The sequence below is a fragment of the Pseudoalteromonas sp. SG43-6 genome (assembly GCF_014164365.1).
In the GTDB taxonomy this organism is placed as follows: domain Bacteria; phylum Pseudomonadota; class Gammaproteobacteria; order Enterobacterales; family Alteromonadaceae; genus Pseudoalteromonas; species Pseudoalteromonas rhizosphaerae.
The window spans coordinates 1-168378 of the sequence record NZ_JACJEZ010000003.1 but is presented as its reverse complement, the minus strand read 5'-3'; the positions used below and the strand labels follow the sequence as shown (position 1 = coordinate 168378).

The following is a 168378-nucleotide window of genomic DNA, read 5'->3' as shown; positions in this document are numbered from 1 at the left end:
CATTGAGAATTATTTAAGCTGGTTTAGGTTTATGGAAGATAACACTGAGTATTCAGATCAAACATGGATAAAAGAGGCATTATGATATGAATTTTTTATACCCACACTCAACTACAACACAGCCACAAATAAACAGTATCTCTAAATACGCCATTTTTTGCTTATAAAACATTCAGCTCACTGGCTAGTAATTTAGCTAAGTGGTTTTAATTTTTGCTGCTGTTTATTATGATGAGCGTACTCCCTGCCTTTTTAAATCCATTAAGGTTTTTTCAGTCATTTTATTAAGGATTATCTCATGTCTAGCTATAACGAATCTCCAGAGCAAATTGCACAAGCCACTGAGGGCTATGTGATGCAACAAACTATGTTGCGTATTAAAGATCCAAAACCGTCGCTGGCATTTTATGAAAACGTATTGGGTATGAAGCTGTTAGGTAAGTACGACTTTCCTGGTATGGAATTTACCTTGTACTTTTTAGGCTATGAGCAAGATATGCCTATAGGCGATGATAAAGAAAAAACGCAGTGGGTGTTTCGCCGCCCTGCGCTGATTGAGCTTACCCATAACTGGGGCACTGAAAACGACGATAGCTTTACCGGTTATCACAGTGGTAATGAAGAACCAAAAGGCTTTGGCCATATTGGTATTAGCGTACCCGATGTATATGTAGCGTGCGAGCGCTTTGCTAAGTACGATGTGGAGTTTGTAAAACAGCCAGATGGTGGCTCAATGAAGGGCCTTGCCTTTATTAAAGACCCTGATGGTTACTGGATTGAAATACTCTCGCCAGAGGGCATTACAGACATTATTCAATCGCAATAAAAACCATTAAACATAAAAAAGCCTGCAAATGCAGGCTTTTTGTTTACAAGTACTGTGAAAAACTTGAATTTTTTAACGTCGTAGTGCGTCTATACGTGCATCAAGCGGTGGATGAGATGAAAACAACTCAGCCATACCTTTACCACTGGCAATACCAAAGGCCATCATTGAGCCTTCTAATTGCGATGGGTGGTTTTGCTTTAATCGCTCAAGGGCTGAACGCATTTTGTCTGCGCCAACCAACTGAGCTGCGCCGTTATCGGCTGCAAATTCACGTTTACGGCTGTAATGGGCAACCACTATGCTCGCCAATACACCAAATAATACTTGGAATAACATATCGAATAAGAAGTAAGTCCAGCTACTGCCGCCCTCTTCTTCATCGCTATTGATAAAATTGTCAACAATGCCAGCCAGCACTTTCGCGGCAAAAATAACAAAGGTATTAACCACACCTTGAATAAGCGTGAGCGTTACCATGTCGCCATTAGCCACATGCGATACTTCGTGCGCCAATACGGCTTCGGCTTGATCTTGGCTCATGTTATGTAATAAACCCGTACTTACCGCCACCAGCGAATTATTTTTACTCGGGCCCGTTGCAAACGCGTTCATTTCTGGGCTGTCGTAAATAGCCACTTCTGGCATGTTAATACCAGCTTTTTTAGCTTGAGCAGCCACAGTGTTTACCAGCCATTGTTCGGTTTCGGTACGAGGTTGGGTGATCACTTGCGCACCGGTTGATTTTTTGGCGATCCATTTCGACATAAATAACGAAATAAACGATCCACCAAAACCAAATACAGTCGCAATTAGTAAAATTCCGCCAAGGCTACGATGGCTTAAGCCCAGCGCACTCATTATTATTGAAAGCACCACACCTAATACCAACATAACCGCGAGGTTAGTTAATAAAAACAAAAATACACGTTTCATACGAGTTCTCCAAAAATAACATTTATTGCTGAGCGATTTACTATGTTTGATCGGCTTTGAGCAATCACTGCGTTATGACACACTATGTCATAACGTCAGCGCTATTCTGTGACAAACTATGTCACAACACAAGGGTTATTTATGGATTTATTGATAATTTTTCAAGCAGGGTTTTATAAATTTGTAATTTAGGGCTTTGCTCTGTGTATGGGCTAATGGCAAGCAGTGGAAATGGTAAACGTGTTTTCAGTGAATCTAGGTTTGCTTGGTATTCATCCATAGTGGCATCAACTTGGTTTGCAATCCACCCTACACAATTAATCCCTAAGCTTTGCATGTGTGCAGCAGTGAGTAATGCATGATTTATACAGCCTAGTTTCATCCCTACCACTAATATTACTGGCAGTTGCTCTGCTTTTACCCAGTCGTATAAATACTCGTTATTATTAATAGGTAAAGCCCAACCACCCGCGCCTTCTGTTAACAGGTAATCTGCGCCTTGTTGCTTAACATGTTGATAAGCCATGCTGAGCTTTTCTACTGTTATGTTTATACCCGCTTGCTCTGCAGCTATGTGGGGAGCTATTGGCGGCGCAAATGCAAATGGGTTAATTATGTCGTATTTAGCGCTGACTGTGGCACTTTCCATTAGCATTAGCGCATCGGCGTTTACGAGCTGCTCAAACGCCATTTCACACCCAGAGGCAATCGGCTTAAAACCTATTGCGCGCTTTTTATGTTGTGCGAGTAACTTTAGCAGCAAACTGGTTACATGAGTTTTACCGGCGTCGGTATCGGTACCGGTAATAAAAAACTGGTTCATGGCATGGCCTTATTATTTTTACTGGGCTTTTTCTAATGATAACAATACTACATGGTAAGATACATGGGCTTTATTGTTTACAAGCGGATAGGCATCACAGACTTTTTTTAGTGCTGATTTAGTTAATAAACCACGACGACTTGTTGCATGATTTTGTGTGGTGGCACCAATGGCTTTAATCGATTTTATAGCCGCTAATGCACTGCTGTGTTGATCGGTATAAATGACTTTTTTTGAGGTATTGATCTTAAACCCTGCCTTTTCGACCGATTGGTTTATATTATTATGGCTTGCAAACTGATTAATATGATTATGTGAATCAAGCGCTGCAAAGGCGGTTTTTATCTCGTTTAATGACCCTGCAACAACCGTACTAATGTAAGCTTGCCCGCCTGGTTTTAATGCTTGGTAAAGCGAGTGCATTAAGGTTTCAAAATTAGCAGACCACTGCAGCGCAAAATTACTAAATAGCACATCAATACTATTAGCTTGCAGCGGTAAGTTATCCATATCGGCGCACAGTTTAGGGGTGTTTAAGGCACTGCTTTTTAGCATGTTAAAACTTAAATCTATGGCAACAACTTGGCCAAATAATGCCCTTAAAGTCTGAGTATTAACAAGCGGCCCTGCGCCTAGGTCAACACAGAGCTTTTTAGGGTTTGCACTAATGAGTTTAAATAAATCATTCGCCGCTTGTTTTTGCACATTAGCATGCAGGCTGTAACTGTTTGCTGCTTTTGAAAAGTTATGTGCTGTGGTTTTTTTTAAAGCCTGAGTAGCTAAATACACTGTAGTGGGGCTAAGTGGCTTAGTTTTAATTGCCTGCGGGCTTATCATGAAATGACCTTTTGTAAACTACCAACGAGTTGTTTTATATCCTCATGGGTGTGGGCTGCACTTAAGGTAATACGCAAACGCGAGGTATTGTGTAAAACAGTTGGCGGGCGAATAGCCGTTAGCCAAATGCCCTGCTGCTTTAGTTGCTCACTGGCTTTTAACGTTTGCTCAGCGCAGCCTAAAACAATCGGTTGAATCGCGGTGTTTGATTCCATTAACGCAATGTGCTGCTCTTTAGCTAGGCGTTTAAACAGCGCAATATTAGCATTTAATTTGGCTCGCCTGTCGTTGGCGTCTCTTATGCTTTTAATACGTGCCAAAGTATGAGCGGCAATAAACGGTGACATAGCGGTTGAGTAGGTATAATCACGGTTAAACTGAAGCATGTAATCTATAAAATGCTGCGAACCTAATACGCACGCCCCACTACTCGCAACCGCTTTACCAAAGGTGATCACTAAAATATCGGGCATGGTGTCGGCTGCAATTAAGGCTTCACAACTGCCAAGCCCCGATTTTCCTAAAACACCAAAACCATGGGCGTCGTCTATCATTAACCAGGCGTTATGCTGCTTTGCTAAGGTAAATAGCGCTTTAATTGGCGCGGTATCACCATCCATTGAGAACACACCTTCAGACACGATGAGCTTATTGCGCGCTTTTGATTTTTCTAGCCGTGAGCGTAAATGGTTTATATCGTTATGGTTAAAGCGTACTAACGCGGCGTTAGCGTGTAATGCGCCATCAATTAAACTGGCATGATTGAGTTTATCTTGAAAAATCGCACTGTGTTGCGCTGTCGCTTTATCTTGAAACAAGGCTTTAATAACACTGCTATTTGCGCTAAAGCCCGAATTAAACAACATGCCAGCCTCATAACCCAAAGCACTACATAAAGCTTGCTCAAGCGCTTGCTGTGGTTGTTGATAACCCGTTACTAATGCTGAGCTGTGGCTACCTAGTAATGGCGCGCTGGTTAACTCCACCGGCGAATCGCCAAACCCTAAATAATCGTTACTCGCAAAGTTAAGGTAGGTTTTATCATTAACCGTAATAGTACGCGCCGTTGCGCTTTGTACTACATAGCGTTTACGCAAGAGCTGCTGCGCTTTGCGTTCATCTAAATGGGTGTTTATAAATTCAAATGACATAAATGCTTTAACCTTCAACGCGATACTTTAAACCATTACCATAGTACTGAGCACTTTACGCTTCGTAAAACAATTCTGCGGTTGCTTTATCGGCCACTTGCGATGACAAAGACGCAGCAACGGCTTCATCTGAATAATCGTGGCGTGTTTCTGGGTTCATCCCAAGCTTTTTAATTAATTGCATGTCGGCATCGGCTTCTGGATTTTCTGTTGTTAATAGTTTATCGCCATAAAATATAGAGTTTGCGCCTGCAAAAAAGCACATTGATTGCATTTGCTCATTCATCGCATTACGTCCTGCTGATAAACGTACATAACTGTGTGGCATCATAATACGTGCTGTGGCAATGGTACGAATAAACTCAAACTGATCTAAGTCATCAACATTTTCAAGCGGTGTCCCTTTTACCTTTACTAGCATATTAATTGGCACGCTTTCGGGCTGCTGGGGTAAATTAGCTAACTGCATTAATAACCCATAACGATCGCTTGCTTGCTCCCCCATACCCACAATACCGCCCGAGCAGACTTTCATACCAGCGTCTCGTACATTACCTATAGTATCAAGACGGTCTTGAAAGGTGCGAGTTGATATAATTTGCTCATAGTACTCAGGTGAGGTGTCGAGGTTGTGGTTATAGTAATCAAGCCCTGCACTGCGCAGTTCATGGGCTTTTTCGTTATTTAACATGCCTAAAGTCATACAGGTTTCAAGGCCAAGGGCTTTTACTTCTTTTACCATTTGCGAAATGTATGGCATGTCTCTGTCTTTTGGATCTGACCATGCGGCCCCCATACAAAAACGAGTGGCGCCTTTTTGTTTTGCTAACCGCGCTTGCTCTACCACTTTTTCTACTTCTAGCAGGCGTTCGCGCTCTAAATCAGTTTTATAATGCCCCGATTGCGGGCAATATTTACAGTCTTCTGGGCAAGCACCGGTTTTAATAGATAACAACGTAGAAATTTGTACTTCGTTTGGATTAAAATTAGCGCGATGAACAGAGGCGGCTTTAAACAATAAATCGTTAAATGGCATTTCAAATAAGGCTTTCACCTCACTGTGGGTCCAATCGTGTCGAACTGTTGCAAGCTCCATAATACTCTCTTTTATTTTTTGATCTTGGTGTTATTGGCTTAGAATACGTATTGCCGTACCATTGTCAACGAAGCTCACTTAGTTAAAGTTTACATATGAACATAAAACAAACAATAGACCTTGATTTTGATCGTCAGCACATTTGGCACCCCTACACATCAATGACTCAACCTATTCCGGTTTACCCCGTTACGCATGCAAATCACAATATTATTCACTTAGAAACGGGGGAGCAACTTATTGACGGTATGGCCTCATGGTGGAGTGCTATTCACGGCTATAATCATCCGGTTTTAAATGAAGCGATGCACGCCCAAATAAATAAAATGAGCCATGTAATGTTTGGTGGCATAACCCACCAGCCAGCAGTAGAGCTCTGTAAAAAGCTGGTTGCAATAACCCCGAGTAAGTTGCAAAAAGTATTTTTAGCCGACAGCGGCTCGGTAAGTGTTGAAGTGGCGATAAAAATGGCTTTGCAATATTGGCTTAGTCAAGGAGTAACCAGCAAACAAAAACTGATGACGCCTTATAAAGGCTATCATGGCGATACCTTCGCTGCGATGAGCGTATGTGATCCTATTAATTCTATGCACTCTTTATATCAAGGCTTTTTACCTGAGCATGTATTTGTGCCTGCACCAAAGACTCAGTTTGGACAACAGTTCGATAAACAAGAAGCACACCACCTTGCACAGTATTTCGAAGAACATCATCAGCATGTTGCAGCTTTTATCATCGAGCCAATTGTACAAAATGCAGGGGGAATGAACTTCTATCATCCTGAGTATTTAAGAACCGTGCGTGAACTATGCGATCGTTACGGTGTATTATTAATTTGTGATGAAATAGCCACAGGGTTTGGCCGCACAGGTAAGCTATTTGCCGTAGAACATGCTGATATTGAGCCAGATATTTTATGCATAGGTAAAGCACTCACAGGTGGCATGATGACGTTATCTGCAACATTAACCACAGATAAAATTGCCATTGGTATCAGCGAAGGTGAAGCTGGGGTATTAATGCATGGCCCAACATTTATGGGCAATCCATTGGCCTGCGCAGTGGCTTGTGCGAGTATTGATTTATTACTTGAGCAAGACTGGCAAGCACAAATAGCCCACCTAAACGATGCGCTGCAAGCATTACACCGTTGTAATGATCTTGAGCATGTTGTTGATGTAAGAACGTTAGGAGCAATTGGTGTGGTTGAACTCGATACTGTTATCGATGTAGCAAAGATACAAGCTTTCTTTGTTAGTAAAAATGTATGGATCCGCCCTTTTGGTAAGCTTATCTATTTAATGCCACCGTATATTAGTTGTTCAGGCGATATCACCACATTAGCTAACGCCATTTACGCCGCAATTGCCGGAAAACATTATTAGCATATCATCAAGACCCCAAATAATTACCCAACCTAATCGTAATTTGGGTAATTATTACCACTCAAACATATAAGCCATTTTGCTGATCATTTTCAGTGGAATGTTATGGCTATTACGTTTGGCGTACAGGTGTTGCATTGATTTGTCTTTTACTTCACCCACAATCACTTCTTTAACTTGGTAGCCTAGTGCAACAGCGGCTTGGCTATAAGCAATAAATTCCCATTTCTTGATGTTAGTATTATCAACAATAATAAGTGGGATTTCTTGCGCTAACGCATTTATAAAACGAGCTAAATTTAAATTGTGGTATTGCGACAGTTTGAACTTATCAAACTGATACTCCCCTTGCTCATTATAAAAATAATCATCGGTCGAACAAATTAAGTATTGGCTTTGATCGCCCGCTACCATTTCATCGGCTAGGTTTTGCGCATAATAAGACTTACCACACCCTGGTAAACCACGTAAAATAAAGACTTGTTTCATAATACCTATATGTTTAGCAAGTTAGTTTAAATATCGTAATTGCATATAATGCCACAAAACCCGTTTTTATCGCAGTGAAAATCGCCTTTAAATTTTGATCTAAGTTGTTTCTTATCACAAAAAATTAAAGTTCTAGGTTTTAAACGACAAAAAACCACAAAAATGCAAAAGAATAAGCAAAGAGTTACTTTTGAATGTTTTTTTATTTTACATTCAAAGGTAAGATACACCGTTCAAGTGCAATAGCGCACATATTAATGTAGGCAACTTATATCATTGGAGTGAAGATGAGCCACTTAGCGATTTCAGAGCTATTAAAAGGCAAGGTTGCGGTAGACAGCCAAGTAACAATTAAAGGCTGGATCCGTACACGCCGCGATTCAAAAGCAGGAATTTCATTTTTAGCCGTTCATGACGGTTCGTGTTTTGATCCTATTCAAGCGGTAGTACCTAATTCACTAAATAATTATGATGAAGTTACTAGCCTAACAGCCGGTTGCTCTGTGTCAGTTACTGGTGTTTTAGTACAATCAGCAGGCCAAGGTCAATCTTTCGAAATTCAAGCAAATAGCGTACAGGTACTTGGTTGGGTAGAAAACCCAGACTCATACCCAATGTCGGCAAAACGCCACAGCATTGAGTATTTACGTGAGCACGCTCACCTTCGCCCACGTACCAATATGATTGGTGCGGTAACACGTGTACGTAACTGTTTAGCGCAAGCTATTCACCGTTTCTACCATGAGCAAGGTTATTACTGGATCAGCACCCCTATCATCACCGCAAGTGACTGTGAAGGTGCAGGCGAAATGTTCCGCGTATCAACGCTTGATATGCAAAACTTGCCACGTACAGATAAAGGCGATGTTGATTACAGCGAAGACTTCTTCGGTAAAGAAGCATTCCTTACTGTATCAGGTCAGTTAAATGGTGAGACTTACGCCTCAGCGATGTCAAAAATTTATACTTTTGGCCCGACTTTCCGTGCAGAGAATTCAAATACTTCTCGCCACTTGGCAGAGTTTTGGATGGTCGAGCCAGAAGTTGCGTTTGCTGATTTAGAAGATATCGCCAAACTTGCTGAAAACATGCTTAAGTATGTGTTCAAAGCGGTGCTTGAAGAACGTCGTGATGATATGGAGTTTTTTGCTCAACGTGTTGAGAAAACAGCTATCACGCGCCTAGAAGAATTTGTTGAGAAAGATTTTGCACAAGTTGATTACACTGATGCAGTAGAAATTCTTAAAAGCTGTGGTAAGAAATTTGAATACGCCGTTGAATGGGGTGTTGACTTACAATCTGAGCACGAGCGTTACTTAGCAGAAGAGCACTTTAAAGCACCAGTGGTTATTAAAAACTACCCACGTGATATTAAAGCATTCTACATGCGCCAAAATGAAGACGGCAAAACCGTTGCTGCAATGGACGTTGTAGCACCAGGTATTGGCGAGATCATTGGTGGTTCACAGCGTGAAGAACGTCTTGATGTACTTGATGCACGTTTAGAAGAAATGGGCTTAAACAAAGAAGACTACAGCTGGTATCGCGACCTACGTAAATACGGTTCAGTACCACACTCTGGTTTTGGCTTAGGTTTCGAACGTTTAGTTGCCTATGTAACTGGTATGGGCAACGTACGTGACGTTATTGCCTTCCCACGTACCAAAGGCAGTGCAACTTACTAAAATGAGTTGATGCTCATTACTGCAATAGATTACTGCAAAAGCCAACCTTAGGGTTGGCTTTTTTGTTTGCTAAGTCAATCAGTCGACTTCCCTATTAGACCTTTTATTAATTGATTTTCTGTGCTTTATATTTAAGACTGAAAATTACAACTCAACAAAGGTCAATGGAATGAATTTAAAATCGCTATGCTATACACTCTTCGCTGTCAGTATTGGTTTTCTATATTACTTCGAGCAACTATCGATAGTCGCGGCGCTAATCATTGCAATTTTTACTGCTCTATTCGCTTTTACAGCCAAGTTAACTGACAAAAAACCAAACCCTGCGTCAGACATTAATAAACAGCCCCAACTCAGCAATGTTGCTCAAAACATCACAGTGGCAACCTCTCAAAATGCAATTGGTGCAGCAGAAGTCGGATTCTATGTAGATAGCCTAACTAAAGAGATTGATGGTTGTTACAGTGAAAGCGAATCGGTTAGCGCTGCAACACAGGCGTTATCCCATAACAGTAGTGAACTCACTAATAGTATCACCATCGTAAATGCAGCAATGTTGCAAACATCTCAGGCATCAACATCAGCAGAGCAACGCTTGCAAATAGCCACACAACAAATTGATTCGTTGTCTAACTCAATTACTAACGTCGCAAGTAAGTTAGATTTATTGTTAAAAAGTGCAACTGATATTCAAAGCATTACCCAAGTTATTCAAACCATTGCTGAGCAAACTAATTTACTGGCATTAAATGCCGCCATAGAAGCAGCACGAGCGGGTGAACAAGGCAGAGGCTTTGCTGTAGTTGCCGATGAAGTACGTAATCTTGCCAATAAAACCAATCAAGCCACTAAACAAATTGCACAGATGCTAACTGAGATCAATACTAATAGCGTGCAAACAAATGATGATATGAAACAGGTTTCTTTACAAAGTGATGAAGTGAAAACCGAACTCGAAAATGTTACCCAAGCATTTTTAACAATAAATCATGATATTACAGACTCATCATCAACCTTAGAAAACATGCAGCAAGCAGTATCTGCTTTTCAACAAGCAACCACACAAATAAATACCTCTGTATCAAGTATCAGCCACTTGCTAGCTGAAATAGCAACCAAAGGTAACTCAATTTCATCACAAGCAGCTATGTTATCGATAGGATCTGAAACCATCTTTAGAGAGCTCAGTAAAGTTGAACACAATGCCTTTTTTAAGCCTATACTCAATGCCGCAACAACGGCAAGCAATGCAATCGCGGTAAAATTTAATGAGTTGCTAGAAACGAAGCAATTAACTGAAAAGCAGTTGTTCTCACAAGAATATCAAGCAATTAAAAATACTAACCCCACAAAATATACAACACCATACGATACTTTAACCGATAAAATTTTACCGCCAATTCAAGAGCCTACCCTTGAAAATGACAAAATTCTTTTTGCTGGTGCCGTAGACAAAAAAGGTTACTTCCCTACCCACAATAAGCGCTACAGCCAGCCACTAACCGGCAACTACCAACAAGACTTAGTGAATAATCGCACTAAACGTATTTTCAACGATGCCACCGGCAGCCGCTGTGGCAGCCACACCGAGAGCTTTTTATTACAAACCTATAAACGTGATACCGGCGAGATTTTACATGATCTATCAGTACCCATTTATGTAAATGGCAAACACTGGGGCGGCTTTAGAATTGGTTTTAAAAGTAGCTAAAAAGAAGCTGTAAGCCGTCAGCTGTAAGCGATAAGTATTAAAAACAGCGTTAAACGTATCATCGTAGGTTGTGGTTGAGAGCAACGAAACCCAACCTTAAAAATATTAAAGCTGAATAACAGCTTTGAGCAATTACCGGTCATTGAGATTGGCTAAATATAATAGTTAATTGATTGGTCAAACTGCTCTTTGTGTATATATTCATGATAATGAGCGACGCGCGCATATTGCTCTATTAAACTTCAGTTTAAAGCTTTAAAAAACTTAGTGGTAGTAATGCTTTAGGTTATTTGTTAAAACTATATTAAGTAGATAAATGAGCGTTCAGTCGGCAAAAGGCAAGGATTCGGGATTTGATGAATGAGAGAAAATTGAGCTACATATACAGTTTCAAGTGTAAAGACGATCTTGAACACTTCGAAAAGTTGCCAGAAACGATGCAGGCTGATATAGAAAAATACATTGTTAAAGTCATCACCGATTCTTTCGTTAAACCCGCCGATGAGGACTACGTAACTGCTCGATTTTTAGCGCAAAAAGGTATGTATCGTGCGTTCTTCTGGGCTGCGTCTCAAGCGCTCGAAAAATACTTAAAGGCTTTTCTCCTTATGAGGGGAATCGCTGTTAATGAAAAGCGGTTCCGTGGCCATCCCATTGTTGCCCTGCACCAAGAAGCCTGCTCAGTAGATAAGCAACTCTCAAGCGTTAAAACGAAACCTAATGAAGCAGTCAAGATTCATTCAGCTGTTTCTGAGTCAGTTGATATTTTCTCAGTATCAGATTTCATCAGTAATATTGAAGCTTATGGACATCCTGATAATCGTTATAACTCTTTCGGCGTCAATTTTAATTCTGGCTACTTGTTTGCGCTAGACAGCTATGTTTTCGGATTAAGGCAGTTGATTGGTGTGCCTTCGATACAAGAAAGCCTCAGAAAGATGGATCAAAGCCTTATTGAGGCATTTTACGAATACAACCCATGGTTTGAATCGACGAACATAGATTTCGTAGAAATCCCCAATGAAAATTTCATTATAAGTACCTCTATGGCAGTTACGACCTTGGATTTCCTCATTGGGACACATGCTCCACATGGGTCAAGATTCGTGCTTCAATGGCTTGGGAAAAAAATGAAATTACCTACGAAGGTGAGTCAGCATTTGAAGAAAGCTTAATAGGCTAGATGCGAGAAACGCCTAATCGGATAGCCGGAGGCCTCCAGCCCCTACACCACCCACCATGCGCTTTTCAATGGGCGGTTCATCTCCCGTAATGAATATTGATCCAAATATCTCTCAATGACACTAAACCTTGTAAAGTTAAGTAGTTATTGCCTAGCGCAATGTTAATTCCTTTTTTTGAGCTTCGACAAGGGCTTTCGCTTCCAAGCGCCTACTTTTGGTACTGGTGATACCACATGCTATGGCGAGTCGCTCACTAACACCCAATTTCATTAAACTGCGTACTTTGGGGCTATTCCTTTGGAAAGAGCGCCATTGCCGCCAGTAGCACATTATTACCCTACAGCGGCCGTTAGATCACATGACTTCGCTATTTTGTATTAGCTCGTCTTCCGCCTATGCCTCATATGATGTTTTTGTTCATCAGCTCGCACTTACTTTTATAAAGAATGCTAGCGGCTTCCTTCAGACTATCTCTCGCGATTTAGCCCTTGCCATTCGCGAGTGTCTATCGTTTAATAACAGTGTGCTATTTAAACGGTGATCTTCCTACAGAGGACTTTCACCTCATAAGTCAATGCCCATGCCGGGCGTACTGGAACTTAAACAGTTGGTTAGGTTCCGCTTGATGCGGCGATACGTAAATATGGAGTACGTGTGAAACATCTACTATTTTTATCTTTATCACTAATCTTAGCTGGTTGCGGAGTTACAGGTACAGCAAGTAAAACTGAGTTTCCATTGTTAACAAACGCTCCAGTATTTAGTGCTAACGTCAATTCAGTTTCAATCATAACAGATGAAAATACAGCTGATAACGAATCATATGGGGCTTTTAATTGGGGAAGTTTTGATACAGCTGACAAAAATACAATTCAGCAATCAATCTTAAATACTCTAAACCAAAATACTTCAAACGTATTAACAAAAGCTAAAGTGCACGCCAAAATTCACCGTTATTCGCAAGTTATTACAAATGCCAGTTATGCAAGCTTTGTTATTGTTGATTGGTGTTTAGAAGTAAACGGTGAAATTATTCGCGACGAAGTATTTTATGCTGGCCACAGCGATGAACTTAATATATTTACTGGAAAAACGTTAGGCTGGGCAAAAGGTCAAACCCACAAAGCAATTTCAAGCCGTATCATCAACCAGTCTATACAATCTTTATCTGATCCGTCTCTTAAAAGCGCTTACCCCGAAAATAATGTATTTTTAAATGCTAAAGATGCAGTGGCTGCTTTACCCACACAGCTTACTTCGGTTGTTGGTGCAGGTTTCTCAGGTGGTATGTATTATTATGTTGGTCCGACTACTGGTAATACTAACTTCAATCAAAAATCAGTTTACCAAAAGGTTAATTGGCAGCAAGAAATTCAGTAAGCGCAGCTTGCGTATAATCGGGTAGCCGGAGGTATATAACCTCCAGACCCCACACCACCCATCATGAGTTTTTCATTAGCAGGAAGTGCAATGGGCGGTTCATCTCCCGTAATGAATATTGATCCAAATACCTCTCAATGACACTAAACCTTGTGAATCTAAGTCATTGCCTAGCGCAATGTTAATTCCTTTTGTTTTTGGGCTTCTACAAGGTCCTTCGCTTCCAAGCGCCTACTTTTGGTTCTGGTGATACCACAGGCTATGGCGAGCCGTTCGCTGACACCCAGTTTCATTAAACTGCGTACTTTAGTGCGTGCTATTTTTTATAAAGAGCGCCACTGCCGCCAGTAGCACATTCTTATCCTACGGCGGATCCAGTGATCTAAATCCACCGTTAGCTAAAATTAAAATAAAGGTCAAAATAGACAGTCCAATGGCGCGACGACAGGTTTTTCTTGAAGGAATGGCAAACAACGTGGTTTTATAGAGTCGCTTTACTGAGGTAAAAAGCGAAATTTTACGGTCAACAAAGGCATGAAAAAACTGATCTTACGGGTTCAAACGAAAGTAAACTCCCAATACAACTGTATTGCTTAGTTCATAATATAGAAAAGCTGCAAACAGGCTGCATTAAAACCACTTAAGCCGTAATATAGCCAGTAAACCAACTGTAATACCTTGCAAAATGCCAATTAAAGCAACAGCAAATCCTTTTTTATATTTTATGTGAAAGTCAGTTGTCGATTGAATCAAAATAGGAACTCGGCTATGGTTAATGCATCAATAAAAATAAATTAAAAACGAGTTATTCTACAAGCTCGTTAGGTGAAAAAGGAAGTTCAGTGTCTGCCAAAAAAGTAATGTTCGCTTTAGATATCGAAAACGGTTGGCCACCAGTAAGTGCTGAAGGTGCTTGGTGCGAGCGAGTTAATGGTAACTATAAGTTAGTTAATGCCCCTTTCTTTGTTCCTGATTTGGCTTATGGCGATATTTTTTCTGCTACTCCTGATGAAGTAAATGAGCATATATTTGAATTTAAAGTTGTAAAAAAGTCAGGTCATTCTGTTATCTGGGTTATGAATAATGATGGTATAGATACCACTTTTTTCATAGATATGCTTAAACGACTAGGTTGTAAAGTTGAGACTCTCAACCAGTTTTCTTTAATGTCAGTCGATGTACCGCCAGGACTAGATCTTGATGCACTAGATCCACTATTAGATTTACATGAAGAACAAGGCTTAGAATATGCTTTTCCAGTCTGGAGGCACGGTGATTAATTTAACCTAATCGGGTAGACGTAGGTCTATAACCTCCAGCCCCCACACCACCCATCATGCACTTTTTATTAAAATGAAGTGCAATGGGCGGGTCATCTCCCGTAATGAATATTGATCCAAATATCTCTCAGTGACACTAAACCTTGTGAATCTAAGTCATTGCCTAGCGCAATGTTAATTCCTTTTGTTTTCGAGCTTCAACGGTAAGCATATGGCTAACAACACCTAGTTTACTCAATGTTCCAGGGGAACAGCGGCTCAAGGTTATTAGGCTGCTCAGTAAGGTGCCCAAGCAAGTAGAAATATAGTGCTAAAAACTGGACTAACATTGGCACTAAACAATGACTGAGGCGAAAGCAAAAAACCTTAATTAACCATAAATAATGCTTAATGTAGTTATGATAAATTGTTTAAAAAATCAATAACGTCCTCTTGTAAGTCACAATACTCATCATCATTCAAATGCAGTACATCTAAGACTTTTGATTCTATAATACCCCATTGTGGTATAGGCAAGCCTCGTCTGACCATAGTCACTAAGTTTTCAGACATTTTCAAAATAGCAAAGCAGATTTGCTCATCTGTATCTGTCACCTCAGCAAGAATAGCTGCATTGTGGTGGTTGAGGATTAACTGACATATCTCTTTTGGTAAATGCCAACTATTAGCAAAATAATAGCCAACAACTGCATGGTTTGTTTTATATAAACGCTCTTCAATCTCAATAATAGTTTCTTTGTCTGTTTGATTAGCGCAGTGCAAAGCGGTTAAATAATTATCATATTTTATTGCCATAGGAGGCACACCACAATCATGAAAAAGCCCAAGCGTATACAAGGGCTCTATGGCTATCTGTTTTTTAAGACGCTGACCTATCATCATGTTTACATTAGCAATCTCTGTTGAAGTATCCCAAAATCTTTCTAAGCTAATACAGCTGTTATCGGTTGCAAACATTTCTTTTAATTTCAAGCCTTGTGCAAGCACATTGACTCCGTCCCAACCAAGAAACATCACGGCTTGTTTTATATCAGACACAGTACGAGATAAGCCATAAGCAGGAGAATTTATTATTTTTAGTATTGCTGATGAAATTGCTAAATCTTTTACCACTACCTTAGCGGCATCAGCAATAGGCGCATCGCCAGTTGCTATTAAATTTTGTAACTCAGTTAATATTTCAGGTTTAGGAGGAATAATAAAATTTCTATTTATATCTTTCAGTATCTGTTCGTTTATCTCAATCATGTATGTTTGATCCCTGAAGGTGCTTATCATTATAAGAACAAATAGATAATTAATAGTAGAAGTTCATCGCAACTATGACAACTAAAATAGGAAGCGCTAAATGAATTACAGCCCAAATAGTTAAGCTATTACTGACAAACAAAAAAGTACTGTACATACATACAGCACCACTTAAAGTGCTACTTTATTAATCAATTAAGCTATAAAACAAAAACGGCAAGCCGAGGCTTGCCGTTTTATTACACTTAAAAAAGGTTTACTTACAAACGAATACCGCCGTCAATCTCAACCACGCGACCGGTGAAGAAGTCGTTTTCGATAATATACTGCGCTGTGTGCGCAATTTCATCCGCTTCACCAAAGCGCCCTACGGGTGTTACTGCTAGCATACGCTGCTTGGCTTCTGGTTTCATAGCATCAGTCATATTAGTACGAATAACGCCTGGTGCAATGGCACCTACACGAATACCAAAACGGCCAAGTTCTTTTGCCCAACCAGTGGTCATTGCTACCACACCCGCTTTCGACGCAGCGTAGTTAGTTTGACCAATGTTACCTGCACGAGCAACACTCGACATATTAACTATCACGCCACCTTTACCCGATTCAATCATATGGCACGCAGCTTCACGCCCCGCTAAAAACACGCCGGTTAAGTTTACATCAATCACTGACTTAAATTGATCAAGGGCCATTTTAGCAACCACTTTGCCTTCTTTGGCTTTGATAAACATACCATCGCGTAAAATACCGGCATTATTTATCAATACACCAATATGACCAAAATCTGTATTGATGGAATTAAATGTATTTACCACCGCATCTTCATCAGTCACATTGGCAACATAGGCTTTTACAGTTACACCATGTTGGCTAAGCTCAGCAACTGCATCATCTAACAACGCTTGTTGCATATCAATTAACGCAATATTAGCACCAAGCGACGCAAGTTTATGCGCCATTGCAAATCCTAAGCCTTGCGCGCCACCGGTGATCACCACGGTATTATTTTTAATTTCCACCTGTTACTCCTTCGAGAATAATTTAAATATGGCGCTAAAGTCTTCGCTGCCCGCACCTTGGTGTTGCAACATGGTATAAAGGTTTTTAGCCATTGACCCCATCGGGGTTACTGAATTACTTTGCTGCGCGGCTTCCATCGCAAGACCTAGGTCTTTAGCCATTAAATCAACCATAAAGCCTGGTTTATAATCATTACTAGCCGGGGCTGTGGCCATCACACCTGGGCAAGGATTGTAAAGCTCAAGGGTCCAGTTACGACCAGAGCTGGCGGTCATAATGTCGCTCAGCACTTTTGCGTCAAGGCCATTATTTATACCCATTTGAATTGCTTCACTGGTTCCCGCCATTAAAATACTCAATAGCATGTTATTACAAATTTTTGCGACTTGTCCTGCGCCAATATCACCTGCATGAAAGATATTTTTACCCATATCAGCAAGCACCGGTTGGGCCTTAGCAAATTGCTCATCGCCACCACCGACGATAAAGGTCAGTGTACCTGCCGTTGCACCGGCAACACCACCGGATACCGGCGCGTCAACAAAGTCGATACCATGCTCACTAAGCTCAGCGCCTACGTCGCGTGCTGATGCTGCATCAATCGTTGAACAATCAATTACTAACGTTGACTTTGCTAAAATATGTACAAGTCCGGTATCACCTAAATAAAGTGACTTAACGTGCTTACTGGCCGGTAGCATGCTGATCAATACATCAACATCCGTTGCACAATGTTTAGCATCATCCGCGGCGATCGCGCCATTTTCAGCAAGTAGATTTACGACCGATCGGTTTAAATCAAACACCTTAACCTGATGACCCGCTTTAACTAAGTTGGCAGCCATTGGGCCACCCATGTTACCTAAACCAATAAAACCAATAGAAAGTGACATAACATTATCCTTGTGTAAGTTGTTTTAGTGGATGTGAGTCGTGATCCCAACGTTGAACAAAAAAACTCTCGACTAATTCATCAGGGATCTGTTCAAGCGTTTTAAACTGCCAATTAGGCGCGCCGTCTTTATCAATCAGTAACGCACGAATACCTTCTTGAAACTCACCGACTTCACCACAGCGAACCGACATACCCAGTTCCATTTGAAAACATTCGCCTAAACTTTTACCTTTTGAACTGGCAAGTTGACGCTCAACTAAGGCGCAACTGAGCGGGCAACCATGCTTTAATGCTTTTTGTGCTCGGGTAAGCCACGTATCGTCAGTTTCTAGATTTAAGATATAATTTACTTTATCGCGTAGATCAGTAAATTCACTCAATTTTTGAATGGTGGCTAAATGCGCCTTTACATTGCCTTTTGGCATTCGCCCAGAAACATTATCAAGTTCGGTAAGTAAACTGGTCAGCTTCTCGTGATTCAATGAAGCCGTTTTACCCCACTTAATACTGCACAATTGCTCAATCAGAGTGTCGTATTTATCCGCCTTGAGGTAGTGATCAGCCAATGCCACATACATTGCATCGTCACAATTAATAGACGCTGCAGTTAACCCCAAAAATAAGCCGACATGTTCAGGCATTTTATGTAGAAAATAACTGCCGCCTACATCTGGGTATAAACCAATTGTTAGCTCAGGCATAGCAATACGTGAGTTCTCAGTTACCACACGATGACTTGCTCCGGCCATTAAGCCTAAACCGCCGCCCATCACAATACCATTACCCCAAACAAGGATCGGTTTATCATAACAATGAATGAGGTGGTCAAGGCGATATTCGTGAGCAAAGTAATCTTCTATTAGATTTGCCGGTTCACCACTGTTCATAGCATTATGCAGGCTGACTACATCACCACCGGCACAAAATGCTTTATCCCCTGCCCCTTTAAGTATCACCATCGCAACATTACTGTCAGCCGCCCATGCGTTAAGTTGTGGCGCTAATAATTTGATCATCTCAAAATTAAGTGCATTTAACGATTTAGGGGAGTTGAGCGTGGCAAAACCAATGAGTGAGCCGTTTGCAGCGCTCGCAGTTTCAAACACCACGGGCGCATCTGGTGAATTTAATTGCGTTAACTCAGTCATTAGCCATTCACCCAATTTGCTTTGCGTTTTTCTAGGAAGGCATTCACCCCTTCTTGTTGATCTTGTGTATCAAACAAACCAACAAATAACTCACGTTCAAGGGGTAATATATGCGCCATTGGCTGAGTGCGGCCCTTTTGGATCAGGGTTTTACAAGCACTAACAGCAACAGGACTTTGATCTGCCACTTGATTAGCTAATTTAAGTGCCACCGCAAGACTTTCGCCTTGTGGTACCACTTCTTCAACTAAGCCGATTTGTAGGGCTTTATCTGCTTTTAGGCGCTCACCACATAAAATCATACGTTTAGCCCAGCCTTCACCAACTAACCATGCTAGGTTTTGCGTGCCACCCGCACACGGTAGTAAACCTACTTTGGCTTCTGGTAGTGCCATTTGTGCTTGCTCTTCTGCAATGCGAATGTCACATGCTAACGCCACTTCTAGACCACCACCCATGGCATAGCCATTGATCGCGGCAATGGATACACCTCTAAATGCAGTTAATGCTTCAAATGCGTCACCAAATACTTGCGACATAGTCGCTGCTACGCCTTTATCGCCACCAGCAAATACATTTAAATCAGCACCAGCACTGAAGAATTTTTCACCTTCACCGGTGATCACTAAGGAGTAAACATTTTTATTGTCATTGAGCTCATTTACCATATTTTTTAAGGCAATTAACGTGTCTTTAGTCCAGGTATTCGCTGGCGGATTAGACATGGTTAAAATCGCTACGTGACCTTCAATGGTTAATTCAATACTTGGGTTTGACATTTCGCGCTCCTTATAGAATATCGGCTGCTGATTCAGCTAAAATACGGCGTGCAATAATCACCCGCATGATCTCGTTAGTACCTTCAAGAATTTGATGAACGCGCACATCACGAACGTGGCGCTCCAGTGGGTATTCTTTGATATAACCATAACCACCATGAATTTGTAGTGCGTCATTACACACAGTAAAACCTACATCAGTGGCAAAACGCTTTGCCATGGCGCAATAAGTGGTTTTTTCGCTGTCATTATTATCAAGTTTAAAAGCCGCTAAACGCACCATTTGACGCGCCGCAACAAGCTCGGTATTCATATCGGCAATTTTAAATTGCAGCGCTTGAAAAGCAGCCAACGGTTTACCAAATTGTGTGCGTTCTTTTAAGTATTCACGGGCTGTTTCAAGTGCCGCTTGGGCAGTGCCAATTGAACAAGTTGCAATATTAATACGCCCGCCATCAAGGCCTTGCATTGCAAACTTAAAGCCTTCACCTTCTTGACCTAATAAATTATGAGCAGGTATGCGTACATCTTCAAAACTAATTAGTCGTGTTGGCTGCGCATTCCAGCCCATTTTTTCTTCTGCTTTACCGTATTCAACGCCTTTGGCATCAGCCGGTACTACAAACGCAGAAATACCCGCCGCACCTTCACCGCCAGTACGCGCCATAACTACTAACACTTCGGTCTCGCCTGCGCCTGAGATAAACATTTTTGAGCCATTGATCACGTAATCATCGCCATCACGAACCGCTTTTGTTTTCAATGAGGCTGCATCGGAGCCTGAACCAGGCTCTGTTAAACAATAAGAAGCTAGTAGTTCACCCATAACAAGTTGGTCACAATATTTAGCTTTTGTTTGCTCAGTACCAAAACTTGCAATCATCCAGGTCGCCATATTGTGAATGGTCAACATTGCGGTTGTAGCTGTACAACCCATCGCCAACTGTTCAAAAATAATACTTGAATCTAAGCGCGACAGGCCTAAACCGCCTGCTTCCTCTGGCGTATACAAACCACAGAAACCCAGTTCACCTGCAGCTTTAATGGTATCTTTTGGAAAAATATGTTCGCGGTCCCATTTTGCTGCATAAGGAGCCAGTGCTGATTCTGCGAATTGACGAGCTGTTTGAGCAAATGCTTGCTGATCTTCAGTTAAATTAAAGTCCATTGGAGACCTCTTGTTTATAATTGCGTTGTCAAATTAGATATTCGTGAAGAGCAACGAAGGCAATATTGTGTGTGAAATCGCCTTCGTGCCCCTCTTTTTTATTATGTGGAGTAAGTTAAATTAGTTATTTAAGATTAATGCTCATGTTTGGACCAGAGGCAATCTCGTCTTCAAACCAACGTGAAGTAATTGTTTTGGTCTCAGTATAAAAACGAATACCTTGCTTACCGTACGTATGCGTATCGCCATAGAATGAACCTTTCCAACCGGTGAACGAAAAGAATGGCAGTGGCACAGGAATTGGTACGTTAATACCCACTTGACCAACTTCAATCTCATGTTGGAACTTACGCGCAACCGCACCACTTGAAGTGAATAACGACGTGCCATTACCAAATGGAGAATCATTTATAAGCGCGATTGCTTCATCAAGCGAATCAACAAACATACACGCCAGTACTGGGCCAAAAATTTCTTCTTTGTATAAATCCATCTCAGTGGTGACGTCAGTAAATAAGGTAGGTCCTACCCAGTTACCTTTTTCATAGCCTGCAACAGTAAAATCAGAGCCATCAATTAAACACGTTGCACCTTGCTCTTTACCTTGTGCAATCAGTGACAAAATACGCGCTTTGGCTGCGGTCGATGTTTGCGGACCATAGGCTGCATCTTTGTCATCCCACACACCCGGGCGCACATTGGCAAAACCGGCTTTGATGTCTTCAACCCAGTCTTTCGCTTGGCCAACAAACACCGCCACTGAAATACCCATACAACGCTGACCCGCAGCACCAACAGAGGCACCAACAAGGTTATTAACTACATGTGAGCGACTTGCATCAGGCATGATCACCATGTGGTTTTTAGCACCGACACAGGCTTGTACACGTTTTAAATTAGCCGTGCCTTTAGAGTAAATGTATTCACCTACGCCGCACGAGCCAACAAACGAAATTGCGCGTACTGCGGGATCTTCTAATAAGCGGTCAACTTGTACTTTAGTGCCATGAACAACTTGTAGTACACCTGCAGGTGCGCCGGCTTCAATGAACAGTTCAGCGAGTCGCATTGGCGTCAGCGGATCTTGCTCAGAGGGTTTTAAAATAAAGGTGTTACCACAGACAATCGCCAGTGGGAACATCCATAGTGGGATCATCGCTGGAAAGTTAAACGGCGTAATACCCGCGCACACACCCAGTGGTTGCATGTATGAGTAAGTATCGATTTTACGGGCCACGTTTTCCATGGTTTCGCCCATCATTAAAGATGGCGCATTAGCTGCTTGCTCAACCACTTCAATACCACGCCAAACATCGCCTTTGGCATCTTCAAAGGTTTTGCCTAATTCATGGCAAATAATGGTGGCTAGTTCATCGTGGTGCTCTTTTAAAAGTGCTGCATACTTCATCATAATGCGCGCACGTTCAGTAATTGGCACGTCTTTCCAGCTTTTAAAGGTGTCTTTGGCAGATGCGATAGCCGCATCCATTTCAGCGTCGGTAGCACACGGTACTTGTGCTAACACTTCTTGGTTTGCTGGATTAATAACGTCAATCAGTTGATCTGATGTTGATTGAACAAATTCGCCGTTGATCAGTAATGGTACTTGGTGCATAACGCACTCCTCCCCAGAGGGTAATAAATTAAGCCGCAGTAGTTATTGTTAAAAGAGCCTACGGCTGTAAGAGTTTAAATTTAACTAATTTATAGTGCTTCAACCGCCAGTGCGACCGCCTCGCCACCGCCAATACATAAAGACGCTACGCCTTTTTTCAGGCCACGATTTTTAAGAGCATGGATAAGTGTCACTAAAATACGTGCGCCGCTAGCACCAATTGGGTGGCCAAGTGCACAAGCACCACCATTAACATTCACTTTGCTGGCATCAAGTTTTAATTCATTAATCGCCAACATTGTTACCATGGCGAATGCTTCGTTAATTTCCCATAAGTCAACGTCGTCAGTTGTCCAGCCTGCTTTTGCAAGCAAACTATTCATTGCGCCAACAGGAGCAAGAGTAAACTCACTTGGTTTTTGAGAATGGGTACTGTGCGCAACAATACGACACAGTGGCGTAAGCCCTTGTGCTTTGGCGTGCGATTCACTCATTAAAATAAGGGCTGCGCCACCGTCTGAAATTGACGATGAATTAGCCGCAGTGATGGTGCCGTCTTTTTTAAACGCAGCACGCAAACCGGGAATTTTTTCTGGGCGTGCATTACCTGGTTGCTCGTCAATGCTGATGGTTACATCGCCCTTGCGAGAGCTAATAGTGTGCGGCGCAATTTCATTTACAAAATCGCCATTTGCAATCGCTGCATTGGCTTTGGTCAGTGAATTAAGTGCAAATTCATCCATTTGCTTGCGGCCAATACCGTATTCATCAGCCGTATCTTGAGCAAAACAGCCCATCGCTTTATTATCGTATGCGTCTTCTAGGCCATCACTCATCATGTGATCTTTAATTTCGCCATGGCCCATACGCATACCGCCACGCGCTTTAGGAATAAAATATGGCGAGTTAGTCATGCTTTCCATGCCACCTGCAACCGCGCTGTTAATTGAACCGGCTTTAATTAAATCATGTGCAAGCATGGCGGCCTTTAAACCTGAACCACATACTTTGTTGATGGTCGTAGCGCCAGTACTGCGCGCAAGACCTGCTTTTAACATTGCTTGACGTGCTGGCGCTTGACCTAAACCTGCCGGTAATACACAGCCCATGATCACTTCATCAATAGCTGTATCGCTTAATCCGGTGTCAGCAAGCGCACTGGCAATGGCTGTTGCACCTAACTCAGTGGCGGCTGCATCACTAAGGGCTCCCATAAAACCACCCATTGGGGTGCGTTTTGCTGCTACAATAACAACGGCTTCGGTAGTCATAAAAAAGGCTCCATTTTATAATTGGCTATATTCATATGCAGAGATTAGCCAAACACTGTAATTTATAATCTGCTTATGAGCATACATAATATTTACGTTTACGCCAACGTAAATCTAAAATCAAGATTTTTGCGCCCAACGAAAGTGTAAACATATCTTTATTTTGCTGTAGCCTAATACAAACAGCGCCCCTGCAAGCTGCATTAATACAGGTTACACCTGCTATTTATGGCTTTAGGTTATTAGTCTAAAGTATAAGTTCTACAATCCACTTTACCTTTACGTAAACTTCACTTATATTGGAGTTATTCGAATGAGGTAAAAACACTATGAATCAAGATAATCAAACAAACTTTGCAAGTTCAGCCGCCGAACCGGCAAGCAATGAACAAACCTTTAGTATCAGTGAACTGGCTAAAGAGTTTGATATAACCACCCGCTCAATTCGCTTTTACGAAGATCAGGGCTTAATTTCACCTGAGCGTAATGGCCAAACCCGTATTTATTCAAAACGCGATAAAGTGCGTTTAAAACTTATTTTACGTGGCAAGCGGTTAGGTTTTACCTTAGCTGAAACAGGCCGTTTGTTTGAACTTTATGATGCCGATAAATCCAGCGCTAAACAGTTAGTGACTATGCTTGACTTAATTTCAGATAAAAAAGCTGATCTAAGCCAACAAATGGATGACATTAAAGTTGTCTTGATGGAATTAGTAACCGCAGAGCGTCGTTGTCGCGACACCTTAAATCAATTAGATGAATAACTAGTTTTAAACAATAACGATTAAATGACTATTCATTAACAGTCTCTCACACAGGAATGAATCATGAGCACTATTTCACTATATAAAGAAATGAACTTTGGCCTTGGCGAAACCGCAGATATGATCCGCGATCATGTAAACAGTTTTGCTAGCCAAGAAATTGCCCCTTTAGCTGAAAAAACCGATCTTGATAATGCGTTTCCTAATCAGCTTTGGCCACAACTTGGCGAAATGGGCTTACTAGGTATGACCGTACCCGAAGAGCTCGGTGGTGCCGGTCTTGGTTACCTTGAACACGTAATCGCAATGGAAGAAATTAGCCGAGCGAGTGCCTCTATCGGCCTAAGTTACGGTGCTCATTCTAACCTGTGTGTTAATCAAATTAATCGCAATGGCACGCAAGCACAAAAAGAAAAATACTTACCTAAATTAATTAGTGGTGAGCACATTGGTGCCCTTGCCATGAGTGAGCCAAACGCAGGCTCTGACGTAGTATCAATGAAACTTAAAGCCGAGAAAAAAGGCGATAAGTACATTTTAAACGGTAATAAAATGTGGATCACCAATGGTCCAGATGCGCATACTTTAGTGATCTATGCTAAAACTGATTTAACCGCTGGCGCTAAAGGCATCACCGCATTTATTGTTGAGAGTAATTTCCCTGGTTTTTCTACCGCCCAAAAACTCGACAAACTCGGGATGCGCGGCTCAAATACCTGTGAATTAGTGTTCGAAAACTGTGAAGTACCAGAAGAGAATATTCTTGGCAATTTAAACGAAGGCGTTAAGGTACTAATGAGTGGCCTTGATTATGAACGTGTTGTGCTAGCGGCAGGCCCGCTGGGGATCATGCAAGCCTGTATGGATATTGTAGTACCGTATATTCATGAACGTAAGCAGTTTGATACACCGATTGGTCAATTTCAGCTGATACAAGGCAAAGTAGCCGACATGTATACACAAATGAATGCAGCTCGCTCTTATGTATACACTGTTGCGCGTTCATGTGATCGCGGTGAAACGACCCGTAAAGATGCCGCAGGCGCAATTTTATATGCGGCAGAGCTGGCAACTAAAATGGCACTTGATGCTATTCAAATTCTCGGTGGTAACGGTTATATCAACGAATACGCCACTGGCCGCCTATTGCGTGACGCTAAGCTTTATGAAATTGGTGCCGGTACCTCGGAAATTCGTCGCATGCTAATTGGTCGCGAATTATTTACTGAAAGCCGTTAAGGATAAGCGCTATGACTATTTTAAAATCAAGCGTCAACCCTCACGACCCGCAGTTTTTGCAAAATCATAAAAATATGGCGGCACTGGTTGATGATTTACGCGATAAAGTAAGCGAGATCAGCCAAGGTGGTGGCGTAGCGTTAATAGAACGCCATGAAAGCCGTGGTAAAATGTTCGTGCGTGAACGCATTAGTACCTTACTTGACGAAGGTTCACCATTTTTAGAGATTTCACAATTTGCAGCCTTTGGTGTTTATGAGCAAGCGATTCCTTGTGCCGGTGTAGTTGCTGGTATTGGCCGTGTTAAAGGCGTTGAATGTATGATCATCGCCAATGATGCGACAGTTAAGGGCGGCACCTATTTTCCACTAACCGTTAAAAAACATTTACGCGCACAAGATATTGCCGAGCGGTGTCACCTACCGTGTATATATTTGGTTGATTCAGGTGGTGCCAACCTACCTGAGCAAGATGATGTATTTCCTGACAAACTGCACTTTGGTCGTATTTTTTATAATCAAGCGCGTATGTCGGGCAAAGGCATTCCACAAATTGCAGTCGTTATGGGTTTATGTACCGCAGGTGGCGCGTACGTGCCTGCAATGGCCGACGAAAGCATCATTGTAAAAGAGCAAGGCACAATATTTTTAGCCGGCCCACCGCTGGTAAAAGCGGCTACAGGTGAAGAGGTAACCGCAGAAGAACTTGGCGGCGCTGATGTCCACTGTAAAACATCAGGGGTTGCCGATCATTACGCTGAAAATGACGCTCATGCGTTATCAATTGCTCGCCAATGTATTGAACGAATTAATTATCAACGCCCTACTTCGCCAATATTAGAGCAAGTAAAAGCACCGCGTTATGATATTAACGAATTATACGGCATTGTTGGCACCGATCTTAAAAAGCCATTTGATGTTCGCGAAGTGATTGCACGTACCGTGGATGACTCTTCGTTTGATGAGTTTAAACGTTACTTTGGCGATACTTTAGTGACTGGGTTTGCGAAAATCTATGGTCATCCGGTTGGGATTGTTGCTAACAATGGCATTTTGTTTAGTGAGTCAGCTCAAAAAGGCGCGCACTTTATACAGCTGTGCGCACAACGAAATATTCCACTGGTGTTTTTACAAAATATTACCGGCTTTATGGTAGGTAAAAAATACGAAGCCGAAGGCATTGCTAAACACGGCGCTAAAATGGTGATGGCTGTTTCGTGTGCTGATGTTCCAAAATTTACCGTATTAATTGGCGGCTCTTATGGCGCAGGTAACTATGGCATGTGTGGTCGTGCGTTTGAACCGACTATGATGTGGATGTGGCCTAATGCGCGTATTTCTGTGATGGGCGGCGAACAAGCAGCAGGCGTTATGGCGCAAGTTAAACAAGATGGTTTAGCCCGTAAAGGCCAAAGCATGACTGATGAGCAAATCAGCGAGTTTAAACAGCCGATTATCGAGCAATACGAGCAACAAGGTCATCCATACTATGCCAGCGCCCGTTTGTGGGATGACGGTATCATCGATCCAGCAGATACCCGAAGTGTGCTAGGTTTAGCTCTCAGTGCTGCAGCCAATGCACCAAAACGTGATTCGCAATTCGGCGTATTTAGAATGTAAGGACGTGAGTATGTCAGTAACACTACAAATAACTAAATCAAATGTGGCTGTACTCGTTTTAAGTCGCCCTGAAAAGCGCAATGCCTTTAACGAGCAAGTGATCCAAGAACTTATTCAATGTATAGAGCATGCTAATAGCTTAAATGTACGCGCCCTTGTTTTAAAAACTGAGGGAGAGCATTTCTCTGCAGGGGCTGATCTTAATTGGATGAAGTCCATGGCAAACAATGACTTCAGTGAGAATCTTGCGGATTCAAAACAACTTGCCAAATTAATGCATGTATTAGCCAGCAGCCCACTGCCAACGGTATGTGCTGTGCAAGGCGCGGCATTTGGCGGCGCACTGGGCTTAATTGCCTGTTGTGACATAGCCATATGCCAAGACAATGCACAGTTTTGTTTAAGCGAAGTAAAACTTGGCCTCATTCCAGCTGTAATCAGCCCGTATGTGATCAGAGCCATTGGCGAGCGCGCTGCACGTCGTTATTTTTTAACCGCTGAGATTTTTGATGCCCACACAGCCAAGCAATTAGGCTTAATTCATCAAGTAACCGGTAAACTTGAATGCGCGCTTGATCAACTACTCGAAACACTGATCAACAACGGCCCTGTCGCGGTTCGCGCAGCAAAACAATTGATCAACGATGTAGCTGGCCATGATATTAATGAACAAATCATAAATTTAACCGCAGAGCGTATCGCCAAAATTCGCGTATCTGAAGAAGGTCAAGAAGGGTTATCTGCCTTTTTTGAAAAACGCCCACCAAATTGGCAAAAATAGGGATCACCATGAGCACACAATCATTACAAAAAATTCTTATTGCTAATCGCGGCGAAATTGCCTGTCGGGTTATGCGTACCGCAAAGCAAATGGGCTTAACCACTGTGGCGGTTTACTCTGATGCAGATAAAAATTCACAACATGTAAAACTCGCCGATGAAGCCTACCATATTGGCGCAGCGCCGAGTAAAGACTCCTATTTGGTAGCTGATAAAATTATCCAAGTAGCACTGGATGCAGGTGCTGATTGCATTCACCCAGGTTACGGCTTTTTATCTGAGAACAGTGAATTTGCAAAGGCGTGTGAAGCCAATAATATTGCGTTTATAGGCCCACCAGCGAGCAGTATCGAAGCAATGGGCTCAAAAACCCGCGCCAAAGAAATAATGGCAGCCGCGAATGTACCATTAGTACCTGGTTATTATGGTGACAAACAAGATCCTGCGTTTTTACAAGCTGAAGCTGAAAAAATTGGTTACCCAGTGCTTATCAAAGCAGCCTTTGGTGGCGGTGGTAAAGGCATGCGCGTGGTTGAACATGCAAAAGACTTTATCAGTGCTCTACAAGGTGCACAGCGTGAGGCAATCGCCGGTTTTGGTAACGACTTAGTACTACTTGAGCGCTATGTTAATAAACCACGCCATGTTGAAGTGCAAGTGTTTGCTGATAATCACGGTAACTGTGTGTACTTAGGTGATCGTGATTGTTCATTACAACGCCGCCATCAAAAGGTGATTGAAGAAGCCCCCGCGCCTGGTTTATCTGACGAACTACGCAAAGAAATGGGCGAAGCCGCAGTACGCTGTGCACTTGCGATCAATTACCGAGGTGCAGGCACGGTGGAGTTTTTACTGTGTGGCGATGAATTCTTCTTTATGGAAATGAACACCCGGCTGCAAGTTGAGCACCCTGTTACTGAAATGGTGACTGGTGTCGATTTAGTTAATTGGCAAATTAACGTCGCCGCAGGTAACCCATTACCCATGCAACAAAGTGATATCCAATTACAGGGCCACAGCTTTGAAGCGCGTATTTACGCCGAAGATCCAAGCAATGACTTTATTCCTTGCTCTGGTACCATCAATGGCTTGTATATACCAGTTCAATCTGAGTATGTACGCATTGATACTGGGATCATGCAAGGGGATGAGATCAGTCCATTTTACGATCCTATGATCGCTAAATTGATCGTTCATGATGACTCGCGCGAGCAAGCTTTAGCACGATTAAGCACAGCCCTTGAACAATTTCATTTAGCGGGCTTTAGTTGTAATGTGAGCTTCTTACACACCCTTGCTAACCATGCAACCTTTAAGCAAGGCGCTCCTGATACTCACTTTATTGAAGAGCAAGGCGATGCGTTGCTTAAAGTTAATCAACAACACGCTGTTAGCAGCCGCATTATAGCTGCATTTAGCTATTTAACTGGGCTTAATCGTCAAGGAACTCAGAACGCATGGGACAGTCTAGCTGGTTTTAAACTCAATGCAGAAGCAACAATCAAGGTGCCATTCGTTGATAATGCGATCACTGCAACAGCTCATCAAGCGGGGTACACAGTCCGCATCGATGAGGTTGACTATACAACCTCTGGCAGTATCGACAATAACCTGTGTAGTGTATTTATCAATGGCAATAAACATATCGCCCATGTGGTTACTGCAGACAATAGCATCACAGTAATGTACAAGGCATTGCAAACTACCTTTGATATTTTTGATAAACACTATATCAGTGATCACGAAAGCGATGCCCTACCGCTTGCAGCACCACTTAATGGTACCGTTGTAAAACACCTTATTGACGTTGGCAGCACCATCACAAAAGGTGATGCTGTGGTGATCATAGAAGCAATGAAAATGGAATATACGCTTACCGCCCCCCATGATGGTGTATTGCAAAGCTATTGTTTTGCAGAAGGTGCTCTGGTGAGTCATGGTGCCCTATTAGCAATTGTCAGCGATGAGAGCGCAGCAGATGAATAGTACACTACCAAGTCATGTTCGCATTGTTGAAGTGGGTGCCCGTGATGGCTTACAAAACGAGCGTGCAGTAACTACTCAAGATAAGGTAACCTTAATTAACGCTCTTGCTGATGCAGGTATTAAAGACATTGAAGCAGGCGCATTTGTATCACCGAAATGGGTGCCACAAATGGCCGATTCCAGCAATGTGATCAGTGCGCTTGATTTACCTACGACTAATTTAACGGCACTTACGCCTAACTTAAAAGGTGCAGAAGCAGCCCAGGCTGTAGGTATTAAAGAATTTGCTATTTTTACTGCTGCCAGTGAAGCCTTTTGTCAGAAAAATATTAACTGCTCAATTGACCAAAGCATAGCCCGCTTTACTGATGTAATGGCCTTTGCTAAATCACATAATATTCGTGTTCGTGGTTATGTTAGTTGTGTGCTTGGCTGCCCATACGAAGGCGATATCGATCCGCAGCGCGTACTACAAGTATGTCAAAAGTTATTAGACCTTGGTTGTTACGAAGTAAGCCTAGGTGACACTATTGGCGTAGGTACCGCAAAAAAGGTCGATGAGCTGTTGGACGTGCTACTAGCTGAAATTGATAAGTCATTGTTAGCTGTTCATTTTCACGACACTTATGGTCAAGCGCTCACAAATATTTACACTGCCTTAAAGCGAGGTATAGCAACGGTTGACAGTGCGGTTGCAGGCCTTGGTGGCTGCCCTTATGCAAAGGGTGCGTCAGGAAATGTTGCCACTGAAGATGTAGTTTACTTACTACAAGGACTTGGCATAGAGCATGGAATTGATTTAGAAAGACTGGCTAAAGCTGGTTGGGCAATTTGCACGGCATTAAATAAACAACCTGTGAGCAAGGTATCCTTGGCACTTAAAAATCAAACTACTGATCAATAGTCTATATTTAGCCTTAAATTAGTAGTCATATAATTACAAATAAGGAGTGGGCCCATGGCCGGTTTCGATAAAGTGGTTTCAAGTTATGAAGCTGCAATGGAAGGCTTAAAAGATGGCGATACCATTATCGCTGGTGGTTTTGGTTTATGCGGTATCCCTGAGGGGTTGATCAGCGAAATCAAACGTAAACAAACCAAAGAACTTACTGTGGTATCGAATAACTGCGGTGTAGATGATTTTGGTTTAGGTATTTTATTGCACGACAAGCAAATTAAAAAAATTATTGCCTCCTACGTGGGTGAAAATGCCCTATTCGAACAGCAATTGTTGAGCGGCGAAATTGATGTAGAGCTTACTCCGCAAGGTACGCTGGCTGAAAAAATGCGTGCCGGTGGTGCTGGAATTCCTGCTTTTTATACAGCAACAGGTTACGGTACGCCTGTGGCAGAAGGTAAAGATGTAAAAGAATTTAACGGACGCCCTTATATCTTAGAAGAATCAATCACTGGTGAGTTTGCCATTGTAAAAGCATGGAAAGCGGACCGTTATGGTAATTTAGTGTTTCGACACACGGCGATGAACTTCAACCCAATGGCCGCAACAGCAGGTAAAATTACCGTTGCTGAAGTTGAAGAAATTGTTGAACCAGGCGAACTTGAGCCAAGCCAAATTCACACCCCTGGTATTTTTGTTAATCGCGTGATCAAAGGTAACTTTGAAAAACGCATTGAACGTGTAACCACTCGCGATTAAGGAGCAATAATTATGGCATTATCACGTGAACAAGTCGCAATGTGCGTTGCACAAGAACTACAAGACGGTTATTACGTTAACCTCGGTATCGGTATTCCTACGTTAGTGGCAAACTACGTACCTGATAACATTGAGGTGATGTTACAGTCTGAAAATGGCTTACTAGGCATGGGGCAATACCCTACTAAAGCAGAGCTTGATGCAGATATGATCAACGCAGGTAAAGAAACCGTGACAGCAGCTAAAGGCGCAGCCATATTTAATAGTGCAGATAGTTTTGCAATGATCCGTGGAGGTCATGTAGACTTAACTGTTCTAGGTGCATTTGAAGTTGACCAAAACGGTAGTATCGCATCGTGGATGATCCCTAAAAAGTTGATCAAAGGCATGGGCGGCGCGATGGACCTTGTCGCTGGTGCAAAAAATATTATCGTTACTATGACCCATGCAAGTAAACATGGTGACTCGAAACTGCTAGAAAGTTGCTCTTTACCTTTAACTGGTGTTAACTGTGTGAAGAAAATAGTAACAGATTTAGCCGTGTTAGAAGTCAAAGACGGCGCATTTCATCTTTTAGAACGCGCACCGGGCGTGTCAGTTGATGAAATTATTAGTAAAACAGCAGGTAAATTACTTGTTGATGGTGAAATCCCTGAGATGGTTTTTTAATTTAACGCTCAGGTCCACCTTGTACCGACCTCATTCCCAGTGCCAATGGCGCTGAGTTACCCAAAATCCCTCGCAAGAGGGATTTTTTTTGGCTGCACCAATTTGTCACACAAATAGCGTATAATGCCCCATGATTGTGAAAATCACTGAAATTGCTTAAACATATAATTTAATAAGCAACGGAAATAACTTAATATATTAGCTATTTAAATACTTATAGCAGATTAAACAATCCAATAAAGTCTATTTATTAGGCATTCTGGCAAATATTACCTATTCCCATACTTTAAGCAGAGGTTTTTTGCAAATTGGGATAATAATTGCTTAACTAACGTTATTGAGAATTACTAGCAACGACTATGCAAACACCTATCAGAGGATTGCGTTCATTTTGTTTTGCGGCAAGAACGCTAAGCTTTAAAGAAGCCGCCAATCAGCTTTATTTGACTCCATCTGCTGTTAGTCATCAAATAAAGCAACTAGAAGAACAGTTAGGGATTGAGTTGTTTGAGCGCCAAACACGCTCGATCAGACTTACAGCTGCGGGGAAAAACTTTTATGACTCGGTATCACCACTTATAAAAGCACTCGAAAAAACCATTAACGAATTTAGTCAGCTGCAAGAAAATATAACCATCAGCATTACTTTGCCAGAGTTTTTTGCCAGTGAGTTATTAATGCCGAAACTGAGCGAGTGGACTGTTGAGCACCCTAAAACCAATTTACAACTAAACACCATGAAAACGCGTAAAGAGTTAACTAAACAAAGTGATTTATCTATTGTGCTGTCGTCTTCGAAGCCAATTGAAGGCGTTGTCCACGAGCTGTTTTCATTACAATACACACCGGCTTGTAATAAAGAAAATTGGCAACAGTGGCACAAAAAGCCACTTGAAGCATTACAACAAGTGCCGTTAATTTTGCACAAAGCGCGTCCTTGGGCTTGGCATCAATGGGCTGAACATGCAGGCCTTGATGACTTTTCACCCAAGCAAATTATACAAGTAGATAGTATGTTTGGTGTTGCCCGTGCAGCGCAACAAGGTATGGGTATAGCGCTAATTCCTTTGCCTATTAGTCAAACATGGTTTGACGAAGGCTGGTTGTGCAACTTTACTGATGAACCATTAGTAACCAAGGATAAATACTATTTAGTACAGCACTACCCTGGCGAGGCAAATGCACAGCTTGAGCTATTTATAAAATGGCTGCTAGACACATTTAAACACTTAAAATAAAGCGAATAACAGTGATGATCCGACATTAATTGTACTCTTATAATTTGATATACAACTCATTAAATACGATAAACCCAGCTCAATGGGTTTATCGTAAAAATAGTTTATTTTGAAGCCTTACTCTGCAATTTCCTCAGCCATTATTCTAAACTGTTAGGTGTCTTTGCGAGCGACAAAATCTAACACAGTTGCATTGATACAATAACGATCTTCACCTTTTGGGCCTTCACCTGGGAACAAATGCCCTAAATGAATACCCGTAGATTTAGATTTAATTTCAATACGTTGCATACCGTAACTATTGTCTTCATGCATGGTCACACTGTCTTTGATAGGGTGAGTAAATGACAGCCACCCGGTGCCCGATTTGAACCGATCCCGAGTATCAAACAGTGGTACACCACTGAGTTTGTCTATAAAAATACCATCCGGGGTATTTTTAAAAATATCGTACTGTTTACAAAACGGACTATCTGTACGGGCCTTAAATGCCACTGTATATGCTTCACTATCCCCTAATTTAAATGCGCCAAGTGCTTTATAAAACTCTTCGCTAGACACATAACCTTGGCGACCATAAACCTCTTTACCATCTTCTAAAAATAAGATTGTTGGGGTGGCCCAGGTCGCTGATTTAATCGTTAAACCATCAAGTTGATCGGCTTTACGATAAGTGACGGCAATGGTTCCTTGATAATCATTTAACACATCTTTTTTGAGTTTTTCACAATAAGGGCAGTAATCTCGTGAATCAATGATCACTATCTGCTTTCCTGCGAGTAAAGCCGTATTATCAACTTTATCATCACTGCGTTTTTCAAAAACAACGCCTGTTGAATGATCAGGGCAATAGCCATTAGGATTTTTAACTAAGTAGTCTTGGTGATATTCCTCAGCCGGAAAAAATACCGTTAATGGTTTTATAATGGTTTTTATAGAGCCATAACCAGCTTGGGTTAGTTTATCTTGATACTGCTGTTTTAATTCTTCAGCCAGTGCAGCTTGTTGCTCAGTAGTAGTTAAAATAATTGAACGGTACTGCGTGCCAATATCATTTCCTTGGCGATTTTTTTGCGTTGGATCATGACTTTCAAAGTAACTTTTTAATAACGTTGCAGCACTGATTATATTGCTATTGTAAGTAACCTGAACAACTTCAGCGTAATTATTTTCATCGAACTTGCGCGATGATTGGGTAATATTACGATAAGTTGCTTTAAAACCCTTACCATCTGCATAGCCTGACTTTGCATCAATTACACCAGGAAGCGCTTCATAACGTTTTTCTGCCCCCCAAAAGCAACCAGAACCAAGTACCATGGTTTCTAAATGCATTGTTGCTTGAATATCATTATCTTTTTCATTGTTAAGGGAAACACCATAACTTGCCGCACTGAACAAAATTGTTAAAGTGGTTAATTTAAGCCAATTCTTTGCTGCCAACATACTCTACCTCTTTCTATTTGTTGCTTCATTTTAGTAGACCTTGAAGCAGAACATATTATTTCAGGAATGTGGGTTATTTTATCGCTCATTATTGCGGCTTTACCGAATCCGACTTAACCTATGCGAATAAATGAGGTAAAACGTGTTTATTTAATAAAGGTACAAACATGAAAAACCTTATTGCTTTTTCTGCATTATCAATTGCCCTTGCACTTAGTACGCAAAGCCATGCTGCAGAGTTTAATTTTTCTTCCAAGCTTGATAGTAATGCACAAGCATTAGTGTTGTTTTACAGTGAGGATGGGAGCAATACCGCATTTAACTCAATCAATAAAAAGTTCAATGCTCAATTACAGCACGCTATTGAAAATGAAAGTTTTAGTGGCAAATACGCCAGTACTGTTGAATTAATTGCACCTTATAATAGTGACTATAAACGCGTGCTAATTGTTGGTACCGGTAAGCAAGATAAGCTTGATAGAGCGTTAATGACCAAACTAGGTGGTAATATTCATGCGCGATTAATGAGCAGTAAAACAACAACTGCTGCGGTTGCATTCGATGACGTTGAAGGCGTAAACAATAACAGTGTACTTAGTGCTCACTTTGCACACGGTGCAAATTTACGCGACCATCGTTTTGAAAAATATAAACAAACTCCGAACACTCACACTGTCAGTTATCATTTTGACGTTAGTAATTCCAAGCAAACAAAACGTAACTATTCTGAACTTGAAAGCATTCAAGCAGGAGTGTTTTTAGCACGTGATTTAACCTCAGAAGTGGCCAGCGAAATGACTCCTGTTGACTTTGCTAGTGCGGCAAAAGAGCTTGAGTCTCTAGGTGTAGAAATCACTATTTTAGAGCCTAAGCAATTAATAGAACTAGGTATGGGGGCACTTGAAGCTGTCGGGCGTGGCAGCGAACAAGGCGCTCGCTTAGTCGTTGCACATTACAAAGGCTCAAACGCGACCCCTATTGCTCTGGTTGGTAAAGGGATCACCTTTGACTCTGGTGGTTATAGTATCAAAACAGGCGCATCAATTGCGCGTATGAAATCTGATATGGCTGGCGCCGCCGCTGTACTTGGGACTATCAAAGCAATGGCGCTTGCAAAAGCTGACAAAAACATTGTTGCCGTTATGGGTATGGCTGCCAATATGGTGTCGCAATACGCTGTTGCCCCTGGTGATGTGGTTCGCACCGCAGAAGGTTTAAGCGTTGAGATTGTTAATACTGATGCAGAAGGACGCTTAGTATTAAGTGATGCAATGTGGTATGCACGTGAATATTTCAAGCCGGAGATCATGATAGACGTTGCCACCCTTACCGGCTCTAAAATCAAAGCCGTAGGTAACGATTATGCGGCGGTGTTTTCTGATGACGATACGCTTGTTACGCAACTCACTTTAGCTGGAATGCAAGTAAACGAAAACCTATGGCGCTTACCGCTGGGATATAAAGAAACCTTAAGTTCAGACATTGCCGATCTTAAAAACCTAGGCTCAAGTGGCCCCGGAGCAACAACGGCCGCCAGCTTTTTGCAACATTTTGCTGGTGAAACTCGTTGGGTACACATAGATATTGCAGGTAATGCACTAGCAACTAAAGGAAAAGATGAAATTTCACCAGGCGGCACAGGTTATGGTGTGCGCTTGCTCAGTGAGTGGCTGTTAAGTAATTAGCAGTAAGCTATTATAACTTAATGCATTCTACTAACATCATTAGTTGTTATAACAACTGTGGCATTATCAAACACCTACTCTAAGCAATAGTGAGTGATATGCCACAGTTTTTTATAGTCTGACTCACATATCTAGTTTACGTGTATTAGTCCAGAACATTCCATAACCAAACTAATGTGTTTGCGCTACACTGGGTAATGTTAATATTGCAAGGTTGTTAACTAGTCGCATCGCTATAAACATTTCATACGTTATATGCTAGTTTGAGGTATTCAAGAATAATAAATACATTTGGCTATGGATCAACAAACTATCTCTCCAACTATTAGTGTCCTCAGTAATAACAGCATATTGCTTGATGCCACTGCCCTAAACGATGACAGTCTGAGCATTCAAAAAAAAATCTGGGCACTAGTGCAACAATGCAACACCAGCGACGCCTTTATAGATGTAGTACCCGCAATGAACTCGCTGACAGTTTATTTAATAGACCCTACTTCGCTTGCTCACTGGCAAGCTCAGTTAGCACTTTGGTGGGCAAATATAAATCCGCACTACTATCAGGGTAAGCATCATAAAATTATTACCCAATACGGTGGTGACTATGGCCCAGATCTAGACTATGTAGCTGAGTATCACAATTTATCGCCACAACAAGTAATTGATATACATAGCCAAGGGCATTATCAAGTATTGTTTTTAGGCTTTCAGCCAGGCTTTGCATATTTGCACGGTCTGAATAGTCAATTACATACTCCGCGCAGAGCACAGCCGCGAACTCGAGTGCCCAAAGGTTCGGTTGCCATTGGCGCTAATCAAACCGCGATTTACCCAGCTGATTCGCCCGGTGGTTGGCATATTATCGGCCACAGTGATTTTGCATTATTTGACAGTGAAAATACTCCACCATGCGCAATACAACCAGGCGATACGCTGCAATTTATTACTAAGGAGTCGGTATTATGATCACCGTAATAAAGCCCGGAATGCAAATGACGATTCAAGATCTCGGCCGTCATGGCTATCGTCATTTAGGAATTGCCCAATCTGGTGCGCTTGACCCTTATGCAATGATCATTGCCAATCGTTTAGTGGGCAATGATGATAATCAAAGTGTTATTGAGATCACTTTAGGCTTAGCGCAATTACAGTTTCAATGTGCCACTGTTATTGCGCTGCATGGCGCTGATATGCAAGCAAAGCTTGATGGAGTAAGTATTTATCCCGGCTGGAGTTATCCAGTAGAGCAAGGACAAACACTGACATTTGCCACAGCTCGGCAAGGTTTTCGCAGCTACCTCGCAATTAAAGGCGGCATTGATTGTCATGCAGTGATGAATTCAACAGCCACCGATATTGCAGCAGGTTTTGGTGGCCTAACGGGCGCGCCTTTACAAGCCAATGATCAAGTCCCAATCACGCCATTTGATGGCAATTGGCCGCAACGTGGTGCGATTGCCCCCGCTAAGCGCAGTGTGATCCGCGTCCATTCAGGCCCACATCAACAATTACTATCACAACAATTTAGTGATTTTTTTGCCCAGACGAAATGGCAAGTCAGTCCGCAAAGTAATCGTATGGGAGTAAGGCTCAGTACTGAGCATAATCAATTAATGCATACACATTCATTGCCTTCTTTAGCTGTTAGCCCGGGCTCTATCCAACTAACACCCAGTGGTGAGCCTATCGTATTGCTAAATGATGGCCAAACAACCGGAGGATACCCGCTACTTGGTACTATAATAAGTGCGGATCAACACCAATTTGCACAACTTAAACCTGGTGACTTTGTAATATTTGAATTCGTCAACCTAGCAGCTGCAAATACTGCGCAGCGAAAACTTGACGCTCACCTACAACAATTGACTATTGCACTAAAAAACTTGAGCATCAGATAACCAATCACTAAATAAAAGCTCAGCTTAATAAATAATAATAAACACAGCACAGTGTAGGAACTATGATGTTTGATCTTAATTATTGGCCATTAATTGGCATTCCAGTGGTTGTGCTAGGATTTGCCTTGCGCTTTAACCCACTGATTGTAGTAACCGTTGCTGGCCTTGCAACTGGTTGGGCGGTAAATTTAGATATCCTCACCCTTTTGCAAACCTTTGGCGAGAAGTTTATGAACTCTCGTCAACTGGCCAGCTTTATTCTTATTTTACCCGTTATCGCACTGCTAGAGCGCTATGGTTTACAACAGCATGCGAAAAACTGGATTGCACAAATTCAAAGTGCCACCAGCGCACGTATATTAGCCCTGTATTTTATCGTTCGAGAATGCTCAGCAGCCCTTGGGTTATTAAGCCTTGGCGGTCAAGCACAAACTGTTCGTCCATTATTAGCCCCCATGGCATTAGGTGCCGCGACCAATAAACACGGTGAGCTGCCAAAACCCATAAAAGACATGATCAGCGCCCATGCAGCTGCCGTTGATAATATTGCGATGTTCTTTGGAGAAGACATTTTCATTGCTTTTGGTGCTGTACTATTGATGGATGCCTTCTTAAAGGAAAACGGCATTGCCGGTATTGAACCGCTGCATATTGGTTTATGGGCTATTCCGACCGCCATTGCCGCACTCATTATTCATTTATTTAGATTATCTCGTTTAGAAGCAAAAATAGCTCTGGCTGTTGCTCACTACAAACAGCAGGAAGTGTGATGAGTAAAGTACTAACAACCGATGTAACTAACTCAAACGCTACAATTATCACCATTGAGAACATTTATTTATTAATTGGTCTCGTTGTGATGTTTTTAGTTGTTCGAACGCTGCAAGACAAAAACCATCCAAAAAGGCTCACTACAGCATTATTTTGGTTGTTATTTGGTAGCAGTTTTTTATTTGGTGATGTATCGATTGCCTTGTTCGGCAAAGCCAACACTTATTTATGGGTTGGTGTGAGCGTAGTATTAATTGCCCTGTTAGCGGGCTTAAACCTAGTAAGCATGGGCAGTTATCAACCACTCACTGAACAGCAACAAACACAATCGGCCTCTCGCCTGGGCAATAAATTATTTGTTCCCGCATTAATGATACCCGTGATCACGGTATTACTGACTGTTTCTTTTGATGGTATCGCAATTGGTGATTATTACTTACTTGATCAACGTCATTTAACTCTCGCATCGCTCACTATAGCGTGTGTGTCTGCGCTACTTATTGGCTGGAAAATTACTGGGGGAAATCCGATTGAAGCTGTCACTGAATCCCGTCGGCTGCTAGATTCTATCGGTTGGGCAGCAATACTGCCACAAATGCTAGCAATGCTTGGTGGCGTGTTTATTGTGGCGCAAACAGGAGACTCAATTAAAGAGTTGGTTACTTTATTTATAGCGCCAGAGAATCGTTTTATGCTGGTGGTGCTGTATTGTGTTGGCATGGCGTTATTTACCATGGTGATGGGAAATGCGTTTGCTGCATTTCCGGTAATGACTGCGGGTATTGCTATGCCTTTTTTAATCGAAGGTCATGGCGCCAGCGCCGCACCACTGGTAGCAATTGGGATGTACAGTGGTTACTGTGGAACGTTAATGACGCCAATGGCAGCAAACTTTAATATCATTCCAGCGGCATTACTCGACCTAAAAGACAAATACCATGTTATAAAGGTGCAAATACCTACTGCGCTGGCCTTATTAACGGTCAATATTATTTTAATGTATATGGTGGTTTTTAATGACTAAACTGACATCAAGCATGCCCTGCGTATTGATAACTGGGTTTGCACCATTTGGCGGCGAATCGCTCAATCCGTCGTGGCAAGCGGTAAGCAAACTCGACGAACATTTAATCGCTAAGCACCGAGTAATAGCCCTTGAGCTACCGTGTGAGTTTAATACCTCATTAGAGGTGCTTTATAAAGCCATAGAGCAGCATCATCCGGTTCTAGTATTATGTATCGGCCAAGCCGGTGGCCGCAGTGAAATAAGCATAGAGCGTATCGCGATTAATATTGATGATGCCCGAATTAAAGACAACGCAGGAAAGCAACCCATTGATCACCCCGTCGTCAATAATGCCCCTGCTGCTTATTTTGCACAATTACCTATCAAACGCATGTTATTAGCACTGCAACAAAGTGAGATCCCAGCCGCCATTTCTAATACAGCGGGTACATATGTGTGTAATCACGTTATGTATGGTCTATTACATCATATCAATGAGCATGAACCACACATCAAAGGGGGCTTTGTACATATCCCTTATTTACCAAGCCAAGCTGTGCACCATAATGGCGCACCGAGTATGAGCGAAGAAACCGTGCTAAGCGCGTTAAAAGTAATGATCAACGAAGCTATTGTTGCAAAACAAGATGTAAAAGTCGCGGCTGGCACCACCCACTGACCAATTTGGTGCATCAGCGGCCATGCTGGTGCATAAATTATTCTGAAAATATTGTAAAAGCTATGTGACTTAGTTAATTATTTCTGTTAAAACAAACGTGAATGGTTAGGTATTATGACCTAACTAACACACATGATAGGAATGAGGAGTTACTATGTGTTCAATTTTTGGTGTATTAGATATAAAGTCTGATCCCGCTCCATTGCGTACGCAAGCAATTGAAATGTCAAAATTATTACGTCACCGCGGACCTGATTGGTCTGGTGTATATTCATCAGATAAAGCGATTTTAGTGCATGAACGTTTAGCCATTGTTGGTGTCTCAAGCGGTGCACAGCCTTTATACAACCCTGAAAAAACTCATATTCTAGCGGTTAATGGCGAAATTTATAATCACAAAGAACTTGCCGCTAACCTTGAAACCGATTTCACTTTTCAAACTCAATCAGATTGTGAAGTTATCTTAGCGTTATACAAACAGAAAGGGCCTGAATTTTTAGATGATCTGAACGGTATTTTTGCTTTTTGTTTATATGACGAAGAACAAGACGCTTATTTAATTGGCCGTGATCATATTGGTATTATTCCACTTTATACAGGCCACGATGAGCACGGTAACTTTTATGTTGCCTCAGAGCTAAAAGCACTTTCACCAATCTGTAAGCATATTGAAGAATTTCCTCCTGGACATTTTTTATGGAGTAAAGATGGTCAATTGCGCCCATATTATGCCCGTGATTGGCAAAGCTTCGATGCAGTTAAAGATAACAGCGCAAAAGCCGAAGACGTCAAAGATGCACTTGAAGCCGCCGTTAAACGTCAATTAATGTGTGACGTACCTTATGGCGTGTTGTTGTCAGGTGGTTTAGATTCATCCGTTATTTCAGCTATTACCCAACGTTTTGCAGCAAAACGTATTGAAGATAATGATGAAAGCGATGCATGGTGGCCTAAGCTGCACTCTTTCTCGGTTGGCCTTGAGGGCTCCCCAGATCTAGCGGCTGCACAAAAAGTAGCTGATATGATAGGAACTGTTCATCACCCGATTATATTTACGATTCAAGAAGGGATTGATGCCCTACGTGAAGTTATTTATCACATTGAAACCTACGATGTAACTACGATCCGTGCTTCTACTCCGATGTACTTAATGGCTCGCCAAATCAAAGCGATGGGTATTAAAATGGTGCTCTCTGGTGAAGGCGCTGATGAGCTATTTGGTGGTTACTTGTACTTTCATAAAGCACCAAATGCACAAGAGTTTCATGAAGAATTAAACCGTAAAGTATCTAAACTGCACATGTTTGATTGCTTACGCGCAAATAAATCAATGGCGGCATGGGGTGTAGAAGCCCGCGTTCCCTTCCTTGATAAAGAGTTTGTTGATGTTGCTATGCGTATCAACCCTGAAGCTAAAATGTGTAAAGATGGCAAAATTGAAAAGCATATTTTACGTGAAGGCTTTGACGGCTACTTACCTGATGAAGTGTTATGGCGTCAAAAAGAGCAGTTTTCGGATGGTGTAGGCTACAGCTGGATTGATACATTAAAAGAGTTTGTAAACGAGCAAGTAACCGATCAAGAGCTTGAAAACGCAAAATTTAAATACCCTATTAACACACCTGATTCAAAAGAAGCGTATTACTACCGTACTATTTTTGAATCTCACTTCCCAGGTGATGCAGCCGCTAAATGTGTACCACACGGTAAGTCAGTCGCCTGTTCAACGCCTGAAGCGTTATTATGGGATGCATCATTTCAAAATAATGCCGATCCATCAGGTCGTGCCGCAGGTATTCATAACGACGCCTATGCACAAAAGAAATAATAAGCCTAGTCGCTTATTAAATCTGGCAATAACTCACAGACTGCACAAAGCCCCGCGCTTTGTGCAGTCTTTTGCTATTGAGCAAGTTTTTAACGATACAGCGAGACGCTGTAAAGGTTCGTCTGCGTTAATTGTTATTTATAAAACAGGGTTAACAACTCGACTAATGCAGCGCATTGCAAAAAACACCGCTCAGCCCGCCACCGTATTTTTAAATCAAGCCAATATCAAAAAAAATCGATGCCCTATTCGTTGGTTTAATCACAGCCATGAGATCAGCCGCTGTGGTCATGGGACACTCGCCGCTGCACTGTTTTTAAAAAAATGGCAAGGGTTTAGCCCAAACACTTTTTATACAAATACAGGGGAAGTATTTAAAATCAGAATACATCAACGCGCACTGCAACTACAATTAGCCACCATTGATAGCACCGAGGTACAAACAGAGGTTCTGCTGCAACAAGCCATTCCTACCTCAATAGTGCAAAGCTATAAAACAGCAAAAATTAACGGCTACAGTACTGTGATGATTAACAGTGATCAGCCTTTAAAAACACTCGCGATAAATACAGCACAATTACAATACTACCCAAATGCAGTGATTGTATTGCAACAACGCCAAACAGCTAATCAAACCACACAGTGGCATTTTCGATATTTTGCTCCTTATTATGGCGTTGATGAAGATAGCGCTACAGGTTCAGCCATCAGCATTATTGCCCCCATAATCAAACAATACACTGAACAAACACATGGCCAGCTTTTCCAAGATTCTGTTTTCGGAGCAACCATTAATTACCGTTTAAAAGATAACAGCGTCATTATCAGTTAAGCCACTAAATTTGACGGTGTATTTTCCAAGCCCTGCATAGTCAATTTCAGTATCAACATCAGTGTCTAACTCAATAACACCACAATATGAGCCTGTTATGAGAATTTGGCCAGCAGCGAGCGTGATCCCACACTTAGCCAGATAATTTACTGCCCAATAGATTGGTGTTTGTGCCAGACCACATGGATGCTTGCCAAGATAGCTATGACACTGATTATTTTGTGTTATCGCGATAGTAATATGTGCCGCATCATAAGCTGCTTGCTTATTAATTTTAGGACCAAGTAACACCCCTTGGTTACTTAAACCATCCGCTAACTTTGCAAAGTGATTTGCTTGATACGCTGAAGAGAAACGGTTTTGGATCAGCTCAAGTGCCATATGCGTGTCACTCACCGCGTGGTCAATTTCAGCTTCGCTATAGCTGGCCTGCTTTGGCATATTTTGCGCAAACACAAAAGCAATTTCAGGCTCTATCCGTGCCTTGTTTTGTTCAGTATATAATCTGCAGATTTGTGCAAATGATTGCGGCGGCTTTAATATTGGAGCCAAAATAATCGCACCGTTATCAAGTGGTAATAGGCATTTCCAACCAAATACTTGGCCCTTGTTTAATGCAATCATCAATTGTTGAACAGCTAAACTATCTTCAGTGCTTGTTAATGCTAATTGTGGCGGTAAATCTGATTGTGGCGCTGCACTTGTGCGTTGTGCAAATAAATGTGCTGCAATCGTTTTTAATTTTGTAGAACGGTCCACACTAACCTCTTCGTAATAAGGTTTTATAATGGCTACACCAGCAGCCGTAGGTTTAATGCAGTATTTATACTATTAAAAAATCAATTTGCGCAGCATTTTTAGCTAAGTACAGTTAAATAATAAATGATGGACTGTGCATTATTTAAATTGGCCTCAATAAACACAATGCAAAATAACCCTGCTCGTCTTGCCACGTTTGCTCTAAACGTAATCCAGCTTGGGCGCTAAGTTGAGTAAATGCCTTTAGTGCGTATTTATGGGAGTTTTCTGTATGGATGCTCTCACCTTGAGAAAAGCTAAATGATTCGCCATTGACGGTGACTGTTTGAGCACAGTTACTGATCAAATGCATTTCAATACGGCTTAGTTTTTCATTAAACCGTGATTGGTGATTAAACTGGCTAAGATCAAAATCAGCATTTAACTCAGCATTAATACGCTGGAGTAAGTTTTTATTAAATGCCGCGGTGACGCCTTGTTTATCGTCATAAGCATCAAGTAATACTTGACGGTCTTTGAGCAAATCAATGCCAATCAATACATAACCGTTAATACCACATAACCGATGGAAATTTTTCATGATCTCAATGGCTTTTAGCGGTGAAAAATTGCCTATTGTTGAGCCTGGAAAATACACGAGATTCGTTTGGCTATCCAATTGTGTTTCACGGCTTAACTGCTTTACCATTTGGCTATGAGTAAAATCCCCCAACAACGGCGAAATAGCTAACTCAGGAAATAATGGAGATAAATGAGCCAATGAGTAATTAAGCATTTCATTAGAGATCTCAAATGGCACAAAACTTTTCACATTCACTAAGTGTGCTAACAAATAAGCAATTTTTTTACCTGAGCCACAGCCCGGCTCTATGATTGATAAGTTATCAGGAAGCAACTTGGCAATTGCTTGACTGTGCTTGGTTAAAATGCTCAGCTCTGTGCGTGTCACGTAGTACTCATCAAGCTCAGTGATCTGCTCAAACAAAGCGGCCCCGTTATCATCATAAAAATATTTACAGGGTAGATTCTTTTGTTGCTGTGACAGTCCCGCAATAACATCGTTTAAAAAGCGGTTATCAATGTCGGTTGTCATTAATGTTGTTACTTGGCTCATGCTCAATCCTTAGCGAGTCTAATACCACTGCGCATCCACGCTTGGTGTGGGTAATAGAAATTGCGATAAGTTAGTCTTAAATGATTTTGCGGGGTAAGTTTACAGCCACCGCGCAGTACCATTTGATTCGCCATAAATTTACCATTGTATTCCCCTGCCACGCCTGCTATTGGCTTAAAGCCTGGATACGGTAAATAGGCACTGTTTGTCCACTGCCAACAGTTGTCGGTCAGCTGGATGATAGTTTGCGCCGCATTACTGTTAGCAACGCTTTCCCATTCAAATTCGGTTGGGAGGCGTGCTTGTGAGTAATGTGCAAAAGCGTTTGCTTCGTAAAAGGTAACATGGCTTAGCGGCTCATTTAGCGCCAAAGGCTGTAAGCCAGCTAATGTAAATTCAAACCACTCATTATTTACTTTATGCCAATAGAGTGGCGCAGTTTGCCGAGCATTATTTATCTGCGCCCAACCATCACTGAGCCAATGCTCTGGGTTTTGGTAACCACCATCTTGTATAAACGCTAAATACTCAGCATTAGTAGTTAGCCGGTTAGCAAATTTAAATGGCTGAATAAGCACTTGATGAGTTGGGCGTTCATTGTCGTAGCTAAACGTTTGCTCAGTTGCACCAATATTTGCAGTATGCTTTGAAAATGCCACAAAGCTAAGAGGACTGGCTTGCGTAACAGGATTTTCTATACGGTTGTTGTTAGTGTCACAATAAGCAGGAAACAACGGATTAACTGAAAAGTTATATTGAATGTCCATCAGCATTAGTTCTTGGTGCTGTTGTTCATGGTTAAGTCCTAATTCTATAACTTGCTTTATTGACTCGCTACACGGTGCACTCAGTAATTCAATCACCGCCCGGTCAACATATTCTCTATAGGTAATCACGTCATCTAAACTAGGCCGCGATAAACTCCCTCTGCAGGCACGCTTAAATTGTTCACCTATACCGTTATAATATGAGTTAAATAAAGTTTTAAAGTTAGGATTAAATACTGTGTAGTGAGAGCTATGTGCAATTAGTAAAAAAGTTTCAAAGAACCACGTTGTGTGCGCAAGGTGCCATTTACTAGGGCTTACATCGGCCATAGCTTGTAATTGGCAATCTTCTGCTGATAACGAGTTTATTAACGTCACGCTTTGGTGTCGAACACGCTGGTAATGATGGACTAATTGATGCTCATCAGCTGTGTTTTTAGTGTTCTCTTTGCCATGGTTACTCATAGTAATGACTAAATTCCTTATCACAACTTAACAATGATATAGCTCACCTAATGTTAAATCATATTCATATTACGCTTTCATTACTGCGACTATAAAACGTCAATCTCGTGCAGCTGCCTTTTACAACTACAAAAAATAATAGTTCAATTAACCACAAAAAACAGCCGCGATTACTTTAACAATCAAACTAATTTTTGACCTTTTGCGAATTATGTACTTTTATATAAAAACATAAAAATGGTTACAATGGCCATATAAGCCGCTATTTAACAACAAAATCATTTACATTTGGTATTTAACTCATACACTAGTAGCTGTATGATCATCTTTTAAATTAGTTAGTCTTCAAATAAATTAAAGTATCAATTATTACCTAACCTGAACTTTGCTTTAAAAATTTACTAACATAGTGATTTATTATCCGAAGCTTCAAGTTACTTAGACTAATTAAATTAGGTATGTTGCTGGTAACAAGCAGCTTGTTAGGACAACAAAAGAGGTATTGCATGAGCGAAAATCATGACAAATATAGTATCGACAATACGGATTACACCGTAGGTCAGGATAACGTGCAAAAATGGGGATTTGATATACACAACCCCGTTTTTGGCATCAGCGCGGGCCTGATTGTCATCTTTTTAATCGCCATTCTCGCTACCGATCCACAAACTGCAAAAGCAGCACTTGATGGTGTGAAACTCGATATAATTAATAATTTTGATGCCTTGTTTATGTGGGCTGCAAACTTCTTCGTTATTTTTTGTTTAGCACTGATTGTTTCTCCTTACGGAAAGATCCGTTTAGGAGGCAGTGATGCTAAGCCTTCATATACTCGTGTTTCATGGCTCGCTATGTTATTCGCCGCAGGCATGGGTATTGGCTTAATGTTTTGGGGGGTAGCTGAACCGGTTGCATATTTTACTGGTTGGTATGAAACACCACTGAATGTAACAGCCAACACCCCAGAAGCTGCAAAACTGGCAATGGGGGCAACTATGTTCCATTGGGGCCTGCACCCTTGGGCTATTTATGCTGTAGTTGGCTTATCACTATCATTCTTTACATATAACAAAGGTTTACCACTGTCTATCCGGTCAATTTTTTACCCTATATTGGGCGATAAAGCATGGGGCTGGCCTGGTCATATCATTGATATTTTAGCAGTACTGGCAACTTTATTTGGCTTGGCAACATCATTGGGGTTAGGCGCTCAGCAAGCGTCTGCGGGGATAAACCACGTGTTTGGTCTCGAAGGTGGCATTGGCTCACAAATACTCGTTATTGTTGGCGTTACCCTACTGGCTATTATTTCTGTTGTGCGTGGTATCGATGGCGGTGTAAAACTCCTTAGTAATATCAACATGCTAATTGCTTTTGCCCTTTTGGTATTTGTTTGCTTAGTTGGCTTTGCTGTTGCGATGGGTAATATTCCTACCACCTTTATGGGTTATGTAGAAAATATCATTCCATTAAGTAATCCACATGGCCGTGAAGACGAAACATGGATGCATGGCTGGACTGTATTTTACTGGGCTTGGTGGATTTCGTGGTCACCGTTTGTAGGCATGTTTATCGCTCGCGTATCACGCGGTCGTACTATCCGTGAATTTTTGATTGCGGTATTACTTATTCCAACATTGGTTACAGTATTATGGATGTCAATTTACGGCGGTATCGCAATTGATCAAGTAGTCAATGGTGTTGGCGCACTTGGCCTAAATGGTTTAACCGATGTCCCTATGGCTATGTTTCAAATGCTAGATGAATTACCTATGTCTAATATTTTGTCTGTAATTGCTGTGCTATTAGTTTTAGTGTTTTTTATCACTTCATCTGATTCAGGGTCATTAGTAATAGACTCTATCACTGCTGGCGGGAAAATTGATGCGCCAGTACCACAACGCATATTTTGGGCATCTATTGAAGGTGCTATCGCAGCCGCGCTACTGTGGATTGGTGGTACACAAGCAATCGAAGCACTGCAAGCAGGTGCGGTCTCTACCGGCTTACCATTTACAATCGTCTTGCTGTTTATGTGTTTAAGCCTTATTTTAGGTCTTAGAACTGAGCCGTTACCGGCTAAATAAACGCTATTTAAAACCACAAACGCCGCAAATTTGCGGCGTTTTTTATTTAAGCTTGTTAGCCAAAGTTCAGGTTAAGAAATTTTTAACTCCATAATTGCGAGATCGGTGTATCTTCTCGGTAATGGTGACTCAATTGTGCTTGTAACAGTTCAGCCGTTGCTAAAGCGTCAGTTAAAGCGTTATGGTTTTTATACACAGGTAATGAATAGCGCTGGCGACAATCACCTAATCTAAGCGATCCTAACTTAGAATTAAATAACCAACCTAGCAAACCCTGCCTGGCTTTTAAGGCTTTTCGTTCAATTTCCATGGTATCAACCAAAGCAAAGTTGATCCCCTCGTTAAGCCTAAGTAACAGTGCAGTATTTAAGAAGTGCCGCTCAATCGCGCCATAGTGTACAACAACCACTTTACCACTGAGTGCTTGCAATAATGGCTCAATAATATGATTAAAATCCGGTGCATCGTCAATTTCTGAATGCGTTATGCCATGTATTACAATGGATCCCTCGTTGAAATTACGCCTAGGGCGCACCACCCAATGGCGACTATCTTTGCAATATATACGCTGTAAATTAAAAGGAATTAAACCAACGCTGACAATATCATCACTGGTGCTATCTAAACCGGTTGTTTCAAAGTCCATTGCAACAAATGGCACATCTTTAATTGCTGCGAATTTATCGCTAAAAGCAGCTCCATAAAAACGTTTGATAGTGTCATTTTGAGCGCCGCTTAATAAATTTTTATAGCGTGTTGCCCAGTCAATCATTGCTTGCTTTTTGAAAGCCATAAATTACTTTACCCCAGAGTTTGCTGAGTAACTAAATTTCAAATAGCTTTGTGCTTTTTCTAAAATTGCAAAAGCTTCTTTTAAGTTACGCTGCTCAAAAGGCGATAATAAATGAGGGTCTAAATCGTTGTCGGGTTCTTCCCCTTGTTCAATTTGCCATGCTTGGTGACGGATCCGCATCATGGCAATATATTCCAGCGCATCTCGCAAATCTTGTGCTTTGCCTTGCGGTAGGAGCTTGGCTTCAATAATATCTTCTAAGCGTTCGAACGAGTTTTGCTTACGTGATCCAACCGCCAATGCGTGAACCCGAATAACATCTGAAAGCGGCGCTGTGCCTCTGCGCTTTAAATTCATAGAACGTTTATGCTGACCGTTGTGCTCCATAACAAAGCCTTTAAAAAACCCCAATGGTGGGGTTCTGTTGCGAGCATTTGCAGCCATATTAGCTAAAAATACGCGATTAACTTTGCTTTGTTTGGCAATAAATATTTTAAGCTCATCGGCCCATTTGGTTTTACCCCACACCCCGTCTAAATCAAAAAATATGGAGCTATTTAGTAAGGCTTGCGGTTTAGGCAGCTCTATCCACTGAGCAAATTGCTCAAACCATTGTGCACGTGTTTTTCGCCATTTTTTAAATGACGCCATTATTTCGCCATCACAATAGGTATAACCGCATTGAGCTAAACCATCACAAACAAAATCGGCAATATTTTGAAAATACGTATCATGAAGTTCATCATCATAATCATCATCTAGAATGAGCGCGTTATCTTGATCAGTAACAATGAGTTGCTCATCCCGCGCCATTGAACCTAATGCGATAAAACAGTATGCAACCGGCGGCGGCCCATACTTTTCTTCGGCTAATACCAGTAACCTTTGTTTAAAAGTGCGGCCAATCACAGCCATTGCCGTGCCAATCATATGCGAGTTTGCATCTTCATTTACCATGCGTACAAACACATTCGGCAGCTGGCGTGCATAGTGTGTTAAATCTTCAATTGATTGCTGCGCAAGTATTCCACGTACCAATAGCAAGCTGCTTTGTGATTCATAGCGTAAAATATCAGAAAGGGAAATAACCCCAATTGGACGGCGTTTTTGGACCACCGGTAAGTGATGTAAGTTATCACGTAGCATCGCAAGTACAGCTTCGAAAACATAGGCATTGGCATCTAATAAAACCAAGTTTGTTGACATTATTGTATGCGCGGGTGTGTCAAATGCCAGCCCATGAGCAATGACTTTGGTACGTAAATCTTTGTCTGTGATAATACCAACAACTTGACCATCATCTTCCTCTGGGTCGTCGTTAATAGGTTTGGTACTATCAGTAACTAAAACCGATGACACCGATTCATCAGTCATAAGCTGGGCAACTTGTTGCACCGTTGAATCAGTATTAACTGTTACCACATCACGGTGGATCAGCGATTTTACTTTTGCCGTGGTTAAATCATTACCATCGGCTTGTTCAACAATTGCCTGATGTAAACGAACATTACCATCCGTTTCAAAATAGTCAGCAAATGAATCAAATTCGTCGCAATAGCGGTTAAATAGTTCAACATTAATGCAATACACTAGCGTATCTTCAAGTGCTTTAGCTGGAAAGCGAACCTTGCGATTCATCAGTAAACCCATCTGCCCAAATATACCGGCAGTGGTTAAACGATTATCCAGTTCCCCATTACGTCGATACATTTCAACAGAGCCGCTTCTGATCACATAAAGATCGGCTATATCTTGACCAAATAATAAAATATCGGTGTGCGCTCTAAAGTAGGCGACTTCAACCTGTTGCGCGAGCTCATTGATTGCTTTACTCGGTAGGCTGTCAAAAGGCGGGTGTTGTGCTAAAAACTGCGCGATTTCTACTTGTTCGGCTTGCATAAAAAAAACCTGTTGGGGATAGCTTTCCCAAGTGTGAGCCTAATTAACTTATTTTTCAAAGATAAATAGTTAATTAGGCTATTTTAATTGTGATTTACTCTACCTTATCAAGCTCCTGCGCAAGTTGCTTACTTTCATCACCACGAGGGGTAGTAAAGCGTGCTAAGCCCAAGTAAATTACCGGTGTTAAGTACAACGTAAATAGCACCGCTAAAGACAAGCCACCAAACACGACCCAGCCAATCGCATTACGTGCCTCAGCCCCCGCCCCGGTTGATAATATCAGCGGCAGTGCACCTAATAAGGTTGATATCAAGGTCATAGTAATTGGTCTTAAACGTACCAGTGCTGCTTGCTCTACAGCTTTACGAACAGTTAAACCTTGGTCGCGCAATTGGTCAGCAAATTCAACTAACAAAATCGCGTTTTTCGCGATTAAACCAATTAACATCACCAAACCTATTTGCGAGTAAATATTTAACGAAGTACCAGTTAAGTACAGTGCTAAAATTGCTGATGTAATACCAAACGGTACCGTTACCATCACCACCACGGCACTATTAACATTTTCAAACTGTGCGGCTAATACTAAAAATACGATTAAAAATGCCAGTATGTAAGTGATAAATACTTCATTAGAAGTTTCTTCAAAGGTTAATGCTTCACCTTTAAATGCCAAGCTAATGCCACTTGGTAGCGTTTGCTCTGAAATATCACGTAATTGCGATACCAGCTGTGCAATACTCATGTCCGCCGGCAGTTCCATATCAAGCTCGATAGCACGACGCTGTGCGTGGCGTTCAAGCTCGGCGGCAACACCTTCTTCTGTTATGGTTGCAACGCTACTCAGTGGTACTAACTGACCGTTATTTGCACTGATATATAAATTAGCGAGATCACTGGGATCTTTAATGGTTTGATTTTGTGCTTGCAGAATAATCGGTACCGATTGGTCACCAATATTTAAATCTGCAATATCATCGCCATTTATCGCAGCACGTAAGGTGATTGATATATCACTCAGTGACACCCCTAATTCCTCTGCACGGCGTCTATCAATATTAACGCGCAATTGCGGCTGTGATGGCTGATATGAAATACGCACGTTGTCAATCGACGGGATAGTCTGCTCAACCTGTGCAGCAAAATCTTGTGCGGCCTTATAAATCTGCAGGTAATCTTGCCCTAATAGTGCCAGCTCAATACCGCCACCTTGACCGCGTAAATTTAAACTATTTGACCCAGACGGATAACCTGCCGCCCCAGGAATATTACCCAGCGGACCTCGAATTTTATTAATGATCTCTTGCTGTGAAAAATGACGCTCATCCCAGTGTTTTAAAGGCACGGTAATAAACACAATATTTGGATCCCACTGCCCTACAACAGTATAAATAGATTCAATTTCGCCGCTTTGCACATACGGCAGCAAAATATCTTCCATTTGCATTGCTTGACGGTCCATAAAATTCAAACCAACACCGTCAGGGCCCCGAGCAAAGATACGTATTTTTCCGCGATCTTCTGAAGGCAGTAATTCATTATCTAAATTGAGATACAAAGCACCCGAACCCGCAGCGACTAATATACTAGCTATAAACGTAAGCCACGCATGATCAAGCACCCAATGAATGGTTTTAGTATAAATATTAGCAAGCCAATGACCTATTTTAGCAAATGGGTGTTTACCACCTTGTTTGAGTTTTAGCTTTGAGGTGAGCGCTGGCACTAATGAAAGCGCAACAAAGCTTGAAATGATCACCGCTCCCGCAAGTACCCCACCAAACTCCCTAAATAATCGCCCTGCGGTTGAGGGTAAAAAAGCGATAGGAACAAATACCGCCGCCAACACCGCAGTCGTTGCGACAACAGCAAAAAACACTTCTCGCGTGCCAATTACCGCAGCAGCACGGCGGCCAAGGCCTAAACCGCGTTGACGTTGAATGTTTTCGCTGACCACAATCGCATCATCAACAATCAACCCCGTTGCTAACACTAATGCCAGCAAAGTAAGTATATTGATTGAAAAACCCAGTGCCCATATCAACGCTAATGAACCAACCAAGGCAACAGGAATTGCAAATGCAGGCACTAAAGTCGCGCGCCAAGAGCCGATAAATACCCATAATGTAATGATCACCAGCAGCACAGTTAACACCAGTGAGTAAATCACCTCATCAACTGAGCTCCTGATAAATTGTGCATCATCGGAAGTTAAAGTAAATTTCAGCTCCGGAAAACGCGTTTGCATTTTTGCTAATAAACTTAATACTTCGTCAGATATTTCAATGGTATTTGACTGTGCTTGACGTATAACTTCCATGCCAATCACTGGCTGGCCGTTTAAGCGCACCATAGAGCGAGGATCCGCAGGACCAAAATACACCGCCGCAATATCACCAATACGCGTACCATCACGAATAATAATATCGGCCACTTGCTCAGCGGTAACTGAGGTTGCATCTGCGCGCACTATAATTTGTTGATCCGTCGATTTCAAACTACCTGCCGGTACATCAAATGGCGCTTGGCGCAGTACTTGGGCTACATCAGGAACGGTTAAATTAAAACTGGTTAATTTGAGTGGATCAAGACGCACCCGTAAAACACGTTTTCGGTCACCATTTAAACGTACATCGGCCACACCTGGAATGGTTAAAAACTGCGGTGCTAAATCAACCTCAACCAGTTCAGTCAACGCTTCAAGGGCTATGGTATCGCTTGATACGGTTAGCGATACCACCGCCTCAGCATCATTATCAGCCTTGATAATAGAAACGCGCTCAACTTCTTCTGGCAACTCCCGTTGTACACGTGCTACCGACTCACGGGTTTCATTCGCAGCATCATCAAGGTCAACACCAGCACGAAACTCAACAACAATCCGTGCATTGCCTTCTTCACTTTGTGCGCGAATAGTTTTTACACCACTTACGCGGGCTACCGCCCCTTCAAGTTTACTGGTTACTTCGGTATCAACAGTCTCTGGAGAGCCCCCAGGAAATGAAGCCGACACCGTGATCCTTGGCGTATCAACATCAGGCAGTTCACGAACTTCAACCCCAGCAATGGCTGCAATACCCGCAATAATGATCAGTAAATTAAGTACTACAATAAGCACTGGGCGGCGAATGGCCATTGAAGGGAGATCTTGCATCATAGGTTGTTGTTTCATACCTACTCCTGCGCTGCTGCAAGCGGCTTGATATAATTAAGCTCTTGCGCTGGGCGTAAACGTTGTACGCCTTCAACTACCAAAATATCGCCTTCGTTTAAAGGCCCAGATACGAGCAAACGACCCGCTAAACGTTGCTGGATTTTAACATCAACTCGAGTTGCCTTTTGCTCAACACTTTTCCATACATAGGGGCCGGTTGCCCCCCATAAAAGCGCAGCTTCAGGCACTGCAGCTAAACTCTGCCCTAATACCTCAATATGTACTCTAAAACTCATACCCGGTAAAAATTGTGCTTGTGCATTATCCAGTTTTGCTTTGACACGCAGCGTACGTGTTTGTGGATCAATGCGTGAGTCAAGATAAGCGACTTGCGCATTTATCGCATCGCTTCCTTGCCACGGCATCACAGTCACGTTACCGCTAGTTCTGAGCATTGAAATAGCTGACTCTGGTGCATTAAAATTAATGTATAACGAACGAGTATCATCAATACTGGCGATGGCTGTTTGAGTGGTAATTCGATCGCCAACTTCGACATCCGTTAACCCCATGGTGCCACTAAAAGGCGCTCGTACTTGGCGATCTTCTAATTCGGTTTCGGCTTTAGTCACCGCAACCTTAGCTAACTCATACACAGTTTTTGCATCATCTAGATCGCTTTTTGGCACCGCGCCTTTAGCATGACTTTGCTGTAAACGTGTTTGTATTCGTTCACTATCTGCAAGCTTTATTTTCGCTTCATTAAGCGCCGCTTTTTGTCTGCGCGAATCGAGCTCTAACAAAATAGTACCTGCGGTTACCTGATCACCGGGTTTAAAATGCACAGCCGTCACTTTATCCCCCACTGCAGGATAGAGGATAACAGAGCGAATCGCTTCAGCATTACCAACCGCTTGAACTTGCTCTTTTGCACGTTCCATCGCAACAGGTTCAACAATTACGTTAGCAGCAAATGCCGATGGCATTACCGCTGAACAAGTAATAAAAACACTGACTAAAAGAACTCGTAATTTCAAAAAGATCACCTAATTAATTATTATTTCCATTATGGTACGCAGTGTAACAGTGTTTTGATCAATAAAAAGTCTAGTTCGATTAACTGTCAAAACAATACGTTGAAATACCTTTATAGGGGAAAGTAACTATAGCCGTGTATTTAATACTAAGAGGCTAACTAGCTATAAAGACCCTATACATAAACAGCCTAATTGGTCAGAATAAGGTATTGTCTTAAATTTACTCATAATGATAGTTTGAGCTTTTAGAACTAAAAATTGTTGAATTTACGGATTAATAAACCCTGAAAGTGGTCCAAAATATCTAATTTATTGCTAAGTACTTTTGAGTAAGTGGGCAAACAGGTATAGTATGCAACAATAGTTTTTATTAGGGTCGCCCCTGCTAGTTTATATTTAAAAGGACAATTATGTTTAAGCAAAAATTTACCGATATACATGGTATTACACACCAAGAAGCCGTATTTTTGGTCAACCTGATCAACATTAGTGAACAGCTTTCTAAACAACTACAATTCGATCACAGCGGAGAAGTTAGCGTTGAGTCTTACGAACATGGCAATGTTGAATTTTCAGCCGTTTATTGGACATCAGCAAAAGCTAAAGAGGACGGTTGTGAGCCGCTGATTTTTATGTATAAAAAAGATGTGTACACACTAGAGCAATGCACTATTGCTGTAGATAACGCCAAAGATATGACACCAGAACAGCTCACCAATGCCGCCGAAGCGCATTTAAAAACATTAATCTAAAGTTGGCATGTATACATGGTGATTTAATAAAAACATCACCGTGTTAACACGCTTATTTAGAACTTAAGATGACACCTATCACAATTATTTACCTAAAACAGGTTTTCACCACATAAAAATGCACTATACACGCAGCGAAAAACGCAATGCTAATAACCGGATCTGAATACTAAATCAATAAAGTTGCTGTTGCTCGAATCATAAAATACTAATAGCTTAATCACTGATGTAATAACTGTGCTTAAAGCTATGATTTTTAAAGAATTTGTGCCTGTCCCATTGTTATAGATTAACACTTACCTGCTAGTATAAAAATTTATATTATTGAAGCCTGATTTCAATCAAGGCGTTAAATAACATCTCTTTGTCTGCTCTTGTTAAATATCGAGAATTTAGTGTGCGTTCAAAAACTTTAAATTCTTGCTGTGAAAAAACGCCTCCATGACGTAAATACTGTGTAAGTTCAATATTGATGTCTTTCCCTAGCTTTATCAGTGCAGGACGGATAACAGTATCTAAATTTCTAGGCTCTTTATCTGTTGGCTTACTAAGCAAGTCAGCGCGGTATCTGTATTGTATAGCCTTAGCCGCAGATATTTGGGCACGAAAAAACGCGAGAACACTTTCTTTGTTTAAGCCTTGTTTTTCTGCTGACAAACTTGCATTGTTAATAACAATTAGCTCACGCTCTTTATCTTCAATGGCTTGGTTATTATTACTCTTATAAAGCGCAACATCTTCCATGTAACTCAAGCGCAAGTTTATTGTTGAAAAAAGCTCTTGTGCTGTACTTGCAGCAAAAAAAACTAGATGAGAGCAGCAAAGGTCAAGATGATTCGAAACATAATATCTTACCTTGTGAATTAGGGGACTGTTATTGTGCAATAAAACCCAAAAGATTAAATTTATTCAATCTTGATTACCATCAAAAAAGCCCCAGACAACGCTGAGGCTTTATAAAACGATAGTAATAGCTCTACTAAATTACTTTTTACGCTGTGCGTCTTTTTGCGCTTTTTTAGCCTCTTTACGCTTTTGTAAAACGGCTTGTGCTTCGTTGCCAATATGGCCTTCGCCACGAGCTTGCGCTAATTCAATTTGCTTTTGACGCTCAGCAAATCGTTCACGTTGTTCGTCGGTAACATCATCAATACAATGATGACACGAGACACCTTCCATGTACTCTGGTTTGAGTTTTTCGTCTTCAGTGATTGGCATACGACACGCATGACATTGATCGTATGAGCCTTTTTGCAAGTCGTGATCGACTGCTACGCGATTATCAAATACAAAGCACTCACCTTCCCACATGGTTTCTTCTTTTGGTACTTCTTCTAGGTATTTTAAAATACCGCCTTCAAGATGGTACACATCTTCAAAACCTTGCTCTTTCATGTAAGCAGTTGATTTTTCACAGCGAATACCACCAGTACAAAACATAGCTACTTTTTTATGTTTGCTCGGATCGAGGTTTTCTTTCGCCCACTGCGGAAACTCGCGGAATGTTTTAGTATTTGGGTCTACTGCGTTTTGAAAAGTACCAATTTCGATTTCATAATCGTTACGGGTATCAACTAAAATAACCTCAGGATCTGAGATCAATGCATTCCAATCTTGTGGTTTTACATAACTGCCAACCACTTTCAGCGGATCAATCCCTTCAACACCCATTGTGACGATTTCTTTTTTTAGTTTTACCTTAGTACGGTAAAACGGGCATTCATCATCAAATGATTCTTTGCTAACAATGTTATCAAGGTTTGGTTGGCTGTCTAACCAGCTTAAAAGGTTGTCAATGCCTTCACGCTTGGCAGAAACTGTGCCGTTGATACCTTCTGCGGCAATTAATAAAGTACCACGTACTTCATTGGCTTCCATCACATCTAACAATGGTTGGCGTAGGGCTTCGTATTCAGGTAAAGAAACAAACTTATAAAGTGCACATACAACAAAGTGCTCGCTGGTTACATTGTCTTTATGGACAGCAGTCATGGTGATTCCTATTTTGCTTTAGCCGTTATTGGCGGTAACCGAATCGTAAATCCGGCGCATAATACATATTGAGGGCGCGTATTTTACGCTTTTTCTAATTAAATGCAAAAAAAGCAGTGATAATTGGCTTTTTGCTGTTAGCCGCACTCGGGACTGCGCTATAATAGCGAAATTATTTATACCCAAACAAATTGCTCATTTTGGAGAAACACACTTTGCATTTTACTGATCTTGGGATTGATACTCGCCTTGAAACACAATTAGCGCATCAAGGGATCACCCAGCCCACTGATATTCAGGCCCATGCAGTGCCCACCGCACTGGCAGGCCATGACATTTTCGCCCAGTCTAAAACTGGGTCGGGCAAAACCTTGGCATTTTTATTACCTGCTGTTCAACGGGTTATGAAACAAAAGGCGCTCAGTAAACGTGATCCTCGTGTGCTTATTGTGGCGCCTACTCGTGAACTGGCGACCCAAGTATTTACCCAACTTCGCCTGCTAATTGCAGGTACTAATATTAAAGCGGTGAAAATATTAGGCGGTGAGAACTTTAATGATCAAATTAAAGCACTGCGTAACGACCCGCAATTTGTTATTGCTACACCGGGTCGTTTAGCCGATCACTTAACTCAGCGTTCATTACAGCTAAGTGGCCTTGAGTTACTTATTTTTGATGAAGCTGACCGTATTTTAGATTTAGGTTTTACTGCACAGTTAAAGATGATCAACGAGCAAGCAGATCATCGCCTGCGCCAAACATTATTGTTTTCAGCGACACTGGATCATGCACAAGTCGATGCGTTATCACGTAATTTACTGAAAAAGCCAAAACAAATTACCCTTAGTGCGGCTAACGAACAACATTCAGATATTAAACAAAGCTTATATTTAGCTGATCATCTTGATCATAAAGAAGCGCTGCTTGAGCATTTTTTAAAGCAAGACGAGGTCGGGCAATGCATTATATTTACAGCGACTCGTACAGATACCAGCCGTTTAAGCGAATCACTTAATGCTAAAGGTTTTAAAGCCCAAGCATTAGCAGGTGATTTAGCCCAAAATAAACGTTTAGATATCATGGACGGCTTTAGCCGTGAAAACTTTAAAATTTTAATAACCACCGATGTTGCATCTCGTGGTCTTGATTTACTGAGCGTAACTCATGTAATCAATTTTGATTTACCTAAACACGCTGAAGAGTATGTGCATCGTATTGGTAGAACTGGTCGAGCTGGCTTTAAAGGTACCGCTATTTCACTGGTCGGTCCTAAAGATTGGTTAAGCTATAAAGCAATTAAATCATTCTTAAATGATGAACTTGAGTTTCATACCGTTGCAGGGTTAAAAGGTAAGTTTAAAGGTTTACGCGAACCAAAACCTGATGCAACATGGGCTAAAGCACAAGAAAATGTAAAGCCTAAAGTAAAAGCTGTGACTAAACGCAAAGCAAAACCTAAAAAGCCACAAGCGCCAATCAAAGCCCCTCTTAATATTGATGGTGATGCACCAATGCGCCGTCGTAAAAAGCCAGAACAGGAATAATTATGAGTTACCTTGGAACCACCCAAACCCTATTCGTTAACGAAGTAAGTAACGAAGGCGCGTACCTTGATGGTCATGATCTGGGTGAAGTTTTTTTACCAAGCAGTGAAATTAAACATGAGCTAGAAGCTGGCGACAGTGTCAGCGTATTTATCTTTTTAGATAACGCTAATCTCGCCACTGCAACAACTAAAAAGCCGTTAGCTCAAGTAGGTGAATACGCCCTACTTCGTGTTAAAGAAATCAACAGCATTGGCGCTTTTTTAGATTGGGGGCTTGATAAAGATGTACTAGCACCGTTCAACGAACAAAAGCCAAGAATGCAAGAAGGCTATTCTTATTTAGTACGTTTGTATTTAGATAACGCCAGTGGCCGTATTTGTGCATCAAATAACTTTAATCGTTTTATCAATAAAACGGAGCCTGAGTACGCCCCGCTGCAAGAAGTACAGTTAATTGTCGCTGGCAAAACCGATATTGGCTATAAAGTATTAATAGAAGAAGCACATTACGGCGTTATATTTTACAACATGGTGTTTAAAAACATGTTTGTTGGCCAACGCTTAACTGGATTTATTCAAAAAGTACGTGAAGACGGAAAAATTGACGTTATTCTTGAAAAACCAGGTATGGCTAAAGTAAGTGACTTGGGTGAGAAAATAATGGATAGATTAAAATCCGAAGGCGGTGTTATTGCTTTAGGTGATAAATCGGATCCTGAGACAATTAAAAAAGTTTTCTCAACCAGTAAAGCAAATTATAAAAAAGCCATTGGCGGTTTGTTTAAGCAAGGCCTAATTGATATTGAAGCTAAGGCTATTAGGCTTAAGTAAGCGGTCAGCGGTCAGCGGTCAGCGGTCAATTCAAAATGATATAGAAAAGAGTAAAGTGAAAGCTTTACTCTTTTTGTTTATATAAGCTTCAATGACAAGTGTGAGCGTGAAGCGGACGCCGATAAAAGTTAAACTTAAACATGTGTTGATGTGTAGGATGTAATTTTTGTCAGGTAAGATTATTAACAGCAGTTTTGGTGTGTTATAAACCACCAAAATGGTGTTCAATAAGATGTCATAAAAATTATTTAGGCTCGGTAATATGAATACACAAGTAGAAAGATTGGGCGTCGCACGCTTAGATATTTATTTCTCACAAAATGGATGGCTTTTTCGAGAACAATCCATACATGATTATGGTATAGATGCTCAGGTTGAAATAACTGATGCTAACTATCCTACAGGTGATTTAATTGCAATACAGATTAAATCAGGTTTAAGTTTCTTTAAAGAAGAGAAACTAAATAGTTATGTATTTAGAACAACAAGTAAGCACATTGAATATTGGGCAAATCATACACTTCCTGTCATTTTAGTTCTTTACCACCCAAAGCAAGATAAACTTTATTGGCAGGTGATCAATGATCAAACTGTAACTAGTACAGGTAAAGATTGGAAAGTTCATATACCAAAAACAAATGAACTCAATGATCAAAGTTTTTTTCAACTTAGTAAGTTAATCCAACCAGAGCCTTACATAAAAAGAATTAATAAACTTAAGCTAGATTCTAAATGGATTAAAAAACTTCACGAAGGTGAAGAAGTATTCGTTAGTTTTACTGATTGGGTTAATAAATCATTACCACGCTATAAAATAAAAATTTCATGTTCTGATAGTTCACAAATTTGGCCGATGACTTATGCTCCAAATATGTCTATTGAAGAAGCTTTAGAGCACTTCATTCCTTGGGCAGATTTTTCAATGGATATTGAGCATCATAGAATGCAAAGCGAATCACAATGGTCTGCTGAATGTTATGTTGGCAAAGATCCTGAAACTGGAGATGTTTATTTTGGTGAAGACTTTGATGACTGGTATGTTGAACCTGATGAAAGTGAAATTTTGCCAACACATGAAGATGGTGAATGTGCATATTATTCCTTAAAACTTAACCTGAACGAATTAGGTGACTCATTTTTAATTCTTGATGATTATTTATCTGAAGTTTCCCCATTCGATAGTAGAACATTCACAGAAGAAGATTTGAACTGGTAATTTTTATAATCGGGTAGCCGGAGGTCTCCTCCAGCTCCCACACCAGCCATCATCAACTTTTTTATTAACAGGAAGTGCAATGGGCGGTTCATCTCCCGTGATGAATATTGATCCAAATATCCCTCAATGACACTAAACCTTGTGAAGCCAATTAGTCATTGCCTAGCGCGAGGTTTACGCCACTACTGTCAGTAGCACATTCTTATCCTTCAGCGTATCCAGTGTTCTAAATCCACCGTTAGCTGATAAGCGTTGGCTATTAGGTAGTAGTGTCCCCAGACGCGCAAATACTTTTGGGCCTAGAACCTGTATTACTCTTAAGCGCAGCGCCTCTTAACCTCTTTGTGAATAATTTACTAAGTTTTTTGCACAAAGAGAAGGGAATGAGAAATAAATGAGGGGAAACTTAGCGCTTAGTATTTGCATGCTTAATAATTTAACACGAATATTACTAAGCGATTGAATCAAAATAGCAACTCGGCTATGGTTATTGCATCAATAAAAATAAATTAAAGACGAGTAATTCTACAGGCTCGTTAAGCCTCATCTATTCCAGCGTAGGTGCACAAGGATAATTAAGTGGAAGAATTAAAGCACCAAATAAAAATGCAAGCTACCGCCAACATTTTTCAAACTATGGGAAGAGAAGTCGCAGGACATAAAGTTATTGAGCAATTTAAAAGCATGCCTGATGCTAAGTTAAATATGCTCGGATTTTATGCTGGTATTAAAAGTGAACACTTACCGATATATAGAAAGTTAACTCGCGGTGAAAAAAACGAGTTTACTGAAAAACTAAATACCTTTAAAGATGAGCTGAAAACAGGGGATGTCGTTCTTGTTACAGGTACTTCAAACTCATCAAAGATACTAGCAAGCTTACAAAAAACGGTTTACTCAAACGCCCGTTCGAGTCATGTTGTGATTGTTCAAGCTGATTTTATATGTATAGATGCAGTGCCTAAAATAGGTGTTTCGCTTAAACTAATCTCTGAAGTTTTAAAAGACGTTAAAGATGATTGGCGTATTATTAGATTTAAAGGGTTAAAAGAAAAGGACAATGAGCTACTTAGTAAGACGTGCGCTTATTATATTAAGCAACCGTATGTGATTTTACCAAAAAGAAAACCAGCCAAAAAATTCTCATATTGCTCTGAATTAGCACGTAAAGTCTATGTTGATAGTAAAATTAAAAATACTGGAATTCCGAATAGTACAATTATAAAATCATGTGATTTCGATAAAATCGCTGACCAGAATAGTCAGTGGCTAGACATAACAGACTCTGTTAAACCATACATAGAGTTCTGTATAAAGTATGAAGACATTTTAAAGTTTATATCTAAGAGCTTTACACAAGGTATAGACCTAAATCGACAACGATTTAGTGAGCGCAGAAAAACAAAAGAAAGCATATCAAAAATGCATAAAAAAGGTGAAATCTCATCTTCAGGTGCAGCCCAGATTAAAAATAAAATAGAATCCCTAGAGAAATCATTAAACTATAAGTTTTGGGATCACCAATAAAGCCTAATCGGGTAGCCGAAGCGGAAAATGGGGTCGCGGAAAATGGGGTCGCGTCTTGCCTTTTGCCACATTGTGTTTTGAATAACCGCAACTGACATATTCCAGCCTATTCATCGCCAAGTTATTAAGTTTGTATACCGAGAAACAAAAAGAGCAAAGTAAATACTTTGCTCTTTGTACTTAGTAATAGTAGTAATAGTACCAATTAAAAGACCGCTGTTTATTTTATCGAGTCATTAATTTCTTTTAATGTTGCAACAGGGTCTGCGGCTTGTGTGATTGGACGGCCAACAACTAGGTAATCACTGCCATCTTCAATCGCTTGCTTTGGTGTCATAATACGCTTTTGATCGCCTGCATCACTGCCCGCTGGGCGAATACCTGGCGTAACTAATTTAAACTCTTTCCCTAAAGCAGCCTTTAAACTTTGCGCTTCTTGTGCTGAGCACACTACCCCGTCAAGGCCTGACTCTTTTGCAAGTTTTGCTAAATAGATAACTTGCTCAGCAGGCGTTTTTTCAACACCTAAACGCTTTAGTTCGTTTTCATCCATACTGGTTAAAACGGTAACGGCAATTAATAATGGCGCTTTATCACCAAATTGCTCAAGCGCTTGTTTGGCTTTAGTCATCATTTCAACACCGCCACTGGCGTGAACATTAACCATCCAAACACCCATTTTGGCAGCTGCGGTAACCGCTTTGGCAACCGTATTTGGAATATCATGAAACTTTAAATCTAAGAATACGTCAAAGCCAAGGTCAATTAATTCTTTTACAAAAGCAGGTCCAAAATAGGTAAACATTTCTTTGCCTACTTTTAAACGACATGTATCAGGCGATAATTGCTTTACAAAGTTTAAAGCGGTTTGCTGATCATCGTAATCGAGGGCGATAAGAACTTTTTTTGAATGTTCGAGAGACATAACTTTCCTAAAACTGATTGTAGAAGTAAGTGAATATTTTTATAGAAAACTAAAAACCGTCTAAACCACGGCTCGGTACTATGGTTTCCCAATGTTTGCACGAAGGACAAACCCAATAAATTGTATGACTGGTAAAGCCACAGTGTTGGCACTGAAAATCTGGCTTGGTCGCAATATAAGATGTGACCAGTTTATCTATTTGGTCTAGTACATCTTTAATATCATTATTTTGTTTTGCTAATAGCTGTAATAAAAAACTAAAGCCACGAATTGTCGGCTGACGTTTTAAACTATCAGTTAAAAATTTAATTGCTTGTTCGGTATGCCCTTGCTCAAGTAATGCTTGGCAATGTTTTATTTTTATTAGCACCCCACCCTTATCAAGTAGCTGCTGTAATAATTCATGAAATTGGTGGGTTAGGTTTAATTGCTCATAACTGTGAGCTAAATCATCTATAAACAAGGGAGCAAAAAAAGTGAAACTACAGATCAGCTCACGCCAATAATAAATTGCTTTTACGTAATCTTCTTTTGCAAATGCTGATTTACCTAATTCATATAATGGACGGATCGCTTTATGATTTAGGCTAATGGCTTTGCGCATAATTTGCGGATCATTGCTAAGCAACGCAGCTTCACAATAAAAGTTAGCGATGGCTTTGAAATGTTGCGGCTTTGAAAATAAATCACTGTGTGCTTCGAACATATTGATACCCTTTTCCCATTCGCGTGTTTGCGAATATAAATTAAGTATCGGCTCTAATGCATCACTGTGGTTGGCTTTTACTAACCACACTAAATGTTCTTCGGCGCCATCAAGCAAACCCGCCATAATATAATCTTCAGCAAGTTCAAGGCGACTAGCAGCAGCTTGTTGTTCATTAAGGCTTGGGTGTTTGAGCAGTAATTCGTGGATTTTTATTGCACGATCTAATTCACCTCGGCGGCGAAACATCGTTGCTAATGTAGAATAATGTTCAACAGAGTCAGCGGCGACTTCAAGCAAGTTGATGAGGTGCTCAAGGCCTTGATCTTCCTCTCTGTCGAGTAAAAACTTTAAGCCTTTACTGTATTCAGATGTGATCTGACGATTAAGTTGATGAGCTTGGTTTTTAGCGCTATTTTTACCCATGATCCAGCCATAACCAGCCGCAACAGGTAAAAGTAAAAACAAAAGCTCAATCATAGTTAGGTGTCTTTATTAGCAACAAGCTTATTATTATCTTTTTCAGGCGCTAATTTTTTTTTCAAACGATAGTTTTGCCACTTTAATTGCGAAAACAATTTAAAGCTAATAAAACAACCAATTGCGACACCTAAAGCAAAGCAGATACTTATTATCATTGCGAGGGGTAAAGTATTGCTGGCAATAATATAATTTATTTGCACTAACTGTGGATTTTGCGAACCAAGTACAAATGCAAAAATTAAGCATATTGCTACCAGGATAATTTTTAATACCCTAAACAAGTAACTACTCCAACTAAATAACTAGGCAATGCTCGCGTTTACGCGATCTCGTAACTCTTTGCCTGGTTTAAAATGTGGTACGTGCTTACCTTCTAACTCAACCGTGTCGCCAGTCTTTGGATTACGACCTGTGCGAGGTGAACGAAAGTGTAATGAGAAACTACCAAAGCCACGGATTTCAATACGATCTGAGCTTGATAATGAGCCGGCCATTTGTTCAAGAATTTCTTTAACAGCATTCTCAACATCTTTCACAGGTACATGCGCGTGTTGCTCGGCTAATTGTTCTATCAATTCTGACTTAGTCATAACGTTTCCTTAAAAAGAGATAAAGGAAGGGCAACACTGCCCTTCCAATTAAGACTGATTAATTAGTCTTTTTGTGCATTTGCGAATGCAGCTGCCATTGCGTTTTCGAACACTGGCTCTTCTTTCTTAAGCTTTTCTAGTACTTCTTTCTCTTCTGCTTCGAAAAGAGCTTTAACTGAAAGGCTTAAAGTGCGGTTCTTACGATCAACACCAACATATTTCACTTCAATTTCGTCGCCTACAGAAACAACAGTAGTTGCATCTTCAACGCGCTCTTGAGCGATATCAGCTACACGGATGTAACCTTCAACGCCTTCGATAAGTTCAACAGTTGCGCCTTTCGCATCAACTTCTGTCACTTTACCTTTAACAATAGCACCTTTTTTGTTTGCATCAAGGTAGTTATTGAATGGGTCAGCTTCGATTTGCTTAACACCTAGAGAGATACGTTCACGCTCTGGGTCAACTTGCAATACGATAGCAGTGATTTCGTCGCCTTTCTTGAATTCACGTACAGCGTCTTCGCCAGGTGTATTCCAAGAAATGTCTGAAAGGTGTACAAGACCGTCAATACCACCGTCAAGACCGATAAAGATACCGAAGTCAGTGATTGATTTGATCTTACCAGTAACTTGATCGCCTTTGTTTTGAAGACGAGCAAATTCTTGCCAAGGATTAGCAATACATTGCTTAAGACCAAGTGAAATACGACGACGTTCTTCGTCGATTTCAAGAACCATAACTTCAACAGTGTCGCCTAAGCTAACAACTTTAGAAGGATGGATGTTCTTGTTAGTCCAATCCATTTCAGAAACGTGTACTAGACCTTCAACGCCTTCTTCGATTTCTACGAAGCAACCGTAATCTGTAAGGTTAGTTACACGACCAGAAAGTTTAGAACCTTCTGGGTAACGACCAGCGATAGCTGCCCATGGATCTTCACCAAGCTGTTTAAGGCCTAGAGATACACGAGTTTTATCTTTGTCGAATTTAAGAACTTTAACTGCGATTTCGTCGCCAACATTAACGATTTCTGAAGGGTGCTTAACACGCTTCCACGCCATATCAGTAATGTGTAGTAGACCATCAACACCACCAAGGTCAACGAATGCACCGTAGTCAGTAAGGTTCTTAACGATACCTTTAACTTCTTGACCTTCAACAAGGTTAGCAAGAAGCTCTTCACGTTCTTGTGAGTTTTCAGATTCGATAACTGCACGACGTGAAACTACAACGTTGTTACGTTTTTGATCAAGCTTGATTACTTTAAATTCAAGCTCTTTGCCTTCAAGGTGAGTTGTGTCACGTACTGGACGAACATCAACAAGTGAACCAGGTAGGAAAGCACGGATTGAATCAACTTCAACAGTGAAACCGCCTTTAACTTTACCGTTGATAACACCAGTAACAGTCTCTTGCTCTTCACATGCTTTCTCAAGACGGATCCACGCTTCGTGACGCTTCGCTTTCTCACGAGAAAGGATAGTTTCACCGAAACCGTCTTCAATTGCATCTAGTGCAACATCTACTTCGTCGCCAACAGCAACTTCTAGTTCACCAGCAGCATTTTTGAACTGCTCTGCAGGGATAGCACTTTCTGATTTAAGACCAGCATCTACAAGTACAATGTTGTTCTCGATAGAGATAACTGTACCTTTAACGATAGAGCCTTGCTCTGCTTCAAAACCCTTTAAGCTTTCTTCAAATAACTGCGCAAAATTTTCTGACATACGAATATACGTCTCATATATTATTACCAATAAGCAACCATGCTGCATGGGGTTGTTAAAATAGCACTGGCATCCTGCTGGCGCATAAATAGTTTATCGTCGTTTTGGAAGTTTACCTTCGACGATCGCTGCATCTAATAAAGTCATAACCTTATCAAACACTTGCTGTGCATTAAGCTCGCTAGTATCGAGTTCAATAGCATCGTCAGCTGGTACAAGCGGCGCAACGGCACGATTCATATCGCGGTCATCACGTGCTTGAATATCTTCTAATAGACCACTTAGTGTAACATCAAGACCGCGTTCATTCAACTCAACAAAACGTCGGCGCGCGCGTTCTTCTGCACTAGCGGTTAAATAAATTTTTAATGGAGCATCTTGGAACACCACAGTGCCCATATCGCGGCCATCGGCTATTAGCCCATTTTCAGTTCGAAATGCACGTTGGCGCCGTAATAATGCTTCTCTAACGCGCGGTAAGGCTGCTACTTTTGAAGCGGCAGCTCCTACTTCTTCATTTCGAATTGTTGTTGATACATCTTCACCTTCCAGAATAACCTTTCCAGCGTTAGTTTGACTATCAACTAAAAACTGCACATCTAAGTTAGCAGCTAAAGGCACCAATGCCTCTTCGTTGTCTAGTGCAATTTGGTGATGAAGTGCTGCTAGTGCTAATACGCGATAAATCGCGCCACTATCCAGTACATCCCACCCTAATTTATCGGCTAACAAGCGACAAACAGTTCCTTTACCTGAACCACTTGGGCCATCAACGGTGATCACGGGCATTAATAACGCCTGCATTTAAACCTCCTGCAATGCACACCAAAATAAAACTGCGACATTATACGTTACTTAATTAAATATATCCGCTTTTTGTATGTAACTTTTTATATTTCAACTTTAGTCATTTATTGACTAACTGATGCTAGTACATTGAAAAATGTTGGAAATGTCTTGTATGTACACTTAGGATCATTGATAGTTATTGGCTTGCCGCCTACAGCTACCATGGCAAAACACATCGCAATACGGTGGTCGTCATAGGTATCAATCGCCACATCGTTAAAGTGTTTTGGCGGTGTTATTTCGATGAAATCTTCACCTTCAACTACCTCAGCGCCCACTTTACGCAGCTCCGTCGCCATTGCATGTAAGCGATCAGTTTCTTTTACGCGCCAGTTATAGATATTACGAATAGCGGTTGGACCATCTGCAAATAACGCCACTGTCGCAAGGGTCATCGCCGCATCAGGAATAGCATTGGCATCGATATCCACACCTTTTAATTCGCCTTTACGTACCACTAAGCGCTCGTCATACCAATCTATTTTAGCACCGACCTGCTCCATCACTTTTGCAAAGCCAATATCGCCTTGCACAGATTTTGCGCCTACGCCTTTGATCTCTATTTCACCACCGGCAATTGCCGCCGCAGCGACAAAGTAAGATGCACTTGATGCATCCCCTTCAACCATAATACGCTCAACAGCTTGGTATTGCTGCGCACCTTTTACAGTAAAGGTTTTATAGTTATCGTGAGTTACCGATATGCCAAAGCGAGCCATTACATCTAAGGTAATATCAATATACGGTTTAGATACCAGCGTACCCTTAATTGTAATGCACGTATCGCCATTAAATAACGGCGCAGCCATTAATAATGCGGTAAGAAATTGGCTCGAAATACTGCCATCAATTGCAACGTTGCCGCCATTAATTTGCCCACCAACAATTTTAAGTGGCGGATAGTCTTTATTTTTTAAATAACTAACATCCCCACCGAGCGCTTGTAATGCATCAACTAGGTGACCAATTGGACGTTCCTCCATACGTGGCTCGCCAATTAGTTCATAGTTTCCCTTCACAGCGGCTAAAACCGCAGTCAGTGGGCGATACGCAGTGCCTGCATTACCTAAAAACAATGGCTCAGCTGGAGTCAAAAACTGCCCGCCAACACCTTTTACAGTGGCTACAGTTTTATCATCATTAAGACTGACATCAACGCCCAATAATTTTAATGCACCAAGCATATGACGAATATCATCACTGTCTAATAAGTTTTCTACAACCGTTGTGCCTTGCGCAAGTGCCGCTAACAATAAAATACGATTTGATAAACTTTTTGAGCCAGGTAAGGTAACACTGCCATTTACTAGATTAATTGGCTCTAAGCGTAACTGCTCCATTAACTGTGCTCCTTGGCAAATTTCGCCATAAAGTCAACTAACGCTTGTACACCGGCAAGTGGCATGGCGTTGTAAATACTCGCACGCATACCGCCAACAATACGGTGACCTTCAAGTGCAAGTAAGCCAGCTTCTTTTGCTTGGGCTAAAAACTGTGCATTTAAGCTTTCATCATTGAGCCAAAAAGGCACATTCATACGTGAACGACAATGCTTAGCAACCTTATTGCTATAAAACGGTGATTCATCAATAAAGCCGTACAGCAGTTCGGCTTTTGCTATATTTTGCTGTTCCATGGCTTTAACACCACCATTTTTCTCAAGCCAGTCAAATACTTCTGCCGCTAAATACCAAGCAAACGTAGGTGGCGTGTTATACATGCTGCCTTGTTTTACTTCGAGTGCGTAATCAAATATACCTGGCTTTGCAACCCCTTCACGCTCAAGCAACGTTTTACGAATAATCACAATGGCAAGGCCTGATGGACCAATATTCTTTTGTGCACCAGCGTAAATTAAATCAAACTGATCAACATCAAACTCACGCGATAAAATAGTTGATGACATGTCTGCAACGATCGGCGCTGTTGGGTGACTTGGTACATCAAACACTTCAATGCCATCAATGGTTTCATTTGGACAATAGTGGATGTATGAAGGATCGGCTGGAAATTGCCACTCACTAACTGGTTTGATAGAAAATTGCTCATTTGTGTCATTACGGACATCAAGCTCAGTGACGGTAGTAAATTTAACCGCTTCGTCAACCGCACCTTTAGACCACACACCATTTTCACAATATACGGCGTCTTTACCTGCTTGGTGCAGGTTCAGTGGCACTGCAGCAAATTGGCCTCGACCACCGCCATGCATAAACAGCACTTCAAATTCATCGCTGATATTCATTAACCGGCGTAAGCTTGCTTCACATTGTGCCGTTAATGCTAAAAATTCTTTACTACGGTGACTGATCTCCATCACCGATACACCTAAATCTTGCCAATCAAGAAATTCTTTTTGTGCTTTTTCCATCACAGCTGGCGGTAACATTGCAGGCCCAGCACAAAAATTATATATACTCATTACCTTTCCTCATTCCAGTAATTTAACAATTGTTTTTAATTGCTAATTTTAACAATTAATTTTTTTGATTTTTATAGTAAAAAAAAGCGGCCGAAGCCGCTTTAATGATTAATGTTATGCCTCTGGAGGATTATCCCCAGCGTCATCATTAACAGTGTCGACTAGTTCAACGCTTTCACCTTCGATAATAGCGTTAAGCTCATCGATTTCGATCTCTTCGATACGTTGTAAACCAACTACTTGCTCTTCGTCAATAGTTCTTATCAAAATAACACCTTGGGTATTTCGCCCAACGGTAGAAACTTCATTAACGCGAGTTCGCACCAGAGTACCTCGATTAGAGATAATCATGATTTCATCGTTATCGTCAACTTGTACAGCACCAACTACAGCACCGTTACGCTCACTTACTTTGATTGATACCACACCTTGAGTCGCACGACTCTTAGCAGGGTAGTCACTGAGCAATGTACGCTTACCGTAGCCGTTTTCTGTCACGGTTAAGATAGCACCATTCGTCTTAGGTACAATTAATGATACAACACGTTGGCCTTCAGCCATCTTAATACCACGAACACCTGTTGCAGTTCGGCCCATCTGACGAACACCCTTGAACTTGATTTCCGGGTTACCGTTTTCATCAAGTACTGGGTTGCCGTTTTCATCTAAAACAGGTGATTCTTCGGCTTCTTTAAAGCGAACAACTTTACCAGCATCAGTAAACAACATGATTTCGTTGCTACCATCAGTGATATCGACACCAATCAAGCTATCACCGTCGTTTAAGTTAACGGCAATAATACCGCTAGCACGTTGACGGCTATACGCAGTCAATGGTGTTTTCTTCACGGTACCAAATGCAGTTGCCATAAAGATGTATTTATTTTCTTCATACTCACGTACTGGCAAGATAGCCGTAATACGTTCGTCTGCTTCAAGCGGCAATAAGTTTACAATTGGCTTACCACGGGCTGCACGACTGGCAAGTGGTAATTGATACACTTTAAGCCAATATAAGCGACCTGCCGTTGAGAAACATAAAATAGTATCGTGAGTATTAGCAACTAGTAGACGTTCAATGAAATCTTCATCTTTCATCTTGGTTGCTGATTTACCTTTACCACCACGGCGCTGTGCTTCGTAATCAGACAATGGCTGATACTTCACATACCCTTCGTGAGATAGGGTTACTACTACGTCTTCTTCTGTGATCAAGTCTTCAAGACTAATATCATGAGCCGCTGCATTAATTTCAGTACGACGTTCGTCGCCGTATTGCTCTTTAATTTCAACTAACTCATCGCGGATAACTTCCATTAAACGCTCAGGATTAGCAAGAATATATAAAAGCTCGGCAATTAAATCTAATAACGTTTGGTATTCGCTTAGAATCTTTTCATGTTCAAGACCAGTAAGCTTGTGTAAGCGTAAATCTAGAATTGCTTGGGCTTGTTGCTCAGAAATATAATACTGACCATCACGAATGCCTAAGTCATCCGCTAACCAATCTGGACGGGCAACATTTGCTTCACCGGCTTTTTCAAGCATGGCTTTTACATTACCTAATTCCCACGGGCGGCTAGCAAGTGCTACTTTAGCTTCAGCTGGCGTTGGTGAGTTACGAATAAGCTCGATAATTGGGTCAATGTTAGCAAGTGCAATTGCTAAGCCTTCAAGCATGTGTGCACGATCGCGGGCTTTACGTAGGTCAAATACCGTACGACGAGTCACTACTTCACGGCGGTGAATGATGAATTCTTCAAGCATTTCTTTTAAGTTGAAACACTTAGGCTGGTTATTGATCAACGCAACCATGTTCATACCAAACACAGTTTGTAACTGAGTTTGTGCATACAGGTTGTTTAAGATCACTTCGCCTACGTCACCACGTTTGATCTCGATAACGATACGCATACCGTCTTTATCTGATTCATCACGTAATGCACTAATGCCTTCAATCTTCTTATCTTTAACAAGCTCAGCAATCTTTTCAATTAAGCGGGCTTTATTTACTTGATAAGGGATCTCGTGAACGATGATCGTTTCACGATGGGTTTTTTCGTCAACTTCAATTTCCGCACGTGCACGCATGTACACTTTGCCACGGCCAGTTAAATAGGCTTGTTCAATGCCTTTTTTACCGTTGATAATTGCCGCAGTTGGAAAATCTGGGCCCGGAATATAATCCATTAGTTCATGAATGGTTAATTCAGGGTTTTGAATAAGTGCTAAACAGCCATTCACAACTTCAGTTAAGTTATGAGGAGGAATGTTCGTCGCCATACCTACCGCAATACCCGATGAACCGTTCACTAATAAGTTAGGAACTTTGGTCGGTAATACGTCAGGAATTTGCTCTGTACCATCATAGTTAGGTACAAAATCAACAGTCTCTTTTTCAAGATCAGCCAAAAGCTCATGAGACATTTTCGCCATACGGACTTCGGTATAACGCATTGCTGCTGCTGAGTCACCATCAACTGAACCAAAGTTACCTTGGCCGTCAACTAACATATAACGTAAAGAGAATGGCTGGGCCATACGTACGATTGTGTCATACACCGCACTGTCGCCATGGGGATGGTATTTACCAATTACATCACCAACCACACGGGCTGATTTTTTGTAAGGCTTATTCCAATCATTATTAAGCTCGTTCATAGCAAACAAAACGCGGCGGTGAACAGGTTTTAAACCATCACGTACGTCTGGTAGTGCTCGTCCTACTATTACGCTCATTGCGTAATCTAAATAGGAGTTTTTTAACTCGTCTTCAATATTGACTGGCAGAATTTCATTGGCGAAATCAGTCATTTGATATCACATTCCTTCAGTATTGACCCACGAAAGTGCCACATATGGGCGCTTGCGGGGATTTAGTTATTATTACCAAGTCATGCTACCACAATTTATTTAGATTTACAGGCGCTAAATCTTTGCGATTTATTAATTTACCCCTATATAATGGCCTGAGATTGACGAGGAAGTTTTTTATGACCGAACATCAGAATGTAGATAGTGCAGAAATTGCAAAGTTTGAAGCCATCGCTGAGCGTTGGTGGGATCGTGAAGGCGAATTTAAACCCCTTCATGAAATTAATCCATTAAGATTAGATTTTATTGCCGACAAGGCCAAAGGCTTATTCGACAAAGAAACACTCGATGTCGGCTGTGGTGGCGGTATATTGAGTGAAAGTATGGCGCGAATGGGCGCACATGTGACTGGTATTGATATGGGTCAAGAGCCGTTAACCGTTGCGAAACTGCACAGTTTAGAAACCGGTGTAAACGTTGACTATATAAAAATACCTGCCGAACAGTATGCCAGCGAACACCCTGCCCGCTTTGATACAATTACTTGTATGGAAATGTTAGAGCATGTGCCAGACCCTGCATCTATCATTCATGCAGTAGCAGAATTAGCGAAACCTGGTGCTGATGTATTTTTCTCTACATTAAACAAAACCCCAAAAGCATATTTGTACGCAATTATCGGGGCGGAAAAATTATTGAAGATGGTGCCTGATGGAACCCATGATCACAAAAAGTTTATCAAACCAGCACAACTCATTGCATGGGCAGAACAAGTAGGCCTCAAAGTACGTGCTAGTGCGGGATTGAGTTATAACCCTTTATCAAAGCAGTACAGCTTAAATACCGATGTAAGCGTTAATTATATTCTGCATTTTGAGAAACTAGCGTAATGGCTGGTTTTAACACAGCAACCCCCGCAATTGATTACGACGCCTTTATTTTTGATTTAGACGGTACATTACTCGATACCGCAGATGATTTAGGGGCTGCGCTAAATTACGTACTCGCTGATCATAACCAACCATTAGTAACCGCTGATATATATCGTCCTGCAGCTTCTAACGGTGCAATGGCGCTGCTTGCAGCTGGATTTGGTCAGCAATGGCACGATCACCCAAATCAAGCTGACTTACGCCAGCAGCTATTAACGGCCTACGCAGATAATATTGCCACCCATAGTCAATGCTTTACTGGAATTGCACAATTATTGATCGCGCTTGATCAACAACAGATCAAATGGGGGATCATGACTAATAAACCTGAGTTTTTGACTATTCCATTAGTTGCTGCAATTGCTGAACTCAAAGATGCACAGGCAATTGTCAGTGGTGACACCCTCGATATCGCTAAACCATCACCTTTACCTTTACTGCATACAGCCCAACTGTTAGATGTTGATCCGAATCGTTGTTTGTATATCGGTGATGCGCAGCGTGACATAATTGCAGCCAAGGCTGCAAACATGCACAGCGCTGCTGCGTTGTGGGGCTACATCCCTAGTGAAGCTGAAGCATTGAGTTGGCAAGCCGATTTTAATTGGCAATCACCTATTGATGCATTTAACCATATATAGTGCCATGTCAAATTTTAACCACTACATATTGTGATCGTGTTACTTTTTGCACATTGTTTGTTGATAAAAAAAGCAGCCAAAATTTATTTTTAAAATGCGTAAATTTAATCGATCATCAGTTGATTTTTATAAATTTCATTTTAATCAGATGGTCAAAGGTTAATGGCTACTAACACAAGCGTGTTATCCCAACGTTATCCACAATTAGGGGCGTTTATGCCCCTTGCAAATGATCGCATACCACACTATCTTGTGATCTAGAATTTGATGAACACCAGATGTTGTGGCTAAATGTTATTCAATTAAATTCGCGCTAATACAGTTTTATTGCAATAAAAAATTTATTTTAAGAAAAATGTGTCACTAAAAAATATTATATCCCAAGGAATACAGGCAAAACTATGAACCAACAGCTATCTGTAAGCAAACGTGACGGCCGTAAAGAGTCACTTGATTTAGATAAGATCCATCGCGTTATTGCTTGGGCCGCCGAAGGTCTAAATAATGTGTCTGTCTCACAAGTTGAGCTGAAATCGCACATCCAGTTTTATGATGGTATTCGTACTGAAGACATCCATGAAACCATCATCAAAGCGGCCGCTGATCAGATCTCTAAAGAGTCGCCTGATTATCAATATTTATCAGCCCGCTTAGCTGTATTCCATTTGCGTAAAAAAGCCTATGGTCAATTTGAGCCACCGCGCTTGTATGATCATATCGTTAAGTTAGTTGAAGATAAGCGTTACGATGCACACTTACTAGCTGACTACACAGAGCAAGAAATTGATCAACTGGATGAATACCTTGATCATGGACGTGATTTAAACTTCAGCTATGCTGCTGTTAAACAGCTTGAAGGTAAATATTTAGTACAAAACCGTGTTACGGGTGAAATTTATGAAAGCGCACAGTTTTTATATATTTTAGTTGCGGCAAGCTTGTTCTCTGATTACCCAAAAGAAACGCGTTTAGACTACATAAAGCGTTTTTACGATGCAGTGTCATTGTTCAAAATTTCATTACCTACGCCTATTATGGCGGGAGTTCGTACCCCTACGCGTCAATTCAGTTCATGTGTACTGATTGAATGCGGTGACAGCCTAGATTCAATTAATGCAACCTCATCAGCGATTGTAAAATACGTATCGCAACGTGCAGGTATTGGTATTAATGCTGGTCGTATTCGCGCACTAGGTAGCCCTATTCGCAATGGTGAAGCATACCACACCGGTTGTATCCCGTTTTATAAGCACTTTCAAACGGCTGTTAAAAGTTGTTCGCAAGGTGGTGTCCGTGGTGGCGCAGCAACCCTGTTCTATCCACTTTGGCATCTAGAAGTTGAAAACTTATTAGTGCTTAAAAACAACCGTGGTGTTGATGATAACCGCGTTCGTCATTTAGATTACGGTGTACAGTTTAATAAACTAATGTACTCACGTTTGATCAAAGATGATTACATCACATTATTCAGCCCGTCTGATGTGCCTGGTTTATATGATGCATTTTTTGAAGATCAAGATGAATTTGATCGTCTTTACGTACAATATGAACAAGACGAGTCAATTCGTAAAAAACGTATTAAAGCTATTGAGCTGTTTTCAATGTTTGCACAAGAGCGTGCTAGCACTGGCCGCATCTATTTACAAAATGTTGACCACTGTAATACACACAGCCCATTCATTGCTAAAGTGGCACCAATTCGCCAATCTAACTTATGTTTAGAAATTGCATTGCCAACTAAACCACTTAACAATGTTAATGATGAAGAAGGTGAAATTGCACTGTGTACGCTGTCGGCCTTTAACTTAGGTGCGATTGAGTCACTGGATGAACTTGAAGAGCTTGCAGAACTTGCGGTACGTGCACTTGATAACTTACTGGATTTCCAAGACTACCCGGTGCCAGCAGCACATAATGCAACGATGGGCCGTCGTACACTCGGAATAGGCGTAATCAACTACGCATATTACCTTGCTAAAAATGGCAAACGTTATTCTGATGGCAGTGCCAATGCATTGACTCACAAAACATTTGAAGCAATTCAGTATTACCTAATGAAAGCCTCAAATGAACTGGCTAAAGAACGTGGTGCATGTCCTAAATTTAACGAAACAACGTATTCGCAAGGTATTATGCCAACCGATACGTACAAACGTGATTTGGATAAAATTTGTGATGAACCATTGCATTTAGATTGGGATACATTACGTGCCAATATCAAAGAGCATGGTATGCGTAACTCAACGTTATCTGCGTTGATGCCATCTGAGACATCGTCGCAAATTTCAAATGCAACTAATGGTATTGAACCACCACGTGGTCATATCAGTGTTAAAGCCAGTAAAGATGGTATTTTAAAACAAGTTGTACCTGAGTATGAACGCCTTAAAAATAATTATGAATTATTGTGGGATATCCCATCAAATAAAGGTTATTTAGAATTAGTGGGTATTATGCAAAAGTTTGTTGACCAAACAATTTCTGCCAATACTAACTACGATCCAAATAAGTTTGAAGGTGGTAAAGTACCAATGAAGGTCTTATTACAAGATTTACTGGGTGCTTACAAACTTGGCGTTAAAACCCTTTACTACCATAACACCCGTGATGGTGCATCTGATATGCAAGAAGATACACCAGAAGTGGAAGATGATGATTGTGCAGGCGGTGCGTGTAAAATCTAATCGGTAATAAATATAAATTGGAAGCGGGCTATACGCCCGCTTTGCCCTGTTCGTTTTTTGAGTGATCTTATGTCTTATACTACTTTTAGCCGAAACCATAATAACCAACTACAAGAACCGATGTTTTTCGGCCAAACCGTTAACGTATCGCGTTATGATCAACAGAAGTACCCTATTTTCGAAAAGCTAATTGAAAAACAACTATCGTTTTTTTGGCGTCCTGAAGAAGTCGATGTAAGTAAAGATCGGTTAGATTTTCAGGCTTTACCTGATCACGAAAAACATATCTTTTTAAGTAACTTAAAATATCAAACATTGCTTGATAGTGTGCAAGGTCGCTCGCCTAATGTTGCGTTACTGCCAATTGTGTCGATCCCAGAACTTGAGACCTGGATTGAAACATGGGCATTTAGTGAAACAATCCATAGCCGTTCATATACACATATTATTCGTAACGTTACCCAAGCCCCTGAGCTTATTTTTGATGATATTGTTAGTAACGAAAAGATCAGTGAACGTGCTGATGCCGTAACTAAATATTACGATGAATTAATTAATAAAGTGGCTGTGTATAACTTATACGGTGAAGGTAAACATGAACTTAATGGCGAAACAGTTCATATCAGTTTATTTGAACTTAAAAAGCTTTTATACCTTGCAATGATGTCAGTGAATATCTTAGAAGCGATCCGTTTTTATGTCAGCTTTGCCTGTTCATTTGCGTTTGCAGAGCGAGAATTAATGGAAGGTAACGCTAAAATTATTAAGCTGATCGCCCGTGATGAAGCGCTTCATCTTTCTGGTACTCAGCATATTTTGAATATTATGCAAGATGGTAAAGACGATCCTGAAATGGCTATCGTAGCAGCCCAGTGTCGTGATGAAGCGATCAAGATGTTTGTTGATGCTGCTGAACAAGAAAAAGAATGGGCTGAATACCTGTTTAAAGATGGTTCAATGATTGGCTTAAACAAAGATATTTTATGCCAATACGTTGAGTACATTACTAATGCTCGTATGACTGCAGTTGGTTTACCAACACAGTTTAAAACCAGCAGTAACCCTATCCCATGGATCAATTCATGGTTAGTGTCAGACAATGTACAAGTTGCTCCACAAGAAGCGGAGATCAGCTCATACCTTGTAGGCCAAATTGACTCTCAAGTTAATGCCTCTGATTTCGGTGACTTCGATCTCTAATGACCAGCAACAAAACTGCAAAGATCCACTTTGCAGATAATAGCCAGTGTGTAGATTTTGACACTGGCTGTCATTCCCTTTTAGACTGCCTAGAACAACAGCAATATGAAATTCCTTTTCAGTGTAGAGAAGGATATTGTGGTGCCTGTAGAGCAACCCTAGTAGCAGGGCAAGTCACCTATAACGAAGAACCACTCGCCTTTGTACGTGATGGAGAAGTACTGCTGTGCTGCTGTAAACCCGATGGCAATATCACTCTCAATTTGAAGTAATTTGTTAATGCCAGTCAAACTGCTTTGTTTCATAGCAATGTATTTTATCACTGATCATTAAACTACTTTCATCTATGGTTACATCCCAATTTAAACTGCGGGTTAAATCCACCTGAATATCATCAATAAACTGCTGGTCAATCTCAATAATATGGCTATTATCAAATAACTTTAACCGTGACTGAGATTGCGTTAACCATTCACTATTGCCCGTTGTTAAAATTAATAATTCATCCACTTGCTTAGCGATCTTAACTAATTCATCAAGGTCAGGTTTATCAACACTTAACCAGGTTTTATAATGTTCATCCAACGCTTGAATTCCTACATCTGGCTGTAGTTTATCAGCAAGTTTATTAAGCACTGCATGGCTGTCATAAGATAAAATACAATAGCCTAACAGCTTTAAAACAAAATGCTCCAGTGTTTCATTTTTAGTCAACGCTGTGGTAAAAATTTCTTTGTGATTACGCTGATGACGCAGATCAGCTATGCTAAATCGTGCTTTAAAAATACGTGTTTTATCAGACATAATATTCACCAGTCTCGCCGTTACTCCTATTGAGTATAGCCCAATCTGATATAAGCACGTTTATTTTAAAAGTTATGGTATAACATTATTGATCAGCACAAATGATGGTGTTATATTATATCACAACATAATAGCAACAACGTAGTAACCATGATCCGACATTCATTAATATCAACTGCAATTATCACTGCTTTAAGCTCTTTTTCTGCTCATGCTGCGCTGGTAACTGGGCAAGTTTTTGACAATAACAAGCAACCACTCAGCTATGCCGATGTGCACGTACACGGTAAAGCACAGTCAATTAAAACTGACGAGAATGGCCGATTTAGTATTAATATTGATGCTAATAGCCAATTACATATTAGTAAAAATAATTTTGTTGATGCTAGAGTTCAAGTAACTGAAACCAGTTCTGCTCTAAATATCACGCTTGTACCTACGTCAGTTGAATCTGTCGTTGTGTATGCCTCTGCCCTGCATAAAAATAGCTTAGAGATGATTTCACCAGTGAGTGTACTCAGTGGTGATGAACTGCGCAATAAAGCAAAACCCACGTTAGGCGAAACGCTCAAAGGCCTTCCAGGTGTTAATGCCAGCTATTTTGGCCCTGTTTCATCTAGCCCTATAATCCGTGGCCTAGATGGCCCTCGCGTTAAAATCACCCAAAATGGCTTAGACAGCAGCGATGCGTCACGTATTGGCCCAGATCACGCAACATCGAATGACAGCCTAGCTGCAGAACAGATTGAAGTTTTGCGTGGCCCAGCTACGCTACTTTATGGCTCAGGCGCGATTGGTGGCGTAGTTAACGTAGTAGATAACCGCATTCCAACTGATAATATCGAGCAGTTAACTGGGGCTGTTGAATACAGCCATGACACGGTTTCAAATGCCAACACCTATGCTGCCAAGCTTGAGACGGGCCATAACAACTTTAACTTCCATTTTGACGGTACCAAACGCACTGGTGATGACTACCAAACTCCGCGTTTTAACTTACCTGAAGAAGAGCACGAAGATCATGAGGGTCATGACGAAGAAGAGCATGAAACAGCCACCTCGGTAAAAAATACCTTTATTGATAGCCAAACCGTTAACTTTGGTACCAGCTATGTAGGTGAGCATTTAACGCTAGGTGTTTCTTATGGCCGTATTGAAACCGACTACGGTATTCCAGCACATAGCCATGAACATGAACATGGCCATGATCACGAACACGAGCATGATGAAGGCGAAGAAGAAGCCGTTTATGCGCGTGTAGAACAAGATCGCTGGCAAGGTTTGATGAGCTATGCATTACACAACAACTGGATTGAAACTATTAATTTACGTCTAGGTTATACTGATTATCGCCATGCTGAAATTGAAGATGGCGCGATCGGTACTATCTTTAGTAATGAAACCACTGAAGCACGTTTAAATATTGAGCATAAGTTAGGTAATTGGCATGGTATGGCTGGTTATCATTTTAGTGACTCTGATTATGATGCCGATGGTGAAGAAGCCTTCACACCCGCTAGCAAAACGACTACTCATGCATTATTTATCCTCGAAGAAAAACAGTTTGGCGACGTGACATTAGAATTAGGTGCGCGTATTGAAGATTATAATATTGATAGTAATGTCGGTGCTGCTGCGCATGACCATGACCATGACCATGACCATGACCATGAAGATGATCATACTGATGAACATGCCAATGAAATAACGCCTTACAGTAAAAGCTTTACTAATCTGAGCGCTTCAGCAGGCGCTATTTGGCAATATACACCCGGACAAAGTATTGCGCTGAGCGTGTCACACTCTGAACGCGCACCGTTATCAGCCGAGCTATTATCAAATGGTGTCCATATTGCAACTGGCACCTATGAGCTTGGTTTAGGCTACGCGATAGAAGACGGTGAAATTCACTTCGAACCTGAAAATATCAAACAAGAAACATCAACCAATATTGATTTTGGCTTTAGACGCTTTAGTGGCGATTTTGGTTATACGGTTAACTTTTTCTATAACGACATTGCCAATTTTTACTATCAGCAGAACACGGGGTTAGTGTTTGATGAAGAGCACGGCCTTGAAGCTGCAGAGCCTGGCCACGATGATGGTATGGCTGTTTATCAATTTGTCAGTAAAGATGCGAAATTATACGGCATTGAATTTGACGCACATTATCAATTAAATTCAAATGCGATGGTAAAAGTATTTGGTGACTCAACCACTGCAAAACTTGCTGATGATGAAGGGTATTTACCGCGTATTCCGGCAAATAAGTTAGGTTCAGAATTACAGTATAATATCAGTGATTGGCAGTTCAGCTTAACTGGCACACACTACTTTGAACAACGTGATATTACGGCTTATGAAACCGCAACTGATAGCTATACACTGTTTGATGCGCAAGCAAATTACCAATTAAGTGTCGGTCCGGTAGATACACAGTTTTATATCAACGTTGATAATATTACGGATGAACTGGGTTTTGTACATAGTTCATTTATTAAAGATGAAGCGCCACTACCCGGGCGTAACTTTAGAATTGGTCTACGTGGTTATTTCTGAACTCAGTAAATAACCATAAAAAAGCCGCGCTAATAGTTATTAGCGCGGCTTTTTATTACTCAATTTCTAATTAAAGAATTTCGTGTAGCTCAACGTCAAATACCAGTGTTGAGAATGGTGCAATTGCAGCACCGGCACCACGTTCTCCATAAGCAAGCTCATGAGGAACATAGATACGCCATTTGGTGCCTTCAGGCATCATTTGTAATGCTTCAGTCCAGCCTTTGATCACGCCACCAACTGGAAACTCAGCAGGTTGACCACGCTCATAAGAGCTGTCAAATACAGTACCGTTGATAAGTGTACCGTGATAATCAACACGCACTGTTGACTCAGCAGTTGGCTTGTTGCCTTCACCTGTTGCTAGTACTTCATATTGAAGACCAGACTCAGTCACTGTGATTTCAGCACGTTTTGCATTTTCTTCTAAGAATGCAATGCCTTCAGCTGCAAGTACTTTCGCCTCTTCTTCACGACGTGCTTGGATTTCAGTGTTGATTTTTTCGAATGCAGCTTGGATCTCAGGGATCTCAACTTGGAAATCGCCGCCCACATACGCATCTTTCATGCCTGCAAATACTGAATTTAAGTTTAAACCTTCGAAAGGGTTAGCTTTAAGTTGCTCACCCATCTGTAGGCCAATACCGTAACTTGCTTTTTCAGCATCTGTAGTAAAATTATCTGACATAATATGTTTCACGTTTTGTTTATACCAAGCTTAATAACGCTGGTATCAGTTAAAAGACGCGCCTATGCTATCATAAAAAAAAGCCCTTTTGGGCTTCTTTAGAGCTAGTTTTTAGTGAGTTTTCGCTTTATTAATCGCACAGCAAAAGTCAAGATTGGCAAGCTGATTAAAATACCAGCAAGTAATGGACGACTCAGTAATGCCTGCGTACCAACTAATAACACCGGCACGACTAATAAACCGATACAACCAATAAATATTGCCGCAATTTCTGGCCAGTATTTATCATATTTAGTAATTAAATGCCCAGCTAATAGATTAAAGCCTAGGCAGTAAAGCATAGCTGTGAGCAATACATGCTCTGGTTGTGCATCCATCGCCATTTTAACGAGTAAGTTAATAGCACTGTGATAACAGTAGCCAAACACCGACCATAACAGTATGTGTTTTAGCACCCGTTGTGTGGTGTTTAATTGATTTTGCTGTGACATCTTAAACTCCAGATAGCAAAAAGCCGCCCATAAGGCGGCTTTTTAAATATGGTGGAGAGATAGGGATTTGAACCCTAGAGGGGCTATAAACCCCTGCCGGTTTTCAAGACCGGTGCATTCGACCACTCTGCCATCTCTCCGTACGGCGCGGATAATAGGGGTTAGCCGCCTTGTTGTAAAGCCCTAAAAGTAAAAAAGTTCAAATTAATCGTTACAATTACTCGAAGCGCTTAAAAATACATCAATAATACTGTTTTGGACGTTTCGCGACCCACGAACACAGTAAGCAGACTAATAAGCTAAAAGTTACAAAACTTAAGCTCTGAAAGATTAAATCAAAGCGGTTTAGATCATCACTTGGTACAAGCACCAATACAAAAGCGGGTAAAATACTCACAAACAACACGTAACAACACACTTTAAACGCTCTACCAAAATCAAATCGTCTTGTGTGTTGCATCCACCACGCTAAGATAACCACAATAGCAGTTGATGAGATCGCGATTAAATGAGGAGTCTGTGTACTAAATGCTGTGTAAAGAGTGATAGCCGCACCAACAAAGCCCCATAAGGACCACGTTAACCATTTTTCTTTTTCACGTAAAAATAAATTTCCCATTATCCTCGTCTTCTTGTTGTTATTCTAATTAAGACACTCCATACATTAACAAACTGCAGAAAAATAACAAACCATTGTATTGAGGGTTATTGCATCCAAGCGCTTCAGACAGCCAAGCTACCTAAAGATAATAACAAAGGTAGCCTTAATGCACTCTGACTGAAATAACACGACAAAGTTCCAATTAATTACGTTTTGGCAACTATAAGTTTGTGAAAAAGTGTTCTGGGCTATGACGAACAGTCTTTTTACAGTCCACTTCTGGAGTGCCTAAATACAGGTAACCGACAATCTCATCTTCATTATCAAGCTTTAACGCCGCTTTTACCGCCTCACTTTGCGCAAAGTAACCAGTACGCCAGACACCACCAAGTCCCTGCGCAAAAGCTGCTTGTTGCATAGCTAACACAGCACAACCAGCACTTTGTACTTGTTCGATACGCGGTACTTTTGGGTGCGCTTGATATTTGGCAATGGCAATGATTATCATCGGTGCACGCAGCGGTAACTCTTTGGCACGATTAATTACTTTTTCATCTTGTTGTTCTGCAACTGCACTTTGATAATAAATTTCGCCGAGTCGTTCTCGCGCATCTTCTGCAACAACAATAAATTGCCAAGGCGCAAGGCAACCATGATCAGGCACACGAAGCGCTGCTTGTTTAATAATATCAAGTTGACTGTTGTTTGGGGCAGGTGCAATCAGTCGAGGATCTGACTGACGAGTCAATAAAAGCTCAATAGCGTCCATAGCGATTCTCTAATTAAAAAAGAAACTAGCATAGCATTGATAGGGATTGCTGAGAAAGTTTGAAAGTTAGAAAGTTTGCGACGGGCGTCGCAAACTGACAGGTAGAGATTTAGATTATTCGAATCTTTTCCGTAACCAGTGATCAAGGCTAACAAAACGCCCACCGCCGGTAAAAAATAAACTCAATAACATCGCAAAATAAATTGCTGAAAACTCAATGCCATTATTCAAAATCGACGGTTTACCCTTTTCATAAAGGTAATCTGGGAAACCATGTTCTTGTACAAGTCCTCGAATTTTCTCAATACGTTCTTTTACTTCACGAGAATTATCTAAACTTTCTTTTGCACCGGGGATCGCCAACCAATCAAGTACTTGTGCAGCACTGGTATCTGGATCTGTCGGCGCAATCGCAAACCAGCCATTGTGCCAATGTACAGAGGTTGCGGCAACGACCATAGTAAACATCAGCGGTATGCTAACCAGACGGGTTAATAAACCAACTAAGAGCAGCCAGCCACCGAGAAATTCACTCCAGCCAGCTAAAAAAGCCAGTAAATCAGGAAAAGGTAAGCCTAAGCCCCAGTCTGGGTTACCAAACCAAGCAACAACATCTGGAGAAGCTAAAAAGAATTCAAAAAACCCATTACCATTACCACTGATATTTAGCTTGTTATAACCTGCGATGATCATAACTGGCGCCAGTATCAGTCTAAATAGTAAAGCAGGGATACCATCAAAAATGGCTATTTTTTGGAGGGAAGTTTTATATAGTGTGATCAATGTATTCATCGTAGCAGTCTAGTCTTTTGTAATGTATTAAACAAAGACCGCTACGATTAAAAGTTTATTTCAGTTAAATTTTACGCGCGACCTGAAGCGCTTCATAAATAGCTCGTTTTGCATCAATTGCTGATGCTAATTTGGCCCCGCCAATTACATGTACTTTAGGATTATCGATTAACCCCGACATTAATTCGTTATTAGAGACTTGCCCGATACAAGCGATCACTGTATCAACAGGTAGCACCTGCTCCTCTCCTGCCACAGTAATTTTTAGACCTTGCTTATCAAAATGATGATACTGACAATCAGCGATCTGTTTTACACCATGTTGCTTTGCAACTTGACGATGTATCCAGCCCGTTGTTTTACCAAGCTCACTGCCAAAACGCCCGGCGCTGCGTTTTAGCATAAACAATTGACGATTATCTTTATCTGGACTTGGCTGACATTCAATTCCCCACTGCGATTTAAAATCAGCAATACTTTGATCTTTATGTTCACTTAAAAAAGCAACCATATCAAAGCCAATGCCGCCGGCACCTAAAATTGCAATAGATTGCCCTAATTCAACTTCGCCTCGAATAACTTCATCGTATGAAAAAACACGTTTATTATCCGCGCAGGTAAAGTTTGCCTCACGCGGGCGCACACCCGTTGCAAACACCACGTCATCGTATTGCTCAAGCATTTTATCGGTAAAAGGAGTATTGAGTGTTACCGTGACCTTCAGACGTTCAAGTTCATTAATAAAATAACGCAAGGTATGATTGAAATCTTCTTTACCAGGAATTCGCATCGCTAAATTAAATTGGCCGCCCATATCTGTATTTTTATCAATCAGCGTTACCGTATGGCCTTTTTGCGCTAAGTAACAACTGGCAGATAAGCCCGCAGGCCCAGCACCTACAACCAACACATTTTTAGCCTTGTTGGTCAGCTCAAGAGGATAATCTAGCTCAAACCCCGCTTGAGGATTCACTAAGCATGTTGCTCGTTTACCTTTAAATACATGATCTAAACAGCCCTGATTACAGCCGATACAAATATTAATGTGTTTACTTTGTTGTGCTTGGTATTTATTAAAAAATTCTGGATCGGCTAATAGTGGTCGTGCCATCGAAATCAGATCGGCATCCCCTGCAGTTAAAATTTCATTGGCAATCTCGGGGGTATTAATACGATTTACAGCAATGACAGGAACCGATACCACTTCTTTTAAACGTTTTGAAGCTTCTTTAAATGCACCTGCTGGCACCATACTCGCAATAGTAGGTACTCGTGCTTCATGCCAGCCTATGCCAGTATTTAAAATATCAACTCCAGCCTGCTCTAATGCTTTGGCCTGGATCGTAACCTCTTCAGGTGTTGACCCATTCGGAATTAAATCCATCACCGATAATCGAAAGATAATTAAAAATTCTTTATTTACTTTGGCACGTACAGCTTTGACTATCTCTAACGCTAAACGCATACGGTTTTCTAAACTTCCACCGTATTCATCTGAGCGTTTATTGGTATGCGGTGCCATAAACTCATTAATCAAATAACCTTCTGAGCCCATCACTTCAACGCCATCGTAGCCTGCCTTTTGTGCTAAATAGGCGGAATGAGCAAAGTCTTTGATGGTTTTTTTTATTGCACTGAGCGACATTGCTTTGGGTTGATATGGGTTAATAGGTGCTTTAATTGCACTTGGTGCTTGATTAAATGGATGATACGCATAACGTCCAGCATGTAATAATTGTAAGCAAATCTTACCGCCGTGTTGATGGACAACATCAGTGTATGCACGGTGCTTAAACACATCATAATAGCTATTAAAAGACGATGAGATTGGGGTTAATTTGCCACGCAAATTAGGACTGTAGCCCCCCGTAATGAGCATCGCAGTACCACCTTTAGCGCGCGCTTCATAAAAAGCACGCAGTCGTTTTCGGTTATGCCATCCCTCTTCAAGCCCCGTGTGCATTGAGCCCATTACCAAACGGTTACGTAGCTGTGTGTGTTTCAATTGTAATTGTTGTTCTAACATCCTCTGCCCCAATGAACTGGTCTAACCTCTATACATTAGCCAATTTTGCTCGATTGGCAAGCAATAAGCAACAAAAGCGATAAATTAGTTAATATGTTCACATTCTCACGGTTAAAACCTCGCTCATAAATACTTAGTTACGATTTAACAGTTAAATTAATTTTTATTCTGGGCTAAGATGGTGACAGATATAAGTTGTACCAGACTAAGGATTTATTTTGATTGCAAAGCTATTTAAAGGACTGTGGGCAGGAATTAACTTTTCTCGTCGTTTAGTCCTCAATTTTTTATTTGTGTTACTCGTTATTCTTTTCATTGTTTCAATCGCAAGCGATGACAATGAAATCAATGTTGCTAACACATCGGTGCTCAGGCTAAACCTCAATGGTCCAATCGTAGAAGAAAAAGTTTACGTTGATCCAATTGAAGCTGCCATCAATGATGCAACACAGGGCAACGACGAGCCGGCTGAAATTTTACTTGATGATATTATCGAAGTAATTGATCAAGCCACTGAAGATAAACGCATTAGTGTGATTTTGCTGGATTTACAAAAAATGCCTAACGCGCATTTAAATAAATTAAAACAAATCACTCAAGCGTTAGAGCGGTTTAAAGCGAGCGGCAAAAAAGTAATTGCCTCTGGTTATTATTACTCACAAGCACAATATTACATTGCTGCGCACGCTGATGAAATATCGATGCACCCTTATGGCGGTGTAGAGATCCAAGGCTTTGGCATGTACCCATTGTATTTTAAAGATGCGCTTGAAAAACTCGGTATCACTCAGCATATTTTCCGTGTTGGTACATTTAAATCGGCTGTTGAACCGTTTATTCGTAACGATATGTCAGATGCAGCAAAAGAAGCTAATAATGTATGGCTAGGTGCATTGTGGAAAGAATACAAACAAGACGTTGCCGCTGTGCGCCCATTTGATGAAGCAAACTTTGATGAAACAATGGACGTTTTTCTGGCTAAAATGCAAGCAGTTAATGGCGATTCAGGTAAATATGCCCTTGAACATCAATGGGTTGATTCTTTAAAAACCAATCAACAAATGCGTCAACAATTAATTGCCTTAGTAGGCACTGAAGAAACGGGCAAAACCTTCAACCAAGTATCATTTAAAGAATATCTCTCATTGGTTAAACCGCCGATTGAGTTTGATAACCCAATGACAGAAAAAGTCGCCGTTGTGGTTGCACGCGGTACTATCTCTGACGGCGAACGTAAAGCCGGTGAAATTGGTGGTGACTCTACAGCGGCTTTACTACGTAAAGCACGCTTAGATGATAAAGTAAAAGCGGTTGTACTGCGTATTGATTCTGGCGGTGGCAGTATGTTTGCCTCTGAAGTTATTCGTGCTGAAGTGCTTGCTCTTAAAGCAGCTGGTAAACCAGTGGTTGCTTCAATGAGCTCAGTAGCAGCTTCTGGCGGCTACTGGATTGCCTCTGCTGCCAACGAAATTTGGGCAGCGCCGAGCACAATTACCGGCTCAATTGGTGTATTTGGTAACTTTATGACCTTTGAAAACACCATGGCTAAATTAGGTGTTTATTCAGATGGCGTTGCCACAACTGAAATGGCTGGTCTATCAATCGCTCGCCCGCTTAATGAAAAAATGGCACAGGTTATTCAACTAAGTGTAGAAGATGCTTATCAACGCTTCTTAGAGGTTGTTGGTGAAGCACGAAATATGACCCCTGAGCAAGTTGACTCTATTGCACAAGGCCGTGTTTGGATTGCAAGTCAAGCGCAAGAGCTTGGCTTAGTTGACAAATTAGGCAATAAGCAAGACGCTATCAAAGCGGCAGCTGAACTGGCTAAGCTTGATTTTTATGAAGTTAAAACCATTAAGCAGAGTCTATCGGCGGAAGAGAAATTAATGCAGGATATTTTTGGAAATGCATCGATTAGATCGCTAATTGGCTCACAAAGTACGCTACAAAACGCACTCTCAAACCAAGCATCTATCAATGGTTTAGTTAAGCAATTAACAACTGAGGTTGAAGGTCTAAAAGATTACAACGATCCGCAAGGCATTTATGCCCGCTGCTTAGTGTGTAATATTTCGCAATAAATAGTGTATAGGCTGTAATCGCAGCAACTAACCGTTATACTAAGCCCAGTTTTTTTACTGGGCTTTTTTTATGAAACGTAAACGTATTTATATCGCATATACTGGCGGTACAATTGGGATGAAAAAATCGAGTCGAGGCTATATTCCCGCTGAAGGTTTTTTAACACAAACCGTAGAAAACAATGCCGAATTTAATCGTGATGAAATGCCCTTATTCGATATTCACGAGTATTGCCCGCTGATTGACTCATCAGACATGTCCCCTGCTCATTGGCAACTAATCGCAGATGATATTAAAAGTAAATACCAAGATTATGATGGCTTTGTCGTGCTTCATGGCACAGATACCATGGCGTATACCGCATCTGCTTTGTCCTTTATGTTTGAAAACTTAACAAAGCCAGTGATAGTGACAGGCTCGCAAATTCCACTGTCGCAATTGCGCTCTGATGGCCAAGTAAATTTACTTAATGCGATGTATTTAGCGGCTAATTATCCGATTGCTGAGGTTAGTTTATTTTTTAATAATCAATTATTTCGCGGTAATCGTGCGACTAAAGCGCATGCCGATGGCTTTGATGCCTTTGCATCCCCTAACCTAGATCCATTAGCACTATCAGGTATTAATATTCAATTATTAAAAGGCCAGTTAAGCCCGTATGTTGAAAATGAGCTACAAGTCACCAACATCACGCCGCAACCTATTGGTGTTTTATACTTGTATCCAGGGATCAGTCATGCTGTAGTTAAAAGTCTGGTAAACGACAATATCAAAGCCCTCGTATTATTGAGCTTTGGTGTGGGCAATGCGCCACAAGATCCAGACTTTTTAGAGATCCTCTCCAGCGCAAGTAAGCGCGGAATGGTTATCGTCAATTTAACCCAGTGCTTAAAAGGGCATGTAAATATGGGCGGCTATGCAACTGGTAACGCATTACTTAACATTGGTGTGATCAGCGGTTACGATATGACCTTAGAGGCATGCTTAACTAAATTACATTACTTATTTAGCCAAAAGCTTGAAATTGAAACTATTCGCCATTTAATGCAAGACAACTTACGTGGTGAGTTAAGTAGATAAGCTGAGCGCTTTATAATAAAAACTATTTTTTAAATTAAAAAGGCACGCTAATTAGCGTGCCTTTCATTTAAACCTATTGGTCTAATTAACGTACTTTCGCGTCAATCTCTACTAAATCAGTTAAATGACATACCTCACCACTATGAGTTTTAATGCCATGCTCACCAAAATAATCTCGCTGTGCTTGTACGAGATGACCATTGCTTGGTGTCGTCAACGTCGCAAAATACGTTTGCGTTGAGCTAAGTACCGGAAATGCTAATCCAGTCATCATTGCTTGACCTGCTATCTTACGCAGCGCTAATGACTCTTTTTCTAAAGTGTCGATAAACTCAACACCTTCAGCGATGTTATCTAAGTAATCAGCACGGATAATACAACCAGCACGCCACGTTTGCAGTGTTTTAGATAAATCGACTTTCCATTGATGTGCACGTGATGCACCTTTGATCAGCGCAAGGCCTTGACGATAAGCCAGTAAACTTGCAAACAAGAAGGCATCTTTAAGTTCATCTAAATCTAATTCAACCTGTGAAGTTGATTTAGCTGCATACGTCATTTCTTTCGCTGCATGTGTGTCACCAGTATTGGTTAAGTGACGCGCTTGCACAGCTGCAACCAATGAAGGAACGGCGATACCCAGTTCTAATGCATTTTGTGCCGTCCACAAACCAGTGCCTTTCGCGCCAACTTTATTATCAATCAAATCAACTAACGCTTCACCCGCATCGGTTTCTAACGATAAAATATGACTTGAGATAGATAATAAATAGCTATTGAGTGTGCCTTCAGACCATTGATTAAAAATCTCTGCAACTTCATGTGGAGTGCGGTTAGTGCCTAAGCGTAATAATTGATACATTTCTGCGATTAGTTGCATTAATGCATATTCAATTCCGTTGTGCACCATTTTTACAAAGTGACCACTGGCTGATTGACCAACACGGGCAAAACACGATTCACCTTTGTAGCTTGCTGCTACTTTTTCAAACCATGGCTCAACGCGTTCCCAGCCGCCTTCTGAACCACTTGCCATCATCGCAGGACCATGACGCGCGCCTTCGGCACCGCCAGAAATACCCATCGTGGCAAATTCAAATTTATTTTGATATTTAAGTTTACGAGTAATACCGTCTTTATAATTACTATTGCCACAATCGACGATAATATCGTCACAATCAACGCCTGCATCAACTAAATCGCTGCAAACTTTATCGACTAACTCACCCGCTGGCACTAATAACAAAATTGAGCGAGGCGGCGTTAACCGTTTTACCATATCACCTAAATCAGACACAATGTGCAGACGATCTGCCATGCCTTGTAATTTAGCACAGCTTAATAGCTCTTCGCCCGCGTCTGGGTTTTTATCATAAGCTACTAGCGTCATCCCTTGTTCAATCAAGTTGAGAGCAAGATTTTTACCCATAACGCCTAACCCTACTAATGCAACTTGCATTTAGTGTCCTCCTCGGTAACAACTATTGGTTAGTAAATGAAATAATACCGCGCGCATTATATACCCAAGCCACTTAAAATTGCGAGCCTAGACAACAGATACAACGCTTTGCGCAAGACAAACACGCAAGATACAGTGATTATATCAAACAACCGTTGCCTCGGGGCGATAAATTTTCCTGATATGGATTTCTGAGTCGAGCATTGACGAGACCTGACACCGGTGTCATAATGTGGTCATAATTTTTTTGTATAAAATAATGACAGCTTTACACGTTACCTTGATGTCAACGCGCTATTTGCTGTCAGTAAAAACTGTATTATGCGTGTCAGTTAAACTAACACCTATAAATAACGAAAAACCGTCAACCTGCTTACAACATCGTAAGCCTACAGGAGAATTTGATGCTTAGACGCACAAAAATAGTCGCGACCCTTGGACCTGCAACCGATCGAGATAACAACTTAGAAAAAATAATCCGTGCTGGTGCAAACGTAGTGCGTTTGAATTTCTCACACGGCATTGCACAAGATCACAAAGACCGAGCCCAAGCTGTGCGTGACATTGCCAAAAAACTAGGCAAGCACATTGCTATTTTAGCCGATCTACAAGGCCCAAAAATTCGTGTATCGACATTTAAAGATGGCAAAGTAACGCTATCTGTTGGTGCAAAATTTATTCTTGATGCAAAAATGGAAAAAGGCCTAGGCGATATCAACGCCGTTGGTATTGATTATAAAGAATTACCACAAGATGTTGCCCCTGGTGACTTACTACTTTTAAACGATGGTTTAATTCAATTAACAGTAGTAAATGTTGAAGGTCATTTAGTGCATACCACAGTAACTGTTGGTGGTGTGTTATCTAACAATAAAGGCATCAACCGCTTAGGTGGTGGTTTAACTGCTCCAGCCTTCACTGATAAAGATAAAGAAGATTTATTAACTGCAGCAGAAATTGATGTTGATTATATCGCAGTATCGTTCCCACGCAGTGGCGATGATATGCGTTATGTGCGTTCACTAGCTGAAGCTGCAGGCTCTAAAGCACAGCTTTTAGCTAAAATTGAGCGTGCTGAAGCCGTTGAAACGGTAGAAGCAGTTGATGATATTATCCTTGCTTCAGATGCAGTGATGGTTGCTCGTGGTGACTTAGGTGTTGAAATTGGTGATGCTGCCTTAATGGGTAAACAAAAACTCATTATCCGTCGTGCTCGCTCACTTAACCGTACCGTGATCACAGCAACACAAATGATGGAATCAATGATCGATAACCCAATGCCAACCCGTGCAGAAGTTATGGATGTTGCCAACGCAGTCCTTGATGGCACTGATGCGGTAATGCTTTCAGCTGAAACAGCGGCAGGCGATTACCCAGAAGAAACCGTGGCAACCATGGCGCGCGTTTGTTTAGGGGCAGAATCACAAAAAGAAACTCACGTTTCTAAGCATCGCTTAGATAGTCGTTTCTCTTCTAATGCAGAATCAATTGCATTGTCAGCTATGTATGCGGCAAACCATTTAGATTCAGTAAAAGCGATTATTACTTTAACTGAATCAGGTAGCACAGCAAAATTGATGTCACGTATCAGCTCTGGCTTACCTATTTATTCATTGTCTCGTCATGCCAGTACGCTTGGTCAAACAGCATTATATCGTGGTGTTTACCCGGTATTCTTTGACTCAACACAATGTGAAAAAGATAACATGGTAAAAGATGCCCTTAACACACTTGTGAATGCGGGCTCATTACAATCTGGCGATACTGTGATCATTACTCATGGTGATGCTATGGAAACGATTGGTGCAACCAACACTATGAAAATTGTTACTGTTGCTTAATTAACGCAGTTATAAAAAAACGCGAGCCAAGGCTCGCGTTTTTTATTTAAAACACATGGTTTAATTTACTTCGTTATATAACAGCTATTGAGCTCGTTTCTAAGTTAACTTGCTAACGCAGCTTTTACTTTATCGCGATAACTACGACTTACTTTTAATTCTTGGCCGTTATCAAGCACTAATAAATACTCACCACTTACCTGAGTTACAAGCTTGCTAATTTGTTTAGTATTTACTATCGCACTGCGGTGTACACGTACAAATAGCTGAGGATCAAGTTCCTGTTCTAGTTCTTTCATAGTTTTTCGTAAAATATGCGTTTGACCATCTTGGCAATGTAAACACATATAGTCACCAGCGGCATCAACCCATTGAATTGTCGCTACAGGTACACGGATTATTTCACCCTGCTCTTTCACCGCTAAAGATTCTGGGTAACGGCGATCTGTTAATGTATCGCCAGTTGCCAGTTTTTTCAAAATCTCTTCACAATTATTACCAGTAATTCCAGCTACAAAACTCGCCAATTTCTTTTTATGGGCGTTGTCTTGTTGCGTCTTCAAGTAGGTATGCACTTTTTCTACCGCCTGTTTTAGTCTGTTGTCGTCGACTGGTTTAAGGATATAATCTAAAGCATGGATCTCAAATGCTTTGACTGCGAACTGATCAAATGCGGTTACGAATACAATAGCTGGTAACGCTCTGACACTTTCACTGAGTGCTCTGGCAACCTCAAATCCATTCATTCCAGGCATTTGAATATCTAAAAAAACTAAATCTATTTTCCCTGCTTGGCATGCATCGATTGCCTCTTGGCCAGAGCTACATAATTTAATGACTTCGATATCATCAAACTCCTCTAGCCTTACAGCTAAGCCTCTACGGGCTAATGGTTCATCATCGACAATCAGGGTCTTAATCTTGCTCATTTCTTCACAGCCTTCTCAAACGGAACGCGCAGATTCACTTTCAATCCACTTGGCGTATTATGTGATAACACAAACGAATAGTTATTTTCATACAAAGTTTTCAGGCGGTCTTTCGTATTTGCCACCCCTACCCCTTGTGAATTAACTAATTGGCCATTAAGTAATTCAGTACCAGGGCCATTATCGCCTACTTCCAGTAATAGTTCATTAGCAAAAACTTGTGCTTTAATATCAATCACCCCACCTTCGATCAGATGAGCTATCGCATATTTAATCGCATTTTCGATGATCGGTTGCAATATTAAACTCGGCACTAATGCATTTTTTGCTTCATCACTGATTTGCACATTCACTTGCAACCGTTCATCAAAGCGTACTCGCTCTATTTCAAGATAAAGCATCAGTGCATGCAACTCTTGTTCAAGTGGGACTTTCTTTATCGGATCGGTATTGAGTGTATAACGTAAAAAGTCGCTCAATTTCGACACCATTAAATTAGCATCTTTATTCTCTTTTACCAAAATCAATGTAGATATAGCATTAAGAGTATTAAACAAAAAATGAGGATTTAATTGATAACGTAGCATCTTCAGTTGTGCTTCATGCGCCATCGTAGTAGCTTTTAGAGCTTTTTGGCGCTCACTTTGCAGTAGTTGATAATATTTAATGCCAAAGTACAAACCACTCCAACAAAGAATAATATAAACCGAATCTAAGCCTTGTTGTAGATAGTAAAACCACTCTGTAGGACGATAGCCATGGCGATAAATTTCCCATAAATTGAACTTTTGTATTACCGCCCATAAAGTCCCTGTAATGTACGAAGCGCCAAACACTACTAACATTAAAACCCAAGGAGATGCATTCCAGGCTTTGCGATACATATAACGCAATGGCACAGTCATTAAACAGCCGGCGTAAGCATTGAGTACGATCACAAATACATAAATATCGCGCATCTCAAAGACTTTAGAGCCAATGTAGTTAACAAGTGCATAACCGACCCAACCCGCAATCTGTAATACCCAGAAAAAGCGTTGACGGTTATCAACTAAGGATTGCCAATTCAAAATAGTTAATTACCTCATTTATTTGTAATTATTATATAGCGTTAGCGCGGTTGGGATCACTACCGACTATCTCGCTTTTCACGAGCCTTACCGCAAATAACTGTTGGTGAAAACTTTATTTTAGCCACAAAAAAAGGAGCCATAGGCTCCTTTTTAATACTTATTTTAAAAGCTTAAGCTGCCGCTAGGCCTTCTTTAGCTTTTGCAACAAGCGCTGCGAATGCAACTTGGTCATAAACAGCGATATCTGCAAGGATCTTACGATCGATTTCTACAGATGTCTTTTTAAGACCATTGATAAAACGGCTGTAAGACAGACCATTTTGACGTGAAGCAGCATTGATACGTGCAATCCATAATTGACGGAAAGTACGTTTCTTCGCACGACGGTCACGGTAAGCGTATTGACCCGCTTTAGTAACAGCCTGGAAAGCTACGCGGTAAACACGTGAACGTGCTCCGTAGTAACCTTTTGCTTGTTTTAAAACTTTTTTGTGACGTGCACGTGCGACAACGCCGCGTTTAACTCTTGCCATTTCTAAAAACCCCTATTAAGCGAATGGTAACATACGTGAAACTAGACCATGGTCGTTCTTATGAACCATCATCTTAGGACGTAGGTGTAACTTACGCTTAGAAGTTTTCTTAGTCAGAATGTGACGAAGATGCGCTTGTTTACGCTTGAAACCGCCAGAAGCAGTCTTTTTGAAACGCTTAGCCGCGCCTCTGTGACTTTTTAGCTTATAAGCCATTGCAATAACTCCAAATGTATTGCTTTAAAATTAGTAAGCAGGCGTGAGATATATTGCTATAGCTCCACTTTTAGGCCTAACTTACTGCCATATTCCGGTGAAAACCCAACATAAATGCTGCAGTTTTACTTTATTACCGGTTAGCACAGGTGAATATTTGCATATTACTTGGTGACCTGAGCTAAATTCGCTGCGTATCTTAGCTTGTTTATTGCTTTTTAGCAACAGGCGCCATCATCATAACCATTTGGCGACCTTCAACACGATTAGGGAAAGACTCAACAACTGCAAGCTCTTCCAAATCGCCTTTGATACGGTTTAATAATTCTATACCAATTTCTTGGTGGGCCATTTCACGACCACGGAAGCGGATGGTAATCTTAGCTTTATCGCCACCTTCTAAGAACTTACGTAAGTTGCGAAGCTTAACCTGATAATCACCTTCATCCGTGCCAGGACGGAATTTGATTTCTTTTATCTGGATTTGCTTTTGCTTCTTCTTCTGCTCTTTTAGTTCTTTGCTTTTTTCAAAGATGAACTTACCGTAGTCCATGATTCTACAAACAGGCGGCTCAGCATTTGGGCTAATCTCTACTAGATCAACACCAGCGGCATCAGCCATAGTTTGCGCGTCTTTTAATGACTGAATTCCAGCTTGCTCGCCTTCAATGTCAATTAAGCGAACTTCTTGAGCTGTAATTTCTTCGTTAATACGATTTTTTTGGGCTGTTTGTTGCCCTTTCTTGCCGCCTCTAATAGTACGTTCCTCCAAGAATATCAAATAATAAGCGTGTAGTTAGCAATTAAATGTATGCCCTACACGCAGAGTTTTTATAGTCGATTTTTAATTTCTTCGCTAATTTTAGCGACAAATTCATCAACATTAAATTTGCCCAAGTCTTCACCTGTGCGGGTACGTACTGCTACTTCTTGTTGTTCAACTTCTTTATCACCAACAACAAGTAAATAGGGGATACGTTTTAATGTATGTTCACGGATTTTAAAGCCAATCTTCTCATTTCTCAAGTCAGCAGCGGCTCTAATTCCAAGTTTATTTAATTTTTGTACAATTTCCTGCACATAAGCAGCTTGTTTATCAGTGATATTCATAATCACTACTTGCTTTGGTGCAAGCCAAGTCGGGAATAAACCCGCGTACTCTTCTGTAAGAATACCGATAAAGCGCTCGATAGAGCCCAATATTGCACGGTGGATCATAACAGGTGTACGACGTTCGTTGTTTTCAGCAACATAAGTTGCCCCTAAACGCCCTGGTAATGCAAAATCTAGTTGCACTGTACCACACTGCCACGCTCTGTCTAAGCAATCGTACAAAGTAAATTCAATTTTTGGACCGTAGAAAGCACCTTCACCCGGTAAATAATCAAATTCGATGTTATTTGCTTTCAGTGCATCAGCTAATGCAAGCTCTGCTTTGTCCCACATATGATCTTCGCCAATACGCTGTTCAGGGCGTGTTGACAGCTTCACCACAATTTTTTCAAAGCCGAATGTTTCGTACGTATCGTAAACCATTTGGATACACGCTGATACTTCGTCCATGATTTGCTCTTCAGTACAGAAGATATGGGCATCATCCTGAGTAAAGCCACGTACGCGCATTAGACCATGAAGTGCGCCTGACGGCTCGTTACGATGACAACAACCAAATTCAGCCATACGCAGTGGAAGATCACGGTACGATTTTAAACCTTGATTAAAGATCTGTACGTGACCTGGGCAGTTCATTGGTTTGATTGCGTATTCACGCTTTTCAGATTCAGTGGTAAACATTGCTTCTGAATACTTTTCCCAGTGACCTGATTTTTCCCACAAAGAACGATCCATCATCATTGGACCTTTTACTTCTTCGTACTGGTACTCGCGTAACTTTTCACGCACAAACTCTTCAAGTTCACGGTAAATGCTCCACCCATCGTTGTGCCAAAACACCATGCCTGGCGCTTCTTCTTGCCAATGCCATAAATCAAGTGCTTTACCAATACGACGGTGATCACGTTTTTCGGCTTCTTCTAAACGTTGTAAGTAGGCTTTAAGTTGCTTTTTATCGCCCCATGCAGTGCCATAAATACGCTGCAACATTTTATTATCTGAATCGCCACGCCAGTAAGCACCGGCTACTTTCATTATTTTGAAATGTTGGCAAAAACGCATGTTCGGTACATGTGGACCACGACACATATCGATGTATTCTTCGTGGTGATATAATCCTGGACGGTCATCTTTAGCAATGTTTTCGTCAAGGATTTGAATTTTGTACATTTCGCCGCGCGCTGCAAATGCATCACGGGCTTCTTGCCAGCTTACGGTTTTCTTAACCACGTCGTAGTTTGTTTTAGCAAGTTGCAACATGCGCTTTTCAATAGCTTCTAAGTCATCTTGACTTAATGAATGTTCCATATCGATATCATAGTAAAAACCATTATCAATCGTTGGACCAATTGCCATTTTTGCATCAGGAAACAGTTGCTTAACTGCATGACCAATCAAGTGAGCACATGAGTGACGAATTATTTCTAAGCCGTCATCATCTTTTGCGGTGATGATTTCAAGGCGAGAATCGTCAGAAATTAAATCACAGGCATCAACACGAGTGCCATTAACACGACCAGCGATAGTGGCTTTTGCTAAGCCTGGGCCGATATCATTGGCTACATCAAGTGTACTTACAGGGTTTTCAAAACTACGCTGACTGCCGTCAGGAAGAGTAATAACTGGCATTATAAGTCCTTACTACAGTGGTGACGCCTACAATGCATCACATGTATTTATTAAATTAAAATGAATAACTCGACAACGCTTTTACGAATAAGCATTGTTAATTTTAACCGTATTTGGTTAATGTATTTGTTGAGTCTTAGCAAACACAAGCAGTTATTGTCGCGTTTGGAGCCACTAAATACAAGTATTTAGCCAGACAAATTGACAAATAACCCTCGCATTTCATACTTAATTTAATTTCAGCTGTTGGATAACCTAATGACGACGTCTAATCGTATCCGTTTTGCCACTTTAAATTTACTTAATTTTACGGCGCCACCTTATTCTTTTTATCAATTACATGAACGTTACAACGCAACGCAATGGCGGCAAAAACAGCAATTTATCACTGACTTTCTACAGCAAAGTCAAGCAACGGTTGTTGCTTTCCAAGAGGTGTTTAGCCCCAAAGAATTGGCTATTTTGTGTAAAGAGCAAGGCTATGACTATTTTGCTACTGTTGCCAGTCCACGCAGTGATCATCTCTATCCACAGGTGTTATTTAACCCTGTGGTGGCGATTGCCGCGAAAATCCCTTTTCAAGCGTGTCACGAACTCACCCCTTGCCCAGAACTACTTGAGTACTTAAATAATCAAAATGAATTTAAATTTAATCGCACACCTATTAAATGCAGTTTTGATGTACCTGAATTTGGTGATTTAACCTGCTATGTGGTGCACTTTAAATCACAACGGGTGCATTCAATGGCGCATATTTTAAACATTCATAATCAAGACGATCCCTTATTAAATCTATTACAACAAACCGTTGGCATGATGCAATCGCAAATATCACGCTCACTGGAAGCTTCGATTGTTTATTATGATGCGCTAAAAACCCAGCGTGAAAAAAACTGTGCAACATTAGTAATGGGGGATTTTAACGACAATATTGACAGCCCTGCGCTGTCATTCATGACCCAAGGATTTCACCCTACTCGTTGCGAGCCCTGTTTAGAGCTTGAACAACCCATTGTAGGATTAACTGATTCGTTTGCATTAAGCAGTGAATCAGCAAATGGTAAAGTAAAACCAGCAACACATTACTATCAAGGTCGTGGCAATGTGCTTGATTATATTTTGACCTCAGGACACTTTAATACTGATTGTGCATTATCGCGGATAAAATCGTTGCACTATCTAAGCTTTGATAAACACTTAAATCCAAACCAAATTGATGAAGATATCTGCGTAAGCGACCACAGCGGCATTGGGATTGAAATCGGTTTTTAAAATGCACTGTTTTTAAGGCGTTTAATTGATATAATGCTGCCCAAATTAGTTATTTAGAGAATGACAATGAGAACATGCGGTGTAGAAATTACCGGTAGTGACGTACTACTGTGTATTTTAACAAAAGATAACGATGTATTTGATATACGAGATATTCGCCAAACTCGCTTTACCTTAGGTAATGGTAATGACACTGAAGTAATGCGTAAATTCCAATTTGATTTTGCGAAACTTATGCAGGACTATCAAATTGACTCAGTTGCTATTCGTCAACGTGCGCCTAAAGGTAAATTTGCCGGTAGTGCGAACGGTTTCAAAATGGAAACTGCAATTCAATTGATCCCTGAGCTGAGTGTTTATTTATTCAGCACAACCGAGATCAAAGAGCAATTAAAACGTAATCCTATTCCTATTGATTTCGCTGAAACGGGGCTTAAAAAGTACCAAGAAAATGCGTTTGTAAATGCATATGTACATTTAATGAAAAAAACCTACCGCAGCGAAGAACTTTAATTTTCAATTAAAGTTCAATTTATAATCAGATACTACGCTAGTGTGTACTGCAATGTTTTTGTTGTAGCTACAGCTAGCGTTTTTTATTGCCTAATATTTATCATTTTTATTACTACATTGGTCGTATAGCGCTTTCATTTGTCGACAATCTGTGTTTTTCTAACTAAGTAGACTCTCACAACATTGACACGGAGACCGTACATGCAAATAAGTAACAATAATACAACTGCAACCGATGCGAATAAAACAGTCAAAGATGCAGCAGGCTTAGAGCATAGCTACTATAAAGGAGCACAAAGCCCAGCATTGATCAATAAAACCATAGGTGATTACTTCGACTCCATTGTCGACAATAACCCAGACCACCCTGCAATAGTACTGCATCATCAAAACATTCGTTTAAGCTATAAAGAATATCAGCAGCAGATCAACCAGCTGGCAATGGGGTTACTGGCTTTAGGTGTAAAACCAGGTGATCGTGTTGGTATCTGGTCACCAAACAACCTTGAGTGGTGCTTAACCCAATTTGCGACCGCCAAAATTGGCGCAATCATGGTCTGTATTAACCCAGCGTATCGTCCAAACGAACTACAATTTGCACTAAATTCAGTCGAGTGTTCAACTCTTATAACCGCTTCAAGTTTCAAAGCCAGTAATTACCTAGGCATGCTTAATGAATTACTGCCCGAACTTGCCGCTGCAAAAGCTGGGCAACTGCAGGCAAAAAACCTCCCCTATTTAAAAAATATTATTCGCATTGGTGATGAGCCTGCCGCAGGCATGTTTAGTTTTAGTCAAGTTATGACAATGCCAACGGCCGCCCACCGCGTTGAGCTCAACGCCATTGGTGCAACTTTGCAACCAGATCAAGATATCAACATTCAGTTTACCTCCGGCACAACAGGCAATCCTAAAGGCGCTACGCTCTCCCATAAAAACATTTTAAATAATGGTTTTCTTATGGCTAATGCAATGCGCTTAACTGCAGATGATAAGCTGTGTATTCCAGTGCCGTTATATCACTGTTTTGGAATGGTATTAGGTAATTTAGTATGTATAAGTAAAGGAGCTACGGCAGTATTTCCGGGAGATTCTTTTGATCCAACAATCACGCTTGAGGTGGTTGAAAAAGAACGCTGTACTGCACTGCATGGCGTACCGACTATGTTTATTGCTGAACTGGAACTAAAAGATTTTGCTCGTTTTGACTTATCCAGTTTACGTACGGGTATCATGGCAGGCTCGACGTGTCCTGAGCAAGTAATGCGTAAAGTACAATCGCTGATGCATATGAATGAAGTTGTTATCGGTTACGGTCAAACGGAATGTAGTCCCATTAATAATGCCACGGAGATTGACTCATCCATTGAAAAACAAGTTACTACCGTCGGCCGCGCGCTGGCGCATACAGAAGTAAAAATTATTGACGAAGTGGGTAATATACAAAAAATAGGGCTTGCTGGCGAAGTATGCAGCCGTGGTGCGGGTATTATGCGTTGCTATTGGAATGATGAAGAAAAAACCGCCGCAACTATCGATAAAGAAGGCTGGCTACACTCTGGTGATTTAGGTGTAATGGATGCGGAAGGTTTTGTTGCAATAGTGGGCAGAATTAAAGATATGATCATTCGTGGTGGCGAAAATATCTACCCGCGCGAAATTGAAGAAGTACTTTACACTTACCCTGGCGTGCAAGATGCTGCTATTTTTGGCATCAGTGACGACAAGTACGGCGAAGAAGTATGTGCTTGGGTGCAGCCTAAAGATGATGCCGTGTTAACAGAGCAAGAAATTCGCAGCTTCTTAAAAGATAAATTAGCTTATTTTAAAATACCAAAACACATTCAATTTGTTGAAAGTTACCCTATGACGGTTACCGGAAAACTGCAAAAATTTAAAATGCGCGAACAAATGCAAGCACAATTAAAAGACAACGCGTTTTCATAATTAGCCAAAGCTCACGTTAGTTAATAACGCCCAATGTAATTTAAAACCTTGGGCGTATTATAAGATTAATAGCTTAACAGACCTATTCTGGCGGTTTTAAAAAATACGTTTGCGCTAATGCATTATGAATGCCCGCTAATTCAATTTGAATTTGATCCATATAATTGTGTAAGTGGCCATTTTTAAGCGCTCTTACATCTTTAGCTTTCAATTGTTTTACCACTGCATCTATTAAATTTATAATCTCTGTAGAATTTGGCAAAGGTGAAATCAGCGTTTTCAGCTCTATTAAGCAAAACAAAATTGACCGTGGAAATACTTCACTGTGCATCACGAATTCTAATACATCAGCACGTTGCACCCGTACGCTCATCTCTTGTCGATACATTTGATAAGCACTAAGCGAGCGCAATAAGCTGATCCACTGAATATTTTCATAAGGTTTTGCTTCATCGCTGGTGATCAACGTCTCTGAACGAATGTCTAATATTCGTGACGTCATATCAGCACGTTCTATTAACGACCCAAAGCGGATAAACGTAAAACCATGGTCATGGTTAATAGTCGCATCTAAAGCACCAAAGATTTGATGGGCTGATTCGATGATTTTCTTTAGATAAGCAAATCGGCCACGCTTAGCAAGCCCTTCTTTTTGATTATCTTTTACATAGTAATAAAGGGAGTTAATTTCTTCCCATACATCGCGAGGCATTACGTCTCGGATCGTCCGAGCGCTCTCTCTTGCATAGATAATAGAATTTAAAATAGACGAGCCATTATCACTACCTACAAGTAAATAACGCAGCGCTTTTTGCTCTGTGTAATCAGCGTGTTTATCTTCATACGCCTGACGCGCGCCAATAATATCTATTAATGGCTCCCAGCCTGTACATACGCCTTTAGGTAAATCCAACATCAGCATGTTGTTGACATTAATTAACCGTGCAACATTTTCTGCACGTTCAACGTAACGAGCTACCCAATATAAAGTTTCACCTACTCTTGATAACATATTATTTAGCCTCTTCGTCAACAATCCAGGTATCTTTACTACCACCGCCTTGAGATGAATTTACCACTAATGAACCTTTCACCATCGCAACACGAGTAAGGCCACCAGTAGTGATCTGTGTGTCTTTACCTGACGATAATATAAACGGTCTCAAGTCAACGTGACGTCCATCAGGCTCTGTGCCGTCAAGGGTCGGAACCGTAGACAAATCAAGAGTTGGTTGCGCTACCCAATTCCGTGGATCGGCTTTTATTTGTGCAATGGTTGCTTGTTGCTCTTTTTTAGTCGATTTAGGACCAATCAATAAACCATAGCCACCCGACTCGTTTGCAGGTTTGACAACTAGTTTATCGATATTTTTAATAACATAATCACATTCTTTAGGATCTAAACACTTATAGGTTGGCACATTTTCGATCTTGGGTTCTTCATCCAAGTAATATTTTATGATGTCAGGTACATAGGCATAAACCACCTTATCATCCGCAACCCCTGCACCGGGTGCATTGACTAACGCCACATTACCTTTCGACCATGCTCGCATTAAACCGGGTACACCTAATTGTGATTCAGGTAAAAAAGCGTCGGGATCTAAGAATAAATCGTCGATGCGTCGATAAATTACATCAACGCGTTGCAAGCCTGTAATTGTGCGCATATAGACACAGTCGTCTTTTTCGACTACTAAATCACGCCCCTCTACTAATTCACAGCCCATCTCTTGAGCAAGGTAACAATGTTCAAAATAGGCGGAGTTAAATACACCGGGTGTTAATACCACTACTTCAGGCTTATCGTCTGGACGAGGTGACATTGCTGCCAACATATCAAACAGTTGTGAAGGATAATCATCAACTGGTAAAATCGACACTTGTTCGAATAACTCAGGGAAAACACGTTTCATCACTGAGCGGTTCTCAAGCATATAAGACACCCCAGACGGCACCCGTAAGTTATCTTCGAGTACAAACATAGTGCCATTTCCATCGCGCACTAAATCGGAGCCGCAGATATGCGCCCATATATTATTTGGCGGAGTAATTCCAACACATTGAGAGCGAAAGTTAACTGATTTTTCGAGTAAGCCTTTTGGAAAAATACCGTCTTTTATTATTTTTTGATCATGGTATAAATCATTTATAAACAGATTCAACGCTTCAACACGCTGTTTTAAACCTACCTCAACAGTTTGCCATTCTTTTTTACCAATAGTGCGCGGAATAATGTCAAACGGCCACGCTCTATCGATCATATTGCCTTCATTATAAACTGTAAAAGTAATGCCCATTTCTTTTATGGCTAGATCGGCAACAGCTCTGGCTTTAACTAATTCTTCTTTTGATAAGCTAGAAAAAAACTGTGCTAACTGTTTACCATGCGTTCGAATATTTCCTTGTGCGTCTATTAATTCATCAAAAAAGCCATTTGTTTGATATGCTTTCCAGTCAATTTTCATACATCCTTCCGCCTTATCCATTATTAATATTGAGTTGTTTTAATCACTCCAATCGAATCATATCAACCGCTACATCAAGCAATTGTGTACCGCCACCAAAAACAACGCCTTTCAAAGGAGTGACATCAGAAAAATCACGGCCAACAGCAAGTGTTATATGCTGCTCATTAGGCATAACATTGTTTGTTGGATCAAAGTCTACCCAACCAAACCTTGGCACAAACACAGAAAACCATGCATGGGTCGCATCTGCACCAGCTAACTTTTCTTCCCCCTCGGGAGGCATTGTTTCTATATACCCGCTAACATAACGTGCTGCTAAACCAATACTGCGTAAGCACGCTATCGCAAAATGTGCAAAATCTTGGCAAACGCCCCTTTTTTGTGCAAAAACAACACTCAAAGGCGTACTAATCGTAGTAAAACCGGGATCATACTGAAACTCATGAAAAATCCGTGCCATGAGATCTTTACAGCCGCAAATCAAGCTAATATCAGCTAAAAACGACGTTAAAGCGTATTCCTTTATACCCTGTACAAAAGGAGTATATTGAGATGGCAAAATAAACTCCGATGTTTTTAACAGCTGATATGTATTTGGCTTTGCGACGATATCGCGAGCCTCTTGCCAAGGCATATCAGTGTCGACGAGGTTAATATTTGCACTTAATAAAAGTTCCACTTCACTGGTCATAGTCACTTTCAGTTTTTTATGCTGAGTGGCTATTTCAAACGCGGTCACTTTATTATCAAAATAATCCGTAAATTCTTGTAGATAATTTGCCGGCGGCTCAATATCTATGCGACTACTGTGGCATATCTGGGCACGATTTGTTTTTGGTGTTAAACGTGCTTGGTTTTGACACAAGCTAACAAAATCGGCATAACTGTAAGTTGTGGAATGCTTTATTTTATATTTCACGATTGAGCTTGCTCAATATTAGTCCAATTCAATTTATTCGCCGTTTGTGTATGAGAAAAATACTGCAATAATAATACATCACAAAAGGTATTTAAGTTCAGGCGAATATTATGGTTAAACTCGATTAACTGTTTACGAACTCCAGCGTCCGTCCTTTGCAGGTAGTCTTTTTCTGTGACATAGCAACTAGTTTTAGAAAGTAAAATTGCTTTTTCATGTGCTGCTATCACTCCCTGTCTGCGTTTAGTCGGTAAATGCTTGCATAACTGGTTTATTTGCTCTAACTGAAAAAGTAATGAGCGAGGGTATTCTGCATCAAGTAATAACAGCTCAAGCCCAGTACCTATACTTTGATACATTCTATAGCGACGTTTATGGGTCACTAAGCTAACTTGACTACTCAAAACCGCTTCGAGTAAACCAAGCTCTTCAGCTTGCTCGAGTTCTTGCGTTAATAAAGCCCCTGTTAATGAGGTGATTTGTAAGCTGCGCTCAATCCTGCGACCCATCTCAAGTAAAAACCAGCCATTGCTGTTTGGCATACAATCCACTAACGAGCCATTAAAGGCCATGATCAAACCAATCACTTTATCTAAAATACTTTGCATCGCACGTGATGAAATGTTGATATTGATATGCTTTAGCACTTTAACTTGTTCATTGATTTCATCAATAATACGACGACTATCATGGGACAATAATTCTTGGACCTGTACTGATGCATTCGCTAAATAATTTAACGTATTTATTATACTACCCGCGCGTAGCTCATCAGCGAGTAAAGCAAACGCTGTTTGCTTAGACACTGCGCTATCAAATTCTTCAAGCTTGATTGCTTGCTCTACATAAGGGTAGACAATATGCTGAGCGCTGATAGCAGCCAACAAACGAGCAACAGTACTGCGGCGTATTAAATCTGGATAAATAGCCAACTCAGTGTAACGATCAATAAAGATACGTAATATTCTTATGGTATTTTCACAGCGCTCTAAATAACGACCGAGCCAAAATAAATGTTCTGCAGTACGACTTGATATAACCCCTTCAAGTAAGCTTACATCCATTCTTTTTTTAATTGGTGTTGGTACACTTTGCTCAGTTAAATCAATATCTTTACTGGTATTTATCCAAGTATCTTTGAGCCAACCAGCGCCCTTAGCGTTAGCACTATTTTGATAAGAGAAACACAGTGCCGATGGCAGCACTTCGATGCCATTTTCTGTGGTTAATACATAACACCTAAATACCACAGGTTTTGCAATTAACTTACCGTCATCCCAAAATGGTGCGCTACTAAATGCGGGTTTATCTTGAAAATAATAATCGCTAGGTTGCTTAGTTATAAGTTGTTTAATTTTATCCGCGTCTAAATGGCCATCAAGTGTTAGTTTAGGATCTTTATAACTACCAAACACTAACTGTGACCAATCCGATGATTTAACATCTTCAATGCTGTGGTACTTAGGGCAATCTAGTAATAATGGTTGTTGTAAAAGTTGCTCTGATAGCTGGGCTAAATTACATTGTATTGCTGGTGATGAGAGTACCCCGCTACCAAAAGGATTTAATACTTTTACTGAGCCCTCACGTACAGCTTGTAATAAGCCTGGAATACCATGTAACGAGTATTGTGTTTGTTCAAGTGAATCGATACTTTGATCTGGGATCCAACGTAAAATCACATTGATTTTCCCCAACCCTTGTAATGACTTTAAACACACTTCGCCATTACGCACTGTTAAATCAGCGCTTTGCACTAAAGTATAGCCAAAGTAAGTAGATAGAAACGCATGCTCGTTATAATTTGGATCATCGATCCCTTGAGTTAAAATAACAATACGAGGATCATCCATATAATGAATAAACTCGTTAATGCCTTCTTGAAACAAATTTAAAAACTCTTTAATTTGTTGCACGTTGCATTCAGCAAACTCTTCAGCCATAACGCGCCTAGCTATAATGCGGTTTTTAAGCAATAGCCCTAGACCTAACGGACATTGGCAATGATCAGCTAAGACTTTAAATTCACCCGATGGTGCGCGATACACATCAACCGCTGTAAAAAACAGTTTTAGCTCATCACTTGGTAAGCTAAATCCTTCACGTAAGTAATGACTATCTTGGTACAGCTGCTGCGGTGATATTTGCCCACTCAAAAGTAGCTTTTGCTCAGAATAAACATCTTGTTGGATCTTATTAAGTAATAAAGTTCGCTGTTTTATGCCTTGCTCTAACGTATTCCAATCTGCTCGAGAAAACATAAAAGGCAGTGGATCGAAGTGCCACTGTTGATTACTCTCACTTTTAATATTGCCATTTTGCAAAAGTTGCGTAATTTCAATGGCACGACTACTTACATCTTCAGCGGTTAAACTTGCTAAACGATTAAATAAAGTATCCCAATGCTCAGGGTTTAAGCCACTGTGATCCGCCAATTCATCATGACCGTGGCGTTTATCAAGGTATAAAGACAACCAATTAGGAAGCTCTGGCATCGTATTATTATTAATGTACAAGCTAAAAGCGCTCCGCTATAAAAAGTAAACTATCATTCTAGTTCAATTTGTTGGTAATTGTATTAACAAAAGCGTCTGTTAAATAATGACTCTACTTTGCGTAATGTCAAAGTGGAGTCATACAATTAACAACCCAAAAATATGATTTATTTGAACTTAGGTTGTCTCCTTAAATCGAGCGTATTAGGGTAATCTGAATTAGTATTTTCTTCATCGGGAACAACAAATTCACTCACCGATTGTGCTGATTCAAAGCTTCGTGTCGCAGCCGATGGGCTCCAACTAGGCTGATCAGATGCTAATAATGATGGTGTGTGACCATGCTCCCAAAATCGTGCAACCCTTCGCCCTTCAGCTTCAAATGCATTAACGGGTAATGTTTCTGGATTTCGCCCACCAGCATGACTAACATGGTAGACAAAACCACCCATTGAGCGGCCTTCCCAGGTATCGATCAGATCAAATACTAACGGTGCATGTACACCAATTGTAGGATGCAGCGCTGTTGGTGGCTGCCATGCACGGTAACGGATCCCAGCAACCATTTCATCTTTCGCTTTGCCTTTAACAATTTTAAGCGGCACGCGTCGGCCATTACACGTAACGATATAGCGGTCACTCATTGTGCCAATTACTTTGATTTGCACGCGCTCTAATGACGAATCAACATACCGAGCAGTACCAGATGCACTGGCTTCTTCACCCAGTACATGCCAAGGTTCAATCGCGGTTCTAAGCTCTAACGTCACATCATCGAGTTCTCGGGTGCCGCAAACAGGGAACCTAAACTCAAAAAATGGGTTTAGCCAACTTACTTGGAATGCAAAACCAGCTTGCTGCAGATCTCTAACAACCTCAGCTAAATCATTTTCAACATACTGAGGTAATAAAAATTTATCATGTAATTCGGTGCCCCAACGGATCAACGGTTTGTGATAAGGCTTTTTCCAAAACCAAGCTAATAAAGTCCGTAATAACAACATTTGCACTAAGCTCATTTGTGAGTGAGGTGGCATTTCAAACCCCCTAAACTCGACAATACCTAGTCGTCCTGTTGCTGAATCGGGTGAATATAGCTTATCAATACAAAACTCCGCCCTGTGTGTATTACCTGTTAAATCAACAAGTAAGTTGCGTAACAAACGATCAACGAGCCATGGCTCAGGCACTTCCCCTTCAGGCATGTGTGAAAATGCGATTTCAAGCTCATAGAGCAACTCATCACGTGCTTCATCCACACGAGGTGCTTGGCTTGTAGGGCCGATAAATAAACCTGAAAATAAATAAGATAATCCAGGATGGTGCTGCCAATAAGTAATAAAACTTCTTAAAATATCTGGGCGTCGTAAGAACGGGCTTTGCTGCGGCGTTTCACCACCTAAAGTGACATGATTACCACCCCCGGTGCCGGTATGACGACCGTCCGCCATAAACTTATCTGTTCCTAAGCGTGCTTGTTTGGCTAGATCGTAAAGTGTCGTTGTTCTATCAACTAATTGCTGCCATGACGAAGATGGGTGGATGTTCACTTCAATGACACCTGGATCAGGTGTCACGGCGTATTTTTCTACACGACTATCTTTAGGCGGGCTATAGCCTTCAATAACAACCGGGATTTGCAGGGCTTCTGCGGTGCTTTCAATCGCATTTAACAGCGACATATAATGTTCAAAATGGCTCGTTGGCGGCATAAAGATGTACAACCGCCCTTCTCTTACTTCCAACGCCATTGCGGTTTTGATCATCTGTTGACCAATAAAGCCTTTTTGCAGTTTTTTAGCTTTTGTAAAGTTATCTGGAATATCAAACGGATCTCGCTCAATAATGTTGCTTGTCCACTCAAGGCTATCAAGCGGTAATCTATAACCAAGGGGTGATTCACCTGGTAATAAAAAACAGTACTCGCGTTTAAATTCCCATTTGCATGACTGCCAGCAATGTTTCGCTTGATTAAACTGCAGCGGCAATGCATAACCAACAGGCTTTTCAATACCTTGTTCCATTTTAGCTAAAAAGCCTTTACGGCTCATTGCACTAAGAAGTTCAGGCTGTTTAGGCCCCACCTCTTTGGGTAACGATGCCTCTTGCCATAAATGATATAAAATATCTTCATAGGCTGTAGTGATAGCCTTGGTTTCAAGGCCTATTTCTGCACATAGCTGTTCTGTAAAACGCTTGGTATCTGTGTGGTCTAATTTATAATCTTTATTCGGATCAGCTAATAAACTGGCATCTTGCCACAAAGCTTCACCGTCTTTTCGCCAATAACATGCATATTGCCAGCGAGGCAGTGGCTCTCCCGGATACCATTTACCTTGCCCATAATGTGTAAAGCCACCTTTGGTATATGCTTTGTTCATCGCAATAAATAAGCTTTGTGCTAGCACTCGTTTTTCTTTACCGTCGGCTTCTGTGTTCCATTGGGGATGTTCCATATCATCAATAGAAATAAACGTCGGCTCACCGCCCATTGTTAAATGAACCCCTTCCTTAACATATACATCATCAACTTGCTGACCCAAGCGGTTTATTGCAGCCCATTGTGTTTCTGAATACGGCTTTGTAACGCGAGGGTCTTCATGTACGCGCGTTACTTTGTTATAAAAACTAAATTCTGATTCGCACTTATCTATGCCACCAGAGACAGGTGCTGCTGAGCTAGGTTCAGGAGTGCACGCAAGCGGAATATGGCCTTCCCCAGCAAATAAGCCGGAGGTAGGATCAAGCCCGATCCAACCTGCGCCTGGAATATATACTTCCGTCCATGCGTGTAAATCAGTAAAATCTTCATCAGGACCACTTGGGCCATCAAGTGATTTTTGATCTGATGTAAGTTGGATTAAATAACCAGATACAAAACGAGCAGCCAAACCTAAATGACGAAACAGTTGTACTAACAACCACGCAGAATCTCGACATGAACCGGTTTTTTTTGTGATGGTTTCGTTCGCCGTTTGAACTCCAGGCTCTAAACGAATGCCGTAGCCAACAAGATTATAAATTGACTGATTGACCGCAACTAAAAAATCAACACTTCTGATTGGTTTTTCCGGACGTAACGAATCAATCAATTCTAAAAACTTAGGACTCGCCTTACGTTTTTTTAAATAGGGATTAAGCTCAGCCTTTGCGACTTTATCGTATTCAAATGGAAACTCTTCAGCATATTCTTCTAAAAAGAAATCAAACGGATTAATTACCGTCATTTCAGCCACTAAATCAACAGTAAAACTAAACTCAGTTGTGGGGCTATTAAATACCACTCTTGCCTGATAATTACCAAAAGGGTCTTGCTGCCAATTGATGTAATGATCTTCCGGCACTATTTTTAATGAATAGCTTTTAATTTTAGTTCGGCTATGCGGTGCTGGACGTAAGCGGAAAATATGCGGCCCCATATTTACTGGGCGGTCGTACTTGTATTGAGTATGGTGCGCTATACCAACAGTAATTGTCATCGATTAATCCCTCTTTAATTTTTTGTATAGCCATTTAAGTATAACTTACTACTACCTGCCTGCTATTTAAGCAATATACATTCCATATAGATTACATAATAAAATTAGGCTGTTAGCCTATATATTGGTCACTATTGACTGTTTAGAATCAAAGAGCGAGCGCTGTGAAGAATTATTTGGTGCGACATCCGCACCAAATTAGCACAAAGCTAGGTATTAAAAATCACACAGCGCTTATTATTTTATGTAATTCACCAATAAAGCATGCCTGTTTTTTCTAGCGATTAAATAGAAAAAAGTCCCAATTAATCACAACACCAGTTAAATGCTTCGCTAAAACGAACTTAAAAAATAGTTCACAATAAAACCACGATTAAGCTTCTTAACAGTGTTATAGTAGTTTGATTTTTAATCGCCCTGAAAGCCAAACTAGCAAGCTTAGTGTCTTTAAACAAGCAATGTTGGCATTTTATTTTGCTAATTTATGATTAGCATCAATGCTTAAGGTAGATTGTTCACAGTTAGATCATGACGTAATACACATCCCGCCTATCTCCATATTAAGGACGCTATTTATGCAAACATTAACAAACATTGGTGACAACTTGGTTAAAGGGATATCTGCCCGCTATGGTTTAAGTTATGGGGCAGTAGTACATATGTTAGTTGCAGTAAATAATGGCGGCGGTTCAATGGCGCAGTTTAATTGCCCAGAACTTGGCGGCTCAGGTCAATGGATGCGCGGTGGAATGACAATGGTAGGAGACATGTTCAATAATGGCTTGAAAAACACCGTTGATAACTTATGTAACGAACTTGCCACTATTTTAGCAAACAACCAAGTTTTCCCCGTCATTCCTGCAGGTACTTTAGGAAGCAACCAGTGGTGGCCAGTTAATTTAGGTAATCCATCGAGTACCGGTTCACAAAACAACACCCGATATGCTGTCTTCCCTAATCGCTTAGCCATTGAAAAAAATGGTCAGGTCACAGTCTATGATACACTCGATCACCAGATCGGAGGGGTAAGCCAGCAACAAGGCAACGATATATCGCTTACCTTTAGTAGCCAGTGGGGAAACATTAGCGTAAATAGTTTGCCAGTGATTGCTGATGATAGCTTCACTCAGACACATTCAAGTCACAATACCAACTTTGCCCAATCAACAGACTTTGCAAAACAACAGCAATCTCCCCCTGAGACAGGCTTAAATGATAAAATGATGAGTAGCGAGTCGACAGCTATTAATGCTTCGCAATACTCAGTGAATGAAACCCTCGACATTATTGAAAAATTAGCACAATTACGTGATTTAGGCGCACTCACTGATGCTGAGTTTAATGAAAAAAAATCAGATTTATTGCAACGAATTTAACGGCAAGTAATCTCAGGCTTATTAATTTTATAATTTGCTAACTATATAATTTGTTAGCAATATAGCTAATGTAAGTCTGTTCACTGAATAATTTGTCATTGTATTTATCAACGGATACGGTAAGAAAATATGAAAACGTTTAAATGTAACTGCAAAGATAATCAAATATTGTTTTTTGAAAGTAGTCACTGCCTTGCCTGTGGCAAAACTGTTGGTATTGATGATAATTTTAACCTTGTAGAACCCTACGAATTTAATGACACAACGGGCTTATATTACAAAACGTCAGCCCCTGACGTGCCTTATCAGAAATGTGATAACAATGCACACTATAAGGCATGCAATGGCATGGTTGATATCAACAGTTTTGTACCAGCCCCAGACACAGAAGAAGTGCTGTGTTTCGCATGTCGGTTTAATGAAACAATCCCAGATCTAAGTATTAATCAACACATTCCACTTTGGACCAAAATGGAAACAGCAAAACGCCGAGCATTGTATACGCTTAAAGCGCTTTCTTTACCATTAAATAACCTCAGCCAAGATGCCGAAGGTGGCCTTAGTTTTGATTTTATAACCGACCGCAGTGTTAATGACCATTTCGTGACTAAATTAGCAGGTCAAGAAAATGTTTTTACTGGCCATAACTGCGGCCATATTACAATTAATTTGGCTGAAGCTGATGATGTCGCTCGATCACAAACAAAGCATGCTATGGGTGAGCGCTATCGCACTTTGCTTGGTCATTTTCGTCATGAGTTAGGACATTATTATTTTGACCAGTTAATTGCAAATTCACCGCATAAACATGCTCTATGTAAACAATATTTTGGCGATGATTCTTTAGATTACCAACAAGCGATTGATGCCCATTATAAAAATGGCGCTCCTGCTAATTGGCATGAAAACTATATTAGTGAATACGCCACCATGCACCCTTTTGAAGACTGGGCAGAAACTTGGGCGCACTACATGCATATTATTGATACTTTAGAGACAGCAAAAAATTTCTCTATTACCGGTTCTACACTCGGTAATGAATTTGAAGTTGAGGACACTGATGAGTTAAGGCTACCGCAAAACTCGTATTACTTTAATAGCCAAACATCAATCTCAGTAATGTTGGATAGCTGGATGGAATTTTCGATTATTTTAAATTCGTTAAATCGCAGCATGGGCTTAGCTGATGCTTATCCATTTGTTTTAACGCAGGCGGTACGCACTAAGCTTTCGTTCGTTCATCACGCGATCCATAACAGACTTAATCTTATGCCTGATTTAAATACAACAGCTGAGGACACATAACAACAGCCTTGATAATGTAATTTCCAAATGCGCTACCCGGATTAACAGCACTGACACAGATAACAAACCGCAGTACGTTATCAGCCAGCTAACACAACACATCCGCTAATGAGTATGACCTGTATTGCGTTATAAACTTTTGGTATTACAAACTAAAGCTTGCCTGATACTTAGTTGAAATTAATCGTACTCGATCAAATGGCCAATGCTCAGCGAGCCAATGTAAGATACATAACCGTAAGGTATTATTTAATTCCTGACTATCATTACGTAGCCAAAAAGTAATCTCACTATCGAATTCATTGTTTACCCCAGGATCGATATACACTGAGCCTAGGCAGCGTGTTTTTTTCGGGTTTAATATCGCATAAGCAAATGCTTTTTTTTCGTTAAACTCTGCGGCATGTTGAGCTAAGCTTTGACGATTCTCTTCAAGGGTCATATCGGCTTTTGGCCAATCAGGCTTGGTGGCGAATATACCTTTTAGCTGCGGCACACTTAACATTACAGCAGTAAAATCAAGCTCGACTACCTGCTCATTTAATGGGGTAAAATAAAACGCAGTTGTTTGCAGCGCTTCTGGGGGGTTAAAATCCGTCGATACAAATAAAGACATTGCTTCCTTCCTTGCTAATATTTAACTGATAAAACCAGCCATTGTTGTTTTAATCCTATAAAATGAAAGCCGCCAATCAGTAAACAAATGATCGAGCTGCAAAGCCAAAACATCTCACTGCGTCCTAGCGGATTAGTCATTAAATATAATCCTGCAATACCGCGAAACAAATAAATCGCAGTTACCACAACTAACACAAAGCGTATGAAAGGTAGCTGTTTGAACAAACCCGCGGCAGAAAAAGCATATAACGACCAAACGCTTAATACAAAAGCGATGAAGAAAGTGATCAGCGAAGGCGTCAACTTGCCCTGCTCTGCGAGCATTGCCATGTGCTCACCAGCACCGAAAAAGCGATACCACGGCGCACCAAAAACAATACAACCAAGGTGAGCGAGTGCGGCTAAAGCACTCAAGCTGCCTGCAATCAGCAAAAATAGGTTCATACACTGTCAACTAATTCACATTTAACTCCACCATAATACGAAAAAGCCATTAACTTCAAGTATTCACTGAAATTATTGTATGAAAAGTGTACTTTCATAAACTAAGGTCAACATAAAATACAACTATTGCTGTTCAATTGCGAAGTCCGCTACTAAATTGTCTTGCCTGATATTCAAGCGCAACTATATTACGCTTGAATATCAGACGCTACACATTACTTTAGTGTTTGCTCAAACGCACCTACATCGCCAGGGAAAACCACCGGTGATTCAATACCGTCTTTATTAACCGCAGCAACCCCAAAATAATAATTATCAATGACTACATTTTTAAGAGTCGCTTCACTTACATCACCCACATAGCGGCTAAATTGCCATTGTGGTTCACTGGTATAACGCCAATAGAGTCTGTACCCCGTGGTCGTTTTATCATTATTTTTTTGCCATTTTAAGGTCGTACTAGGTTGCACAGCACCTGATATTTCAACGTTATTAGGTGGTGCAGGTGCCCATGCCATTGACGCTAAACTTACCGCATTAAGCGCTGTTAATTTTGCGGTATAATCAAAATCAACGCCATCAATGGTATCACCATAAACAATACCATCCTCAGTGCGTAAGTCTTGATGTTGATGGTTATAATTTTCGTTCGTTTCCATTACTCTTACAGCAGCATAACCCATGTCGTTAAACGGGCGATGATGCCCTCCTCGACCAAAGCGATCGAGTCGATAAACTAGCAATGTGTCAAGATTGGGAATATAGCGATCGGCAATGGTATCGATATAACGGGCTAAATTACGACTAGCTGAATCGACCTCGCCACCGGTAAAACGGCGTTTATGCGCTTGCTCTTTGGTTTCGATAACCCGCGTACCTTCAGAGAAAATACGTGCAGTCGTGTTATCAGTAACGCCATTAATACCAGTAATATTACCAATCATGTCATTATTGAGTACACCGTGTACTTGCCAGCCTTGCTTTTGTGCATAGTCGGCTAAAATTTTACCACCAAAAAGTCCTTGCTCTTCGCCTGAAAGCGCGGCATAAACAATTGAGCCATTAAATTTATATTTAGATAACACGCGAGCTGATTCAATCACCCCAGCAACACCCGATGCATTATCATTCGCCCCTGGTGCGTCGCTGGTAAAATCCATTACATCGCTGACCCGTGAATCAATATCGCCCGACATCATCACCATCCGGTTTGGCTGATCAGTACCGCGTTGAATAGCAATAATATTCACCACTTCAACAGGATTTGGAATACGCTTTTCGCCAGAAATGGTATCTTTAACTTCTATTACTTCTAAACAGCCACCGCATTGCTGAGAAATTTTCTCAAACTCAGCCTTGATCCAACGCCGAGCTGCACCAATTCCTCGGGTGTTTGATTTCGTTTCTGATAACGTATGACGAGTGCCAAAATCAACAAGTGTTTGAATATCACTGCCAATACGTGTTGCTGAAACATCAGCGGCAATATCATGAAGCTTGGTTTGATCTTGATAATTTAGCTCAGCGGCCAAGGTGCTTGTTGAAATAAACAATGTAGTTATTAAAATTGCGGGCTTGAGGGTCGATAGCTGATAGGTTTTATGATCAGACATAGTGTTGATGCTCTTTATTATTTGATAAATATACAATACGTGAGCAGTTACCTGCTGCAAATAATTTTGAGACCAACACCTGTTTAACTCGTTCAATCACTGATTGGTTAGATAAACGGGATAATAATCGCGGTATGAACAAATATACGTCAATAAAAAACCCACCAATATAGTGGGCTTATGCATAGTAAAACTATCGTATGTTAAACAACACCTTGCTCAATCATAGCATCTGCTACACGACGAAAAGCAGCAATATTAGCACCTAACACTAAATTACCAGGTTGATCAAATTCAGCGGCTGTATTACTTGCAGTATCAAAGATATTTTTCATTATTTGTTGCAGCTTAGTATCGACCTCTTCGAACGTCCACATTTGCATACTGGCATTTTGCGCCATTTCTAATTGACTCGTCGCAACACCACCCGCATTAGCTGCTTTGCCAGGGCCATAGGCTATTTTAGCAGCAAGCAACACATCGACCGCTTCTTTAGTACTTGGCATATTTGCGCCTTCACAAACTAATATACAACCATTGTTTATTAACGTTCGCGCATCAGCTTCAGTTAACTCATTTTGCGTCGCACAGGGAAAAGCGGCATCAGCAACAAAACGCCATACCGCATGTCCATCACTTGGGTAATCTGCACAAGCAATATACTTCGCATCGCTGTGGGTTTCTAAATAGACAGCTAAACTTTCACGCGCACCTTCTTTAAGCTTTTTAACAAGTGCAACATCAATACCTGATTCATGATACAGCGTACCGCTTGAATCACTGCAAGTGATAGGTGTTGCCTCTAATTGATAAAGTTTTTCCATCGCGTAAATTGCCACGTTCCCGGCACCAGAAACTAAACAGCGCTTACCTTTAAGTGAGTCATCATTGTCTTGCAACATGTAATTGGCAAAATAAACAGCGCCATATCCTGTCGCTTCTTTTCGAGCCAATGATCCACCCCACAATAAACTTTTGCCGGTAAACGCACCGTCGTAACGTCCGGTCAACCGTTTATATTGACCAAACATATAGCCTATTTCGCGTGCCCCAACGCCAATATCACCCGCAGGCACATCGGTGGTTGGGCCGATATGACGATACAACTCATTGATAAATGATTGGCAAAAACGCATTATTTCGCTGTCAGAGCGGCCCTTAGGATCAAAGTTTGCGCCGCCTTTACCACCACCAATCGGTAAGCCAGTTAACGCATTTTTAAAAATTTGCTCAAACCCTAAAAATTTTATGATGCTGGCATTTACACTTGGATGGAAACGTAAACCACCTTTGTATGGACCTAAGCTTGAGTTAAATTCAATTCGATAGCCTTTATTGACATGAATGTTACCGTCATCATCAACCCAAGGGACTCTAAACATAATTTGACGTTCAGGTTCGACTAGACGTTGAATAATCGCATTTTTTTGATAGTCGGCTGAGTTTTCAAGAATAGGTTCAAGTGATTCAAGCACTTCTTCAACGGCTTGATAAAATTCGCATTGTGCTGGGCTAGTTTGTTTTAAATGTGCAATGGTATCATGGATATAATTCATAATTATTCTTCCGTGTTAAAAGTTATGCTTGTCTCAGATGTTAAAATAGACGTGATCAAGTTTATGGGTCATCTAGTTAAGAGCCTTAAAAATTGTAATATTTTTAACACTGTAACATGATAAACCTATATATTTAACGTTCGATAACGTGAATTATTTTTGAGTTCATACGCAAGAGCAACAATTAACGCTCATTAAAAAAGAATATAAATTTATGAAATGTGAATAAATAAAGATTTAAATACTAACGCAGAGGGCTGCTTAAAACACCGATGCTTAAAGTGGGGTTAAAAATCATACCCGTACGATATAAATACGGATATGAACACGTAAATTATTCGCCGCTTGCCTCTGGACGAAGTTGTAGCTGTAAACCAGTTAAAAAGTTACGTAATATTTGGTCATTACATACACGATAATGCTTGTTATCGGCTTTACGAGAAAATGCACTTAACTCATGCTTACTCAAACTAAAATCAGTTAAGGCAAAGACATCGATCACGTCTTCCGTTTTCATATTTAATGCGATACGTAATTTCATTAAAATAATATTATTATTTAATTTACTTTCTGGCGCTGGTTGCTCACCGTCGCGCTTACCGCGCTTTGTATTAATAAAACCATTTAGAAAAATGGCAAACTCAGTATCACTTGGATCTACGTAACCCTCTTCCCCTTCTCTGGTTAGCCAACCAATCACTTGTTGTTGAGTCACGTCATGATCTGCTGCAGCAAAAATTTCAATCATGGTAGTATCAGCTAAATTAAAGGTATAGCGAAGGCGGCGTAAAATATCATTATTAGTCAAAGTAAATTCCAGAGTAAGATAAGACAACCAAGCAGGTATTGCAGGCTTATGAGTAGCCATACAGTTTAGCAGAGTTAACAAGGCCACCCTATTGATTTTTTGTTTTGCTCAACATCCCCATTATGAAGGAACGGCATGATTGATTTAACGCCATTTACTACCGATGCATACCTAGTAGCAACAATCCAAAGTAAGCAAGACACGCTAAAGATTTTTGAAAATGCTGATTATCGTTGGCTTACACTCGGGGATAAGCTAACTTTACAAGGTGTAATGGAAAAATCACAACCGCAGCAAGTATGTAATCCGGTAAATCAAGCTATGCTGCTATTTTTGCTTTGTAGCGAACCCTCCTCACAGATATTAAATTTAGGTTTAGGCAGCGGTTGTTTTGAACGAGCAGTGACTAATAAAGCCGGATTTGAATTAACGACTGTCGAAATTAATCCGAATGTAATTAAAGCAGCTAAGCAGTATTTTTTCCTCAATGACAACAATCATATTGTAGCGCAATGCGCTGAACAATTTGTTGCTCAAAGTAGCCGCAAATTTGATGTGATTATAATTGATGTTTTTAGTGGTAAATCGCAGCCAGCATTTTTACAAAAACAGGCATTTTTGTGCGACTGTCATGCTCGACTTAGCACATACGGTAAGATCTGCATCAACTTTACTGCAGAAAATAAACAACAATTAATCGCTCTACTAACGACACTTCGAAGTCTATTCAGTCATATTGTGGTGATTGAATTTAACCAATATAAAAATATTGTGCTGATCGCCAGTGAGCAACGCCTTGATGCTATTAATATTGAACAGATAAAACAGCACAACAATTTTAGCTCGCCTGATTTAGCTGCTGAAATTAAACAATTATTTCATATACCTAAGCTTGATTAAAAATGCGAGCCTGGTTGAGCTAAAAACGCAACTTCCTCGGCGCTGGACTGACGCCCTAAAATAGCATTTCGGTGTGGGTAGCGACCAAACTGATCGATAATATTTTTATGGGCAAGTTCATAATCTTCATTACTCAAACCTTTAAATAATACCATCGCCTGTTGGTGTATAAAGCTCGATTCGCTGTGCATAAACGGCATATAAAAAAACACCCGCTGCTCAACAGGTAATAATTGATCAAAGCCTTTTTCGATTGCCAACTGTGCCAATGTTAACGCTTGCGGATCTTGACTAAACGCGTGAGGGGTATCCCGGTAAATATTACGAGAAAACTGATCAAGCACAATCACTTCAGCTAATGCACCTAAGGCAGTCACTCGCCAAGACGCATACTCGCCTTTTGTAATAGCTATCAACAGATCACTAAATGTATCTCGTATCTTAATATCTGTAGCATCAGATTTTTTATACCAACCAGATGGACCGAGTTCATCAAACCAATAATCTATTACTACTTGATAACTAAACATAAATTCCCCTTAGTTGCCTAATACCTTGGCTGGATCCACTCTTGTTGCCTGCCATGCAGGGTAAATAGTGGCTAATACTGCCAACACAAAAGTTACAATAACAGTGATCACAATATCTTGCCATACCAGCTTACTGGGTAAAAACTCAATAAAATACACCCCTTCCAGCGGGTTTGAGCCTAACAACTGACTCAGTAGGGTAAAAAGCTCACTGATGTTCAGCGCCAGTATCACACCTATAAATGAGCCCAGTACCACGCCAATAAATGCTTGGCTAAGTCCTTGTAAAATAAAGGTCGCTAATATCGTACTGTCTTTAGCGCCCATGGTTTTTAATATCGCTATGTTGGCCTGTTTTTCACGTACTTCCATCACTAATGACGAAACAATATTAAAACTTGCCACCGCAATGATTAAAAACACCACAATATAAACAATGGTTCTGACCATTTGTATATCTTGGTATAAGCTACCTTGGGTTCTAAACCAGCTAGAGATATAAACATAATCATCAATTGTTTGGCCAACCCGTAGCGCAATTTGGTGTGCTTGAAAAACATCGGTTACTGCTAAGCGAAGCCCTGTTACTTGCAGTGGCTCATAACCAAGTACTGATTGCGCCTTACTGAGATGGATGAAGGCAGCAGAACTATCAATAGGGCCACCCATTTCAATAATACCCGCAAGGGTTAAAGTGACCCTTTTGGGTGCTAAAATCTCAGTACTTATCTCGTTAACTTGCGGGATCAATAAGGTAATTAACTCCCCTTGCTTAACACCTAATTGTTTAACAATTTGTTGGCCTAAAATAATTTCGTCTTCGCTTATTTGGCTGACCAACTTGCCATGGGTAAACTGATTAACCGCCGATACGTCACTTTCTAGAGCAGGATCAACCCCTCGCACTTCAACCGCTTTTAGTTCACTTTTGTATTGCGCCATACCATTGACACTAATAAAAGGTGCTGCACCGGTTACGCCACGTTGCTCTGAGAGCTTTTGAACTTTATCCGGCCAGTTATCAATTGGACGATTAGGCGCAACATATTCAACTTGTGGCACAACGCTTAATAAGCGATGTACTAGTTGTTGTTCAAAGCCATTGATCACCGACAAAGCAACAATTAACACTGCAACGCCGAGTAAAATACCAATGGTTGACGCTTTGGCAATAAAACTAACAAAGCCATTTTTTTCATCGCTGCTGCCGGAGCTTGCTCTAAAACGTTTACTTAAATAGGCACTAAGCAACATGGCTGGCCTCTTTAATTGCCAATTTCCCATCATCAAGGTAAGCAATTTTACCCAGCTTATCGGCTAATTCTAGGTCGTGCGTCACCACCACAAAACTGGTATTCAAACTGCTATTAAGCTCTTTGATCAAATCGTAAATTTTAATCGCATTTTGTTTGTCTAAGTTACCTGTTGGCTCATCGGCCAATACTAAATCAGGTTCGCTCACCAATGCCCGCGCAATTGCCACCCGTTGACGCTCGCCACCAGAGAGCATTGATGGTTTATGGCTACTACGGTGCGATAGCCCTACTTTATCGAGCATTACGAGGGCTTTAGCATTGGCTTTTTTAGCGCTGAGACCTTTGATCAACAGCGGCATCGCAACATTTTCTAACGCGTTAAACTCCATTAATAAATGATGGAACTGATAAATAAACCCTAAATGCTCATTACGAAATTTCGCTTGCTCAGCACGTGATAGTTTAGCAACTTGTTGACCTTTAATTTTTGCCACACCGGCACTTTGTGAATCCAAAGTCCCCAAAATGTGCAGTAAAGTACTTTTACCAGAACCAGAGCTGCCAACAATAGCCAGCATCTCACCTTGTTGTAAGGTTAAATCAACCCCTTTTAAAACCTCAACGTGATTTTCACCATCTTGATACACTTTACTTAACTGTTCACATTGGATAACTAAATCATTCATAGCGCAATACCTCTGCTGGGCTAACATTGGCAGCTTTACGCGCCGGATATAAAGTGGCTAAAAAGCTCATGGTAATACTGCCTACGGCAATCAGCGATAAGCTCATTACGTCAAATTTTACTGGTAAGGCAATCCCTGTTAACAAGTTTAAACCTATGCCTGCCAGCACTTCGTTGATATAAGCACTGAGTAATAAGCCAAGGGCTGCACCGATACTGGTACCAATCAAACCATTGTACAAACCTTGGATCATAAAGACTTGCTGCACTTGAGCCGGCGTTAAGCCAAGCGTTTGTAAAATAGCCACTTCACTTTGTTTTTCGCTCACCATCATGGTCAACGCAGAGACAATATTAAATACCGCAACTAATACAATCAGCGCCAGCAGCATCGACATAATGCGTTTTTCCATTGCGACTGCTGCAAACAAAGTACCTTGTGACTGGCGCCAATCGGTGACTGTATGTTGACTTAAAATTGCACTAGCTGAAGCGCTAAAGGCATGTAGTTGAAAAGGATCGTTCAGTGAAATACTCAAATTAGGAGCACTAGTTTGTGGCAACTTTAATACCCGTTGTAGCGATTCGCCGCTAGTAAAAGCAAGTCCCATATCAATTTCAGAACCTGTTTCATAAATGGCAGCAACGGTGAACAAACGTTGGCTTGGTACGCGACCTAAAGGTGTATAGGTTGACGCATTAGGCATGATCACGCGCACTTTATCACCTAAACCAATTCCCAGTTTACGTGTTAAATAACGACTAACCGCAATGTGATAGCGCGATGTCATGACTGTTTGCCAATTACCTTGAATAACTTTATCGCTGATTTTATAAAGCGATGCGTTATCGTCGTACAAACCTTGCAATAGCACGCCATGTAAATCGCGATTGGTTTGTAAAATGGCTTCACCATGGCGATACAAACTCGCTCTTTTCACAAATTTGGACGCAACAATGGTATCTTGCAGCTGGATCATTTGTGCTTGAGTTTGTCCATCAGACGCAATTTCAACATGAGGAATGAGGCCCAACATATTGGTTTTAAGGTTATTTTCAAAACCATTCATCACTGAGCTGACAGTAAATAATGCCATTAAACCAATGGCGATACCGGCAATGGAGAAAAACGAAATAAAAGAGATAAATGCGTTCCCTTTCGAGGAGCGACTGTATCTCAGCCCGATAAACAGGCTAACAGGTTGAAACATAATTATTTATGGTCACATTTAATGCCAATTCAGCGCTCATACTAGCATAAATAAAGTGCCATTGGGTATGCGCAAAAGTGTAAAAATTCATGACAAATCAACTGCTGTATCAAAATTAAGCCGCTTTATTTAAACTTTTAGTTTAGAGATTTAATAAGGTGATCGAGTAATGCTCTGACATTGGTCGCAACAAATTGTCGCGGAGGATACACTCCCCATACACCTTCTGGTTTTGGCTGATTATTGGTTAAAATAGGCACTAAATCACCCGTGGCTAAATCACTCTCAATGTAGTAGTTTGGCACTTGTATGATGCCAAGACCCTTTTTAGCTGCATCAGCTAACGCCCAGCCACTATTACACTGTAACCGCCCCGCAATTTTGATATGTTTATCACGCCCTTGCTCGCACACCCGCCAATAACTGCTGTTGCCGACTAAGCATTGATGGTGCTGTAATTCAGCTAATGTGTGAGGTTCGCCAAAACGGGCTAAATAGGCTTTTGAGCAGCAAATTACAAAATGACGTGCACTTAAACGTCGTGCTTTTAAGCTAGAGTCTTTTAAATGACCAAGGCGAATAGCTAAGTCAAAGCCGCCCTCAAGTAAATTTTCTTGTTCATTGCTCAGCGCCATCACCACTTCTACATCAGGGTGCAGTTGCATAAAAGTATGCACTGCTGGCATCACGAAGCTTTCGCCATACATAACCGGAGCTGTGAGTTTAATTTTACCTTTAGGAGCATTTTGCTGTTGTGCTAATAACGCGGTGGCGTCGTCCATTGCATGCTGTAAATGTTTTGTTTGATGTAAAAAGACTTCGCCTTCTTTAGTCAGTACAACTTTACGGGTAGTACGCGTTAATAATTGGGTATTTAAGCGCTGCTCTAATTGCGTTACATGGCGGCTTATGTGTGCAACGGATACCCCTAATGCGGTTGCAGCGCGGGTAAAGCTGCCTTCTTCACCGACTGCGATAAATTCGTCTATGCCTAACCAACGACTCATTATTACCATACTGTAAAAGTGTTTTATTAAAATGAAGATTAACATTGTTTGAGAAACAAATAAAATAGCGTTATTGTTTTCAAGTCATCTTCGTATTTAACCAGCAAGAGAGTTACTATGTCTGAATTTATAAAATCAAAAGCCGCAATTGCTTGGGGTCCAAATCAACCACTATCTGTAGAAGAAGTGGATGTAATGATGCCTAAAAAAGGCGAAGTAATGGTAAAAATTACTGCTACGGGCGTATGTCACACCGATGCATTTACATTATCAGGTGCCGATCCTGAAGGGATTTTCCCAGCCATTTTAGGGCATGAAGGCGCCGGTGTTGTTTATGCTATCGGCGAAGACGTAACCAGTGTTGCTGTAGGCGATCATGTTATTCCTTTATATACTGCAGAATGCGGTGTATGTAAAATGTGTACTTCAGGCAAAACAAACTTGTGTTCCGCTGTACGTGAAACGCAAGGTAAAGGCTTAATGCCAGACGGCACGACTCGCTTTTTCAAAGATGGCCAACCAATTTATCACTACATGGGCACATCAACCTTTTCTGAATATACGGTACTGCCAGAGATCTCACTGGCTAAAGTAAACAAAGCAGCATCACTTGAAGAAATTTGCTTACTAGGCTGTGGTGTTACAACTGGTATGGGCGCGGTCACAAACACTGCAAAAGTTCAAGCAGGCGATACCGTTGCTATCTTTGGTTTAGGTGGTATAGGTTTGTCAGCAATTATCGGCGCGAAAATGGCTGGTGCCTCGCGTATTATCGGTATTGATATCAACACGTCTAAGTTTGATCTAGCCACTAAATTAGGTGCCACAGACTTGATCAATCCAAAAGATTTCGACAAGCCTATTCAAGAAGTTATTGTCGAGATGACCGATGGTGGCGTTGATTTCTCATTTGAGTGTATAGGTAATGTTGATGTCATGCGCTCAGCCCTTGAATGTTGTCATAAAGGTTGGGGGGAATCGGTGATCATTGGTGTTGCTGGTGCAGGACAAGAAATTTCAACTCGCCCATTCCAGCTAGTCACTGGCCGTGTCTGGCGTGGTAGCGCATTTGGTGGGGTTAAAGGTCGTTCACAACTACCTGAGATTGTTGAACGTTACATGGCTGGCGAATTTGCATTAAATGACTTTATCACTCATACCATGGGTCTTGAAGACATAAACGACGCGTTTGATTTAATGCATGAAGGCAAAAGTATTCGTACTGTGATCCACTACTAATTTTAAAAATACAGATACCGCATAGCGTGTAAGCTATGTGGTATTTTAGCGAGGAATTCATGTTAGACAATTTAAGCGCCACAAAAGTTAGCGGTGGCTGGCACAAGCAATACAGCCATACATCTTCAAGCACCCATTGCCCAATGCGGTTTGCTATTTTCTTGCCACCCGGTGCCAGCCAAACTAATAAAGTACCGGTGCTGTATTGGTTATCAGGCTTAACCTGTACGGATGAAAATTTTATGCAAAAAGCAGGTGCATTTAAAAAAGCGGCAGCGCTTGGTATTGCTATCGTTGCACCTGATACCAGTCCTCGTGGCGACACTGTGCCAGACCAAGACAGTTATGATTTTGGCCAAGGCGCAGGGTTTTATTTAAACGCCACCCAAGCCCCCTATAACACGCACTATAATATGTATGATTATGTGGTAAATGAATTGCCTTCGCTAATTGAACAGCACTTTCCCGTGACTGATAAAAAAGCGATTAGCGGGCATTCTATGGGGGGGCACGGTGCGTTGATGATTGCATTGCGCAATCCAAAAAGTTACACCAGTGTTTCTGCTTTTAGCCCAATCACTAACCCTATTGACTGTCCTTGGGGGCAAAAAGCGTTTAGTCAGTACTTAGGAGATGATCAATCACAATGGGCCAATTACGATAGCTGTGAACTAATGAAAAAGGCACACAGTAACGAATTTTTACCAATGCGTATTGACCAAGGTGATGCCGATAATTTTTTAGTCGAGCAACTAAAACCAGACAACCTAACTGCAGTAGCAAAGCAAGTTAATTACCCGCTAACGTTGAATATGCACGCAGGCTACGATCATAGTTACTTTTTTATCAGCAGCTTTATCGACGAACACTTATCATTTCATCAAGTGTATCTTCAGCGTTAATTGTATCCTCTACTGTGAGGTTGTCAGTCGTTACTTCCTCACATTGTTGTATTGATTTAGTTATTCTTTTGCAGACCAGAGTAGGCTCTGAGCTTTCTTGCACTAACCCCACTAAAAAACGATCTACTTCGATGCCTAAGTCCGCAAATGACAAAGTCTGTTCATGACTAAAGTAAGTATTATCTTGAGGCGATACATGTGCGGGGGCCTGCGCTAAATCAGCATCATAATTTGTATCCGCTTTTGAATAAATAACTCCATCAACTAATACACCCGCTACAGTGCATGCGCTTAGTAATTGGCTGACAAGTAAAACAGTAATAAAGTGCTTGAACATAAATTTAATCCTTTATATCCCATTGCTTAAATGCGTAAGTTATTATTTAACTACCTCGAATGAGCCAGTTTTTAATAGCATTAGTATTGCTTAGTGGTTGTATCTGTAATACTCACTATAAACGAACGAGTATAAAACACTGTAAAAAACTGTAAGTGAATGACAATAAAGTAATTAAACTATAAACTAGCTCGAGCATAGCAACAGTAATAGGTTTAACTACACTTGTAACTCCTTCATAAACTCTTTTACAAATCCTATCAGCTGCAAAATAAAAATAAACAAAAATGGCACTGCACCAATAATTGCAATACTTCGGTTAAGTAATTCATTATTTTGTAATAACAATACCCAGCTACTTAGAGCTAAAGTAAAAGACCACACATACAAACTAAATCGATGACTGCTTTTTGTCCCCGCTAAATTACGGATCACTAAAATTGCAGAATCTGCCGAAGTAGCAACAAAGATCAGTAATAATAATAAGCTCGACCAAATAAGCACACCTCCTTGCCAACCTAACTGCTTAAAAAATACAAATAAGCCTTGTGTATAATCAGTTTTAATAGCGGCCATAATGCCACTACTATGGCCGCTATCCCAAGCAATAGCAGATCCCGAAAAAACACTAAACCAAATTAAAGTGACGAAAGTTGGCACAATTACTACGCCGACAATGTATTGCCAAACTGGCCGACCTTGACTTATTTTAGCTAAAAAAACCCCAACAAAAGGTCCCCACGCTAGCCACCAAAAATAATAATTATACGTCCAACTATTAGCCCAAGCAGGATCATTTAGTTGACTTGATAATTGCCATGTCCCTGTCACTAATAAGTGGCTATAAAATTTAACGCCACTGATCGCCACATCTATAATCGGTTGTAGTGGTACCATCATGATGAGCCAAATAAGTACTCCAAATGCTAAAAAAACATTAAATTGACTGAGTGTTTGAATACCCTTTTTTAATCCTAAGCGCGCAGATAAGCTAAACAACAGCGCTAATAACATAATAATAATCAAACCAACTAACCAAGGCGAGTTAATGCCAAGCTCAAGCTCAATCCCTTTTCGTAGTAATAATGTTGAATTTGCAATCGTGCCAACTACACCAAAAAAAATAGCTAAAATGGCCACTAACTGGATCACGTATTTACACTTTAGCTGCCCTGCGCGACTTAAAAATGAAGTTGTTACACTCAACACCGGAGCACTTATATCTCCCGCTTTGCCACTGTTATGGCTCAAACCACCTAAGACTAAGCCAAATACTGCGTAGAGTGCCCATGCATGGGCGCCCCAGTTTACTAACGTAATAGCCAATGCAGCACCTTGTCTATCAGGGTAAAGACTTTGCTTTAATGGCGGTTGCAATACGTGCATGGCAGGCTCTGCTACGCCCCAAAAAATTAAACCCGATCCCATTCCTGCAGCAAATAACATTGACAACCAACCAAAAGTTGAAAACTCGACAGATGTATGCTCTCCACCTATTTTACGTTGTCCGAGTGGGCTAATAGCCAGCACAATAACGCTTATCAATAAAAAATTAACTAACAGAAAAAATGGTCCACCCAACACTGATAATGCATTAATGATCAGTGGTTGAATATGCGCGGTGAGCATATCAGGAAATAATAGAGCCCCGCTAACAAATAGCACACACAAGGTGAGCGCTAGTTTTTCAAGATTCGACACTAATTTAGTAATACGAGCTTTAATTACCACATAGATACCTTAAAAATTATACTAATTAAATCGGTTTTATCAGCGCTAACGTTACGACGCTTTAAAGCTACACCAAAGCAACTTTTTAATTTTACATAATTTAGACATAAAAAAACCGGCCGCAGCCGGTTTTCTGATACTTAATACCAATTATATTGATTTACAGAGCTCTTGAACTCGCTTGCATGATCATGCATTTAATAAAACTGAGATCAATAAACTTTACTTTGCAGCCAAAAGCTTCGCTTGCTCTTGTTGGCTTGCCATAAATTCGTTAAAGGTGCCGTGGAAATTAACCACTTCTTTGTCACGAATATCAATAATACGAGTTGCCAATGATGAAACAAACTCACGGTCATGGCTGACAAAAATCAGCGTACCTTCAAAGCCTTTTAATGCATTATTAAGCGCTTCAATGGCTTCCATATCCATGTGGTTTGTCGGTTCGTCCATCACCAAAACATTTACGTCTTGCATCATTAATTTGCCAAACAATAGGCGATTTTTCTCACCACCTGAGCAGTTTTTAGCTTTTTTATTCGCATCATCCGCAGTAAACAATAACCGACCTAACATGCCACGCACCATTAAATCGTTATGCTTGGCTGTACGCCACTGTGACATCCAATCAAACAAGGTTAAATCGTTATCAAAGTCTTTACTACTATCTTGCGGACAATAGCCAATCGATGCATTTTCTGACCATTTTACAACACCGTGATTAGCTTCAAGTTCACCCACTAAACAGCGAATAAAGGTTGATTTACCAACACCGTTTTCACCAATAATCGCAAGTTTTGAACCTGCTTCTAAAATCAGCTCGCCGCCTTCAAACAATACTTCACCGTCAAAACCATGGCCAAAGTCTTCTAAGATCAATGCTTGGCGGTGCATCTTTTTACCTTCATCAAAATACAATGACGGCGCCATTCGGCTTGACGACTTCACTTCATCTAAGCTGATTTTATCCATGCGTTTAGCACGTGAACTCGCTTGTTTTGCTTTTGACGCATTAGCACCAAAGCGGTTAACGAAATCTTGTAACTCTTCAATTTCAGATTGCTTTTTAGCATTACCAGCAAGTAATTGATCACGAATAAGTGTTGATGCTTCAATGTATTTTTCGTAGTTACCTGGGTAAATACGCAGCTCACCGTAGTCAATATCAGCCATATGAGTACATACCGCATTAAGAAAATAGCGGTCATGAGAAATAATGATCATGGTACATTTACGCTGGTTAAGTTCGTGCTCTAACCAGCTAATGGTATGAATATCCAAGTTATTGGTTGGCTCATCCAGTAATAAAATATCAGGGTTAGCAAACAAGGCTTGCGCAAGTAAGACGCGCAGCTTCCAGCCAGGGGCTACTTGTGACATTAGACCAAAATGAAATTCTTCTTCAATACCCGCTTTTAATAAAATATCACCCGCGCGGCTTTCTGCACTGTAACCATCCATTTCAGCAAAAACGCTTTCAAGCTCAGCGACTTTCATACCATCTTCTTCACTCATTTCTGGCAGTGAATAAATACGTTCACGTTCTTGCTTTATTTTCCATAATGCAACGTCACCCATGATCACAGTATCAACCACTGAGTATTGCTCAAATGCAAACTGATCTTGGCTTAAGTTACCGACTTTCAGTCCTGGGCCAATTGATACGTTACCTGATGTTGGCACTAATGAGCCATTGAGGATTTTCATGAAGGTTGACTTACCGCATCCATTGGCGCCAATTAAGCCATAACGATTACCGTTACTAAATTTAGCGGAGATATTTTCGAACAAGGGTTCGGCACCAAACTGCATGGTGATATTAGCGGTAGAGATCAAAATGAATTTCCTAAGCAAATACTGACAAGTACACTGTTCGCTGAATAAGGAAAAGTTAATACAGGCAATAAGACGGTATAAAGAGGCCGCGAATTATACAGGCACTAGCTGCACTAGTCGAGCTTAGTCTCAATAATTGACTCACCGAGCACTGGTTTTTATGTGACTTAAATAAATTTTAATGTCATCTACGGTTTCAGCCAATGATTTGTTCGATAGCAATAAAAAAGCGAAGGCAGTGCCTTCGCTTTTTTATCAAACGTCTCGTTTAAGCAAGCTTGTCTGAAGCAACTTTATAAGTTGGATCTTCTATTACATTAACTTCTACTAAGTCGCGCGCTTTATGTAATAACTGTATACAGTCTGGGCTCAAGTGGCGTAAATGCAACTGCTTACCTGCCTTGGTGTATTTATCAGCTAAAGTATCAATTGCTTCAATGGCACTGTGATCTGCCACTCGGCTGTATTTAAATTCGATGATAACGTCTTTAGGGTCATTTTTAACATCAAACAACTCCGCGAACTTTTTCACTGAGCCAAAAAATAATGGGCCGTGTAGTTCGTAGACTTTAGAACCTTCTTCATCAATGTAGTTTGTAGTAAAAATATGTTTAGCATGTTGCCATGCAAATACTAAGGCTGACACAATCACACCCACACATACTGCAATTGCTAAGTCAGTTATCACCGTTACACCCGATACTAATACAATGACAAAAGCATCTGATTTTGGGACGCGTTTCATCATTTTGAAACTCGCCCATTCAAAGGTGCCTAATACCACCATAAACATCACGCCAACCAATGCTGCCAGCGGCACCATTTCAATCAAACTGGCGGCAAAAATAATGAATGCTAGGAGCATTAATGCTGCTGTGATACCAGATAGACGCGAACGACCACCTGAGTTAATGTTGATCATTGATTGACCAATCATCGCGCAGCCTCCCATCGCACCAAAGAAACCACAGGTAACGTTTGCAGCGCCTTGACCAATGCATTCTTTATTGCTGTGACCACGGGTTTCTGTGATTTCATCAATCAGGCTAAGGGTTAATAATGATTCAATCAAACCAATTGCCGCTAAAATAAGCGCATAAGGTAAAATAATTTTCAGTGTTTCAAAGGTAAATGGCACCATTGGAATGTGAAATTGTGGTAAACCACCAGCAATAGTTGCCGCACTGTCACCGGTCATATCTTTTAAGAAATCAAGTACTGTACGCGCTTCTAAATCAAATCCGATAACAATGGCGGTTACAGTAACAATAGCGACTAATGTTGATGGCACAGCTGTAGTCAACTTTGGCAAAAAGTGAATAATAGCCATCGTTAAGGCGACTAATCCTAGCATGATCATCATCGGCGTGCCGGTCATCCACTGCATGCCACCTTGACCATCGGACACCTTAAATTGCCCTAGTTGCGCTAAGAAGATGACAATCGCTAAACCATTTACAAACCCGAGCATCACCGGATGCGGAACCATACGAATAAACTTACCGAGCTTAAACACCCCTGCTAGTATTTGCAGTATCCCCATCAGTAATACAGTCGCGAAGAGATACTCAACCCCATGATCTAGCACTAAACTTACCATAACAACGGCAAGTGCACCGGTTGCACCGGAGATCATACCTGGGCGGCCGCCAAAAATAGCGGTGATCAAGCCAACAATAAATGCTGCATATAAACCAACTAAAGGCTCTACATTTGCAACAAACGCAAATGCAACAGCTTCAGGAACGAGCGCTAGGGCAACCGTTATACCTGATAAGATATCGTTTTTAGCAGAGCTCGGCGCCTTGCTTAATAAGTTAAACATTGAATTCCTCTTCGGGGTGTGGGATCAAAAAAGCGCTGAATTCTAACAAATTAAGCTAAGGTTAACAATTGCAGTAAGAGGAACAAGCTAACGCCTTTATAGCGCTAGCATGATTAGATACGATTAAAGTGGCAGCGATGTACTGCGTTTGACACAAGTCATAGTGACGTTTGAGTGAACTTCTTGAACAAATTCAAGATTCAATAAATTATCACGAACAAACTGTTCATAGCCTTCAATGCCTTTAGAAATGATCCGCAACATAAAGTCCATAGTGCCAGCCATACTGTAACATTCTGTTACTTCATCATAACTTAGGATAAGTCGTTCAAACTCAGCTAAATTTGTACGGCCATGATTTGATAAACGAACATGAGCGTACACTAGCATATCAAAGCCGAGCTTTTTCTCATCCAATAAGGCAACTTTGCCTTTGATGTAACCATCTTGCTCAAGCTTAGCAATACGACGCCAACAAGGTGATTGAGATAAACCGACTTTATCAGCAATATCAGCGGTCGAAAGACTTGCATCTTGCTGTAACAGTGCCAAAATTTGGCGGTCAACATGATTTAGAGACATTTTATTTCTTATTTATTTTACTAAATTGGTTAAATTATACATTGGTTTATAGGTTGAGTCTTGTACTTTTATGCATTTATTATGCGCAACTAACCAAATTTACCACTTATAAATGGATTCGATATGCGCTCAGTCAGCACTTTAGTGTCAGGTCCATGCCCAGATAGAATTCGCGTTTCATCAGGCAGTGTCAAAATTTGATTTTTAATCGAGTCAAGTAACTGCTGGGCATCCCCTTTAGGGAAGTCTGTACGCCCTACTGAGCCTTTAAAAATAACATCACCCACTATCACTAACTGATGTGTTGCTTCATAAAATACAATATGCCCAGGCGTGTGGCCCGGACAATGACGAATGTCAAATCGCAATTGACCCAATGTAAACGTATCACCATGACTTAACCAATGCTGAGGATGAAAAGGCGCAATTGGTGCAAAGCCAAACATTTGCGCTTGCATAGGTAATGCATCAAACCAAAACAATTCGTCTTTTTGTGGCCCGACAATATCAACAGAAAAATGCTCAGCAAGTACTTTTGCCGCACCGACATGATCAAGATGACCATGGGTGAGTAAAATACACTGCAAGCTTAACTGATGCTTGGCAAGCTCAGTAATGATTTTATCAGCGTCGCCACCTGGGTCGATAACCGCTGCGTGGCGTGTTTGTTTACAAATAACCACTCGGCAATTTTGTGCAAAAGCGGTCACCGGTACGGTAATTATTTCCATATGTTAATTCTTTATTTGCGGTTTAGTGTCAAATGTCATCAGCACAGGATACTTTAAATAAGCTTGATCATAAAATGGCGTATGCTCATAGAGCCAGTTTAATCGGGCTTGTGCATCTTTAGCAAAAGCGGCATCCTCACGAATTTTTTTATCAAACTCAAGTGCAAGTGCCGGTTTATCTTTGAGCATATGGCGAGCATATGGCGCTAATGCATAGTTTTCCATGTACTCAGTACGTTGAAAAATCGTATTAAACTCACCCCACGCAAAAAATGAATCCGGTGCTTTGGGGTGTAAAAGATGGGCAACTAACTCACCGAAAGGTTGAGCAGTTTCAACTTTAGACCAACCGGTCAAAGACTTTTCTGGTACATCGACAAAATCAAAATCTGCGTTTACTCGAAAGCGTCCTTCAAACGGCGCTTTATCAAATTCATGCTTTGTTACTACCGCGACTTTTAAATTAGTTACCAGCTCATCACTGCTCACGTTTTCTACTGTAATACCATGTAATTTGAGTTTTTCGACAATGTCTGGATACGCAGGTGGAATATAAAATGTACTTGGTACGGTGATCACGGTTTTTGCGTCCTTCTGCCAGTAAATAGGCAACGCATCATAGTGCTGTTTTTCGCCTAAATACTTTACTTCCATCTGGCCACTCAAGGCGCTTTTACTGCGCGAATATTTGATCCCTGCAAATGCGATAGTGTTTGGCTCTTTTGCATAACTGCGTTCAACAATAAGCTGGCTTGGCACAAAAGCTCGTTCTTTTTCAACCGCTTCGGTTAATTGATGATGATGTTGCGCCAATGCTGAAATAGCCCCATCTAAAAATACATAGGTGCCAAGTACACGTTGTTTATACGGTTTTAATGAATGATTTTCGACAAGAATTGTGGGTAACGATCTTAAATCCCCCCAACCATTCGAATAACGAGGCGTGGCAACCCAGCCCGCTAAGCCTTTTTTAAACTCGCGCTTATCCATTACAAATACCAGCGGCCCAGGTATATGGCCTTGCTCTTGTAATTTTGTGTCGATGATAGGTTTAAAATAATTATTGAGCGCATCTGACACACTTGGCGATTCACTGGCAAATACGGGGTTGTACCCGTAAGTTACATCGTATTGATAATCTGCACCGTCAGTCACATGCACATCGATAAATAAATCTGGGTTAAACTGCTTGATCACCTTTAATACACCACGTACTTCCGGCGTATCTAGTTTGGTGAAATCACGATTTAAATTTAAATTATTAGCATTGGTTCTAAAGCCCATTTCAACTGGCCCACGCTGGTTTATGCGATTAAACTGACTACTACGCTCATGGCCATCAACATTTAAAATAGGAATAAATAAGATGTTCACTTGGCTTAAAATATCTCGACGTTTACCGGTTGCAATATCGCGTAGCAACATAAACATCGCATCTTTACCGTCAATTTCGCCGGCATGAATTCCCGCTTGAATAAAAATAGTCGGCTTGGCGTTTTGCATTAACTGCGAAGGTGTAAATGCACCATCTTCGCTTGCTACCATCATGTTGATCGCACGGCCACTGGCACTATGTGCAATAGTTTGCACTTGGAATTGGGTAGGGTTTGCTGCAACAAGACGATCTACAAAGGCCATAGTTTGCTGATAATTTGGTGACTTTAGCCCTTCGCTTAGTTCGAAATCAGTGGTTAATGGGCCTTTTTGTTGTATCAGTGCCAAACTTTGACCTTGCCATGGCAACAATGGCGGTAAATGGCTATCTAATGTAACACTGGCACTTAACAATAATAAACTGGCGATCATAGGACTCTCAAACGTTGGCCTCTTTAATAGCTTGAAATTATAACAAGGATAAATGACAGATCGCGTAAACTGCGGTGATTCAACAAAAAAATGCAGCCAATGACAATTTAAAAATTTTATAGGGCTAATTTTCACGCATTAAAAAAGGCGCTATAAAAGCGCCTTGCCACTCAAGAATAATGTGCTTAAAACATATCTTGATAAGGATTCGTTTTACTAAATGCAATGGCTTTATCAAAACCGGGAATATGCATGTCGGTATCAGAAATGACAATTTCATCTTCATCAATCATGCCATCACCAAAGCGATAGATTAGCTCATATTGTCCTAAGTCAGCTTGTTGCTGATAATTAGTCTGAGCAGCTGTAACGGTTTGATTGCTCAATGCATATGCATCCATCACCGCACTACCATGGCGTTTTGCTAACATTTTCATGGTCACCATGGGTGACAAAACAGTGGCGGTGGCATTATTTCCGCCAAAGCCTTTTGAATTAATAAAAGCAATATCCATGTCTTCGCATTGATAATGCTCAGTACGAATATCTAAATACTGGTTATGCACATCCTTGGCCACTTTATCTATGGTGGTAATACCCGGCATAATATTATGTGCAAATACACCCAGCGCCATCGCTAATTGGTCGCCACTAGCTGGCGCAATTGTGTGCCCTACATACGCTTTTGGTGCTGCTACTTTCCAATTATCAATGGCAAACGTTTGTGCCACCTTATGATAAATTAATGACTCTGTTACGCGGTTTTGCGGTGTGCTTGAACCATGCGCTAAAATAAAGCTACGTTGTTGTAATGCTTCTTTACCTAATAAGCTCGTGGCTAATGCCGCCGACTTCGCCATGGTTATATAATTACCCGGTCCCGGTGATGTAATTGATTTTTTAACGCCATCAGCATTTACAAATACATCAGGCACGCAGCCTAGAATGTCTGCCCCCAACTCCAGTGCTAACGCATCATCCATTAGAATCGCTACTTGTGCGCCTTCACCTAAAGTAAAGCCACAATTTTCGCCAAATGGGCGGCTACTTTTACGATAATCAGGCTCATCATCATTGCTTAAGTTATCCAAGCGTCGTAAACCTTCAATATTCGCCAGCGCACTCATATTACCAAAGCCTTCAACAACTTCAGGGGTAATTGCGCATTCAACACTTGCCACAATAGCAACACGTGTACGCCCTGCTTGTATATCGTTTACTGCAGCGCGCAAGTTATATAAAAATGTTGCACACGCGCCTGAAGTTGAAAACGTAGTGCCTACATTGCCCGTCACATAGGCATTAATAAAATCGGTCGACATTGTATTTAAGCCAAGCGCTAACTGCTTGGTGCTGACGCGATCACCTTGCTGGCGCGCTTTTACTAAACCACCTAAGCCCTTGTCATCCATTTGACCAATAACCGACGCTGAATAAGTGCCAATTTTATCAGGCTCAACACTATTCATAATGTGTTGCCAATCAAGTCCGGTTGATTTAATCGCGTCAGTAGCAGCAAAAATAGTGGCTTGTAAACCACGTGGCTGGTAGCGACTGTTGTACATAATAGATGGATCAAACCCTGTTGGTAGTTGCCCAGCCGATTTAATCGGATTATCGCGAGTAGAATCATGTTTAATATCAAACTGAGCCGCAATGGTTACTTTTACTTTTTTATTTTCAAGCTCTTCTACTTGCCAACTTGTAGGGACCGGCGAAGGTAAATCTCGACGACGTGTTTCAAACACAATGGCGCTTTCATCTGACGCGGTTAACGTCATTTTTTGCTGCCATGGTGTTGCATCGACATCAAAATGCTCTTTTTCAATTTTGCGAATTAACGTACCGGCAATAATTTGCTCACCAAAGCGTGCTTCTATGTCGCTTTGCTCAACAGTATTGCCTTTTAAATCTTGCAGTTGCCCATTCACAAGACTCACTAAATTCATTAACGTGGCGAGGCCTAAAAATGTTTCTTGCCGGGCTTGAGTATCTAAGTTATTTAACACGATACGACGATAACCTTGATGAAAAGAAGTACGGCCTGCGGCGTTAATTCCACCCATGCCGATAATAACGGGTAATGCTGTCATAATTTACCTTGAGAAAACGTGTTATAGGAGAAGCTTGCAGTTTAGATGGATTTAATTATCAACATTGTGCTTAAATAGCCAAATAATGAGCCTATGAGGCCAAATCAAACTGGTCGGAGCAATTAAATGGACAACAACTTGGTACTTAGCCCTTTGCAAATAAGTATTTTGGTATACCAGCACTTATTGATCACCAGTGTCACCTTGCCAATTGAAATGCTCAGAGCCGGTGAGGCGTACGCCAAGGGGCATCTAAACAGCAAAATTTTTCGGCCATTAACGATTAATTTAATCGCTGAGGACAGCGAACCTATCAAAAATCGCAGCGGCTTAGCAATATTACCGGATCACACTTACGGCACAGCACCTTACAGTGACTTGATTATTGTGCCCGGTATTTGGCGCAATCCTCGCCCTGTTGTCAGAGCAAACTCTGGGTTAGTTCAGTGGCTTGCCAGCAGCTGGCAAACGGGTAGCTCAATCATTGGCGTGGGTACTGGCAATTGCTTAGTCGCTGAAGCTAAGTTATTAAATGGTCACCCCGCTACCACTCATTGGCATTATGCAGAACAATTTAAACGCGACTACCCACAAGTGCTGCTCAAGCCTGATTTTTTTATCACTCAATCTGAGCGCTTATACAGTGTGGCAAGTCTAAATGCCTTAGCAGATGTGATCGTGCATATTATTAGCCAATACTACGGACAGGCCGCCGCTCAGCATGTTGAGCGCAACTTTTCTCACGAAATTAGGAAACCTTACGAAGATCAGCGCTACCTTGAAGGCGCCGTTGATCGGCATCCAGATGAACTCATCGCTCAAATTCAATTTTGGTTAAAAAACAACTTAACCACAGAACAAAGTTTAACAGAGGTAGCTCAACTATTTAGTTTGAGTTACCGCTCTTTTACCCGCCGTTTTCGCATTGCGACCAACCAAAGCCCCATTGAATATTGGCAGCAATTACGCGTACAAACAGCCAAAGAGCTACTTGCATCATCTAACTTATCAATTCAGGAGGTTGCTTTAGAGGTGGGTTACAATGATCAAGGTCATTTAACCCGCGTGTTTAAGAAAGTGCTCTCGCAAACGCCTAGCGAGTATCGAAAAGTGGTTAGAAGAAAGTTATTTGGTTAATAAGTTGCGGGGTGTTATTTTTAAACAGTTAAACCTTTTAGATAGCAAAATATACAGTACGGGTTAAACATCAGTATCGACGTTTAACGCGCATCATTTATCATCGCTGTCGATTTGAGTACGCCTTTCAAATACTAACTTTAATGCTGCGTCCATTTCTTTAATAAAGTCATCCTTAAATGGAAATTTTTCTGATGGTGCTTTCAAATAACCAATGTGAGCAGTTCGCTTGAAAATAATTCTGTCTTGCTGAAGTTGACTCAAATCAACAAATGGATGGCTTTGCTTAAGTGCTTTAATACCTGATAAGATGGCCCACTTGTCATTGATATAACAGTCGATTCTATTTTTAGCCAGCTTCAAAATATTTGATAATGTATCTTTGTTTTCCCATATTTTTATTTTGTTTTGCTCCAGGGCAGTGTTCAATGCTTGATCGAATAAAAGATACCCTGCATTGATACCAACATTAATCGGCTTTAATGGATATTCTGTGTTTTCAATCTTGAGTAAGCTTGAGTTTGGATTACAAAAAGCTTGTATTACTTCTTCATGTAGCGGCTCTGAGTAAGGCCAAATAAAACTGCGTCCTTGCACATTTTTATAAGGAGGTAGTAAGGCAAAGTCCTCTCCTCGTCTAAGTGCGTCAACACCGCGCTTCCACGGTACTGGTTGCAACTCTATAATATATTTTTCACTGATCAAATCGGCAGCTTGACGAACTACATCAACATATAAGCCCACTAACTCACCGTCTTTAAGGTAAGAATATGGGGGATAACTATCATCGACTAATATCACAACACGATAGCTTGGTTTGGCCACTACCGGTATTGTAAAAAAGAAAGCAAACAGCAGTAATGCAACTCTTTTCGGCCCATTCCACTGTATTATTTGCCAACTCGATTCCATTAAACAACACCTAAATAAATAATCACTGGTTATTAGCGTAGTCAGATTAATATTTTTTACAAATCTTAACTTCCCCAATTAGTATACCTACTCAAACGCTAAAATAACAAAAGCATAGGCTTACTCTTATTATTACGATAAGCGTACGACAAGGACCATCTAGATGTCGGACTTGCTAGGCAACTAACGACCGATTTAATCGCGCTGGACTGTAAATCTTTAAACGAGCTAGTCCCTCGATCATAGATAGAGAAAACCGAACTAAGCAGCAAATAAAATCAAACGCTAATTAGACGTTTATATCTATATAAATTATAGTAATAGCATTAAAAGTGCTAAAAATTACATGGAGGCGCCATGACGGCAAATTTTAGCGATGTGCTTTTGGATCAAAAAGATAATTCAACAATCGATGCTAAATTGACAAATTTGCTGGGATTGGTGCGCAAACATTTAAATATGGATGTTGCTTTTATTTCAGAGTTTATTAACGATGAGCGCGTTTTCAAAGTTGTCGATAATCCATCAGCGAATAAAACGGTTAAAGTGGGCAATTCCGATCCTATTAATGAAACATATTGCCATAAAATCAGTGAGAAACAGCTTAGCCCTATTATTACCAATTCAAAAACAAATCCAATTACTCAAATAATGCCAGTAACCGACAAGTTAAACATAGGCGCTTATATTGGTGTGCCTATCAATCTTTCAAATGGTAAATTATATGGTACATTTTGTTGTTACAAATCGCATCATGATGAAAGCTTAAACGAGCGGGACTTGTCTTTTTTAAACATGATCTCTGAAATTGCAACTGGATTAATTGAAAAAAACCTGCATAACACTGCATTGCATGGCCAAACCAAATTAGCAATTGAAGAGGTTATTGCAAGCAACAATATAAGTATTTATTTTCAGCCTATTTTTAATCTATTTAGTAATAAAATTGCGGGCTTTGAATCACTGTCACGCTTTTTTACCAAACCTTATAAAACACCTGATCTCTGGTTTAAAGAGGCAACAGATGTGGGCCTAGATGAATCTCTGGAAATGCTGGCAATAAAAAACAGCCTCGCCTATATTGCGCAATTTAATGATACCACTTATATCGCCATTAATTGTTCACCATCCCATATACTCTCGGGTGCACTTGAATATACTCTGCAAGGAGCCGATTGTTCAAGGTTGGTATTAGAAATAACTGAACATTCACCAATATCAGACTATACAGTAATGCGAGCTGCATTAGCGCCACTGCGAAAAAAAGGGCTACGTTTGGCTATTGATGATGTAGGTGCTGGCTTTTCGTCGTTTCAACATATTTTAGAACTAGAAGCCGACATTATTAAATTAGATATCAGCCTTACGCAAAATATAAATAAAGACAATCGGAAGTTTTTACTGGCCAAGGCACTGTGTGGCTTTGCTAAAGCAATAGACTGTACGATTGTTGCCGAAGGCATTGAAACGCAAGCAGAGCTTAACGCATTAAGAAAATTAAATGTTGATAATGTGCAAGGTTACTTTATTGGCCGCCCTGCTCCTATTGAAGATGCATTGAGCTATCAAAGCATGACTTTATCAACATAAAAACGCCACTCTTAGTGGCGTTCTGACTCGTTAATTTCTTTTCGATAGTATCGTTTGTGATAACTTTTAACTTTAGCGTGTACACCTTTACTTAAGCTTTTAAACTTAGCTTCAAGGACATCTACACCATATAAAATACCCACCACTAAAATGGATAGTTTAATAGCTGCCAATAAATTATCGGTTGCAATCACTACACCAATAGATGCCAAAACCCAGATAGTTGCCGCCGATGTTACCCCAACCACAGCACCATCTTTAGCGAGCATAACTCCAGCACCTAAAAAGCCGATGCCAGTAATAATTTGACCAACCACGCGCGAGTGGTCAATCACATCACCATGGAGCATAAACGCCGTGGCTAAAAACAAATAAGTACCTAATATAATCAGTACTGAGGTTCTTATTCCTACTGGTTTGCCTCGTAACTGGCGTTCCATACCAATCAAAGCGCCACAAAATGCAGCACTGCCTATTGCCGACCACGAATAGGGGGCGATATCTACTAATTCAAAAAAAGTCACTCAAAATCCTAAAATTACTGCATGTGTATAGCCAGTGCCGTACTCAAACGAGAACTACCGAAACTGGCCATTTTTAAAAAGTCACTCTTAGCGATTGGTACGTGTTGACAATCAATCGCCAGCTGTTTATCGCTTTCACAAAAAGGGTCATGAACATATAGACAATGCTCATCTAAATGCGTTACACACACCCAATGCGGTGACTTTTTACCATCAAAGCGATACGTACTGATCAATAGCACCACGGCCATTTTGGCTGCTAACCAGCGCTCTATGTGCTCAAGGGTTAAGTCTTGATACTTCACATCTAGTTTGTGATTAATTGCCTCAACCACAAATTGATTATGAACCGTGTGTAAAATTGCTTTCTTCTTATCACTTCTTACGCCATCAACAAACAATGTATCACGTGTATTAATAATCACATCGGCTGTAAAACCGCGTTTATTGGCAGCTAAAGCAAGTCCTAATGGATGACAACCACCATGACCAGAGGTCATAAAAATAGTGGTTGCTTCACGCCAAATATCAAGCTCATTCACTTGTGAAATAATCGCTTTTTTTATTGATGACATTGCCATTAATAATGCCGCTGGCCCGCAAGTAAATTCGGTTGTTTGTTGATACCAAGGCGTTACACGCGAAAACTCAAGCTCATTAGTTTTACGAATGTTTTTTTGCATCCGCAAGGCATCGCTATGATCATCATAATAGTCACTGTATTGCCCAAATACCCGATAGCCAAGCTTTTCATAAAGTGCGATTGCAGCTTTATTATTTACCGCCACTTCAAGACGCATAAATAACCGCCCGCGTTCAGCCGTTGCTCTTTCTAGTGCTTTCAAAAGCTGCTGAGCAATGCCTTTGCCTTGTGCATTAGGTGCAACTGCTAGCGAATATAAACGTGCTAAACGAGTGCCTTTATGACACCACACTAAGCCATAGCCGAGTATCTGTTGATCTAACTCTGCAACCATTAAAATACCATGTTTGGCTGCAATCCAGCGCTTCAAGCTACGCGCACTCAATCTATCTTGATTAAAACTTTGCTGCTCTATCTCAAGTAACGCTTTTAAATCGCTGTCTGTGGCAGCGCGAACTGCCACACTATGCTCGGTCATTAACTCCGGCCTCGTGCTTCGAGGCGTTGTTTAAATTCTTCCATAATGATCATATAAAGTTCATCACCTAAGTAACCATCTTCTACTTTATGGTCAATACTTGGGTTATCGTTTACTTCAAGCACATATGCACGGCCTTGGTGTTCTTTAACATCCACACCATAGAGTCCTTTACCGACAGTTTTACATGCTTTTAATGCCGCATCTAAAACTGCTTTTGGCAACTCAAAAGTAGGCAGTGTTTCAAAACCACCAGAGAAAAACCGTTTTGCATCATGATTATAAATTTGCCAATGATTGCGAGCCATTAAATAACGACATGCATAGATAGCACGACCATTTAGTACCCCTACTCGCCAATCGTATTCTGTGTACATATATTCTTGGGCTAGAACTAAAGCGCTAAATTCAAATAGCTCAGCCAATTTTGCTGCCAGCTCATTGCGATCAGTTACTTTGTAGACACCTTTTGAAAACGACCCTTCCGGCATTTTAAGCACTAGTGGATAAGTAAATGCCTCTTCAAGCTGACTGATGGTTTCATCACTTTGATCAGCTACTACTACGGTTTTTAAGCTCGGTACTTTTTGATAATTAAACGCATCATGCAAATACACTTTATTACAACAGCGTAAAATAGACTCAGCATCATCAATCACCACTAATCCTAGGCTCTGCGCCTTACTTGCCAGACGATAAGTTGGGTGGTCAATTGCAGTTGTTTGACGAATAAATAGCGCATCAAACTGAGCGATATTATCTATTTCGTCAAAGCTTAGCGCTTGAGCATAGATACCATGTTTAGCTGCCGCTTTGATAAAACGGGCTATTGCATCTTTATCGCTTGGTGGTACTTTTTCATTGTGATCAACTAAAATAGCCATATCCCAGCGGTAACGTTTTTGCGTACTGCTTATACGCCACTGTGTTTGCGTAAACTCAGTTAATTTAGCAACAAAGTCTTGATGCTGCTGAGCATTAAGCGACGCCAATGAACCTTGCTGTAACAGCCCAGCTTCATCTACAAATAAAATAGGCGCTGGGTATTGTTTAAATACCATTTTTGCCGCTTTGTTTTGTAATTCATTTACTGCGTGCCCAAAATATAAGGCATCATCAAGATGACCAACATTAAGCATTAAAGTTTGGCCACTACGTAGCGCATTAATCGTTTTTACACTTGGTAATACCTGATGTTTACGTGCCTCAGCAAGTAATGAGCAATAATAGCCTTTACTCAAGTATTGGCTTGAGTCGCATAGATTAATAATGCGCGTTTTTGGCTCATTATGCTTTGGGTAATCTCGTAAGTAAGTGTTGAAGGTAATTACGTTTTCGAATGAATGAGCAAGTGCCTGCTCGTTGTTATCAACCACAATCAAGGTTTTAAACACGACTTTTCCTAAAATAAGTCAAAATACAAATATAAGAGTGAATGTAAATAGAAACACCCATACTGCTAAGTCATTGTTGTGCTACTGGTGTACTTAACAGGATGGGTGCTTTAGATTCAGCTACTGCTTAACCTACAGGTGATTTATAAAGGGTTTTTCGCTACCTTACCAACGAGTAATTTTTAGCGTTAAGATAAGTAAATTTAATCAACCACAGTAAGGTCTATTAAAGCTGGTTAAAGCGCCTTTCAGCACCACTAACTTATTGAAACAATTTCTAATAACGTGGATTTATTTGCTATTGTAAAACTAAACTCATCACCTTGTTGCTTATCCATCAGTAATTGACCTAATGGTGACAGTGGTGTGAGAACATACACTGTGGTGTCTTTTATTTTAATGCTTAAACCACCAGAAAGTGGTCCTAAAAAATACCATTTTAGATTTTCGTCTTCATCGCAGATACAGACCAGCGAACCAATGGTAACTTTACTTGATACAGCGATTTTAAATGCCTTTTCAAACTCGATAATACTCAAATGGCAGTCATTCACACGCTGTGCTTGCCCTTGTGCCAAATAGGCAGCTTCTAGGCCTAATGTATCGTATTTATTTTCAGCAATATTTTCTTCATGAGTGGCGGTGTCATGGGCTGTCTTTGCAGCAGCCTGCGCGGTAGTAAGTTGCGCTTCTAAAGCAAAACGCAGGCATTCAATCACATGGGTTTTATTCATATCTAAGGAATTATTTTAAATCTATAATGACTGTATTTTAACGTGCTTTGGGCTGCGTGTAACTTAATTGCCTAAAAACAAGGTTATTCATAGGCATTGATTAGTAATAACATAAATCAAGCGCTGCTGTTAACAACGCTTGCTGAACTGTTTTTTACTACTTAGCTATCCATGGCGTTACTTTTAGTAATGGCACCGACACAGCAAATGCTGTTTTATCGTCTTCCCACTGCTCAGTAACTCTGACATGACAAATTGCCCCTTGGCAATCAAAAGCAGGATCGGCAATAGTGACTGGCTCTGCAAAAGTCAGCACTACACCTTGTTGTTCAGGCAATAAAAAGCTCATCAGTTTGCTAACAAAAAAACCCGACAGATCCGATAATAATTCATCAAACTCATTATTAAGCTGATACAACTGGTGTTTATTCAAATTACTATTATTAAACTCACGCGCTTCAATTTGCAGTTTTAACTGGCAATCGTGATTTTCGTTCTGAGGCTCGATAACCACCACAGCTTTATTTGTATCAAGTTGTTTATCAAAAGGAAGTAAAAGCTGAGCATGCTCAGTATAATTAAGTGGAAACTCCTCTCGCTCAGTAATAATGCGCCCGGTTTTAATTAAACATTCATCATTACTAGCAATGTCGGTGATGTAAAAATTGACCTGAGCAAATTGAAAATCACCTTTATTGACGACTTTTAAACGATCATAAAAGCCATCATAGGAGACCACAAACTCTTTTGCTTGCACAGTAAACGTTGCTATTAGTACAACGGCAGCTGCCATAATATGACTGATACTACGTACTGGGTTATTCATCAAAGTAGGCTCTATTTTGGTTGATCATTTGATTTAATTCTTCGATATACGCCTCACCACGCTCAGAGTATGAGGTTAATCCGTAGCTTAGTTTAGTCGCTGAAATTGGCTTTTCTTGTAAACGTAAATCGGCGCGGATACTACGTAAATGTTTATAGGCAGCATGAGTATTAATATTCTTAAAATAAGAAGTCACGGCTGCGCGCACAGATTTAAATGCCGCCACCTCATGATCTGCACCGGTATTACGACGATTAGGCACCATACCGCAGCCCTTGCTATAACACCACTGACCAAAAAAGTTTAAACCTATTCGAGCAAACCGAGACGTCCCCCATGCTGATTCGTTGGCCGCTTGCATCAGCGCTAACTCTTTAGGAATAATATCAACTCGGCTTAATGCCTTACGCAAAGACAAACTATCAATCGTTTCTGGTAATTTATAGCTATTTAAAATCGTTTTAACTTGCTTGGTTTGCGTGCGACTTAATGGCTCATCGTATTGCATCATCATCAATGCAATCTCCAACGTTGCCCGCTGCTGCAGAATTTTTTTATTTTCAGCCTCAACATGCGGCCGAATAAAGTTAAAAAAAGCATGTTTTTTTTCTTTTACATCACTAAAACCATCAAAGTCAGGAAGTTTAACATTATGTAATGGCTTTTCTTTCTTTTTGACTTGTGGCTTGATTGAGGTTGTTTCGTCCTCAATAACTGGATCCGATTTTTCTATAAATGGGTAACTCAATGCCCAAATAAAAAATAGGCTAACGATTAAACGAAAAAGATACTTAAGCATGTATTCTCTCAAAGAAACTAACATTTATGCATGGTATATCCACACGCATCTGACCATTCATTATACCTAAGCCCTTCAATAAAGGCGAATATACCCATTTGAAGGATTTATAATCTAAAAAAATCAGCTACAATTATGCGCATAGAAACGCTAAAAAAGTTACCGGATACTCATTAATGGAATTAGACTGGCAAAGCCGCATAATAAATCAAAACAAGTTTCGCCCTAATGACAATCGCTCAGCGTGGCAAGTAGACCGCTCCCGGATAATCCATGCAGCTGCATTTAGACGTTTGCAAGCTAAAACTCAGATAATGGGAATTGGCCTAAATGATTTTCATCGTACACGATTAACTCATTCTTTAGAGGTATCGCAAATTGGCAGTGGTTTACTTCGTCATTTAGAGAAACAACACCCTGACTTCACACATTTTCCCGACCCTAGTTTGCTTGAGACGCTTTGTTTGGCGCATGATATAGGCCATCCTCCTTATGGCCATGGCGGTGAAATTGCCCTTAACTACATGATGCGTGAACATGGTGGTTTTGAAGGCAATGCACAAACACTGCGCATTGTTTCAAGACTCGAACCATACAGTGATGGTCATGGTATGAACTTAACGCGCCGTACTTTGCTTGGCTTTATAAAATACCCGGCTTTTATTGATGACTTATGGCACACCATCCCACATCATGATCCGCAACGTGCATTTATAAAAGCTGACGACTGGCGTCCAGCAAAAGGTTTATACAAGGATGATAAAGCGACCTTTGACTGGATTGTAGCGCCTTTATCTGACGCTGATAAACAACGCTTAGGCGATTTTAAGGCCGTCGATGAGTTTAGATCTAAAACCAGTTTTAAATCCCTTGATGCAGCAATTATGGAACTTGCCGACGATATTGCTTATGCCGTACATGACCTTGAAGACGCAATTGCAACAGAGCAAATCACCCTAAAAGAGTGGCAAAATCATGCCTTACCCGCACTTGAGCTTGTGCAATGTGAGTGGCTTGGCGACAGTAACTTAACCGAGCGGCTATTTTTAGGTAGCGAAGCACAACGTAAAGATGTGATTGGGGAATTAGTAAACTTATTTATTACTCAATCATCCATTGTGCACACAGAACTTGAGTTTGAAAATCCAATTTTAAATTACACCGTTGAACTACCCCACTGTTATCAGCATTTACTTGAGACTTTAAAGTCATTTATTTATCAACGACTCATTCGTGCTTCGCATATGCAGCAAATTGAGTTTAAAGGACAAAAGTTAATTATTGAATTATTTGAAGCATTTGCCTGCGAACCATTACGACTTTTACCTGAAACCACAGCAAATGTGTTTCGCCTAGCACAACAACAAAATGGTAATACACACAGAGTAATTTGTGATTATTTAAGTGGCATGACTGACGAGTATGCGTTTAAAACACACCAACGCCTTTTTTCAAGTAATAGCTAGCATTAACAAGATATGTGATATGAAAAGTACACCAGAATTTACTAGCTTTAAAAAGTTTTACCCATACTACTTACAAGAACATAAAAATATTACCTGCAAACGGTTACATTTTTTTGGTAGCTCTTTGGTGCTTATTATCGTTTTGTATGTGCTGTATAGCCAACAATTTATGCTGTTGTGGTTGCTACCCATTATTGGTTATGGTTTTGCCTGGGTTGGTCATTTCTTCTTTGAGAAAAACCGCCCTGCTACGTTCAAATACCCGTTTTATAGCTTATGGGCAGACTGGGTGATGTTTAAAGATATGCTGATTGGCAAAATAAAATGGTAGTCACTGTTGTTTTGTAATAACCGACAAACAAGCAAAAAGATCATTATGCAAACCTGTTTTTGTCGCTTTTCAGTGATATAGTTAACGCCATTTTTGCTATTCAAGATATTAAAATGTATCGATTATTTGAGCGGATGATCAAGCCGTTTCCCGAACAAAAGCCTACCCAGCCTCCTGCGACGCTATTTGCATTTTGTCGTCACTACACTAAAGGTATGGAAGTCTCGCTATTTTTTATGTCGCTAAGCGCAGCATTGCTCGCGATTTTAGAAGTATCACTGTTTAGCTATATGGGCCAGCTTGTTGATTGGCTAAGTATCTACACCCCTGAAACATTATTTGTTGAGCAAAAATCTGAACTCATAAAAATGGCGATAGTGCTACTTGTTGTCCTACCTATCGTGGTGTTTTTTCATTCTGCGATATTGCACCAAGCCTTGTTAGGTAATTACCCGATGTCAATTCGTTGGTTAGCACATCGCTACTTGCTTCGCCAAAGTATGAGCTTTTACCAAAATGAATTTGCAGGGCGCATCGCCACCAAAGTAATGCAAACATCCCTCGCGGTGCGTGAAACCGTGATGAAACTACTTGATGTATTAATGTACATAGTGGTTTATTTTGGCGCTATGGTGTTTTTAGTAGCCGAAGCCGATTGGCGCTTAATGCTTCCTTTGCTTGTATGGTTAGCTCTGTATATTTTGATCCAAATGTACTATGTACCTAAGCTCAAAAAAGTGGCTAGCTCGCAAGCAGACGCTCGCTCTGAGATGACCGGCCGAATAGTTGACAGTTATACGAATATTTCGACTATTAAATTGTTCTCATATACCCAACGTGAAGAGCAGTACGCAAAAGACAGCATGGATGTATTTTTACAACCTGTGTATAAGCAAATGCGCTTAGTTACCAGTTTAAATTTTGCCATTCAAACGCTTAACTACTTCTTAGTATTTAGTGTTGCGGCATTATCTTTGTATTTATGGACTCTGAGTGCCATTAGTGCCGGCGCAATTGCAATTGCGGTAAGCTTAGCACTGCGTTTAAATGGCATGGCGCAGTGGATCATGTGGGAAATTAGTGGCTTGTTTGAAAACATCGGCACTGTCGCTGATGGTATGAAAACGTTATCAAACCCAATTGAAGTCGATGATCTGCCTGATGCCAGCACATTAAGTGTAACCACAGGTGCAATTGACTTTAATAATGTGCATTTTAACTATGGTAAGGCCGCAAACGAAACGAATCGCGGCGCTGTTATCAATGGCTTAAATCTCAACATCAAAGCCGGAGAGAAAATAGGTCTTGTTGGTCGCTCTGGCGCTGGTAAGTCAACACTCGTTAATTTGTTGCTACGTTTTTACGATATTGATAGCGGTAGTATCAACATCGACGGCCAAGATATCTCAAAAGTGAGTCAAGAAAGCCTGCGTAAGTACATTGCGATGGTTACCCAAGATACTTCTTTACTGCATCGGACAGTCAAAGAAAATATCCTTTATGGCCGCCCAGATGCCAGCGATGAAGAAATGATGAAAGCGGCTAAACAAGCCAAAGCGCTAGAGTTTATTGATGACCTTGAAGATAGCAAAGGCAACAAAGGTTTTGCAGCCCAAGTGGGTGAGCGCGGCGTAAAACTCTCTGGAGGTCAACGCCAACGTATCGCCATTGCTCGGGTGCTGCTGAAAAACGCCCCGATATTAATTTTAGATGAAGCCACCAGCGCGCTCGATTCTGAAGTTGAAGCGGCTATTCAAGCTAGTCTTGATGATTTAATGACCGGTAAAACCGTCATTGCCATCGCGCATCGACTATCCACTATTGCACAAATGGATCGGCTCATCGTACTTGATGAGGGCGGCATTGTAGAGCTAGGTAGCCATGAAGAACTGCTGGCACAAAATGGTATTTATGCCGCGTTGTGGACACACCAAACCGGCGGGTTTATTGGTGTAGAATAACAACTTACATATACATGAGTTTAAGTTTCACTATCGCTGAAAGAGCCTTTGCAACTTAAACTCAGCCATATCAAGCTTAGAAGCTAAACTTATAGCCTTAACCCCCCGTATATCCTTAATGCTCAATTACGCAAAGATTTTTATACACACTTAACCCCACGACAAAACTCATATTTTGGGTGGCTTGGCCGTCGATTTACATGCTATAATCGCGGCCTTTCATGGCCTATGTAGTCAATCAAGGTTGCTTTTATCACCCTGTTTTGTTCGCATAAGCTCTAGTAGTGTAAATGACAGCAACCTGTATAAGCGAAATTATCCATGAGCGAAAATAGTCACATTAAAGTCATCGTTGGCATGTCCGGCGGTGTTGATTCTTCTGTATCAGCTTATTTATTAAAACAACAAGGCTATCAAGTTGAAGGCCTGTTTATGAAAAACTGGGAAGAAGATGATAATGATGAATATTGCGCTGCTGCCGACGATTTAAAAGACGCGCAAGCAGTCTGTGACAAGCTGGGGATTGAACTACACACAGTTAATTTTGCCGCAGAATATTGGGATAACGTATTTGAGTACTTTCTTGCTGAATATAAAGCAGGCCGTACGCCAAATCCTGACATCATGTGTAATAAAGAAATCAAATTCAAAGCTTTTTTAGAATTTGCAGCAACGGCGCTTGGCGCTGATTTTATAGCCACGGGCCATTATGTACGCCGTGAATTACGCGATGATAAATACGTTATGTGTCGTGGTCTTGATGATAACAAAGACCAAAGCTACTTTTTATACACATTAAGTCATGAACATATTGCACAAACGCTGTTCCCAGTTGGTGATATTGCCAAACCTGAAGTGCGTCGCATTGCTGAAGAGCAAGACTTAATTACCCACGATAAAAAAGACAGTACCGGTATTTGCTTTATCGGTGAGCGTAAGTTTAAAGACTTCCTACAAAAATTCTTACCTGCACAACCGGGTGTTATTGAAGACACAGACGGTAACAACGTTGGTGAGCACGAAGGCTTAATGTATCACACTCTCGGTCAACGCAAAGGTTTGCTAATTGGTGGCATGAAAGAAGGCTCAGGCGAACCTTGGTATGTAGTCGATAAAGACTTAGAGCGTAATGTACTAGTTGTAGGCCAAGGTAAAGATCACGCTCGCCTTTACAGCAATGGTTTAAATGCTAACCAATTACATTGGGTTGATCGTGTTGGGCCAAAAGGCACTACGCGCTGTACAGTAAAAACGCGTTATCGCCAAGAAGACATCAACTGTACTCTACTGGTTGGTGATGATGGTTTAGCAAGAGTGTTATTCGATGAACCGCAAAAAGCTGTCACGCCAGGTCAATCAGCAGTATTTTATGCCAATGAAGTGTGTTTAGGCGGTGGTATCATTGATTCGGTGATCAAATAATGAATGAAAACCAAGTCATGGCACTGGCTGCCATGTGCCAAGTTGCAAAACAAGTACAAAAAATTGCACAGTACGGCAGTAGTAACGATTACGAGTTAGAAAAACTATTAAACAGCATTGTAGAAACATCGCCAAATTCCCCCAGCGATGTTTACCAAGGCACTGAAAATTTAAGAGATGGCTATAAAAGCTTACTTAATCAACTCAGTGCTGGTGAAAAGAAAGATGTAGAAATCGTCAAATATGTTGGCGGTTTAATGCAGCTTGAACGCGCATTAAGCGCCAAAGCAAGTAGCTTAGCAGAGCTTGGTAAAGGCATTGAAGATGTTAAACGACGCCTTGACCACTTTGCCATTACCGATGACACGGTGATAGCTGCTCTTGCCGATATTTATTCAAAGGTGCTTAGCCCCCTAGGGCACCGAATTCAGGTTTATGGCAAGCCTGACTTACTAAAACAGCAATTAGTACAACACAAAATACGTGCATTATTATTAGCAGGTATTCGCAGTGCAGTATTATGGCGACAAATGGGCGGTAAACGCCGTCACTTTTTCTTTGCGAAAAGAAGAATTATCGCCATTGCTAAAAACCATATTTAATTATCGTTCAAAACTAAAATTTAGGAGTTATTATGGAGCTTTCAGCGTTAACAGCTATCTCTCCGGTGGATGGTCGCTACGGCAGCAAAACCACTGAACTACGCAGTATTTTCAGCGAATTTGGCTTGATAAAATACCGTGTAACAGTCGAAGTTCGTTGGTTACAAGCCCTTGCAGCAGCTGATGCGATCAAAGAAGTACCGGCATTTAGCGACGAAGCCAATGCTTTACTTAACGCGATTGTTGATAACTTCAGCGAAGCCGATGCGCAACGTGTAAAAGATATCGAGCGTACTACAAACCACGATGTTAAAGCCGTTGAATACTTATTAAAAGAAAAAGTAGCTGACAACGCCGAGTTACATGCAATTAATGAATTTATTCACTTTGCATGTACGTCAGAAGACATCAATAACCTGTCTCACGGTTTAATGCTCACTGAAGCACGTAACGAAGTATTACTTCCTTACTGTGATCAACTACTTAATGCAATTAAAGAAAAAGCCATTGAGTACAAAGCAGTACCAATGATGACACGTACACACGGTCAACCTGCAACACCTTCCACTATGGGCAAAGAATTTGCCAACGTATATATGCGTTTAAAGCGTCAACGTGACCAAATTGCACAAGTTGAAATGCTAGGTAAAATCAACGGTGCAGTAGGTAACTACAATGCTCACCTCAGTGCCTACCCTGATTACGATTGGCACAATCATGCTGAGCAATTTGTAACTAGCCTAGGGTTAACATTCAACCCATTTACAACGCAAATTGAACCGCACGACTACATTGCCGAGTTATTTGATGCGATTGCTCGCTTTAACACTATCTTATTAGATTTTGACCGTGATGCATGGGGCTATATAGCGCTAAATCACTTTAAACAAAAAACCATTGCGGGTGAAATTGGTTCATCAACTATGCCGCATAAAGTTAACCCGATTGATTTTGAAAACTCAGAAGGTAACTTAGGCCTAGCAAATGCTATTTTCGCTCATCTAGCGCAAAAGCTGCCGGTATCTCGCTGGCAACGTGACCTTACTGACTCAACAGTACTGCGTAACTTAGGTGTTGGTATGGGTTATGCGCTAATTGCATACCAATCAACCCTAAAAGGTGTAAGCAAGTTAGAAGTAAACGAGCAACGTTTACTTGACGAGTTAGATCAGAACTGGGAACTGCTAGCAGAGCCAATTCAGACGGTAATGCGTAAATACGGTATCGAAAAACCATACGAAAAGCTAAAAGATTTAACCCGTGGTAAACGTGTAAATCAAGAGATCATGGCTGACTTCATCGATGGTTTAGAGTTACCGGAAGAAGCAAAAGTAGAAATGAAAAAACTAACACCAGCTAACTATATTGGTCGTGCTGTCGAGTTTATCGACAACCTAGTTTAAGCTTTCTGCGACAACTTATTTTATATACACTATAAAGCGAAAGGCTCTTGCCTTTCGCTTTTTTCATTTTAATGGGCGCAGCATGTATCAATTAACGATTAACGACTTATCCGAGCAAGACTTTCTAACACAGTATTGGCAAAAAAAACCGCTCTTGATCAAGCAAGGGTTTACAGACTTTGCCGACCCGCTTGATGCTAATGAGCTTGCCGGTCTTGCCATGGAAGAGAGCATTGAATCGCGTATTATCACTAATCATGATAATGACTGGCAAGCGCATCATGGCCCATTTGAAGATTTTGAATTACTAACCGAGCAACATTCTACCCTACTCGTACAAGCAGTCGATCATTGGCATCCTAATGCTGCGCAGCTGCTGGAACCATTTCGGTTTATTCCTAATTGGCGTATTGATGACCTAATGATCAGCTTTTCAACGCCTGGGGGTGGAGTCGGTCCGCATTTAGATCAATATGACGTATTTATTATTCAAGGTGAAGGCAAGCGTCATTGGCGTGTCGGTATGCCAGATAATAAACTAAAACAATTTGCACAAAATAAAAGTTTATTACAAGTTGAACAATTTCCAGCCGTGATTGATTGCATCCTAGAACCAGGCGATATTTTATACATCCCGCCGGGCTGCCCACATGAAGGTTATGCTGTAGAAAACGCATTAAACTACTCGATCGGATTTCGTGCACCAAATCAACGCGATCTATTATCAAACTTTGCTGATCACATTATTGATAAAGAAGCGGGAAATAGCCGTTATCAAGACCCTGCAATAACACTGCGCGATTCTAAAGGTGAGATCCAAGCTTGCGAAGTCGAAAACATTAAACTATTAATGCAAGCGGCCCTAAATGACGACGCATTACTTAAATCTTGGTTAGGTAATACACTTAGTCAACCTAAGCATGAAATGGATTTAATGCCGCCAGAAGATTTATTTAATAGTGAACAAATAGCTGAGCTATTGAATGATGATGATGTGATTTTTGAGCGCCTCGGTGGCACCCGTGCATTGTATCAAGTTTTTGAAAATGAAATACTTCTCAGCGTAAATGGTGAAAACTACCCACTCCCTGTTAGTGACTTAACTGCGGTTAAATTACTCACTGACCATACTATGGTGACAGCAGAGCAACTAAATAGTTCAAAAAATAGTTTAGTTTTTATACAAACCTTTACTACACTAATTAATGAGGGGATTTGGTTTTGCTAGGAGTGTGTTTGTATGGGCTATCATATCAACAAGGTAGAATGGGATATAGGCAAGGAGTTACTACAACAGATCAGAGAGCGGGTATTTGTATGTGAACTACATATTCCCAAACATATCGAGTTTGATAATCTTGATAGATATGCTCATCATATACTGGTAACAGATGACAGCCAAGGCCCAGTTGCAACAGGCCGATTATGTAGCGATGGCCTTATTGGCCGTATTGCGGTGCTGCCAGAGCACCGTAATCGCTCCGTCTATCGTTCATTGCTGAATTATATTGTTGAGCTTGCACAACAGCAGGGTTGTGATTGCGTCAGCATTAATTGTATTTTAAATGAGGTAGAACGATTTAAACGTAATGGCTTTGAACAACAAGGTTGTGTGTTTATGGAAGCAGGTATTCCACGGCTTCGTATGCAATGCCCCATTAATAAATTCAATACGAAACCATTTACACTGGTGCATTGATAAAAATTTATTAAAAATGGCCATCCTAGCGAGTTAAAAACCACCAATTTAACGCAATGGGCATTAAAAAAGCGAACATATTAATGTGTAACTCCACATAACACGTTCGCTTTTTTAATTTTTAAAGCTGTTCTTTATATTAAAATCTTTAAGTTAAAATTATAAATAAGCTTTCAGGTCAATTAACTTCGTTTGCCCACAGCTCTTCTTTTTCGTACATTTCATAAATACCATGCGCACGATTAATTAGTAGGTTTGCAAAATCAACTTTAGTTTTATCGTGTCCACCGGTTTGCATAATTTGATCTGCTTTTAACTGCCATTGCAGAGAAAAATATCGCAGCGCATCACGCGCATTTTCGGCAACTGATGCTAACGCATGATCAGTTGGTAAGCGACCGGTGATAACCCAATAACTTTTACCGTCTTGGCCTTTAAACTTCCATAGGGCACATAACGGAGCGATAAAGCGGCTTTCTTTTTCTAGCAAAGTTTTTGGCATTACGCCCTTCTCTGCTAAATGCTTTTGTGCATTTTGAAAACACTCACGTTGCCATGCAATACTTTGCTGCTTTGCTTGTTCTTGTTCTTCTGGTGTTAATTCTTTAAGTTGTTTTTGTTCCACAGTATTCATCACTCGTTTACATAATTTTAGTTACTTTAAGGGCATATAATTATCGGTGCAAGTATAAAAGACCAATTCCAGCGAGAGCATAAACGATCGCCTGTTTTTTCTACACTCTAACCCATCGTTCTACGCACAACTGTTTACTAATACAGCAGAAAAATCAATTTATAGCTAATTTATAAACTATAAAGCCGTTGTTAATGCATACCAGCACGGTATTATTCATCGTTTGTTTAACGATAATTCTTTTTCGCTGTCATACGATTAAAAAAACTAGGAAAGAAACGTTTTATAGTCGGAGCCCAGCCACTGATCCCCTCGCCAACCACCACTTCATCTTTACGTTTAGCTATTGCACTGACCATTTGCTTCACAGCAGCCGTTACATCCATACCATTTTCAATGGAGTATTCAGCCTTATTTTGCGCAATACCATGTTCATTAAGTGAATTATGAGCAATAGCCGTTTTTATAGAGCCTGGGCAGATAGTCAAACAATGAATGTTTTTATTGGCCACTTCAGCTCGCAAACAATCCATAAAACCAACGACTGCATATTTAGAGCCTGAGTAACCGGTTCTGAACTTAGAGCCAACTTTACCTGCGACACTGCTGATTGATACTACACAGCCGCCGCCATTTTTAACCATACTCGGTAATACCGCTTTAGTTAGCGCAATCAAACCAAAATAGTTAACTTCCATAAGTTGACGATACACAATAAAGTCATTTTCTAAAAACAAACTACGCTGCGACACGCCACCATTATTAATTAAAATATCAACGTTACCAATCGTAGCCATACTATTTGTAACATACTCAAGTACCCGCTCAGGTTGTGATAAATCAAGAGGTATTACTTTGTGTTGTCCAGCCGGTAACTCGCTACAAAGTTGATTTAGTTTATCTGCACTTCTGGCTGATAAAATAATATTAGCGCCTAAGTGTGCTAACTGTATCGCTAACTCTTTACCAATACCTGATGATGCCCCGGTGATCCACACCGTTTTATTATTAAAGTTCATGCTCTACCTATGATTATTATTAAGGCTTTGTAGGACCCGCAATGTCTGTGATCTGTTGCTCAAGTTGTTTATATAGTCCGAGTAAAAAAAGCGCCTCAACAAGCACAAATAATGGCCCAATGATAAGCCCGATTAAGTCATCAACAAAAGCTGGTTTTTTACCTTCAAAATAATGCCCAATAAACTGTAAAACCCAGCCAAAAATAAAAACACCTATACTAACAGCTAACCAGCTAGTAAAACTAAGTGAAGCTATTGGCGCAGCCGCTATACTCATTACTACTAAAATAACAGCCATTATCAAACCTAGTGAGACATTAAGCAGTAAATAATAAATCACAGTAGCTAACACAAAAACATGAGCGCCATTGATAACATGATCAGCAACCGGTAAATAAATACGCGCTAATAAACACAATACAGCGTATACAATGAGTGGAATACCAAAAAAGTGTGTGAGCACATTGCGTTTTGAACGGTGATATAAGCCATAATTGCCCAGTTGTTGTTGCAGTGTTTTCATTTTCTCTACTTTATATAATTTTCTTATTATTTACTTTAGCAGTTAACACAACGTAACAATGTCTTCTACCCGACATTTGTAAAATCCACTTATACAAATGCGCTTATGATTTTACCTTTATCGTGATCCGGGGTTTTAGATTGTAACTCACGGCCTTTTTGATATTCTTGTCCAAGCATTTTTTGTAACGATTCCATTTGTTTTGCTAATTCGTCATTCCCCCCTGCTGTTGTATTTTTTCTGTCAGCTTTTCAATCGCGGCCTTATGTTCAGCTATTTAATCTTTATCAACACCTAGTCGTTGATAAATAAGCGCTTCATTTACTTCTTCTAAAAAGTCTTTTCCATATGAAGGGTTTTTAAGGCTACTAACAGTATCAGCTTGGCTATTTTTTGCCGTTTCTGGCAATTCGGTTATTGCTTCGAATCCATTGATAGTTTTATTTTATAAAGCAAATTTAAGGCCAGTGAACCCATATCAGGTAAAAAATAGCACAGCTAATGTACAAGTAAAGCCAGCTGTTGTTTATCAAGAATTTCTATACGCTGGTAATGCAGGGAAATAAGCTTTTTTTCACTTAATAACTGCAAGATTTGATTAATAGTTTGACGAGTTAAATAGGTCATATCTGCGAGTTGTTGCTGCGATAACATAATAGTAGCGGTATTACTGGGCAGCGACATGGTTGCCATCATAACCAGCCGTTTACAGACTTTCTGCTGGGCAGTTAATAAAGCATGATCTTCTAATGAAGTGAACAGCAGCCGCATTTTTTGTGAAAGTAAAACACCAAAATCATGCCAGTAAATAGGCGTGATTGCTAATAATTGTATCAGTGCCCGATGCGGTACATGTAGCAATCGAGCGGGTGTTTGTGCATAAACATCGTGGGTACGCAAACCACCATCAAATAAAGCAACTTCACCAAACCAAATAGCGGGATCTATAAAACTCAGTACCGCTTCTTTACCTTCTCCATTTACTCCACTAACTCGCATAACTCCATTAACAACAGCGTATAAACCCGCATTTTCATCTCCTCTTAAAAATAATGCTTCACCCGCATCGAGTTTAATTACTTTTGCATGTAACAATAGCTGGTGTTGAAATTCTTTAGAGCGGCTACTAAACCAATTTCCTTGGTTAACTATCGCACGGTCCTGTTCATTCATATCGGTTTACTCTACATTAGTTTTAATAATCAAATAATAAAAGGGATCATTATGTTACACAAAGTTATTTACAGCGGCTTATTGCTAAGTACGTTATCTGCACCAAGTTTTGCAGCAGCTCCTGATCAACAGCTCAACAAGAATCTAAAAAAAGCTAACCACAGTGTAAGTGAAAAAGTGATCACTTGGCGACGCCATCTTCACCAATACCCAGAGCTTAGTAACCGCGAATTTGAAACGGCTAAATACATTACTAAACATTTAAAAGCACTGGGGCTCGAAGTACAAACTGGGATAGCCCATACGGGTGTAGTTGCTAAACTCAAAGGTGGTAAAAAAGGCCCTTTAGTGGCGCTGCGTGCCGATATGGACGCCTTGCCTGTCACTGAGCAAGTTGATTTACCGTTTGCTTCAACTCAGACCTCAACCTACCGTGGTAATGAAGTCGGTGTTATGCACGCCTGCGGCCATGATAACCATGTCGCTATTCTAATGGCTGTAGCTGAATCGTTGGCTAAAATTCAAGATGACTTAGCGGGTGATGTATTATTTGTCTTTCAACCTGCTGAAGAAGGTGCCCCAGAAGGTGAAGAAGGCGGTGCTGAACTCATGCTAAAAGAAGGCTTATTTAAAGAAAAACCTGACGCCGTGTTTGGTTTACATGTAACCAGTTCATTAAACACAGGCCAAATTGGCTTCCGTGAAGGCCCGCTTATGGCCAGTGAAGATTCATTTACAATTAATGTACAAGGCCGCCAAACTCATGGTTCACGACCATGGAATGGTGTTGATCCGATTGTGGCATCATCACAAATAATTATGGCCACACAAACAATTTCATCTCGCCAAGTTGATGTTACTAAAGCGCCGTCAGTTATTTCGTTTGGTGCTATTAATGGCGGCGTACGTTCCAATATCATTCCGGATAGTGTCGAGTTAATTGGCACTATTCGCACCTTTGACCAAGCAATGCGCGCTGATATCAAAAAGCGTTTAGTGAAAACAGCTGAAATGGTCGCTGAATCCGGTGGTGCTAAAGCTGATGTACATATCGACCACGGCTACCCTGTCACCGTAAACGATGTAAAACTCACGCAAAAAATGACGCCAACACTAACTAAAGTTGCTGGGGCTGAGAATATCATTACCACTGATTTGATCACCGGCGCTGAAGATTTCAGCTATTACGCTTTAGAAACTCCTGGATTGTTTTTCTTTTTAGGTGTTACCCCACAAGGTCAAGATGCAAAAACGGCAGCAAGTAATCATTCACCACAGTTTTTCGCCGACGAGCAAGCACTGCAATTAGGCGTGAATGCTATGACGCAGTTAGTTGTGGATTACTTTGCAATGAAAAAATAACCAGAACTTCAACGTACATGCAAAATCATAATCGGTTGGCATAAAATAAATATACCCACACTCTGTGGGTATATTTAAAAGTATTGATAAACCTACGCGGATTTATTTTATCGTGCGGTTAGTAGCTGTGATAAATAGTCAGGCTTACCTTCAATGCGTTCAAGGTGAGGATATTTAAGGCCATCATGATAATCGATCTGGATTTCACTGTACTGATCAAAGTTTTTCACCAAGAGCTTAATTGGCGCTTTTGAGCCTTTAGCATCCGTCACTGCATCTTTGAGTGCATCAGCACTAAACTGAGTATTATTAACGGCAACAATTTGCATACTTGGCGCAAGACCCGCATTAAATGCAGGGCTATCCCATAATACGTCACGCATTTTGCCTTCTTTATTTACCGAGAAGCCCAGAGAATAAAGTAAATCAGTTGATTTATAGCGGCTTTCAATTGCTTTAATGCCATCAGAGGCCTTATCGTTATAGATCAATTTCCAACCTTGGTCTTCCAGTGATTTAGATAAGTTAACATGGCCTTTTAAACGCGAATTAATAAAGTCATCCCATTGATACTTTTCAATACCATTAAGCGTGTTAATCACATCATCAAATTTGTAGGTCAACACATTCCAATCACCCGGGTTTACGCCAAAAAAATTCTGGGCAAAATCATCTAATGAATGACTGTTGTTACTCAATTCACGTAATTTTGCATCAACCGCAAACCAAATTAATTCTCCACCAGAGTAATAGTCTTCGCTCATTTGATAACTACGATAAGGCAAAGATGAACGCTGAGCGATAGTTGGATCGTTGGTTGTATCTAAAATATTACGCCATGCCATGCCAGGTCGGCCTTGGTCGTAGGTTGCACCTAAACGAGCTAGCATATCCATCGCATTTTCTTGGCTCCAAAGTCCAGAACGAGCCGCAATGACTTGCCCCCAAAACTGTGTTTGCCCTTCATATACCCATAAACCATTAGCTTCTTTAACTTGGTTATAGGTCGGTGTCCATAATGCGTCAGGGCGACGATACTTACCATTCCATGAATGATTAAATTCGTGTGCTAATAAATCGCGACCGACCCATGACTTATCCCAGTCAGTAAAATAATTTCCTTTCGCGCTATTTTCACTTGAGCGATGATGTTCCATGCCGATACCGCCTAACTTATCTGTCAGGGCAAGTAAAAAGTCATAATGATCAAAGTGATGTGCACCATAAAGCGCATACATTTGTTGAATAAGCTCACGGTGTGCTGTTAACCCTTCTGCACTGATCTCAAGATCTTTTTCTTTATCGGCAAAGACATTTAAGAACACCGGAGTATCTGCATTTGGGTTTAAATCAACACGCTTATAGTGGCTACCGGCAAACATTGGCGAGTCTACAAGGTTTTCAAAATCAATTCCCTCAAAGGTAACTGTATTGCCTTTTTGCGAAGACTTTTCAAGTGCAGTAGCAAACTGCCACCCTTTTGGTAACGTTACACTCGGTTGAAATTTAATTTTACGGCTATAGTGCCCAGCAGGGTAAAGCGCTACTGTATCCCATTGTAAATTGAGCATTTCTGGCGTCATCATAACGCGCCCTTGCTCTGAACTTTGTGGTGACAAGAATTGATATTCAACATGCAACTCACGTACACCTTTAGGAACTTTAAGATTAAAAGCATATACGTTGCCAGGATCTCGTTGCCATTCGATCACTTTACCTTTTGCTGACATTTTCAATCCAGCCAACTGACTTATTGGTCCAACTGGTGAGTGATGTCCAGGTATCCATTGCGGATAAAGCAAAGTCATTTCACCAGCATTAACAGGGATAGTTTCGTTTATTTTAAAAATACGATGAGCTAGATCTGTGGCATCAACCGCTATTTTTATAGTGCCGGAATATGGGGTATCAGTCGGATTTGGAACATCAGCAAACGCTGGAAGCATAAAGCCCATAACAGAGCTGAGGGCAGCAGCAAAAACATGTTTATTCACTTACTTCTCCAATTAGAGAGGCGCAAAGCACGCGCATTAGATGGGTATTGTCCTAGTAATTTGAGTGCAAAACACTCGGCAACCTCCATTTAATTTCAGAAACTTCTGAAACAATCAACATCCGTTATAACTATAACAACAGCTAATAGCAATGATTTATGGACGAACAACCATTTAATGCGTTCAATTTATTTGCGCTTTAAGTCAATTTATAGTGCCGTATTTAGCTGTATCAGCGCTTATTTGCATTCTTGTACTGAGAATATAAGAGCGCTGCAAGCACTGTTTTAAAACTTAATCATGCATAATACCTATGTTCAGGCTAAATAAATCATCAGTACGCTATCCTAATAGGCTACTTTTTTGGTAATGGTATGGAGACCACAATGGCATCTGACTATTTTCATTTGTTAAATTTGATCGGGGTAGCGTTTTTTGCCATCTCAGGTACTCTAATGGGCCATGAAAAAAACATAGGAGGTTTTGGTGTTGTGGTTGTCGCGTCAGTGACAGCGCTCGGCGGCGGCACACTGCGCGACGTATTATTAAACCACCCAGTATTTTGGATAGCCGAACCGGATTATTTATACGCAACATACAGCGCCATATTTATCGCCGTAATATTTATTCGTCATTTACCTCACGTATCAAACTATTACATGTTGCTGGTCGATGCTTTGGGCATGGCAATTTTTAATATTGTTGGCATTGAAAAGTCCTTAATCGAAGGCACTACGATGATTGTGGCTATTACTATGGGCATGACCACGGGCATCTTTGGTGGTCTAATGCGCGATGTAATATGCCGTGAAGTCCCCCTTGTCATGCGCGAAGAGCTCTACTCCACCGCGTGCCTATCTGGTGGCTTAACTTATGCCACACTGTTTCTATTAGAAGTACCTTATGTTTGGTGTATTTTAGGCGCACTCTTTATTACCGTATTTTTACGGCTCGGTTCCCTACACTGGGGATGGCAACCAAATATATTTAGAAAAAGGTCGGTTAGAAAACAATAGTTTTCTATGTGAAGTTCCGATTAAAACGCCGAACTTTTGTACGTACCTTTTTCATCGATGATGACGTATTAAACTGAATCTTACATCCCAATGTCCATTTTTCGTACCAGGTTACAGCATAAAATTCATAGTTATTTAAGCTGAAATAAGCAAGAGTATATCGTTTGCCTTAAATTCAAGCTCCATAAGTAGATCATCGTATTTCCAGTCTCGATACTCTTGTTATTGGGTCAGGATTTGCTTTGTGAAGTCAGCCATTTATAGGTGGAAATATGATACTTTTAGGCACCTTGTCTTATTTTACCCCTATTTTCTCCACTGTGTTTGCCTCTATTAACTTATCCGTTGCTTTAGCTGACTATTTTTTACAAGGTGTTGTACTCGTGACTATTGGGTCGTTAATTTGCTTTTGGGTTACCCGCACAAAAAAACCTGTAGTAGATAACTAAATGTAAAAGCGAAAAGCAAATAACGCTTTTCGCTTTATCAGGTTTTATTAGTTGGCTAATCTTAGCCCTAGCATCACCAGCATAACTAGATTCGCAATTACGCCAATCAAAAAGAAATAGCTACGCGGGCTGGGGTTTTTCTCTGTGGCAATTGCGTAATACAGTACCATATGAATTAAACGTGCAATGACGTAAACCCAAATACAGATTGCAAAAACCGAACTGTGGTAATTAATCACAAAGGCAAATAAAACCGTTCCTATAAATAACGCGCTGTTTTCTAATGTGTTATGAAAGGTGCGATGCGCTCTAAATATAAAACTCTCATGAGATAGGTCTTTATCAATTTTTCCTGGCACAGCTCCAGGCTGTTTGGCTTTACTAAACGTCGCCACTGCCCACTGTACTAACACCATAATTAAATATAAATAAAATGCTATAAACGCTGAATGTGCTATATCGGTCATTGCTTAATCCTTTGTGTTGTTATTAGAGTAGTTATAGCAACTATCAAGCCACATATAAGCCACTGATATATATAGAAATTACTTTTTAGTAAAATGATTTTTTGTAATAGATTCATTCTTTATATAAAACTTACTCTATAACAGCGGCTTGGTATTTTTTGCAGCCTAAGCGCAACCAAAAAAACAATACTAATTACTTACTTTATAAATTTTGTTTGATTATTTATTCTAAGTATTGTTTTATAGCGTTACTGATAACGGAACGGTAAAATAAATATGATGAATAAAATAACCAAATGCTTGGCAACCTTAGCTCTGTTGAACTGTGTATCAGCGCCCGCTTTTTCAGCTCAATATGAAATCGAAAAAGGTGAAAACTTGTCTAAGTTGGCGCAATACAAAGACGTAACCACCATTAAACGCAATTTTGCAAAACAAATAGCGCTTAATTACAGTGTATTAAACGCTGATCTTAAACAAACGCTAAGCCAATATAAACTGGTTTTGAATGCGGATCAGCTACCGTCTTTAGGCATGCACACACAACAAAATACTCGTTTAGCAAACAGCGCATTACAACAACTTAAAGGTTTACCACAAAACACAGGTAGTTTGTTACAAGTGCGTTTGGCAAGTGATAAAATGCTTAGCGCTTGGCAGCAAGGCGAACGCCCTTTATTTGCATTTGCACCCGCTGGTGACGATACGCAATGGAGCGAGATTGAAGCGTTCGATCAGTATGGTGACATTCATTATCTTAGTGTTGACCAAATGCCGACCCAACCTGTCTTTATTGTCGAATTAGATCAACAAAAAGTACAAGATGCGGGTATTGCAGTAATGAGAGGAATTTTATCTGCTAACAAATTCAGTAAAAGCACGGTTAGTCCAAAAAACCAGTTAAGCAATGAACAACCTCTGCAAACCAGTGTATTGAAAAAAATACGCTTAGAAGATGACAAAGAACCATGGATCTCAGGTGGTGCTGAAATTTATGCCATTGTAACGGGTATCGACCCCACCCGAGATGAACCAATATTAGATATCGTTGATTTACCTTATTTAGATCATGACCAAACCACTTACAGCCCTAATCAGGTGCTAATTCATTGGCAACGTTATCGTTGGCAAGCGGTCGATTTGCTTTTAATGGAGCAAGATGACAACACTAATTATAAAACCTTAGCAATGAAATTATTAGAAATATCAGAGCAAGTAATGGCAAGTATCCCTGATTTACAAGCACAGGGCTATACTATTATTCCTAAACTTACTAATGAATTGCTTAAAGTAATGCCTGATGAATGGTTTACCAATAATGATGATTATGTTGATGTTTTTTACACGCTATTTGAAAACAAAGACTATCAAGAATATAAAGGGGCAAGCAGTAATGCGACCATTACGCTGTCTCCTTTAGAAATTAACCCAAGACTAAACTAAGTCATCCCCATTGGCTTAATTATTATTGCGGATGGTATTACTCCCCCATACTTCAATTGCCACCCATTAGCGCTTTAACGTTAACGGGTGGCTTTATCACAGCCACTTTTTTGAAAACACGCGTTATATTTAATACCAATCTGCTTGGATATGGGATCTATTTTAACGATAAGAAAATTGCTCTATAACTAGGCAAAATTTTTGATATCTAGTTGTTCTAAATGAAAAATTTTTAACAACGTTATAGGGTGATTTAA

144 protein-coding genes, 1 tRNA gene and 3 pseudogenes are annotated in these 168378 nt (G+C 40.7%); 61 read left to right on the top strand and 87 right to left on the bottom strand.

Annotated elements, in window-relative coordinates:
• The first annotated feature begins 298 nt into the window (after positions 1-298).
• Positions 299-826 carry a lactoylglutathione lyase gene (gloA, locus tag H5201_RS02230; RefSeq protein WP_182783611.1) on the top strand — a complete coding sequence of 176 codons (528 nt, stop codon included), beginning with the start codon at positions 299-301 and terminating at the stop codon, positions 824-826.
• Between the two features lie 72 nt (positions 827-898).
• Here gloA and htpX read toward each other — a convergent pair whose 3' ends face one another.
• From htpX to bioB, 5 genes are all read right to left on the bottom strand, one after another.
• A complete protein-coding gene (gene htpX / locus H5201_RS02225) occupies positions 899-1762 on the bottom strand; it encodes a protease HtpX (protein ID WP_064666216.1) in 864 nt (287 codons plus the stop codon).
• A 139-nt stretch (positions 1763-1901) separates the two neighbouring features.
• Entirely contained in the window at positions 1902-2585 is a 684-nt protein-coding gene (gene bioD, locus H5201_RS02220) for a dethiobiotin synthase (RefSeq protein ID WP_182783609.1), read from the bottom strand.
• Positions 2586-2603: 18 nt separating this feature from the next.
• Positions 2604-3422 carry a methyltransferase domain-containing protein gene (locus H5201_RS02215; RefSeq protein WP_182783607.1) on the bottom strand — a complete coding sequence of 273 codons (819 nt, stop codon included), beginning with the start codon at positions 3420-3422 and terminating at the stop codon, positions 2604-2606.
• A complete protein-coding gene (locus H5201_RS02210; RefSeq protein ID WP_182783605.1) occupies positions 3419-4573 on the bottom strand; it encodes an 8-amino-7-oxononanoate synthase in 1155 nt (384 codons plus the stop codon). Before H5201_RS02210 ends, H5201_RS02215 begins: the two co-directional genes overlap by 4 nt.
• Positions 4574-4628: 55 nt before the next feature.
• Positions 4629-5669: a biotin synthase BioB gene (bioB, locus tag H5201_RS02205; RefSeq protein WP_182732094.1), complete on the bottom strand. Its 1041-nt coding sequence runs from the start codon at positions 5667-5669 to the stop codon at positions 4629-4631.
• Positions 5670-5764: 95 nt separating this feature from the next.
• On the opposite strand from bioB, the gene bioA reads away from it, so the two are divergent.
• Positions 5765-7054, top strand: coding sequence for an adenosylmethionine--8-amino-7-oxononanoate transaminase (bioA, locus tag H5201_RS02200; protein ID WP_182718871.1), 1290 nt, complete (start codon positions 5765-5767; stop codon positions 7052-7054).
• Positions 7055-7108: 54 nt separating this feature from the next.
• Here bioA and H5201_RS02195 read toward each other — a convergent pair whose 3' ends face one another.
• Positions 7109-7543, bottom strand: a complete 435-nt coding sequence (locus tag H5201_RS02195) for an AAA family ATPase (RefSeq protein ID WP_145233300.1) — start codon at positions 7541-7543, stop codon at positions 7109-7111.
• A gap of 287 nt (positions 7544-7830) precedes the next feature.
• Here H5201_RS02195 and asnS point away from each other — a divergent pair, with 287 nt between their 5' ends.
• From asnS to H5201_RS02175, 4 genes are all read left to right on the top strand, one after another.
• Positions 7831-9228 carry an asparagine--tRNA ligase gene (gene asnS, locus H5201_RS02190; protein WP_182718872.1) on the top strand — a complete coding sequence of 466 codons (1398 nt, stop codon included), beginning with the start codon at positions 7831-7833 and terminating at the stop codon, positions 9226-9228.
• A 169-nt stretch (positions 9229-9397) separates the two neighbouring features.
• Positions 9398-10939 carry a methyl-accepting chemotaxis protein gene (locus H5201_RS02185; protein ID WP_182718873.1) on the top strand — a complete coding sequence of 514 codons (1542 nt, stop codon included), beginning with the start codon at positions 9398-9400 and terminating at the stop codon, positions 10937-10939.
• 356 nt (positions 10940-11295) lie between these two features.
• Positions 11296-12114, top strand: a complete 819-nt coding sequence (locus H5201_RS02180) for a HEPN domain-containing protein (protein ID WP_182718874.1) — start codon at positions 11296-11298, stop codon at positions 12112-12114.
• A 663-nt stretch (positions 12115-12777) separates the two neighbouring features.
• A complete protein-coding gene (locus tag H5201_RS02175; RefSeq protein ID WP_182740119.1) occupies positions 12778-13503 on the top strand; it encodes a hypothetical protein in 726 nt (241 codons plus the stop codon).
• Positions 13504-13602: 99 nt separating this feature from the next.
• Here the strand turns inward: H5201_RS02175 and H5201_RS23035 are convergent.
• Positions 13603-13895, bottom strand: a pseudogene (locus H5201_RS23035) (hypothetical protein); the annotation flags it as partial.
• A 450-nt stretch (positions 13896-14345) separates the two neighbouring features.
• Here H5201_RS23035 and H5201_RS02170 point away from each other — a divergent pair.
• On the top strand, positions 14346-14783 hold the full coding sequence (locus H5201_RS02170) for a DUF4265 domain-containing protein (protein ID WP_182718992.1): 438 nt from the start codon (positions 14346-14348) through the stop codon (positions 14781-14783).
• Positions 14784-15179: 396 nt separating this feature from the next.
• On the opposite strand, the gene H5201_RS02165 is transcribed toward H5201_RS02170, so the two are convergent.
• The 8 genes from H5201_RS02165 to H5201_RS02130 form a co-directional block, all read right to left on the bottom strand.
• Positions 15180-16031: an HDOD domain-containing protein gene (locus H5201_RS02165; RefSeq protein ID WP_182718993.1), complete on the bottom strand. Its 852-nt coding sequence runs from the start codon at positions 16029-16031 to the stop codon at positions 15180-15182.
• 260 nt (positions 16032-16291) lie between these two features.
• Positions 16292-17053 carry an SDR family oxidoreductase gene (locus tag H5201_RS02160; protein ID WP_182718994.1) on the bottom strand — a complete coding sequence of 254 codons (762 nt, stop codon included), beginning with the start codon at positions 17051-17053 and terminating at the stop codon, positions 16292-16294.
• Positions 17054-17056: 3 nt separating this feature from the next.
• The gene (mmsB, locus tag H5201_RS02155; RefSeq protein ID WP_145233289.1) at positions 17057-17947 is read right to left on the bottom strand and encodes a 3-hydroxyisobutyrate dehydrogenase; all 891 of its coding nucleotides are present in this window, start codon (positions 17945-17947) and stop codon (positions 17057-17059) included.
• Positions 17948-17951: 4 nt separating this feature from the next.
• Positions 17952-19097 carry an enoyl-CoA hydratase/isomerase family protein gene (locus tag H5201_RS02150; protein WP_182761855.1) on the bottom strand — a complete coding sequence of 382 codons (1146 nt, stop codon included), beginning with the start codon at positions 19095-19097 and terminating at the stop codon, positions 17952-17954.
• Positions 19097-19876: an enoyl-CoA hydratase gene (locus H5201_RS02145; RefSeq protein WP_182718996.1), complete on the bottom strand. Its 780-nt coding sequence runs from the start codon at positions 19874-19876 to the stop codon at positions 19097-19099. Before H5201_RS02145 ends, H5201_RS02150 begins: the two co-directional genes overlap by 1 nt.
• Positions 19877-19886: 10 nt before the next feature.
• Positions 19887-21044 (bottom strand): acyl-CoA dehydrogenase family protein, encoded by a 1158-nt coding sequence (locus H5201_RS02140; RefSeq protein WP_182718997.1) that lies wholly within the window; start codon positions 21042-21044, stop codon positions 19887-19889.
• A 124-nt stretch (positions 21045-21168) separates the two neighbouring features.
• Complete coding sequence (locus H5201_RS02135; protein ID WP_145233279.1) at positions 21169-22659, bottom strand: CoA-acylating methylmalonate-semialdehyde dehydrogenase; 1491 nt, start codon at positions 22657-22659, stop codon at positions 21169-21171.
• 89 nt (positions 22660-22748) lie between these two features.
• Positions 22749-23930, bottom strand: a complete 1182-nt coding sequence (locus H5201_RS02130; RefSeq protein ID WP_182740123.1) for an acetyl-CoA C-acyltransferase — start codon at positions 23928-23930, stop codon at positions 22749-22751.
• Positions 23931-24259: 329 nt separating this feature from the next.
• Here H5201_RS02130 and H5201_RS02125 point away from each other — a divergent pair, with 329 nt between their 5' ends.
• The 9 genes from H5201_RS02125 (at position 24260) to H5201_RS02085 (ending at position 33882) form a co-directional block, all read left to right on the top strand.
• On the top strand, positions 24260-24694 hold the full coding sequence (locus tag H5201_RS02125; RefSeq protein WP_145233276.1) for a MerR family DNA-binding transcriptional regulator: 435 nt from the start codon (positions 24260-24262) through the stop codon (positions 24692-24694).
• 63 nt (positions 24695-24757) lie between these two features.
• Positions 24758-25933 carry an isovaleryl-CoA dehydrogenase gene (locus H5201_RS02120; RefSeq protein ID WP_145233275.1) on the top strand — a complete coding sequence of 392 codons (1176 nt, stop codon included), beginning with the start codon at positions 24758-24760 and terminating at the stop codon, positions 25931-25933.
• Positions 25934-25944: 11 nt separating this feature from the next.
• Complete coding sequence (locus H5201_RS02115; protein ID WP_149982463.1) at positions 25945-27552, top strand: carboxyl transferase domain-containing protein; 1608 nt, start codon at positions 25945-25947, stop codon at positions 27550-27552.
• Positions 27553-27562: 10 nt separating this feature from the next.
• Positions 27563-28333: an enoyl-CoA hydratase/isomerase family protein gene (locus H5201_RS02110; RefSeq protein ID WP_145233273.1), complete on the top strand. Its 771-nt coding sequence runs from the start codon at positions 27563-27565 to the stop codon at positions 28331-28333.
• A gap of 8 nt (positions 28334-28341) precedes the next feature.
• Positions 28342-30318, top strand: a complete 1977-nt coding sequence (locus tag H5201_RS02105; protein ID WP_182730586.1) for an acetyl/propionyl/methylcrotonyl-CoA carboxylase subunit alpha — start codon at positions 28342-28344, stop codon at positions 30316-30318.
• Positions 30311-31222: a hydroxymethylglutaryl-CoA lyase gene (locus H5201_RS02100; RefSeq protein WP_182783603.1), complete on the top strand. Its 912-nt coding sequence runs from the start codon at positions 30311-30313 to the stop codon at positions 31220-31222. Before H5201_RS02105 ends, H5201_RS02100 begins: the two co-directional genes overlap by 8 nt.
• Positions 31223-31276: 54 nt before the next feature.
• Positions 31277-31975: a CoA transferase subunit A gene (locus H5201_RS02095; RefSeq protein WP_145233270.1), complete on the top strand. Its 699-nt coding sequence runs from the start codon at positions 31277-31279 to the stop codon at positions 31973-31975.
• A 12-nt stretch (positions 31976-31987) separates the two neighbouring features.
• Positions 31988-32644, top strand: a complete 657-nt coding sequence (locus tag H5201_RS02090; protein WP_182783601.1) for a 3-oxoacid CoA-transferase subunit B — start codon at positions 31988-31990, stop codon at positions 32642-32644.
• 359 nt (positions 32645-33003) lie between these two features.
• Entirely contained in the window at positions 33004-33882 is an 879-nt protein-coding gene (locus H5201_RS02085) for a LysR family transcriptional regulator (RefSeq protein ID WP_145233266.1), read from the top strand.
• Positions 33883-34035: 153 nt separating this feature from the next.
• Here the strand turns inward: H5201_RS02085 and msrA are convergent, their stop codons facing one another.
• Positions 34036-35328, bottom strand: coding sequence for a peptide-methionine (S)-S-oxide reductase MsrA (msrA, locus tag H5201_RS02080; protein WP_182719001.1), 1293 nt, complete (start codon positions 35326-35328; stop codon positions 34036-34038).
• A gap of 167 nt (positions 35329-35495) precedes the next feature.
• Here msrA and H5201_RS02075 point away from each other — a divergent pair, with 167 nt between their 5' ends.
• From H5201_RS02075 to H5201_RS02040, 8 genes are all read left to right on the top strand, one after another.
• A complete protein-coding gene (locus tag H5201_RS02075; protein WP_182719002.1) occupies positions 35496-37013 on the top strand; it encodes a leucyl aminopeptidase in 1518 nt (505 codons plus the stop codon).
• 297 nt (positions 37014-37310) lie between these two features.
• Positions 37311-37979 (top strand): 5-oxoprolinase subunit PxpB, encoded by a 669-nt coding sequence (pxpB, locus tag H5201_RS02070; protein WP_182719003.1) that lies wholly within the window; start codon positions 37311-37313, stop codon positions 37977-37979.
• Positions 37976-38911, top strand: coding sequence for a biotin-dependent carboxyltransferase family protein (locus H5201_RS02065; protein WP_149982470.1), 936 nt, complete (start codon positions 37976-37978; stop codon positions 38909-38911). The genes pxpB and H5201_RS02065 overlap by 4 nt, the downstream gene beginning before the upstream one ends.
• A 65-nt stretch (positions 38912-38976) precedes the next feature.
• On the top strand, positions 38977-39681 hold the full coding sequence (locus tag H5201_RS02060; RefSeq protein WP_145233413.1) for a DUF969 domain-containing protein: 705 nt from the start codon (positions 38977-38979) through the stop codon (positions 39679-39681).
• Positions 39681-40706, top strand: a complete 1026-nt coding sequence (locus tag H5201_RS02055) for a DUF979 domain-containing protein (RefSeq protein ID WP_182767437.1) — start codon at positions 39681-39683, stop codon at positions 40704-40706. Before H5201_RS02060 ends, H5201_RS02055 begins: the two co-directional genes overlap by 1 nt.
• Positions 40699-41367 carry a pyroglutamyl-peptidase I gene (gene pcp, locus H5201_RS02050; protein WP_220491294.1) on the top strand — a complete coding sequence of 223 codons (669 nt, stop codon included), beginning with the start codon at positions 40699-40701 and terminating at the stop codon, positions 41365-41367. The genes H5201_RS02055 and pcp overlap by 8 nt, the downstream gene beginning before the upstream one ends.
• A gap of 154 nt (positions 41368-41521) precedes the next feature.
• A complete protein-coding gene (asnB, locus tag H5201_RS02045; RefSeq protein ID WP_182719005.1) occupies positions 41522-43195 on the top strand; it encodes an asparagine synthase B in 1674 nt (557 codons plus the stop codon).
• Positions 43179-44027 (top strand): PhzF family phenazine biosynthesis protein, encoded by an 849-nt coding sequence (locus H5201_RS02040; RefSeq protein WP_182719006.1) that lies wholly within the window; start codon positions 43179-43181, stop codon positions 44025-44027. Before asnB ends, H5201_RS02040 begins: the two co-directional genes overlap by 17 nt.
• On the opposite strand, the gene H5201_RS02035 is transcribed toward H5201_RS02040, so the two are convergent.
• From H5201_RS02035 to egtB, 3 genes are all read right to left on the bottom strand, one after another.
• Entirely contained in the window at positions 43998-44786 is a 789-nt protein-coding gene (locus tag H5201_RS02035; protein WP_220497132.1) for a 2-keto-4-pentenoate hydratase, read from the bottom strand. The two genes, H5201_RS02040 and H5201_RS02035, sit on opposite strands and share 30 nt — an antisense overlap.
• Positions 44787-44928: 142 nt before the next feature.
• Positions 44929-45900, bottom strand: coding sequence for an L-histidine N(alpha)-methyltransferase (gene egtD, locus H5201_RS02030; RefSeq protein ID WP_182783599.1), 972 nt, complete (start codon positions 45898-45900; stop codon positions 44929-44931).
• 2 nt (positions 45901-45902) lie between these two features.
• Positions 45903-47132, bottom strand: a complete 1230-nt coding sequence (gene egtB / locus H5201_RS02025; protein WP_182783597.1) for an ergothioneine biosynthesis protein EgtB — start codon at positions 47130-47132, stop codon at positions 45903-45905.
• 506 nt (positions 47133-47638) lie between these two features.
• On the opposite strand from egtB, the gene H5201_RS02020 reads away from it, so the two are divergent.
• A complete protein-coding gene (locus H5201_RS02020; RefSeq protein ID WP_145233245.1) occupies positions 47639-49219 on the top strand; it encodes a BCCT family transporter in 1581 nt (526 codons plus the stop codon).
• Between the two features lie 82 nt (positions 49220-49301).
• Here the strand turns inward: H5201_RS02020 and H5201_RS02015 are convergent, their stop codons facing one another.
• The 4 genes from H5201_RS02015 to H5201_RS02000 form a co-directional block, all read right to left on the bottom strand.
• Complete coding sequence (locus tag H5201_RS02015) at positions 49302-50012, bottom strand: 3'-5' exonuclease (protein WP_145233243.1); 711 nt, start codon at positions 50010-50012, stop codon at positions 49302-49304.
• A gap of 3 nt (positions 50013-50015) precedes the next feature.
• Positions 50016-51911: a DUF294 nucleotidyltransferase-like domain-containing protein gene (locus tag H5201_RS02010; RefSeq protein ID WP_145233241.1), complete on the bottom strand. Its 1896-nt coding sequence runs from the start codon at positions 51909-51911 to the stop codon at positions 50016-50018.
• 94 nt (positions 51912-52005) lie between these two features.
• The gene (locus H5201_RS02005; RefSeq protein ID WP_145233239.1) at positions 52006-55086 is read right to left on the bottom strand and encodes an efflux RND transporter permease subunit; all 3081 of its coding nucleotides are present in this window, start codon (positions 55084-55086) and stop codon (positions 52006-52008) included.
• Between the two features lie 2 nt (positions 55087-55088).
• Positions 55089-56105: an efflux RND transporter periplasmic adaptor subunit gene (locus H5201_RS02000; protein WP_182740129.1), complete on the bottom strand. Its 1017-nt coding sequence runs from the start codon at positions 56103-56105 to the stop codon at positions 55089-55091.
• 410 nt (positions 56106-56515) lie between these two features.
• Between H5201_RS02000 and H5201_RS01995 the strand changes: the two genes are divergently transcribed.
• Entirely contained in the window at positions 56516-56857 is a 342-nt protein-coding gene (locus H5201_RS01995) for a hypothetical protein (protein WP_149982479.1), read from the top strand.
• A 321-nt stretch (positions 56858-57178) separates the two neighbouring features.
• Here H5201_RS01995 and aroQ read toward each other — a convergent pair whose 3' ends face one another.
• Together aroQ and H5201_RS01985 are read right to left on the bottom strand one after the other, a co-directional pair.
• On the bottom strand, positions 57179-57742 hold the full coding sequence (aroQ, locus tag H5201_RS01990) for a gamma subclass chorismate mutase AroQ (protein ID WP_259399645.1): 564 nt from the start codon (positions 57740-57742) through the stop codon (positions 57179-57181).
• Positions 57743-57841: 99 nt separating this feature from the next.
• Positions 57842-58849: a rhodanese-related sulfurtransferase gene (locus tag H5201_RS01985; protein WP_145233236.1), complete on the bottom strand. Its 1008-nt coding sequence runs from the start codon at positions 58847-58849 to the stop codon at positions 57842-57844.
• 215 nt (positions 58850-59064) lie between these two features.
• Here H5201_RS01985 and H5201_RS01980 point away from each other — a divergent pair, with 215 nt between their 5' ends.
• The 4 genes from H5201_RS01980 to H5201_RS01965 all read left to right on the top strand — a co-directional run bounded on the left by H5201_RS01980 (position 59065) and on the right by H5201_RS01965 (position 63969).
• The gene (locus tag H5201_RS01980) at positions 59065-60393 is read left to right on the top strand and encodes a DEAD/DEAH box helicase (protein WP_145233234.1); all 1329 of its coding nucleotides are present in this window, start codon (positions 59065-59067) and stop codon (positions 60391-60393) included.
• A gap of 2 nt (positions 60394-60395) precedes the next feature.
• Positions 60396-61226: a S1 RNA-binding domain-containing protein gene (locus H5201_RS01975; RefSeq protein ID WP_182719011.1), complete on the top strand. Its 831-nt coding sequence runs from the start codon at positions 60396-60398 to the stop codon at positions 61224-61226.
• A gap of 262 nt (positions 61227-61488) precedes the next feature.
• The gene (locus tag H5201_RS01970; protein WP_182740740.1) at positions 61489-62442 is read left to right on the top strand and encodes a DUF4365 domain-containing protein; all 954 of its coding nucleotides are present in this window, start codon (positions 61489-61491) and stop codon (positions 62440-62442) included.
• 579 nt (positions 62443-63021) lie between these two features.
• On the top strand, positions 63022-63969 hold the full coding sequence (locus H5201_RS01965; protein WP_182740741.1) for a hypothetical protein: 948 nt from the start codon (positions 63022-63024) through the stop codon (positions 63967-63969).
• Between the two features lie 220 nt (positions 63970-64189).
• Here H5201_RS01965 and pyrF read toward each other — a convergent pair whose 3' ends face one another.
• The 9 genes from pyrF to gyrA all read right to left on the bottom strand — a co-directional run bounded on the left by pyrF (position 64190) and on the right by gyrA (position 74488).
• Complete coding sequence (gene pyrF, locus H5201_RS01960; protein WP_182740742.1) at positions 64190-64894, bottom strand: orotidine-5'-phosphate decarboxylase; 705 nt, start codon at positions 64892-64894, stop codon at positions 64190-64192.
• 49 nt (positions 64895-64943) lie between these two features.
• Positions 64944-66080: a lipopolysaccharide assembly protein LapB gene (gene lapB / locus H5201_RS01955; protein ID WP_145233226.1), complete on the bottom strand. Its 1137-nt coding sequence runs from the start codon at positions 66078-66080 to the stop codon at positions 64944-64946.
• A 2-nt stretch (positions 66081-66082) separates the two neighbouring features.
• Entirely contained in the window at positions 66083-66364 is a 282-nt protein-coding gene (locus H5201_RS01950) for a lipopolysaccharide assembly protein LapA domain-containing protein (protein WP_016707217.1), read from the bottom strand.
• A 21-nt stretch (positions 66365-66385) separates the two neighbouring features.
• The gene (ihfB, locus tag H5201_RS01945; protein ID WP_016707218.1) at positions 66386-66673 is read right to left on the bottom strand and encodes an integration host factor subunit beta; all 288 of its coding nucleotides are present in this window, start codon (positions 66671-66673) and stop codon (positions 66386-66388) included.
• Positions 66674-66735: 62 nt separating this feature from the next.
• Positions 66736-68403 (bottom strand): 30S ribosomal protein S1, encoded by a 1668-nt coding sequence (gene rpsA / locus H5201_RS01940; protein WP_029216020.1) that lies wholly within the window; start codon positions 68401-68403, stop codon positions 66736-66738.
• A gap of 93 nt (positions 68404-68496) precedes the next feature.
• The gene (cmk, locus tag H5201_RS01935) at positions 68497-69207 is read right to left on the bottom strand and encodes a (d)CMP kinase (RefSeq protein WP_149982486.1); all 711 of its coding nucleotides are present in this window, start codon (positions 69205-69207) and stop codon (positions 68497-68499) included.
• 107 nt (positions 69208-69314) lie between these two features.
• Positions 69315-70592 (bottom strand): 3-phosphoshikimate 1-carboxyvinyltransferase, encoded by a 1278-nt coding sequence (aroA, locus tag H5201_RS01930; RefSeq protein WP_182730600.1) that lies wholly within the window; start codon positions 70590-70592, stop codon positions 69315-69317.
• Positions 70592-71674 carry a 3-phosphoserine/phosphohydroxythreonine transaminase gene (serC, locus tag H5201_RS01925; protein WP_182717451.1) on the bottom strand — a complete coding sequence of 361 codons (1083 nt, stop codon included), beginning with the start codon at positions 71672-71674 and terminating at the stop codon, positions 70592-70594. The genes aroA and serC overlap by 1 nt, the downstream gene beginning before the upstream one ends.
• 114 nt (positions 71675-71788) lie before the next feature.
• The gene (gyrA, locus tag H5201_RS01920) at positions 71789-74488 is read right to left on the bottom strand and encodes a DNA topoisomerase (ATP-hydrolyzing) subunit A (protein WP_145233217.1); all 2700 of its coding nucleotides are present in this window, start codon (positions 74486-74488) and stop codon (positions 71789-71791) included.
• Between the two features lie 179 nt (positions 74489-74667).
• On the opposite strand from gyrA, the gene ubiG reads away from it, so the two are divergent.
• The 5 genes from ubiG (at position 74668) to yfaE (ending at position 80217) form a co-directional block, all read left to right on the top strand.
• Positions 74668-75378: a bifunctional 2-polyprenyl-6-hydroxyphenol methylase/3-demethylubiquinol 3-O-methyltransferase UbiG gene (gene ubiG / locus H5201_RS01915; RefSeq protein WP_182740743.1), complete on the top strand. Its 711-nt coding sequence runs from the start codon at positions 74668-74670 to the stop codon at positions 75376-75378.
• Positions 75378-76061, top strand: coding sequence for an HAD family hydrolase (locus tag H5201_RS01910; RefSeq protein WP_182740744.1), 684 nt, complete (start codon positions 75378-75380; stop codon positions 76059-76061). Before ubiG ends, H5201_RS01910 begins: the two co-directional genes overlap by 1 nt.
• A 401-nt stretch (positions 76062-76462) precedes the next feature.
• Complete coding sequence (nrdA, locus tag H5201_RS01905; protein ID WP_145233211.1) at positions 76463-78745, top strand: class 1a ribonucleoside-diphosphate reductase subunit alpha; 2283 nt, start codon at positions 76463-76465, stop codon at positions 78743-78745.
• Positions 78746-78814: 69 nt separating this feature from the next.
• Complete coding sequence (nrdB, locus tag H5201_RS01900) at positions 78815-79945, top strand: class Ia ribonucleoside-diphosphate reductase subunit beta (protein WP_145233209.1); 1131 nt, start codon at positions 78815-78817, stop codon at positions 79943-79945.
• Positions 79945-80217: a class I ribonucleotide reductase maintenance protein YfaE gene (gene yfaE, locus H5201_RS01895; protein WP_145233207.1), complete on the top strand. Its 273-nt coding sequence runs from the start codon at positions 79945-79947 to the stop codon at positions 80215-80217. The genes nrdB and yfaE overlap by 1 nt, the downstream gene beginning before the upstream one ends.
• Positions 80218-80221: 4 nt before the next feature.
• Here the strand turns inward: yfaE and H5201_RS01890 are convergent, their stop codons facing one another.
• A complete protein-coding gene (locus tag H5201_RS01890; RefSeq protein WP_182717449.1) occupies positions 80222-80749 on the bottom strand; it encodes a YaeQ family protein in 528 nt (175 codons plus the stop codon).
• Between the two features lie 150 nt (positions 80750-80899).
• On the opposite strand from H5201_RS01890, the gene H5201_RS01885 reads away from it, so the two are divergent.
• On the top strand, positions 80900-83308 hold the full coding sequence (locus H5201_RS01885) for a TonB-dependent receptor domain-containing protein (protein WP_182783591.1): 2409 nt from the start codon (positions 80900-80902) through the stop codon (positions 83306-83308).
• A 70-nt stretch (positions 83309-83378) separates the two neighbouring features.
• On the opposite strand, the gene H5201_RS01880 is transcribed toward H5201_RS01885, so the two are convergent.
• The 7 genes from H5201_RS01880 to H5201_RS01850 form a co-directional block, all read right to left on the bottom strand.
• A complete protein-coding gene (locus H5201_RS01880; RefSeq protein ID WP_182717447.1) occupies positions 83379-83996 on the bottom strand; it encodes an FKBP-type peptidyl-prolyl cis-trans isomerase in 618 nt (205 codons plus the stop codon).
• Between the two features lie 104 nt (positions 83997-84100).
• Entirely contained in the window at positions 84101-84487 is a 387-nt protein-coding gene (locus tag H5201_RS01875; protein WP_182717446.1) for a hypothetical protein, read from the bottom strand.
• 49 nt (positions 84488-84536) lie between these two features.
• Positions 84537-84627: transfer RNA gene (locus tag H5201_RS01870), tRNA-Ser, on the bottom strand.
• A gap of 101 nt (positions 84628-84728) precedes the next feature.
• A complete protein-coding gene (locus H5201_RS01865; RefSeq protein WP_182717445.1) occupies positions 84729-85106 on the bottom strand; it encodes a hypothetical protein in 378 nt (125 codons plus the stop codon).
• Positions 85107-85308: 202 nt separating this feature from the next.
• A complete protein-coding gene (locus tag H5201_RS01860; protein ID WP_182739601.1) occupies positions 85309-85857 on the bottom strand; it encodes an NAD(P)H nitroreductase in 549 nt (182 codons plus the stop codon).
• Positions 85858-85971: 114 nt separating this feature from the next.
• Positions 85972-86649 carry a DoxX family protein gene (locus tag H5201_RS01855; RefSeq protein ID WP_149982495.1) on the bottom strand — a complete coding sequence of 226 codons (678 nt, stop codon included), beginning with the start codon at positions 86647-86649 and terminating at the stop codon, positions 85972-85974.
• A 64-nt stretch (positions 86650-86713) separates the two neighbouring features.
• On the bottom strand, positions 86714-88675 hold the full coding sequence (locus H5201_RS01850) for an FAD-dependent oxidoreductase (protein ID WP_182717443.1): 1962 nt from the start codon (positions 88673-88675) through the stop codon (positions 86714-86716).
• A gap of 218 nt (positions 88676-88893) precedes the next feature.
• On the opposite strand from H5201_RS01850, the gene sppA reads away from it, so the two are divergent.
• Together sppA and ansA are read left to right on the top strand one after the other, a co-directional pair.
• Positions 88894-90759: a signal peptide peptidase SppA gene (gene sppA, locus H5201_RS01845; RefSeq protein ID WP_182739602.1), complete on the top strand. Its 1866-nt coding sequence runs from the start codon at positions 88894-88896 to the stop codon at positions 90757-90759.
• Between the two features lie 70 nt (positions 90760-90829).
• Positions 90830-91840 (top strand): asparaginase, encoded by a 1011-nt coding sequence (gene ansA, locus H5201_RS01840; RefSeq protein WP_149982498.1) that lies wholly within the window; start codon positions 90830-90832, stop codon positions 91838-91840.
• Positions 91841-91925: 85 nt separating this feature from the next.
• Here the strand turns inward: ansA and gndA are convergent, their stop codons facing one another.
• Positions 91926-93299 (bottom strand): NADP-dependent phosphogluconate dehydrogenase, encoded by a 1374-nt coding sequence (gndA, locus tag H5201_RS01835; protein ID WP_182717440.1) that lies wholly within the window; start codon positions 93297-93299, stop codon positions 91926-91928.
• Positions 93300-93703: 404 nt separating this feature from the next.
• Between gndA and pyk the strand changes: the two genes are divergently transcribed.
• Positions 93704-95140, top strand: coding sequence for a pyruvate kinase (pyk, locus tag H5201_RS01830; RefSeq protein ID WP_149982500.1), 1437 nt, complete (start codon positions 93704-93706; stop codon positions 95138-95140).
• Between the two features lie 104 nt (positions 95141-95244).
• On the opposite strand, the gene H5201_RS01825 is transcribed toward pyk, so the two are convergent.
• The 6 genes from H5201_RS01825 to thrS all read right to left on the bottom strand — a co-directional run bounded on the left by H5201_RS01825 (position 95245) and on the right by thrS (position 100633).
• Positions 95245-96069 carry a LytTR family DNA-binding domain-containing protein gene (locus tag H5201_RS01825; protein ID WP_149982501.1) on the bottom strand — a complete coding sequence of 275 codons (825 nt, stop codon included), beginning with the start codon at positions 96067-96069 and terminating at the stop codon, positions 95245-95247.
• Positions 96066-97139, bottom strand: a complete 1074-nt coding sequence (locus H5201_RS01820) for a sensor histidine kinase (RefSeq protein WP_149982502.1) — start codon at positions 97137-97139, stop codon at positions 96066-96068. The genes H5201_RS01825 and H5201_RS01820 overlap by 4 nt, the downstream gene beginning before the upstream one ends.
• Before the next feature lie 173 nt (positions 97140-97312).
• Positions 97313-97675, bottom strand: coding sequence for a 50S ribosomal protein L20 (rplT, locus tag H5201_RS01815; RefSeq protein WP_008110477.1), 363 nt, complete (start codon positions 97673-97675; stop codon positions 97313-97315).
• Positions 97676-97690: 15 nt separating this feature from the next.
• Positions 97691-97891, bottom strand: a complete 201-nt coding sequence (gene rpmI / locus H5201_RS01810) for a 50S ribosomal protein L35 (RefSeq protein WP_004587840.1) — start codon at positions 97889-97891, stop codon at positions 97691-97693.
• Positions 97892-98099: 208 nt separating this feature from the next.
• The gene (infC, locus tag H5201_RS01805) at positions 98100-98663 is read right to left on the bottom strand and encodes a translation initiation factor IF-3 (RefSeq protein ID WP_145233176.1); all 564 of its coding nucleotides are present in this window, start codon (positions 98661-98663) and stop codon (positions 98100-98102) included.
• 59 nt (positions 98664-98722) lie between these two features.
• Positions 98723-100633: a threonine--tRNA ligase gene (gene thrS / locus H5201_RS01800; RefSeq protein WP_145233174.1), complete on the bottom strand. Its 1911-nt coding sequence runs from the start codon at positions 100631-100633 to the stop codon at positions 98723-98725.
• A 258-nt stretch (positions 100634-100891) separates the two neighbouring features.
• Here thrS and H5201_RS01795 point away from each other — a divergent pair, with 258 nt between their 5' ends.
• From H5201_RS01795 to H5201_RS01785, 3 genes are all read left to right on the top strand, one after another.
• Positions 100892-101905: an endonuclease/exonuclease/phosphatase family protein gene (locus tag H5201_RS01795; protein WP_182717438.1), complete on the top strand. Its 1014-nt coding sequence runs from the start codon at positions 100892-100894 to the stop codon at positions 101903-101905.
• Between the two features lie 66 nt (positions 101906-101971).
• Positions 101972-102418: a DUF3010 family protein gene (locus tag H5201_RS01790; RefSeq protein ID WP_145233170.1), complete on the top strand. Its 447-nt coding sequence runs from the start codon at positions 101972-101974 to the stop codon at positions 102416-102418.
• 201 nt (positions 102419-102619) lie between these two features.
• The gene (locus tag H5201_RS01785) at positions 102620-104365 is read left to right on the top strand and encodes an AMP-binding protein (RefSeq protein WP_182717437.1); all 1746 of its coding nucleotides are present in this window, start codon (positions 102620-102622) and stop codon (positions 104363-104365) included.
• An 82-nt stretch (positions 104366-104447) separates the two neighbouring features.
• Here the strand turns inward: H5201_RS01785 and H5201_RS01780 are convergent, their stop codons facing one another.
• From H5201_RS01780 to H5201_RS01760, 5 genes are all read right to left on the bottom strand, one after another.
• Entirely contained in the window at positions 104448-105377 is a 930-nt protein-coding gene (locus tag H5201_RS01780) for an alpha-E domain-containing protein (RefSeq protein ID WP_182717436.1), read from the bottom strand.
• Position 105378: 1 nt separating this feature from the next.
• Positions 105379-106833 (bottom strand): circularly permuted type 2 ATP-grasp protein, encoded by a 1455-nt coding sequence (locus H5201_RS01775; RefSeq protein WP_182717435.1) that lies wholly within the window; start codon positions 106831-106833, stop codon positions 105379-105381.
• Between the two features lie 43 nt (positions 106834-106876).
• Positions 106877-107755 (bottom strand): transglutaminase family protein, encoded by an 879-nt coding sequence (locus H5201_RS01770; protein WP_145233166.1) that lies wholly within the window; start codon positions 107753-107755, stop codon positions 106877-106879.
• Positions 107752-110271 (bottom strand): circularly permuted type 2 ATP-grasp protein, encoded by a 2520-nt coding sequence (locus tag H5201_RS01765; protein WP_145233165.1) that lies wholly within the window; start codon positions 110269-110271, stop codon positions 107752-107754. The genes H5201_RS01770 and H5201_RS01765 overlap by 4 nt, the downstream gene beginning before the upstream one ends.
• A gap of 146 nt (positions 110272-110417) precedes the next feature.
• The gene (locus H5201_RS01760) at positions 110418-113729 is read right to left on the bottom strand and encodes a DUF2126 domain-containing protein (RefSeq protein ID WP_182783589.1); all 3312 of its coding nucleotides are present in this window, start codon (positions 113727-113729) and stop codon (positions 110418-110420) included.
• A 575-nt stretch (positions 113730-114304) separates the two neighbouring features.
• On the opposite strand from H5201_RS01760, the gene H5201_RS01755 reads away from it, so the two are divergent.
• Positions 114305-115105, top strand: coding sequence for an SHOCT domain-containing protein (locus H5201_RS01755; protein ID WP_182717432.1), 801 nt, complete (start codon positions 114305-114307; stop codon positions 115103-115105).
• A 129-nt stretch (positions 115106-115234) separates the two neighbouring features.
• Positions 115235-116410, top strand: a complete 1176-nt coding sequence (locus H5201_RS01750) for a putative zinc-binding metallopeptidase (RefSeq protein ID WP_182739607.1) — start codon at positions 115235-115237, stop codon at positions 116408-116410.
• Between the two features lie 145 nt (positions 116411-116555).
• Here the strand turns inward: H5201_RS01750 and H5201_RS01745 are convergent, their stop codons facing one another.
• The 5 genes from H5201_RS01745 to H5201_RS01725 all read right to left on the bottom strand — a co-directional run bounded on the left by H5201_RS01745 (position 116556) and on the right by H5201_RS01725 (position 121449).
• Positions 116556-117026 carry a hypothetical protein gene (locus H5201_RS01745; RefSeq protein ID WP_182760912.1) on the bottom strand — a complete coding sequence of 157 codons (471 nt, stop codon included), beginning with the start codon at positions 117024-117026 and terminating at the stop codon, positions 116556-116558.
• Between the two features lie 14 nt (positions 117027-117040).
• Positions 117041-117472 (bottom strand): hypothetical protein, encoded by a 432-nt coding sequence (locus H5201_RS01740; protein WP_149982511.1) that lies wholly within the window; start codon positions 117470-117472, stop codon positions 117041-117043.
• 215 nt (positions 117473-117687) lie between these two features.
• Positions 117688-119085, bottom strand: coding sequence for a M28 family peptidase (locus H5201_RS01735; RefSeq protein ID WP_182760911.1), 1398 nt, complete (start codon positions 119083-119085; stop codon positions 117688-117690).
• Positions 119086-119288: 203 nt separating this feature from the next.
• A complete protein-coding gene (gene gdhA / locus H5201_RS01730) occupies positions 119289-120641 on the bottom strand; it encodes an NADP-specific glutamate dehydrogenase (protein ID WP_182783587.1) in 1353 nt (450 codons plus the stop codon).
• Between the two features lie 334 nt (positions 120642-120975).
• A complete protein-coding gene (locus H5201_RS01725; RefSeq protein ID WP_182783613.1) occupies positions 120976-121449 on the bottom strand; it encodes a DUF1456 family protein in 474 nt (157 codons plus the stop codon).
• A gap of 135 nt (positions 121450-121584) precedes the next feature.
• Here H5201_RS01725 and H5201_RS01720 point away from each other — a divergent pair, with 135 nt between their 5' ends.
• Positions 121585-122349 (top strand): spermidine synthase, encoded by a 765-nt coding sequence (locus tag H5201_RS01720; RefSeq protein ID WP_182783586.1) that lies wholly within the window; start codon positions 121585-121587, stop codon positions 122347-122349.
• On the opposite strand, the gene H5201_RS01715 is transcribed toward H5201_RS01720, so the two are convergent.
• The 5 genes from H5201_RS01715 to H5201_RS01695 all read right to left on the bottom strand — a co-directional run bounded on the left by H5201_RS01715 (position 122346) and on the right by H5201_RS01695 (position 127038).
• Positions 122346-122879: a DUF924 family protein gene (locus H5201_RS01715; protein ID WP_145233156.1), complete on the bottom strand. Its 534-nt coding sequence runs from the start codon at positions 122877-122879 to the stop codon at positions 122346-122348. The genes H5201_RS01720 and H5201_RS01715 overlap by 4 nt on opposite strands.
• Positions 122880-122888: 9 nt before the next feature.
• Positions 122889-124133: a lipoprotein-releasing ABC transporter permease subunit gene (locus H5201_RS01710; RefSeq protein WP_145233155.1), complete on the bottom strand. Its 1245-nt coding sequence runs from the start codon at positions 124131-124133 to the stop codon at positions 122889-122891.
• Positions 124123-124821, bottom strand: a complete 699-nt coding sequence (lolD, locus tag H5201_RS01705) for a lipoprotein-releasing ABC transporter ATP-binding protein LolD (RefSeq protein WP_145233154.1) — start codon at positions 124819-124821, stop codon at positions 124123-124125. Before lolD ends, H5201_RS01710 begins: the two co-directional genes overlap by 11 nt.
• On the bottom strand, positions 124814-126031 hold the full coding sequence (locus H5201_RS01700; RefSeq protein ID WP_182783584.1) for a lipoprotein-releasing ABC transporter permease subunit: 1218 nt from the start codon (positions 126029-126031) through the stop codon (positions 124814-124816). The genes lolD and H5201_RS01700 overlap by 8 nt, the downstream gene beginning before the upstream one ends.
• Before the next feature lie 137 nt (positions 126032-126168).
• Complete coding sequence (locus tag H5201_RS01695; RefSeq protein WP_182739612.1) at positions 126169-127038, bottom strand: LysR family transcriptional regulator; 870 nt, start codon at positions 127036-127038, stop codon at positions 126169-126171.
• 117 nt (positions 127039-127155) lie between these two features.
• Here H5201_RS01695 and H5201_RS01690 point away from each other — a divergent pair, with 117 nt between their 5' ends.
• Positions 127156-128277 (top strand): S-(hydroxymethyl)glutathione dehydrogenase/class III alcohol dehydrogenase, encoded by a 1122-nt coding sequence (locus tag H5201_RS01690; RefSeq protein ID WP_182739613.1) that lies wholly within the window; start codon positions 127156-127158, stop codon positions 128275-128277.
• 59 nt (positions 128278-128336) lie between these two features.
• Entirely contained in the window at positions 128337-129179 is an 843-nt protein-coding gene (fghA, locus tag H5201_RS01685; RefSeq protein ID WP_182783582.1) for an S-formylglutathione hydrolase, read from the top strand.
• Here fghA and H5201_RS01680 read toward each other — a convergent pair.
• From H5201_RS01680 to H5201_RS01645, 8 genes are all read right to left on the bottom strand, one after another.
• Positions 129133-129516, bottom strand: a complete 384-nt coding sequence (locus H5201_RS01680; RefSeq protein ID WP_182783580.1) for a hypothetical protein — start codon at positions 129514-129516, stop codon at positions 129133-129135. The two genes, fghA and H5201_RS01680, sit on opposite strands and share 47 nt — an antisense overlap.
• 219 nt (positions 129517-129735) lie before the next feature.
• On the bottom strand, positions 129736-131247 hold the full coding sequence (locus H5201_RS01675) for a BCCT family transporter (protein ID WP_246175591.1): 1512 nt from the start codon (positions 131245-131247) through the stop codon (positions 129736-129738).
• Positions 131248-131469: 222 nt separating this feature from the next.
• Entirely contained in the window at positions 131470-133083 is a 1614-nt protein-coding gene (locus tag H5201_RS01670) for an ABC-F family ATPase (protein ID WP_145233148.1), read from the bottom strand.
• Positions 133084-133351: 268 nt separating this feature from the next.
• Entirely contained in the window at positions 133352-134908 is a 1557-nt protein-coding gene (locus H5201_RS01665; protein WP_145233147.1) for a SulP family inorganic anion transporter, read from the bottom strand.
• 123 nt (positions 134909-135031) lie between these two features.
• Complete coding sequence (locus H5201_RS01660) at positions 135032-135490, bottom strand: Lrp/AsnC family transcriptional regulator (protein WP_016707271.1); 459 nt, start codon at positions 135488-135490, stop codon at positions 135032-135034.
• A gap of 89 nt (positions 135491-135579) precedes the next feature.
• Complete coding sequence (locus H5201_RS01655; RefSeq protein ID WP_145233146.1) at positions 135580-136221, bottom strand: MBL fold metallo-hydrolase; 642 nt, start codon at positions 136219-136221, stop codon at positions 135580-135582.
• Between the two features lie 3 nt (positions 136222-136224).
• The gene (locus H5201_RS01650) at positions 136225-138027 is read right to left on the bottom strand and encodes a M14 family metallopeptidase (RefSeq protein WP_182783578.1); all 1803 of its coding nucleotides are present in this window, start codon (positions 138025-138027) and stop codon (positions 136225-136227) included.
• A 185-nt stretch (positions 138028-138212) separates the two neighbouring features.
• Positions 138213-140120, bottom strand: a complete 1908-nt coding sequence (locus tag H5201_RS01645) for a beta-ketoacyl synthase (protein WP_182739617.1) — start codon at positions 140118-140120, stop codon at positions 138213-138215.
• Positions 140121-140246: 126 nt separating this feature from the next.
• Here H5201_RS01645 and H5201_RS01640 point away from each other — a divergent pair, with 126 nt between their 5' ends.
• Positions 140247-141257, top strand: coding sequence for a GlxA family transcriptional regulator (locus H5201_RS01640; protein WP_182717418.1), 1011 nt, complete (start codon positions 140247-140249; stop codon positions 141255-141257).
• 93 nt (positions 141258-141350) lie between these two features.
• Here the strand turns inward: H5201_RS01640 and H5201_RS01635 are convergent, their stop codons facing one another.
• The gene (locus tag H5201_RS01635) at positions 141351-142169 is read right to left on the bottom strand and encodes an ABC transporter substrate-binding protein (protein WP_182783576.1); all 819 of its coding nucleotides are present in this window, start codon (positions 142167-142169) and stop codon (positions 141351-141353) included.
• Between the two features lie 357 nt (positions 142170-142526).
• Here H5201_RS01635 and H5201_RS01630 point away from each other — a divergent pair, with 357 nt between their 5' ends.
• Entirely contained in the window at positions 142527-143759 is a 1233-nt protein-coding gene (locus H5201_RS01630; protein ID WP_182783574.1) for an EAL domain-containing protein, read from the top strand.
• 11 nt (positions 143760-143770) lie between these two features.
• Here H5201_RS01630 and H5201_RS01625 read toward each other — a convergent pair whose 3' ends face one another.
• The 6 genes from H5201_RS01625 to H5201_RS01600 all read right to left on the bottom strand — a co-directional run bounded on the left by H5201_RS01625 (position 143771) and on the right by H5201_RS01600 (position 149157).
• Positions 143771-144283, bottom strand: a complete 513-nt coding sequence (locus H5201_RS01625; RefSeq protein ID WP_145233140.1) for an MgtC/SapB family protein — start codon at positions 144281-144283, stop codon at positions 143771-143773.
• Between the two features lie 14 nt (positions 144284-144297).
• The gene (rimI, locus tag H5201_RS01620) at positions 144298-145404 is read right to left on the bottom strand and encodes a ribosomal protein S18-alanine N-acetyltransferase (RefSeq protein ID WP_149982527.1); all 1107 of its coding nucleotides are present in this window, start codon (positions 145402-145404) and stop codon (positions 144298-144300) included.
• Positions 145404-146798: a RimK family protein gene (locus H5201_RS01615; RefSeq protein WP_149982528.1), complete on the bottom strand. Its 1395-nt coding sequence runs from the start codon at positions 146796-146798 to the stop codon at positions 145404-145406. The genes rimI and H5201_RS01615 overlap by 1 nt, the downstream gene beginning before the upstream one ends.
• Positions 146799-147055: 257 nt before the next feature.
• Positions 147056-147532 (bottom strand): GreA/GreB family elongation factor, encoded by a 477-nt coding sequence (locus tag H5201_RS01610; protein WP_149982529.1) that lies wholly within the window; start codon positions 147530-147532, stop codon positions 147056-147058.
• Between the two features lie 157 nt (positions 147533-147689).
• On the bottom strand, positions 147690-148358 hold the full coding sequence (locus H5201_RS01605) for a DUF2987 domain-containing protein (RefSeq protein ID WP_182783572.1): 669 nt from the start codon (positions 148356-148358) through the stop codon (positions 147690-147692).
• A complete protein-coding gene (locus tag H5201_RS01600) occupies positions 148351-149157 on the bottom strand; it encodes a glucosaminidase domain-containing protein (protein WP_182717413.1) in 807 nt (268 codons plus the stop codon). The genes H5201_RS01605 and H5201_RS01600 overlap by 8 nt, the downstream gene beginning before the upstream one ends.
• A gap of 176 nt (positions 149158-149333) precedes the next feature.
• On the opposite strand from H5201_RS01600, the gene H5201_RS01595 reads away from it, so the two are divergent.
• The 8 genes from H5201_RS01595 to H5201_RS01560 all read left to right on the top strand — a co-directional run bounded on the left by H5201_RS01595 (position 149334) and on the right by H5201_RS01560 (position 158041).
• Positions 149334-150623, top strand: a complete 1290-nt coding sequence (locus H5201_RS01595) for an anti-phage deoxyguanosine triphosphatase (RefSeq protein WP_149982532.1) — start codon at positions 149334-149336, stop codon at positions 150621-150623.
• 19 nt (positions 150624-150642) lie between these two features.
• Complete coding sequence (locus H5201_RS01590; protein ID WP_149982533.1) at positions 150643-150954, top strand: DUF962 domain-containing protein; 312 nt, start codon at positions 150643-150645, stop codon at positions 150952-150954.
• 113 nt (positions 150955-151067) lie between these two features.
• Positions 151068-152915 (top strand): ABC transporter ATP-binding protein, encoded by a 1848-nt coding sequence (locus H5201_RS01585; protein WP_182783570.1) that lies wholly within the window; start codon positions 151068-151070, stop codon positions 152913-152915.
• Positions 152916-153236: 321 nt separating this feature from the next.
• A complete protein-coding gene (gene mnmA, locus H5201_RS01580) occupies positions 153237-154337 on the top strand; it encodes a tRNA 2-thiouridine(34) synthase MnmA (protein ID WP_182783569.1) in 1101 nt (366 codons plus the stop codon).
• Complete coding sequence (hflD, locus tag H5201_RS01575; RefSeq protein ID WP_182783567.1) at positions 154337-154939, top strand: high frequency lysogenization protein HflD; 603 nt, start codon at positions 154337-154339, stop codon at positions 154937-154939. Before mnmA ends, hflD begins: the two co-directional genes overlap by 1 nt.
• A 32-nt stretch (positions 154940-154971) precedes the next feature.
• The gene (gene purB / locus H5201_RS01570) at positions 154972-156342 is read left to right on the top strand and encodes an adenylosuccinate lyase (RefSeq protein WP_145233128.1); all 1371 of its coding nucleotides are present in this window, start codon (positions 154972-154974) and stop codon (positions 156340-156342) included.
• Positions 156343-156424: 82 nt separating this feature from the next.
• Entirely contained in the window at positions 156425-157570 is a 1146-nt protein-coding gene (locus H5201_RS01565; RefSeq protein ID WP_182730630.1) for a cupin domain-containing protein, read from the top strand.
• 12 nt (positions 157571-157582) lie between these two features.
• Complete coding sequence (locus H5201_RS01560) at positions 157583-158041, top strand: GNAT family N-acetyltransferase (protein ID WP_145233126.1); 459 nt, start codon at positions 157583-157585, stop codon at positions 158039-158041.
• Between the two features lie 178 nt (positions 158042-158219).
• Here the strand turns inward: H5201_RS01560 and H5201_RS01555 are convergent, their stop codons facing one another.
• The 5 genes from H5201_RS01555 to H5201_RS01540 all read right to left on the bottom strand — a co-directional run bounded on the left by H5201_RS01555 (position 158220) and on the right by H5201_RS01540 (position 161390).
• Positions 158220-158675 carry a DUF4826 family protein gene (locus H5201_RS01555; protein ID WP_220493027.1) on the bottom strand — a complete coding sequence of 152 codons (456 nt, stop codon included), beginning with the start codon at positions 158673-158675 and terminating at the stop codon, positions 158220-158222.
• A 227-nt stretch (positions 158676-158902) separates the two neighbouring features.
• A complete protein-coding gene (locus tag H5201_RS01550) occupies positions 158903-159694 on the bottom strand; it encodes an SDR family oxidoreductase (RefSeq protein WP_182767639.1) in 792 nt (263 codons plus the stop codon).
• A gap of 19 nt (positions 159695-159713) precedes the next feature.
• Positions 159714-160217 (bottom strand): DUF962 domain-containing protein, encoded by a 504-nt coding sequence (locus H5201_RS01545; RefSeq protein WP_145233124.1) that lies wholly within the window; start codon positions 160215-160217, stop codon positions 159714-159716.
• 277 nt (positions 160218-160494) lie between these two features.
• A complete protein-coding gene (locus H5201_RS23030) occupies positions 160495-160626 on the bottom strand; it encodes a hypothetical protein (protein ID WP_259398447.1) in 132 nt (43 codons plus the stop codon).
• A gap of 89 nt (positions 160627-160715) precedes the next feature.
• The gene (locus H5201_RS01540; protein WP_145233122.1) at positions 160716-161390 is read right to left on the bottom strand and encodes a Crp/Fnr family transcriptional regulator; all 675 of its coding nucleotides are present in this window, start codon (positions 161388-161390) and stop codon (positions 160716-160718) included.
• A gap of 51 nt (positions 161391-161441) precedes the next feature.
• On the opposite strand from H5201_RS01540, the gene H5201_RS01535 reads away from it, so the two are divergent.
• Complete coding sequence (locus H5201_RS01535; RefSeq protein WP_145233121.1) at positions 161442-162752, top strand: amidohydrolase; 1311 nt, start codon at positions 161442-161444, stop codon at positions 162750-162752.
• A gap of 107 nt (positions 162753-162859) precedes the next feature.
• Here the strand turns inward: H5201_RS01535 and H5201_RS01530 are convergent, their stop codons facing one another.
• A complete protein-coding gene (locus H5201_RS01530; protein WP_182783565.1) occupies positions 162860-164746 on the bottom strand; it encodes a M61 family metallopeptidase in 1887 nt (628 codons plus the stop codon).
• A 386-nt stretch (positions 164747-165132) separates the two neighbouring features.
• Here H5201_RS01530 and H5201_RS01525 point away from each other — a divergent pair, with 386 nt between their 5' ends.
• The gene (locus tag H5201_RS01525) at positions 165133-165762 is read left to right on the top strand and encodes a trimeric intracellular cation channel family protein (RefSeq protein ID WP_149982542.1); all 630 of its coding nucleotides are present in this window, start codon (positions 165133-165135) and stop codon (positions 165760-165762) included.
• 4 nt (positions 165763-165766) lie between these two features.
• Here the strand turns inward: H5201_RS01525 and H5201_RS23425 are convergent.
• Positions 165767-165984 (bottom strand): annotated as a pseudogene (locus H5201_RS23425) (ClbS/DfsB family four-helix bundle protein); the annotation flags it as partial.
• On the opposite strand from H5201_RS23425, the pseudogene H5201_RS01515 reads away from it, so the two are divergent.
• Positions 165981-166211 (top strand): annotated as a pseudogene (locus H5201_RS01515) (EamA family transporter); the annotation flags it as partial. The pseudogenes H5201_RS23425 and H5201_RS01515 sit on opposite strands and share 4 nt — an antisense overlap.
• Before the next feature lie 47 nt (positions 166212-166258).
• On the opposite strand, the gene H5201_RS01510 reads toward H5201_RS01515, so the two are convergent.
• Entirely contained in the window at positions 166259-166678 is a 420-nt protein-coding gene (locus H5201_RS01510) for an MAPEG family protein (protein ID WP_145233119.1), read from the bottom strand.
• Positions 166679-166954: 276 nt separating this feature from the next.
• Here H5201_RS01510 and H5201_RS01505 point away from each other — a divergent pair, with 276 nt between their 5' ends.
• Positions 166955-168121: a DUF3103 family protein gene (locus H5201_RS01505; protein ID WP_182783563.1), complete on the top strand. Its 1167-nt coding sequence runs from the start codon at positions 166955-166957 to the stop codon at positions 168119-168121.
• Positions 168122-168378: the final 257 nt, after the last annotated feature.

Bases quoted from the DNA above. Each gene is read 5' to 3' on its own strand.
- H5201_RS01605 (WP_182783572.1), bottom strand. From the start codon at position 148,358: ATGAATAACCCAGTACGTAGTATCAGTCATATTATGGCAGCTGCCGTT.
- bioB (WP_182732094.1), bottom strand. From the start codon at position 5,669: ATGGAGCTTGCAACAGTTCGACACGATTGGACCCACAGTGAGGTGAAA.
- ubiG (WP_182740743.1), top strand. From the start codon at position 74,668: ATGACCGAACATCAGAATGTAGATAGTGCAGAAATTGCAAAGTTTGAA.
- H5201_RS01680 (WP_182783580.1), bottom strand. From the start codon at position 129,516: ATGTTCAAGCACTTTATTACTGTTTTACTTGTCAGCCAATTACTAAGC.
- gloA (WP_182783611.1), top strand. From the start codon at position 299: ATGTCTAGCTATAACGAATCTCCAGAGCAAATTGCACAAGCCACTGAG.
- H5201_RS01865 (WP_182717445.1), bottom strand. From the start codon at position 85,106: ATGGGAAATTTATTTTTACGTGAAAAAGAAAAATGGTTAACGTGGTCC.
- H5201_RS01595 (WP_149982532.1), top strand. From the start codon at position 149,334: ATGGAATTAGACTGGCAAAGCCGCATAATAAATCAAAACAAGTTTCGC.
- H5201_RS02075 (WP_182719002.1), top strand. From the start codon at position 35,496: ATGAAAAACCTTATTGCTTTTTCTGCATTATCAATTGCCCTTGCACTT.
- H5201_RS01565 (WP_182730630.1), top strand. From the start codon at position 156,425: ATGTATCAATTAACGATTAACGACTTATCCGAGCAAGACTTTCTAACA.
- H5201_RS02215 (WP_182783607.1), bottom strand. From the start codon at position 3,422: ATGATAAGCCCGCAGGCAATTAAAACTAAGCCACTTAGCCCCACTACA.
- gndA (WP_182717440.1), bottom strand. From the start codon at position 93,299: ATGCAAGTTGCATTAGTAGGGTTAGGCGTTATGGGTAAAAATCTTGCT.
- H5201_RS01590 (WP_149982533.1), top strand. From the start codon at position 150,643: ATGAAAAGTACACCAGAATTTACTAGCTTTAAAAAGTTTTACCCATAC.
- H5201_RS02115 (WP_149982463.1), top strand. From the start codon at position 25,945: ATGACTATTTTAAAATCAAGCGTCAACCCTCACGACCCGCAGTTTTTG.
- H5201_RS01985 (WP_145233236.1), bottom strand. From the start codon at position 58,849: ATGACTGCTGTCCATAAAGACAATGTAACCAGCGAGCACTTTGTTGTA.
- H5201_RS02145 (WP_182718996.1), bottom strand. From the start codon at position 19,876: ATGTCAAACCCAAGTATTGAATTAACCATTGAAGGTCACGTAGCGATT.
- H5201_RS01645 (WP_182739617.1), bottom strand. From the start codon at position 140,120: ATGACAGCATTACCCGTTATTATCGGCATGGGTGGAATTAACGCCGCA.
- purB (WP_145233128.1), top strand. From the start codon at position 154,972: ATGGAGCTTTCAGCGTTAACAGCTATCTCTCCGGTGGATGGTCGCTAC.
- H5201_RS01755 (WP_182717432.1), top strand. From the start codon at position 114,305: ATGCAAACATTAACAAACATTGGTGACAACTTGGTTAAAGGGATATCT.
- pcp (WP_220491294.1), top strand. From the start codon at position 40,699: ATGACTAAACTGACATCAAGCATGCCCTGCGTATTGATAACTGGGTTT.
- H5201_RS01610 (WP_149982529.1), bottom strand. From the start codon at position 147,532: ATGAATAAAACCCATGTGATTGAATGCCTGCGTTTTGCTTTAGAAGCG.
- H5201_RS02195 (WP_145233300.1), bottom strand. From the start codon at position 7,543: ATGAAACAAGTCTTTATTTTACGTGGTTTACCAGGGTGTGGTAAGTCT.
- H5201_RS01505 (WP_182783563.1), top strand. From the start codon at position 166,955: ATGATGAATAAAATAACCAAATGCTTGGCAACCTTAGCTCTGTTGAAC.
- nrdB (WP_145233209.1), top strand. From the start codon at position 78,815: ATGTCTTATACTACTTTTAGCCGAAACCATAATAACCAACTACAAGAA.
- H5201_RS02140 (WP_182718997.1), bottom strand. From the start codon at position 21,044: ATGGACTTTAATTTAACTGAAGATCAGCAAGCATTTGCTCAAACAGCT.
- H5201_RS01630 (WP_182783574.1), top strand. From the start codon at position 142,527: ATGACGGCAAATTTTAGCGATGTGCTTTTGGATCAAAAAGATAATTCA.
- H5201_RS01780 (WP_182717436.1), bottom strand. From the start codon at position 105,377: ATGTTATCAAGAGTAGGTGAAACTTTATATTGGGTAGCTCGTTACGTT.
- fghA (WP_182783582.1), top strand. From the start codon at position 128,337: ATGTTAGACAATTTAAGCGCCACAAAAGTTAGCGGTGGCTGGCACAAG.
- asnB (WP_182719005.1), top strand. From the start codon at position 41,522: ATGTGTTCAATTTTTGGTGTATTAGATATAAAGTCTGATCCCGCTCCA.
- H5201_RS02135 (WP_145233279.1), bottom strand. From the start codon at position 22,659: ATGCACCAAGTACCATTACTGATCAACGGCGAATTTGTTCAATCAACA.
- serC (WP_182717451.1), bottom strand. From the start codon at position 71,674: ATGAGTATATATAATTTTTGTGCTGGGCCTGCAATGTTACCGCCAGCT.
- H5201_RS02110 (WP_145233273.1), top strand. From the start codon at position 27,563: ATGTCAGTAACACTACAAATAACTAAATCAAATGTGGCTGTACTCGTT.
- H5201_RS01710 (WP_145233155.1), bottom strand. From the start codon at position 124,133: ATGTTGCTTAGTGCCTATTTAAGTAAACGTTTTAGAGCAAGCTCCGGC.
- rimI (WP_149982527.1), bottom strand. From the start codon at position 145,404: ATGACCGAGCATAGTGTGGCAGTTCGCGCTGCCACAGACAGCGATTTA.
- H5201_RS01775 (WP_182717435.1), bottom strand. From the start codon at position 106,833: ATGAAAATTGACTGGAAAGCATATCAAACAAATGGCTTTTTTGATGAA.
- H5201_RS02125 (WP_145233276.1), top strand. From the start codon at position 24,260: ATGAATCAAGATAATCAAACAAACTTTGCAAGTTCAGCCGCCGAACCG.
- H5201_RS01890 (WP_182717449.1), bottom strand. From the start codon at position 80,749: ATGTCTGATAAAACACGTATTTTTAAAGCACGATTTAGCATAGCTGAT.
- H5201_RS02090 (WP_182783601.1), top strand. From the start codon at position 31,988: ATGGCATTATCACGTGAACAAGTCGCAATGTGCGTTGCACAAGAACTA.
- H5201_RS01555 (WP_220493027.1), bottom strand. From the start codon at position 158,675: ATGAATACTGTGGAACAAAAACAACTTAAAGAATTAACACCAGAAGAA.
- pyk (WP_149982500.1), top strand. From the start codon at position 93,704: ATGCTTAGACGCACAAAAATAGTCGCGACCCTTGGACCTGCAACCGAT.
- H5201_RS01600 (WP_182717413.1), bottom strand. From the start codon at position 149,157: ATGCTTAAGTATCTTTTTCGTTTAATCGTTAGCCTATTTTTTATTTGG.
- yfaE (WP_145233207.1), top strand. From the start codon at position 79,945: ATGACCAGCAACAAAACTGCAAAGATCCACTTTGCAGATAATAGCCAG.
- bioD (WP_182783609.1), bottom strand. From the start codon at position 2,585: ATGAACCAGTTTTTTATTACCGGTACCGATACCGACGCCGGTAAAACT.
- H5201_RS01650 (WP_182783578.1), bottom strand. From the start codon at position 138,027: ATGATCGCCAGTTTATTATTGTTAAGTGCCAGTGTTACATTAGATAGC.
- H5201_RS02015 (WP_145233243.1), bottom strand. From the start codon at position 50,012: ATGGCTTTCAAAAAGCAAGCAATGATTGACTGGGCAACACGCTATAAA.
- H5201_RS01995 (WP_149982479.1), top strand. From the start codon at position 56,516: ATGTTTAAGCAAAAATTTACCGATATACATGGTATTACACACCAAGAA.
- bioA (WP_182718871.1), top strand. From the start codon at position 5,765: ATGAACATAAAACAAACAATAGACCTTGATTTTGATCGTCAGCACATT.
- H5201_RS02040 (WP_182719006.1), top strand. From the start codon at position 43,179: ATGCACAAAAGAAATAATAAGCCTAGTCGCTTATTAAATCTGGCAATA.
- H5201_RS01640 (WP_182717418.1), top strand. From the start codon at position 140,247: ATGGACAACAACTTGGTACTTAGCCCTTTGCAAATAAGTATTTTGGTA.
- lolD (WP_145233154.1), bottom strand. From the start codon at position 124,821: ATGAATGATTTAGTTATCCAATGTGAACAGTTAAGTAAAGTGTATCAA.
- H5201_RS01700 (WP_182783584.1), bottom strand. From the start codon at position 126,031: ATGTTTCAACCTGTTAGCCTGTTTATCGGGCTGAGATACAGTCGCTCC.
- H5201_RS01760 (WP_182783589.1), bottom strand. From the start codon at position 113,729: ATGACAATTACTGTTGGTATAGCGCACCATACTCAATACAAGTACGAC.
- H5201_RS01795 (WP_182717438.1), top strand. From the start codon at position 100,892: ATGACGACGTCTAATCGTATCCGTTTTGCCACTTTAAATTTACTTAAT.
- H5201_RS02055 (WP_182767437.1), top strand. From the start codon at position 39,681: ATGAGTAAAGTACTAACAACCGATGTAACTAACTCAAACGCTACAATT.
- egtB (WP_182783597.1), bottom strand. From the start codon at position 47,132: ATGAGTAACCATGGCAAAGAGAACACTAAAAACACAGCTGATGAGCAT.
- hflD (WP_182783567.1), top strand. From the start codon at position 154,337: ATGAATGAAAACCAAGTCATGGCACTGGCTGCCATGTGCCAAGTTGCA.
- H5201_RS02120 (WP_145233275.1), top strand. From the start codon at position 24,758: ATGAGCACTATTTCACTATATAAAGAAATGAACTTTGGCCTTGGCGAA.
- msrA (WP_182719001.1), bottom strand. From the start codon at position 35,328: ATGTTGGCAGCAAAGAATTGGCTTAAATTAACCACTTTAACAATTTTG.
- H5201_RS02165 (WP_182718993.1), bottom strand. From the start codon at position 16,031: ATGATTGAGATAAACGAACAGATACTGAAAGATATAAATAGAAATTTT.
- H5201_RS01875 (WP_182717446.1), bottom strand. From the start codon at position 84,487: ATGTCACAGCAAAATCAATTAAACACCACACAACGGGTGCTAAAACAC.
- H5201_RS01745 (WP_182760912.1), bottom strand. From the start codon at position 117,026: ATGTCTTTATTTGTATCGACGGATTTTAACCCCCCAGAAGCGCTGCAA.
- H5201_RS01735 (WP_182760911.1), bottom strand. From the start codon at position 119,085: ATGTCTGATCATAAAACCTATCAGCTATCGACCCTCAAGCCCGCAATT.
- H5201_RS01750 (WP_182739607.1), top strand. From the start codon at position 115,235: ATGAAAACGTTTAAATGTAACTGCAAAGATAATCAAATATTGTTTTTT.
- cmk (WP_149982486.1), bottom strand. From the start codon at position 69,207: ATGCAGGCGTTATTAATGCCCGTGATCACCGTTGATGGCCCAAGTGGT.
- H5201_RS01665 (WP_145233147.1), bottom strand. From the start codon at position 134,908: ATGTTTAACTTATTAAGCAAGGCGCCGAGCTCTGCTAAAAACGATATC.
- H5201_RS02130 (WP_182740123.1), bottom strand. From the start codon at position 23,930: ATGACTACCGAAGCCGTTGTTATTGTAGCAGCAAAACGCACCCCAATG.
- H5201_RS01550 (WP_182767639.1), bottom strand. From the start codon at position 159,694: ATGAACTTTAATAATAAAACGGTGTGGATCACCGGGGCATCATCAGGT.
- H5201_RS01695 (WP_182739612.1), bottom strand. From the start codon at position 127,038: ATGAGTCGTTGGTTAGGCATAGACGAATTTATCGCAGTCGGTGAAGAA.
- aroA (WP_182730600.1), bottom strand. From the start codon at position 70,592: ATGGAGCAGTTACGCTTAGAGCCAATTAATCTAGTAAATGGCAGTGTT.
- H5201_RS01540 (WP_145233122.1), bottom strand. From the start codon at position 161,390: ATGAATGAACAGGACCGTGCGATAGTTAACCAAGGAAATTGGTTTAGT.
- gdhA (WP_182783587.1), bottom strand. From the start codon at position 120,641: ATGAATTATATCCATGATACCATTGCACATTTAAAACAAACTAGCCCA.
- pxpB (WP_182719003.1), top strand. From the start codon at position 37,311: ATGGATCAACAAACTATCTCTCCAACTATTAGTGTCCTCAGTAATAAC.
- H5201_RS01970 (WP_182740740.1), top strand. From the start codon at position 61,489: ATGAATACACAAGTAGAAAGATTGGGCGTCGCACGCTTAGATATTTAT.
- mmsB (WP_145233289.1), bottom strand. From the start codon at position 17,947: ATGTCACTTTCTATTGGTTTTATTGGTTTAGGTAACATGGGTGGCCCA.
- H5201_RS01860 (WP_182739601.1), bottom strand. From the start codon at position 85,857: ATGGACGCTATTGAGCTTTTATTGACTCGTCAGTCAGATCCTCGACTG.
- H5201_RS01720 (WP_182783586.1), top strand. From the start codon at position 121,585: ATGATTGATTTAACGCCATTTACTACCGATGCATACCTAGTAGCAACA.
- pyrF (WP_182740742.1), bottom strand. From the start codon at position 64,894: ATGTCTCTCGAACATTCAAAAAAAGTTCTTATCGCCCTCGATTACGAT.
- H5201_RS02105 (WP_182730586.1), top strand. From the start codon at position 28,342: ATGAGCACACAATCATTACAAAAAATTCTTATTGCTAATCGCGGCGAA.
- H5201_RS01690 (WP_182739613.1), top strand. From the start codon at position 127,156: ATGTCTGAATTTATAAAATCAAAAGCCGCAATTGCTTGGGGTCCAAAT.
- H5201_RS02085 (WP_145233266.1), top strand. From the start codon at position 33,004: ATGCAAACACCTATCAGAGGATTGCGTTCATTTTGTTTTGCGGCAAGA.
- ansA (WP_149982498.1), top strand. From the start codon at position 90,830: ATGAAACGTAAACGTATTTATATCGCATATACTGGCGGTACAATTGGG.
- H5201_RS01975 (WP_182719011.1), top strand. From the start codon at position 60,396: ATGAGTTACCTTGGAACCACCCAAACCCTATTCGTTAACGAAGTAAGT.
- H5201_RS01740 (WP_149982511.1), bottom strand. From the start codon at position 117,472: ATGAACCTATTTTTGCTGATTGCAGGCAGCTTGAGTGCTTTAGCCGCA.
- H5201_RS01545 (WP_145233124.1), bottom strand. From the start codon at position 160,217: ATGAAAACACTGCAACAACAACTGGGCAATTATGGCTTATATCACCGT.
- H5201_RS02150 (WP_182761855.1), bottom strand. From the start codon at position 19,097: ATGACTGAGTTAACGCAATTAAATTCACCAGATGCGCCCGTGGTGTTT.
- H5201_RS01715 (WP_145233156.1), bottom strand. From the start codon at position 122,879: ATGTTTAGTTATCAAGTAGTAATAGATTATTGGTTTGATGAACTCGGT.
- H5201_RS01655 (WP_145233146.1), bottom strand. From the start codon at position 136,221: ATGGAAATAATTACCGTACCGGTGACCGCTTTTGCACAAAATTGCCGA.
- H5201_RS02210 (WP_182783605.1), bottom strand. From the start codon at position 4,573: ATGTCATTTGAATTTATAAACACCCATTTAGATGAACGCAAAGCGCAG.
- H5201_RS02185 (WP_182718873.1), top strand. From the start codon at position 9,398: ATGAATTTAAAATCGCTATGCTATACACTCTTCGCTGTCAGTATTGGT.
- rplT (WP_008110477.1), bottom strand. From the start codon at position 97,675: ATGGCAAGAGTTAAACGCGGCGTTGTCGCACGTGCACGTCACAAAAAA.
- htpX (WP_064666216.1), bottom strand. From the start codon at position 1,762: ATGAAACGTGTATTTTTGTTTTTATTAACTAACCTCGCGGTTATGTTG.
- H5201_RS01585 (WP_182783570.1), top strand. From the start codon at position 151,068: ATGTATCGATTATTTGAGCGGATGATCAAGCCGTTTCCCGAACAAAAG.
- H5201_RS02005 (WP_145233239.1), bottom strand. From the start codon at position 55,086: ATGAAACAACAACCTATGATGCAAGATCTCCCTTCAATGGCCATTCGC.
- H5201_RS02180 (WP_182718874.1), top strand. From the start codon at position 11,296: ATGAATGAGAGAAAATTGAGCTACATATACAGTTTCAAGTGTAAAGAC.
- H5201_RS01560 (WP_145233126.1), top strand. From the start codon at position 157,583: ATGGGCTATCATATCAACAAGGTAGAATGGGATATAGGCAAGGAGTTA.
- rpmI (WP_004587840.1), bottom strand. From the start codon at position 97,891: ATGGCTTATAAGCTAAAAAGTCACAGAGGCGCGGCTAAGCGTTTCAAA.
- H5201_RS01535 (WP_145233121.1), top strand. From the start codon at position 161,442: ATGTTACACAAAGTTATTTACAGCGGCTTATTGCTAAGTACGTTATCT.
- H5201_RS01660 (WP_016707271.1), bottom strand. From the start codon at position 135,490: ATGTCTCTAAATCATGTTGACCGCCAAATTTTGGCACTGTTACAGCAA.
- asnS (WP_182718872.1), top strand. From the start codon at position 7,831: ATGAGCCACTTAGCGATTTCAGAGCTATTAAAAGGCAAGGTTGCGGTA.
- H5201_RS02095 (WP_145233270.1), top strand. From the start codon at position 31,277: ATGGCCGGTTTCGATAAAGTGGTTTCAAGTTATGAAGCTGCAATGGAA.
- H5201_RS02065 (WP_149982470.1), top strand. From the start codon at position 37,976: ATGATCACCGTAATAAAGCCCGGAATGCAAATGACGATTCAAGATCTC.
- H5201_RS01850 (WP_182717443.1), bottom strand. From the start codon at position 88,675: ATGTTAGAACAACAATTACAATTGAAACACACACAGCTACGTAACCGT.
- H5201_RS02060 (WP_145233413.1), top strand. From the start codon at position 38,977: ATGTTTGATCTTAATTATTGGCCATTAATTGGCATTCCAGTGGTTGTG.
- H5201_RS01910 (WP_182740744.1), top strand. From the start codon at position 75,378: ATGGCTGGTTTTAACACAGCAACCCCCGCAATTGATTACGACGCCTTT.
- thrS (WP_145233174.1), bottom strand. From the start codon at position 100,633: ATGCCAGTTATTACTCTTCCTGACGGCAGTCAGCGTAGTTTTGAAAAC.
- H5201_RS01855 (WP_149982495.1), bottom strand. From the start codon at position 86,649: ATGAATACATTGATCACACTATATAAAACTTCCCTCCAAAAAATAGCC.
- nrdA (WP_145233211.1), top strand. From the start codon at position 76,463: ATGAACCAACAGCTATCTGTAAGCAAACGTGACGGCCGTAAAGAGTCA.
- mnmA (WP_182783569.1), top strand. From the start codon at position 153,237: ATGAGCGAAAATAGTCACATTAAAGTCATCGTTGGCATGTCCGGCGGT.
- H5201_RS01635 (WP_182783576.1), bottom strand. From the start codon at position 142,169: ATGGAATCGAGTTGGCAAATAATACAGTGGAATGGGCCGAAAAGAGTT.
- gyrA (WP_145233217.1), bottom strand. From the start codon at position 74,488: ATGACTGATTTCGCCAATGAAATTCTGCCAGTCAATATTGAAGACGAG.
- H5201_RS01885 (WP_182783591.1), top strand. From the start codon at position 80,900: ATGATCCGACATTCATTAATATCAACTGCAATTATCACTGCTTTAAGC.
- H5201_RS01785 (WP_182717437.1), top strand. From the start codon at position 102,620: ATGCAAATAAGTAACAATAATACAACTGCAACCGATGCGAATAAAACA.
- H5201_RS01790 (WP_145233170.1), top strand. From the start codon at position 101,972: ATGAGAACATGCGGTGTAGAAATTACCGGTAGTGACGTACTACTGTGT.
- H5201_RS01825 (WP_149982501.1), bottom strand. From the start codon at position 96,069: ATGAGCAAGATTAAGACCCTGATTGTCGATGATGAACCATTAGCCCGT.
- H5201_RS01525 (WP_149982542.1), top strand. From the start codon at position 165,133: ATGGCATCTGACTATTTTCATTTGTTAAATTTGATCGGGGTAGCGTTT.
- H5201_RS01880 (WP_182717447.1), bottom strand. From the start codon at position 83,996: ATGTCAGATAATTTTACTACAGATGCTGAAAAAGCAAGTTACGGTATT.
- egtD (WP_182783599.1), bottom strand. From the start codon at position 45,900: ATGAGCCAAGTAACAACATTAATGACAACCGACATTGATAACCGCTTT.
- ihfB (WP_016707218.1), bottom strand. From the start codon at position 66,673: ATGACTAAGTCAGAATTGATAGAACAATTAGCCGAGCAACACGCGCAT.
- rpsA (WP_029216020.1), bottom strand. From the start codon at position 68,403: ATGTCAGAAAATTTTGCGCAGTTATTTGAAGAAAGCTTAAAGGGTTTT.
- H5201_RS02020 (WP_145233245.1), top strand. From the start codon at position 47,639: ATGAGCGAAAATCATGACAAATATAGTATCGACAATACGGATTACACC.
- H5201_RS01510 (WP_145233119.1), bottom strand. From the start codon at position 166,678: ATGACCGATATAGCACATTCAGCGTTTATAGCATTTTATTTATATTTA.
- lapB (WP_145233226.1), bottom strand. From the start codon at position 66,080: ATGATTGAGCTTTTGTTTTTACTTTTACCTGTTGCGGCTGGTTATGGC.
- H5201_RS02010 (WP_145233241.1), bottom strand. From the start codon at position 51,911: ATGCAAGCCGAACAAGTAGAAATCGCGCAGTTTTTAGCACAACACCCG.
- H5201_RS02100 (WP_182783603.1), top strand. From the start codon at position 30,311: ATGAATAGTACACTACCAAGTCATGTTCGCATTGTTGAAGTGGGTGCC.